The 230686-nt window shown below is 41.8% G+C and carries 219 protein-coding genes, 6 tRNA genes, 5 pseudogenes, 1 CRISPR repeat array and 2 riboswitches (1 of these 233 cut by a window edge); of the genes and pseudogenes, 140 read left to right on the top strand and 90 right to left on the bottom strand.

From position 1 onward, the window contains the following. Together EP57_RS12290 and EP57_RS12285 are read right to left on the bottom strand one after the other, a co-directional pair. Positions 1 to 192, bottom strand: the start of a protein-coding gene (locus EP57_RS12290; protein ID WP_036087142.1) for a phosphatidylglycerophosphatase A family protein. It extends 309 nt beyond the left edge of the window; 192 of the gene's 501 nt are visible here — the first part of the coding sequence; the start codon lies at positions 190 to 192; the stop codon falls past the left edge of the window. Between the two features lie 66 nt (positions 193 to 258). Further along, the gene (locus EP57_RS12285) at positions 259 to 495 is read right to left on the bottom strand and encodes a NifU family protein (RefSeq protein ID WP_036087140.1); all 237 of its coding nucleotides are present in this window, start codon (positions 493 to 495) and stop codon (positions 259 to 261) included. Positions 496 to 914: 419 nt separating this feature from the next. Here EP57_RS12285 and EP57_RS12280 point away from each other — a divergent pair, with 419 nt between their 5' ends. After that, a complete protein-coding gene (locus EP57_RS12280) occupies positions 915 to 1238 on the top strand; it encodes a YuzD family protein (RefSeq protein ID WP_036087138.1) in 324 nt (107 codons plus the stop codon). Positions 1239 to 1256: 18 nt separating this feature from the next. After that, positions 1257 to 1490, top strand: coding sequence for a YuzB family protein (locus EP57_RS12275; RefSeq protein WP_036087137.1), 234 nt, complete (start codon positions 1257 to 1259; stop codon positions 1488 to 1490). 184 nt (positions 1491 to 1674) lie between these two features. On the opposite strand, the gene EP57_RS12270 is transcribed toward EP57_RS12275, so the two are convergent. Beyond that, positions 1675 to 2670 (bottom strand): NAD(P)/FAD-dependent oxidoreductase, encoded by a 996-nt coding sequence (locus EP57_RS12270; RefSeq protein WP_036087135.1) that lies wholly within the window; start codon positions 2668 to 2670, stop codon positions 1675 to 1677. Between the two features lie 274 nt (positions 2671 to 2944). Between EP57_RS12270 and EP57_RS12265 the strand changes: the two genes are divergently transcribed. Next, entirely contained in the window at positions 2945 to 4159 is a 1215-nt protein-coding gene (locus tag EP57_RS12265; RefSeq protein WP_036087133.1) for an NAD(P)/FAD-dependent oxidoreductase, read from the top strand. Positions 4160 to 4215: 56 nt separating this feature from the next. Here EP57_RS12265 and EP57_RS12260 read toward each other — a convergent pair whose 3' ends face one another. Together EP57_RS12260 and EP57_RS12255 are read right to left on the bottom strand one after the other, a co-directional pair. Then, positions 4216 to 5916, bottom strand: coding sequence for a SpaA isopeptide-forming pilin-related protein (locus tag EP57_RS12260; RefSeq protein WP_036087132.1), 1701 nt, complete (start codon positions 5914 to 5916; stop codon positions 4216 to 4218). 76 nt (positions 5917 to 5992) lie between these two features. Then, positions 5993 to 6469 carry a divergent PAP2 family protein gene (locus tag EP57_RS12255; RefSeq protein ID WP_221630107.1) on the bottom strand — a complete coding sequence of 159 codons (477 nt, stop codon included), beginning with the start codon at positions 6467 to 6469 and terminating at the stop codon, positions 5993 to 5995. 358 nt (positions 6470 to 6827) lie between these two features. Between EP57_RS12255 and menI the strand changes: the two genes are divergently transcribed. Beyond that, positions 6828 to 7199, top strand: a complete 372-nt coding sequence (menI, locus tag EP57_RS12250; protein ID WP_036087128.1) for a 1,4-dihydroxy-2-naphthoyl-CoA hydrolase MenI — start codon at positions 6828 to 6830, stop codon at positions 7197 to 7199. A gap of 49 nt (positions 7200 to 7248) precedes the next feature. Here menI and mnhG read toward each other — a convergent pair whose 3' ends face one another. The 8 genes from mnhG to EP57_RS12210 all read right to left on the bottom strand — a co-directional run bounded on the left by mnhG (position 7249) and on the right by EP57_RS12210 (position 14807). After that, on the bottom strand, positions 7249 to 7833 hold the full coding sequence (mnhG, locus tag EP57_RS12245) for a monovalent cation/H(+) antiporter subunit G (RefSeq protein ID WP_036087127.1): 585 nt from the start codon (positions 7831 to 7833) through the stop codon (positions 7249 to 7251). Then, on the bottom strand, positions 7817 to 8104 hold the full coding sequence (locus EP57_RS12240) for a Na(+)/H(+) antiporter subunit F1 (RefSeq protein ID WP_036087267.1): 288 nt from the start codon (positions 8102 to 8104) through the stop codon (positions 7817 to 7819). The genes mnhG and EP57_RS12240 overlap by 17 nt, the downstream gene beginning before the upstream one ends. Then, positions 8104 to 8580 carry a Na+/H+ antiporter subunit E gene (locus tag EP57_RS12235; RefSeq protein ID WP_036087126.1) on the bottom strand — a complete coding sequence of 159 codons (477 nt, stop codon included), beginning with the start codon at positions 8578 to 8580 and terminating at the stop codon, positions 8104 to 8106. The genes EP57_RS12240 and EP57_RS12235 overlap by 1 nt, the downstream gene beginning before the upstream one ends. A gap of 7 nt (positions 8581 to 8587) precedes the next feature. After that, entirely contained in the window at positions 8588 to 10075 is a 1488-nt protein-coding gene (locus EP57_RS12230) for a Na+/H+ antiporter subunit D (protein WP_036087123.1), read from the bottom strand. Continuing rightward, positions 10065 to 10412 (bottom strand): Na(+)/H(+) antiporter subunit C, encoded by a 348-nt coding sequence (locus EP57_RS12225; RefSeq protein ID WP_036087121.1) that lies wholly within the window; start codon positions 10410 to 10412, stop codon positions 10065 to 10067. Before EP57_RS12225 ends, EP57_RS12230 begins: the two co-directional genes overlap by 11 nt. Then, positions 10413 to 10835, bottom strand: coding sequence for a Na(+)/H(+) antiporter subunit B (locus tag EP57_RS12220; protein WP_036087119.1), 423 nt, complete (start codon positions 10833 to 10835; stop codon positions 10413 to 10415). Further along, on the bottom strand, positions 10822 to 13230 hold the full coding sequence (locus EP57_RS12215; protein WP_036087116.1) for a Na+/H+ antiporter subunit A: 2409 nt from the start codon (positions 13228 to 13230) through the stop codon (positions 10822 to 10824). Before EP57_RS12215 ends, EP57_RS12220 begins: the two co-directional genes overlap by 14 nt. Before the next feature lie 368 nt (positions 13231 to 13598). Further along, positions 13599 to 14807 carry a lmo2377 family MFS transporter gene (locus EP57_RS12210; protein ID WP_036087115.1) on the bottom strand — a complete coding sequence of 403 codons (1209 nt, stop codon included), beginning with the start codon at positions 14805 to 14807 and terminating at the stop codon, positions 13599 to 13601. Between the two features lie 235 nt (positions 14808 to 15042). Here EP57_RS12210 and EP57_RS12205 point away from each other — a divergent pair, with 235 nt between their 5' ends. The 3 genes from EP57_RS12205 (at position 15043) to EP57_RS12195 (ending at position 17814) form a co-directional block, all read left to right on the top strand. Then, positions 15043 to 15630, top strand: coding sequence for a peptidylprolyl isomerase (locus EP57_RS12205; protein WP_036087111.1), 588 nt, complete (start codon positions 15043 to 15045; stop codon positions 15628 to 15630). A gap of 145 nt (positions 15631 to 15775) precedes the next feature. Then, positions 15776 to 16087, top strand: coding sequence for a PTS sugar transporter subunit IIB (locus EP57_RS12200; protein ID WP_036087109.1), 312 nt, complete (start codon positions 15776 to 15778; stop codon positions 16085 to 16087). Between the two features lie 167 nt (positions 16088 to 16254). Continuing rightward, positions 16255 to 17814, top strand: a complete 1560-nt coding sequence (locus EP57_RS12195) for a right-handed parallel beta-helix repeat-containing protein (protein ID WP_036087108.1) — start codon at positions 16255 to 16257, stop codon at positions 17812 to 17814. Between the two features lie 205 nt (positions 17815 to 18019). On the opposite strand, the gene EP57_RS12190 is transcribed toward EP57_RS12195, so the two are convergent. Further along, a complete protein-coding gene (locus tag EP57_RS12190) occupies positions 18020 to 18646 on the bottom strand; it encodes an FMN-dependent NADH-azoreductase (RefSeq protein ID WP_036087107.1) in 627 nt (208 codons plus the stop codon). A 178-nt stretch (positions 18647 to 18824) separates the two neighbouring features. Between EP57_RS12190 and EP57_RS12185 the strand changes: the two genes are divergently transcribed. The 3 genes from EP57_RS12185 to EP57_RS12175 all read left to right on the top strand — a co-directional run bounded on the left by EP57_RS12185 (position 18825) and on the right by EP57_RS12175 (position 21352). Continuing rightward, the gene (locus EP57_RS12185; protein ID WP_036087104.1) at positions 18825 to 19994 is read left to right on the top strand and encodes a GNAT family N-acetyltransferase; all 1170 of its coding nucleotides are present in this window, start codon (positions 18825 to 18827) and stop codon (positions 19992 to 19994) included. Between the two features lie 96 nt (positions 19995 to 20090). Next, positions 20091 to 20180 (top strand) — tRNA-Ser (locus tag EP57_RS12180). Positions 20181 to 20773: 593 nt separating this feature from the next. Further along, on the top strand, positions 20774 to 21352 hold the full coding sequence (locus tag EP57_RS12175; RefSeq protein WP_159106431.1) for a sce7726 family protein: 579 nt from the start codon (positions 20774 to 20776) through the stop codon (positions 21350 to 21352). Between the two features lie 22 nt (positions 21353 to 21374). Here EP57_RS12175 and EP57_RS12170 read toward each other — a convergent pair whose 3' ends face one another. After that, a complete protein-coding gene (locus EP57_RS12170) occupies positions 21375 to 22277 on the bottom strand; it encodes a beta family protein (protein WP_159106430.1) in 903 nt (300 codons plus the stop codon). Between the two features lie 801 nt (positions 22278 to 23078). On the opposite strand from EP57_RS12170, the gene EP57_RS12165 reads away from it, so the two are divergent. Continuing rightward, complete coding sequence (locus EP57_RS12165) at positions 23079 to 23921, top strand: hypothetical protein (protein ID WP_036087096.1); 843 nt, start codon at positions 23079 to 23081, stop codon at positions 23919 to 23921. Positions 23922 to 23970: 49 nt separating this feature from the next. On the opposite strand, the gene EP57_RS12160 is transcribed toward EP57_RS12165, so the two are convergent. After that, positions 23971 to 24516, bottom strand: a complete 546-nt coding sequence (locus EP57_RS12160) for a PadR family transcriptional regulator (RefSeq protein ID WP_036087095.1) — start codon at positions 24514 to 24516, stop codon at positions 23971 to 23973. 148 nt (positions 24517 to 24664) lie between these two features. Here EP57_RS12160 and EP57_RS12155 point away from each other — a divergent pair, with 148 nt between their 5' ends. The 3 genes from EP57_RS12155 (at position 24665) to EP57_RS12145 (ending at position 27205) form a co-directional block, all read left to right on the top strand. After that, positions 24665 to 25864 carry an MFS transporter gene (locus EP57_RS12155; protein WP_241480728.1) on the top strand — a complete coding sequence of 400 codons (1200 nt, stop codon included), beginning with the start codon at positions 24665 to 24667 and terminating at the stop codon, positions 25862 to 25864. A gap of 15 nt (positions 25865 to 25879) precedes the next feature. Further along, the gene (locus tag EP57_RS12150; RefSeq protein ID WP_036087093.1) at positions 25880 to 26299 is read left to right on the top strand and encodes a universal stress protein; all 420 of its coding nucleotides are present in this window, start codon (positions 25880 to 25882) and stop codon (positions 26297 to 26299) included. A gap of 99 nt (positions 26300 to 26398) precedes the next feature. Then, positions 26399 to 27205 carry a Cof-type HAD-IIB family hydrolase gene (locus EP57_RS12145; RefSeq protein ID WP_036087092.1) on the top strand — a complete coding sequence of 269 codons (807 nt, stop codon included), beginning with the start codon at positions 26399 to 26401 and terminating at the stop codon, positions 27203 to 27205. Here EP57_RS12145 and EP57_RS12140 read toward each other — a convergent pair. After that, positions 27192 to 28043, bottom strand: a complete 852-nt coding sequence (locus EP57_RS12140; RefSeq protein ID WP_052167673.1) for an alpha/beta hydrolase — start codon at positions 28041 to 28043, stop codon at positions 27192 to 27194. The two genes, EP57_RS12145 and EP57_RS12140, sit on opposite strands and share 14 nt — an antisense overlap. A gap of 276 nt (positions 28044 to 28319) precedes the next feature. Here EP57_RS12140 and allC point away from each other — a divergent pair, with 276 nt between their 5' ends. The 12 genes and pseudogenes from allC (at position 28320) to EP57_RS12085 (ending at position 44381) form a co-directional block, all read left to right on the top strand. Then, the gene (allC, locus tag EP57_RS12135) at positions 28320 to 29549 is read left to right on the top strand and encodes an allantoate deiminase (RefSeq protein WP_036087091.1); all 1230 of its coding nucleotides are present in this window, start codon (positions 28320 to 28322) and stop codon (positions 29547 to 29549) included. Positions 29550 to 29561: 12 nt separating this feature from the next. Continuing rightward, positions 29562 to 30800, top strand: coding sequence for an MFS transporter (locus tag EP57_RS12130; RefSeq protein WP_114982780.1), 1239 nt, complete (start codon positions 29562 to 29564; stop codon positions 30798 to 30800). A 73-nt stretch (positions 30801 to 30873) separates the two neighbouring features. After that, the gene (allE, locus tag EP57_RS12125) at positions 30874 to 31662 is read left to right on the top strand and encodes a (S)-ureidoglycine aminohydrolase (RefSeq protein ID WP_036087089.1); all 789 of its coding nucleotides are present in this window, start codon (positions 30874 to 30876) and stop codon (positions 31660 to 31662) included. Between the two features lie 35 nt (positions 31663 to 31697). Continuing rightward, complete coding sequence (gene allD / locus EP57_RS12120; RefSeq protein WP_036087263.1) at positions 31698 to 32753, top strand: ureidoglycolate dehydrogenase; 1056 nt, start codon at positions 31698 to 31700, stop codon at positions 32751 to 32753. A gap of 27 nt (positions 32754 to 32780) precedes the next feature. Then, positions 32781 to 33830: an ureidoglycolate dehydrogenase gene (gene allD, locus EP57_RS12115; RefSeq protein WP_036087088.1), complete on the top strand. Its 1050-nt coding sequence runs from the start codon at positions 32781 to 32783 to the stop codon at positions 33828 to 33830. Between the two features lie 17 nt (positions 33831 to 33847). After that, positions 33848 to 35620 carry an acyl-CoA synthetase FdrA gene (gene fdrA, locus EP57_RS12110; RefSeq protein WP_036087086.1) on the top strand — a complete coding sequence of 591 codons (1773 nt, stop codon included), beginning with the start codon at positions 33848 to 33850 and terminating at the stop codon, positions 35618 to 35620. Between the two features lie 21 nt (positions 35621 to 35641). Beyond that, positions 35642 to 36910: a YlbE family protein gene (locus EP57_RS12105; protein ID WP_036087085.1), complete on the top strand. Its 1269-nt coding sequence runs from the start codon at positions 35642 to 35644 to the stop codon at positions 36908 to 36910. A 20-nt stretch (positions 36911 to 36930) separates the two neighbouring features. Then, a pseudogene (locus tag EP57_RS17325) lies at positions 36931 to 37707 on the top strand (oxamate carbamoyltransferase subunit AllH family protein); the annotation flags it as partial. Positions 37708 to 37737: 30 nt separating this feature from the next. Further along, the gene (gene arcC / locus EP57_RS17210) at positions 37738 to 38697 is read left to right on the top strand and encodes a carbamate kinase (RefSeq protein ID WP_036087262.1); all 960 of its coding nucleotides are present in this window, start codon (positions 37738 to 37740) and stop codon (positions 38695 to 38697) included. 209 nt (positions 38698 to 38906) lie between these two features. Next, positions 38907 to 39707: a formate/nitrite transporter family protein gene (locus tag EP57_RS12095; protein ID WP_036087261.1), complete on the top strand. Its 801-nt coding sequence runs from the start codon at positions 38907 to 38909 to the stop codon at positions 39705 to 39707. A 192-nt stretch (positions 39708 to 39899) separates the two neighbouring features. Beyond that, a complete protein-coding gene (locus tag EP57_RS12090; RefSeq protein ID WP_036087084.1) occupies positions 39900 to 43790 on the top strand; it encodes a putative mucin/carbohydrate-binding domain-containing protein in 3891 nt (1296 codons plus the stop codon). Positions 43791 to 43904: 114 nt separating this feature from the next. Further along, the gene (locus EP57_RS12085; protein WP_036087083.1) at positions 43905 to 44381 is read left to right on the top strand and encodes a GyrI-like domain-containing protein; all 477 of its coding nucleotides are present in this window, start codon (positions 43905 to 43907) and stop codon (positions 44379 to 44381) included. A 48-nt stretch (positions 44382 to 44429) separates the two neighbouring features. On the opposite strand, the gene metX is transcribed toward EP57_RS12085, so the two are convergent. Together metX and EP57_RS12075 are read right to left on the bottom strand one after the other, a co-directional pair. Next, on the bottom strand, positions 44430 to 45539 hold the full coding sequence (gene metX / locus EP57_RS12080) for a homoserine O-acetyltransferase MetX (RefSeq protein ID WP_376700942.1): 1110 nt from the start codon (positions 45537 to 45539) through the stop codon (positions 44430 to 44432). 28 nt (positions 45540 to 45567) lie between these two features. Further along, positions 45568 to 46845, bottom strand: coding sequence for an O-acetylhomoserine aminocarboxypropyltransferase/cysteine synthase family protein (locus EP57_RS12075; protein ID WP_036087078.1), 1278 nt, complete (start codon positions 46843 to 46845; stop codon positions 45568 to 45570). A 113-nt stretch (positions 46846 to 46958) separates the two neighbouring features. Further along, positions 46959 to 47060, bottom strand: a riboswitch (SAM riboswitch). A 320-nt stretch (positions 47061 to 47380) separates the two neighbouring features. Between EP57_RS12075 and EP57_RS12070 the strand changes: the two genes are divergently transcribed. After that, a complete protein-coding gene (locus EP57_RS12070) occupies positions 47381 to 47908 on the top strand; it encodes an HdeD family acid-resistance protein (protein WP_036087076.1) in 528 nt (175 codons plus the stop codon). Between the two features lie 46 nt (positions 47909 to 47954). Here the strand turns inward: EP57_RS12070 and EP57_RS12065 are convergent, their stop codons facing one another. The 3 genes from EP57_RS12065 to EP57_RS12055 all read right to left on the bottom strand — a co-directional run bounded on the left by EP57_RS12065 (position 47955) and on the right by EP57_RS12055 (position 50937). Next, entirely contained in the window at positions 47955 to 49313 is a 1359-nt protein-coding gene (locus EP57_RS12065) for an LPXTG cell wall anchor domain-containing protein (RefSeq protein WP_052167672.1), read from the bottom strand. Between the two features lie 268 nt (positions 49314 to 49581). Next, entirely contained in the window at positions 49582 to 50307 is a 726-nt protein-coding gene (locus EP57_RS12060) for a Crp/Fnr family transcriptional regulator (RefSeq protein ID WP_052167671.1), read from the bottom strand. A 90-nt stretch (positions 50308 to 50397) separates the two neighbouring features. Beyond that, positions 50398 to 50937, bottom strand: a complete 540-nt coding sequence (locus tag EP57_RS12055; RefSeq protein ID WP_036087074.1) for a biotin transporter BioY — start codon at positions 50935 to 50937, stop codon at positions 50398 to 50400. Positions 50938 to 51119: 182 nt separating this feature from the next. On the opposite strand from EP57_RS12055, the gene EP57_RS12050 reads away from it, so the two are divergent. The 5 genes from EP57_RS12050 (at position 51120) to EP57_RS12030 (ending at position 54192) form a co-directional block, all read left to right on the top strand. Beyond that, positions 51120 to 51452 carry a PadR family transcriptional regulator gene (locus EP57_RS12050; protein WP_036087072.1) on the top strand — a complete coding sequence of 111 codons (333 nt, stop codon included), beginning with the start codon at positions 51120 to 51122 and terminating at the stop codon, positions 51450 to 51452. After that, positions 51445 to 52023: a DUF1700 domain-containing protein gene (locus EP57_RS16560; RefSeq protein WP_052167670.1), complete on the top strand. Its 579-nt coding sequence runs from the start codon at positions 51445 to 51447 to the stop codon at positions 52021 to 52023. The genes EP57_RS12050 and EP57_RS16560 overlap by 8 nt, the downstream gene beginning before the upstream one ends. Then, a complete protein-coding gene (locus EP57_RS16555) occupies positions 52016 to 53047 on the top strand; it encodes a DUF4097 family beta strand repeat-containing protein (RefSeq protein ID WP_052167669.1) in 1032 nt (343 codons plus the stop codon). Before EP57_RS16560 ends, EP57_RS16555 begins: the two co-directional genes overlap by 8 nt. Before the next feature lie 17 nt (positions 53048 to 53064). Continuing rightward, positions 53065 to 53628: a hypothetical protein gene (locus EP57_RS12035; RefSeq protein WP_036087071.1), complete on the top strand. Its 564-nt coding sequence runs from the start codon at positions 53065 to 53067 to the stop codon at positions 53626 to 53628. Between the two features lie 63 nt (positions 53629 to 53691). After that, a complete protein-coding gene (locus EP57_RS12030) occupies positions 53692 to 54192 on the top strand; it encodes a GNAT family N-acetyltransferase (protein WP_036087069.1) in 501 nt (166 codons plus the stop codon). 46 nt (positions 54193 to 54238) lie between these two features. On the opposite strand, the gene EP57_RS12025 is transcribed toward EP57_RS12030, so the two are convergent. The 8 genes from EP57_RS12025 to EP57_RS11990 form a co-directional block, all read right to left on the bottom strand. Beyond that, positions 54239 to 54637, bottom strand: a complete 399-nt coding sequence (locus tag EP57_RS12025) for a hypothetical protein (RefSeq protein WP_036087067.1) — start codon at positions 54635 to 54637, stop codon at positions 54239 to 54241. A 64-nt stretch (positions 54638 to 54701) separates the two neighbouring features. Next, positions 54702 to 55052: a magnetosome magnetite crystal formation protein family gene (locus tag EP57_RS12020; RefSeq protein WP_036087065.1), complete on the bottom strand. Its 351-nt coding sequence runs from the start codon at positions 55050 to 55052 to the stop codon at positions 54702 to 54704. A gap of 95 nt (positions 55053 to 55147) precedes the next feature. Continuing rightward, positions 55148 to 57346: an alpha-galactosidase gene (locus EP57_RS12015; RefSeq protein ID WP_036087064.1), complete on the bottom strand. Its 2199-nt coding sequence runs from the start codon at positions 57344 to 57346 to the stop codon at positions 55148 to 55150. Between the two features lie 15 nt (positions 57347 to 57361). Next, positions 57362 to 58192: a carbohydrate ABC transporter permease gene (locus EP57_RS12010; RefSeq protein ID WP_036087063.1), complete on the bottom strand. Its 831-nt coding sequence runs from the start codon at positions 58190 to 58192 to the stop codon at positions 57362 to 57364. Between the two features lie 15 nt (positions 58193 to 58207). After that, a complete protein-coding gene (locus tag EP57_RS12005) occupies positions 58208 to 59107 on the bottom strand; it encodes a carbohydrate ABC transporter permease (protein ID WP_036087062.1) in 900 nt (299 codons plus the stop codon). 87 nt (positions 59108 to 59194) lie between these two features. Then, positions 59195 to 60463, bottom strand: a complete 1269-nt coding sequence (locus tag EP57_RS12000; RefSeq protein WP_036087059.1) for an extracellular solute-binding protein — start codon at positions 60461 to 60463, stop codon at positions 59195 to 59197. A gap of 137 nt (positions 60464 to 60600) precedes the next feature. After that, a complete protein-coding gene (locus tag EP57_RS11995) occupies positions 60601 to 61581 on the bottom strand; it encodes an aldose epimerase family protein (protein ID WP_241480729.1) in 981 nt (326 codons plus the stop codon). Positions 61582 to 61640: 59 nt separating this feature from the next. Continuing rightward, a complete protein-coding gene (locus tag EP57_RS11990; RefSeq protein WP_036087055.1) occupies positions 61641 to 64886 on the bottom strand; it encodes a DUF5107 domain-containing protein in 3246 nt (1081 codons plus the stop codon). A gap of 135 nt (positions 64887 to 65021) precedes the next feature. Between EP57_RS11990 and EP57_RS11985 the strand changes: the two genes are divergently transcribed. The 4 genes from EP57_RS11985 to EP57_RS11970 all read left to right on the top strand — a co-directional run bounded on the left by EP57_RS11985 (position 65022) and on the right by EP57_RS11970 (position 71386). Beyond that, the gene (locus EP57_RS11985) at positions 65022 to 65906 is read left to right on the top strand and encodes a helix-turn-helix transcriptional regulator (protein WP_036087054.1); all 885 of its coding nucleotides are present in this window, start codon (positions 65022 to 65024) and stop codon (positions 65904 to 65906) included. 371 nt (positions 65907 to 66277) lie between these two features. Further along, positions 66278 to 69268 carry an Ig-like domain-containing protein gene (locus EP57_RS11980; RefSeq protein WP_036087052.1) on the top strand — a complete coding sequence of 997 codons (2991 nt, stop codon included), beginning with the start codon at positions 66278 to 66280 and terminating at the stop codon, positions 69266 to 69268. A gap of 321 nt (positions 69269 to 69589) precedes the next feature. After that, positions 69590 to 70312, top strand: coding sequence for a cyclic nucleotide-binding domain-containing protein (locus EP57_RS11975; RefSeq protein WP_036087049.1), 723 nt, complete (start codon positions 69590 to 69592; stop codon positions 70310 to 70312). Positions 70313 to 70633: 321 nt separating this feature from the next. Continuing rightward, the gene (locus tag EP57_RS11970) at positions 70634 to 71386 is read left to right on the top strand and encodes a carbonic anhydrase (protein ID WP_036087048.1); all 753 of its coding nucleotides are present in this window, start codon (positions 70634 to 70636) and stop codon (positions 71384 to 71386) included. 54 nt (positions 71387 to 71440) lie between these two features. Here the strand turns inward: EP57_RS11970 and EP57_RS11965 are convergent, their stop codons facing one another. Next, on the bottom strand, positions 71441 to 72145 hold the full coding sequence (locus tag EP57_RS11965) for a hypothetical protein (RefSeq protein ID WP_036087046.1): 705 nt from the start codon (positions 72143 to 72145) through the stop codon (positions 71441 to 71443). A 688-nt stretch (positions 72146 to 72833) separates the two neighbouring features. Between EP57_RS11965 and EP57_RS11960 the strand changes: the two genes are divergently transcribed. The 12 genes from EP57_RS11960 (at position 72834) to EP57_RS11905 (ending at position 85612) form a co-directional block, all read left to right on the top strand. Then, complete coding sequence (locus EP57_RS11960; protein ID WP_036087044.1) at positions 72834 to 73502, top strand: YveK family protein; 669 nt, start codon at positions 72834 to 72836, stop codon at positions 73500 to 73502. Continuing rightward, positions 73499 to 74185, top strand: coding sequence for a CpsD/CapB family tyrosine-protein kinase (locus EP57_RS11955; protein WP_036087043.1), 687 nt, complete (start codon positions 73499 to 73501; stop codon positions 74183 to 74185). Before EP57_RS11960 ends, EP57_RS11955 begins: the two co-directional genes overlap by 4 nt. Continuing rightward, positions 74172 to 75584, top strand: coding sequence for an O-antigen ligase family protein (locus EP57_RS17205; RefSeq protein WP_241480727.1), 1413 nt, complete (start codon positions 74172 to 74174; stop codon positions 75582 to 75584). Before EP57_RS11955 ends, EP57_RS17205 begins: the two co-directional genes overlap by 14 nt. 13 nt (positions 75585 to 75597) lie before the next feature. After that, on the top strand, positions 75598 to 76953 hold the full coding sequence (locus EP57_RS11945) for a nucleotide sugar dehydrogenase (protein ID WP_036087042.1): 1356 nt from the start codon (positions 75598 to 75600) through the stop codon (positions 76951 to 76953). A gap of 28 nt (positions 76954 to 76981) precedes the next feature. Then, positions 76982 to 77254, top strand: coding sequence for a helix-turn-helix domain-containing protein (locus tag EP57_RS11940; RefSeq protein WP_052167667.1), 273 nt, complete (start codon positions 76982 to 76984; stop codon positions 77252 to 77254). Between the two features lie 51 nt (positions 77255 to 77305). Next, a complete protein-coding gene (locus tag EP57_RS11935; RefSeq protein WP_241480726.1) occupies positions 77306 to 77908 on the top strand; it encodes a sugar transferase in 603 nt (200 codons plus the stop codon). A gap of 31 nt (positions 77909 to 77939) precedes the next feature. Continuing rightward, complete coding sequence (locus EP57_RS11930) at positions 77940 to 79370, top strand: polysaccharide biosynthesis protein (protein WP_052167666.1); 1431 nt, start codon at positions 77940 to 77942, stop codon at positions 79368 to 79370. A 30-nt stretch (positions 79371 to 79400) separates the two neighbouring features. Further along, entirely contained in the window at positions 79401 to 80642 is a 1242-nt protein-coding gene (locus tag EP57_RS11925) for a glycosyltransferase (protein WP_036087041.1), read from the top strand. After that, the gene (locus EP57_RS11920; RefSeq protein WP_036087040.1) at positions 80623 to 81756 is read left to right on the top strand and encodes a glycosyltransferase; all 1134 of its coding nucleotides are present in this window, start codon (positions 80623 to 80625) and stop codon (positions 81754 to 81756) included. The genes EP57_RS11925 and EP57_RS11920 overlap by 20 nt, the downstream gene beginning before the upstream one ends. Then, entirely contained in the window at positions 81753 to 82937 is a 1185-nt protein-coding gene (locus tag EP57_RS11915) for a glycosyltransferase family 4 protein (RefSeq protein WP_036087039.1), read from the top strand. The genes EP57_RS11920 and EP57_RS11915 overlap by 4 nt, the downstream gene beginning before the upstream one ends. Next, on the top strand, positions 82934 to 84097 hold the full coding sequence (locus EP57_RS11910; protein WP_036087037.1) for an aminotransferase class I/II-fold pyridoxal phosphate-dependent enzyme: 1164 nt from the start codon (positions 82934 to 82936) through the stop codon (positions 84095 to 84097). Before EP57_RS11915 ends, EP57_RS11910 begins: the two co-directional genes overlap by 4 nt. A gap of 105 nt (positions 84098 to 84202) precedes the next feature. Then, on the top strand, positions 84203 to 85612 hold the full coding sequence (locus EP57_RS11905) for a lipopolysaccharide biosynthesis protein (RefSeq protein WP_159106429.1): 1410 nt from the start codon (positions 84203 to 84205) through the stop codon (positions 85610 to 85612). A 130-nt stretch (positions 85613 to 85742) separates the two neighbouring features. Here the strand turns inward: EP57_RS11905 and folP are convergent, their stop codons facing one another. Then, positions 85743 to 86552, bottom strand: a complete 810-nt coding sequence (gene folP, locus EP57_RS11900) for a dihydropteroate synthase (protein WP_036087030.1) — start codon at positions 86550 to 86552, stop codon at positions 85743 to 85745. Between the two features lie 340 nt (positions 86553 to 86892). Between folP and EP57_RS11895 the strand changes: the two genes are divergently transcribed. The 5 genes from EP57_RS11895 (at position 86893) to EP57_RS11875 (ending at position 91186) form a co-directional block, all read left to right on the top strand. Then, entirely contained in the window at positions 86893 to 88074 is a 1182-nt protein-coding gene (locus EP57_RS11895) for an iron-containing alcohol dehydrogenase (protein WP_036087029.1), read from the top strand. A gap of 85 nt (positions 88075 to 88159) precedes the next feature. After that, positions 88160 to 89641 carry a peptide MFS transporter gene (locus EP57_RS11890; RefSeq protein ID WP_114982777.1) on the top strand — a complete coding sequence of 494 codons (1482 nt, stop codon included), beginning with the start codon at positions 88160 to 88162 and terminating at the stop codon, positions 89639 to 89641. Between the two features lie 118 nt (positions 89642 to 89759). After that, entirely contained in the window at positions 89760 to 90440 is a 681-nt protein-coding gene (locus EP57_RS11885; RefSeq protein WP_036087252.1) for a histidine phosphatase family protein, read from the top strand. 18 nt (positions 90441 to 90458) lie between these two features. Next, positions 90459 to 90755, top strand: a complete 297-nt coding sequence (locus EP57_RS11880; RefSeq protein WP_036087027.1) for a hypothetical protein — start codon at positions 90459 to 90461, stop codon at positions 90753 to 90755. Positions 90756 to 90784: 29 nt separating this feature from the next. Then, a complete protein-coding gene (locus tag EP57_RS11875; RefSeq protein ID WP_036087026.1) occupies positions 90785 to 91186 on the top strand; it encodes a VOC family protein in 402 nt (133 codons plus the stop codon). Positions 91187 to 91235: 49 nt separating this feature from the next. Here the strand turns inward: EP57_RS11875 and EP57_RS11870 are convergent, their stop codons facing one another. Together EP57_RS11870 and EP57_RS11865 are read right to left on the bottom strand one after the other, a co-directional pair. Then, positions 91236 to 92270, bottom strand: coding sequence for an oxidoreductase (locus tag EP57_RS11870; protein WP_036087025.1), 1035 nt, complete (start codon positions 92268 to 92270; stop codon positions 91236 to 91238). A gap of 60 nt (positions 92271 to 92330) precedes the next feature. Continuing rightward, on the bottom strand, positions 92331 to 93377 hold the full coding sequence (locus tag EP57_RS11865) for a lactonase family protein (protein WP_036087023.1): 1047 nt from the start codon (positions 93375 to 93377) through the stop codon (positions 92331 to 92333). Positions 93378 to 93704: 327 nt separating this feature from the next. On the opposite strand from EP57_RS11865, the gene EP57_RS11860 reads away from it, so the two are divergent. Next, positions 93705 to 94331 carry an SH3 domain-containing protein gene (locus tag EP57_RS11860; protein WP_036087022.1) on the top strand — a complete coding sequence of 209 codons (627 nt, stop codon included), beginning with the start codon at positions 93705 to 93707 and terminating at the stop codon, positions 94329 to 94331. A 242-nt stretch (positions 94332 to 94573) separates the two neighbouring features. On the opposite strand, the gene gdhA is transcribed toward EP57_RS11860, so the two are convergent. Next, the gene (gene gdhA / locus EP57_RS11855) at positions 94574 to 95947 is read right to left on the bottom strand and encodes an NADP-specific glutamate dehydrogenase (RefSeq protein WP_036087021.1); all 1374 of its coding nucleotides are present in this window, start codon (positions 95945 to 95947) and stop codon (positions 94574 to 94576) included. Positions 95948 to 96216: 269 nt separating this feature from the next. Between gdhA and EP57_RS11850 the strand changes: the two genes are divergently transcribed. Then, positions 96217 to 97002 (top strand): 2OG-Fe dioxygenase family protein, encoded by a 786-nt coding sequence (locus EP57_RS11850; RefSeq protein WP_114982774.1) that lies wholly within the window; start codon positions 96217 to 96219, stop codon positions 97000 to 97002. A 24-nt stretch (positions 97003 to 97026) separates the two neighbouring features. Beyond that, a complete protein-coding gene (locus EP57_RS11845) occupies positions 97027 to 97353 on the top strand; it encodes a helix-turn-helix domain-containing protein (RefSeq protein WP_036087020.1) in 327 nt (108 codons plus the stop codon). Positions 97354 to 97808: 455 nt separating this feature from the next. Here EP57_RS11845 and EP57_RS11840 read toward each other — a convergent pair whose 3' ends face one another. Continuing rightward, positions 97809 to 98231, bottom strand: a complete 423-nt coding sequence (locus EP57_RS11840; protein WP_036087018.1) for an effector binding domain-containing protein — start codon at positions 98229 to 98231, stop codon at positions 97809 to 97811. Positions 98232 to 98334: 103 nt separating this feature from the next. On the opposite strand from EP57_RS11840, the gene EP57_RS11835 reads away from it, so the two are divergent. Continuing rightward, positions 98335 to 99255, top strand: a complete 921-nt coding sequence (locus EP57_RS11835) for a helix-turn-helix transcriptional regulator (protein ID WP_036087015.1) — start codon at positions 98335 to 98337, stop codon at positions 99253 to 99255. Here the strand turns inward: EP57_RS11835 and hisC are convergent, their stop codons facing one another. From hisC to hisZ, 10 genes are read right to left on the bottom strand one after another with little or no spacing between them, the layout of a single operon-like run. Continuing rightward, the gene (gene hisC / locus EP57_RS11830) at positions 99256 to 100341 is read right to left on the bottom strand and encodes a histidinol-phosphate transaminase (RefSeq protein ID WP_036087013.1); all 1086 of its coding nucleotides are present in this window, start codon (positions 100339 to 100341) and stop codon (positions 99256 to 99258) included. 12 nt (positions 100342 to 100353) lie between these two features. Further along, positions 100354 to 100668, bottom strand: coding sequence for a phosphoribosyl-ATP diphosphatase (hisE, locus tag EP57_RS11825; RefSeq protein WP_036087250.1), 315 nt, complete (start codon positions 100666 to 100668; stop codon positions 100354 to 100356). Between the two features lie 2 nt (positions 100669 to 100670). Next, a complete protein-coding gene (gene hisI / locus EP57_RS11820) occupies positions 100671 to 100991 on the bottom strand; it encodes a phosphoribosyl-AMP cyclohydrolase (protein ID WP_036087012.1) in 321 nt (106 codons plus the stop codon). After that, positions 100988 to 101749, bottom strand: coding sequence for an imidazole glycerol phosphate synthase subunit HisF (gene hisF / locus EP57_RS11815; protein ID WP_036087010.1), 762 nt, complete (start codon positions 101747 to 101749; stop codon positions 100988 to 100990). Before hisF ends, hisI begins: the two co-directional genes overlap by 4 nt. Then, positions 101739 to 102464, bottom strand: a complete 726-nt coding sequence (hisA, locus tag EP57_RS11810; RefSeq protein WP_036087008.1) for a 1-(5-phosphoribosyl)-5-[(5-phosphoribosylamino)methylideneamino]imidazole-4-carboxamide isomerase — start codon at positions 102462 to 102464, stop codon at positions 101739 to 101741. Before hisA ends, hisF begins: the two co-directional genes overlap by 11 nt. Beyond that, positions 102443 to 103063 (bottom strand): imidazole glycerol phosphate synthase subunit HisH, encoded by a 621-nt coding sequence (hisH, locus tag EP57_RS11805; RefSeq protein ID WP_036087007.1) that lies wholly within the window; start codon positions 103061 to 103063, stop codon positions 102443 to 102445. The genes hisA and hisH overlap by 22 nt, the downstream gene beginning before the upstream one ends. Beyond that, a complete protein-coding gene (gene hisB / locus EP57_RS11800; protein WP_036087006.1) occupies positions 103064 to 103648 on the bottom strand; it encodes an imidazoleglycerol-phosphate dehydratase HisB in 585 nt (194 codons plus the stop codon). Continuing rightward, positions 103649 to 104932 carry a histidinol dehydrogenase gene (hisD, locus tag EP57_RS11795; RefSeq protein ID WP_036087005.1) on the bottom strand — a complete coding sequence of 428 codons (1284 nt, stop codon included), beginning with the start codon at positions 104930 to 104932 and terminating at the stop codon, positions 103649 to 103651. Continuing rightward, entirely contained in the window at positions 104932 to 105567 is a 636-nt protein-coding gene (gene hisG / locus EP57_RS11790) for an ATP phosphoribosyltransferase (protein WP_036087003.1), read from the bottom strand. The genes hisD and hisG overlap by 1 nt, the downstream gene beginning before the upstream one ends. Next, positions 105564 to 106724 carry an ATP phosphoribosyltransferase regulatory subunit gene (gene hisZ / locus EP57_RS11785; RefSeq protein WP_036087001.1) on the bottom strand — a complete coding sequence of 387 codons (1161 nt, stop codon included), beginning with the start codon at positions 106722 to 106724 and terminating at the stop codon, positions 105564 to 105566. The genes hisG and hisZ overlap by 4 nt, the downstream gene beginning before the upstream one ends. A gap of 185 nt (positions 106725 to 106909) precedes the next feature. Here hisZ and hisJ point away from each other — a divergent pair, with 185 nt between their 5' ends. Further along, entirely contained in the window at positions 106910 to 107743 is an 834-nt protein-coding gene (hisJ, locus tag EP57_RS11780) for a histidinol-phosphatase HisJ (protein WP_036087000.1), read from the top strand. 37 nt (positions 107744 to 107780) lie between these two features. Here the strand turns inward: hisJ and EP57_RS11775 are convergent, their stop codons facing one another. After that, complete coding sequence (locus EP57_RS11775; protein WP_036086999.1) at positions 107781 to 109076, bottom strand: NCS2 family permease; 1296 nt, start codon at positions 109074 to 109076, stop codon at positions 107781 to 107783. An 84-nt stretch (positions 109077 to 109160) separates the two neighbouring features. Then, positions 109161 to 109262: riboswitch (purine riboswitch) on the bottom strand. 200 nt (positions 109263 to 109462) lie between these two features. Then, on the bottom strand, positions 109463 to 109573 hold the full coding sequence (locus tag EP57_RS16700; RefSeq protein WP_077912919.1) for a putative holin-like toxin: 111 nt from the start codon (positions 109571 to 109573) through the stop codon (positions 109463 to 109465). A 275-nt stretch (positions 109574 to 109848) separates the two neighbouring features. Here EP57_RS16700 and EP57_RS11770 point away from each other — a divergent pair, with 275 nt between their 5' ends. The 7 genes from EP57_RS11770 (at position 109849) to EP57_RS11740 (ending at position 117476) form a co-directional block, all read left to right on the top strand. Further along, the gene (locus EP57_RS11770) at positions 109849 to 111240 is read left to right on the top strand and encodes a glycoside hydrolase family 1 protein (RefSeq protein WP_036086997.1); all 1392 of its coding nucleotides are present in this window, start codon (positions 109849 to 109851) and stop codon (positions 111238 to 111240) included. Positions 111241 to 111280: 40 nt separating this feature from the next. Beyond that, positions 111281 to 112009, top strand: a complete 729-nt coding sequence (locus tag EP57_RS11765; protein ID WP_036086995.1) for a GntR family transcriptional regulator — start codon at positions 111281 to 111283, stop codon at positions 112007 to 112009. Positions 112010 to 112373: 364 nt separating this feature from the next. After that, positions 112374 to 113024, top strand: coding sequence for a response regulator transcription factor (locus tag EP57_RS11760; RefSeq protein WP_036086993.1), 651 nt, complete (start codon positions 112374 to 112376; stop codon positions 113022 to 113024). Continuing rightward, positions 113021 to 114145, top strand: a complete 1125-nt coding sequence (locus tag EP57_RS11755) for a sensor histidine kinase (RefSeq protein WP_052167664.1) — start codon at positions 113021 to 113023, stop codon at positions 114143 to 114145. The genes EP57_RS11760 and EP57_RS11755 overlap by 4 nt, the downstream gene beginning before the upstream one ends. Before the next feature lie 117 nt (positions 114146 to 114262). Continuing rightward, positions 114263 to 115201: an ABC transporter ATP-binding protein gene (locus EP57_RS11750; RefSeq protein WP_036086992.1), complete on the top strand. Its 939-nt coding sequence runs from the start codon at positions 114263 to 114265 to the stop codon at positions 115199 to 115201. An 18-nt stretch (positions 115202 to 115219) separates the two neighbouring features. Continuing rightward, a complete protein-coding gene (locus EP57_RS11745; protein ID WP_052167663.1) occupies positions 115220 to 116326 on the top strand; it encodes an ABC transporter permease in 1107 nt (368 codons plus the stop codon). Position 116327: 1 nt separating this feature from the next. Next, on the top strand, positions 116328 to 117476 hold the full coding sequence (locus EP57_RS11740) for an ABC transporter permease (protein WP_230910723.1): 1149 nt from the start codon (positions 116328 to 116330) through the stop codon (positions 117474 to 117476). A 14-nt stretch (positions 117477 to 117490) separates the two neighbouring features. On the opposite strand, the gene EP57_RS11735 is transcribed toward EP57_RS11740, so the two are convergent. The 5 genes from EP57_RS11735 to EP57_RS11715 all read right to left on the bottom strand — a co-directional run bounded on the left by EP57_RS11735 (position 117491) and on the right by EP57_RS11715 (position 120089). After that, on the bottom strand, positions 117491 to 117898 hold the full coding sequence (locus EP57_RS11735) for a type II toxin-antitoxin system death-on-curing family toxin (protein ID WP_052167662.1): 408 nt from the start codon (positions 117896 to 117898) through the stop codon (positions 117491 to 117493). Then, positions 117895 to 118152: an AbrB/MazE/SpoVT family DNA-binding domain-containing protein gene (locus EP57_RS11730; protein WP_143812818.1), complete on the bottom strand. Its 258-nt coding sequence runs from the start codon at positions 118150 to 118152 to the stop codon at positions 117895 to 117897. The genes EP57_RS11735 and EP57_RS11730 overlap by 4 nt, the downstream gene beginning before the upstream one ends. 95 nt (positions 118153 to 118247) lie before the next feature. Beyond that, on the bottom strand, positions 118248 to 118781 hold the full coding sequence (locus tag EP57_RS11725; RefSeq protein ID WP_036086991.1) for an NADPH-dependent FMN reductase: 534 nt from the start codon (positions 118779 to 118781) through the stop codon (positions 118248 to 118250). 74 nt (positions 118782 to 118855) lie between these two features. Next, the gene (locus EP57_RS11720) at positions 118856 to 119308 is read right to left on the bottom strand and encodes a threonine/serine exporter family protein (protein WP_036086989.1); all 453 of its coding nucleotides are present in this window, start codon (positions 119306 to 119308) and stop codon (positions 118856 to 118858) included. Between the two features lie 28 nt (positions 119309 to 119336). Beyond that, complete coding sequence (locus EP57_RS11715) at positions 119337 to 120089, bottom strand: threonine/serine exporter family protein (protein WP_036086986.1); 753 nt, start codon at positions 120087 to 120089, stop codon at positions 119337 to 119339. Positions 120090 to 120262: 173 nt separating this feature from the next. Here EP57_RS11715 and EP57_RS11710 point away from each other — a divergent pair, with 173 nt between their 5' ends. From EP57_RS11710 to cas2, 10 genes and pseudogenes are all read left to right on the top strand, one after another. Next, positions 120263 to 120472, top strand: coding sequence for a YdbC family protein (locus tag EP57_RS11710; protein ID WP_052167660.1), 210 nt, complete (start codon positions 120263 to 120265; stop codon positions 120470 to 120472). Positions 120473 to 120485: 13 nt separating this feature from the next. After that, entirely contained in the window at positions 120486 to 121130 is a 645-nt protein-coding gene (locus tag EP57_RS11705) for an alpha/beta hydrolase (RefSeq protein WP_036086983.1), read from the top strand. A 13-nt stretch (positions 121131 to 121143) separates the two neighbouring features. Further along, positions 121144 to 122070 carry an NADP-dependent oxidoreductase gene (locus EP57_RS11700; RefSeq protein WP_036086980.1) on the top strand — a complete coding sequence of 309 codons (927 nt, stop codon included), beginning with the start codon at positions 121144 to 121146 and terminating at the stop codon, positions 122068 to 122070. Positions 122071 to 122248: 178 nt separating this feature from the next. Next, positions 122249 to 122971 (top strand): CRISPR-associated endoribonuclease Cas6, encoded by a 723-nt coding sequence (gene cas6, locus EP57_RS11695; RefSeq protein ID WP_036086977.1) that lies wholly within the window; start codon positions 122249 to 122251, stop codon positions 122969 to 122971. A gap of 12 nt (positions 122972 to 122983) precedes the next feature. Further along, positions 122984 to 124654, top strand: coding sequence for a type I-B CRISPR-associated protein Cas8b1/Cst1 (gene cas8a1, locus EP57_RS11690; RefSeq protein WP_036086976.1), 1671 nt, complete (start codon positions 122984 to 122986; stop codon positions 124652 to 124654). After that, the gene (gene cas7i / locus EP57_RS11685) at positions 124644 to 125513 is read left to right on the top strand and encodes a type I-B CRISPR-associated protein Cas7/Cst2/DevR (protein ID WP_036086974.1); all 870 of its coding nucleotides are present in this window, start codon (positions 124644 to 124646) and stop codon (positions 125511 to 125513) included. The genes cas8a1 and cas7i overlap by 11 nt, the downstream gene beginning before the upstream one ends. Beyond that, entirely contained in the window at positions 125491 to 126267 is a 777-nt protein-coding gene (cas5b, locus tag EP57_RS11680; RefSeq protein ID WP_173405086.1) for a type I-B CRISPR-associated protein Cas5b, read from the top strand. Before cas7i ends, cas5b begins: the two co-directional genes overlap by 23 nt. 46 nt (positions 126268 to 126313) lie before the next feature. Continuing rightward, positions 126314 to 128518, top strand: a complete 2205-nt coding sequence (locus EP57_RS11675) for a CRISPR-associated helicase/endonuclease Cas3 (RefSeq protein WP_036086973.1) — start codon at positions 126314 to 126316, stop codon at positions 128516 to 128518. A gap of 4 nt (positions 128519 to 128522) precedes the next feature. Further along, positions 128523 to 128660: pseudogene (locus tag EP57_RS17200) on the top strand (type I-B CRISPR-associated endonuclease Cas1b); the annotation flags it as partial. A gap of 3 nt (positions 128661 to 128663) precedes the next feature. Continuing rightward, positions 128664 to 128942 carry a CRISPR-associated endonuclease Cas2 gene (gene cas2, locus EP57_RS11670; protein ID WP_036086970.1) on the top strand — a complete coding sequence of 93 codons (279 nt, stop codon included), beginning with the start codon at positions 128664 to 128666 and terminating at the stop codon, positions 128940 to 128942. 203 nt (positions 128943 to 129145) lie between these two features. Further along, positions 129146 to 129960: direct repeats of the CRISPR family, unit length 30 nt; unit sequence GTTTTTATCTAAGTAATGTGAAATGTAAAT. Positions 129961 to 130236: 276 nt separating this feature from the next. On the opposite strand, the gene EP57_RS11665 is transcribed toward cas2, so the two are convergent. Further along, on the bottom strand, positions 130237 to 131109 hold the full coding sequence (locus tag EP57_RS11665; protein WP_036087243.1) for an NmrA family NAD(P)-binding protein: 873 nt from the start codon (positions 131107 to 131109) through the stop codon (positions 130237 to 130239). A gap of 123 nt (positions 131110 to 131232) precedes the next feature. On the opposite strand from EP57_RS11665, the gene EP57_RS17385 reads away from it, so the two are divergent. Further along, the gene (locus EP57_RS17385) at positions 131233 to 131334 is read left to right on the top strand and encodes a DUF4083 family protein (protein ID WP_077916855.1); all 102 of its coding nucleotides are present in this window, start codon (positions 131233 to 131235) and stop codon (positions 131332 to 131334) included. Here EP57_RS17385 and EP57_RS11660 read toward each other — a convergent pair. Beyond that, a complete protein-coding gene (locus tag EP57_RS11660; RefSeq protein ID WP_036086968.1) occupies positions 131331 to 131846 on the bottom strand; it encodes a GrpB family protein in 516 nt (171 codons plus the stop codon). The genes EP57_RS17385 and EP57_RS11660 overlap by 4 nt on opposite strands. Before the next feature lie 96 nt (positions 131847 to 131942). Here EP57_RS11660 and EP57_RS11655 point away from each other — a divergent pair, with 96 nt between their 5' ends. Next, on the top strand, positions 131943 to 132314 hold the full coding sequence (locus EP57_RS11655) for an iron chaperone (RefSeq protein ID WP_036086966.1): 372 nt from the start codon (positions 131943 to 131945) through the stop codon (positions 132312 to 132314). Between the two features lie 46 nt (positions 132315 to 132360). On the opposite strand, the gene EP57_RS11650 is transcribed toward EP57_RS11655, so the two are convergent. The 3 genes and pseudogenes from EP57_RS11650 to EP57_RS17375 all read right to left on the bottom strand — a co-directional run. After that, positions 132361 to 133548 carry a class I SAM-dependent rRNA methyltransferase gene (locus tag EP57_RS11650; protein ID WP_052167659.1) on the bottom strand — a complete coding sequence of 396 codons (1188 nt, stop codon included), beginning with the start codon at positions 133546 to 133548 and terminating at the stop codon, positions 132361 to 132363. A gap of 96 nt (positions 133549 to 133644) precedes the next feature. Continuing rightward, positions 133645 to 134433: pseudogene (locus EP57_RS17380) on the bottom strand (NlpC/P60 family protein); the annotation flags it as partial. A gap of 657 nt (positions 134434 to 135090) precedes the next feature. Further along, a pseudogene (locus EP57_RS17375) lies at positions 135091 to 135489 on the bottom strand (LysM peptidoglycan-binding domain-containing protein); the annotation flags it as partial. A 423-nt stretch (positions 135490 to 135912) separates the two neighbouring features. On the opposite strand from EP57_RS17375, the gene secA2 reads away from it, so the two are divergent. From secA2 to EP57_RS11615, 6 genes are all read left to right on the top strand, one after another. After that, positions 135913 to 138228: an accessory Sec system translocase SecA2 gene (gene secA2 / locus EP57_RS11640; protein ID WP_036086958.1), complete on the top strand. Its 2316-nt coding sequence runs from the start codon at positions 135913 to 135915 to the stop codon at positions 138226 to 138228. Between the two features lie 72 nt (positions 138229 to 138300). After that, on the top strand, positions 138301 to 139470 hold the full coding sequence (locus EP57_RS11635; protein ID WP_036086957.1) for an AI-2E family transporter: 1170 nt from the start codon (positions 138301 to 138303) through the stop codon (positions 139468 to 139470). Positions 139471 to 139686: 216 nt separating this feature from the next. Beyond that, positions 139687 to 140724: a hypothetical protein gene (locus EP57_RS11630; RefSeq protein ID WP_036086956.1), complete on the top strand. Its 1038-nt coding sequence runs from the start codon at positions 139687 to 139689 to the stop codon at positions 140722 to 140724. Between the two features lie 18 nt (positions 140725 to 140742). Next, positions 140743 to 141069 (top strand): hypothetical protein, encoded by a 327-nt coding sequence (locus EP57_RS11625; RefSeq protein WP_036086954.1) that lies wholly within the window; start codon positions 140743 to 140745, stop codon positions 141067 to 141069. 16 nt (positions 141070 to 141085) lie between these two features. Beyond that, the gene (locus EP57_RS11620; protein WP_036086952.1) at positions 141086 to 141655 is read left to right on the top strand and encodes a hypothetical protein; all 570 of its coding nucleotides are present in this window, start codon (positions 141086 to 141088) and stop codon (positions 141653 to 141655) included. 79 nt (positions 141656 to 141734) lie between these two features. Continuing rightward, positions 141735 to 143129 (top strand): branched-chain amino acid transporter BcaP, encoded by a 1395-nt coding sequence (locus EP57_RS11615; protein WP_036086950.1) that lies wholly within the window; start codon positions 141735 to 141737, stop codon positions 143127 to 143129. 67 nt (positions 143130 to 143196) lie between these two features. Here the strand turns inward: EP57_RS11615 and EP57_RS11610 are convergent, their stop codons facing one another. Next, entirely contained in the window at positions 143197 to 143862 is a 666-nt protein-coding gene (locus tag EP57_RS11610) for an Ig-like domain-containing protein (RefSeq protein ID WP_036086948.1), read from the bottom strand. Positions 143863 to 144447: 585 nt separating this feature from the next. Here EP57_RS11610 and EP57_RS11605 point away from each other — a divergent pair. Beyond that, complete coding sequence (locus tag EP57_RS11605; protein ID WP_036086945.1) at positions 144448 to 144639, top strand: hypothetical protein; 192 nt, start codon at positions 144448 to 144450, stop codon at positions 144637 to 144639. Between the two features lie 3 nt (positions 144640 to 144642). After that, complete coding sequence (locus EP57_RS11600; protein ID WP_036086943.1) at positions 144643 to 144867, top strand: hypothetical protein; 225 nt, start codon at positions 144643 to 144645, stop codon at positions 144865 to 144867. Between the two features lie 140 nt (positions 144868 to 145007). Here EP57_RS11600 and EP57_RS11595 read toward each other — a convergent pair whose 3' ends face one another. Further along, entirely contained in the window at positions 145008 to 145826 is an 819-nt protein-coding gene (locus tag EP57_RS11595) for a LysR family transcriptional regulator (protein WP_052167658.1), read from the bottom strand. A 93-nt stretch (positions 145827 to 145919) separates the two neighbouring features. Here EP57_RS11595 and EP57_RS11590 point away from each other — a divergent pair, with 93 nt between their 5' ends. Continuing rightward, on the top strand, positions 145920 to 146912 hold the full coding sequence (locus EP57_RS11590; protein WP_036087241.1) for a YeiH family protein: 993 nt from the start codon (positions 145920 to 145922) through the stop codon (positions 146910 to 146912). Positions 146913 to 146966: 54 nt separating this feature from the next. Here EP57_RS11590 and EP57_RS11585 read toward each other — a convergent pair whose 3' ends face one another. Beyond that, positions 146967 to 148739, bottom strand: a complete 1773-nt coding sequence (locus tag EP57_RS11585) for an ABC transporter ATP-binding protein (protein ID WP_036086942.1) — start codon at positions 148737 to 148739, stop codon at positions 146967 to 146969. Then, positions 148739 to 150460 carry an ABC transporter ATP-binding protein gene (locus tag EP57_RS11580; RefSeq protein ID WP_036086941.1) on the bottom strand — a complete coding sequence of 574 codons (1722 nt, stop codon included), beginning with the start codon at positions 150458 to 150460 and terminating at the stop codon, positions 148739 to 148741. Before EP57_RS11580 ends, EP57_RS11585 begins: the two co-directional genes overlap by 1 nt. Before the next feature lie 357 nt (positions 150461 to 150817). On the opposite strand from EP57_RS11580, the gene EP57_RS11575 reads away from it, so the two are divergent. Continuing rightward, positions 150818 to 151681 (top strand): GRP family sugar transporter, encoded by an 864-nt coding sequence (locus tag EP57_RS11575; protein ID WP_036086939.1) that lies wholly within the window; start codon positions 150818 to 150820, stop codon positions 151679 to 151681. 51 nt (positions 151682 to 151732) lie between these two features. Here EP57_RS11575 and EP57_RS11570 read toward each other — a convergent pair whose 3' ends face one another. After that, positions 151733 to 152176, bottom strand: a complete 444-nt coding sequence (locus EP57_RS11570) for a MerR family transcriptional regulator (RefSeq protein ID WP_036086936.1) — start codon at positions 152174 to 152176, stop codon at positions 151733 to 151735. A 104-nt stretch (positions 152177 to 152280) separates the two neighbouring features. Between EP57_RS11570 and EP57_RS11565 the strand changes: the two genes are divergently transcribed. Beyond that, the gene (locus tag EP57_RS11565; RefSeq protein ID WP_036086933.1) at positions 152281 to 153312 is read left to right on the top strand and encodes an SDR family oxidoreductase; all 1032 of its coding nucleotides are present in this window, start codon (positions 152281 to 152283) and stop codon (positions 153310 to 153312) included. A 133-nt stretch (positions 153313 to 153445) separates the two neighbouring features. Beyond that, positions 153446 to 154171, top strand: a complete 726-nt coding sequence (locus EP57_RS11560; RefSeq protein ID WP_036086931.1) for a WxL domain-containing protein — start codon at positions 153446 to 153448, stop codon at positions 154169 to 154171. 49 nt (positions 154172 to 154220) lie between these two features. Here the strand turns inward: EP57_RS11560 and EP57_RS11555 are convergent, their stop codons facing one another. Continuing rightward, complete coding sequence (locus tag EP57_RS11555) at positions 154221 to 155684, bottom strand: AcpB/EbpR/MafR family transcriptional regulator (protein ID WP_036086930.1); 1464 nt, start codon at positions 155682 to 155684, stop codon at positions 154221 to 154223. Between the two features lie 1109 nt (positions 155685 to 156793). Here EP57_RS11555 and EP57_RS11545 point away from each other — a divergent pair. From EP57_RS11545 to EP57_RS11435, 23 genes are all read left to right on the top strand, one after another. Further along, positions 156794 to 161896 carry an immunoglobulin-like domain-containing protein gene (locus EP57_RS11545; RefSeq protein WP_036086925.1) on the top strand — a complete coding sequence of 1701 codons (5103 nt, stop codon included), beginning with the start codon at positions 156794 to 156796 and terminating at the stop codon, positions 161894 to 161896. A gap of 87 nt (positions 161897 to 161983) precedes the next feature. Then, positions 161984 to 162448, top strand: coding sequence for a DUF4352 domain-containing protein (locus tag EP57_RS11540; RefSeq protein WP_036086923.1), 465 nt, complete (start codon positions 161984 to 161986; stop codon positions 162446 to 162448). Between the two features lie 36 nt (positions 162449 to 162484). Further along, entirely contained in the window at positions 162485 to 163768 is a 1284-nt protein-coding gene (locus tag EP57_RS11535) for a nucleotide sugar dehydrogenase (RefSeq protein WP_036086921.1), read from the top strand. A gap of 54 nt (positions 163769 to 163822) precedes the next feature. Then, on the top strand, positions 163823 to 165022 hold the full coding sequence (locus EP57_RS11530) for a glycosyltransferase family 4 protein (RefSeq protein WP_036086918.1): 1200 nt from the start codon (positions 163823 to 163825) through the stop codon (positions 165020 to 165022). 11 nt (positions 165023 to 165033) lie between these two features. Further along, on the top strand, positions 165034 to 166272 hold the full coding sequence (locus tag EP57_RS11525) for a glycosyltransferase family 4 protein (RefSeq protein ID WP_036086915.1): 1239 nt from the start codon (positions 165034 to 165036) through the stop codon (positions 166270 to 166272). Between the two features lie 2 nt (positions 166273 to 166274). Then, on the top strand, positions 166275 to 166928 hold the full coding sequence (locus EP57_RS11520; RefSeq protein ID WP_036086914.1) for a hypothetical protein: 654 nt from the start codon (positions 166275 to 166277) through the stop codon (positions 166926 to 166928). Further along, entirely contained in the window at positions 166889 to 169069 is a 2181-nt protein-coding gene (locus EP57_RS11515; RefSeq protein WP_114982852.1) for a CgeB family protein, read from the top strand. Before EP57_RS11520 ends, EP57_RS11515 begins: the two co-directional genes overlap by 40 nt. Positions 169070 to 169084: 15 nt before the next feature. Continuing rightward, positions 169085 to 171232 (top strand): glycosyltransferase family protein, encoded by a 2148-nt coding sequence (locus EP57_RS11510; protein ID WP_036086910.1) that lies wholly within the window; start codon positions 169085 to 169087, stop codon positions 171230 to 171232. A 21-nt stretch (positions 171233 to 171253) separates the two neighbouring features. After that, positions 171254 to 171559, top strand: coding sequence for a hypothetical protein (locus EP57_RS11505; RefSeq protein ID WP_036086907.1), 306 nt, complete (start codon positions 171254 to 171256; stop codon positions 171557 to 171559). 18 nt (positions 171560 to 171577) lie between these two features. Beyond that, positions 171578 to 172375: a hypothetical protein gene (locus EP57_RS11500; RefSeq protein ID WP_036086905.1), complete on the top strand. Its 798-nt coding sequence runs from the start codon at positions 171578 to 171580 to the stop codon at positions 172373 to 172375. 16 nt (positions 172376 to 172391) lie between these two features. Next, a complete protein-coding gene (locus EP57_RS16550) occupies positions 172392 to 173423 on the top strand; it encodes a hypothetical protein (RefSeq protein ID WP_052167657.1) in 1032 nt (343 codons plus the stop codon). 27 nt (positions 173424 to 173450) lie between these two features. Next, positions 173451 to 174260 carry an ABC transporter permease gene (locus EP57_RS11490; protein WP_036086904.1) on the top strand — a complete coding sequence of 270 codons (810 nt, stop codon included), beginning with the start codon at positions 173451 to 173453 and terminating at the stop codon, positions 174258 to 174260. A 16-nt stretch (positions 174261 to 174276) separates the two neighbouring features. Then, positions 174277 to 175254, top strand: coding sequence for an ABC transporter ATP-binding protein (locus EP57_RS11485; RefSeq protein WP_077916853.1), 978 nt, complete (start codon positions 174277 to 174279; stop codon positions 175252 to 175254). 351 nt (positions 175255 to 175605) lie between these two features. Continuing rightward, positions 175606 to 176298, top strand: a complete 693-nt coding sequence (locus EP57_RS11480) for a Crp/Fnr family transcriptional regulator (protein ID WP_036086902.1) — start codon at positions 175606 to 175608, stop codon at positions 176296 to 176298. A gap of 355 nt (positions 176299 to 176653) precedes the next feature. Further along, positions 176654 to 179290: a cation-translocating P-type ATPase gene (locus tag EP57_RS11475; RefSeq protein ID WP_036086899.1), complete on the top strand. Its 2637-nt coding sequence runs from the start codon at positions 176654 to 176656 to the stop codon at positions 179288 to 179290. After that, positions 179283 to 180224 carry an L-lactate dehydrogenase gene (locus tag EP57_RS11470; RefSeq protein ID WP_036086896.1) on the top strand — a complete coding sequence of 314 codons (942 nt, stop codon included), beginning with the start codon at positions 179283 to 179285 and terminating at the stop codon, positions 180222 to 180224. The genes EP57_RS11475 and EP57_RS11470 overlap by 8 nt, the downstream gene beginning before the upstream one ends. A 29-nt stretch (positions 180225 to 180253) precedes the next feature. Next, a complete protein-coding gene (ytvI, locus tag EP57_RS11465) occupies positions 180254 to 181366 on the top strand; it encodes a sporulation integral membrane protein YtvI (RefSeq protein WP_036086894.1) in 1113 nt (370 codons plus the stop codon). Positions 181367 to 181805: 439 nt separating this feature from the next. Beyond that, on the top strand, positions 181806 to 183329 hold the full coding sequence (cls, locus tag EP57_RS11460) for a cardiolipin synthase (RefSeq protein ID WP_036086892.1): 1524 nt from the start codon (positions 181806 to 181808) through the stop codon (positions 183327 to 183329). Positions 183330 to 183569: 240 nt separating this feature from the next. Further along, the gene (gene yjeM / locus EP57_RS11455; protein WP_036086891.1) at positions 183570 to 185063 is read left to right on the top strand and encodes a glutamate/gamma-aminobutyrate family transporter YjeM; all 1494 of its coding nucleotides are present in this window, start codon (positions 183570 to 183572) and stop codon (positions 185061 to 185063) included. A gap of 143 nt (positions 185064 to 185206) precedes the next feature. Beyond that, the gene (locus tag EP57_RS11450; protein WP_143812817.1) at positions 185207 to 185401 is read left to right on the top strand and encodes a hypothetical protein; all 195 of its coding nucleotides are present in this window, start codon (positions 185207 to 185209) and stop codon (positions 185399 to 185401) included. A 92-nt stretch (positions 185402 to 185493) separates the two neighbouring features. Continuing rightward, entirely contained in the window at positions 185494 to 186363 is an 870-nt protein-coding gene (locus EP57_RS11445) for a PhzF family phenazine biosynthesis isomerase (RefSeq protein WP_036086888.1), read from the top strand. Positions 186364 to 186437: 74 nt separating this feature from the next. Beyond that, the gene (locus EP57_RS11440) at positions 186438 to 187175 is read left to right on the top strand and encodes a DUF2238 domain-containing protein (RefSeq protein WP_077916852.1); all 738 of its coding nucleotides are present in this window, start codon (positions 186438 to 186440) and stop codon (positions 187173 to 187175) included. Then, positions 187172 to 187552: a VOC family protein gene (locus EP57_RS11435; RefSeq protein ID WP_036086886.1), complete on the top strand. Its 381-nt coding sequence runs from the start codon at positions 187172 to 187174 to the stop codon at positions 187550 to 187552. The genes EP57_RS11440 and EP57_RS11435 overlap by 4 nt, the downstream gene beginning before the upstream one ends. Positions 187553 to 187593: 41 nt before the next feature. Here the strand turns inward: EP57_RS11435 and maeA are convergent, their stop codons facing one another. The 3 genes from maeA to EP57_RS11420 form a co-directional block, all read right to left on the bottom strand. Continuing rightward, a complete protein-coding gene (maeA, locus tag EP57_RS11430; RefSeq protein ID WP_052167656.1) occupies positions 187594 to 189129 on the bottom strand; it encodes an oxaloacetate-decarboxylating malate dehydrogenase in 1536 nt (511 codons plus the stop codon). Positions 189130 to 189132: 3 nt separating this feature from the next. Beyond that, the gene (locus tag EP57_RS11425; protein WP_036086883.1) at positions 189133 to 190491 is read right to left on the bottom strand and encodes an MFS transporter; all 1359 of its coding nucleotides are present in this window, start codon (positions 190489 to 190491) and stop codon (positions 189133 to 189135) included. A 256-nt stretch (positions 190492 to 190747) separates the two neighbouring features. After that, entirely contained in the window at positions 190748 to 191548 is an 801-nt protein-coding gene (locus EP57_RS11420) for an IclR family transcriptional regulator (protein ID WP_077916851.1), read from the bottom strand. A 298-nt stretch (positions 191549 to 191846) separates the two neighbouring features. On the opposite strand from EP57_RS11420, the gene EP57_RS11415 reads away from it, so the two are divergent. Genes EP57_RS11415 through EP57_RS11405 form a run of 3 tightly spaced genes read left to right on the top strand, consistent with a single transcriptional unit; the run spans position 191847 to position 195829 of the window. Further along, positions 191847 to 193160, top strand: a complete 1314-nt coding sequence (locus tag EP57_RS11415; RefSeq protein ID WP_036086881.1) for a lyase family protein — start codon at positions 191847 to 191849, stop codon at positions 193158 to 193160. Beyond that, positions 193157 to 194659: an aldehyde dehydrogenase family protein gene (locus tag EP57_RS11410; protein ID WP_052167654.1), complete on the top strand. Its 1503-nt coding sequence runs from the start codon at positions 193157 to 193159 to the stop codon at positions 194657 to 194659. Before EP57_RS11415 ends, EP57_RS11410 begins: the two co-directional genes overlap by 4 nt. Before the next feature lie 57 nt (positions 194660 to 194716). Beyond that, entirely contained in the window at positions 194717 to 195829 is a 1113-nt protein-coding gene (locus EP57_RS11405; protein WP_052167653.1) for a Zn-dependent alcohol dehydrogenase, read from the top strand. A 233-nt stretch (positions 195830 to 196062) separates the two neighbouring features. Here the strand turns inward: EP57_RS11405 and helD are convergent, their stop codons facing one another. Further along, positions 196063 to 198372: an RNA polymerase recycling motor HelD gene (helD, locus tag EP57_RS11400; RefSeq protein WP_036087233.1), complete on the bottom strand. Its 2310-nt coding sequence runs from the start codon at positions 198370 to 198372 to the stop codon at positions 196063 to 196065. Positions 198373 to 198692: 320 nt separating this feature from the next. On the opposite strand from helD, the pseudogene EP57_RS11395 reads away from it, so the two are divergent. Next, positions 198693 to 198839: pseudogene (locus EP57_RS11395) on the top strand (helix-turn-helix domain-containing protein); the annotation flags it as partial. Positions 198840 to 198928: 89 nt separating this feature from the next. Beyond that, positions 198929 to 199756, top strand: a complete 828-nt coding sequence (locus tag EP57_RS11390; RefSeq protein WP_036086876.1) for a VOC family protein — start codon at positions 198929 to 198931, stop codon at positions 199754 to 199756. Between the two features lie 121 nt (positions 199757 to 199877). Here EP57_RS11390 and EP57_RS11385 read toward each other — a convergent pair whose 3' ends face one another. Continuing rightward, entirely contained in the window at positions 199878 to 200156 is a 279-nt protein-coding gene (locus EP57_RS11385) for a hypothetical protein (protein ID WP_375379811.1), read from the bottom strand. Positions 200157 to 200262: 106 nt separating this feature from the next. Between EP57_RS11385 and EP57_RS11380 the strand changes: the two genes are divergently transcribed. The 3 genes from EP57_RS11380 (at position 200263) to EP57_RS11370 (ending at position 202615) form a co-directional block, all read left to right on the top strand. Next, positions 200263 to 201216, top strand: coding sequence for a magnesium transporter CorA family protein (locus EP57_RS11380; protein WP_036086874.1), 954 nt, complete (start codon positions 200263 to 200265; stop codon positions 201214 to 201216). A gap of 25 nt (positions 201217 to 201241) precedes the next feature. Then, positions 201242 to 201883, top strand: coding sequence for a GntR family transcriptional regulator (locus EP57_RS16545; protein WP_052167652.1), 642 nt, complete (start codon positions 201242 to 201244; stop codon positions 201881 to 201883). A 75-nt stretch (positions 201884 to 201958) separates the two neighbouring features. Further along, complete coding sequence (locus tag EP57_RS11370) at positions 201959 to 202615, top strand: GntR family transcriptional regulator (RefSeq protein ID WP_036086872.1); 657 nt, start codon at positions 201959 to 201961, stop codon at positions 202613 to 202615. 20 nt (positions 202616 to 202635) lie between these two features. On the opposite strand, the gene EP57_RS11365 is transcribed toward EP57_RS11370, so the two are convergent. Further along, on the bottom strand, positions 202636 to 203169 hold the full coding sequence (locus tag EP57_RS11365) for a GNAT family N-acetyltransferase (protein ID WP_036086871.1): 534 nt from the start codon (positions 203167 to 203169) through the stop codon (positions 202636 to 202638). Further along, positions 203156 to 204199 carry a DUF975 family protein gene (locus tag EP57_RS11360; protein ID WP_036086870.1) on the bottom strand — a complete coding sequence of 348 codons (1044 nt, stop codon included), beginning with the start codon at positions 204197 to 204199 and terminating at the stop codon, positions 203156 to 203158. Before EP57_RS11360 ends, EP57_RS11365 begins: the two co-directional genes overlap by 14 nt. 163 nt (positions 204200 to 204362) lie before the next feature. On the opposite strand from EP57_RS11360, the gene EP57_RS11355 reads away from it, so the two are divergent. Both EP57_RS11355 and EP57_RS11350 read left to right on the top strand, forming a co-directional pair. Continuing rightward, the gene (locus EP57_RS11355; RefSeq protein ID WP_036086869.1) at positions 204363 to 204554 is read left to right on the top strand and encodes an Lmo0654 family protein; all 192 of its coding nucleotides are present in this window, start codon (positions 204363 to 204365) and stop codon (positions 204552 to 204554) included. Between the two features lie 84 nt (positions 204555 to 204638). After that, the gene (locus EP57_RS11350) at positions 204639 to 205346 is read left to right on the top strand and encodes a metallophosphoesterase (RefSeq protein WP_036086866.1); all 708 of its coding nucleotides are present in this window, start codon (positions 204639 to 204641) and stop codon (positions 205344 to 205346) included. A 23-nt stretch (positions 205347 to 205369) separates the two neighbouring features. Here EP57_RS11350 and EP57_RS11345 read toward each other — a convergent pair whose 3' ends face one another. The 5 genes from EP57_RS11345 to EP57_RS11325 form a co-directional block, all read right to left on the bottom strand. Continuing rightward, the gene (locus EP57_RS11345; protein ID WP_036086864.1) at positions 205370 to 206374 is read right to left on the bottom strand and encodes an LLM class flavin-dependent oxidoreductase; all 1005 of its coding nucleotides are present in this window, start codon (positions 206372 to 206374) and stop codon (positions 205370 to 205372) included. Positions 206375 to 206473: 99 nt separating this feature from the next. Continuing rightward, entirely contained in the window at positions 206474 to 207412 is a 939-nt protein-coding gene (locus EP57_RS11340; RefSeq protein WP_036086861.1) for an LCP family protein, read from the bottom strand. 98 nt (positions 207413 to 207510) lie between these two features. Next, positions 207511 to 208074 carry a DUF420 domain-containing protein gene (locus tag EP57_RS11335; protein ID WP_036086860.1) on the bottom strand — a complete coding sequence of 188 codons (564 nt, stop codon included), beginning with the start codon at positions 208072 to 208074 and terminating at the stop codon, positions 207511 to 207513. Positions 208075 to 208197: 123 nt separating this feature from the next. Beyond that, positions 208198 to 209013, bottom strand: a complete 816-nt coding sequence (gene pdxK, locus EP57_RS11330) for a pyridoxine/pyridoxal/pyridoxamine kinase (RefSeq protein ID WP_036086858.1) — start codon at positions 209011 to 209013, stop codon at positions 208198 to 208200. A gap of 24 nt (positions 209014 to 209037) precedes the next feature. Beyond that, positions 209038 to 209904, bottom strand: coding sequence for a Cof-type HAD-IIB family hydrolase (locus EP57_RS11325; protein WP_036086857.1), 867 nt, complete (start codon positions 209902 to 209904; stop codon positions 209038 to 209040). 191 nt (positions 209905 to 210095) lie between these two features. Between EP57_RS11325 and EP57_RS11320 the strand changes: the two genes are divergently transcribed. The 8 genes from EP57_RS11320 to EP57_RS11285 all read left to right on the top strand — a co-directional run bounded on the left by EP57_RS11320 (position 210096) and on the right by EP57_RS11285 (position 214544). Beyond that, a complete protein-coding gene (locus EP57_RS11320) occupies positions 210096 to 210470 on the top strand; it encodes a DoxX family protein (protein WP_036086854.1) in 375 nt (124 codons plus the stop codon). Between the two features lie 92 nt (positions 210471 to 210562). Then, complete coding sequence (locus EP57_RS11315; RefSeq protein WP_277619747.1) at positions 210563 to 211162, top strand: sugar O-acetyltransferase; 600 nt, start codon at positions 210563 to 210565, stop codon at positions 211160 to 211162. Next, a complete protein-coding gene (locus tag EP57_RS11310) occupies positions 211159 to 211440 on the top strand; it encodes a DUF5327 family protein (protein WP_036086849.1) in 282 nt (93 codons plus the stop codon). Before EP57_RS11315 ends, EP57_RS11310 begins: the two co-directional genes overlap by 4 nt. A gap of 18 nt (positions 211441 to 211458) precedes the next feature. Further along, the gene (locus EP57_RS11305; RefSeq protein ID WP_036086847.1) at positions 211459 to 211833 is read left to right on the top strand and encodes a DUF423 domain-containing protein; all 375 of its coding nucleotides are present in this window, start codon (positions 211459 to 211461) and stop codon (positions 211831 to 211833) included. 369 nt (positions 211834 to 212202) lie between these two features. Further along, positions 212203 to 212421, top strand: coding sequence for a hypothetical protein (locus EP57_RS11300; protein WP_036086845.1), 219 nt, complete (start codon positions 212203 to 212205; stop codon positions 212419 to 212421). Between the two features lies 1 nt (position 212422). Next, complete coding sequence (locus EP57_RS11295; RefSeq protein WP_036086844.1) at positions 212423 to 212713, top strand: hypothetical protein; 291 nt, start codon at positions 212423 to 212425, stop codon at positions 212711 to 212713. Beyond that, positions 212713 to 214221 (top strand): TNT domain-containing protein, encoded by a 1509-nt coding sequence (locus EP57_RS17195; RefSeq protein ID WP_241480724.1) that lies wholly within the window; start codon positions 212713 to 212715, stop codon positions 214219 to 214221. Before EP57_RS11295 ends, EP57_RS17195 begins: the two co-directional genes overlap by 1 nt. Next, positions 214221 to 214544, top strand: coding sequence for an Imm59 family immunity protein (locus EP57_RS11285; protein WP_036086842.1), 324 nt, complete (start codon positions 214221 to 214223; stop codon positions 214542 to 214544). The genes EP57_RS17195 and EP57_RS11285 overlap by 1 nt, the downstream gene beginning before the upstream one ends. Positions 214545 to 214635: 91 nt before the next feature. On the opposite strand, the gene EP57_RS11280 is transcribed toward EP57_RS11285, so the two are convergent. Further along, positions 214636 to 215049, bottom strand: coding sequence for a VOC family protein (locus EP57_RS11280; RefSeq protein ID WP_036086840.1), 414 nt, complete (start codon positions 215047 to 215049; stop codon positions 214636 to 214638). Between the two features lie 152 nt (positions 215050 to 215201). Here EP57_RS11280 and EP57_RS11275 point away from each other — a divergent pair, with 152 nt between their 5' ends. From EP57_RS11275 to EP57_RS11260, 4 genes are all read left to right on the top strand, one after another. Further along, entirely contained in the window at positions 215202 to 215786 is a 585-nt protein-coding gene (locus tag EP57_RS11275; RefSeq protein WP_036086839.1) for a TetR/AcrR family transcriptional regulator, read from the top strand. A gap of 11 nt (positions 215787 to 215797) precedes the next feature. Next, positions 215798 to 216037 (top strand): zinc ribbon domain-containing protein, encoded by a 240-nt coding sequence (locus tag EP57_RS11270; protein ID WP_036086832.1) that lies wholly within the window; start codon positions 215798 to 215800, stop codon positions 216035 to 216037. After that, positions 216022 to 216297, top strand: a complete 276-nt coding sequence (locus EP57_RS11265; RefSeq protein WP_036086830.1) for a TfoX/Sxy family protein — start codon at positions 216022 to 216024, stop codon at positions 216295 to 216297. Before EP57_RS11270 ends, EP57_RS11265 begins: the two co-directional genes overlap by 16 nt. 244 nt (positions 216298 to 216541) lie before the next feature. Beyond that, on the top strand, positions 216542 to 216970 hold the full coding sequence (locus tag EP57_RS11260) for a hypothetical protein (protein WP_036086828.1): 429 nt from the start codon (positions 216542 to 216544) through the stop codon (positions 216968 to 216970). Positions 216971 to 217164: 194 nt separating this feature from the next. Here EP57_RS11260 and EP57_RS11255 read toward each other — a convergent pair whose 3' ends face one another. Then, positions 217165 to 219099 carry an ABC transporter permease gene (locus EP57_RS11255; RefSeq protein WP_036086826.1) on the bottom strand — a complete coding sequence of 645 codons (1935 nt, stop codon included), beginning with the start codon at positions 219097 to 219099 and terminating at the stop codon, positions 217165 to 217167. Beyond that, positions 219086 to 219853, bottom strand: coding sequence for an ABC transporter ATP-binding protein (locus EP57_RS11250; protein ID WP_036086823.1), 768 nt, complete (start codon positions 219851 to 219853; stop codon positions 219086 to 219088). The genes EP57_RS11255 and EP57_RS11250 overlap by 14 nt, the downstream gene beginning before the upstream one ends. Before the next feature lie 229 nt (positions 219854 to 220082). On the opposite strand from EP57_RS11250, the gene EP57_RS11245 reads away from it, so the two are divergent. Together EP57_RS11245 and EP57_RS11240 are read left to right on the top strand one after the other, a co-directional pair. Next, positions 220083 to 221879 (top strand): HSP90 family protein, encoded by a 1797-nt coding sequence (locus EP57_RS11245; RefSeq protein ID WP_036086820.1) that lies wholly within the window; start codon positions 220083 to 220085, stop codon positions 221877 to 221879. Positions 221880 to 221891: 12 nt separating this feature from the next. Continuing rightward, complete coding sequence (locus tag EP57_RS11240; protein WP_036086817.1) at positions 221892 to 222860, top strand: hypothetical protein; 969 nt, start codon at positions 221892 to 221894, stop codon at positions 222858 to 222860. 44 nt (positions 222861 to 222904) lie between these two features. Here the strand turns inward: EP57_RS11240 and hemQ are convergent, their stop codons facing one another. From hemQ to EP57_RS11225, 3 genes are all read right to left on the bottom strand, one after another. Beyond that, entirely contained in the window at positions 222905 to 223660 is a 756-nt protein-coding gene (hemQ, locus tag EP57_RS11235; protein WP_036086816.1) for a hydrogen peroxide-dependent heme synthase, read from the bottom strand. 115 nt (positions 223661 to 223775) lie between these two features. Beyond that, the gene (gene manA, locus EP57_RS11230; RefSeq protein WP_036086814.1) at positions 223776 to 224729 is read right to left on the bottom strand and encodes a mannose-6-phosphate isomerase, class I; all 954 of its coding nucleotides are present in this window, start codon (positions 224727 to 224729) and stop codon (positions 223776 to 223778) included. Between the two features lie 12 nt (positions 224730 to 224741). Then, the gene (locus EP57_RS11225; protein WP_036086813.1) at positions 224742 to 225479 is read right to left on the bottom strand and encodes an NADPH-dependent oxidoreductase; all 738 of its coding nucleotides are present in this window, start codon (positions 225477 to 225479) and stop codon (positions 224742 to 224744) included. A 140-nt stretch (positions 225480 to 225619) separates the two neighbouring features. Here EP57_RS11225 and EP57_RS11220 point away from each other — a divergent pair, with 140 nt between their 5' ends. Beyond that, the gene (locus EP57_RS11220) at positions 225620 to 225844 is read left to right on the top strand and encodes a helix-turn-helix domain-containing protein (RefSeq protein ID WP_036086810.1); all 225 of its coding nucleotides are present in this window, start codon (positions 225620 to 225622) and stop codon (positions 225842 to 225844) included. Between the two features lie 49 nt (positions 225845 to 225893). On the opposite strand, the gene EP57_RS11215 is transcribed toward EP57_RS11220, so the two are convergent. After that, positions 225894 to 225966 (bottom strand) — tRNA-Ala (locus tag EP57_RS11215). A gap of 98 nt (positions 225967 to 226064) precedes the next feature. Beyond that, positions 226065 to 226724, bottom strand: coding sequence for a potassium channel family protein (locus EP57_RS11210; RefSeq protein WP_114982768.1), 660 nt, complete (start codon positions 226722 to 226724; stop codon positions 226065 to 226067). Between the two features lie 182 nt (positions 226725 to 226906). On the opposite strand from EP57_RS11210, the gene EP57_RS11205 reads away from it, so the two are divergent. The 3 genes from EP57_RS11205 to EP57_RS16870 all read left to right on the top strand — a co-directional run bounded on the left by EP57_RS11205 (position 226907) and on the right by EP57_RS16870 (position 228517). Next, entirely contained in the window at positions 226907 to 227329 is a 423-nt protein-coding gene (locus tag EP57_RS11205) for a MarR family winged helix-turn-helix transcriptional regulator (RefSeq protein ID WP_052167651.1), read from the top strand. Positions 227330 to 227351: 22 nt separating this feature from the next. Then, complete coding sequence (locus EP57_RS11200) at positions 227352 to 228290, top strand: NADP-dependent oxidoreductase (RefSeq protein ID WP_036086808.1); 939 nt, start codon at positions 227352 to 227354, stop codon at positions 228288 to 228290. Positions 228291 to 228355: 65 nt separating this feature from the next. After that, complete coding sequence (locus EP57_RS16870; protein WP_114982765.1) at positions 228356 to 228517, top strand: lmo0937 family membrane protein; 162 nt, start codon at positions 228356 to 228358, stop codon at positions 228515 to 228517. A gap of 43 nt (positions 228518 to 228560) precedes the next feature. On the opposite strand, the gene EP57_RS11195 is transcribed toward EP57_RS16870, so the two are convergent. The 6 genes from EP57_RS11195 to EP57_RS11170 form a co-directional block, all read right to left on the bottom strand. Next, positions 228561 to 229256 (bottom strand): phosphatase PAP2 family protein, encoded by a 696-nt coding sequence (locus EP57_RS11195; RefSeq protein WP_077916846.1) that lies wholly within the window; start codon positions 229254 to 229256, stop codon positions 228561 to 228563. Beyond that, on the bottom strand, positions 229253 to 230011 hold the full coding sequence (locus EP57_RS11190; protein WP_036086806.1) for an alpha/beta hydrolase: 759 nt from the start codon (positions 230009 to 230011) through the stop codon (positions 229253 to 229255). The genes EP57_RS11195 and EP57_RS11190 overlap by 4 nt, the downstream gene beginning before the upstream one ends. Positions 230012 to 230211: 200 nt before the next feature. Then, positions 230212 to 230284: transfer RNA gene (locus EP57_RS11185), tRNA-Lys, on the bottom strand. Between the two features lie 9 nt (positions 230285 to 230293). Then, a tRNA-Gln gene (locus EP57_RS11180) sits at positions 230294 to 230368 on the bottom strand. A gap of 5 nt (positions 230369 to 230373) precedes the next feature. Then, positions 230374 to 230457 (bottom strand) — tRNA-Tyr (locus EP57_RS11175). Positions 230458 to 230475: 18 nt separating this feature from the next. Continuing rightward, positions 230476 to 230549: transfer RNA gene (locus EP57_RS11170), tRNA-Thr, on the bottom strand. Positions 230550 to 230686 lie beyond the last annotated feature (137 nt).

The raw sequence follows: 230686 nt of genomic DNA, 5'->3' as shown, positions 1-230686 counted from the left end.
CAAAATCGCATTTTGCACCTCGCGTTTACGCAATACACGCTCCACGTTCTCCCGACAAATATCAAGACTCAATTCAGAATGATATTGCTTTTGTAAAAACAGCACTAAGTCCGCAATGTCATCAATCGTGACACCGCGTTCAATCAACCATTCGCGCGCCTTTTTCTCTAATTCACTTTGTTTTTCAACCATTCTCCATTCCTCCTAATCCAACAAAAAAACGGCAGATGAAGCCTATTGTTCACCGTACCGCGATTTTTAAAATACTTGTACTACTTCTTTGAAACCTAAAACTTTCTCTGATAAAGTAAGTTCGATTCCCATTTTTAACGTCATATCTGAACTTGGGCAGGTTTCACAAGCCCCTAATAATCGAATTTTTACAACACCATCGGGCGTGACATCGACCAGTTCATAGTCGCCGCCATCTCGTTCTAAATATGGTCGAAACTTCTTAAGAGCAGTATCCACTTCCGCATACATCTCGCTATTCATGGCATTCGACTCCTTCCTAACTGTGAATCATTCTCACTTATAACCCCTATTATAACAGCATCTCGAGAAAAAGAAAATGATAGTGATTACGAAAAAAGCAAAATAATGGCGCACAAAACAAAGCCCCATTCCTAAGGCTCAGAAAGGAATGGGGCAAGTATACTGTCAGACGGGTAAATCTGACTAAAAAGGGAGTGTTACTATTATGTTAACCGTGTGGATTAAGCACGGCAACAAACGAATTCTTGGTGTATTAATGCATCACTTAAACGCATTAAAGTAACCATAGATAAGTATAATATAGACGGAATTGCCTGTCAAGAATTACATATCTAAATAGTTTTATAATTCAATTAAGAAACCGGTTTACTCGCTTTTACGGCTTGTTTTTTGTAGAATAAAGAAGAGGTGAGCGAGCGATGGAAAAGGAAGCAAAGATTTTTGTATATGGATCAACTAATATTTGTGCGAGCTGTGTTGGAGCGCCGTCTTCTAAAGAAACCGAGGAGTGGCTCCGTGCGGCAATTGGACGTAAATTCCCTGACCAGCCATTTCAAGTGGAGTATGTGGATATTTTTGCGCCACAAGAAGAAACAGAATTGAAAAAAATTGCGGATATGATTGTGGAAGAGGACTATATGTATCCGGTTATTGTTATTGATGGTGAAGTCATTGCAGAAGGAAATCCGCGTTTAAAAGATATTTATGCGATGATGAAAGATCGCGGTTATCAGGCGGTGTAATGGAAGTAGGAGGGCAAAATGAATCCTATTGTGGAGTTTTGTGTAAATAATATTGCGTCTGGTTCTGAGGAGGCTTTTAATCGTTTAAATGCGGATCCAAAATTGGACGTGATTGAATATGATTGTTTGACTTATTGTGACTTGTGCGCGACGTCGATGTTTGCGTTAGTGGATGGCGAGGTTGTGCGCGGGGCAACGGTGGATGAGTTGGTGGAGAATGTTTATCGGTTTTTGGAAGAGAATCCTTTTTGATTGGTGAGCGCGCGCATGCTATTTTAGAGTTTCAACATGCACCAGAGCGAGGAAAAGATGTAATCCATTGGAAGAATTAATTGATCTATGCTATATATAGAATCAGCGATCGAATTTTAAATAGAAGAAAGGCTAGAACATAAGGGAATCTAAAATTCTCAAATGTTCTAGCCTTTTCTTGTGTTTAGTCAAACATTGAACTAGAATGCATCGGTTGTACTCTGGATTTTGGATCGATATAGTTCATCGCGTTGTTCACTGCGGTTGGAGCTTCGCCGAAACCAGTTGCGATTAGTTTTACTTTGCCATCGTAGGTGCAAACGTCGCCAGCAGAATAGATGCCAGGTATGTTGGTTTCCATTTTGGAGTTAACAACGATGGAGTTACGCTCGATGTCTAAGCCCCATTCTTTAATCGGACCAAGAGAAGACACGAAGCCATAATTAACGATGAAATCATCAATTTCCAGTACTTCTTTACGGTCTCCTTTTACTTCCTCTAAAACAATTTGCGTCATTTGTTCTGAATCACCGATGATGTCTGTAGGAATGAACGGTGTTTTGACAGTGATGGAAGAGTTCTCCAGTTTCTCTACGCTATGCTCATGGGCGCGGAAGGCGTTGCGGCGGTGAATGATAGTGACTTCTTTAGCGATTGGTTCTAGCATTAACGCCCAATCTACTGCGGAATCGCCCCCACCACAGACGGCAACGCGACGGCCTGAGAAGCGGTTTAGGTCGTTGATGAAATAATGCAAGTTTTTGCCTTCGTATTGTAGTGCATCGTCAAGTTCTAGGCGACGTGGTTGGAAAGCGCCATTTCCTGCAGTGATGATGATGGCTTTACTGTAATGCGTGTCTTGATTTGTGCTAATTTCGAATGTGCCATCTGCTTGTTTTTCCACGCTTGCTACAGCTTCTTCTAGGCAAACGGTTGGCTCAAAAGGCTTCATTTGCGCGATTAAGTTGTTTACTAGTTCTTGTGCGCGTACTTTTGGGAATCCTGGGATGTCGTAAATATATTTCTCAGGATAAAGCGTCGAAAGTTGACCGCCGAGTTGAGGCAGGCTCTCGATAATTTTGACATTGGCCTTGCGCATTCCTGCATAAAAAGCGGCGAATAGACCGGCTGGCCCGCCCCCGATAATCGTTATATCATAAATCTTTGTTTGATCGTCCACAAAAAAACCTCCTTGGATACTGTTCTTTCAGTTTTTTGACAACAAAACTATTCTACCATAAATCACATAAAAACAATATGGCAACGGCTTTCTGTTTATTGTGAGCTTCTTCTCTTGAAAAAATGGGATGAAACGGCTATGATATAGTGTGAGGGCTTTGTGTCTCTCAAATGAACGTAGATGTTTAAGCGCAATCTACATAATTGCCATTAGGAGGATTCCTAGTGCGGTTTCTTGTGAGAAAAATACAATGGGAAAGTGGATGTGATACAAGATGAGTAAGCCAAAGATCGTCATTCTAGGAGCTGGGTATGGTGGCTTGAAGACGTTGCGTAAATTGCAACAACTGAATGTAGAAGCAGATTTAGTATTGGTGAACAAAAATGATTATCATCATGAAACAACGTGGTTACATGAAGCTGCAGCAGGAACATTAGACGCAGATAAACTAATGTATCCTATCGCAAAAGTAGTTAACCCAACGAAAACAACTTTCATCCAAGATACTGTCAAGAAAATCAATAAAGATGACAAGACAGTAACACTTACTGGCAAAGGGGATATTTCATACGACTTTTTACTGATTGCACTTGGATCAGAAGCAGAAACATTCGGTATTAGCGGTTTGAAAGAATACGCGTATACGATTACAAGCATTGATTCTGTTAAACGAATTCGTGCTCAAATTGAAGGTAGTTTTGCGAAATGGAAAACGGAGCAACGCGATGAGTTATTAACAATCGTTGTTGGTGGTGCCGGATTTACTGGCATTGAGTTTTTAGGGGAACTGACGAACCGTATTCCAGAACTTGTGAAGAAATATGACGTACCTCGTGAAAAAGTCCGCATAGTTTGTATGGAAGCTTCACCAAAAGTGTTGCCACAATTCGATGCAAAACTTGTTGACTATGGCGTAGGCGTTTTAGAAGACCGTGGTGTAGAATTCCATGTTGGTACGCCAGTGAAGGAAGCTACAGCTGCAGGTATTAAATATGCGAAAAGTGAAACAGAAGATGTAGAAATCAAAGCAGCGACAGTTATTTGGGCCGCTGGTGTACGCGGAAATAGCGTTATTGAAGCATCTGGATTCGAAGCTGGCCGTGGTCGCGTGAAAGTAAACGATGATTTGACGGTTCCAGGCAATGAAGAAATTTTGATTATCGGGGATTGTTCATTAATGATTAACCCTGAGAACGATCGTCCGTACCCGCCAACTGCACAAATCGCAATGCAACAAGCAGATATTGCAGCAGCGAACTTAGCGAAATTGGCTAAAGGTATTACAGGCGAATTAGCACCATTCGTATACCACGAAAAAGGAACAGTTTGCTCGATTGGCGATAATGACGCGATTGGTGTTGTTATGGGCCGTAGCTTAAAAGGCTATCCAGCATCTGTTATGAAAAAAGTTATTGATGATCGCGCGTTATTCCAAATTGGTGGAACTGGCGTTATGATGAATAAAGGTAAATTTAAATTCTATAAATAAGTATTAGAAAAGCCTAGAGAACAGTGTTTTTTAAACATTGCGCTCTAGGCTTTTTTCTATTTTCGGCGTGTTAGGAGGAGGCTCGTTGCTAATAAGGCTAGGCCGAGAAGTTGTGCTACATCTGCTGAGCGGTCTCCGGTTTCGGGAAGTTTGTCAGCTGTGGTGTTTGGCGTCACGGTTACAGGTGTTATCGTTGGTGTGACGATGACGGGTGTTGCTGGTTTAGGTTGTGGTTTATCAGGCGTGACTGGATTATTTGCTGGTACCACAGTGTTTTGAACCGTTAACGTCACGGGTGTTGTCGGATTAAATGGGATCGTAAACGGGATGCTGTCTGATTTCAGTTGATAGCCATCAGGAGCTTCGCGTTCTTTTACATAATAGGAACCAGGTAGCAAGCCATTTAAAGTTGCCGTCCCGCTTTTATTCGTCACTATTTTTGCGATAGATTGATTCTTTTCATCAAAAACTTCGAATGTGGCATTCTCCAAGTCTTGGTTTTTCGTATTTGTTTTATGAATGATTAGCGTGCCTGTTTTTAATTGGTTCGTGACGGTGAGTTCTACAGGGGCGGTTTGGCCGTAGGTGATAGTGAATGGCGTGCGGGCTTGTGATAGCTCGTAGCCTGTTGGTGCCGCTGTTTCTTGGATGGAATAGTTGCCGGGAGTAAGGCCATCGATTTGGACGGTACCATCTTCATTTGTTGTGCCGGACGCGACGGTTGTGCCGGCACTATCTTGTACAGCAAACTTGGCGTCAGCTAACTTCTTATCTTGATCGACTTTATGGATGATGACGGAACCAATTGTTGTCAGGCCAGCGTCAATCGTAGCATTAAAATCACGAATGGATGCTAAATTCGCCGTTGCATTACCATTTTTATCAGGATCAGAATCGGTGTTTTCATCGCCCACTTTTTGCTTTGTAAAAGTATAACGGCTCGGGTCGGGATTGATGAACTTCACGTGATACTCACCAGCCAAAAGCCCAGTAAACAAGTAGGCGCCAATATCATTCGTGGTTTCCGTTTTCACTAAAACATTATTTTTTGTATATAGTTCGACTTGAACGTTCGCTGCAGGCGGTTCGCCATCATTTTGAATCCCATCGCCATTCGTGTCATACCAAACATAGTCGCCCAATTGCGCACCAGCGACATCAATATACAAATTCACATCATCTAAAAAATTACCAATCGTCAAATTACCATGAGATGTTGAAACAGGATTAAAAGTCAGTCGCGTCATCGTTTGGCCAGCGGGCACAACATAAGTACCAGAATACGTATTCCAAACCGTACCATCTTCTGCTGTGACGATAGGAAGCGGGTTATCTGGCGCTCCGATTAAAAGCTCAGCAACATCTGATCCATTACGCCCCCGATGCGCAAAACTCCATTTGAGTGTCGAACCAGGAACCGTTTTAATATCTTGATAAACAGGACCTGGTCCATCTGAATTTAATTCAATAAAATTAGTGCCCGAAAAAGCAGGAACATGCTCTCCATTACCGTTTTGCCAAACCTCAATATTTCCAGAAGGATTCGACGTTGCCCAAGCTTCAACCCCGTCCTGATTGACATACCAAACATTCGGTTGCCCAGCATTTCTCCCATACTCCGCAATATTTACATTTTCAAAATCAGCATTTTTAATCATCCAAGAAAATTCCCAGTTTCCCGTAGCATCAGCTTTCAAACCGCCTGCTAACATAAGAAGAAGCAGAAAAAATAAACCTACTATCCAGCGTTGCTTCATTTGTGTAACCCCCTTTTTCTAGAAAACAAAAAGATGACCTCATCGTCGTGCGTGATTAAGTCATCCTTAGCTGTCTTTATAATAATCCAAATAAGTAATCTACTAAAAATCCGATCGCAATCCCAGTTAAAGCCCCAAAGAAAACTTCCATTGGTTTATGGCCAAGCATCTCTTTCAAATGCTTTTGTTTCTCAGACTGTTCCGGATCAGTTAAACCTTTCGCATGTTCCACGAATTCATGAAAATCGCGTGCCAGCTGGTTCAAAACAATAGCTTGTTCACCGGCTTGGCGTCTAACACCAGTCGCATCGAACATCACGATAATCCCAAACACTACAGAAATCGCAAAATAAGGAGAATCAATACCATACGTAATCGCAAGCGTCGTCATCAGCGCCGTTACAGCAGCTGAATGCGAACTAGGCATACCTCCTGTTGAAAACATAAGTCCCCACTGTAGTTTCCGGTAAATAAGTAAATGAATAGGAACTTTGACAAATTGCGCGAAAAAAATGGCAATCAGCGAAGCAATTAACGGTACATTGATAAACATGGCAATCTCCTCTTTCTAACAAACAGTAGTACTAATATTGTACCACAATAAAGAGGGATAGAAACCTATGCGGGGGTAAATCGGCGGCAAGCGCTCGCAATGCGCTAGTTTTGGGAACTTCCGGTTCTCACATACGCAAGTATGCTCCGCTTCCGGGTTTCCCAAAACTAGCGAATTGCAAACGCTTTCGCTCGATTTGTGTGAAGCCGAGTGTACGTCTTACACGGGAAAGAAAAGAGACAAAACATAAAAGACAAAACATAAACATAAACATAAACATAAAACATTATTACTAAGGTTCGAAATAGCTTTGGGTTTCGGATATAATAGAGAGACAAGATTGAGAGGGAGTGTTCGGATGAGTTTGGGGGATTTTTTGGAGATGGAGTTGGTTGAGGTTGGGACGCAGGGGGCTTGTGTGAGGATGCCGGTGGGTGAGAAGACGAGGCAGCCGTTTGGTTTTTTGCATGGGGGGGCTTCGGTGGCACTTGCGGAACAGGCGGCGAGTATTGGGGCGTCAGAGCACGTTCAGGACGGGGAAATTGTTTTTGGGCTTGAGATTAATGCGAACCATATTTCGTCGGTACGGGATGGCTATGTGCGCGCAGAGGCTACGCCAGTTCATATCGGGAGGTCAACGCAGGTTTGGCAGGTCGAGATTCGTAGTGAGGAGAGCGGCAAGCTGGTTTGTGTTAGTCGCTGTACGATGGCTGTTAAAAAAATGAGATAAAAAGAAATGCCATGTTCCCTAAAAATTTGAAGGGGCATGGCATTTTTTGTTAGTCTTCTTTTTTATCTGAATCGTTCTCTTCGTCTAACTCAATAATTTCATTTTCGGAGTCGTCGGATTCTTGTTCGATGCGTGTTTCTTCTCTTTCGCGCGCTACGTCTTCGGCAACTTCGCGTTCTTCGATGCGCTCATCGCGCAATTCCCAATCTAGTTGGTCTTCCAATTCTTCTCGTTCTTGACGCGCGCGCTCCAACTGCTCTTGTTTGATAATCAAGTTTTTACGCTTTTTAATGTCGTCTTTTTTCACGGAGCGGAGTTGGTCACGAATGCGGATGGCAAGTGGTACACCAGTGTCGTATGCCGCACGGTTGATAAGGTGGGAGGCGATTGGTGTGGTCAAATAAATGAACAGAATCGCTAGTAACACACGAGCGTTAAAGCCTTGACCAGTATGAAAGAAATACCCAACTGTCGCAAAAAGCAACAAGCTGACGCCAAATGTGTTACTAATCCCCGCCGCATGCGTTCGTGTATAGACGTCTGGTAAACGGATAACGCCGATTGCCGCCAAAATACTAAGGGAGGCGCCGAGCAAAATCATCACAGAAATAATAATCTCAATTGTCACGCTCACGCTCAATCACCTTCCCTTTCTCAATAAATTTAGCAAAGGAAACCGTGCCGATAAAAGCAAGTAACGCGATTAACAAAATAACATCTAAATACGCACTTGTATCGAGTAACATCGAAAGTAGGGCAACGATAGCAACGAGATTCATCCCAATCGAATCCAGCGCCACTACTTTATCCGAAGTCGTAGGTCCTTTTAAAATCCGGTACAAATACAAGAATATCGAAATCGAATACAAAAGCAAGCCAATGGAGAGCACAATCGGTAAAATAATCAATGGAACACCTCCATAATCGCGCCTTCATAAGATTTCCGAATGGTCGCGATTTCTTCTTCAATATTAGGAACGTGAAGCGAATGCACGTAAATGGCTTTATAATCATCCGAGATATCAATCGAAAGCGTCCCCGGAGTCAGCGTAATTAAAATCGCCAACATCGTTACTTCCCAATCGGTCTCAAGCGTTGTTTCATATCGAAAAATACCAGGTCTAATATTCATGTCCTTTTTCAAAACGATTCGCGCTACCATCACTGTGGAAATAATTAAATCCTTAAAGAAGTTAAACAACAGCTTCACGAGCGCCAAAATCCGCCAAATATAAAAGCGAGACCCAAGGAAACGACGCATAAAGAACAACAAGAAAATCCCGATAATAAAGCCAAGGATGAACGTTCCCATCGTAAATGAGGACTGTAGGAACATCCACAAACAGGCAAGAATAATATTAATAATTAACTGAAACGCCATTTTTGCATCACTCCCCCAGTACCGCTTGAATATAGATCGACGGATCAACTAACGGATCGACTGCTTTATCGATTAGTGGATACATCGCCTCTGAAAAAATACCATAACCAACTGAAATAACAAGTAAAAGCAAGACGGGAAACATCATTTTGCGATACGGAATATCGAGTTTAAATGTTCCTTTTTTCTCGCCCCAGAAGCCTTTAGAGAAAATCTTAATCATCGACAGGAGGACAAACAGGCTGGAAATAAGAACGACAATGCCGCCAACATAATGTTTTGCCCCAAAAGAACCTTCAATGATAAGCAGTTTTCCAATAAAGCCGCTGAGTGGTGGAATTCCGGCAAGACCAAGCGCCCCAATAAAGAACGTCCAGCCGAGCGACGGTTTCACACTCATGAGCCCGCTGAATTTTTGAATGCTAGAGTAACCGGTAATCGCAATGATAACGCCAATTGTTAGGAAAAGTGTCCCTTTGATAAGCATATCGTGAATCAAGTAAAAAATTGCGCCAGTCATTGCCTCGCGTGTCATCAACGAAACGCTGAACAAAATCACGCCAACTGCAATCAAAATATTATAAATCATAATTGTTTTCATATCGTTGTAACTAATCGCACCAATCACGCCAAGCACAATCGTAATTAAAGCAAGCGTGGACAAGAGCGGTAAGGCAAAATCGGTCTCGTTATAAAAGAACAACGTATACACTCGAATTAGCGCGTACACACCGACTTTCGTAAGCAAGCCACCGAACAGAGCAAGAACCGGAATTGGCGGCGCATAATACGATCCAGGAAGCCAGAAGTAAAGCGGGAAAATCCCAGCCTTTAACCCAAAGACAAACAAGAAAAGTACCGCCACAACCGTAATCATCCCTGTGTTGCCACCCTCAATTGTCGCGATTTTTTGCGAAATATCAGCCATGTTAAGCGTCCCAACCATGGAATAAAGCAGGGCAATCGACATAACGAGAAACGCCGAACCGACCACATTGATAAGTAAATATTTCACCGTGGCTTTTAACTGCACCTTCGTCCCACCAAGAACGAGCAAGACATAAGACGCCATCAACATCACTTCAAAGAATACGAACAAGTTGAAAATATCACCCGTCAAGAAAGACCCGTTCACACCAACAATCAAGAATAAGACAGCTGGATAGTATAAAAATCGCTCACGCGGTTTTCCAATCGAATAAAACGAATATAACAACACACTAAGCAAAATCAAACTCGTCGTCGTTACTAGCAAAATCGCCAACATATCGCCGACAATCGAAATCCCGAACGGCGCTGGCCAATTACCAAGCGTTACGACCAAAATCCCGTGTTGATAGATGTAATAAACAAGATAAATATTCGCCAAAATTAACACAATGCTCGTAATAACAGCAATCGTTCGCTGAATCATCACTTTTCGCGGAAATAACAACAAGAATACCGCGCCAAAAGCAGGAATTAAAATCGGCATTAAAACAAGGTTACTCATCATCCGATTCATGCCCCCTTGTCTTAGAAACGCTCTCACTATCAAGCTCCTGATAAGCCCGGTAAGCAAGTACAAGGAAAAAGGCCGTCACACCAAAACTAATAACGATCGCCGTCAAAATCAACGCTTGCGGCAATGGATCATTATAAGCTGGGAGCCCCGGCGTATCAAGCAGGGGAGCCTTTCCTTTTTTCAATCCGCCCATCGTCAAGATAAGCAAGTTCACACCATGGCTTAAAACCGCCGTTCCAAGAATAATTCGCAATAAACTTTTGGAAAGAATGAGGTAGGTGGCTGCCATAAACATGAGCCCAATTAAAATCGACATCAATAGTTCCATCTAGTCACTCTCCCCAATCGTCTGAATTATCGTTAACGTCACACCAACAACAACTAAATAAACACCCAAGTCAAAAATAGTCGCCGTGTGTAGCGCAGTATCCCCAATAATCGGCAAATCCACATGCCCAAATTTATGCGTCAAAAATGGATCGCCAGTAATAACCCCAATCATGCCTGTTCCAAGCGCAAACAATAAGCCAACGCCCGTCATCATGATCGTATTAATATTCAACATACTCTTAACGGTCTGCGTATCATAAGCAATCAGCGTCAGCGTAATCGCCCCAGCAGAAGTCAGTCCAGCAACGAATCCGCCGCCAGGATTATAATGCCCCGCTAAGAACAAATGCAACGAAAACAGGAAAATAATAAAGACAACAACCTTCGTGACATTACGCAGCAATACGTCATTTGTTTTCATTTTTTTCCCTCCTCGCCAATCGTAATTTTATCATTCCAAAAATACCAATCGATGCAACCGCCAAAACTACCGTTTCAAACAGCGTATCAAAGCCACGGAAATCAACAAGAATAACGTTCACAATGTTTTTTCCAGCCGCTTTTGTATACGTATTGTCAATATAGTATTGCGAAATCGAATCATAAAACGTTGTATCGTACGCCGATAATGAAATCAAGAAGACAACAAGACCAACGCCGAAACTAATCAATGTTTTCACAGAAAGCCATTTTGGTTTTTCCTCGATATTACTAAACTGCGGCAAGTGGTAGAAGACCAGCAAGTAAAGCACAACCGAAATCGTTTCAATCACGAGTTGCGTTAACGCAAGATCCGGCGCCCGAGCAACAATAAAGAAGATACTAATCGTATATCCCATTGCCCCAAGTAAAATAATCGAGGTAATCCGTGATTTCGAGAACACGACACCGACCAGCGTCACCACAATAACAAGCGCCAACACATAATCCATCATCGTTACACGCGAAATCGTCGAAATATCAAAATTAAGCGCATCCGTCGCAAAAATCGTCCCTAACATCAAAATAATGAAGGCCATCAACATGTAATTCAAATACGTTCGAAGCCACCCCGTCATAATCCACAACGTAAAACGATATGACCCTTGCTCCATATAATACATGCTATTATCATACGCCTTGCCCCATTGGAAGAACCGCGGCACTTTTTCCTTAATAAAAGGTCGCCACCAATTCGCCGTTTTGTAAAGCAAAATTCCTAAAATAATAACACCAAACGTCATCAGTAACGCCATCGTAAAGCCATGCCAGAAACTAATATGCACATGATAATCCGTGCCATAAAGCGAAGGCATAATCGATTTTACAGCCGGTTCCAGAAGCGGTTTTGCAATTAAGTTCGGGAAAAGCCCCGTAATCACAACAAGCGCGGACAAAATAAGCGGTGGCAATAACAAACCAAGTGGCGCCTCATGCGGTTTCTTCGGCAACAAATGCGGCTTCAATTTACCACCAAATGTTTTGAAGAAAATAATCATGCTATACACAAATGTGAAAATACTACCAACCCATGCGATCACCGGAAGCAAAATGCCCCAAGTATCCGCATTAAACAAGTTCAGCGTTGTCACATCGACCATGCTTTGGAAAAACATTTCCTTACTCAAAAAACCATTAAACGGCGGTAAACCAGCCATCGCGAACGTCCCGATAAAAGCAATCGTCGCTGTAATCGGCATAATCCGCATCAAACCACCAAGCCGCTTAATATCACGCGTACCCGTTTCATGATCGACAATCCCGACCATCATAAACAGACTTCCTTTAAACGTCGCGTGGTTAAACAAATGGAACACCGCAGCAACAAGCGCCCCGATATAAATATCATCACTCCACGAATCAAAATGAAGCGCAGCCGCTCCAACACCGAGCAGCGTCATAATCATTCCGAGCTGACTAATCGTCGAATAAGCCAAAATCGCTTTCAAATCTTGCTTTTTCGTCGCCGTAATCGAACCCCAGAATAGCGTCACAATTCCGACTAACGAAATCGTCCAAAACCAAACGCCCGACACCGCAAAAAGTGGCGTAAACCGAGCAACCAAATAAAGTCCAGCCTTAACCATCGTTGCCGAGTGCAAATACGCACTAACTGGCGTCGGCGCCTCCATCGCGTCCGGCAACCAAACATGAAACGGCACCTGCGCAGACTTCGTAAACGCCCCAAGTAAAATCAAAATCATCGCCGGAATAAACAACGAACTCGCCTGAACGACCGAAGCTTCCCCGATAATTTCACGCAACGAGAATGATCCCGTAATAACATGAAGTAATAAAATCCCTCCGAGTAGCATCAAGCCACCAAATACCGTAATCAGTAAAGACTTCCGCGCGCCATAACGCGATCTTTCCCGATGATACCAGTAACCGATCAATAAGAACGAGCTAATCGAAGTCATCTCCCAGAACAAATAGAGGACGACTAAATTATCACTAAGCACAACTCCAAGCATCGCCGTCATGAAAATGAATAGAAATGCATAAAAATTGTTTAAACGCTCCTTCTTTTTACCTAAATAAAAAATAGAGTAAAACGTGACGAGCGATCCAATCCCTGTGATTAACAAAGCAAAAAGCAAGCTAAGTCCATCCACAACGACCGTAAAATTAATACCAAGCGACGGAATCCAAGGCATCGTCTCAGTGACAACCCCCTGCATTGTCTGCGGAATAAACGTCAAAAAATAAATAAATAAAATGACTGGAATCGGCAGTACAATCCATCCTGTATGCAATTGGTTAGTCCATCGATAAAAAATGGGAATTAACATAGCCATGAGAAATGGCAAGAAAATGGCGAGGTGTAGAAATGACAAACGTTCTCCCTCCTTGATGAAAAAATAGTGTTCATATGACGAAACATCACTATGTATACGAGCGATGAAGCTTAGCACAAAAACCCGAAGATAAAGATAGGGTGTGATTCTGTGTCCCGTGGAAGTGCCTAAAAAGACATGGAACACGCGTTGTTTTGCCACATTTTTTATTATAACACACTTAATTACCCGAAAAAAAGGGTAGAATCTTGACATCTTTGTAAAAAAGCAATTGTTTTTCAAATTCTATAAATATGTAGGAACAAGAAAAATAAAAATATGAAGACGGAGAAAAAAATAAAGCCAGGTCTATGCTTTCCCCATTTTACAAGACAAAACATAGCCAAAGCTTTATACAAGTTTCCAACTCAATCCACATTCACATGCCGCTTCCGATCCGATTTTAAACTCAACCAAAGCAAAACAAAAGCGACAACAAACATGAAACTTGTAAACACAAACACATTACTCATGCCAACAAAGCCAGCCATCGTTCCGCCAAGTATTGGCCCAATCACATTACCAAGAAAGCGCGCACTCTGATTATAGCCGAGCATCTCACCTTGCATTTGCCCAGGAGCAGCCAGCCGAATATATGCCGTCGTACAAGGCACCATCCCGCCAATCGCAATCCCAAACAAGAATCGGCAAATAATAAACAGCCACAAATTCGGCACAAACGCCTGTGGTAACACAAACAAAGCCGCCAAAATCAGCAAAATATTTAAAATTCGCTCATAGCCATACTTATCCCCAAGCGATCCCCATTTCCGCGTCATCACTAAGTTCCCAAACCCAGCCGCAGAAAAAGCCAGCCCCGAGAGCAGCGCCACATTATCCGTATGCGTCAATTCCCCGACGTAAAGCGCCAAAAGCGGCTGTACACTAAAGTTCGCCACCTGAATCAACAACGAAATAATCATCACCATCATCAAAACCCGCAATTGAAAAATATGTTTCAACACTTCCCGACGCGAATAAACAATTTTCTTCTTATCATCCACATCCGGCCGAATTTCCTTCAAACCAAACGTCACAATCAGAGCCGCAATAAAAATCGCAATCCCCGTAATAATAAACGTACTCGAGAACCCGAAGAAATCAGCCAAAGCCCCACCGAGTAGCGGACCAAACAACATCCCAGTCACACCACCAAGCTGCAACGTCCCAAGCACTTTTCCGGCCTCATGTTTATCCGTTTGACGCGCAATAAACGCATTCGAAATCCCGATAAACCCAGTCACAATCCCCATGAAAATCCGCAAAACAAACATATACGTGACAGAATGAGCATACCCCATAAGAAAAATACTCACACTCATCCCAAAAGCAGTAAACATCAAGATTTTTTTAAATCCATACTTATCCCCAATTCGTCCCCAAATTGGAGAAAAAATAAAAGCGACTAAAAAAGTCACCCCAAAAATATACCCAGCCCAGCGTTGCACATAAGCCTCACTGTAGTCACCAAAGGTTTCAATATACAACGATAAGAACGGCATAATCATCGTCGTACTAGCCGAAACCAGCAAATTCGCCAACATTAAAATATACAAATTCCTCTTTTTCGTTGACATAAAAAATCATCTCTATTCCTTAATAGTTTCCAAAATACTAATTCCATTATAGAATAAAGAAGAGAAGAAATAAAATAAACGCTCTACGAATAGGAGGCACCATGGTCAAAAAAATTGTTATTTGGGGTGCAGCTAGTTTATTATGTATATATGTACTCGCTGTATTTGTGAACTTACTCATAATCTGGTTCAAATAAAAGCAGTCAATCCCAACCAAAAAAGGAGATTCAAAAATATGACCTACTATCCACAATTATCAACAGAAGTTGCAGAAAACGAAAAACTAATCGAAATGGAAACAAACCGCGGCACAATCAAGATTAAACTATTCCCAGAAATCGCACCAAAAGCCGTAGAAAACTTCCTAACACACGCAGAAAATGGCTATTATGACGGCATCATTTTCCACCGTGTCATTCCTGATTTCATGATCCAAGGCGGCGACCCACAAGGCGCAGGATTCGGCGGCGAAAGCATCTGGGGCGAACCATTCGAAGACGAATTCTCACCAAACGCATTCAACATCCGCGGCGCTCTATCAATGGCTAACGCAGGCCCAGGAACAAACGGCAGCCAATTCTTCATCGTTCAAAACAAGAACCTGCATCCACAAATGGCAGGCCAAATGGAATCAGCCGGATTCCCAGCCGAAGTAATCGAAGCCTACAAAGCTGGTGGAACACCGCATCTAGACGGTCGCCACACAGTATTTGGCCAAGTCATTGACGGTATGGACGTAGTAGACGAAATCGCTAACGTAAGCGTAGGCCCTCAAGATAAGCCAGTTCACGACATTACTATCGACAAAATCACAATCTTATAATCAAGTCTCCATAATGTCTTAAATAAAAACAAAAATGAGCCCTCAAATCACCCGTGACTCAGGCTTGTGTAAACGCTACATTATGGAGTATAATACAATTATGAGCAAAAGCAAGCCACCCTAAAATCGAAAGGAAAGATTTTTGATGAAAAATATCGTATTAGTATGTGCGGCAGGAATGTCCACAAGTTTATTAGTAACAAAAATGCGTCAAGCAGCAGAAGCAAAAGGAATGGAAGCAAACATTGACGCGTATTCCATTTCCGAAATTAACGGACTAATTGACACAGCAGACGTAGTATTGCTTGGACCACAAGTTCGTTACCAAAAGTCAACAGTTGATAAATTAGCTGAGCCAAAAGGCGTTCCAGTGGATGTTATCGACATGACAGCTTACGGTACAATGAATGGTGAAAAAGTATTAGCTCACGCTTTGAAATTAATGGGCGAAGAGTAAATCAAATAAATGAAGCAGGAGTTATGAGTGGCATCCGCCATTTGTGACTCTTGTTTTTTTGTGCTTTGAAAAGAAAATAAAGATGGGCGATTTGAGACAGGTTTGGACATGAAATATCGGTTATACTCGTTCTTGTAAGTAGCAATAAAAAAAGAGGAGAGAATGAGATGACAATTGGCTTAGTTTTGGATTGGTTGAACATTTTAGATTTTAAAGAAGACGAAGATGTGGATTACACGCAAGCATTTAGACGAGCAGTAGCGGCGATAGAAGCTAGACAAGGGGGCGTGTTGTACATTCCGAGCGGCACCTATGAAGTACGGCCGAATCCTGCACTACCACTGTGCAGCAACTTAACAATTATCGGTGATGGCGCACAATCTATCGTCAAAATCGCAGACGGAACGGGAGCATATAAAGTTATTTTTGGTCAGGAATCATCGACAGAAGCTCGTGTGGAAAGCGTTTATTTTGAACGTTTTACGATTGATCAAAACCCGACTGGGAACCCAGTACCCTCATCTAATGGAGTATCACAATTTGCCTTTTCATTAAAGAATTTCAGCAAGGTTCATTTTCGTAAGATGGAGTTTAATCCGACAACGGGGGCGAATGCGATTTGTTGCAATGCTTCGAGAGGGAGCTATGTGGATACAACTTGCCATGATGTGACAGTGGAACAATGCCGTTTTTACCGTAAAAGTCCAAACGGTGTTTATGTGGATAACTCCGCGGTTTACCTCAATTGCCCTGGAAGTATCGTGAGCAACAATAAATTTTTTGCAGAGGGCAATGAAACCATTAAGGCGCGCGGTTGTATTGAGACGCATGGTGGGAAAAGTGTTGTCTCGGGAAATTATTCCGAGGGTTATGCGACAGGCGTAAACGCGGCGAGTCGCGAATGGGGAAGAGATTCGGCGAACGGAGAGCCAGTCAGCCTGACACCGTCAAATATCACGATTACAGGAAATACTTTCACAAAAGTCAAAAAAGGAATTCAACTCTGGGTCAATCATCCAGAAGATAATACAGTTCCAGCGTTGACAGAGGCAGAATGGGAAGCGCACACAGAAGAAATCTCATTAGATAACGTTGTGATTAGTGACAATACGATTACCGTCGATGTATCAGATTACACGACGAGCCCGGCGAATTATTATGGAATTTCTTTGGCGGGAGATTATCAAGGGAATCGCTGGCTGCATAACATTTCGATTGGTACCAATAACATCATTTTTACAGGAAAAAGCGGGACAACCGTTGATGTGGAAGAAGGCATCGTGCCTGCGGATTTTAAGAGCAGTTATGGTATTGCCTTTTTGTTGCCGATTCATTTAGGTAATATTTCGATTCATAACAACTTGATTTCTAACACACCACTTAGCGGGATTTATTTAGGAAGGTTGAGCAATGGCGGGACTTCAAAGGTAAGCAATGTGCAGGGGATTAAGATTAACGATAATATTTTGACTAATTGTGCTTATTTGAAACAGCCGCCAAGTACGACGAGTTTTATTGATTTGCGTGGCAATATATTGGGGGCTAGCATTCAAGGGAACTTGATGAATGATAAATTTGATGTGGAAAAGGCAAGTTATGCAATTCGTCTGACACCGAGCCCTGGGAAAGATATTTATATTCGGAATAATGTAGTGACGACTAAACAACAAGTGACGCAGATTAAAAACTTGATTTCGGCGGGGTATGAGGGCACGGTTAGGGCTTGATATAAAAAATAAGGACAGTAGTAATATCTGCGTGCAGATATTACTGTCCTTATTGGGTTTGGCGTCTTGGTATGGCGTCTTCGAAATCCGGCCTCACGCGCCAACCCTTCGGAGCTTTCACATCCTCCACAAAAACCAAAAGAGGGTTTTTATTGCGGATGCTCCAGTTTCTGTCAGAGTTAAACGGGCGCGTTCGGCACTTTAATTAAAATTTAGCTGCTAGTTCTGCTGCCTTCTCTACACCGGCTGCGATTAGGTCTTGGGCTTGGTCTGGGGTTGCGTTGTGGCCTTCTACGATGATTGATTGTGGGTTTGTGATGCCGAAATGTGCTAGTATGTTTTTTACGTAGTTAAGGGACATTTCCCAGCTTGCCATTGGGCCGTCTGAGTATACGCCGCCACGTGCGTTTAGTAGGACAACTTCTTTGCCTGTTACAAGACCTACTGGGCCTTCAGCTGTGTATTTGAATGTTTTGCCTGCTTGGTTTAAGTAGAATAGGTATGTTAAGAATTGTGCTGGGATGCTGAAGTTCCAAAGTGGGAACGCCATAACTACTTTGTCTGCTGCTAGGAATTGCTCTAAATAGCCATTCGCAATGTCAGCTAAGCGTTGTTCTTCGTCTGTTAATGTATCGCCTGTTGATTCTTTGAAAAGTCCGCTCATCATTGTTGCATCATAGTAAGGTAGATCTGCTTGGAACAAGTCCAATTCTGTAATTGTGTCTGCTGCGTTGCTTGCTTTATAGTTTTTCAAAAATTCCTCATATAATTTCACACTCACGGAACGCTCCGCTGGTAAACCATTTGCTTTAATAAATAATACATTTGCCATTTTATAAATTCCTCCAATTAATATGTGTTTTAATACTTTTTTAGTTTAGCGCATATTATTTTACACTTCAAGTAATATGCTTACAAAAAATTAGTTTGTTATTAAAAATAAGTGAAAGCGTTTTCGTAAACAAAACTTATAAAATTATGCTAAAATAAAGGAGAAATGGGGTGTTGTCATGGAATTACGAGAAATAAAGGATTCCGAAATTGGGAAAATTAAAGAACTACGCGATTATGCGTTTCGCTTTCCAGCATCCGGAGGCGAGGCAGACTTTCAATATTGGGCAGAAAATGCAAGACGATTAGGACTTTTTTACGGAGAACATTTGTTAGCGCAAGTTTTGACATATCCGTTAGCAGTATCGATTTTAGGGGAGCGTTTTTCAATGGGAGGCGTGGCTTATGTGGCGAGCTTTCCAGAATATCGCAACGCTGGGTTGATTCGCCAGTTGATGGAGGCGTCGCTTGAGCAAATGCGGGACAACGGGCAAATCGTGTCTTACTTAAGCCCGTTCTCGATTCCGTTCTACCGCAAGTTCGGCTACGAAGTATTCACAGAAAAAGTGGAGCTTGAAATCCCAGCACACGCGTTGCCAGACATGGGGACAGTGCCGGGTCGAGTAATGCGAATGACGAGCGATGACGGCACGGGGATTTCTGTCGTTCGGGAACTCTACAACCGATTCGCCTTAACGAAAAAAAGTGGCATGATGATGCGCGACGACGCTTGGTGGTTGCGAATGGCACGCCGGAAATATACGAAAGAAATCGCTGTGTATTGCGATATGAACGGCACGACGATGGGTTATATGTTGTTCACACTAGACCATGAAGTATTTAAAATTCACGAGCTAGTAGCACTAAATTACGAGGCAGAGAAAGGACTTTGGCGTTTTGTAAGTTCACACAACATGATGGTAGACCGCGTTGTCGCGAAAAATGTTGGTTCCTTGCGTGACATCGCCCTTGCTTTCCCATCCCCAGACTTCCAAAAACAAGAAATATTGGATTTCATGATGCGAATCGTGGACGTTCAAGCCTTTTTAGAGAAGTACCGCTTTGTCAATCGCTCAGAAACCGTGCTTTATGTGGAAGTAGAAGACGAGACTGCGCCTTGGAATGAAGGACTTTTTGAAATACGAGGAAGCATGGTGCGCCGCGTCGAAAAGCCAGAAGGTGCAGGCGTGCTATCAATTACGATTCAAGGCTTAGGACAAATGATGATGGGCTTTGTGCGACCACGAGACCTCGTTTACTACGAAAAAGCCCAAGCCAGTGAAATAACCATCGAAGCCTGGGAAAAAGTAATCCCCCACATGCGCAGCGATTTTTATGACGCGTATTAAATAAAAAACTGGATTTTTCGAAAAAAATGCATTAGAATGGAACTTGTAATTATTCAAGCCAAGCCGTTTAGGCCTGCCACAACAACATTGCATTTTGGGGAAATACCCAAGTCCGGCTGAAGGGGACAGACTCGAAATCTGTTAGGCGGTTCCGGCCGCGCCGGGGTTCGAATCCCCGTTTCTCCGCTTAGAAAGAACGGAAAACACTGTAGATCGCTGTGTAAGATGCGGTTTATGGTGTTTTTTAATTTTGTTGAATATTGTTTGATAAAAAAATTAATAGTAGAAAGATATTATTAAGATTTCTAAAAGTATTTGCTATAGTGTTATTTCAACACTTTTAATGATATTAACTAAGATGTAGCCATTTAAATTAAGAAAATTGAATCCAAATACATCAGGGCAATTTTAGGATTGCATAGAGGGGAATAATATTGAAATTTCTATTTATCGATATGGATAATTGAATAAGAATTTATTTGTAAGAGCTTATGAGATATGACTTGTTAATTATACTCATAAAGAAATTTGTAAAATGAAACATCGTGGCAAAAGGACTAGTAACTAACTTATGAGGTATATTTCTTAATAAAAGTCTGCTAATGATGAGTGTTGCATTTATAGATTTTGATATAGTGGTTTTTCCATATATATCAAGCATTTGAGAATTTAAATTTTTTTTGATATAGTTGACTTTAGGAAACGAAAAAATGATTGTTACTTAGGGAAAAAGAGGCCCAAATTTTTAATGAGGGATTATAAATTTGAGGATGGTTATTATGAAATTGTATGATATTGATATTAGAAATGAAGTGAAGAAAAGACTAAATGGTTATAAGGATTGTGCAATTTTAGAGGAAGTGAAGACTTCTTCTGGCCATGCAATAGCTGACGTGGTTGCTGTAAATGGACATATCAACGCTTACGAGATAAAGAGCGACAAGGATTCTTTAACTAGATTGTCTGGTCAAGTTAAGCAGTATGATGAAAATTTTGAGCGAAATATTATTGTTGTAGGAGAAAAATATGAAAAATCTATTGATAGTAAGGTTCCTGATTACTGGGGAATAATAGTTGCTAGTAATTATAATGGGAAAGTAAGACTCTCATATAAACGACAAGCAAAGCTAAATCCAAATATAAGTTTTTTTGCTTTCTTAGACCACTTATCAGCCAAGGAGTTGCGTAGCGTAGTAGTGCAAAATGATTTTCTTTTTGCACGGATAGAACTGGAAAAGAAAGATATAAACCGTCTCTTTAAACAAGATTTAATCGTGAAAATTGAATCAAAGATATCTAAAAAGGAAAAACAAATTGTAAAACGAATTGTAAGAGAAACAATAAAAGGAAGAACCTAGGTTCTTCCTTTTATTGTTTCTCTTATTTGAGGTTCACTGAAATGTGCCTGTTAATACCGTAAGCTGCCCAAGTAGCCGCATTGCCTCTATTTTGTTGTGCGTCATGTACCTCTTGTATCTGAGTATCGGCCCAACAGTATAATGGATCAAAATCTGGGTTTGAATTAACGATATCAGAACAGACTTTGAAAAACTCGTAATTACCGCGTCGCTGTCCATTCCTAAAGAAATCAATATTATCATCTGTTGTATATTTTATTTGTACAACAGGCGTTATAGGTGCCGGATCAGATGGTATGGGGTGAACGACAGTATAGTCCCCATAATGTAAGTGGACATCAGATTCTACTTTCGAAGATAAGGTTTGAAGTAGCTTCTTTTCTATACGCTCAAGGCGATAATTTTCTGTTACTTTCACAGGTATCGTTTTCTTTATGGCACCGCTTACAATGAATGCGTGATAGTCGGAGCTAAGTTCATTTAATAGTTCAAGTAGATGAGTTGCAGAATCCCCTTGATCTTCGGACTCAATATATTCAAAATCAAAAACAAGATTTAAGGGGAGCGAGCTTATGTTTGCTTTAGCCCACTGTATAAAAAATGCATTTAACTTTGTCTTGTCAATTCTAGCAAAATTAATATCCTCTATTTCAGGTGCACTTAAAATAACATCGATAGGATACAGAATATTAAAGTGTGATAATTCTGGCAAGGATGAGATAATATTTTTAAGTTCTAAAATCTCATCAACGCCTAGGTTTCTCACATCAATTAAAGTTTTCTCTGAATAAATGGATGCAAGCTTTTTTAGAACATCATCGTCATAATCATCTACAATAAAAGTTGGTAGGAAGTTGTCTACAATATTTTGATCTAGCATGCTTACAGCTTTTCTTTCGCCTTGTTTGTTTTTCAATATTGACATGTACATTCTCTCACCTCATAAATTTTATTTTTTTAATATAGTTAATTTGATTAGATAACATTCAAGGGAATCATCTCCTTCCAAATACTAGTATACTATAAAATAGTCTGGATGAATATATATTCCTATAAAAATAATAATAGTGGAGAGCTGACGAATGCTATAAGGCAACTTGGAATTGGAAACAACCTAATTATTTTATAGACAGAAAAAGAAAATATTACAATAGATTGTGTTCAAAGGAAATAATAACGAATGTAGCAATGAAGAAAGCGCAGATTTTACGAAAAGTCGATTTGGCTTATCATTTCTAATACATAAATGCTATAATCGCATTACCATTGACTTAATCTAATCTCGAATGTTTGGGTATTCTTTATTAGGAGGCTATGCGGTCTGTTAACGCTAATGGAACCAACCATGTTCTTCATAGAGGCTTTTTAAGATAGATTTTATCTGCTAATCCAAATTATTATGCTTCTGTAATTTTATCAAAATTAATTCCGGTGCACTTTTATGATATGATATATATGGGAAAATGATAGCTAGTTTAAATCGGGAGTGAATATTATTATAACAATTATTGGGATGTTTTCACTAAATGCTAAAGCTGATTGTATTAATTAAAAATATAGGTTCACAGGATTTTTAGAATGTATTCCACGATTCAAGTGAAAATTACAAACAATTATGTTCATATTATCACAAAAAAATTACGCTCTAAAGAATTAGTACGTACTAGTTAAAAAGATATTAAAGCGATATTTTACCATAAATTTTATACATAATGGAGGACTATACATGAAAAAAGTAATGACGGTTTTATTATGCGTGTTGTTGTCAGTAACAGCGACAATCGCAATTCTATTCTTCGTAGGAATGCTGGATAATACTGAGGAAAATCAAACCCAGATCAGTAAAAACGAACAAAAAAATCCTCAACAAGCCGAAAATAAATTTAATCAATTACCAGATAAACTACAGGCTTTATTAATAGCAACTGCGATTGACGAAAGAAGCATACCTCCAATTAATGGCGTCACCGTGTATTACAATGAAGACAGCGACTATACGCTTATAAATGTCCATTCGGGAGCTGGTGTCGGGCATCCAATTTATCTTTTGACGAAGAAAGAGAATGTGATTACTCCGATAAAATCCGTTGTCTATCAGGGTGTAGACGGTTACGAAAAAGCAGAGATCAAAACCAATCCAATCTCTAAAAATGAGCTTTACGCACAATACATTGCAGATAAATACTTATACGATACTGCATTAGAAAAAACAGAACAGAATCTAGACTTAACACTAGCCGATTTCAATGAAAAATATGCCTCTACTTATAGCGATAATACAATAGACACCACCAAATTATCAGAAGAACAAGTAAAGAAGTGGGTCAATGCCATTATGCAAAATCGGTTTGAAAACCATGTTTTGAAAGAGTTCCCATACACAATCAGTATTTCACTAGACGAAAATAGGCATGTTAAAGCACAGATAAATGTTGCCAATTCGGAAGATGCTGGCGATAGTGTGGGTTATTTTAAAATTAACGATAAAGGCCAGTTGGTTGAACCTGTACTTGGTGCGGATTACGATGAGGTCATTGCCACAGAGTACATGCAAGTTGAGAATTTCTAGCAAACAAAAAACACACTATAAACCATTCGTCTACAATGTGTCTAATTCACTATATCTTATCAAAAGCACTATGATACAAATCCTCCGCCCAATCACACCAGGCGAGTTCTTCCCTACAAATATCATCACGACGCTTCACAATCAGGTAACGCCCAAATGAATTGCGCCATTCTTCTTTGCGGGTGGGGTCATTTTGCAATGCTTCTAGTTCTTCGAGTTTCGGTTTGTTAATCGAGGCTCTTTTTTTGTAGTGTCTGCGGCGGTCGTTGAATAATTGGATGACGGTGCTTTTGTCCATCAGTGCGATGACGTAGATTTTGGCTAGGAATTCATCGCGGTTGATTGGTTCTGGGGTGTCTTCTAATACCCATTCGCTGACGGCTTCGATGCCTTTTTGAGTGAGCGAGTAGGTTTTTTTCGTTGTTTCTGTGTCTGCTTCGAATTCCACGTAGTTCTGGGTTTCAAGCTTGCCAAGGACGGTGTAAATCTGACTGTGGTGCGCTTGCCAGAAAAGCTCCATATACTGTTTTAATTCATAGCCCGTGCAAGGTTTCCGCGCTAACATGCAAAGTAGGACATAACTTAGCGTATTCAATCTAAATCCCTCCAACACATCATTTATTCGTTTAGTATAACATATTCTTTTCTAAAATACATGTTAAAATATATATGTCAATATTGACATAACGGTAAGTTTAGGCGTATACTTTTAACGAGGCAATTTAAAAACAGGAGTGGTAAACGTGGTAGAAGGAAAAATAGAACTAAAAGAAAAGGATGGCATTTTGAAAAGTTTGCTACACCAACCAAAACCAGTATGGGCAGTGGCTTTTTCATGTGTTGTAGCCTTTATGGGGATTGGATTAGTCGATCCGATTTTAAAATCAATTTCAGAGCAATTGCATGCAACGCCTGCACAAACATCGTTATTATTTACGAGCTATATGTTGGTGACGGGCATTGTCATGCTATTTACAGGCTATATTTCAAGCCGAATCGGAGCAAAATTAACATTGCTCATTGGACTCGTTGTCATTATTATTTTCGCAACGCTTGGCGGGCTTTCACAGTCTGTAGGGCAACTCGTAGGATTGCGGGCTGGCTGGGGACTCGGAAATGCGCTCTTTATTTCGACAGCACTAGCGACAATTATCGCGGTTAGTTCGGGCGCAACGGAAAAAGCGATTATTATGTATGAAGCGGCGATGGGACTCGGCATGTCTGTTGGACCGTTGCTTGGCGGCGCGCTCGGTAGTATTACATGGCGAGCACCGTTTTTCGGGGTGGCGACGCTGATGGCGATTGGATTCGTAGCGATTATTATGTTACTTGAACCAATTCCAAAGCCAAAAGTGAAATCAAAATTCTGGGGTTCTTTGATGGCATTGCGACACAAAGGCTTGTTGGTCACAGGTTTGACGGCATTATTTTATAATTTTGGATTCTTTACATTACTCGCTTATTCGCCATTTTTGATGGAAGGATATAGCGCGATTCAAGTTGGATTAGTATTTTTTGGTTGGGGTGTGTTGCTCGCGATTTCGTCTGTTTTCGTGGCGCCGCGATTGGAAGAAATATGGGGAACGAAGGCTGTTATGATTGGTGCGCTTGCCTTTTTTGCGATTGTTTTGATCGTTATGGGTGTTGGCGCGAATCATAGTATGGTGATTTCGGTTTGTATTGTGATTGCAGGGTTTTTCCAAGGGATTAATAATACGTTGATTACGTCGGCGGTCATGGTTGTTTCGCCAGTGGAGCGCTCGACAGCATCTTCGGCGTACAGTTTTATTCGGTTCACAGGTGGTGCGATTGCGCCGTGGCTTGCCGGAAGTTTAGCTGTTTGGTTTAATCCGCACGTGACGTTTTATGTCGCAGGACTCGCTGTTATTATCGGCATTTTAGTGTTATTCATCGGCCGCAAAGCCTTGGTAGCACTTGATTAATTGGAGGGGATAGAAATGAAACTCGCAGTATTACTCGCAGACGATCAACTATCGACAAAAATCTTAGAAAAAACAATCGGGCTATGCCAAGCGTTCGCAGAAGCTCCAGAAATCACGCTAATTCACGTCATCAATGCTAGAGCCATCGCGGAAGATGTCGAAGTTGGCGCGGATGTTGAGGGCAATCTGGCGTTTGATGCTGAAAAACTAATTGCTGAAAAAGGAGCCGTACTCGAAAAAGCGGGGATCTCTTATAAAACGGCCATCTTAAACGGCTTTCCAGCAAAAGAAGTAAATCGATACGCAAAAGAAAAGGCGCTGGACATGATAATTATGGGTCATCACGATCTTTCGCTCGTCCAGAAAGTCACGATTGGCAGTGTTGCTAACAAAGTAGTACAACAAGCGGAATGCCCAGTATTGCTTATTAAATAAATGAAAAGCGTCGCGCGAACTGTTCACGTGACGCTTTTTTTATTGACATGAAATGCATTTCATCTGCTACAATTCTGGGTAGAAAGGGTGGTAAACAAGATGACGATTAAGATGATTGCGGTGGACATGGATGGAACGTTTTTAAACAGCGAGAAGAAGTATAATGTGGCTCGATTTAATACGCTTTTTTCACGACTAAAAGATAAGGATATCAAATTTGTAGTGGCAAGTGGAAATCAATATTTTCAGCTGCGGTCTTTTTTCCCGGATACGTACCAGGACATCACGTTTGTGGCTGAGAACGGCGCGAACATTGTGATGGGGGACACGCCGTTTTACAATGCGGAATTGGATGACGACACGATACAGCAAACGCTAACAATCGTTGAGGAATTAGAGCCGACTAACTTGATTGTTTGCGGGAAAAATAGTGCCTATATTTCCGAGCAAATTTCTGATAAGGCGTATAAAAACGCTAAATTTTACTACCATCGATTGAAGAAAGTCAGCAATTTACACGATATTACAAAAGAAAATGATGCGATTTTCAAATTTGCGCTTTCTTACACGATGGACAACGCGGCAGAGAAATTGGCTAGTTTGCAACGTTCTTTAGGCAACATCCTCGTGCCTGTTTCTAGCGGTCATGAAGATATTGATTTAATCATTCCTGGTGTTCATAAATACAATGGCCTCGTACTTCTAGGCGAAAAATGGGGAATTAAAGACGACGAAATAGCGACTTTTGGCGATAGTGGCAACGATTTGGAAATGCTGCAACATACGACGCACAGTTACGCTATGCAAAATGCACAAGAAAACGTGAAAAATGCCGCGAACACTATCATTGGCTCAAATGATTCAGAAGCCGTTTTAGATACAATCGAATCTTTTATTCTTGATTAAACTGATCTAAAAATGCCAAAGCTTGTTTGTAGGCGGGCAAACCAGCATCTGTATTTTTATCAAAATCGTGTTCTAAATCGCGCACGGTGTAAAGTTCGTTTTCAAATGTTGTTTTTGCGAGTTTCTCGGCTTCGCTGTATGGCACGTCTTGATCGGTCGTGCTATGCGCTATAAACACGGGCGGCAAAAAGCTGAAATCACGCATTTCTTCCAGGCAAAACGCATCTAAATCAGCCGCATCGGCAGAACCAAATACTTCATCCAGCCATTTCCCAGTTTGGCGACAATAAATGTAGAGGGCATACCGTTTTTCAATGAAGCCTTCTGTCAATTCTTCCTGACCTACCAGCGCATCCTTCAAATCAGCGGGAATCGTTGGTAGTTTTGCATAATGGGCGCTCGGTGTTTGGTACCAGTCCGCGCGAATCGACGGATAGCCGTAGAACGATAACACTGCGTCCGCATTTGGTAACGTCGCATCAGCCGCCAGTTGAAGCGCCAAATAAGCACCAGCAGAACGTCCAAAAAGCACAAAGGCATTCGAAACCCCAAACTCCGCGCGTGCATTCGCTTCAAACCATAGAATCGCATCTTGCGCATCTTCATAAATACCCGGCAATTTCGTTTCCGGCGCCAACCGATAATCGACCGCAAAAAAGTGATAACCCGCCTCTAAAAACAGATTTCGATACGCTTCCGGTAAATCATTTCGCAGTCCCCAAATCAGACCACCACCATGAAAATAAATAATTGTTTTTGTTGCGTCAGAACGCGGGCTTTTGTAGAAATCGCCTTTTAGTTCGACGTTATTTTTTTTCGCAAAAATGACTGTTTGCAATGGAATCCACTCCTTTTTCAGATGGGAAAAGCGTAACATAGGTTTGCTGAAATCTCAACTGGTTGGCGATTACGAACAAAACAAAGCCGCAATGCTATACTAAATACAAGCTGTATAATCATTGTTAACAATTTTAAGGGTCCGATTGGTCATAATGAACAAATCACCTGTTGGTCTTTTATCGCTTTTAAACGATGCAATCAAAACGTAAAACGCTTACACTTTGGTAGTAGATAAAAATGAAATAAAATCGCAAGGAAGGGTGGACTTTTAACAATGGACAAAATATATCAAGATGTAGCAGAAAACGTAACATGGCTTTCTAGTATCGGCGCTGATCCAACTGGGGGAACAACGCGTTTGCTTTACTCGGATTCGTGGGTAGAAGCGCAAAACGGCGTGAAGCAAAAAATGGACGAGGCTGGCTTTACAACGTATTTCGACGACATCGGCAACTTGTTTGGGCGTGTAGAAGGCTCTACATATAAAGACGAAACAATTATGTCTGGTTCGCACATTGATACTGTTGTCAACGGCGGAAAATTAGACGGTCAATTCGGGGTTTTAGCAGCATACTTGGCGATTAAATATTTGAAAGAAAAACACGGACAACCACTTCGCAATCTAGAAGTTATTTCGATGGCAGAAGAAGAAGGTAGCCGTTTCCCGTATGTTTTCTGGGGAAGCAAGAACTTCTTTGGGCTAGCAAACAAAGACGAAATGACAGATGTGGCTGATTTTGAAGGTGTGAAATTCACGGATGCTATGCGCGGCGCAGGATTTGATTTCCGCGATGAAACAAAACCGTTACGCGATGATATTAAAGCGTTTGTCGAAATTCATATCGAACAAGGAAACGTATTGGAAAACGAAGGCAAAGCAGTAGGTGTTGTAAACAGCATCGCTGGCCAACGTCGCTACACAATCGTGCTAAACGGCGAATCCAATCACGCAGGAACAACACCGATGGGCTACCGCAAAGACACGGTTTACGCATTCAGCAAAATCGTGACGCAATCCATCGACAAAGCGAAGAAATTAGGCGATCCACTCGTACTCACATTCGGAAAAGTGGAGCCAAAACCAAATACAGTCAATGTCGTACCAGGCGAAACATTGTTCACAATGGACTGCCGCCACACTGACAAAGAAGTTTTGCATAGCTTTACAAAAGAAGTGGAACAAGACATGAAAGACATTTGCGCAGAAATGGGTATCGATATTTCGATTGATTTATGGATGGACGAAAACCCAGTTCCGATGGATCCACACGTTGTTTCCGTATTGGAAAGCGTTTGTGAAAAAGAAGGATTGAACTACCGCGTCATGCACAGTGGCGCAGGTCATGATTCACAAATTTTTGCACCACGCGTTCCAACGGCGATGTTCTTCGTGCCAAGTATCGGCGGTATTAGCCACAATCCAGCAGAAGATACAAAAACAGAAGACTTAGTAGAAGGTGTCAAAGCATTAACTGAAGCGCTATATGAGTTAGCGTATAAATAGGGAGTGGACAAAATGGAAAACGAAACAGCAACAATGAAAAAGGGGCTCCAGTATTGGCAGCAAATCATCATTATTTTATGTTTAGGTTGGGTTGTCATCTGGATTTATCGTAGTGTTTTAACGCCGATTTTCCCAGAAATGCAACAAACAATTGGACAGCATTCAGATGCGGAGATGGGGCTAATCGCCAGTTTCTACTTCTTTGCTTATACCGGAATGCAGATTCCAGCAGGTATTTTAGTTGATAAGTTCGGTAAAAAAGTCGTACTAATTCCAGGTTTCTCTCTGTTCGCGATTGCTGCAATTATTATCGGAACAGCGCAAAACTTGCCAATGATTTATTTAGGAAGCTTGCTAGCAGGTCTAGGCTGTGGTTCTTACTACGGTTCAGCATACTCTCTTTCCTCTGAAAATATCCCACCAGAAAAACGTGGTCTTTCCACTGCAATCATCAATAGTGGTTCCGCGCTTGGTATGGGGATTGGGTTAATTGCCTCCAGCCTTCTCGTGAAATCGGTGGGAATGAACTGGCAAATCATGCTTTTCATTATCGCAGGATTGATCGTTGTAATGATCTTTGTTTTTGCAAGTGTTATTAAAAGCTCGCCAAAAGTAGATCGCACAGCGGTTGTTAAAGAAAAAGCCGCACCAAAAGAAAAAGCACCAATCAAAAACTTGTTTACAGGTCGCATGATCGCGTCGTATATTCTTTATTTCGCAACGTGTTACGGTTACTACATGGTGGTGACGTGGTTGCCATCTTTCCTACAACAAGAACGTGGTTTCCAAGGCGTTGCAATCGGATTTTCTTCTGCCTTAGTTGCCTTCTCGGCGATTCCAGGAGCACTATTCTTCAGCCGGATGTCTGATAAATTCCGCACGAAAAAAGTTCGCTTTATCATTGGTCTAACAGTTGCCGCAGCGTTAATGTTGATGCTAACTGTACTAGCGCCAACATCAGGTATTCTACTTGTCGGCCTGATTCTTTACGGATTGCTAGGTAAATTAGCCGTAGAACCAATCTTGATTTCCTACGTAGCAGACAGCGCGCCGAAAAAAGGATACGGTACTTCCTTCGGGGTATTTAACTTCTTCGGTATGAGTTCATCGGTCATCGCACCATTCCTAACAGGTGTTATTTCCGACTCCACAGGTTCGAAAGTAATGGGCTTCTATATTTCAGCAATCATCCTAGTCATCGGAGCCGTTGTTTTCCTAATTGCTAATATTAGAAGCAAAAAAATAGCGTAAAAAAATAACGGAATCAGTGTCTGATAACGCTGGTTCCGACTATATTTATTAAGAGAAAAGCGAGGTTTTTAAGATGGGTTACAGAAATAAAAATACGGGTTATGTGAATGATATTTTGGCATCACGTTCTGTGATTAAGCGTGCAAATTATGCGATTATCCCGCCAGACGGTTTAGTTAACAATTCGATTCCTGGTTTTGAGAACTGCGAATTATCGATTTTAGCAACACCGAAACTCGGCGCAACATTCGTTGATTATATTATTACATTGCTTGATGGTGGCCAAAACAAAGCAGGATTTGGCGGCGAAGGCATTGAGACATTTTTCTATTGCTTAGAAGGTAAAATCACAGTTTGGGCGGACGACGCAGAACATACGCTAGAAGCAGGCGGCTATATTTATTGCCCAGCAGGCGTTATTTTGAAATTTGCGAATAGTAATGGTGGTGCAAACAGCGAAGCATTCCTTTACAAGAAGAAATACGAAGCGGTGGCAGGTTACGAAACACATGTCGTTGTAAATAACGTGGCGAACCTTGAAAAAATCGCTTACGAAGGCATGAAAGACGTTATTTTGCAAAACTTATTGCCAGCAGATTTAGGTTTTGATATGAACTTCCATATTTTAAGTTTCGAGCCAGGTGCTTGTCACGGTTATATTGAAACGCATTATCAGGAACACGGTGCGTATATGTTATCAGGCGAAGGCGTCTACAATCTGGACAACGAATGGGTGCCAGTGAAAAAAGGAGATTATTTATTCATGGGTGCGTATGTGCCACAAGCAACGTATGCCGTCGGACGTGGCGAAGCGTTTAGTTACTTGTATTCTAAAGACTGTAATCGCGATCCACAATTATAAGAAAGTAGGGAATTGGTGTGAAAGAGCCACAAATGATTCGAGTAAGAAAACATGATTTACACGATTTAATTCAAAAGAAACTAGAAGCAGCAGGACTTTCAGAAGAACATGCGGATGGCGTAGCGGATTCATTAGCGTTCGCTGACGCGCGCGGAATTCACTCACATGGAGCGGTTCGCGTAGATTATTATGCAGAACGTATCGCAAAAGGTGGCACGACGCTTGATCCGAAGTTTGCATTTAATAAGACGGGACCAAGTTCTGGCGTTTTTGAAGCTGATAACGGTGTTGGGCATGTCGCGGCACGCAAGGCGATGGACGAAGCGATTCAGTTAGCGCAGGAAACGGGTGTCGGGATTGTCGGCGTGCATGAAATGGGACATAGCGGGGCGCTAGCTTATTTTGTAAAACAAGCGGCAGACCAAGACATGGTTGCGATTTCGGTTTGTCAGTCTGATCCGATGGTTGTGCCGTTTGGTGGGGCTGAGCCTTATTTTGGAACGAACCCAATTGCGTTTGCAGCGCCGCGTGCGGACGGTGAGCCTGTTATTTTTGATATGGCGACGACGGTTCAAGCGTGGGGTAAAATTTTAGATGCGCGCTCGAAAGGTGTGGAAATTCCGCCAACATGGGCAGTGGACGCGAACGGGGAACCGACGACGGACCCTGATCAGGTGAATGCGTTGTTGCCAGTTGCTGGACCAAAAGGGTACGGCTTGATGATGATGGTAGACATTTTATCTGGTATTTTGCTAGGGCTTCCATTTGGTAAACGGGTGTCATCGATGTACACAGATTTGACGACAGGACGTAACTTGGGCCAATTGCATATCGTGATTAACCCGGCGTTCTTCACGTCTTTGAAGGAATTTAAAGAAAATATCGCGCAAATGGTGAACGAACTGCATGCGACAAAACCAGCGCCAGGATTCGACAAAGTGCTTTATCCAGGCGAATTAGCAGAGCTTGTCGAAACAGACTATGCAGACGCAGGTATACCGATTGTGAAAGATGTATATGACTACTTGATTAGCGATACAGTCCATTTCAATCAATACGACCACGCCGGACTTTTCGCAAAACAAGAGTAGAGATAAGAACGGGAAGGAGCAAACAGAATGCGAGTTTCAAAAGAAGATTTGCATCAACTGATTCAAACAAAAATTGAGCGGGCTGGCTTGACGGAAGAACATGCGGATATTGTCGCAGATGTGTTGGCATTCGCTGACGCGCGCGGTATTCACTCACATGGAGCGGTTCGCGTGGAATATTACTCGGAGCGCATTGCAAAAGGCGGAATTACGAATCGACCGGAGTTTCGCTTTGAGCAGACAGGACCAACGAGCGGTATTTTTCATGGGGATAATGGTTCTGGGCATGTGGCGGCAAAACGGGCAATGGAAGAAGCGATTCGGATTGCTGGGAAAAACGGTGTTGCTGTTGTCGGCGTGAAAAACATGTCGCATAGCGGCGCGCTAGCTTATTTTGTGGAACAGGCAGCGAATTGTGATTTTGTAGCGCTTTCTGTTTGCCAATCTGATCCGATGGTCGTGCCATTTGGCGGAGCGGAAGACTATTTTGGGACGAACCCGATTGCGTTTGCAGCGCCGACATCAGACGGTAGAACGTTGACGTTTGATATGGCGACAACAGTGCAAGCATGGGGCAAAGTGTTGCATGCGAGATCACGCGGGGAAGCGATTCCGCCGACGTGGGCTGTGGATGCGGACGGTGCGGCGACGACGGATCCGATGAAGGTGAACGCGTTGTTGCCGATTGCTGGACCGAAAGGGTACGGCTTGATGATGATGGTGGACGTTTTGTCTGGCATTTTGCTAGGACTGCCATTTGGAAAACATGTAAGCTCGATGTACGCGGACTTGTCGAAGGGACGCGATTTGGGGCAACTGCATATCGTGATTAACCCAGCGTTCTTTACGGATATGGAGGCGTTCAAGGCGAATATGTCGGAGCTTTTAGATGAAGTTACGGCTGTGAAACCAGCGCCAGGTTCTGATCGTGTATATTATCCTGGTGAACGTGGACGTTTGCGCGAGAAGGCTTACGAAGAAAATGGAATTGAAATCGTGGATGATATATACGAATACTTAATTTCGGATGCGATTCATTTTGACAATTATGATGGTAAAAATAAATTTGCGGAATAAGGAGAGGTGAGCAAGCAATGTTACACACAATTATTAAAGAAAATGCATATCAAGACTCGGTAGTTTTGATGTTACTTACGAATAAAATTTCAACGATTGCAGGCGTGAATCGAGTTTCTATCATGATGGGGACACCTGCGAATAAAGATATTTTCGGAAGCTCAGGTCTTCGTACGGAAGAATTAGAAAAAGCATCGGCAAACGATATGGCGATTGTGGTAGACACAGATGACGCATCGATTTTGGATGAAATTTTGACAGAAGTGGATGCGTTCTTAGCAAGCCAAGCGACGAAGGAAAGCAGCAATGAAACGGAAACGGCGCGGACGTGGGACAAAGCGATGAAATTAGATCCTGACGCGAACATGGCGCTTATTTCGATTCCTGGAACATACGCGGCCTCAGAAGCAGATCGCGCACTAGATGAAGGCTTACACGCTTTTATTTTCAGCGATAATGTGCCGATTGAAGAAGAGCTACGCTTGAAGCAAAAAGCACACGAAAAAGGACTACTTGTAATGGGACCTGACTGTGGAACGGGAATCGTGAACGGTGTACCAATGGCATTTACAAACGTTGTGAAACCAGGAAACATCGGGATTGTTGGCGCGTCTGGAACTGGAATTCAAGAAGTTTCAACGATTATTGATCGTCTTGGCGGTGGTGTTACAAACGCGATTGGAACAGGTGGACGCGATTTATCTGAAACAGTCGGCGGAATTACGATGTTAGATGCGATTGCAGCGCTGGACAAGCAAGCGGATACAGACGTGATTGTCGTTATCTCCAAGCCACCAGCAAAAGCGATTCGCGATAAAGTTTTGGCATTATTACGTACAATCAGCAAGCCAGCCGTAACGATTTTCTTAGGCGAAAAACCAACGTACCATGAGGAAAATCTATATCACGCCTACACATTAGAAGAAACGGCGCGCATTGCGGTTCAACTGGCAAAAGGTCAAGAAGTAACAGCAACGGAAACAGCAATTGACGTTCCAAACATCAGCTTCACGCCAGAACAAAAACACCTAAAAGGCTACTATTCAGGCGGAACATTGGCGTCAGAGGCAGCAATGCTTATCGCGGATGCCCTTGCTCTAAAAGAAGGACTTATCAAGCAAGACGGCTACATTTTGAAAACAGAAGGTCATGAAGTCATTGATTTAGGCGACGATATTTATACGCAAGGCAAGCCACACCCAATGATTGACCCTGAAAAACGAATTGCGTTCATTCGTGACGCGGCAAACGACCCAGAAACGGCTGTTATTTTGCTAGACGTGGTGCTTGGTTATGGCTCGCACGAAGACATGGCGGGACAATTGGCGCCGGCAATCAAAGAAGTAATCGCAAAAGCGAAAGAAGCTGGACGTGAAATCGCAGTTATCGGAACAGTTTGCGGTACATTGCAAGATCCACAAGATTATAACGAACAACGCCAAACATTAGAAGCAGCAGGCGTTATCGTAAAAGATAGCAACAACGAAGCAGTAAGAACGGGGCTTGAATTAGTCGGTCATAAAGTAGAAGACAACGACAAAGCTATCCAAAAAGTAGACAGCGAAACAACAGCGCCAGTGCTAAACGCATCCGACGCAATGCTAGATTTACTCGCAAAACAACCACGCGTCATCAATGTCGGACTGAAAAGTTTTGCCGAAGCAATCACAGAAACTGGCGGACGAGTTGTCCAATTCGATTGGCGCCCAGTTGCTGGTGGCGACGCGAAACTACAAAAAGTTTTACAATTCTTAAACAGTTACCGTGCTGAAACGGCGGACGTAAAATAGATTTTTGAGGAGGAAGAAAGCATGACAAACTATCAAACTATTGATGAAGCAAACCGAGCTGTAGCTGATAAAATCGTTGCCTCTGCGCCATTTTTACTCGATGTCGTTCCAGCTAAATCAGTTATCGCAGAATTAAACGAAGGGAAAGTATTACTTCATGCGGGCCCTCCGATTAAATGGGAAAACATGACGAGCCCAATGCAAGGATCATGTGTTGGTGCAGCGCTTTTTGAAGAATGGGCAACAGGCGAGGACGAAGCTCGTGCGATGTTAGAAAACGGCGAAGTTCGCTTTATTCCGTGCCATCACGTGGACGCAGTTGGTCCAATGGGCGGCATCACATCAGCAAATATGCCAGTCGTTGTCGTGGAAAACCGCACAGACGGAAATCGCGCGTACTGTACAATGAACGAAGGAATCGGCGCAGTACTAAGATTCGGCGCTTATTCAGAAGACGTTGTAAATCGCTTGCGCTGGATGCGTGACGTCCTTGGTCCAGTATTAGGAAAAGCATTGCAAACACTAGACGAAGGCATGAACTTAAACGTTATCGTCGCAAAAGCAATCGCGATGGGAGACGAGTTCCACCAACGGAATATCGCGGCATCTCTTGTATTTTTAAAGGAAATTAGCCCAATTATCGTGAGCTTAGATATTGACGAAAAACAACGCCAAGAAGTGATTAAATTTTTAGCAGATACAGATCAGTTCTTCTTAAATATCATGATGGCTTCTGCAAAAGCAGTGATGGACGGCGCGCGGATGATTCAAGAAGGAACGATTGTTACGGCGATGTGCCGAAATGGCGAGAACTTCGGAATTCGCATTAGTGGTATGGGCGACGAGTGGTTCACAGCACCCGTTAACACACCGCAAGGCCTTTACTTCACAGGTTATTCAGGCGAAGACGCGAACCCAGATATCGGGGACAGCGCGATTACAGAAACATTCGGCGTTGGCGGTATGGCAATGATCGCAGCTCCAGCCGTGACTCGTTTTGTTGGAACAGGCGGTTTTGGCGACGCGTTAAAAACAAGTAACGAAATGCTTGAAATCGTCATCGATCAAAATCCGAATTTCACCGTGCCAACTTGGGATTTCCAAGGTATTTGCCTAGGCATCGACGCTCGTAAAGTCGTAGAAACTGGCATTACACCAGTCATCAACACCGGAATTGCCCACAAGAAAGCCGGTATCGGTCAAATCGGTGCTGGAACAGTAAATCCTCCAGTAGCATGTTTTGAAAAAGCAATCACAGCCTATGCTGAAAAACTAGGCTTAACCGTTTAAAAAGAAGGAGGTGAAGCATCATGCCAGTCATCCAAGCCCAAAACATAGCTCAAAATGTTGTCGAATTACTTGAAACCGCAAAAACGTGGCGCGTCCACAGCGTGTTTAACAATGGCTTCAATCTCGAAAATAACGGCGAACTCATCTTCGTCGGCACAGACAAAAACGGCAAACTACCATTCGCCATCCAAATTTCCGAGATAGACATTGCTAGGAGTCAACACACGATTCAAACCGACCAACAATTTGCGTATAATGACGGCTGGCTACTTCACCACCAATCATCCATTAAAATCAATATTTCCACAGCTGAAAAATACACAAGTTCACGGCAAAATGCAGAGTTGATGCCGAATCCGCCCTTTTTAAACCAAGTTTTGCAAGAAACCACCCAAACTGGATTCGGCATCACCATAAACGCATTGCTAGCACAACCTAAAACACGCGAACTTGCCAAAGCAATACAAAGTCGGGATGAAGCATTTGTAGAACAAACCTTGCGTTATTTCATAGGTCGAGGCAGTGGTTTGACGCCTTCTGGTGACGACATGCTTGTCGGAATTTTGCTAGTGGGCCAGGTGAGCGACACATTCACAGAGACGCTCCACCGGCTCATCACAACCGAACAACTCACCACAGACATTAGCCAGACCTACCTGAAATACGCGTTAAAAGGCCAATTTAGCGACACATTAATAGCACTTTATAAAGCGTTCCAAACAGGCGAAGACACACAAGCCTTGACGCAGCGCATTTATCAAAACGGACACACATCGGGAATAGACACGATAGCAGGTGTCGCACTCGCAATGAAGGAGGAATTTTTAATGGGAAAACGAGTAGTTATCGCGCTTGGCGGAAATGCCATTCTGCAACCAAAACAAGAAGCAACATTTGAAAATCAATTAAAAAATGTCGAGGATAGCTGTGCTAAAATCGCTGAAATCACCGAAGCTGGCCATAAAGTCATCGTCACACACGGCAACGGCCCACAAGTCGGCAATATTTTGCGTCAAAACGAAGAAGCCAAAGAGTTCGTCCCAGCACTTCCAATCGACGCGTGTAGCGCAGAATCACAAGGTTTTATCGGCTACATGATGGAGCAATCCTTAAAAAACGAATTCGCCCGCAAAAAACTAGCAACAAACGTCATCACGCTGCTAACACAAACAGAAGTTAGCGCAAGTGATCCGGCGTTCCAAGACCCAACCAAACCAATCGGCGTATTCTATACCGAATCAGAAGCCGAAGAACTAGCAAAAACAAAAGGCTGGAAAATGGCAGAAGACGCAGGCCGTGGCTACCGTCGCGTTGTCCCGTCCCCACAACCTAAGAAAATTCACGGCGTCGAAGCTATCAAACAACTAGTCGCAACAGACACCGTCGTTATTTCCACAGGTGGAGGCGGCATCCCAGTCGTTCAAAACGAAGCAGGCAATCTAAAAGGCGTCGAAGCAGTCATCGACAAAGACCGCTCCGCATTACGCTTATCCGAACAAGTCGAAGCAGACGTCTTCATGATCCTAACCGACGTAAGCAACGTTTATTTACATTTCGGCGAACCAAATCAACAAAAACTAGAAGGCGTTCCGGTCAAAGAAGCGAAACAATACATGACAGAAGGTCATTTCGCAGACGGCAGCATGGGACCAAAAATGGAAGCCGCAATCGCATTTGCTGAGTCTGGAAAAGAAGCCATCATTTGTTCTTTAGACGCAGCTGTAGACGCATTAGCAGGCAACGCAGGAACACGAATTTTACCAGAAAAAAGTACTGTAAACGCATAACTAATTTTGACTCGGTGGATTTCCATCGGGTTCTTTTTATGTTTAGCAGGCAACCAGTTTGGGAATTGTAATTTATAACGAAATCAGACGAAGTGGCTTTTTCAGAAATTTTTCAGAAAATCGACAAAATGGTTATTTTCAATCAGAGGAATTCGTGCTACAATAGAAAAGTTGTGGCGCATGAAAACTAATTAATGGAGATGAAAAATTTGGACGCAGAAAATAGTACATTGATGCAGAAAATCGATTATAGTACGCGTAAAAAGATCGATTTAGTGCATAACAGTGTGGTTCGCTATATTTTCCGTGCGATGCTGGCGTGTTTATTCCTAACACTTGGAACAGCAGTTGCGGTAATGATTGGCGATAAAGTAGATCACTTCGCACACGGATTAGGAAAAATCGTTTACGCATTCATGTTCAGCTGGTCACTTGTGATGATTATTTATATGAACGCAGAACTCGGTACAAGTAACATGATGTATATGACAACCGGCGTTTACCAAAAAATTATTAAACCCGGCAAAGCTTTAGGTATTTTATTTCTTTGTATTTTTTGTAATTTAATCGGTGGTATTTTAGCAGGGTACTTGATGTCACTAACGTCAGCATTCCACGCCCTACCAGCCGATCATTTCTTATTCACAGCTGTAGAAGGTAAACTACAAAAAGAACCACTACAGATTTTCATCGAAGCAATTTTTGCAAATATCGTTGTAAATACGGCGGTTATTTGTACCATGCGGATGAAAGACGATGCTGGAAAAGTTATCGCGATGATATTCATTATTTTCATCTTCGCATTCCTAGGCTTTGAGCACGTTATCGCGAATTTCTCTTCTTTCTCCCTAGCCTTTTTCTCATCTGGCGGACACGTCCCTGGCATGACATTAGGCAGCGTATCAACGAACCTATCCTTGGCACTACTCGGCAACTACGTCGGCGGTGGCTTGGTAATTGGACTCGGTTACGCATGGCTGAATAGAACGAAATCGATATATAAAGATTAAAGCAAGGCCCCTGTCACGCTTGTGATGGGGTTTTTATTTGTGCTCCGGACTAGAAAGTTAGCTATTGTAACAAAGTGTTCACGAGAAACTTGAGTAAAATCACTATTTTCCAATTTTTCTATACTGACAAAAAAACTTGGTCACGATATTATAAGTTGTGGCCACAAAAAGAAGGTAGCAGGAGGAAAATACATGAAGAATAAAAAGGGTTATGCACTATTTATAACTATGCTTTTGATGACCATCATTGGTGTTGTCTTTGCAGGGAGCCTAAGAGTAGACGCAGCAACGACAATGGAAAAAAAGATGTATACACTAGAAAATCCAACATGGTTCAGAGCACAAGGTCTTTCCAAAGGCATTGATCATGATCGTCAAGACTTAGGTATTATTGTGCCAAAAGATTCTACAATCGAGATTAGACAGACAAATCCAAACTATAAAGGGACTGTGAAAGTAGAGCTATTAAATAATGACAGCTCTAAAGAAGACGGTTATCAAGTTGGGAGCACGTGGGTTACAGCAACAGCAAGAGCCGATTCCGCACTACTTGCAAAAACAACATTTACCACAGAAGCACCGATATTAGAGTACAAAGTTGATGATAAAGTCATTGAATTACCAGTTTTTAAGCAAGGAGATAAAGAAGCTGACTTTTTTGAGAAATGGGATAAATCAAATGCTGCATTCGCATTAATTGGTAATAAATATATCCAAATTTTAGTGCCAGCTCGAGACAAGCCTTATTTAAAAAAAATGGATGAATTCTCTTCTATCAATGATTTATTAGCCTACTATGACACATTATTCGAGACGTATAATGAATTAGAAGGAATCTCGTTCACATCAGAAACAGCAACAGACAAAAACGTACCAACGAAATACTTCGCTAAAGCAAATATACAAGGTGGGGGAGCAGGATATTACGGAGGCGATCATACAGCTGATTCTAGTAGTTCTGTTTATGGCTTTTTTCTGAAACCGGGCTGGGGCGGTCTCCACGAGATTGGTCACGGATATCAAGGATCATTTATGGGAGACTCGACATTTACAACATCAGAAGTGTGGAATAACCTATACGCTGATTCAATGCAAAAGAAAATGCTTGGAAGTGACTACTATACAGCAGGCTGGCTTTACCGGGGGGAACGACCGTATCTAGAAGGACTTTTTGAGAAGTTTGTATACGAAACAAAAACACCTGTGAATAGCTGGGATGTAAGAAGTAAGCTATATATGTTAACACTGATGAAAGATAAAGCAGGGGACAAGGCTTTCACGCATTTCAATCAGTCATATCGAGCTGCTGTAAACGCTGGTAGCATTAACTATGGAGAGAAATTGCTAGATTTAATAACACAGGCATTCGGTGAAACAAGTCATTATGACTTCACACCATTTGTCGAACTTGTTCAAGGTTCTATGACCAATAATCAAAAAGTAGAGAATCTATATTCTGGAAATAAAGCTGTATATCCACTAGCTTCGTTGTTATCTGATGACAACTTAAAGCAAGCAAGAAAAGACATCCCTCTAGATTCTAAATGGGGATTAGTAAGTAACAAAGAACTTGCCAAATATAAGCTAACCAATACTGGTGAAATTAAGTTTACTATCAATGATTTCAATCAAATCAAAGGCAAAACATTACGAATCAAAGATGGCGCCGATGTAATTCGCAACATTAAAATAACAGCGCCAACTATGACGATTAAAAACATACCCGTAGGCATTTATTCTCTAGACATTCCAACAGGTATGACTCGTTTTTATAAGCCATCTACGAATTATCTAGCTGTTTCAGATGGTGAAAACAAAATGAATATCCAAATGAAAGAATTACAAACCTCCAAAGTAGCATTAGAACAATTAATTTTCAGAGGCCTAGGAAATGCTATATTTGCTCAAGGGACAGTCGATCCTGAAGCGGGTCAATTTGTACTTGATATAACTAGGGCTAACCCACATTCCTATTTCCCAGGTCGTTACGCAGCGATTGAGATTTTTGATGAGGCTGGTCAATCCATTTTTAACAAAGTAATCAACGGAGCGAATACAGAGACTGGTAAATTTGAAGCAACAATCAAGCCAGGCTACACCATCAAGGTTATTCACGAAGAGCCTGGGCGTCTGAACATCACAAATGCACCTTCAGGTTTAATAGACAATAAAATAACAAACACATTCAAAGTGACGAAATATGGCTTAACAAGTGAGCAGACAAATGTGAATCCACAAGATGCTTTGGCGAACTACAAAAAAGAGCTTGTGAAATTAGCGGAATATGTAAATAATATTAAGTCAATCGAAAATGAAGATTATGCTGATTCAAAAACACAATTGAGAAAAGCAATCGCCTACCTAGCCGACACAGACAAAATCAAATATCAACAAGATTATGCCGAGTTATTAGCTTTAAAAAATGACATCTCCCAAGATTTATTAGATGGAAGCCAATTCCGTTTCCAGATGAAAGGCTTTGCGAATCGCGAGTTTGCAAATATGTTCTTGGACCTAGATGCCAAACAAGCAGTCATCACACAAAATGCCGGAGTGCCACATGAATCCTACACAAGCATGTACGCATCCATCAAGATTAACAATGCAAAAGGCAAAGTAATTTTCCAACAAAACTATGCCCCGCAAACATCGATACCAGCGTCCGAAGACAAGGTGAAGATTGCAGTAGGCGATTTCATTACGGTGATGCATAAGGAATACGCAGGCCGTTTAGCTATCATCAATACAACAACAAACGAGCATTATACAACGTATCCAGAAGCGACCTACCTTGTTACGGAAGATGGCTTGAAAAAAGTAGACGCAAAACAAATCCCAACGCCAAACGCGGATGAATTCGATGGCTCTCACTTCCAATTTGAATTCCAAGGTTTGAGCAATGTACGATTTGCGCTTATGACACTTGATTTAACGAACAAACAAGCCAAAATTCAACAAAATACACGTCAACCACACTCTTATTTCCCAGGGACGTATGCATCAATTGAGATCCACGATGCCCGCGGAAAATTAGTATACAAAAAAGCCTATGGCGGTCAAGAAAAGTTAGTAGCCGATATGTTCAACGTGAAAATCGACACAGGTTATTATGTTACCGTAACACATCTTGAAGCAGGTGACCGACTTAAAATCACGAATACGGATACAAAGGAACTTTTCCCATACTGCAAAGCAGCAACGTACAAAATAACAGAAGAGGGCTTGATGAAAGTAGCAACTAGCGATATTCCAACATTCAGCTCTAATTATATTGATGGGGACGTGTTCCAATTTAAGTTCCAAGGACTTAGCTATTGGAATTTTGCGAATGTGACGCTTAATTTATCATCAATGGAACTAACATTTGATAAAAAAGCAGGTCAACCACATGTATACTTCGATAAAAATTATCCGTACGCAACACTGCAAGTGAAAGATAAAGACGGTAGTGAAGTGTATAGTTACACTATGATTGGAAATGAAAACACAGGAGCGTTATTGAAGAAACTAGCATTAGAAGAAGGTTACTATATAGTAATTACGCACCGAGAAGCTGAAGCTCGTTTGCCGCTAACGGTGGATAACGTCCTACAAGAAGTTCAGCATAACCCAACGGTGTATCAAATTGGCGCCAATGGTTTAGTGAAGAAATCACTGACAGATGTTCCAACGCCAACTCGTTTTGTCAATGGAAAAATATATAGCTCAGATATTGACTTCATGTTCAGAGGCTATGCAGACCGCCAGTTTGCTAAGCTACACGTCAATAAAGCGAAAAATATGCTACATCTAGATGTGAATGCAATCCAACCGCATTATGGTTTTGGAGCGACTCCATATGCAAGCATCACTGTAAAAGATGACAAAGGTAATGTTGTGTTCACAAAAGACTTTATTGGCAATGTGACACAACAAGAAGCATCACTAGACATCCCAATCAAAGATGGTTACACTATTCAAGTGAACCATCGCGAGCCGAGTACTGTACGACTAGAAGTAAAAGATAATGAAAAAGATAAAGTATACAAAATGATTACACAAAATGAATTTTTAGTCGTACCAAATGGTTTAATCGTACAATAAAAATGAGCGAGAGATTGCCAAACCGTTATTTTGCGGTAGGTAATCCTCGCTTTTTTAGTTTGTTTTTAATATGATGAAAACAAGCACAATAATTCAGATAGGGAGTTGAATAACATGGACTATAAAATCGTATCACATGACAAATTCCAAGTAATCGGCATTAAAAAAGTATTTTCCTATGATCAAGGGAAGAATCTAGAGGACATTCCAAAATTCTGGGACGAAGTACACACCAACGGAACAATCGAACAACTCGGCAAATTAGGCACCTCGTACATGGGAATTTGCAGTGTTTCCAAAGAACAAGCGGCAAATCAAGAAATGGACTACTGGATAGCGACAGAATACAACGGACAAAACGCGGACGGCATGGAAATTTTCGAAGTTTCCGCACAACAATGGGCGATTTTCAAATCCGTAGGAGCCTTGCCAGAAGCCATTCAATCCACTTGGCAACAAATATTCTCAGAATGGCTACCGGAAAGTGACTACGTTCACGCGGACGGCCCTGAAATTGAAGTCTACGATGGCAGTGACACGACAAAAGCCGATTTTACGTGTGAAGTGTGGATTCCAGTAACTAAAAAATAAAGTGTTAGCGTCAAGCTCTGATTTAGATGAAAGCTTGACGCCGACACTTTATTTTTTTAACGTTATTTGCGAATGTTGGGTCAAAAAAGTACTAATAAGCGGATGAAATTTCTCAACTTCCACTAAAAACGCATCATGCCCGTAATCCGAATCTACTTCATAATACGTCACCGGCACATGCCAATCTTTCAAAAGCTCATAATCACGGCGCAAATCATTAATTCGGAACAATTGATCGCTCGTCACACCAACCAATAAATAAGGAATTTGAATCCCTGCAAACAATGGTTTTTCATCAATCCCATTCACCGTCACATCGAATAAATCAATCGCTTTCGTTAAGTATAAGTAGCTATTCGCGTCAAAGCGCTCCACAAATGTATCGCCTTGATATTGCAAATACGATTCCACCTGAAAATGTTCTTTTGAAAAAGCACCAGGAGAGGAGTCAGCTACCGTGAAGCGTTCAAATCGTTTAGAAAACAATTCGCTCGTCCGATACGTCATCATCCCAACCATCCGCGCCGTTGCAAGCCCGCCTTCCGGTTGCCCGACATAATTCCCGCCATTAAAATCAGGATCATTCAAAATCGCCATCCGCATAATTAAATTATAACCAATCGCCTCAGGACTCGCCGCAAGAGGGGATGCCAGATTAATCACACTTCCCGTTATTTCCGGATAATCAATCGCCCATTGCGTCGCCTGCATACCGCCCATCGAACCACCAATGACTGACACGACATGAAAAACGCCAAGCGCATCAAGCAACGCCTTTTGGACCTTAATAATATCCTTAATCGAAAAGCCTGGAAAATTCAAACGGTATTCGGCGCCCGTTTTTGGATCGATAGAAGAAGGCCCCGTCGTCCCACTGCAACCGCCAAATACATTCGTGCAAACTAAAAAATAATCAGCAGGATCAAGCGTTTTCCCCGTTCCAATAAAGTCATCCCACCAACCAGCGACATCTTCCTCAAAATGCTTCGCGGCATGTGCCGTTCCGGTCAATGCATGTTCTAGCAAAATACAATTGTCTCCTGAAGCAGATAATTCGCCGTAAGTCTCGAAACCAACGTCAATCGCTCCAATTGTTTCCCCATTTTCTAAAATAAGTGGTGTCTCTTCAAAAAGTCGTATTTGTTTTAGCGTTCCCAATTCCATCACCTTTTTCTATATAGTTGTCTTAAATACTGTCCAGCGCTTGGGCAAGGTCAGCGATAATGTCGTCCACATTTTCTATACCAATCGATACGCGAATCGTTTCTGGTTTCACGCCAGCTTCTTTTTGTTCCTCGGCGCTTAATTGTTGATGTGTCGTCGAAGCAGGGTGGATAATAAGCGATTTTGCATCACCGACATTCGCTAAATGCGAGAACAGCTCCACCGATTCAATGACTTGTTTACCCGCCTCGTAACCATCTTTCACCCCAAAAGAGAAAATCGAACTTGGCCCTTTTGGAAAATAGGTTTGCGCTAAATCATAGTATCGATTCGATTTCAAACCGGGATAGCTAACCCAAGCCACTTTTTCATGATTTTCGAGGTATTCGGCTACTTTTTGGGCATTGGAGACATGTTTTTCAAGCCGTAGTGATAATGTTTCCAGTCCTAAAATCAACAGGAAGGAGTTAAATGGAGAAATGGCGGCACCTGTATCACGAAGCAAGCTCACGCGTAATTTGGTAATATAGGCGGCAGCACCAACATCATTCGCATAGGAAAGGCCATGATAGCTTGCGTCAGGTTCGACAAGTTTCGGAAATTTTCCGTTTTTCCAGTCGAAAGTTCCTGCGTCAATCACAGCGCCACCAATTGCCACGCCATGCCCACCGATGAATTTCGTTGCCGAGTAAACCACGATATCCGCGCCAAATTCAAAAGGTCGATGCAAATAAGCCGTCGCGAACGTGTTATCCACAATAAGCGGAATCCCGTGTTTATGCGCAATCTCAGCCACTTGTCGCACGTCGACTATATTAATATCGGGATTTCCAAGCGACTCAATAAAAATCGCCTTCGTGTTATCCGTAATCGCGGCCTCAAAGTTCGCCACAACATCAGGCTCCACAAACGATACATCAATGCCAAAATCCTTGAACGTATGGGAGAAAAGCGTATAAGTCCCGCCATAAAGCGTACTCGCCGAAACAATATGATCACCACTGCTCGCAATATTTAAAATCGCGTACGTAATCGCAGCCATCCCAGACGCCGTCGCAACCGCACCAATCCCACCTTCCAACAAAGCCAAGCGCTCTTCAAAAACAGCTGTTGTTGGATTCATAATGCGTGTATAAATATTCCCCGTCTCCTGCAAACCAAATAATGCCGCCGCATGTTCCGTATCATTAAACGTATACGAAGTCGTTTGGTAAATCGGCACTGCCCGCGCATTCGTCGCACTATCAGGCGTATGACCTCCGTGTACTTGAATCGTCTCAAACCGGTAATCTTGTCCCATTCTTTTTTCCCCTTTCACGCGAGTCCACCAAGAAAACAACAAAAAACCTCTCCCAGCAAGCTTTGAAAAGCGATACTAGGAAAGGTTGAACAGACAACATTTCACTCGTTATTAGCTTATCTTCGCAAAAATACTGCTGGAATTAGCACCGTGAACACAAACGTCCGGTTGCTAAGGTTTCACAGGGCCAGTCCCTCCACCTTTCTTGATAAGAAGCGTATTAAATTGTTACCATCATACAATTTTTATATCCTATTTGTCAAGAAAAGTAGACAGATTTTTTGAAAAAGTCGCATCTGGAAATAAGGTTTTAAATGTGAATTTTTTCGATTGAAATCAAGCATCGAAAACAAAAAAAGCGCACATATTTGACATAAATGACGCATATGGACGTTGAAATGAAGCCGTTTGTGTCTAAAGTCAGAAAAAAAGGACAAATAGACAATAGAAATAGTGTTTTATTAGAGTAAAACAGGGTAAAATGTACAACAGGGCTTAAAGGGCTCTAAAAATAAAAAAGGAAGTGTTACATAGCATGAAGACATTTACTCGCATATTAGTTTTATTAGCTGGTATCGCAATGATTTGTTTAGGAATCTGGTTTGTATTCCACCCAGGTATTTCTTTACTATCGTTCACATTTTTCATCGGAATCCTAATGTTAGTTGTTGGGGTATTCCAAATCATCTCGTATTTCTCTAATCGCGGAGGACAGAAAGTATCGGGCTGGATTTTAGCAGAAGGAATCTTATCGGTGTTATTAGGTATTTTATTATTAGCCGATCAATTGGAAGGAACGGTCACTTTAGTACTTGTTTTCGGTATGTGGGTGTTGTTCGCTGGGATTATGCGTACAATTGGCGCATTTGCTGCTAAAGGCGAAAACGTTCAAGGCTGGGGCTGGATTTTAGCATTAGGGATTTTAGGCATTATTCTTGGCTTTATCTCTTTGTTCAACCCAATTGTTGGCGCAATCGGTATCGTGATTCTTGTTGGAACATTCTTCATCGTTCAAGGAATCAACTGTATTGCAACGTTCTTCTTTGTTGGAAAAGTAAAATAAGCATAAAAAAGAGAAATCCATTTCGCGGATTTCTCTTTTTTCATTATTAGCTACGTTTTCTCAAGTAGAATGCTGCAAGTGCGGAGATAGTTAATCCAGCAAATACGATTCCAGCTGAGCTATTGTCGCCTGTTTTTGGTAGTTCTTTCATATTTGTTGTTGTAGTTGGTGGTGTTTGTGTTTTAACAACTGGTGCTGGGTCAGCTTTTTGGGCAGTTTTCACAACAGCTGGTTTCTTCGTATCTTCCACTGGTGATACTTGTAATTTGCCGCCTTGGAAAGTGAATTTGGCAACATCACTAATTTCGCCAGTTTCTTCATCAATGCTAAGTAGGTATACTGTTTGACCTTTAACTAGTGGTGTGTCGAGTTTCGAATGGAAGTTGCCATTTGCATCAGCTTTTGCCATGCCTAACAAATCTTCACCGTCTTCTGAAATAATGAAAACAGTAGTATTTGGTTCTGCTTTACCGTAAACGTCTGTTGCTGTTGTTTTGTTTACGTCTACAACTGGTGCATCAAAGAAGAATACATCGTCACCAAGTACTTCATAAGAAAGCGTTACGCTTGATGTATTGCCGCTTGCATCTTCAGCCACGATAACAGTTGTATGTGAGCCTTCTGTAGTCGTATCTAAAAATTCCTTGCCATTTTCGAAATAGACTTTTACGAAACCTGAATTATCTGTTGCAGAAACGAGTTCATCTGCTGTCCATTCTTCATCGATAAAAACATAGAAATCTTCTTCATCCACTGTGATAACTGGTTTGGTTGTATCAACTACTGTGTATGTTGCAGTGATGTTTTCTGTTGTTGTACCGTTTGTTGCTGCCACTGTAACTGTTTGTGCGCCTAAGCGGTTAACGACAGGAGCTTTAGCGAAAGACAATGTTACGCCGCTTGCTGCTGTTACGAATTTGCTTGGATCTGTCACTGCTACGTTGATTTCTGTTGTAACCCCTGTTTTAGCTGTTGCCAGTGCTGCGTCAGCTTTTACGATTGGTTTAGAAGCTGGTTCTGTTACAGTATAGTCCGCTGTGATTTCTTGTGTTGTCGTGTCAGCAAATGTTGCGATAATAGTTGTCGTGAATGTTCCAGCAGCAGTTGTTGTAGCTTCTGCTCCGGATTTGAATGCTAGTGTAGGGCTGTTTGTCGTATCTGTTATGGTCACAAAATCAGCAGGTGTAACGGTTGCATTTTTTGTGAAAGTAACATCTGTTTTAGGTGTAACGGAGCCTGTAGTAGCGGTTGTTGGTGATGCTGCATCTGTAGTCGTTTCTTGTGTTGTAGTCGCATCAAGTGCAGTTGGTGTTTGTGTCTCTTCCGCGAATACTGGTGTTGCTAAAGACAGTGTTAGTCCGCATGCAAGCAAGCCACATGCTAATTTTGTAGTTTTGTTAGCCATTTAAAAATTCTCCCCTTTATGTGTAATAAGGTTATTATACTAAAAACAAGGATAATTGTCATCATTTATTTGTAGGGATTTCCAAAAAGAAAACGCATTCTATTGACTTATAGTCCTATTTTAATTAAAAAAAGGGGATATATAGAAATGTGTAATATAGAATTGTTCATCGTTGAACTTGTTGTGCACCAATAAATAAAGCCGGATTTATCACGCACCAAATGATGATTGGCAAGTGGTAAATCCGGCTTTCATTTTCTATCACAATTTATTTTTTAGTAATAGAGTACAGATCCGTATATTTCATATTCAACATTTCTTTCACAGCTGCCATGTCATGGATTTTCCAAGGCTTCGGTGAAAGGGAAATCAGACCGTCTTGTTCTAGTTTGCGCAGGTTTGTTGCAACGTAAGCACGGGCCAAATTTAAGTACTTTCCAATTACTTTTTGTGTAAAATAATATGGGATTAAGTATGAGCCATCAGGTTCAGCGCGACCAAAGCGCTCGGCTACAATAACTAGGCCAGCTAGAATTTTTTTGTCGGACGGTAGATTAGAAAGAGATTCACGAATAAGAATCGGTTGTGTAAAATTCAGATAGAAGAAATAAGCATACCAGAAGCTTTCTTGGCCAAAGGTAATTTTGTCGATAACATATTGCCGATCGAAACGTAACAAGGTGACTTCACTAATAGCTGTGTAGGAAATAGGTGATACGGCATTTTCAAGAATACTTAGGAACCCAAGAATATCATTTGGTCCGCAAAAAGTCAGAATGGAGTCGTCTCGGATTGTTCCTTTAGACATCGCAACCATTCCTTTTTTCACGACATAGAAGTGTTTGTTATCGGTTCCTTCTTCCATGATAACCTCATTGCGGCGGTACGTAAATTCCGTATAAGGCGGTTTTTCTTCGTTTGACTCTAATAGCGTGGCAAGCATTTTATCAGTGTCGAAACTTTCTTTCAGATTATTGTAATCATATAAAGTCATTAGTATGTTCCCCTTTTCTCACAGATTATCTCCTTTATTATATCGAAGCTGGAGGGGTTTGTATAACGATTTCCCTTGATTTTGGAAAATTTAGATGAGTTTTGCAGTCACAAGCCGTTTGCGAATCGTTATTCCAAAGAGGGCAGCAAGGGTTGCTTTAATGATTCCAGGAATGATGAATGGGACAATACCAGCCATGAAAGCAGTGTTCCAAGGCATGCCAGCACCGAATTTGAGCCATGCAGCACCAAAAAGTAATGTCACCATCGCGCCAATAATGTTGGCTAAAATAGCGTAACTAAGTCGGAAATCGGTTTTTTCAATAATGAAGGCTGTAATGTACGCGTTGAAAAGAAAACCAATGATAAAACCGCCAGTCGGTCCGAACAGAATGCCAAGTCCTGCAGACATTCCTGCGAAAACAGGGACGCCGATTGCGCCGAGCACTATGTAGACGGCAACGGAAATTGTAGCATTGCGGGGAGATAAAATGGTTGCGGCAAGTCCAACGGCAAGTGTTTGCCCGGTTAGTGGAATTGGCCCGATTGGGATAGTTACTTGTGCTAGAATCGCGATGATAACGGCAAATAGCGCGTTAATGATAAGCTGTTTTAATTTTTCATTTCTCATACTCATTCTCCTTTGTTAACTTAATATGATATTAGGTTAACATTAACTTTTTAAAATGGCAATACTATTTTTTTCTTAACACTACCTTGCATTAATTAGTAGTGCGTGATATAGTTATGTATAACAAGTAGTGATTAATGTTCAGTACTGAAATTTTAACAATTAGAAATGGAGGGTTTGGCATGGAAGTGAATGTTCAGTTTAAAAAAGGTGTTCTGGAATTATGCTGCCTTTTCCTTATTCAGAAGAAAGATCAATACGGATATGAGCTGGCGCAACATGTTTCGCAATATGTGGAAGTTGCAGAAGGTGCGATTTATCCGGTATTACGTCGGCTTGTCAAAGAGGGGTATTGTGATACGTACTTGAAAGAATCGACGGAAGGTCCATCGCGAAAATATTATCAACTAACTGTCAAAGGTGAGATTTATATGAATGAATTAATGTTTGAATGGAAAGATTTTGTGTCGAGTGTGAATCGATTATTTAACGAAGGGGGAGAGAACATTGGATAAAACACAGTTTCTAAACGAATTAGGAGTAAAACTAGCAGGTCTTGAACCTGAGGAAAGATTTGAAATTTTAGCGGATTACGAGGAGCATTTTGCGGCTGGCGCGGTTAGTGGCAAGTCGGAACAGGAAATCGTATTTGACCTTGGTAGTCCGGATGAGATTGCACGAGATATTTTAGCGGGACGCGGGGAAGCGGCTGTTGAGGAAACGTATTATGTGCCAAGACCAGCGCCAACGAAGAAACGTGGTGCGGCGGGACAATTTGGTGTTTTCTTGGCGATGTTGATTCCTAATATCGTTGTTTACTCATTATTGCTTTCTTTTTGGGGAGTAGTTCTGGGAGTCGCGGGCTCGGCGCTTGGCTTTTTCTTAACGCCAGTTGCTTTTATTTTGGATGTGGTAGTGAATCATTCGTTTGTACTTTATAAATTTTTCGCAGTGATTGCTTCGCTTGGACTTGGTTTCATTTTTGTCGTATTGACGATGTGGCTTGTGAAGGCGATGGTTCTGGCGACTGTTGGGTATACGCACTTCAATATTCATTTGATGAAGGGAGAGAGAAAGCATGTTTAAAAATAAAGTAAAATTACTTATTATTGGTGCGATTCTTCTTGTCATCGGTGGCATTGGGGTTGCATTTACGTTCAATAGTAACAATGTGGTTGACCGTGGGACGGCGTATAATCGCGAATGGAAACTTGCTGATGGCGATATTTCGCTGATTAAATTGATGGGCGATGAGGACTTGCAAGTGAGTGTCGCAGAAAGCACGAACGGGAAAAACTACGTGACGATGAGTGGCAGTCTTTCAAAAGACACGATTAAGCGGTTAGATAATAGTGTGAAGGAAAATCAAGATAGCTTGACGATTAATGTAGAGAACAAGCAGGAATGGATGAGTTTTCTAGATTTCAAGATTTACGGTGAGCAACAAGTGACGATTTACTTAACGAAAGACGCGAAATTGGCGCAGTTGGAAAGCAATTTGAATTCGAGTGACTTGATGATACAAGGCGTGGTTGCGGATAATGTGACGCTAACAAGCGGTTCTGGAAGCATTGAAGCGGCGGATTTAAAGGCGAAATCGATCAAGGCTAAGAATAATTCGGGAGACATTGAATTGCGCAGTATCGCGGGGAATGTGGACGTGACGAATAGTTCTGGAGAAAGCGATGTTTTAGGGATGAAAGGTGATAACTTGAACGTGTCGTCAAATTCAGGAGACATCGAAGTGAAACAAGTGAAAGTAAATACGGCCATGTTCAAAAATAGTTCGGGAAGTATTGACGGCGAACAGGTAGAGGGCGTTGTGAAAGCAGAGAATAATTCGGGGGATGTTGATTTGTCGGATCTGTCGGATGAAACAACAGTAACTAATAGTTCTGGAGAAACCGATTTGTCATTCCTTGATGTGAAGGCGAATGTGGCGGTAAATGCGGATTCTGGTGACGTATCGATAGAAATTCCAAGCACTTTTGATGGATTCCTTGATTTGCGTAGTAATTCTGGCGATATTAAGGCGCCAAATTCGAAACCAAGTTCAGATCGTGTCATCAAAGTTCGGACTTCTTCAGGAAATATTAAAGTCGAGCAATAAGTAGGAGCTGTAATGCAATGAAAGTGTATGTTATTTTAACGAAAACAACGACGATTCCGGGGAAGATTATTCAAAAATATACACGTAAACCGTTCAATCATGTGTCGATTAGTTTGACGGAGGATCTGTCGGAAGTTTATAGTTTTGGGCGGATTGGTAAGCGGAACTTTTTGAACGGTGGTTTTATTAAAGAGGATGTGCGGAGCGGTGTGTTGGAGAAATCCGCCACCGCGATTCTCAGCTATGAAATCACGCCAGAACAACAGGCGCGGATTCAGCGAGAATTGGATTGGTTCCGGTTTACCGTCGATAATTACCGGTATAATTTCTGGGGAATTTTAGGGTTAGTATTACGCCTTGATTTCTCTGCGCAAAACGAATTTTTCTGTTCGCAGTTTGTTGGGCATGTGTTGGAAGTCGCGGATATTTCTGTGGTTGGCGACACAGCTTTGCATTTCCTGCAGCCGCATGATTTCTTATATGAAGGTTTGATGGAAGTGGAATTTTGCGGGCGGATGGATGCCTATGTGAATCGCTTTGCAGTGGAAGAACCAGAATTGTTAGCGCTAGCTTCTGTGTGACTAAATGCATCCAAATAGGGTATACTAAGTGGTAACCTACAAGGATGAAAGGGGAAATCACAGATGACAGTTCAAATTAGAAAAGGAACGCTAGACGATATTGAAGCTATTCAAAGCATCGCTACAAAATCTTGGCATGACACATATGAAAAAATCATTCCGCGTGAAGTACAGGATCGTTTTTTGGAAATGTTTTATAATTTGGAGACGTTAAAAACGCGTGTTTCAGCGACGCCATTCGCGGTGTTGGAGCAAGATAATGATGTGATTGGCTTTGCAAATTTTATCGAGCTAGAAAAACGAAAAAGTGAACTGGCGGCCTTTTATTTGGTGCCAGGTATGAAGCATAAAGGCTATGGTACGCAACTTTTGGATGAAGGTATTAAATTGTTCGCGTTGCCGTTGCCACTATTCGTCAATGTGGAGAAGGAAAATACGAATGCACTGGCTTTTTATAAAGCACGCGGATTTGTCGAGTGGGATAAGTTCGAGGAAGACTTTTATGGGCATAAGCTTGAAACTGTGCGTTTGCAGTTGATTCAACATGTGGAAGAAGAGGAATAAATAATAAAAACGCTCAAAATCGGGAAATCTGATTTTGAGCGTTTTATTATTTTGTGGATGTTTTAGTTGCTGCTTTTCCGCTTTCTTTATGGCCGCCTCGGATGACGAAGAAGACCCATGAAAGAAACGCGCTAATAAGGCCGCCGAGCAATGAAATCATGATAATCATGAGCGTGCTAACAAGCTGTAAAATGCTCGTAATCACGACTGTGGCAACAACACCAAAAACGAATCCCCAAAGAATGAAACGTTTGGCGGTCGCATTTTGACTGAAACCATAGAACATTTCGGCTACTGTAGTACCAACAAGTATGAGCGGTGCTGCAAAGAGAATCGCTGCAAACACGAGCTGATACGTCATTTCACTGTACATAATTGCTTCCATCCCGATTACTGCTAGAATACCAAATATAAATACAGTTAAATAAGCAAAGATAAAACGCATGATGCATTTCCCCCCATTTCCACACATATTATATCATAAAAATGGGAAGGTTTCGCATCTTGGTTTAGTCAAATGTATTAAAAAGCGGGTCATCATCTTTGGCGACAAGGGCTTGAATACCACGGATAATGTTGAAAATCGCTAAGACAACAATCATAATGCCGATAGCAACAATCAAGCCAAGTCCAACAATACCAGTCACATTCGAACTGTTTGTGCTAACGCCAACGAAACTCACGAGGAACAAGGATGCGAAACCACCGATAGTAGGGAGAATATGTGTAAATAAAGCGACTTTTGCATGGTGTTTCGTAATTTCTGTAGCGCTGAATATCCATATAGCAACCGGTACGATAATCGGTGCGAAAAATAGGCTGAAGTAGCTAAGTGCATTTAATATTTTTTGATCTTTCATAATGAACAACATCCTTTCGTAACTTGTTGTCCTAAGTATATGACAGAATAGCACTCGCTAGCCATGGAATTGGGTGACAAAATCGCTTGTTATCATTACATTTTTGTAACCACGCGTTTAAGGTGGAGGACTTTGCTTTGGAAATCGCCTGAGATGTCTGGGTTTAAGTAAAGTCCGAATTTCATTAATTCCTCGCCAGAATAGGTTGTGTCACCGATTGCGTACGTATACTCCGGATTTAAATCACGCAACTGCAAGCGCAAGAAAGGTTCCGATGCCGCACCAAGAATTTTGAAAAAGAAAACGAGGGACTCTTCTTGATTAGGCGCAGTGAAACTCCAACCCGCAAAATTGCTTTCGTAAGGGCTAATCAGTCGTGAAAAGCGCCCAAATTGGATGAGCTGGCGGTGTTTTTTATACCAAGCGATGTCTTGTTGTACAGCGTCCAATGTTTCCTGACTTTCTTTATTTAAATCGAGCATGATACCAAAATTCGCGCTCATAGCAACATCTGCGCGGGTTTGTAGCGGCGTGATGCGTCCAACTTGATGGTTCGGACTTTCCGATAATTGCGCACAAATCATCACTGGCGGGAAAATCAAACTAGTACCATATTGAATTTTGATACGTTCGATGGCATCCGTGTTATCGCTGGCCCAGCTTTGCGGCATATAGTAAGCCATACCTGGATCAAAGCGCCCGCCACCACCAGAACAGTTTTCAAAAAGAATATGGGGATAGCGTTCGGTTAAATAGTCGATTACTTCGTATAAGCCGAGCATGTAGCGATGTGGGAGTTCCATTTGTTGTTGCGGTGTCAGGCCACGCGAGCCAATCTCCGTCATATTGCGATTCATGTCCCACTTAATGTAATCAATCGGCACCGCATCAAGGATTTCTGTCATTTGGCGAACAATTTCTGCCCGCACTTCCTGACGGCTAAAATCAAGCACGAGCTGGTTACGCCCAAGCGAAGTAGGGTAGCCATCCACATGAATATGCCAATCCGGATGCGCTTTGAAAAGTTGGCTTTGCTCTGAAATCATTTCCGGTTCGAACCATAAACCGAATTTCAAGCCACGTTCGTGAATTTGAGAAGAGAGGCTGACGAGTCCTGACGGTAATTTCTTGCGATCCACAATCCAATCTCCAAGTGACGTAGTATCATCATTCCGCGCTTCAAACCAGCCATCATCCAATACGAAAAGCTCTGCACCAAGCGCTTTAGCCCCGTCTGCTAAATTCAATAATTTCTGCTCGTCGAATTGGAAGTAAGTACTTTCCCAGTTATTAATTAAAACAGGACGCTCCTGCAATTGATGTTCGCCGCGCGCCAATCGTTCGGTATACAGCGAATGGAACGTGTGCGACATGTCATTCAAGCCATTTTTAGCATACACTAATACAACTTCCGGCGTTTGGAAAATGGCATTCGGCTCCAGTTGCCAGCCAAAATTATGTGGATTTATGCCAACCAAGACGCGCGTCTGCGAAAACGTATCTACCTCCGTACGAATCGTAAAACTGCCACTATACACAAAATGGAAGCCGTACACATCACCATGATGCTCGGTCGTATTTTTGCGAAGAAGGGCGATGAATGGTTGTTGATGGGTACTGCTGGCGCCGCGTTTGCTGTCTAAAACATGGATGCCCATCGCGAGTGGTGTTTTCACAATTTGTTTTTCGCGTGCCCATGCACCTGGGAGTTGAAGCAAGTCGAATGCGGCATCATCAAAGTCAACACAACTAGAGAGCGCGCGGTTTAATTGAATCGTGTGTTCCGACGTGTTTTGGTATTGCACGGATTTTGTGATGGCAGAACGATCCCGATAAATCGTATAGCTTAGCGTCGCTCGGATTCCGCGAATATCGTCTGCAAGTGTGATTTCCAGTGTTTGGGCCTCATCGTCCTCCAAAACATACGTCGCTGGCAAGCCTTCCAAACGCTTCTTCCCACTATAAATCGTATGACTAGCGTATTTAAATTGCGTCGCCTTCGTCCCATCCGGATGCGTCATTTCAAACGCTGGCTCCCGGTAATCCCCCGAATCAAATCCAGGAAACTCTTGTAACGCATTATCTAGCGAAAAAGTCGCATCATTTGTACGATAAGGGTTTGGCGAGAAAGACGAACGATCTTTCTTCGGATACGTATCCGACTGCGTGAAACTCCGAATCCGCTCACCCCAATAAACATGAACCAAGAACTGCTCCTTAAGCTCCATCACATAACTTACATCATCATTAAATAAATGAAATTGCCCTGTTTCTTCGTGAAAAATAATCGGCATTGCTGCGCCTCCTTTTTAATTTTTGGACCCTGTAGAAGCGACCCCTTGTACGAATTTCTTTTGGAAAATGATGAACAGAATCACCATCGGAATCGTTGCGATGACAGATCCCGCCATGAGTTGCGGATAGTTCGTTGTGTATTGTCCTTGTAGTAACGCCAAACCAGATGATAGCGGCATTTTTTCAGGTGACATGTTGACAATCAGTGGCCACATCAAATCTTTCCAAGCGAATAAAGACGTGAAAATGGCGAGCGATGTCAGTGGTGCTTTTGCAAGAGGTAGCATGATTTTGAAGAAAATTTGTACGGTATTACAGCCATCGAGTGTGGCGGCTTCTTCGAGTTCGTCGGGAACGCTCATGAAGAACTGGCGCATCAAAAATGTCCCAAATGCACTGGCAATCCCCGGAATAATAAGCGCGGTGACCGTGTTTACAAGCCCCATATCCGATACGAGCAAATATTGCGGTAAAATATACACTTGCCCAGGAATCATCATCGGCAACAAGACTAACAAGAACAAAATATTACTGCCTTTAAAGCGAATTCGCGCAAAAGCAAAACCAGCGAGCGCGCATAGTGCAGTGGAGACAACGACCCGAACGGCAATCATCACAAAGGTATTCCAAAAGAAATACGGGAACGGCAAAGCGTGCCAAACATCGGTATAGTTTTTGAAGCTCCAGTCTGCTGGGAATAATTTCGGTGGAAATTCGAGCGACTCCGATAATGTTTTAAAGGACGTTAAAATACTCCATAGAAACGGGACAATCATAACGATGGCGCCGATTCCGAGTAGTATATAAATGAAAATATGACTCGTTGCAATTCTTTTTTTAGGCATGATTTTTGCCCCTCCTTATTTGTAGTGCACCCATTTTTTCTGTAGTTTCATTTGAATCATCGTGATGACGAGAATAATCACGAGCAGAATAATAGCGATTGTCGCGCCGTAGCCCTTATTATTATTCGCAAACGTGTATTGGTAAAAAAGATATACAATCGATTCGGTCGACTTAATTGAAGGACTGTAACGACTAATCATCATCAAAATGTAATCAAACACTTGAAGCGCACCGATAAACGTCGTAATAACAACGAAAAACAAAGTCGGAGAAAGAAGCGGAATCGTAATCGTGAAAAATTGCTTCACAGGTCCAGCGCCATCCATTTCCGCCGCTTCATAAAAAGTTTTTGGAATATCTTGCAATCCGCCTAACAAAATAACCATATTGTAACCAACGAGTGACCAAATGCCGACAATCATAATCGACGTCAGCGCAAATTTAGGGTCACCAAGCCAGTCAGGTCCGTTAATACCAATCAACGATAACAAATAGTTAATCAGCCCATATTCCGAGTTATAAAGCCATTTCCAAACCATCGAAACCGCGACAGGCGCCGAAATGACCGGAATGAAATACACGACCCGGAAAAAGGATTTTGCTTTAATTTTGGAGTTGAGTAGGACGGCTGTGAGTAGCGATAAGAAGGTGCCAACAGGAACGGTAACAACGGTGAAAATCATCGTGTTGATGAGCGCGCGCCCAAGTTCTTTGTCATGGAAAGCCGTTGTGTAGTTAGCAATGCCATTCCAGACGGGTTCGCCAAGCCCTTTAATCGTGTTGAAGCTGTAATACAATGTTTGAACAATCGGCCAGACATTTAAAATTAATATGAGTAGCAAAGTCGGAGCAATGAAAATAAAAGCCCAGATTTGCTTATTTCGTTGCCACGATTTCAAAGATGTTTCTTTCATCAAGCTTCACTCCCTTTGATATGTAGTTTCCCAAATATACAACGCTCAGAGTCCTAAAAATAAGAACTCCAAGCGTCTTTGAAAAACTTATTTTTGGTTAGCGATGACGTCGTTGATTTGTTTCGCTAGTTCGGTACAGCCTTTCTTGGCGCTGATTTGGCCGGAGAAAATGTTAATCATCATGTCTTCTTCCATGCTTAACCAGTCCGCACGACTCGGAACCATGTAAGACGAATGGCCGTATTTCGCAGCATCCACAAATACTTGTGCGTCAATCGTTGGGAATTTATCGACATATGGTTGTTGCGTGCCATCATAAGCAGAAATTGCTGCACCAGATTTTGATTGAATGAGGTTGGCATCTTTACCGCCCATGTACTGCACGAATTTCCAAGCAGCATCTGGATTTTTTGTTTTGGCTGCGATCGAATAGCCCATACCTGCTGAAATCGTGCCATGATCTGCTTTCTTCGGCATTGGCGCAACACCAACATTTAGTCCGTCAATGGATAAATATTCACTGTTCATCCAAGAACCTGCAGTAACCATCGCGGCTTTACCAGATTCGAAATATTGGTCTGGCGTTGTGTTACTAAAGTCGGCGATAGAAGGGGAGTAGCCTTTTTTGATAAATTCAGTACCGTATTCGACAGCTTCGATCGTTTTTGGTGAATCATAAAGGCTCTTCTTGCCATCTTCAGTGAAGAAATCAGAACCGTTTTGATAAATCAAATTGTAAATGAAATTCTGCCCATTATTCGGCGCTAGCATACCGTAAACCCCAGCCTTTTTGTCAGTCAGTTTCTTCGCGGCATCCATCCAAGTATCCCAAGTCCACGTGTCATCAGGATAAGAAACCCCAGCTTTGTCAAACAAATCTTTGTTATACCAAAGCGCAACGGTACTATTATCTTTCGGAATTGCCAGTTGTTTATCGTCTACTTTTAGCGCGTCCACTAAGTTCTCAGGATATTTCGTCATGTCGAACTTGTCCGCTTTAATCTTGTCATTCAGATCAAGCAACGCGTCACCTTGTGCATATGTGAAAATTTGTTCTGGCGACATCCAGAAAACGTCTGCCATATTCCCGCCAGTTGCCGCTGCTTGTAATTTTGTCCAGTATTGATCCCATGGTGTTAGCTCGACATTGACTTTAATATCAGGATTTTCTTTCATGAATGCTTTTGACATTTCTTCCATGGCGGGTTTCTGGTTAGCATCCCAAAGTGCTAGAGTAATCTCGTTTTTTCCTGATGACGAGGCTTTATCAGATCCAGAAGATCCGCAACCTGCCAGCCCAACTGCTAAAAGGATAGTGAAAAAAATGGCTAAAATTCTTGTTCTGCGTGTTTTCATTGATTATTCGTCCTCTCTACTCCTATTTTTGGAAAGCGCTTACTTATTCGGTGTTAAATAGCTATTTGATAAGCTAATTATAGGTAAATAGCCGTTTTTTTCAAATAGATTATGTTGCTAGAAAGATGGATTATTTTCTACTTTAGGCTAAATTGATACGTTGTTTCGGAATAAAAGGGCTGATCTGGTTGCAAAATAATATTTCCGAAGTTAGGATGATGAATCGCATCGGGAAGTTGTTGGGTTTCTAAGGCGATTCCAGCGTACTTGGTTACTTTTTGACCCGTGGACAGGGTGAAGTCTTGATTGAAATGGTTGCCCGTATAGGCGATAACCGCTGGAGCTGTTGTTATGATGCTGATTTGTCGACCTGTGTCCGGATGCGTGAGCGTTGCGGCGGAATGTTGTTGGTTGTTCAGGATGAAAGGGTGATTTAGTCCTTGTGACTGCTGAATATCGCGATGGTTACTTGCAAGGACAGCCTGTAACGGTGTCGCAGTTCGCAAATCAAACGGGGTGTTTTGGACATTTTTGATTTCGCCAGTTGGTAAATTTTCAGCGGTTAAAGGGAGGTACGCATCACTTTGAATTGTGAGCGTGTGATTGTGAATCGTATTTTCCTTACTCCCAGCTAAATTAAAATACACATGATTTGTCGGATTAAACAAAGTGGTGGCATCCGTTGTGGCTGTGTACGTGGTGCGCCAATTGTTCTCATGGTCCAAACTATGACAAACCGTCGCCGTTAAATTCCCTGGATAGCCATTTTCAAAAGCAGGGCTATGATACGTAAAACGAACACCAACACGCGTTTCTTCTTGAAAAGGCTCGCCGTCCCAGAAACGAGATTCAAATCCGATTGTACCGCCATGGCAATGATTGTCGCCCTCATTTTTTTCAAGTGGAAAAGTCCATTCGCCGACGCGGATACGCCCAGCAACACGCCCGATAGTCGCACCAAGATAGGTTTTTTCTTTCGTATAATCGTGCGGTGTCGGCAAACTCAAAATAATATTATCCATCTCCCCGCGAGAATCAGGTGTTTCAATCGCGATAACCGTCGCACCATAATTCATAAAACGCATAGAAATCCCGTTAGTATTTTCCAACTGATACACTTTCAATGAAATTCTCCTTTCAAAAAGAGGAAGGCGAACTAACGCCATTCCTCATTGATTTAACAAAATGATAGATGTCTAATCGCGCCTTGGTGATCTGGTCGAATGACTAAAATCCCTTCCAATAACTCACGTGCTTTTTCAGTATTCCCGAGCCCAATATTGCCAAGCGCCATCAAATACTGGCAGTAAATCGTGTTATTTAACTGAATATCATCATCAAAAACAACCGTATTCGGCATTGAAACCGCGAAATAATCATAAGCAACCGTATCAAATAAATGCTTCTCGCCATAACTCACGAGCTTATGGAAACAAGACTTCGCCGCCGCTGCATTACCTAACGCCCCATGAGCCCAACCTTGATACAAAATCGTATCCGCTGGCTGATCATTATAATACAACACACTTTCAGGTTCGAACTTTCCTTGCGTTGCTTGCAAGAACGAGGAGGCGGCTTGTTCTTCCTGCCCAAGTTTTGCATATGCTTGCGCTAAATAATAATAGCTAATCGTATCGCGAACATTCGCCAATTTTCCTTCACCCAAGTTATCGGGATACGCAAAAGTCCGTTCTAACAATGCAACGGCCTCTTGCGGTGCCGAGTCAATTTTTTGTTTTGCAAGTTCAATTAACGCATACAAATACTGTCCGCTAACCTTACCTTCGCCGCCTTCCCACGGGTGAAACTTCCGATTTAGCAATAGATCAAGCGCTATTTCATAGTCACCACGCGTATTCAGAAGCGAAATATACGTAATAAATAAATCGTCACGTGTTTTTGTAGTCACCATATTATCTTGCAATGCCGTCAACCGATCCGAAACCGACGTGCTCTGACTTGCTGCCAGCTGATCGCGTTCTAAGAGCAGTCGCCCATCATCAGGGTCAAGCGCACAAGCTTTCTCAATACTTTGAAGCGCCTTCATCGCGTCATGCTGTTTATTATAATAAGCAAACGCCAAGTTCCGATGAACCGTTGGGAAATCTGGATTAAGCGTCGCACTACTTTCCCAAAGCGCCACCGCATCCACATATTGTCGCTTGTCATAATATAAATTACCAAGATAATATTTCGCAAAACTCGCATCAGGACAAAGCGCAATAACTCGTTGCAAAATCAAAATTTCATCCAATTTATTCGGGAAGCAATAGTCTGGCGAAGCCTTCTCCGCCTCCTCAATCCAAGCTAACTGATCCGCATGTTTTGGCGCCATATAAGCCAAGTAATAATATTTCAAAGGACTCGCAACAGGACATTCTTGCAAAATTTCCATCGCTGACTGCCGATCTCCAAACGACGCATAATCAAGCGCCAACTCCAAATAATTATTCAAGGAATCACGCATTGCCGATTGCCAAGCAGGTTTTGCCGCTACATCCAATTTTGCCGCTTCAAACAAACTCCCTAAATCAAGCGCATCAATGCCCAAGTTAGCCGCTACAAGTGGAGTCACAGCCAAATTCATCCGTCTCGAAATATAAACCTCAAGCACGCGCGCCTTCAAATGATGCTGATTCTTCACAATCGCCCGTTGAACAAAAGCCAACGCACCATCCCAATCCGCTCTACGACTCGCAATACAAGCCAACTGATAAAACGCCGCGGCTTGCGTATCATCATTCCAAGTCGCCTTATAAAACGCATCATACGCCTTCTCATCATCACCGAGCTTCACATAAGCCAAACCAAGATTGAAAAGCGGTTCGCCGTAATAAGGATTCGGACTTTTCCAAGTCAGCGTGTCCACTGCGTTCTGGAAATAATCTCTAGCTTGCGCAAACAAACCACGACGATACAAGAACATCCCGTACCCATTGTTCAACCGAATATCCTTCGCATCACGTCTTAAACCTTCCAAATAATATTGTTCCGCATCAAGCGTCGCATGGCGATATTGCTCAATGTGCAGCGCTGCCAAGAACAATTCCTCCGTCGTCTTCATGTCAGTAGGTGACACAAGCGCTTCCGCAGGCTCCGGCAATGGCTGCAATTCCTCTTCCTTCAGCGCATAATTCACCAACAACTGCCCATTCGCATCACAAACACGGACAGTCAAATCATCGCCCGCAACGTCCAGAACCTTATGATAAAACAAATCAGGCGAAAGGTCTACACTATCCGCAAAAATCGTTTTTTGACCCGCAGTTAACGTAATTTGGGCCCCTATAAAAACCGCAGAAGCATAAATCGTAAGCGTCGTTGATTTCCCGTCACTCTCCAAATTCACCGAAGCATCCACCGTCGCATTTTTAACCCGACCAACGCCTTTATAAGGCATGAAATACTGCTGAAAAGTCTTCTCCTCATACGGTTTTAACCAAGTAAAGTCCGGCTGATTATCCGTGAAAACTCCCGTCATCAATTCAATATAAGGCCCGTCATCATCCGTCAAATTCCGATCCCAAGCCCGTCCAAAATCGCCGTTCCCCCAAGTCCACTGCTTCTTACCAGGTGACACATGATGATCCGCGATATGTAGGAGTCCCGCTTGCTTTTGCTCATCATAATTCCCGATAAAATCATAATCCGAGTGATGCGCCATGTACGACGTCGGAACTTGGATATTCTTATACATCGAAATATCCACACCTTCCGAATAATCAAACTTATAATACGTCCCCGTCGCAATCGGAAAACTAGAAACCGCCCGCTTCCCGTGATCCATCACAGCATGCACATCCGGCGGAAAAACCGATATCGTGTGATCATTCACAGGCACCGCCGGATTCGCCCACCAAAGAAACGTCTGCGGAATATCCGTCCGATTATACACTTTCCCCGTGATTTCAATATAGGCCTTGTCCGGATAAAGCGTAAAACCAGCCGACCCCCTCGAGCCATACATCTGATCAATCTCGCTCGTCCAAACCGTCTTACTCCCGTCCTCATTCGCAACAATCGTGTACTCCACCGGCATAAACGTACTAGGACGATGATGTTGCGGCCAGTTAAACTCAATGCCCCCAGAAATCCAAGGCCCCGCGAGCCCAACAAGCGCAGGCTTAATCACATGATTATAATAGACAAAATCATAATTATTCGTCTTATCCGTCGCCCGCTGAATCCGTCCACCAAGCTCCGGTAAAAGCATCACTTTCAAATATTCATTTTCCAAATAAACCGCCTTATACGTCTTGTCCACCTTATCATCCGCAATTTTCTCCGTCACAGGAAGCGGATACACCTTGCCGCTACTTCCTTGATACACCCGTTTTTCAAAAAAGAGCGGGTTCTTATCAGGCGCCAAAGCCTCATACGTTGGGATCACAATTTCCTCTTCCCAGACACGCACTGTTTTCATTATTCAACACTCCAATCCACATGTAATAATTCAAGAATACAGCGAATCCAGGCGATTAAACATAGCGAAAATTATGTCATTGATGGACTATTTTACTTTATTTGATATAATAAAAAAGAAAGCGAGGCGTGCCAAATGAAGAAAAAAGATGGCTTCAAAGACGAGAAATACATTGCCCTACCAATCAAAAATGAAATCGATTACACCAAACACCCACTGATCAACGGCACCTACATAACCGAACTAGGCCTATACCCATCCGCCAAATACCACTATCGCGAACGAATGGAAGGCATCGATGAAAATATTTTTATCTATTGTATGGAAGGAAGCGGCGTCATCGAACTACTACACAATAAAATTATCCAACTAAACGCCGGCGAAATTTTTTGCATTCCCGCCAAAACACCGCACCGATACTACGCCTTATCCGAAAACCCATGGTCCATCATCTGGATTCATTTTGTAAGCGACATGATGGATTTATTTGGCGACGACAAAATCACCATTTCCTCCCCAGAAAAAAAGCATTTACTCCAAACCCATTTCATCAACCTACTCCAAATCTCAGAAAAAGAATTCAGCCAACACCATTTCATCGTCATTTCCAAACTCCTATCCCTCATTCTCGCCGAAACCTACTTATTAGAAGACAAAGTTTCCTTCGACAAACAAAATCAATACTTATCCAAATGCATCCGCTACATGAACGAAAACATCAACCAAGAACTCACACTAAAACAACTCGCGCACCACTTAAAAATATCCCAAAGCTACCTAAGCACCATTTTCAAAAAATACACCCAACAATCACCCATCGAATTCCTTATCCACCTAAAAATCGACCAAGCATGCAAATACATGAAAATGACCGACCTAAAAATCTACGAAATCGCCAAAAAAGTCGGCTATGAAGACGCGTATTATTTTTCAAGACTATTCAAGAAATACACAGGCCTCTCACCAAAAGTTTACCGAGCTCAGATGGAAGAAGAGACTTTCAAGCAGGAGTCGAAATAATAAGGGAAAAATTGCTTTCGCCCAGAAATCATTACACACTTAACTCTGAGCGAAAGAAGTTTTCATGTACAGCCACTAGCCTATAAAAATAAAAAAATCAATGTAAGCGTTCTCTTAGGCGGATTAAAAAAAAGAATGTATTAAATTTATCTACATACTAATGCCACAATCTTACGTATAATTAGGATGTAAGCAACTAGAAATGAAATACAGAAGAGAAATAATTCTGGTTAAGTAAAGTATAGGGATAAGTTGTATTCTTAAAGAAAGGGATTGGTAGTAAATAAACTGGAAAACACAGTAGATAATCAGAAATGTCACTCGAATTGTCTAATCAAAATAAAAAAATTCATTCAAAGGAGAATTAAGTTATGAAAAAAAGAAAACAAATCGCAGCATTATCATTAGCCGCAGGATTAGCTGTTATATCCGAAGGAGATTTTACGGAATTTTCAGGAAACAAAAAAGTAGCTGCAGCTGAAATTGCGAGCAGTGTACCTGTAACACCAAATTTGATTGGAGGCGAAGAAGCTTCTAGTTTGGCTGAAATTCAGCCCAAAGCAGCAGCCAACACACAGGGTCTTAATTACAAGAGTACACGCGTCTGGGGGACAGCTCAACCAGGAGCGACTATATCAATAACGCACTATAGATTTCATGCAGGAACAGTTGCAGAAACGCATTCAGCTACAGCCGATAGTGAGGGAAATTGGACAATAGACGTTACGGAGTTAGAAATATCAGATGCTTTAAGAATTTCTTTCCAACTAAATGGCTCACAATACGAATCACAGAATATTGTGATAAATATACCACTCATTGATGTAACCAAAGTAAAGCCTGTAACATCGAACAGTACGAAAGTGTATGGAGAAGGTGCCATTCCAGGAGCAACTGTGGAAGTAGCGTACTATGGTGCTGGAGGCCAGTATTTCTCTGAAAAGGTTATAGCAGATGCCACAGGACATTACGAAGCAACAATAAATCAACTACCAAGGAGAAGTAGCATTTCTGTTAGGCAATCAGTGGTTCGCGCTGGGAACACACTCTCATCTACTTGGGTCTTTCTATCTGTTATACAGGGAATCGACAGTCCAGTAGTCAACGCGGTATCAAACAACGATACAAAAATCACTGGATATGGAAAAGCAGGTGCACAAATCCGTGTGAAAGACCGAAATCGAAATGAACTAGGAACAGCTACAGCAGACGAAAATGGACAATATGAAGTTACTATTCCAAAACAAGCATTAGGTACTAGATTATTAGTAACTCAAGAAGAAAATATTGGAGTTGTGGATGTCAGTGAACCAGAAAGCGTAACAGTAGGACAAGAAGCGCCAGAAGTAACATCAGAATTAGCAGATGGAATGACTACAGTTGCTGGAACCGCATATCCAGGAGCAGATATTACAGTATGGACAGGTGGAGCAAACATCGCTGCTACAACAAAAGCAGATGCATTAACAGGGCAGTGGTCTGCAACGGTTCCAGCTTTAGTAGCAGGAAATGCAGTTCAAGTTCGAGCATCACTTGCATTCAATCAATATAAAGATAGTATTAGATACGCTATTAATTTAGGAAATCCAACTGATATTCGAGCTATAGTTGCCGATGGAAAAACCAAAATTACTGGTAAAGGAAGCCCAAGCGCAACAATTAGTATCAACTTAAAAACAACAATAAATAGAGTACAAGATTTAGCTACAACAACTGTAGATAAGGATGGCAAATTTGAACTGACTATTGAACAAGCACTAGATGCGCAACAATTACTCATTACACAATCTAAAAATGGTTTGAGCAGTGTCTCTACAGAGTTTACCGCTGTCAAAGGATTAGATAAATTAAGCGACATTGGCACAGTTACAACTAACAGCACAAAAGTAACTGGAAAAGGCAGTGCAGGCGCAACTATCAGCATCAAAGTAAATGGAACAGAAATTGGTACAGGCCAAGTAGACGCTAGTGGTGACTTCATAGCGACTATCACGAAACAAGCGGAAGGAACAAAGCTAACGTTAACCCAACAAAATACAGAAAATGAAAGTGCACCCGTAGAAGCAACAGTAGTTAAAGGGATTGAAAAAGTAACAGAAATTAACAAACTATCTTCACACAGTACAAAAGTGACAGGTAAAGGAGTCGCTGGGTCGACAATTAGCGTGAAGAATAACGGGACAGAGATTGGTACAGCAACAACAAGCGACAGCGGGGAGTTTGAAATAACTATTCCAAAACAAGCAGAAGGCAGCAAGCTCTCGATTACACAATCAAAAGCAAGTGACGAGAGTGAAGCAGTGGAGGTAACAATTATCAAAGGCTTGGCGGCTCCAATCATTAATGATTATTTCATAGGTAACGCCTACATCCGAGGAACAGCTCCAGCTGAAGCGGTAAAAATTGCTTTAATTGTAGACAACAAAGAAATTAGATCTGTGAATGTAGCAGCGAACGGCTCATATAGCATTTACGGAAATGACGTAGCTGCACTCCAAAAAGAAGGAGCGACATTCAGCATTGTGGCGCGAGATAGTAATAACTTAGTTAGCGAAATTGCAACTAGCGAAGTGAAGTCTGTTCTAGAACCAACCCTTAACCGCTATCAAGTAGGTCAAGCACATGTTACTGGATTAGTAGCCGAAGGAGTTACAAGAATTGCAGTATACGACAAATCTGGGAAAATATTGCGATATGGTCAAATTAATGCCGATCGTACGTTTAAGATTTACGTAGAAGATAAAGAATCTTTCCGCGTTGCAGGAGAGAGTTTTACAGTTAGAGCTTTCAATGCAAGTGGTGCAATTAGCAGCCCAGTTCAAGGAACGGTTGAAGCGCATGGTCTTGTAGCACCAACTGTTAATGACTTCTATTTAAACTCAGCATATGTCAAAGGGACAGCATCCACAGGAGCTACTAGAGTGCGCTTGAGTGTAAATGGTGTAGCTATCCGTGTAGCTGCCGTTTCATCGGATGGAAGCTATAGTATTTATGTAAATGACAGAGCAGAATTAAAACAAGTGGGCGCAACATTTGAAATTAGCGCTTTGGATGGAAACAATGTAGCAAGTGAGCCCGTGATTGGAGTAGTAAAAGGTCTGGAACCACCAGTTGTTAATCCGTATCGAGTAAGTCAGAGTTATGTTACAGGGACTGTGAGTAAAGAAGTGAAGAGAATATGTATTTTTGACAAGGCAGGAGTAATATTAAAAAATGGACAAGTGAATGAAGATGGGACATTTAAGATTTATGTGAATGGCATTGAAGCACTTCAAGTAGTAGGAGATAGCTTTACGGTCAAGGCTTTCGGCGAAAATGGATCGGTGAGTGATGGAACAGTAGGTATTATACAGGCTAAATAATACTTATACATTCTTTCAACCTATTAATAAACGACTTACTATGTGTTTTGATAAAAAATACATTAGCAAGTCGTTTATTTATGTTTAATTAGCGTGACATTCTAGGAGATAGATAGTGCAAGTTAGTAACATAAGAAAAGGCTATTCTCCAGTCTTGATATCGCCAGACCTTACAAAAATGTAAGGTCCTTTATTGATTTTGTAATATTATTCACATGTTCGTATCAAGTAGAAAGTGTATACTAATACAAGTAATAAATGCTTGTTTAAAGTGAAATAGAGAAGTGATAGAGTGGGGTTCTAATAAGAGGAGTGAAAATTATGTTAGAGGTGTACGACTTTTTAACAACTTCCCAAGGATTAGCACAGGAATATACAGAAACAATTCATTTTAGTGAGGATGAGATAATTTATCAGTACGATTGGTCAAAGAATAATCATTTTTTACTAATGAGACAAGGGGTCGCTAGAATTGAAATTTATCGAAAACGGCGTTGGGAATTTGATACTTTCATTTCTATTGATGAATTCGGTGGCATAGAGAACCTAATAAAAAATCGACTTTTTAGTACGAACATTAAATACCGAATTGTTGCAGCATCAGATGGTGAAGCGTTGATGGTAGATAGAGAGTTTTTCTTAGATCATATGTACGCCAACCCCGCTTTATTTCATAAAGTACTTGAAAACGTAACATTACACCAAATAATGACGGCCCATAATTTTCGTGAAAAGAAGTCGCCGTTGAAACAACGTCTGGCAGATATCGTATTAGAATTTATCATGTTTGCTTCTGTACCTATCAAAGATAACCATGTGACGTTGCCATTTACATTTTCAGAAGAAATAATCTCCTCTGCACTAAAAGTTCCAATCCATCATATTCAATCAATATTGAATTTTTTGGAAAAGGAGAAAATAATAACCAGAGAACATGAATTTGAAGTAATCGATTACGTGAGGCTCGGCAAACTATCGAATCTTAACCCTGAAACATGTCGCAACAATACCTTTGGAGAAGTAGATTTACAAGAAGCAAATTGAAATGCCAAAGCCAATAAAATAGTATGCCAGTGTATGACGAGCCCGCTAAGAGAACTTAGCGGTTTTTTTGAGCAAAGTGGAAAATTAGTATTTTTATTTTTTGTATAATAATACATAAAGAGGAGTATGCACTAATTAACAAAAAACAACTAAGAAAGCGCCATCTTTTCATATAAATAGCCAAATATGTTTGGATTTTATCTACATACCTCGATGTCTATATTATGTATAATTATTGTATAGGGAGGTTAATGGCTGATAAAATATTTTGTTTTATAAAAATTCATTATTTATAAAAATATGAAAAAGAAAGGAGTAACTATGAAAAAATTAATACTATCAGGAGCTTTGCTAGCTTTCGGTATTGTTTTATCCGGTTGTGGCGGCGATACGGAACCGAAAAAGGAAGAAAAAGTAGCCTCGAGTGAGCATGAGAAACATTTGGACTATGGTAAACAAGCTGACTGGGAAGTAGAATCAGGAAAATTTCAATCACCAATTAATATCGATACCACAAAATCAACCTCTATGAAAGATGCGGGGAAATTAGATTTAAACTATAATGATAAAGTGCTAAATCAGGTCGATAATGGACACAGTATACAGGTAAATGATGAGGGCATTGCTGAAATTAATGGTCGCCAATTCGAATTAAAGCAATTTCATTTTCATGCTAAGAGTGAACATACGCTAGATGGAGAATATTATCCGCTAGAGGTTCATTTTGTAAATCAATCACAAGCAGGGCGTTTGGCAGTAATTGGTGTGTTCTTTAAAGAAGGAAAAGCAAATCCAGGATTTCAAGCTATCTTAGAGCATATTAAAAAGGGGCAAGAAAGTCCTTCAGCAGAAAGCGTTGATGTAGCAAGCATGTTACCCAACAACCGGACATACTATCACTACCTCGGCTCATTGACAACCCCACCGCTTACTGAAAATGTAGAATGGTATGTAATGGCAACACCAGTAGAAGTATCACAGCAGCAAATCGAAACTTTTAATAAGTACTATGATGGAAATAACCGCAAAGTACAGCCTTTAAGTGGTCGCTCGATTTTAAAACACGAAGAATAAAAAAAGTCTCTGAAGTTGGTTAAGAATAGTCAATTTCAGAGACTTTTTCATAGATTAGATAGCAGGTGTAGCAGTATTTTCAATGAGTGCCAAGTGAAGATTAGATAATCGTTTGAGTCGTGCAAAATCTCTAATTATAAATTGAGGTAATCTGCTGATTATTTGTTGCTCTTCTAGAAACTCCAAAATAGCGAAAACGTGATGAGAAGGGGCTCGAAGCACACTAACTAACATAGACTCAGCAAAATAATCTGGAAAGCTAACTTGGTTATCCAATATTGGGAGAGAATTAATAATTGCAAATTCCAATAGAATGTCGGCAACGCGCTGCTTTAAAGGTGACTTCTTTTCTCGAAAATTATGAGCGGTTAACACATGGCGTAAAGCAATGTGTTCTAGCACTGTGTGGAAAATGGTGGGATCCGCATACATGTGATCCAGAAAAAAGTTCTTATTGACTAAAAAAGCAGTTCCTTCGGATGCACCAACGATTCTATATTTCATAGAGCACTCATATTTTTGGGAGTTGAGCAAATTTTCAATTCCGGCAAATTCATCCTGGGCAATAAAAGTTTCAAATTCCCATCTTCTTTTTCTGTAAAATTCTAATTTTCCGACACCTTTTTCTATTAGTATAAATTGGTTGTTTTTTACATAATCATATTTATGAATAATTTCGTTATCATGAAAGGTAATTTTTTTTGTATATTCCTTTGCTAATTCTGGTGACGCGGTTAAAAACTCACAAATAGCCAACATAGTCTCGCTCCCTTCGATTAACAGTAAAAAGCTTACGAATATTAACACTGTTCATACTTACATTCTATAGTACTTATCTATGAAAATCTGTAGACAAAAAACAACTTTTTTATATTGGAAGTAGCATTAACGTCAAGCTAATGATAAAAAAACGAATATGAAAGCGTTGTCACGAAGGACGGTGGTAATCTTTTTATTTTGTCACTCTATATAATCTTTACCAATATTGTGTAAACGAAAATATAAGTTCCGTTTCAACAAGATAAATGTCAGAACTGTTATAGGCTACCATAGAGATAACCCAAAGTTCTGTGAACGCATTTACTTGTTTATTTAAGGTGTGTAAAAATAAATAACTTTCTAAAGGGATATGAATTACACAATAAAGAGATACAAGGAAACGAGAGAACGCTTTCAAACTGAAAAGGACTCATTAACCTATCGGTAAGTCACCAATTTTAGCGATAATAGTTGTAATTTGTCTACAGATTTATACGTTAAATAGGTGTAGACTATATGTATATATCGGGCTTATGTGAGGAGATGAAATGATTATTAACAGTCCATGCAATATACTACCATGTGAACCTTTAAATAAACATAAAATTTGGAATTAACGAAAAAATAAACAACAAGCATGTGAAAGAAAAATAGGGAATCTATAGATACGTTAAGATGGAGGCGTAAGATGAAACAAGTAATAACGATTAACAGCTTTTTAAGAAGTTTGAGGAAATTATGGTCACTATTAATTGTCATACCAATACTATTAATAGTAGTGACACTAGCTGTTAGTACATTGTGGCTGAAACCGATTTATACCTCATCTACACAGGTGTTGGTAACCACAGCAACGAAAGGAGATGAAATGCCTAGTTTTGAAGAAATAAGAACATCTATACAACTTGGCAATACTTTCAGCACGACATTAGGGAGTGCAAGAACAATGCAAGGCGTTATTGATAAGTATAAGTTAAACAAAAACGCTACCGAATTGGCTAAACAAGTAAAAGTAACAAGCAGTGAGAATTCTTTGGTTTACAAGATTACAGTAACTGACAGTGATCCTGGGAAAATTGAGCAATTGACTAATGGCATCGCCGAAGTGTCACAAAAAGATTTTGCGAAATTGTTTAAATCCACTAAAATGGTTATTTTGGAAAAAGCAAGTGCACCTGCACAAGTCAGCAATTTAATTAAATATATATTGGCTGGACTATTCGGTATTGTACTTGCATTTGTCATTGTTATTTTACAGGCTAGTTATGACAATACAATTCGTCACAAAACGGTCATTGATGAATTGGAACTAACATTTCTCGGAGATATGCCATTTATAAAAGGAGATATGGAATGATGGAGACCAGAAGTAAAAACAAGGTTCTTTTTTTTGAAGGAGAATCAAATTCATTTGAAGCAGAGAAAATTCGTTCCATTCAGGTGAATATGCAGTTCTCGTTATTGGCACAAATGAAACATAAAAAGATTATGTTTACATCGGCGAACAAAGGTGAAGGAAAGACATTTTGCATTATCAATGTTGCAAAAGAGGCTGCAAACCAAGGGAAAAAAGTATTATTAATTGATCTAGATTTACATCAGCCGAGATTATCACAAAGTCTACTACCGAGAGAAAAGCGTGGGCTGATGAACATCATTAAAGAACAGCATAACATAAATAGTAGTAAGTGCATTTATAATATATCTGAAAATTTATATGTTTTGCCAACGGGTATATTACCGCCTAATCCTTTAGGTATTATCAGTTCAGATTTCTTTGCAGAAACATTAAAATTACTAGAGTCTGAATTTGATCATATATTTATTGACACACCACCTGTTAGAGTATTATCGGATGGAAGGGTCATTGCATCGTTATGTGATGGGGTAGTCATGGTTATTCGCAGCGGTATAACAAAAGTTTACGAGCTTAAAGAAGCAAAAGATTATATCGATAAAACGGGGACACCAATTGTAGGTGCTATATTGAACGGTAGCAAATACAGTGAGAAAGATAAGAAAGTCTATGCCTATTATTAAATCGTTATTAGGTAATTATAAAGTAGTCAGTTTCTTTTTGATGGCTTTCATTATATTGGAAATTTGTGTGTTTCTTCCTTATGGTTATGTCCCAGTCGTTCTACTCTTAGTAGTAGTTATCCTTTTATGCATCCGAATTAATATGGAAAAATGTATGTTTATACTTTCGATTATACTATTATGTGCTGGTTTTTTTGGTCCATATTTGGGTTTACCGGCTATGGAAAATATTTTTTTGTTCCGCGTATTATTGCCAATTCATTTAGTACTATTCCTCTTTTTCTACAAGAAAGACTGGGAGAGAATACGGAAAGTTAGGATTTTCTTATGGTTGTATATTTTCTTTATTTTTGCAATGGGGATAACCTTATTTTGGACAGATAGCCTGGGAGAAAGTCTTCGGTACATCTATTTTCTTTTTGAATGGCTATATATTTTTTTTATCTGTGTCTATTTTCTAAAGGATGTCAAAAGTTATCGGGTATTCGCTAAATGTACGGTTGTTCTATACATTCTTTTTATATCTATTGGGTTATGGGAAGTTATTACAGGTATGCATCTCCCTCGTTCTGGATCAACATTTTATATCACAACAACGAGTGAGCACCAACCAACGGGCTTTCAATTTAATACAAATGATTATGCTGCATTGCTGACTATTCTTTTTCCAGTGGTCATTAATGAAATGAGTAAATGGAAGAAAAGAGCGGCGATTATAGCTATTAGTATTATATCGGTTGTGGCGGTATATCTTGTTATTGTCACTTTCTCCAGAATGGCAATGCTAGTTATCTTAATTGAAGTCATTATATTACTAGTTAGTTGGATGAGAATTTGGATTTTTGTGGGTATTATCTTGGGTGGATTAGGGGTTGCTCTTGTCTCTTATTACTTTAAGTGGAGTTTGATAATACAGCTTTTTTCTGATATTACAAGAGCTTTTACAGATAAGAACGGCTCTACACTCGAACGGATGGAAATGTATAAAGCTACATGGTCGTTGATTAGAGATTCCCATTTTATAGGAATCGGAGCAGGTATGTTGCCAACACATTTAAGTACGGTCATGTATGGTTTTGAAAATGCCTCCGCAAGTTATTGGTCCCCGCATAATTATTGGTTGGAGGTTTTGGCAAATGGAGGAATTATTGCGTTTATCCCATTAATTAGTTTCTTTATTCTCTATTTTATCGCCTCTTTGTACTACTGGGTAATAGCAAGATGGAAGGTTGAGAGTGCAGTTCCGTTTTTAATCGGGGTTGCTTTTGTATTTGCAAGTATCGGGTTGAGTGGGACATTCGATAAAATGTTTTTAGGGTTAGGACTCGGTATAGGAATGAGCATACTAAATATTTACTATATAGAGAGAGACGGAAAAGAATTATCAAATCAAATTTAGGATGGGTGAGAGTATGGAAATTATTTCAAAAGAAAAAATATTAAAAAAAGAAGCGAAAATAGCAATTATGGGGATGGGCTATGTAGGTTTACCGCTAGCAGTCTCGTTCGCTAAGAATGGTTTTGAAACGATTGGGTACGATGTCAATAGTAAGAAGATTGATAGCCTAAGTCAGGGAATATCCGATATTGAAGATATTTCCGATGAGACGCTCAGAGTAAGATTAGAAAATGGCAAACTGCAACTAACAACCAATCCTAACTCATTATTAGACGCGGATGCCATTATCATTTGTGTTCCAACGCCATTGACAAAATCAATGGAACCAGACATGCGTTACATTGAGGTCGCTGTAGATACAATTAAGAAAAATGCTAAAAAGGGGGTGTTGATTTCTCTTGAAAGCACAACATATCCAGGTACGACCCGCGAAATTATAGGTGCTGCTATGGAAGAAGAAGGCTTTGTTTTAGGCACGGATTTCTTTGCCTGCTATTCACCAGAGCGTGTAGATCCAGGGAATAAAATATTCCAAACAGAAAATACACCAAAAGTGGTGGGAGGTTTAGATAGTGCATCTAAGGAATTAGGAGAAACATTATACAGCCAAGTCATCCGTGAAGTTGTTGCTGTAAATTCCACAGAAGTTGCAGAAATGAGCAAGTTACTTGAAAATACATTCCGGAGTATCAATATTGCGTTCATTAATGAAATGGCTTTATTATGCGAGAAATTAGGTATAGACATTTGGGAAACCATTGAGGCATCAAGCACAAAGCCATTTGGATTTATGAAATTCACGCCAGGTCCAGGCATTGGAGGCCACTGTATCCCATTAGATCCAATGTATCTATCGTGGAAAGCAAAGTCTAAAAATTTTTATAGCAGATTTATTGAGCTTGCACATGAAATCAATCATTTAATGCCAGAAAAAATGACAGAACACGTGGTTGAAACACTAAATGAACACAGAAAATCAATCAATGGCTCACATATTCTTTTAGTGGGGATGGCATATAAAGAAAATAGTAATGACTTACGCGAATCCCCAGGGTTACAAATCTTTGAATTATTACGAAAGCGCGGTGCTAGTGTCTCGTTTTGCGATCCAAAAGCGCCGAGATTTATTGATAATCAAGGAGATGCGCACTATTCTATCCCGTTAAATTATGATGATTTTAGTAGCTACGATTTAGTTGTCTTGCTAACAAAACATGATGTATTTGATATTGCGAAGATCGGTGAAAATAGCACATTGATTTTAGATACAAAAGATATTTTAAAAGATAGCTATGAAGAAAAGAAACGAACATACGGTAAAATTGGCAACCAAATGAATCAAAAATCGCAAGAAGTGCCTTCATATTGAGGGTTAGATTATTTAAGGAGATGCAGTCATGAAAGAATTACCCAGAAAGGAACAACTGGAAATGCTAGATCGTTATTTCTTATCAACAACAGAGGCCATTAATATATTACAAATATCCCGTCAAAATTTCTATTCACTAATTAGCAGAAAGAAAATAACCAGAATAAAAAAAGATGGGGCAGTACTATTTTTTAAAGAAGAAATTTTAGAGCGATTAAATAATCAACCAATGCTAAGAACAAAGTATAGACCTTTCGACCGCAGGGAGGAATTAGAAACAGAATTGCAAACAACAAAATAAATAGAGAGCTATACTTGTAAAATGTGAGAGGTCCAGGGTGGGAGGTATGGAATGAAGATACAGAAAATGATAAAACGCAGCGCAGATATAATGATGTCTATCGCATTTCTCTTTATTTTCAGTATACCAATGGGAATTTTGTATGTTGTTCTAGCTTTTCATTTTAAAGAAAATCCAATTTTTAAATCGGTTAGAGCAAAGTACCGAGGGGACGGCTTTGTTATGTATAAATTTAGAACAATGCGTAGTGCGGTAGATAGTAACAATGAACCACAGCCTGATAGCAAGCGGGTGACAGAACTGGGGCAATTAATTAGAAGCTGGAGCTTAGATGAATTGCCCCAGTTATTGAATGTTTTAAAAGGCGATATGAGCTTGATTGGGCCAAGACCTTTGCCGCCAGAATACAATGAATTATACACAATAGAAGAACGCAAGCGGTTAGAGATGAAACCGGGCATGACTGGGTGGGCCCAAGTTAACGGGAGAAACAATGTTAATTGGAAAGCTAAATTTCAATTAGATGTGATGTATGTCACGAAGTACTCGTTGCTGTTCGATTTGAAAATTAGTTTGCTTACAATTATGGTCGTTTTAAAAAAAGAAGGTATCAGTCAAGATGGACACGTTTCAGCGGAACGCTACAAAAAATAATAGGCTAGTCTTTATAAAAGGATGGATGACAATGAAGAATAAGAAAAAAACTTTAATTATTGGAGCCGGTTTGGGAGGAGAATTTGTTATTAAGCAACTTAATGAACTTAATAGTGAGTATGAACCGGTGGCTATTTTAGATGATAATCCAGATAAATGGAATTCTAGGTTACAAGGAATTCATATATTTGGCAGTTTAGATTGCTTCGATGCTTGTATAGAAAAATATAAAGTAGAACATATTATTCTAGCAATCTCAACACTTGACGACAAGAAAAGACAAAAAATCATTGCTCAAATAAAGTCTTATAATATAACATATTTAGTTCTTCCGGATGTGTCGTCAACCAAACAGAACCCAAAAGTAGAAATGCCTGAATTAAATTATAGCAAGCTACTTCCAAATAGATTCGAATTCCAGTTAGACTACAAAGAGGTTCATAAGGAAATAAGACAAAAAACGGTACTTATCACAGGAGCAGGAGGTTCGATTGGCTCAGAGCTTGCTTGTCAAATTTTAAAATGCCATCCTAAAAAGCTTATTTTATTAGGAAAAGGTGAAGGCAGTATTTTTCAGATTAGTACATTACTAGAGCAACTAAAAAAAGATGAATCTTATCAAGGTGAGGTAATTTCTGTTATCGCAGATATTTGTGATGCTGAGCAGTTGTTTCGGCTTTTTAAACACCATAAGCCAGATATTGTTTACCATGCGGCAGCACATAAGCATGTTCCGCTGATGGAAAACAATGCTTATGAGGCGGTGAAAAATAATATTGTTGGAACTTACAATATCATCCAAACAAGTAAAGCGATGCAAGTAGAAAATTTTATTATGGTGTCGACAGATAAAGCTGTGAATCCCGAGAATATCATGGGCGCAACAAAAAGATTAGCAGAAAAATTAACATTGGAAATGGATACAGTAAGCAAAACAAGATGTAACGTAGTGCGTTTCGGAAACGTTTTAGGTAGTCGTGGCAGTGTTTTTCCAAAATTATGGGAACAAATTCATCGTGGTTTACCGCTTACTATAACGAATCCTAAGATGAAACGCTATTTTATGACAATTCCAGAAGCAAGTAAATTAGTTATATCGGCGAGTCTGTTAGCGCAAAGCAATGCTATCTTTGTATTGGATATGGGAGAACAAGTGGGATTAGATTTGATGGTAGATCGATTAATTGCGCTTTCCGATAGAAACAAACAAGATATTGTGATGGAATACGTAGGTGTGCGTCCAGGTGAGAAAATGTCTGAGGAATTATTCAATAAAGAAGAATTCTCATCTAAAGTTAGCAATAAAATTTATGAGGGGAATTATTACACAAGTATGGATGAAGTACTGGCTATCAAGGATTTAATGGCCAGCTATAAAGGGATGGACAATGCGACATTGCGTCAAAAATTGCTTTTAGTAGCCAATCAAAGCATTCCTCAAAATATATCGATGGGGTCATGATTCTAAAATAATGAGAGGAAGGTATAAAATATGCGAGTACTATTTTTAATATCTTCATTTCCAGCTTTATCGGAAACGTTTATTTTGAATCAAATTACGGGGTTCATTGATAGAGGAGTCGACGTTGAGATAGTGGCATGGAATAAGGTAAACAATGAAAAAAATCATCCTGAAATAGAAAAATACAGTTTATTAGAAAAGACTTATTTTTTAAATAATAATTCGGTGAAAAGTCAACGTCTCATCGGTGGCTTGAAAATAGCATCCAAAAGTATTTGGAAGGCACCAAAAGCAACATGTCAGGCATTTAATTATAGAAAGTATGGCAAGATGATTTTTACCGTACGATTTTTATACGCTTTGCCGTATTTTCTTAAAAGACAAAAATTCGACGCCGTTATTTGTCATTATGGTCCAAGCGGTATTATTGCTGCTTATTTGCAGAATCAAAAGCTATTACCCGAAAACGTCATGACATTTTTTCATGGAAATGATGTTACGACATTTGTAAAAAAGCATGGGAGTAACGTATATGATAGCTTATTTGCTGCAGATATCAAGCTACTACCAGTGAGTCACCAATTCGCACGTTTATTAAAAGCATATGGTGCAAATTCTGAACAGATTCAAGTACACCGAATGGGGATTGATCTAGACAAATTTCATCCAGTAAAGCCTTCTGGATTAGGTGAAACAGTCAATTTCCTTTCCATAGGGCGTTTAACGGAAAAAAAAGGTATGGATGTCGCTATCAAAACGATGTATGAACTAAAAAAAAGAGGTTTGCGAATATCGCTAGAAATCATTGGTGAAGGGGCGCTAAGAAACGATTTAGAAGCACTTATTATCAATAAAAACCTAGAAAAAGAAGTAACATTGCTAGGCTGGCAGTCACAGACGGAAGTTAAGCAAGCCATTGAAAAAGCTGATTTTGTCTTACAATTAAGTAAAACGGCTTCAGATGGCGATAAGGAGGGCGTGCCGGTCGCTTTAATGGAAACGATGGCGCGTGGTAAGTTGGTTATTTCAACACATCATAGTGGCATTCCAGAATTGATTACAAATAATAAACATGGATGGCTTGTGGCAGAGGACAGCGTGCCAGAAACGATTGAAAAAATTATAGAAGTGATCCATCATCCAGAAATCTGGGCGCAAATTTCTGAGCAGGCGAGAAATAAAATACATCATGAGTTTAATATTAAAAAATTGAATGACACGCTTATTGCTTCATGCGCAGGAGGAATAGTACATGCTCAAAAAAATGTTTAATATTAGCTCTGTGCATCCATGGAGTGACACGCGTATTTTTTTTCGAGAAGCAACCTCCATCGCTGAAAATCTTGATTATCAAGTGACACACATTGCTGTTCAAAATCAAGTGAGTACAAATATTGACACACCAATAAGTATTCATGTATTACCTAAACTTCCTAGATTAGAGCGATATAAGAATTGGCAACGCATATGGCAGAAGATTCAATCCGAAAAACCAGACGTTATCCATTTACATGATCCAGAGCTGTTACTGTTAGCATGGTTTATCAAAAAAAGAATGCCGATAGCACCGATTATTATTTATGATATGCATGAAAATGTGCCGCAAATTATTGCCTCTAAACAAGCAATTCCAAGTATTTTCCGTAAGATAATGAAGCGCCCATATCAAATAATGGAGAAAAACCTGATGCAATCATGTGATGGTGTTATTTTTGCAGAAGAACATTACCACGAAAACTATCCGAATTTAACATGTCCAACAGTGGACGTATACAATTACCCAGCAATCAGGTCGGAATCTCAGGCGCTCCCAAAAAGTGATGTATTTACGTTTGTGTATATAGGGAGCATTTCCGAATTGCGAGGGGCGCGCTTGATGATTGACTTGGCGGAGAAACTGGCTGCTAAGCGCGATGATTTTCGAATTCGGATAATAGGAACGGGAAAGGAAGTAGAAATTTTTAAAGCAGAAGTAGAGTTAAGAGGCGTCAGCAAGTGGATTTCTTTTGAAGGACCTAAAAAATTTGACGAAGCATTTCAGATTTTACAAACCTCGCATGTTGGCCTGTCTTTACTTCTTGACAATGCGAATTTTCGAGGATGCAAACCAACGAAATGTATGGAATATATGGCTGCAGGAATACCATTTATCGTTTCAGATTTTCTGATGCAAGAAGATTTGAAGCGTTATCCATGCGGTATATCGGCCAAAACGAGTAACTTAGATGCCGTCGTAAATCAAGCTTTATTTTTTATAGAGAATAGACAGGTTGCAAAAGAAATGGGTGAATGTGGCTTCCGTGCTTTTCAAGAAGCTTATAATTGGCAAACAGAAGAAGAAAAATTGATTTCTTTCTATACGAATTTTGAGGATGTGACATTATGAAAGTAGTCTACTTACATCAGTATTTTGAGAAGGATAAAGGTGGAACAAGATCGTATGAAATTGCCAAAAAGCTTGTTTCTGAGGGACATCAGGTGACAATGATTACTGGAAATGAGGTATCTTCTTGTGAAGGCATTACAATTATCTCAACAAAAACACCTTATCGCCAAGAATACGGTTATATTCGCAGGATTTTCTCCTTTTTAATCTACATGCTAAAAAGCTTGTTTTACGCGCTTCGAGAAAAAGATATCGACATGGTTTATGCCACATCTACTCCTCTAACAGTTGGCCTTGTTGGAAAATGGGTAGCAAACATAAAAAAATGTGCCTTTGTCTTCGAAGTCCGTGATTTGTGGCCAGACGTGCCAATCCAGTTAGGCATTATTAAAAATAACTTTCTAATCAAGATACTTTTCCGAATAGAGTCTGGTATTTACAACAAAGCAGATAAAATTATTGCCCTGTCTGAAGGAATGAAAATGGATATCGTACAAAAAGGCATCCATCCAGATCATATCGAGGTAATCACCAATTTCGCAGATATCAATAGATTTAAGGCCATCAGTGTCACGGATCAAATTCAGCTTTACACAAAATATCCACAATTGCAAAATAAATTTATTAGCCTATACGCTGGTACCATCGGTTTCGTGAATCATATTGACTATATTTTGAAGCTAGCCGAGAACACAACACATGACAAAATTCTCTATGTCATTGTTGGCGACGGCAAAGAAAAACCAAAGCTAGTGAGAGAAGCCAAGCTAGCAAAGCTAAGCAATGTTCTATTCCTAGATGCTGTCTCAAAAAAGGAGGCGCATACCTTAATGACGATGAGCGATGTTGGTATGTGTTTTGTTCGAAATAAAGAAATACTAAATCGCAATAGTCAAAATAAGCTATTTGATTTCTGGGCTGCAGGGAAGCCGACATTAATTAATTACAAAGGTTGGCAAGACAAAGTAATGCGTGAATTCAAAGCTGGCCAAGGTTTTGATTATGAAAATCTAGATGGACTCCGGCTATATCTTGAAAACTTAAGCACCCATAAAAAAAACTACAAGGAAGTCCAGCAGTATGTCGAACAATTAGCCACACAGTATAAAAAAGAAGACTTGCTAGATAAATTAAACAATATTTTGCAAAATATTAGAAAAGAGAGGACGACTATGTTGTGAATGAAGGGAAAATCTTTCTATCTCCGCCACATATGGGAGGCACGGAGCAGCACTATGTAAACGGAGCTTTTAAAACAAATTGGATTGCTCCACTAGGCGCTAATGTCGACAGCTTTGAGCAAAAAATGAAGCATTATACAAAGGCAGAACACGTATTGGCGCTGAATTCAGGAACGGCTGCTATTCATTTAGCCCTGCTTACCTTAGGCGTGACAAGAGGAGACACCGTTTTTTGTTCGACATTAACTTTTGCAGCAAGTGCGAATCCAATTGTATATGTTGGCGCAGAACCAGTATTTATTGATTCTGATGAGAAATCGTGGAATATGTGTCCTATTGCATTGGGAAACGCGATGGAATACGCCGCACAGAGAAATAGATTGCCTAAAGCAGTAATAGTAGTCCATTTATTAGGACTAGTAGCTGATTTAGACACGATTCAGTCGATTTGTGACAAATATGATGTTCCACTAATTGAAGACGCAGCGGAGTCATTAGGTAGCACCTATAAAAATCAAATGACAGGAACGCTTGGCGAAATGGGAATCTATTCTTTCAATGGCAATAAAATCATCACAACATCAGGCGGAGGCATGCTTCTTAGCAAAAAAGAAACCACACGTAAAAAGGCGTTTAAACTAGCAACACAGGCAAAAGAACAAGCAATGTTTTATTTGCATAAAAAAATTGGCTATAACTACAGGCTTAGCAATGTATTAGCGGGTATTGGGATGGGACAGATGGAAGTATTGGACAGTCATATTGCTAAACGCCAAGCTATTTTTAAAAGGTACGAAACAGCATTTTCCGAAATTGATGGTGTATCTATGATGCCAGTTTTAGCTCAAACAGTTCCAAATTGTTGGTTGTCTGCGATTAGATTAGATTTTGAGAAAATAGCATTATCCACAATGGAAATAGTTCAACGGATGGAAGCGGTTGGAGTTGAAGTAAGAATGATGTGGAATCCACTGCATTTGCAACCATCTTTTGCAGGCGCAGAGTGTTATCAGGCACATGAGCAAAATGTTAGCGAGCAACTTTTTCAAGAAGTACTATGCTTACCATCAGGCTCATCGATGTCTGAATCACAACAAGCGTATGTTATTAAAGAACTGCTTGCCCAATTGCTGGCTAATAAAGTAGATCGTGAAAATTAGGATACGTTTTATAGATATTTATGAAACGTATGAGCGACTTGAAGAAAGAGGTATGAAATGAATGAAAGAACAACGAAAAATTGGTAATAGTAGATGAAAAATACGTTGACACGTTTTTTTTATTTCTCACTTGGGCCAATAGCGGGCGCGCTTATCTCTTTTATTACTGTACCAATTACGACTTACTTTGTGTCGCCTGATGAATATGGGAGAGCAAGTATGTTTATTATGGTGCAGACATTTTTAACTGTGTATCTGTATTTGGGCTTTGATCAAGCATATACACGTGATTATCATGAAAATAAAGATAAGAAAAATTTAATTCATAATGCCATGTTTGTTCCATTGTTAATGTCCACATTGCTTAGTGTCATCGCGATTTTATTTCGGAAAGAGCTAGCAATGTGGCTTTTTCAAGATGAGTCGATGCAGTTACCTATTTACTTGCTTTGTATTAGTATGTTTACGCTTATTTTGGAGCGGTTTTGCCTACTATCTATTCGGATGGAAGAAAAGGCGAAACTATACTCCTTTTTAACGTTTATTATTCGGGTATTTGTGTTGGGCGTCACGGTTTTGCTGATTTTATTTGGGGATAGAGATTTTACGGTTGTTGTTTATGGCACTTTAATTGGGCAGATGCTTGGTGACTGTGTTATTGTACTGCTTTGTTTGCCGCTTTTAAATGTAGCGAATTTTAAAATAGATAGGCAAATGATTCGGAAGATGTGGACTTTTGGTTTTCCAGTGTTTATTGCGCTCGCTATTGAGGCGGTTTTTACAATAAGTGATCGTTTCATTATTGGCTTGCGCTCAACGTATACGGAGCTTGGTTTATATACGGCAGCTTTTAAAATTGCTAGCTTATTGAAGATTGTACAGATGAGTTTTACAAGTTTTTGGGTACCGACAGCGTATCGGTGGTATGCGGAGAAACGGAGTATACAGCATTTTCAATTGGTGAGTGATATTGTTGCCGGTGGATTTTCGTTTCTTTTTATTGGAATTCTTATTTTTAAGCCAGCTATTATGTTTGTTTTTACGGATGCTTACCAGGGTGCGGTCAGTATTTTTCCGTTTTTATGTTTTGTGCCGATTCTCTATACGATTAGTGAAACAACGACTTTGGGGATTGTGTTTAGTCGGAAAACATATTTGAATATATATGTTTCGATTGGAGCGATAATTACCAATATAACATTGGCACTGTATTTGGTTCCTTATTATGGGGCGAAGGGGGCAGCGCTTAGTATGGGAATTGCTTATTTTATTTACTATGTATTGCGTTCCGTCCTTTCCAACAGGGAGTGGGAAGGAATTGCTCTTACGAAGCAGCTTTGTACAGTGGTACTTCTTTTTTTGGTGGCTTTTTATAATACTTTTTTTGATTATTATAGCGTGCTAGTGAATATTGGGGTTTTGATATGTATCGGTTTATTTTATTTCTCTCTATTTCATCAGCTTCGGGATTTGTATAGGAATAAAACACACGGGGAAAAAGTGGACATGTCATGATTGGAGCTTATGATTCTCATTTGTTTAAGAATAGCGGTACACTGTGTTTCTAGACGTTTAAAAAGGAAGGATATATTGCTAATTGCTGCAAAGATATATCCTTCCTTTATTTCTTGTGATTCGAGTTGTCTTATAATGGGATTTTCCCCATGATGCCATCTGTCATACGTGCCATGCGATACATTGCTTTCACATCATGCACACGCACGATGCTACATCCTTTTGAAATGGCGTACACAGTAGTAGCACCTGTTCCTTCCATTCTTTGATTCACCGGTAGGTCTAGTACTTTTCCGATAGTAGATTTTCTGCTCGCGGCAAGTAACACTTCAAAACCTAAGTCAACAATTTCGTCGATTCGGCGGATGACTTCTAAATCTTGCTCTGGCGTTTTGGCAAATTCGATACCTGGATCAAGAATAATATTTCTTTTGGCCAGCCCTGCTTTTTGACAGATTTGAACGCTCTCTCGTAAATCATTTTTTACGTCTGATAGGAAGTCTGTGTAGTTCGCATTTTGTCGATTATGCATTAAGCAGATTGGTAAATCGTATTTTGCGGCAAGTTGCGCCATTTTAGGATCATATTTTGCTCCCCATTGGTCATTTAAGAAATTAACGCCTGCTAAAATACCTTCTTCAGCAACTTCGCTACGCCAAGAGTCTAGGGATATCCATATGTCGGGTAAAGCTTGGCGTACAGCTTTAATAATAGGAATGACCCGGCGTCGTTCTTCCTCGATACTAACTTCAGAAAAACCAGGGCGTGTTGATATGCCACCGATATCTATGATAGAGGCTCCATTATTTGCTATTTCTATCGCACGGGCAACGGCGTGTTGTACTTTCATATACTTTCCTCCATCAAAAAAGGAATCAGGCGTAATATTTAAAATACCCATTATCAAGCTAAGATCATGTTTTTTCCACTTTTTATGCATCGTGTTACTCCTTTCTCTACATAAAACAGCCGTCAACAGAAGGGAACCATTGACGGCCTAACAAGCATGTAATCTATAGGTGTAAGGGATGAAGAGGTCTATCTATAGAATACTAAATATAGGCGGTTTTGTCTGTAGATTTTGTGTGGACAAATCAAGGAAAAATTTCTCAAAGACAGCGCTTTCTTGCTGGCTATTTTAGAAAATGTAGAGACGGGATTCATTTCCCGTTATCATCAAGTGTAGTCATTTGTAATAACGGGTATATAAGTGTAAAGTATTGGTGTGAAACAAAGAAAAGCACCACAATACAAAATGAGAAAAGCGAGGTAAGGACAAAATGAATAAAGAAATTGCAAATTTTGATTATTACAATCCAACGCGTATCGTATTTGGGAAAGATCGAATCAAGGAACTTAGCACGCTTGTACCAACGAATAAGAAAGTTCTTGTTTTATATGGTGGCGGTAGTGTGGAACGCTTTGGCACGCTTGCGAAAGTGCGCGAGGCTTTGAGTGGGCATACATTCGGTGAGTTCGGCGGGATTGAGGCAAATCCTACGTATGAAACGTTAATTAAAGCGGTGAAATTAGTAAAAGAAGAAGGTTTCGATTACTTACTTGCTGTTGGCGGCGGTTCTGTTATTGACGGAACGAAATTCATTGCGGCTGCGGCACTTTTCGATGAAGAGCCAATTCATATTTTTGGTAGTGGCATTGGAAAAGGAATTCCGATTACGAAAGCATTGCCGTTTGGTACTGTCTTAACGCTTCCTGCGACTGGTTCTGAAATGAACAGTGGCGGTGTTGTCAGCATTGTTGCGAAAAAAGCGAAACTTGGTTTTGGTAGTGCGGTTACTTTCCCGCAGTTCTCGATTCTTGAGCCGGAACTTACGTATACGTTGCCGAAACGTCAATTGGCGAACGGTGTTATTGATTCGTTCGTGCATATTATGGAACAATATATGACGTATCCAGTTGGTGCGATGGTGCAAGATCGTTTTGCGGAAGGGTTACTTGAAACATTGATTGAAATCGGTCCTGATGTTGTGGATGAATCGAATCATGATTATAATTTACGAGCAAACTTCATGTGGACAGCGACATATGCGCTTAATGGAACGCTAAATAAAGGGGTTCCTGGTGACTGGGCGAGCCATAGTTTAGGTCATGAGATTACGGCGCTTTATCATATTGACCATGCGCGGACGCTTGCGATTGTGTTGCCTTCGTTGCTTGAGATTCGTAAGGAGCAGAAATATGGCAAGTTATTGCAATACGCAGAACGGGTATGGCATATTACAGAAGGAACTGATGATGAAAAAGTACAAACAGCGATTGATAAAACGCGTGCTTTCTTTGAATCTCTAGGTGCTCCGACGCATTTCAGCGATTATGAGCTGGGTGAAGAAGTGGTGGATGCGCTTGTTTCGCAATTGGAAAGCCATGGTTTGACGGCGATTTCCGAACGTGGAGATCAAACACCAGAAGTAAGCCGTGAAATTTACAAAAACGCATTATAAGATAATCATTTAAAACTCTGGAGTGTGCTTCTTTGTTAGCTGAGCATGCTCTGGAGTGTATTTTAATAGGGAAGAGGGGAGTATGATGGAGATAAAAGATAGTAGTAGCAAAACTTTTTTCGGACATCCACGAGGGCTCGCGACGCTGTTTTTTACTGAGTTTTGGGAACGTTTTTCTTACTACGGGATGCGTGCTATTCTTATTTATTATATGTATACGGCAGTTGTGGACGGTGGGCTCGGTTTTTCTCAGGCTACTGCGACGGCGATTATGTCGATTTACGGCTCACTTGTTTATATGTCAGGTGTTATCGGGGGCTGGACGGCTGACCGAATTTTAGGACCGCGACGGACGATTTTTTATGGCGGGGTTTTGATTATGGTAGGACACATTGCGTTGTCATTTCCGGGTGGCGCGACGGCATTATTTGTGTCGATGTTCTTTATCATTATTGGAACAGGATTTTTGAAACCAAACGTGTCAAACGTTGTTGGGGATTTGTATCCAGAGAAAGATCAACGACGGGATGCTGGTTTTAGTATTTTTTATATGGGAATTAACTTAGGCGCATTTATTGCACCGTTTATCGTGACATCTGTATCGGATTCGGCGAATAGTTATCATGCTGGTTTTGGTGTTGCAGCTGTCGGAATGGCGGTTGGCTTAGTCGTCTACGTGATTACTGGAAAAATGTACTTGCGCGATGCTGGAAAACAAGTTCCGAATCCACTAAAGAGCACAGAGAAGAAGAAAATGTCTGGGCTTGTAATTGGATTAGCTATTGGAATTGCAGCAATTTTCACGGTTATCGGGTTGCTTCAAGGGGAATATTCGTTAGAAACGGTTATCATGACGGTGACGGTGCTTGGTGTTATTATTCCGCTGCTGTATTTTATCGTAATGATGACGAGCAAGAAAACGACGAAGGACGAGCGGGCGCGCTTGACTGCATACATACCGCTGTTTTTGATATCTGTCATGTTTTGGATGATTGAAGAGCAAGGCTCGACAACGCTTGCTTTATTTGCAGCGAATCGAACAGATTTAAGTGTTGGTGGGTTTACGTTAAATCCGGGTGTATTCCAATCGCTGAATCCGATGTTTATCATTATTTTATCACCGATTTTTGCTTGGATTTGGACGAAGATGGGGAAACGGCAACCAGGGACACCGCGTAAGTTTGCGTTAGGGCTATTTTTTGCAGGGCTATCGTTTGTGATTATGATGTTGCCAGGTATTCTGGCCGGTAATACGACGACGGCTGTGAGTCCGCTTTGGCTTGTATTTAGCTTCTTCATTTGTATCGTCGGGGAAATGTGCTTATCACCAGTCGGCCTTTCCGCTACGACAAAACTAGCACCGGCTGCTTTTGCGTCACAAACCATGAGTGTCTGGTTCTTATCCGATTCGATGGCACAGGCTTTCAACGCACAGGCAACGCAATATTTCAACGCAGATACAGAAATTTTGTACTTTGGTATTTTTGGATTTGGCGCTGTGGCGTTCGCGATTCTACTATTCTTAGGTGCACCACTTCTGAAAAAAAATATGCGTGGTGTTGATTAATAAAGTGACATGGCGTTTTCTTGCGGGGAAACGCCATTTTCGTGATATGAGAATTGCAAAACGCGGCTTGGCTTGATACACTGGGAATATAATTGAAAGAATGGCGGTGCAAAAGGGAATGAGTAGTAAAGTAACTTTATATGTCACGCGGCATGGCAAGACGATGTTAAACACGATTGATCGGGTTCAAGGATGGGCAGATAGTCCACTAACAGAAGCTGGAATTGTTGTTGCAGAACAGCTCGGTCGTGGTTTAGCAGGTACGAAATTCGAAGCGGTATATACGAGTGATCGTGGCCGCACGATTGAAACGGCGGATATTGTGATGCGACACGCAGCATTTGAATTGCCTTTAAATCAGCTAAAAGGGTTGCGCGAGTTCGGTTTTGGGAAGTTTGAAGGGGAACTGAATCGTGTGATGTGGGAAAAAGCTTGTGAAGTACACGGTTTTCCGACGGTGGAAGCATTTTTTGAAGTACATAAGCATGATGCACCACGATTGATGATTGATATGGTTGCGGAAATGGATGAAACAGGTATGGCGGAGAATTGGGATATTTTCACGACCCGGTTGCTTGCTTCGCTGGACTTGATTTGCAGTGAAGTAACGGATGGCAATGTGTTGGTCATTTGTCACGGCATGGTAATCAATATTTTGCTATCACTCTTAGATCCAGATTCGGTTGCTGTACCAATTGAAAACGCAAGTGTTACAAAAATTAGCTTTGAAAATGGGAGCTACTCAGTAGAATCTGCGAACGATATGCAATACGTAGCTCGCGGTGTCATTAAAAATTAGGATAAGGGATGAAGAAACATGGAAGATGTACCGATCAAAAAACGAACAACTTTCTTAGGCTTTTTAGCATTTTTACTAGGGATTCTATGTATTGTGATGATTTTTATAAAACCTGTGGAGTTTGGTATTGTTACAGCAAGTAATTGGTTTCTTGTTATTTTTGGTGTTGCTGTTCTTACGCTGATTGTGTCATTAATAGGAATTGCAAAAGAGACAGAGCGTAATTTTTTCCCAGTGATTGGTTTTATTATTTCGATGGGGTATATTGTGTTTTGGCTTGTGTTTTTCTTGTTAATATTGATGGGTGTAATGTAGCGAATAAATAGAAGATGGAGGAATGAGACATGTATAAACCAGAGAAATCCGTTTCTACTTTTTTAACATTTAGTGGGGATGCAGAAGAAGCAATGGCCTTTTATTTAAGCCAGTTTCCAGAGGCCGTTGAGAAAAGTAAAGTATATATTGGGGAAGAAGACCGTGGCGAGACAGGTAAACTGCTGAATGGCACGTTCGAGCTTCGCGGACAGTCTTTCATGGTTATGGATATGGAAAAAGAATACGCACCAGCCTTTTCTTGGGCAGCGTCGATTCTTGTGAATTGCACGGATGAGGCCGAATTTGACCGCTTATTTGCATCATTTGCAGACGGCGGCTCGGTCATGATGGGCCCAGAAGCGATAGGTCCATTTAAAAAAGTAACGTGGATTACCGATAAGTTCGGTGTGACATGGCAATTTGTTTGGTAAATTAGAGAAAAACCACCGTTTGCAGAAAAATGCGAGCGGTGGTTTTATATTACAATGAAATAATGCGTGGATTTTTTGCTGTGAAGCCTTGTTCTAAAATCGCCATATTAGTAAGCGTCTCTTTGTCAGCCACTAATTTCACTGTATTATTTAAAATAGCATCGTGTAGATGATCATAAAGACGGCCATAGTCGCCAAGCGGTGTAGGTACCGTTTCTTGTACGGTTTCGCCAGCATCATTAACATAAACGAGCGTGCCATAATGACTCTCAGGATCAACGCCGAAATCTGTATCACCAGGCATTATACCAGCTTTTAGACATGTTTCTTGCTGATCGATGCCATATTTTACGAAACTGCCTTTTGTACCGTGAAGGATGAATTTCGGATAAGGAATGTTCACCAAATGGCTCGTTTTCACAATCGTCTTATGTTTCGGATAGAAGAATTGAACTTCAAAAGTATCATCAGGATTTCCCGGATTGCGGACAGAACGAATGTCGTAGCTAACTTCGTCGGGACGACCAAACAAGTCGATTATTTGATCCATCATATGAACACCGAGCCCGTAAAAAGCACCATCATAATGCTCCCCGTCAAACCTTGGCGCATCAGGACGATAATAATCCATGTGCGATTCTAACTCCACAAGATCGCCTAATTTACCGCTGTCCAATACTTCCTTTACCGCCAAGTAATCACTATCGAAACGACGATTTTGGTAAGCCATCGCAATAAGCCCTTTCGATTCCGCCAATGCAAAAAGTTCCGCGGCTTCCGATGCAGTTGTACAGAACGGTTTTTCAACGAGGACATTTTTGCCGCTTTCCAACACTTTTTTCGCTAGTTCATAGTGTGTATTTGCGGGCGTGCAGATGCTAACGAGCTGAATTTCTGTATCTTGCAAAAGCTCATCCAGCTGATCTGTAAACTGAATTTCATATTTCGCGTAATCTGCTTCTAGTTCTGGCTTGCGTCTGTGATTGTAGATCGTTTTAATGCGAATATGATCGCGAATCAATGTATACGGCATGTGATACCGCGTCGTACTTTTCCCAAAACCAATATAACCAATTGTAAGCATACTATTTCCTCCTTAAAAGAGGCTCCAAACGTATTGTCCGCGTGAGGAGCCTCTTCATTTTTATTCGTTAATGAATTTCACGCAAACCGGTTCAGGAACGTGAATGTCTTTTTGTAGTAAAGTAAGGGCGCCTGTTTCTTGATTTACGCCGAAAACAGTAACGTTGTTCGTGTTTTCATTGGAAACAAGTAGAATTTCGCCAGTTGGATCAAGGTCGAAATCGCGAGGGCCAACGCCTTCTACAGGAGTAGTTGCCGCCAAGCTCAATTTTCCTTCTTCATCGATTGCAAAAGTAACAACCGCATCTTGTCCACGGTTAGAAACATAAAGAAAACGTCCATCATTAGAAATATGAATCGCGCTACCTTTGTTTTCGCCTTCAAAATCAGCAGGTAAAGACGGGATACTTTGCATTTCTGTTAACGTGCCAGTAGCTTCATCATAAGCCGCCACAATAACGTCTGCCGCCATTTCAGTCATGATATAAGCAATACTAGCTTTTGGATGGAAAACAAGGTTACGAGGACCGTTACCAGCTTTTACTTTTAAATCGCTTACCTTTTCAAGAACGCCATTTTTGATTGCGTACGTTGTGACGAAATCTGTTCCAAGATCGCACGTAATAACGTATTTTTCGTCAGGTGTAAAACCAGCGAAGTGAGCATGCGCTTTTTCTTGACGCTCTGGGTTAACGCCTTTACCAATGTGTTGCACCTCAGAACTAGCTTCTTTTAGCGCACCTTTATGTGTTGGATAAGCAATGATTGTACCTAAATGGTAATTCGCCGAAACAACATAATCGCCATCACGAGAAGAATCCACGTAACAAGGCGGGTTTCCAGCTTTCACTTCTTGGTTTAACAATTCTAGCGAGCCATCTTCTTGGATTTTAAAAGCAGCAACGCCACCTTTATCGCCATCTTTTGCAACCGAATAAATATATTTTTGATTTTCTGTTATTTTCAAGTAGGTTGGGTTATCCATCTTACCAGCCAGTTTATTTTGCGTAATCTCACCAGTTTTTTTATCGATGTGAAGACGGTAAATCCCTTCACTTTCTACTTTGGTGTATGTACCAATGTAGGCAATCGCTTCTTTGTTAGCCATTCATAATTCCTCCTTAAGCTTTCTATTCTCTCTCATTATAGCACAGCCAGAGAAAAGTATAGGCTTATGAAGTTTTGTTACGTTAATGTTACAAAAATGTCAGGGGAGATTGTCTTTTTAGCCCGAAAATGCAAAATAGAAATAAAAAATGAACTTTAAAACCCTTTCATAAAGCTATTTTAGTAGAATCCAATACAACCTTACAAAAATGTTGTAACAATAATGTAATAAAAGTATTGACTTTGAAATAATTGTAGTGTAATATAAAGATATCGAAAGGGCGCCCCTTAGAAAAAATAAAAAATAGCACTTAAAGGAGAGATTACAATGAACAACGTAATGAACAGAAAATCAACTAAAATGGTAGCAGCAGCAGGTTTGGCATTGACATTAGCATTCACAACAGTAGGAGCAGGAACAATCCACGCAGACGCCGCACAAACAACAAAATATGTCGCAAAACCGCAAATGGTAACAGCAAAATCAGACGTTAAAGTTCGCGCAGGAGAAAGCACCAAATCCAAAGTGCTAGGCATACTTAAGAAAGGCGAGAAAGTCTATTTCGTAAAAGATGACTACGGCTGGAGCAAAGTAACATACAAAGGCAAAACAGGCTATGTCGGCACACGCTATCTTAACATCCCAGGCAAACAAGTCGATTCCAAAAAAGCACCCGTGAAAAAAGCAACACCTGCAAAAGCTTCCACAAAAAAAGTAACACCAACAAAGAAAACAACATCAAAAGCACAAGCATCAAAAACAGTAACAGCAAAAACAGTAACAGCAAAAACAGCCGTAAATGTTCGCGCTAGCCAAAGCAAAACATCGAAAGTATTAGGCGTACTTAAAAAAGGCGAAAAAGTAACTGTTGTAAAAGAAAGCCGTGGCTGGAGCCAAGTTACTTATAAAGGTAAAACAGGCTATGTAGCAACACAATTCCTAAGCACAAAATAAGTTTTTTGCAACAAGAGTGGAAGGCTAACATGGCATAGAAATCAAGTATGGCCGGAAACTCATCACATAGATTTTTGCACTAACTCCCCCAAATGAAAAGAGTCTGATCTGGTAAAGTCAGGCTCTTTTCGGTTTGTTGACATGAAATTTGGAAAAATGGATGAGTTTTGTGTATATGTAGACAGATTATCTACAGATAAAAGGACTGAACTGGTGTGTAGAATTCCAATTCAGTCCCTTTTTTAGATAATACCTTCTGTCAACATGCTATCTGCAACTTTAAGGAAGCCGGCGATGTTGGAACCAACAACGAGATTTCCTTCTGCATCATACGCGGACGCTGTAGCACTAGCATTTTTGTAAATGTTTTTCATAATGGATTTCAAATGAGAGTCCACTTCTTCAAAAGTCCAGCTCATACGGATACTGTTTTGCGCCATTTCAAGTGCGGATACGGCTACACCACCAGCATTGGCGGCTTTTGCAGGTCCGAATAATACGCCGTTTTCTTGGAAGACAGCTACCGCGTCAAGTGTAGACGGCATGTTCGCGCCTTCTGCGACAGCGATGACACCTTTTTTAACAAGCTCTGCTGCTTGATCGGCATTGATTTCGTTTTGCGTTGCGCAAGGTAAGGCGATATCACAAGCTATTGACCAAATGTCGCCGTTTGCCACAAAAGTAGCGTCTGGATGGTGTGTTGCGTATTCGCTAATCCGTTTACGTTCTTGTTCTTTTAGTTGTTTTACTGTTGCGACGTTAATACCGTTCTCATCTAGGATGTAGCCGCTTGAATCGCTACATGCAATGACTGTTGCGCCGAGTTCGTGGGCTTTTTCGATGGCATAAATGGCTACGTTACCTGATCCGGAAACGACGACTTTTTTGCCTTTTAAGGAATCGTTTTTGTCTTGGAGCATTTCTTGTGTGAAGTAAACTACGCCGTAACCTGTGGCTTCGGTACGTGTTAAACTTCCGCCGTAGTTCAAACCTTTTCCTGTTAATGTGCCGGCATCAAACGCGTTTAGGCGCTTATATTGACCGAATAGGAAACCGATTTCGCGGGCGCCAACACCGATGTCGCCTGCTGGAACGTCTGTATTGGGACCGATATATTTCTGTAACTCGGACATGAAGCTTTGACAAAAACGCATAACTTCGTTGTCTGTTTTACCTTTAGGATCAAAGTCGGAGCCACCTTTACCGCCGCCGATTGGAAGACCTGTTAGGGAGTTTTTAAAGATTTGCTCGAATCCAAGAAATTTGACGATGCTGCCGTTTACCGATGGGTGGAAACGCAGGCCGCCTTTGTATGGACCGATAGCGCTATTGAATTGTACGCGGAAACCACGGTTGACTTGTACATTACCATTATCGTCTACCCAAGGCACACGGAATGTAATAAGTCGTTCAGGCTCGGTCAATCTTTCTAGAATTCCAGCCGCTTCGTATTTCGGCTCTTTCGCTAAGACAGGAACTAAGGATTGTAAAAATTCCTCTACTGCTTGGTGAAACTCGCTCTCAGAAGGATTGCGTCTTTTTACTGTTTCAAAGATACGCGCTGTATAGTTCTCTGCTGCCTCTACTTCTTTCGTGACTGTGGTTGGTTGTACCATATTGAATCGCTCCCCATATTCTTAATTTAAGTGAGAATAAACGTATCATGGCGTGGAAGATAATTATCCATGTGTGTTCTTTGTTTTCAGGAAAAGGTTATTCTGAAATTTCACTTATAATGTTAGTTTACATGAAATACGCCGAGGATACAAGATAAAAAAATAATTTTTCAGATTCTTTTAATAAGATGCGCAATTTATAAACGCTTTCTTTGAGATGGGACAAAATGTTACAATGATAAGGAGTTCAAAAGAAAAGAGGAATCGTTGTGTACAAAGAAGAAATGTTGGAAAAAGGATTTATACGTTTTGATGCTGGTGCGGACATTGCTAGTTTATATAACAAGGATGCGGCATGGGTGGAAAGTCAGTTCGCCGAGATTGAGGCGGCTTTTGAAAACTTGCCAACGGATACTTACGCGTCTGGACTTCATCGTTATCGCCGTTTTTCGCGTGCGGTTATTTTGCCATGGTCCAATCAGGTGGAATGGTTGCCTGCGATGGTGAATGAGGACGGGGAAGAAGTTGCGGAGTATTTTCAAGGAGCGTTTAATCCGGAGTTTCGCGACGCGTATCGTAGTTTCCCAATGCTTGAGCAAGCGATGTTGGATAATGAGCTTTTGAAGAAGATTATTCAATTTGATTTTGCGCAGACGTATTGGGACAAGCGGGATATGGTGATGCCGGTCAATGTTGGCGTGCATTTTGTGAAGTTGAAAGTGGAACGTGATGGGGAAGAGGCGGTTTCTTCGCCGAACTGTTTGCATCGGGACGGCGAGCCGTTTACGTTTGCGCATTTAGTGAAACGTCAGAATGTGAACGGTGGTCAAAATGTGATTGCGACGATTGATGATGTGGATCAGTTCCCAGAAGCGATTGATGCGAGTCATATTTTTGCTGATTTTGCATTGACGAAAGCGTTGGAATCTTATGGTGTTGCGGATGAGGCAGTGAGTCATTACGTAAGTTCGGTGCATAAAGGCGAACAAGATGAACCGGGCGAGCGTTCGATGATTTTGATTGACTATCAGCCGACTGTTGTAAAGCCTCTATAAAATAAAGCAAAAAGGGAGAACATAATGGAGACAAAACATGCATGGATTATTGGTTGGTGTTTAATTATTGGTGGTTGCGCGATTGGGAATGGCGCGGCGACATCGGATGATGAAGGGATGAATCATGTCAATCTTTCTAATGATGGGCCGCTCGATGTAGCAGTGAGTGCGGAGGAGACCAAACTGCTGTATGAGGAAGATTTGGCAACTTATTTAGGAATTGGCGATGAAGAACTAGCGAAATTGCAGAAGCAAGGAAATTTACCGACAATCACGATAGATGGGACGAAATATTATCCTAAAGCGAGCATTGATAAATGGATCGAGGATAATGTCGGCAAATCGTTTTAGCAATAAAAAAACACACGCCGGGGAAGCGTGTGCAAGTAGGGAGTTATAGGAGGTTGTGGGGCGGCGATATTAAAAGGGATATCAGGGAATTAAATATGGTATAGGGATGTATTCGTCGTACATGAGCAAAGCGAGTCATGCTCACAGTAGTTGGAATAAGGAATGAGTTTTCTTTGAAGTGTGTATTAGACTTTAAAGAAAGCTCATTTTATTTATCGCCACTGGCCACATCATCTCGGGGAAAGATGACTTCTCCAATACATTAAGTATAGCGTGTAAAAGGGTTTGGAAACATCGCTTTGGCTTACAATTTTGAAGTGCAAAGTGACAATTTTGTCAGGATTCAGATATTAGATTAAAATGTGATGAGAGTAGGATTAGAAGGCAATTGCGTGACAAAAAAATAGGCTCCGACGAAGGAACCTATCGATGGTTTTTTATACAAATTTTTGCGTTTATTGTTTGCTTTGAACAGGGATGTAAACTGTGAATGAAGATTCTCTTAAGTCTTCTAAATTGAAGTTGCCGCCGATGCCGACTGTTTCGCTTTGGCTTAGTTCGCCGTAAGATTGGCCGATGAAGGCATCCAGTGCTGTGCGGTCGGTTTCTTTGGATACGAATTTAGCGTATTCTCCTTCTGGAATTTCGAATGATGTGGAGCCTGCTGTTCCGGCTTTTGCTACTAGATAACATTGTTTGCCGTCGATGCTCGCGTTGATGGCAACGTAATCTGTGTCGTTTGCGGCGTATTTAGCGATGGCTGCAGCTTTTACTTCACTCATTGGACCGAATCCTTCTACGCGTGGATCGAAGACAGGAATTTCGACTTGTTCTCCAGAAAAAACTTCTTTACTTAATTTTACGATTTCAAATGACATGGTTTGTTCCCTCCAACTTAATTTTTTTATTTGTTATAATAGCAATATACCACAGGAATGATGACAATAAACTGTCAACATTGTAGAACGGAGAGAAAAAAAGATGAAGATTGAGCGTCTGATTAGTATGATTATGTTGTTATTGCAACGCGAACTTGTAAGTGCTGCGGAAATGGCGCGGATGTTTGAGGTTTCCAAGCGAACGATTTACCGCGATGTCGATACGCTTTCGATGGCGAATATTCCGGTGTACACATTGCCGGGCGCTAAAGGTGGAATCGGGATTATGCCTACATATAAAATAGATAAGAAACTGCTCACCGTGGAAGACTTAAGCGCGATTGTGGCTAGTTTGGATGGCTTAGAACAATTGCTAGCATCGCCTGAAATTAAGAAAACCGTTTTGAAAATGAAAAACATGTTGGGAGAAAATGATGTGTTGCCGGCTAATTCGATTTCGCTCGATTTTTCGAATTGGAGTATGAAGCAGGAACTCAATGAAAAAGTAGAAAAGTTGCACCTAGCCATCAAGAAACTACAGCTTGTGCAACTTAGTTATATTGACCGCGATGGAAAGCAAACGATGCGTCTGATTGAGCCGTATCATCTGCTTTTTCGAAATCGGTCTTGGTATGTGCAAGGGTATAGCTTAGAGCGTGAAAACTTCCGAACGTTTAAAATTTCGCGCATTGTCGGCATGGATGTGTTGGATCAGGTGTTTGAATCGCGGAATTTCACGGTGAAGCCATTTGAAAGTATGCCGAGCCGTCCTCATTTTCAATTGTGTGAGGTGGATTTGCTTGTGGATAAGGTAGCTCGGGAGCAAATTGTGGAACGTTTTGATGTTGCCTCCATGAAGCAAGTGGATGAGGAGCAGTTCTCGGTTGTTGTGAACTTGCCGAATCATGAAGTTGGGTATCGATTTTTGTTGCAACTCGGTACACATGTCACAATTTGTAGTCGGGATTCGTTTTATACGGGTTTCCAGGCGTATTTACGCGCTATTCACGAGAAGTATGTGTAATTATTCGTTATCCAAAATCGAGGCCAGCGCTTGTATGCAGCCTTGGTTTTCGCTTTTGGAGCCGATTGTGATACGAAGCCAGTTTGGTTTTAAGCCAGCGCGGACGATATAGCCTTTTTGCAAAAGTTGGTTGAAAAGCTCGGTTGCGTCGCGTTCGGCGTTAAAGAAAATGAAATTGGCGTCGGATTTGTAATAGGAGAGGCCACGCTGATTTAGGAATTCATACCATTGTTGTAATCCCGCACTGTTTGCCTGGACGCATGTGTCGACAAAATGTTGGTCGTTTAATGCGGCGATTGCGGCGGATTGGGCGATGGATGACGTGTTGAACGGGAGCCGAACGATGTTGAATGCGTCTTGAAGCGCTTCTGGGATAATCGCGTATCCGATGCGTAAGCCCGCGAGACCGTAGATTTTGGAGAAGGTACGCATAATGATGAGATTCGGGAAGCGATCAAGTAGCGCCAGTGTATCTGGATAATCTTCAGAAGTCGCGTATTCGAAGTAAGCCTCGTCGCTGATGACAAGGACATTTTTCGGAACGGCTTCTAGGAGCGTGAGCACTTCGGCTTGGCTAGAAATCGTGCCAGTCGGATTGTTCGGATTGCATAGCCAGATGATTTTTGTTCGTGCATTCACGGCGTTAGCCATTGCCGCAAGGTCAGATGTCCCAGTTGCTTCATCGACAGGAATGCGAATCGTTTCGGCACCTTCAATCGTCGCATGCAAGGAATATTGCGAAAAAGTCGGAGCGGCTTCAATGATCGTATCACCAGGTGTCAAAACGGCGCGGGAAATGATTTGGATGACATCATCAAGCCCTGAGCCAAGCAGAATTTGATTGGTTGGTACATCATGAAATGCCGCAATCGCTTCACGCAAAATACGACCGGCACCGTCGGGATAATACGATAAGTCAATATCGCCTGCTTTTAGTAGTTTGGTGACGGCTTTAGATGTGCCGAATGGGTTTTCGTTGGATGCCAGTTTGTAGATTTTTTCAAGACCGAGTTCGCGGCGAACTTCTTCTAGCGGTTTGCCGGGTTTGTATGCGGACAATGCGTCCAAAGCTGGTTTTGTTTGCATGGGAGGACCTCCTTATAATTCGTCGATTGGCTTGCGGTCTTTTGTGACGCTGAGTTTGCCTTCGCGTTTTTCGAGTTCGCGTTCGATGTCTGCTGGCGTTAGCCCTTGTTCTGCGAGCAAGACGAGGACGTGGTATGTCAAATCGGCAAGTTCCGACGTGAGCTCTGCTTTGTCCTGATTTTTAGCAGCAATCACGACTTCCGTTGCCTCTTCACCTACTTTTTTCAAAATTTTATCGAGTCCGCGGTCCAATAAATAATTCGTATAGGAGCCTTCTTTCGGTGTAGTTTTGCGGTCGTTGATTTGGTCGTAGAGTTCGTTTAGGATGCTCATTTTGTCGTCACTTCCTTTTCAAGATTGAAAAAACAGCTATGGGCGCCAGTGTGGCAGGCGGGGCCGATTTGGTCGACGCGGATGAGGAGGGTGTCGCCATCGCAGTCAGACCGAATTTCTTTGACGTGTTGGAAATGCCCAGATGTCGCGCCTTTGTTCCATAGTTCATTGCGAGAACGCGAGAAGAACCAAGTGGTGTTTGTTTCGAGGGTTTTGCCGTAACTTTCTTCGTTCATATAGGCGAGCATGAGGACTTCGTCGGTCGTGTCTTCCACAATAATTGCCGGGATAAGCCCCTTTGAAAAATCGAGTGTCATTGGCGAATCGCAACCCCTTTCTCTTGCAAAATTTGTTTCACCTCTGGAATCGTCATTTCACCGTAATGAAAAATAGAAGCGGCAAGTGCGGCGTCAGCGCTCGTTTGTTCGAAAACATCCACCATGTGCTGAGCGTTTCCGCAACCACCAGAGGCGATGACAGGGACGGTGACGGCGTTACAAATCGCATCAGTGAGCGCGATATCATATCCGTCTTTCGTTCCATCACCATCCATACTCGTTAGCAAAATTTCACCTGCGCCAAGCGATACTGCTTTTTTTGCCCATTGGATGGCGTCAAGCCCAGTGTCATCACGACCGCCGCGGCTATAGACATGCCAGGTTTTATCTTCGGCGTGATATTTGGCGTCAATAGCAACAACAATACATTGATTGCCGAATTTTGCGGCGCCTTCTGCGATTAAGTTTGGATTTTTAAGTGCAGCTGAATTGAGTGAAATTTTGTCGGCACCGGCTTGTAATAAGGCTTTCATGTTTGCCACGGAATGGATGCCGCCGCCAACCGTAAGTGGAATGAAGACTTGTTCGGCAGTTCGCTCCACCACGTCAATCATCGTGCGCCGCTCTTCGTGCGTAGCCGTAATATCAAGGAATACGAGCTCATCAGCACCGGCTTCATTGTAAGCTTTGGCGATTTCGACAGGGTCACCAACATCCGTTAAAGATACGAAGTTAATGCCTTTGACGACACGCCCATCTGTGACATCGAGGCATGGAATGATGCGTTTAGTTAGCAAGGTTCTCCACCTCCGTGATTTCCGCCATGGAAATATTGCCGTTGTAGAGCGCTTTTCCACAAATGGCGCCGTATAGACCGAGTTGCACTAGCTGTTCCAAATCTTGTTTATTACTAACGCCGCCAGATGCGATAATATCAACGTTTACAGCTTGTTGCATGGCTTGTAGTTGCTCCAAATTCGGACCTTCTAGCGTGCCATCTTTAGCAATATCGGTGAAAATGATCGTTTGAACACCAATCTTCTCGACTTCTTTTGCAAAAGTGAGATAATCCGTCGTGCTTACATCGAGCCAGCCAGACGTTGCGACAAAGCCATTTTTCGCATCAATGCCAACTGCAATTTTGTCACCGTAAAGGGTAACGGCTTGGCGAACGAAGTCAGGATTTTCGAGAGCCGCCGAGCCAATAATGACGCGGTCAATCCCTGCTTCTTCTAAATAAAACGTCACTTGCTTCATGTGGCGAATGCCGCCGCCAACTTGAACGGGAAGATTCGCTGCTTTTTTCATGGAACGAATGACGTCTAGATTAATCGGTTTGCCTTCTAGTGCGCCGTCTAAATCCACGATATGTAGGTAGGTCGCACCTTGTTCGCTGAAGGCTTTAGCTTGTGCGATCGGATCGGGATTTACCACCGTTTCTTGGGCGAAATCACCTTGATACAGCCGAACACAACGGCCATTTTTCAAATCTATTGCTGGGAAGATGCGCATGTGATTACCTCCTTAAATCCTTGTAAAATTTCAAGTCCCGCTTGGCCGCTTTTTTCGGGATGAAATTGCGCGCCGTAGACGTTCTTGTTCGCGATAATGCCGGGAACTTGGACAGAATAGCTGCTGCTTGCCATGACATATTTAGCGTCGCAGTCTGCGTAATATGAATGGACGTAGTAAACAAAATTACCCTCTTGATTTTGCGTTAAAGGACAGTTTTGCGTGACTTCGAGTTGATTCCAACCCATGTGCGGGATTTTTGCAGTGTTTGGTAGTAATTTGACTTGGCCCGGAATTAAGCCGAGACCTTGTGTGTAGCCATGTTCTTCGCTGGAGTCGAGCAGTAATTGCATGCCGAGACATACGCCGAGCAGTGGTTTTCCTTGTGCCACAACATCTTGCAAAACTGCAATCAAATCGCGTTCCTCAAGTGATGCCATTGCTTCTGGAAACGCACCAACACCGGGTAAAATAATGCCATCCGCTGCTAAAATCGTGTTTTTCGAAGCTGTAATCGTATTTTCAATGCCGATGTAATCCAATGCTTTGCTGACGCTTTTCGTGTTTCCCGCATCGTAATCAATAATCGCAATCTGCATTTACAACACACCTTTCGTCGAGTTGACGCCCTGAATATCAGGATTCACCGTAATTGCTTGACGCAACGCACGGCCGAACGCCTTGAATAAGGCTTCAATTTTGTGGTGCGTATTTTTGCCGTAAAGCACGCGGCAGTGTAAGTTCATCGCGGCATTAAAAGCCACCGCTTGGAAAAATTCTTCCACGAGCTCTGTATCAAAAGCACCGAGTTTTGGATTATCAAACGTTGCATCGAAAACAAGATAAGACCGACCGCTCAAATCCAGTGCCACAAAGCCAAGCGACTCATCCATTGGCACGTACTCCGAACCATAACGATTAATACCCGCCTTGTCTCCAAGCGCTTCCTTCAAGCATTGCCCAAGCACAATCCCGACGTCCTCCGCCGTGTGATGCGAATCTACTTCCAAATCACCGATGGCCTCACAGACGAAACCAATCCGGCTATGACGCGCGAAAAGTGTCAGCATGTGATCGAGAAAACCGACCCCAGTATTAATCTCGCATTTCTCCGATTGATCCAGATAAACTTCCATTTTTATCGATGTTTCCGCCGTTTTTCGTTCCATTTTAGCAGTTCTCATTTAGTTTTCCTCCTCAAAGCGAATTTGGATAGCACGAGCATGCGCCGTCAAGCCTTCTTTTTCAGCGAGCAGGACAATGGCATCTTTTTCTTTGGCCAGTGCTTCTTTTGTATAAGAAATAAACGATGTCCGTTTGCAAAAATCAGCGACACCAAGCGGGGAGAAGAAGCGCGCTGTTCCACTCGTCGGCAAAACATGGTTCGGACCAGCAAAATAATCGCCCAACGGTTCCGAAGCATACGCGCCTAAAAAGACCGAGCCCGCATTTTTAACATAGCTTAAATAATCAATCGCGTTTTCCAGTTGAATTTCCAAATGTTCCGGTGCAATCTCGTTCATAATCTCAAAAGCATCCGCCAGCGTCTCCGTCACAATCACCTGCCCAAAATTCGCAATCGAAGCTGTAGCGATTTCCACACGAGGCAGCGTCTGCAACTGTTTCTCAACTTCGTCCGCCACGGATGTCCCAAACTGCTCACTCGTCGTAATCAAAATCGCGCGCGCCAACTTATCATGTTCCGCCTGAGACAACAAATCCGCCGCCACAAAGCGAGGATTCGCCGTCTCATCCGCCACAACCACAATCTCTGAAGGGCCAGCAATCATATCAATATCCACAATCCCGAACACTTCCCGTTTTGCAAGTGCCACAAACAAATTCCCCGGACCAACAATCTTGTCCACCTTCGGAATCGAATCCGTCCCAAACGCCAGCGCCGCAATAGCTTGCGCACCACCAATCTGATACACCTCATCTGCTCCAGCAATGGCAGCAGCCGCCAAAATATGAGGATTCATCCCGTCCTTACCAGGCGGAGTTACCATAATAATCCGCGGCACTCCAGCAATTTTAGCAGGCAAAATGTTCATCAATACCGACGAAGGATAAGCCGCCGTCCCACCCGGAACATAAATCCCCGCCGTTTCCAATGGTCTAATCAACTGCCCGCGCAACACACCGTTTTTCTCCGTATCGACAAATCCCGATTGTTTTTGCTTTTGGTGGTAGGAAAGAATGTTGGCTTTGGCCTGCTCTAAAGCTGCGATAAAATCAGGCTCCACTTGATCTAACGCCTGCTCCAAGGCATCTTGTGGTACCTTAAAATCAGTCAATTTCACCCCGTCAAATCGCTCCGTAAAGCGAAACAAGGCATCATCACCATCCGCGCGAACCTCCGCAATAATCGCTTTCACTGCGGCTTCCGTTTCCGCTTGCACATCATCGCCAGAAAAACTATGTAACTGTCCTAAAATCTCCTCTTTGCTTCCAGTAATAAATCGCATTACGCATCCACCTCCAACGTATTTTCCAACCGATCAATCAACTCAAAAATTTGCGCCTTGTTCCGTTTCAGCGATGCCTTATTCACAATCAGGCGTGCCGAAATAGCGTACATCGTATCAAAAATGACCAAACCATTTTCCCGTAATGTCGAACCAGTTTCTACAATATCAATAATCGCGTCCGCCAAACCGAGAATCGGCGCCATCTCAACAGAACCTTCAATCTTGATAATCTCGACATCCTCACCACGTTCGCGAAAATATTTCGTAGCGACAGTAGGGTACTTCGTTGCAATAATTTTGCGTCGGTAATCACTCGGATCATAACTTGGCGTCGAAGCCAAACAGAACTGGCATTGCCCAATTTTCAAATCAAGCATCTCGTAATGTTCCTTGTCCTGCTCCATCAAGACGTCTTTTCCAACAATCCCAATATCCGCGACGCCATGCTTCACATACGTCGTCACATCTGGCGCCTTTGCCAAAATAAAAGAATAAGGCTCCGTCTCACTCGCAAAAATCAATTTTCGACTTTTCTCATGTAGCATATCGCAATTGACACCAGCCTTTTCAAGAAGTGCCACGGCGGATTTCTCCAAGCGTCCTTTCGTTAACGCGATTTGTAATGATTTCATGATGTGACCTCCAATTCCAGAATCGTATTGTTGCTAACATCGATGAGTTTACTAAATTGCCATTTTTCCGCGTAAGCAATACTTTCCGACAATTCATCGAAAAAACTAAGCGAAGCATTCGGCGTCTGCGCCAGCACTTCTTCAGCGAGCTGCGTCGTTTCCAGCGAATAATGAATAAAAACTTTCGCATCTGCATCTTTATTTTTCAACGTACGGCGTTTCAAGGATACAATCTCATCCAAATTCAGCGCCAGCCCAACCGCAGGCCAGTTATCTTCGCCAAATTGCGCGAACAGCGAATCATAGCGACCGCCGCTCAAGAAATGAACCGCCGACATATCCGCATAGCCCCGAAAAATCGCCCCCGTATAATAATGCAATTCCTGCACGAGCCCAATATCCACCGACAAATGTTCCGGCGCATCCACAATCTGCACAATCGTCTCCATCTGCGCCAGCGCCTCCAAAATCACGACATTATCCGTCAAATCCCGCGCTTCTTGAATCGTATCCACCGAACCAAACAATCGCGGCAATGCCAAAATAAACGCATCCATCGCACTCGGATGACTCGCCACAAACGACCGAATCCCAAACAAACTCTTATTTTGCAAGGCTTGGCGAAAGGCTTCCTCATCATTTTCCTGCAAACCGAGCGTCTGCACAATCGCCTGATAGATCGCCGCATGCCCAATTTCAATTTGGAAATCCGTAATCCCAAGCTGTTTCAAAACGCCAATCGCGCTCGTAATACATTCAATCTCCGCCTTAATCGAAGCAAAGCCAATAATCTCAATCCCAGCCTGCGTCATCTCATTCCGCTCACCCGCAAGTTCCTCATTAGCCCGAAAAACCTTGCCGCTGTAGCAAAGTTTCAAAGGTGGCGTCACCCCAGTCGTACTAATCACACGCCCAATCGGAGAAGTCATATCCGGCCGAAGCACCGTCAACCGACCTTTCTTATCAAAAAAGCGATACAAATTCATATCATTAATTGCCGAAAAAACATCATCAAATTCAATGACAGGCGTCTCAATCCGCTGATAGCCTCGCGCATGAAACGACCGATTCACCTGATGCTCCATATCATAAGCCGACGCCGCTTCCTTAAAAAGCTTATCTCTAGTCCCGATGGGTAAATTCCGATTCCATTTCATATCTAAGCTCCTTCTTCAATAAACTTTAACATATTAGCATATTAGCAGAGTAAAGCGTTTTTGTAAATAGATAAAGCCCAATTATTCTTTTGTCCATTATATCAGAAAAATGAAATATTTTATAAGGAAAGCATGACTAGAATTTTCAGCAATGTTATAATGAGGGAAAAGAGGAGCGATGATAGATGAAGAAATGGGACGGCCACACGCATACAGAGTTTTGCCCGCACGGTTCTGGAGATTTAGTCGAGACGATGATTGAAAAAGCAATTGGGCTTGGCTTCACCGATTATTCGATTACCGAGCACCCACCAATGCCTGTAGCTTTCGAACGGGAGATTGCGAATTCACCAGAAGACATTGCAACCGCGGTACTCCGCTGGGATCAGTTGGACGCGTATTTCAAGAAAGCGCACGAAATGAAACAGAAATACAAAGATCAAATTCGCATTCACGTTGGTCTTGAAGTCGACTTCTTGCCAGGATTTGAAGCAGATACACGAGCGCTACTTCGGGAATATGGTTCGCAGATGGATGACAGTGTTTTATCGCTTCATTTCATGCCTGGCGTGGATGGTTGGCGTTTCATCGATTTTTCAGCAACTGATTTCGAAGCGGGAATTTGGAAGCATTATGGAAGTTTTGCCGCGATTCAAAAGGCGTACTATAGCATTATCCGCGAATCGTTGTTTGCCGATTTAGGACCAGCCAAACCACGACGACTCGGCCATATTTCACTATGTCAGAAATTCCAACATTATTTCAAAAACGAACAAACAGCAATCACAGGCGCCGCGCGTGACCAAGTATCCCAACTTTTAAAAGAAGTAAAAGCTCAGCAATACCAACTAGATTGGAACACCGCAGGACTCTACAAAGAATTTTGCCAAGAAACCTATCCACCACTAGACATCGCGCAAGTTGCCCAATCACTCGGCATCGAACTCATCTACGGCTCCGACTCACATGCCCTAGAAGACATCGGTCGAGGCTATGATTATTATGAAAAACATCAATAAAAAAGAGGCACCGCGATTTTTGCGATGCCTCTTTTTGTTAAACAATAAATACAAAATATAAAATAAACAAGACCATCAAAATATACATAATTGGGTGAACCTCTTTGTAACGGCCTTTAAAGAACATCGTAATCGGATAGAAAATAAATCCTAATGCAATCCCCGAAGCAATCGAGAAGCTAAGTACCATCATCAAAATAACCATGAAACACGGCACAGCAATCTCGAATTTTGACCAATCGATATGTGCGACATTGCCAATCATCAAAATCCCGACAATCACAAGAGCTGGCGTCGTCACCGCACTTGTAATCACCCCGAGTAAAGGCGAGAAGAACATCGATAACCCAAAACAAATCGCAATCACAATCGCGGTCAAACCAGTACGACCACCAACCGCAACACCCGCTGTAGACTCTACATAAGAAGTTGTCGTCGAAGTCCCAAGAATCGACCCAACAATCGTAGCCGAAGAATCCGCAAACAAAGCACGAGTTGCGCGCGGCACTTTATTATCTTTCATAAAACCAGCCTGATTCGCCACAGCCACAAGCGTTCCCGCCGTATCAAAGAAATCAATAAAGAAGAATGTCAAAATCACGATTAACATCTGCGGCGTAAAAATATCACCAAGATGGAAAATCGCTTGCCCAAAAGTAGGCGTAATATCTGGAATTGGCGCCACAATTTGCGTCGGAACATCAATCAGTTGAAAAATCATCCCGACAATGACCGTTGCCGCCATCCCAATAAAAATCGCCCCATTAATATTTAACGTCATTAAAATAATCGTTACAACAATACCAAAAACAGCTAGCAATACCGCACTGTTATGTAAATCACCAAGTGCCACAAGCGTAGCCTTATTCCCAACAATAATTCCCGCGTTTTTCAAACCAAGAAAAGCGATGAAAAAGCCAATCCCAGCCCCAACAGCGAATTTTAGTTCAGTTGGAATCGCATTGATAATTTTTTCACGAATACCTGTTACCGTAAGAACGATAAACACACAACCTGATACTAAAACACCAGATAATGCCGTTTCCCAAGGAATGCCCCACTGTGCACAAACCGTGTACGCGAAGAAGGAACTAAGTCCAATCCCAGGTGCCAACCCAATCGGATAGTTTGCGATAAGTCCCATAAGTAGCGAACCAACCACAGCCGCTAGAGCCGTAGCGACAAACACTGCGCTCATGTCCATTCCTGTTGTAGAAAGCGCAGATGGATTGACAAATAATATGTACGCCATCGACAAGAAAGTCGTTAACCCCGCCAAGATTTCCGTTTTAACCGTTGTCTTATTTTCTTGCAGTTTAAACAATTTCTCCATTAAAAAAAGCCTCCCTGAATTGTGTTGTCGCACATTTTTCAAAGATGAGCCATCGCAAAAAAGAACGGTCCCTGAACAAAAGAGACTGCATATGCTATTGCTCGTAGTTCAGCCATTTACGGTAGCTGAGTAGAAACGTCCGGGCCCTATTCCCAGACATATACGACATCTTCTTATTTTAGCTCAATTGACAGAGGTTAGCAAGTAGATTTTGAGGGATTGTTTCTCTTTGAGCCTTGCGGAGAAAATGGATTTTTGGTACAATGGACATGAAAAGAAGACTGTGCTCGACACACAGTCTCCCTAATAAGTAGAAACCGTTAAAGACGGTGACTTAGTTTAAATGTGAGTAACCATCTATCACCTCGTCAAAGTGAGATAGGCGGTTACTCTTTGTCTTTGTCCACAGATTTAACAATCACAACTACTAAACCGATTAAGGAAACCGTAAAGCTTCCAAAACCAATCATGAGCGCAATTGCTTCTGCAACTGACAATGCTGAACCTTTCCAAAGGGATTATCTTATTTTTCATAAGCATCACCGCCTTTATGTTGATAGCCACCATCTTCACTTTTCTACTAAGTTCATTATAGCAAGATTCTTTGTATTTTTCATCACAAATTGAATTGTTATTTCCGAAACCGTCATGATGATGGTTTTTTGTTTTTATATACTACTTTATTCGTTTATAAGTTTATACTTTTAATTAAATAGGGTATAATAAAGTTATTAAACAGGCTTAGATGGCTTGTCATTTGGAGGTAGCTAAAATGAAATATGAATTTCCGAAAGATTTTTGGTGGGGTAGTGCGGCTTCGGGGCCACAGACGGAAGGTGCGGCAGATGTAGATGGAAGAAAGGCGAGTATTTGGGATCATTGGTATCAAGAGGAGCCGGGGCGCTTTTTCAATAATGTTGGGCCTACTAATACATCGAATTTCTACTATCAGTACAAAGAGGATATTCAATTGATGAAGGAAACGGGGCATAATTCGTTCCGGACGTCGATTCAATGGTCACGCTTAATTCCTGATGGTATTGGAGAAGTGAATCCGAAAGCGGTGGAATTCTACAATAACGTGATTGATGAGATGTTGGCGAATGGTGTGGAGCCGTTTATGAACTTGTATCATTTTGATATGCCGATGTCGATGCAGGAACTGGGCGGTTGGGAAAATCGTGAAGTGGTTTCTGCTTACGCGACTTTTGCAAAAACGTGTTTTGAGTTGTTTGGGGATAAGGTGAAGCATTGGTTTACTTTTAATGAACCGATTGTTCCTGTGGAAGCGGGTTATTTATATGATATGCATTATCCGAATGTCGTGGACTTTAAACGTGCGGCGCAAGTGGCGTATCATACGACGGTAGCTCATGCGCTTGCTGTGAAGGAATATCATGCGTTAAATCAAGGTGGCGAAATTGGAATTATTTTAAACTTGACGCCTTCTTATCCGCGTAGTCAAAATCCTGCTGATTTGCGTGCGTCTCATATTGCGGACTTAATTTTTAATCGTAGTTTCTTGGATCCGGTGACAAAGGGCGAGTTTCCTGCTGATTTAGTGGCTATTTTGAAAGAGCATGATGCTGTGCCAGTGCATACGGAGGAAGATTTGGCGGTTATTAAGAACAATATTATCGATATTTTAGGTGTGAATTATTATCAACCGCGCCGTGTGAAAGCGAAGGAATATGCGGCTCATCCAGATGCGCCATTTATGCCAGAGCATTTGTTTGATAACTATGAAATGCCATATCGGAAAATGAATCCGTATCGCGGTTGGGAAATTTTTGAGAAGGCGATTTATGATATTGCGATTAATTTGCGTGATAACTATGGCAACATTCCGTTCTTTATTTCGGAAAATGGGATGGGTGTGGAAGGTGAAGATCGTTACCGCACAAGCGATGGCTCGATTGATGACCACTACCGAATCGCGTTTATTAAAGACCATTTGAGATGGTTGCACAAAGCCATGGATGAGGGTGCGAACTGTAAAGGATATCATTTGTGGACGTTTATGGATTGCTGGTCTTGGGCCAATGCTTACAAAAATCGTTATGGTTTAGTGGAAGTGAACTTGGATGACAATTACAAACGGACGATTAAGTCTTCGGGTCGTTGGTACAAAGAACTGTCTGAAAATCATGGTTTTGAAGGTTAATTTTATGGTAGAATAGAAAGAAAAAGAGGTGTTTAGCGTCATGGCGAAAAATCAGACAAAATATAGTTTTATTGCGGAAGAGTTGAAGAAGCGTATTTTCGCTAATGAATATCCGCTTGATAAGCCGATTCCGGATGAAATGACACTTGCGAAAGAATTTGATTGTAGCCGTATGACGATGAAAAAGGCACTGGAAGTTCTTGTTTTGGAAGGGTTATTGTATCGGAAGCGGGGGCACGGGACGTTTATTATTAAATCGGCACTCGATATGGATCGGTTAAATATTCATAGTCAAGAGGTTAACGGATTTACGAAGTTGCTTGAGGGGCGCGATGTGGAAAGTAAAATTGTGCATTTTCAGGTGACGTTTCCGGATGAATATGTAGCGGAACGGTTAAATATAGATTTGGAGACACCGATTTATGATATTGTTCGGGCGAGGCTTGTGGACGGTGAACCGTATGTTTTGGAATATACGAGTATGCCAGTGGCGCTTATTCCTGGTGTGACGCAGCAAGTGCTGGAGCATTCGATTTATTCATATATTCGCGAAGAGCTGAACTTGAAAATTGCGAGTTCGTATAAGCAGATTCGCGCGGATAAGCCGACGGAGATGGATTTTCAGTATTTGGATTGCGAGAATACGGACCCGGTTATTGAAGTAGAACAGACGGTTTATTTGAATAATGGGATGGCGTTTGAGTATTCGAAGTCGCGCCATCGGTATGATAAATTCGTGTTTACGACGGTGAATATTGCGAGACGATAATAAGGAGATTGGAAAAAACTCAAGATAAAGCAAAATCGCCAAACCATTTATTTTGGGTAGGACGAAAAATTTTGCTATACACAAATCGAGCGAAAGCGTTTGTATTCAGGGAGTTTGGTGGAAGCCGGAAGCGGAGCATACTTGTGTATGTGATGACTGAAAGCAGGGAGGGAGTCGTATCCCCGACCATGCGAGAAGTTATGCGTAGCGTATGCGAAGTAGAACCGGAAGTCCGCCAAACTCCCTGAATGCGAGCGCTTGTCGCCGATTTATTTGGGTTATGCTCCAAACTCTTTTTTATTGGAGAAATTGGGGTGGATGTGCTATGTTGACTTTATGAAAAAAGGATTGGATGCGAGGTTTGATGATTAAGGTTTTAGTTGTGGATGATAATTCGTTTATTACGGGTGGCTTGGAGATTATTTTAGGGACGATGGATGGGATAGAGGTCGTTGGTTCTGCGGAGAATGGGGCGGAGGCAGTGGCGTTTTGTCAGGCGCAGGCGGTGGATGTTGTGTTGATGGATGTGCGGATGCCGGTGATGGACGGGGTGGAGGCGACGAAGCAAATAACGGAGACGACGGATGCGAAAGTGATTATTTTGACGACGTTTGATGATGACGCGTTTATTTTGAAGGCGATTGCGAATGGTGCGAAGGGCTATTTGTTGAAAAACAATGATCCGGAGTTGATTCGGCATGCGGTGATGAGCGTGATGCGGAATCAGAGCATCATTCAGGAGGAGATTTGGGATAAAGTGAAACAGTCGCTTGGGACGGAAAAAACGGGTGTGACGCCTGATTTGAGCGGCTTGCGGCTGACGGCGCGTGAAATGGACGTGATGAAGGCAGTGGCGAGTGGGCTTTCGAATAAGGAGATTGCGAAGAATTTGTTTATTTCGGAAGGGACGGTGGCGAACAATATTTCGGCATTGCTCGGTAAATTGGGGCTGGATCATCGGACGCAACTGGCGATTTTGTATTTGACGGGCAAAGTTGGGGGCGGTGAGATGTGACGCGTTATAAGTTGATGCTGGATAGCACGTTTTGTTTACTGCTGGTGGTTTATTTGTTTCAAGTGGATACGGCTAACGGGTTGGTGGCCATTTATTTATTGCACTTTTTATTGTATTTATCGCTGACGTTGTTGTCGTTTGTTTTGGTGCGATACCAGTTGGGAATTCGATTGTTGCTGATTGGGCTTGTTTGGCTGGTCAGTGTTTGGTATTTGCCGCTGATGGGGTTGTTATTGCCGTTTTGTACGCTGGCTTTGTTGCTTTATGGCAAAAAATTGGAGGCGACAAGAGTTTGGTTGGCGCTTATTTTGACGGGGATTCCGTTCTTTTTTAGTGGGTATTCGTTGATTTATGCGGGGATTAGTATTTTTGTGGGGGCTTTTTATTGGTATTTGAATCGGGCTGCGTATGTGACGGCGGATTTGGTTGCGGAAAATGAGGAGATGCGCGTGAAATTGGATGGTTTTGCGGCAAAGTTAGAGGCTGCGGAGACGACTGGAATCAGGCAGGCATATTTGGCGAAATTGGAAGAGCGCAATGTGTTGTCACACCAAATTCACGATCAGTTGGGGCATTCGTTGACGGGCGGTTTGATGCAACTGGAGGCGGCGAAGGCTTTGCTTAGCACGAATCAGGAAAAAGCTGCGGAACTACTGGATAATGCGATTTTGATAAATAAGGCGGGGATTGAAGAGATTCGCAAAACGTTAAAAACGACGAAACCGGCGCAGGAAAGTCTTGCGATTAATCGTGTGAAGGCACAATTAGAAGCGTTTGAGACGCAGTACGGGATTCGGACGATTTTTCAAATGCAGGGGGAACTTAGTAAGGTGACGCAAGCGATGTGGTATGTATTTATTCAAAATTTGACGGAAGGTTTGACGAATGTGTTGAAGTATAGTCAGGCGAGTCGTGTTGAGGTGACATTGACGATTTTGAATAAATTTGTGCGGATGGAGATGAAGGATAATGGTGTTGGCGCAGATTCGGTGACGAAAAGCCTTGGTTTGACGGGGATGGAAGAGCGAACGGCGAAGCTTGGCGGAAAATTGATTATCGATTCGACCGACGGATTTCAAATTATCACGTTGGTACCACTGGAAACAATGAAAAATGACTAGCGAATGTGAAGAAATTCGTGAAATCTTCACGGTAAGAAAGTGAGTATTTGCACTGTTGCGATGCTCACTTTTTTTCTATACTAGAAGCAAGATAAGAAATGGAAATGAGGGAAAGCAATGAAAATCGTAGAAATTGAGCAGCTAACAAAGAAATTTGAGAAAAATATTGCTGTGGATAATTTGGATTTGGCAATTGAAGAAGGACAGATTTTTGGTTTATTAGGGCCAAACGGTGCGGGAAAAAGTACGACAATTAGTGTTTTGTGCGGGCTTTTGAAGAAAACCAGTGGTGTGATTCGGCTGTTTGGTGAGAATCAAGAGCAGCACGGAATCGAGATTAAGCAGCGGATTGGTTTAGTTCCGCAAGATATTGCGCTGTATAATGATTTGTCGGCGTTTGAGAATGTACGTTTTTTTGCGGGGTTGTACGGGCTTCGTGGGAAAGCGCTGGATATGGCGGCGGAAACGGCGTTGGAATTCGTTGGTTTGGCGGATAAGCGGAAAGATAAGCCAGGAACTTTTTCTGGTGGGATGAAGCGTCGTTTGAATATTGCTTGTGCGATTGCACATAAACCAGCGTTGATTATTATGGATGAGCCTACGGTTGGGATTGATCCGCAGTCACGGAATTATATTTTGAAGTCGATTAAGAAATTGAACGCTTCTGGTTGCACGATTATTTATACAAGTCATTACATGGAAGAAGTGGAGGAATTATGCGATTACATTGCGATTATCGACCACGGAAAAGTGATTGCAGAAGGCACGAAAGAGCAGTTGGTGAGCCTTGTTTCTGACATGAAGGAAATGCGAATTGTTGTTGATGATGTGCAAAAAATTGATTTAGAAGATTTGCGGACGATTTCGGGTATTCAGCTTGTGGAAGTGATGGCGGGCAATACGGTGAAAATTACGTCGAACAGTGAAGTGAATAATTTGAATAAGGTGTTGGAAGCATTGATTCGCCAGTCGGTGGAAGTGATTGAAATGAACCAGCAAACATTGAATTTAGAGACGGTCTTTTTGAATTTGACTGGTCGGAAATTACGGGATTAGGGAAGGGATGTTAGGCAGATGATGATTTTTCATATAATGTTTAAGGCAATCAAGCTTACGCTGCGTGACAAGGGTTATTTTCTCTATATGCTGATTTTTCCGTTGGCGCTAATTCTTGTGTTGGGAAGCGTGTTGCAGGATAGCTTTAGCAGTGATGTGAAGCTGGATAAGATGAAGGTGGAATACGTGGTGGAGCAGCATAGTCCGATTGGTGAGGGTTTCAGTCAATTCGCGAAGACGGCGAGTGGGAAGCAGATTGTTTTTAAAGAAGCAAAAAGCGCCAAGGCTGGCAAAAGTGCAGTGGAAAATGGCGATGCGGTTGGGTTTGTCGCGGTTGGGAACGATTTGACGGTGACGACGAATTCGCCGAGTCAGATTGAGATGAGTGTTTTAAACGGCTATTTGACGCAGTTTACAGCGCAGTATCGATTGGCGAGCACGATTATTAAAGTGGATCCGACACAGGCTAAAATTTTGCAGAACCCGCCTAAAGTTTCTGATTCAGCGGTTACAATTGAGAAACAGGCGTCAGGAAATGAGATTACGGCCTTTGAATATTATGCGATTGCGATGATTGCAATGGTGATGATGTTCGGGATAAATAGTGGTATTAGCGTGTTTCGTGAGGAGAAGGTACGCCATACGGATGTGCGATTGTTTATTGCTCCAATTCGAAAATCAACAGCGATTATTGGGAATTTCCTCGGTGCGATATTTATGCAAGTCGTTGCATTGATTTTGTTAATGATTGTTTCGCAACTTTTCTTTGGGGTTCATTGGGGCCAGAATGCGTTGCTGATTTTTGTGATTTACTTTAGTTTATTGTTCTTGTCAGTGGCGATTGGGATGGCGGTTGATGTGTTTAGCAATGGGAATCCTGCGGCAACTGGAGCTGCTTCGATATTGGTGCAAGTGTTTGCGTTTCTTGGAGGAGCTTATTTTCCGACGGGAGATGGCTTGATGTCGAAACTTTCGCCGATTGGTTGGGTGCGTGTCGGAGTGCGTGATGTGATGTATAATGATGTCATTTCGGCGGCGTTTTGGCCGATTGCGTTGAACATTGCGATTACGTTAGTGCTTGTTGTTGCCATGAGTTATTGGATCAGACGAAAGGAAGTGTATTAAAATGCAGCAAGTTGGATGGATTTTTAGGCATAATTTGAAGAGTTTGACGCAGAGTAAGGCGAAACTGCTGATGATTATTGGCTTGCCGATTTTGAGTATTTTGATTTATTTCCTTTCGTACGGTGCGCAATCGGATACGAGCGGGCTCAAGATTGGTCTGGTGAATCAGGATCAGGGCGTGTATACGACGCAGTTGGTGGATTGGATGAAAGATGCGAATACGCAGGCGACATCGGTGTCACTGAAGGACGGAAATGAGAAGTTAACGAGCGGTTCGCTGGATGCGCTTGTGATTTTAGGAAAAGGTTCAGAAAAAAGTATCGCCGTGCTTGATCCGCAACATATTACGGTGAAATCGATTCAAGGTGATACGGTTAATAATGCGGTGAAATCAGCGGTCAATGCTTCGCTTACAAACATGATGACGATGATTAAGGCGAGTAATGACGGCGGGCAAAGTTTTTCTAAATACGCGAAAACTTTTGATACATCCAAAATTACCATTACGCAAAAAACGACAAGCAACCAACAAGATGTTGTTTTGATGATGTCCATGCAGATTTTAGGATTTCTATGTATGATGTTGCTTTACGCGGCGGGAAATTTAGGAGAATTGATTTTACAAGAGAAAGAGGACGGGACGTTTTACCGGTTGATGTCTACGCCGCTTAGTAGCAAGGTGTATTTGCTAGGGAACGCGTTGTTCTCATTAGCGGTTGTTGTGACGGAGATTGTCATTTGTTTAGTTGCCATGCGCTTTGCTTTCGGGATTGATCCTGGTGTTTCTTATTTTGCGCTATTTGGTATTTTGTTTATTTTTGCAGTGATGGCGGTGTTGTTATCGTTGGCACTTGGTTTCACAGCGACGAGCAGGAAGAGCGTCAGCGGTTTGCAGATGATTTTGTTCACCTTGACGAGCTTGCTTTCAGGAGCACTTATTCCCGTTGCTATCATGCCGAACTTCATGCAAAAATTGGCTGAATTCATGCCGCAATATTGGGTGATGGACGCAATTACGACATTACAGCAAAATGGTAATTTGGCATCAATTAGTCTGAACATCGCAATATTGCTTGGTTATGCGTTACTGTTCTTCTGTATTGCCAGCTATAAATTTACTAAAAATGCACGCGTTAATTCTTTCGTATAATGCAAAATTCCGCGCTACCTTATCTTAGGCATCGCGGAATTTTTTTCAATCCAATTAGAAATCGTTGTAAGCGCCATGTTACTGTCAAGCGCGATGGCAACGGTGAAATCCTCCGCGTCTTTGTTGCCAGCGAGGAGTTGCCAGCCGTTGTATTTCAGAAATAAACCTAAAGAAGCAAGCGCCGTCCGCTTATTTGCATTTGCAAAACAATGTTTAATGACCAAATTTTTGTATAGAATACCGGCTTTCTCTGGGATGGATGGGTAGAGTTCCTGATTAAAAACAACTTGTTTCGGCAGCTCTACACTCATATTAAGAGAATTCGGTTCCACGACGCCTATTGGTTCCATCGGGCTATATTTCTTGATCAACAAACCGTTTAGCATGATGATTTCTGGTTCCGTTAAATAACGAATGGTCATCGATCAACAAGTCCACGGAAGGCTTGGTCATACTCGTCCAACACTTCTTCGGCCATCTTTAAGAATTCTGGTGATACGGTTTCTTTCTTCTCGGCGGCTTTTCTTAGTTCTACTTCATTATCTTTGATTACAAACTCCACATTATCTCCGGAAATGATACCTAATTTCTTCATAACATCGGGCGGTAATGTCGTAATTACGCTATGTCCAGATTTTCTAGTGGATCGCTTCAATGCGTACATCATCATTATCATCACCTTTCACCTATTAGTATACATGTATATACGTATATATTCAAGAGCAAAAAGATTCATTTAAAAAAGGCAAGATTTCTCCTGCCCGGTCTATATTATTTATTTCGTTCGTAAAACGCAACAAAATTAGCCACAACCGAATCAAGAAAAGCAACAGTGCCTTCGTCAATAAGATCGCCTTTTTCGTCAAATTTCGTATGCGCTGCGCTAATGAAGACTTCATTTGCTGGCAAAATACGCATGCCCATTGTATCGAGAATTTGGCGTAAATGCATTTGTGCGCGAACGGTTCCAAGTCCACCCATCGAAGCGCCGACAATAAATCCTGGTTTTTCTTTAAGGTCAGGAGTAATCCGGCTCGCCCAGTCAATCGCATTTTTTAAAACGCCTGAAATCGAGTGATTGTATTCCGGTGTCACGAATAAAACAGCATCTGCATCATGAACTTCCTTCTTAAAAGCAACGACATCAGCTGGCAAATCAGATTCCAAGTCCTCATTGTACAGCGGTAAATTCAAATCTAATAGTTCCCCGTCGATATCTTTGGCATAACGTTTTTGAATAAATGTGGCTAATGTTTTGTTGTACGAATTCTCTCTTAAACTACCTACTAATATTGCTACTTTCATCTTTACATTCCTCATTTCATTGACTTAATAACTTAATATTAACAACTTACAAAAAGTAAGTCAATGATTTACACTCAGATATTCTCTTTATGTTCACGAAAACGGCGAATACTATGATTTAGCACCTCAGAAAGTACAAGTCCTGCCGCAATCGCACCAGCAACTAACGCCACCCGAACTGAAAAAGAAATGGCCTCAATATAATCACCGAGCACAAAATTCCGAACAGCTTGATACGCCAAGCCCCCAGGCACCAGTGGCACAATTCCCGGCACATTAAAAATCGTCACAGGTAACCGTTTATATTTTGCAAAAAAGAAGCTCGCGATGGCGACAATAAAAGCCCCGGCCAGCGTACTCATCGTTGTTCCCGCATCCAAATGCGACAAAATCCAATACGTCATCCAGCCAAACGTTCCCGTTAATCCGCAAGCAATCAGTGATCGGCGCGGCACATTCGTCGTAATCGCAAACGCCATTGTGGCTAGAAAACTAAAAACTAATTGCATTAAAACCGTCCAAAACATTATCTAACCTCCTAACTTTCCTGTCGCATCACGTAAAGAATCGGAAAACAACCGCAATCCCAATCCCAATCGTTCCAGCCGTAATCAAAGCTTCCGTCCCACGAGCCATCCCCGACAAAAGATGTCCAGCCAATAAGTCGCGCACCGCATTCGTAATCGGCACACCAGGCACAAGCGGCATCACAGCCCCAATCACCATCTTATCCAAGCTCACGCCCCAGCCAATCGAAATCACCAGAACCGATAACAACCCAATCGAAAAAGCAGCCAAGAACTCCGCCAAAAATTTCACCTTGAAAAATTCCGTCCCATAATAAAAAATCACAAATCCAATCGCACCAATCAATGAAGTCGCAATGAAATCCTTCCAAACACCGCCAAAAATCATCATCAACGTCCCACTGACAACCGCCGAAGCCATGACTTGTAGCCAAACAGGAAAGAACTTCACTTCCTTATCCAGCGACCGTAGTTGCGTGTACAGTTTCCCTAAAGAAATTTTGCGCATGGTGAATTCTCGTGATAAATCATTGACCATCGATACTTTCTCCAAATTTATCGTCCGCGTTGGAATCTGCTCCATTTTCACCGTAGAGCCACCTTGAAGTGCCATAAAAATCCCCGTCGGCGTCACAAAACTAATACCTTTCGTCTCCGTCGCAGTCTCCGCAATTCGGCTCATCGTATCTTCTACGCGGTACATCTCCGCGCCACTTTCCATCATAATTTTTCCCGCGAGTAAACACGTTTCTAACAACAGATCTTCCGAAGTCTCTTCCATCCAATTTCCCTCCGTTCCAAGCAATCTCTATTCCCATCCTAACGCACCTACCACGATTTTTCTAGTCAAAATAAAAAGATTTTTCGAAATGACGATTCCAAGAGGCGATTTGAGGGTAAAGATTTGGTAATATGAACTATGAGTAAAGAACATATATAAAGGAGTTTTGGCAGATGAGCAGTATTGAATATGAAATTGTAGAACATATTGGTGTATTATCGGAAAACGCGAAAGGCTGGCGAAAAGAAGTGAATCTAATTAGCTGGAACGGTCGCGCGCCGAAATATGATATTCGTGATTGGTCTCCGGGAAACGAGAAAATGGGCAAAGGTATCACGTTAACGGAGGAAGAATTTAAGAAAATCGCTGAACTAGCGAAATAATGGGGGTATTTTTATGTTTGCATATGATATTTATGAACCAATTAATCGCAAAACAAATGACGTATTTCCAACCGTCTTCGCACTACACGGTCTAGGCGCTGACGAGCTGGATTTACCGGGAATTCTAGAGTCGATTATGGACCGATTTGTTATTGTCGGAATCAGAGGCGGTCTTCAAAAAGGGCCTGGTTATGCGTTCTACAAACCGGTCGTTGATGGCGAGCCAAGCGAAGAGTCGATTACATATGCGGCAAACGACATCCACAATTTTATCGAAAAAATCAGCAGACAATACCCAACAATCGACCGCAAAAATATGTATTTACTAGGCTTCGAACAAGGCGGCATCGTTGCCATGACCGAATTTGTGCGCAATGGTGGCATGTACCACGGCGGCATTTTCCTAAGTGCCAAACTACCAGCGTTCCTTGAAAAATCACCGAAAAACCTCTTACTCAAGAACAAGCGAATTTTTGTAGGACATGGTGTGGACGATGCTATTGTACCAGTCGAAGAAGGCGAGCGCATTACCCGCTTTTTCAAAACGATGAGCGACAATGTTACCATGCGCACCTACTACGTACAGCATAATGTCAACGCCGCAGAAGAAGATGAAATCATTGATTGGCTAACAGAAACAGAGCAAGTAGACAAATAGGGAGGAATACAAAATGAAAGCACTCGGATTCACCACATACGGAGCACCAGAAGTCTTCGAAGAACTAGAACTACCAAAGCCAACACTAGGCGAAAAAGACGTATTAATCAAAGCCCAAGCCGTAGGAATAAACCCGTACGACGCATTACTCCGCGCAGGAACCATGCAAAAAATAAGACCACTCGAATTCCCAATCGTTCCAGGCAGCGATGTTGTCGGCGAAATCGTCGAAGTAGGCTCAAAAGTCAAACACTACGCAATCGGCGATATCGTCATCGCCCACCCCAGCATCGGCGGCTACGGCGAATACGTGGCTATCTCCAGTGCAAAAATCGTGAAGAAACCCGAAGAAATGAGTCTAGAAGAAGCAGCAGGCCTAGCATCCGTCGGAACCACAGCTTATTTCGCAATAAAATTAGCAAAATTAAAAAAGAATGAAACGCTAATCATCCAAGGCGCTTCCGGAGCAGTCGGTTCCATTGCCGTCCAAATTGCAAAAGAAGCAGGGATTCACGTGATAGGAATCGCGCACAGTAGAAATCGCGATTACGTCAGTGCGTTAGGAGCCGATGAGGTCGTGGCGTATGATGAAGGAAATCTTGCGAACAGATTGGCTGATAAAGCAGATGTCGTGCTCGACGCTAGTTTTGGCGGAAAAGGTGCGGCAGAAGGTTTGCAGTTCGTGAAAAAAGGCGGGCGTTACATTTCGCTTACTAGTTTTCCAGATAATGCGGAGGAGAAGAAAGTGAAAGCGATGCGGATGATGCGGACGAAAGATATGAAGGATAAAGAGGCACTTGGTTATTTGGCAGACTTGTACCGCTCGCATAAATTACGACTCAAAACTGCCGAAACTCTCACATTTGATTTGCGTGGGGTAATAGGAGCGCATCAGTTGATTGATAAGAAGAAAGTAGCTGGGAAGCTGGTTTTGAAGTGATATAGTTGGTAAATAGACACCTAATTCTGTATGGAATTAGGTGTCTATTTTGTGAACATTTGAAAATAAAGCGTATGAAATTGCCTGTTATCAGGTGCAGGGAATAGATGCCATGTTTTATAATATAATTGGCTGTATGAATTTTTACAGACTGACGAGATGCAAATGAGGTGATTACTTGAGACTGAAGATTATGTGTGATTTAAGTAATGAAAAGTTTCCATTGAATTTTAGACGAAAAATATTGATGGTTTTCAAAACGGGTCTAAAAAAAGCGTATCCAGAAGTATTTGAAGATTTATATGGAGCTAACCGGCAAAAAGATTTTACTTTTGCGGTCTATTTCCAAGATGCGGTGTTTGGAAAAGAAGACATTACAGTAAAAGGTAAGCGCTTAATAATTAATTTTTCAACAGGAAATGCAGAGCAGGCAATCATGTTTTATAACGCATTTATGAAATTAAGAAGAGAGCAAATCAAGATTTCAGATGTGTGCCAGCTAGAAGTGAAGTCAGTGGATATGGTTCGAATTGCTCCGATTGAAACGAAAAGCATTGTACTCCATACGCTATCTCCAATTGTATGTCGCGATCATAACAGAGAAACACAGAAAGACTGGTTCTATATGTTCGAAGACGAGCAGTTTATCCCGATTTTGAAACGAAATTTACGTATCAAACTAGAAGGCAAATATGGAAGTTTTATTGCGCAAGACATTGAAAACATGAAAATCAAACCAATCAACATGAAAAAAACAGTCGCGCAACACTACGATATTTCCATTGTATGTTCTTTGGGATTAATTGAGATCGAAGCAGAAAAATATTTGTTAGAGCATATTGTTGAATCAGGATTCGGCGCGCTTACTGGCATGGGATTCGGCATGCTTGCGCAACAATAGGGAGGTGAAATCATGAGAGAAATAGAATGTCGAACTGGAGATTGGCTGTTTAACGCTGGCCTCGTCGGATTTTTGAATATTGTAGGCAAAGAAAATGTTCGAATAGAAGGCCAAAGTTTATTTTTTAATGCGGCTTTGCTGGATGGATTTGAGGAATCCTACTTTGCGTATTTCATAAAAGCTTACGAAAAGACACTTTCTTGGTATAAAATCATTTCGTACAAAGAAGAGATGGAACGGCATCGCGAAGCAGACTTTTCGGATTTTGACGAGTTGTCGCTAGATAGGCTTAATGACTACATAGCGAATGTTGCTAAATATTATTTGAAAAGTAGTAGTTATGTTAGCGCATATCCACTTATTGACGCAACGAAAGATCCCGTTGAATGGGGAAAAAACCTTGCTAAAGTCGGCCAACTGAAAAAGAAAGAAACGTTCGAGGAAAAGCGTACAGAAATCATCCAGAATGTAAAACAAGTCTATGTTCAACTGGATGAAATTATCGACTTTTGCCAAAAAGGAAAGAAATATTTAGCCGCTAAAAACGTGATTTATACAGTTATTAAAAATGGCTGGAATGGTATTAGTTTTCTAAACCCGCAGACGAAAGAAAAAGATTGCTATATCGATTATCGAACAAATTTTGTGGACCCAGTATTGGAGCATCTTGAGACAGACTTAGAAAAAGCGAAATTCAACTGTACTACTTGTAACGAACCAATAAAAAATATGAAACTGGATCTGAGTTTTATGAATGAAACAGGTTTTGATACAGCGAGAAAAACATCACATGTCTGGGATTTCAACAATGATATAGCAGTTTGCCCAATGTGTAAACTCATCTATTCTTGCGTTCCAGCTGGGTTCACATATGTATATGGTAACGGTATTTTCATCAATGACTCCATAAATATAGACACGTTGCACGCAGTAAATAAGAAGGTTCACAATGAAATTCTACACCATAGTACAGACAATCTAACATCAACGAGTCCGTATCGCGCACTAATCGAAGCAATCACGAATCAAACAGAAGATAAGCGTCACTATGAACTTGCAGATATTCAAGTAGTTCGCTATGAAAACGAAACGTACCGCTTCAACATTTTATCAAAACGTGCTTTGAAAATATTTCGAGAATCCAAAGAAGCATTGAAAACGATTCAAAAATGTGGCTTGAAAGAAGGCAATCTGAACATTAATTTCTACCAAGAAACAGTTCGCCGTCTTATGAATAATGAAAATTTATTTACATTTATTCACAAAACGATGTATTTAAAAGTAACTAATGTTAGCAACACCTATTACCATATGGGGCATGTAGGCGCATTGCTTAGCATCAACACTAATTTTTTAAAGGAGATAGAGGCGATGACAGACATTTCGAAAGGGCAAATCTGGCACATTAATAAATGCGGTACGGAGTTCAAAAAAGCATATCCTGAAAACAAATTAAGCGGTTTTAATTACAAAATACTAAACGCGCTAAAAACCAATAATCGTGATGCGTTCATGGATATCATTTTAAACAGCTACTCTTATTTGGGCAAAGCAATACCAGACTTCTTTTTAAAAGCATTTACAAATGACGAGACTTTTAAAACAGTCGGATATGCTTTTATGGTTGGCGTAAATGGGCCATTAGAAAATAACGAAAACGGGGGAAATAAGGATGAAGAGTAAAGGACTAGCAATGACAATTATTTTTCAAGCAGAAAGTGCGAACTACGGGGAGAGTCTAGGAAACATCTCAGCACTAAAAAAAATATCGCGAAACAACGGCGATCAGTACACGTACATATCTCGCCAAGCAATTCGCTATAACATGATGGAGCAGGTGGGTGAAAATCCTGCTCCGGTAAAGGCAGAAGGAAGTGGGGACAAGAAAGTTATCCAATTCCTAAGCGAGGCAACCATTACAGATTATCCAGAATTAGATTTCTTCGGCTATTTAAAAACCGAAAAAGGTACACAAGGACAAAAACGTTCTGCAAAAGTACGCCTGTCTAATGCTATCTCGCTCGAAACTTTCAAGGCTGACTTGGATTTCTTAACGAATAAAGGACAAGCCGATAAAGTTGGTGAGAACATGAATATTGCCCAAGCAGAAATTCATCGCTCTTACTATCGCTACACTGTAACCATCGATTTAGACCAAATTGGTATCGACGGACAAGTTGAAATTGACAACAAAGAAAAAAGCCGCCGTGTTCAAAAATTGATGGACACAATTGCATTATTATATCGAGATATTCGTGGTCGTCGTGAAGATTTAAAACCGCTATTCATTGTTGGCGGCGTATATGATGTAAAAAATCCAGTTTTCCAAAATGTTGTGGATATTAAAGATAACAAGATTCTTGTGGATAATATCTTGGGTGTCATTGACTATCCTGGCATTAAAGAAAATACAAAATGTGGCGTCATCGATGGACAGTTTGAGAACACATCAGAAATCAAAACAGAACTTCACGCAGAATCCGTACCAGCATTTTTCAAAGATCTTAAAGAAAAGATTGATGCATATTATGAAAGCAATTAGAATTAAGTTATGGCAGGATTTAGTGAATTACAAGAAACCAACTAGTTTTCAGTTAAAAGAAACATACCCATTGCCGCCGTACTCCACTGTTATTGGAATGGTGCATACGATGTGTGGCTTCACGAGCTATCATCCGATGGAGATTAGTATTCAAGGGAAATATTTCTCGAAAGTAAACGATTTGTACACGAGATATGAATTTAAAAATGGTATGAAATATGAGAAAAGTCGCCATCAGTTAGAAGTAGGCGAGTATGGCGTTGGACGCGGGATTGCTACGGCGGAATTGCTTGTGGATGTAGAATTATTATTGCATATCGTTCCTGAGGATCAAAGTCTAATAGAGGAAATTGCTCAAGCATTTGAAGTGCCACAAGAATATCCATCGCTTGGTCGACGCGAAGATATTGCGACGATACAAGAAGTAAAGGTAGTCCAGATTCGTGAAGTCGAGGCAGAAGATGATATTTGTTTAGATAGAGACTATGGTGCCTATGTTCCAAGTTCTATACTAGGTAAGCTAACTTTTACACCTGATATGCACAGTAATATCGGTAGGAATGACATGCTAGGAACCCGTTATTTACTCACTGATAAATATGAATTGGTAAATCGAGGTACGGCTAAAGCGCCTAAGATGTACCGAAACTGGTCTAAAAAAGATGTTTTTTACACGACTTCGATTTTGGTATCAGAAGAGGATGAATTTTTCTTAGACGAGGATGGAAAACCAGTATTTTTAGAGTTTGCTTAAATAAGTCAGGAGGGAGGTTATCTCTCTCCTTTTTTGGAGGTATAATATGAACCGATATTTAGCGAAATCCAATCCAGAAGAAACAATCCAAGAACATACCGATAATTTATTAACAAACTACAAAATCTTGCAAGAAATTTATCCTGAAATTCCGGTTAACTGGTATTTTTTGAAGTTGGCATGTCTAACGCATGATCTTGGAAAGATGAATGTATATTTTCAAGAAAAAGTGTCTGGTGGAAGGCGAAACAAAAAAGAAATTCCACATAATTATCTTTCTGTAGCGTTCGTCCCTTATAAGAAATTGAAGGAAGAAGGCTACTCAAAAGAGGAAATTCAACTTTTATTTCAAGCAGTTGCGCGTCATCATGAGCGTGATATTCATTTTACATTGGAAGAATGGTCGAGTGAAATGCAAAAGTTGGAACAAGAATGGAACGGATTTACATATGAGGCATTAGGGGATAATCAGGCTTATCGAAATCGTATTCCTTCCAAGTACTATCAAGTTTCTGTACGAATTTTTGAAGGGGATAATGCGCAAAGCTTCGAACTTTTCATCCAATATGTTCTTCTAAAAGGTCTCTTAAACCGCATTGACTTCGCAGCGAGCGCCTATATCGACGTCGAAAAACCAAACGACTTCCTAGAATCCGCATTAAACAAGCAACTCGAAACCTTCCGCAAATCAAACCCTGCCGCGGATTGGAAGCCTTTACAAAAATACATGTATGCCCATCAACAGGATAATATTATCGTCGTCGCAGAAACAGGAATGGGGAAAACAGAGGCTGGTTTGTTATGGCTCGGAAATAATAAAGGATTTTTCACGCTACCTCTACGCACGGCGATTAACGCGATTTACGACAGGCTTGCGAGCAGCGAAACGGGCATTATACGCGAAAACGTGACGGATAGGGTCGGACTTTTGCATTCGGAAACTTACGGGCAGTACTTGCAACGCGAAAAGGATATTCAAGACATCGAGGAGTACTTTACAAAAACACGCCAGATGTCGCTGCCAATCACTGTTTGTACGTTAGATCAATTGTTTGACTTTGTCTTCCGATATGCAGGATTTGAACCGAAATTGGCGACGTTATCTTACTCTAAAGTTATCATCGACGAAGTGCAAATGTATTCGCCGGACTTGCTTGCCTACCTCATCGTGGGGCTTTCCTATATTCAAAAAGTGGGCGGTCAATTTGCGATTTTAACAGCGACATTACCGGGAATTATTCCAGATTTGCTAGTGAAAAATGGTGTTTCTTTTACGCGTGCCGAAGAGGATTTTATTTCGGATCGGATTCGCCATAGTTTGGAAGTTGTGCATGAACAGATAAATAGTGATTTTATTAGCGATTTTTATGATGGAAATCGGATTTTGGTGATTTGTAATACGGTTCGTGTAGCTAAAGAGATGTATGAAAAGCTGGAGAAAATATATGGTGATGAAGTGAAGTTGATTCATAGTCAATTTATTAAGCGGGATCGGAATGCGAAATCGGATGCTATTTTGGCGGATGGACATAAGACGAGCGAAGGACCTTGTATTTGGGTGGCGACGCAGGTTGTCGAGGCTTCGCTAGATATTGATTTTGATTTGCTGTTCACCGAGTTATCTGATTTGAACGGATTGTTCCAGCGCATGGGTCGTTGCTATCGTAATCGCGAGCTAGATGTGGCGACGAACGTCTATGTTTTCGATGAAAAATGCTCCGGAATTGGGAAAAATAGCGTCATTGACCCACTAATTCATCAAAATTCGAGAAAAGCGTTGCAAGAAGTGGGAGGTGCGATTTCAGAAGCAGAGAAGTTGGCGCTTATTGATTGCGTTTACTCTACCGAAGCGCTAGCAGGTAGCGATTATTATGAAACCGTAATTTGCAATATCAACTACGTAAAGTCATTTCACACATACGAGCTTGACAAAAAGACCGTACGCGAAAAATTCCGCAATATTAATTCGGTGACCGTCATTCCAGAGCCAGTTTTTGACGAAAATCGAGCTGAAATTGATGAATATATGGCGGAAATAGCAAAGTCTGGAAAAGAAAATAAACGAAGCAGAATGGAGGCCAGAACTAGGTTAGCCGAATTTATGATGGATGCACCTGGATATATCGTCAAAAAGGGCGATGTGGATAAGAAGAGAATTAATGATTACGAGACAATTAGTGTTTTTAAATATAATTACAGCTCTGAAATTGGCATTATCCTAGAAGAATCACAAGAAAAAGTAGTATTCTGATTTACGAATGAAAGAGACAGTGAAGCATCGTAAGTTAGCTCGAAATGTATCATATCGTCATTTGATTAGGCTTGAGTGTTACAAACTCATCAAGCATTTAATGAACGATAAGCCGTATGAAGGCTTCAAGATTTGGTGGTGAGATATGTATATTATCTTGATTTACGACATAGCAATGGATAACGGCGGCCCGAAAGTATCGAGAAATATTTTCAAAATCTGCAAAAAATATTTAACCCACGTGCAAAAATCGGTATTCGAAGGCGAAATAACACCAGCACTACTTGCCAAATTGCGAATGGAATTAGACCAGTATATTCGTGACGAAGAAGATTCCGTCATTGTGTTTTCTAGCAGAAATGAAAGATGGCTGGAAAAGGAGTTTTGGGGTGTTACGGATGAGAAAACTTCGAATTTCTTTTAGTATGTAGAAAAATCTGTCGACCTCCAGTAGTGCAAAATAATGGGGGCATCGACAGATTTTTGTTAAGCGTTGGTGTGATTGGGTTTAAGGCTGTTTTTGATGTTCGGCTTGTAAGGTTAGAGAGCGAAAATTTAGGATTTGGTTGTCGGTCGACAGATTTGGGTGTTTGAGGTATGATGGGAGTAGGCGTTGATGGGGTACCTGTTTTTATCTAAGTAATGTGAAATGTAAATATTGTTAGCATATCTTGTTTTAATTCAAATAAAGGTTTTTATCTAAGTAATGTGAAATGTAAATCAGGATAAAATTGCGGGGGATGAAGAACTCAAAATAGTTTTTATCTAAGTAATGTGAAATGTAAATTACTGTAAAAGTAACACTAGGTAAAGTTAGTACCTCGTTTTTATCTAAGTAATGTGAAATGTAAATTCGTCTGAACCTATCATTTAAGCGTCATATAACAAGGTTTTTATCTAAGTAATGTGAAATGTAAATCGTTGTAACCATGCCAATAACTCATAAATATCATTGTTTTTATCTAAGTAATGTGAAATGTAAATATGCTCCAATACTTCTTTTCTAGCAAACTGGAAGCCGTTTTTATCTAAGTAATGTGAAATGTAAATCCACGCTTTCATTTCAGCGCCGCAGCTGGGGCAGAGTTTTTATCTAAGTAATGTGAAATGTAAATACTTCAAATTTAGGCTTAACGGTATAATTACCCATGTTTTTATCTAAGTAATGTGAAATGTAAATTCCTCATATAGGACAAGGCCCCCGACGGTACTACCGTTTTTATCTAAGTAATGTGAAATGTAAATCAAGGCGCTATCGTCAATTATATGGGCGCAGGGAAGTTTTTATCTAAGTAATGTGAAATGTAAATTTTTACGCGATGTTCTGCTAGCTCGTCCTTAACTTCGTTTTTATCTAAGTAATGTGAAATGTAAATACAAGTGTTGCTGGATTAGTCTTTTGCTATCCCGTTGTTTCTATCTAAGTAATGTGAAATGTAAATTTCGTTCATCGCTCGAGCAATGTTTTCATGGTATACGTTTTTATCTAAGTAAATGTGAAATGTAAATTGCCAAGATCGCCAATTTTTGATTTTGTGTTATTAGTTTTTATCTAAGCAATATGAAATCTAAATTAGGAAAAGGGCGCACTTATACACCCTGCTTTTCCCAAAGTACTATGAAACATAAATCAATCCATTTAGCTACGACTGCTTTGGCAGACAATCTCTCGGTCTACCAAGCAATGTTCGCAGCCAATAGACTCTACTTTCTAGCGCTCACAAAAAATCCTCACGATAATCCTTAACATACTGATCAAATGAAGTAGCCTCTCGTTGCAACAATTCCTGTGCTGCTGGGGTTATTTGTTTTGCGTTTCCCATTTGGGTAATGAAGTAAAGCATGGTCATGACGTTGGCGAATGCTTTTGGGGTTCCGCGTTTTATTATTGTTGCGCGAAATCGTAATAGGGACGGCTTGCTGTATGTTATTTTTCTCCCTAGAATGGCTGTCATTTTCTCTGCCACCTCATAATACGTCAATGCTTCTTTTCCGGTAATACTATACTTTTGTCCGATATGTTGGGGTGTATTCATCAGGCAAATAGCAGCGATCTCCCCAATATCACGCGTATCAATAAAGCTCGTCCGCGCATTGCCCGCAGGTATGAATAAATCATCATGTTTCTGAATATCTTCCTGATGTGTCGTATTAAGGTTCTGCATGAAAAAACTAGGACGCAAAAAAGTAAACGGAAGATCTAGGCGCATCATTTCTTTTTCAATCTTGTGATGTGGTGTCACCGGATTCTTCTCAACACCAATCAGTGAAACAAAAACGACATGCGCGATTTGCCTTTCTTTTAGAAATTGTAAAAATGGGAACATGTCTTCCTTAGGCGTCGATAACTGCGGCGGGCGAACAAAGAAGACTTTTGAGATACCTTCTAGTGCAGCGGGATACGTGCCTGTATCTAAAAAGTTAAAATGCGCAATGTCCACCAAATCATTGTTTTGCCATAATGCTCTGCTTTTTTCGGGATTGGAAACGCCGGCACGAACTTGATGCCCAGCCGCTGTTAATGTTTGAACGACTGTGAAACCGATGTTACCAGTGGCTCCTAGTACTAATATTTTTTCCAAATTGGTCATCTCCTTCTGAAACTTTGTTTGTGTCTTTTTGTTATACATTTAGTAGAGAGTGTTCTCCGTGTTATGATAATATAGAAAATAGGTGCTCTATAAATTACACATTCGGAGGAGGCAATATATAATATGTTTGACATGATATACACAATTATAGTTATTGCAATGACAGTGGCTCTTGTAGGTGGTTTTATTTATTGGTTCATTCGTCGCTCAAAAAAACAAACTTAATGATTTGTCCTCCAACGGACTGCTTCCCGTTCCATCTCTTTCACAAACGCATCTTTCCCATCACAATACCCATCAATATCATCCGGATATTCGAGGGCTAGCTTGGCTTTTAGTTCACCATAAGCGTCGGCAACGTCTTGATGTGAACGCAAATAATCACGGACGGCTAAATGGCGGGTAATATCCACTTGATTCGCTTCTTCAAAAATATGAATATGATGTGTACGCGTCTCGCTCCCTTTACGGAAATAACGACGACCAGGCATGCCAAATTCGCCCATGCATTCATAGCCCAACTTTTCAAAAGCGTTGTTATGAGCGTCAACAGCGGTGATATTTCGAACGACTGGCATGATATCAATGATTGGCTTTGCTTGTAAGCCTGGCACGGAGGTGCTGCCGATATGGTGAATGGCGACGAGGTTATCTTCTAGAATCGCGGAAATTTGCTCGGATTCGTTTTGGTATATCGCTGGCCATGTGTTGGAATAGGCGACTACTTGTATTTTCATGAAAAATCGCTCCTTTTTTGTTTGTATTTTGCTTTGTTTACGTTAGAATAGAGGTAATCTAGTTTTATTATAGCGCAACCATTAGGAGGGAAACACGTGGAAGTTTTTGAAGAGTTTATTGGGAATATTGAAAATCCTGAGCATCAGGCGCGTATGGCGGAAGTGCTGGCGTGGATTGAAACGGAATATCCGGATTTGGGGCAACGGGTTGCTTGGAATCAGCCAATGTTTACGGATCATGGGACGTTTATTATCGGATTTAGTGTGTCGAAGAAACATATGGCGATTGCTCCGGAAGGGGAAGGCATGGCTCGTCTGGCGGACGCGATTGCTGCTTCTGGCTATCCTACGACAAAAATGCTTATTCAGATGCCTTGGGACAAACCGGTGGATTACACGTTAATCAAGACAATCATTGATTTTAATATTGCGGACAAGGCGGAATGCACAACGTTTTGGCGTAAATAAGTAAAGAACCTGCGAATGCTAAAGACTAGCGCGCAGGTTTATTTTTTTAGGCTACTTCTAAAAACAAGACTTTTAAATAATTGCCTTCTTTGAAAGTTTTGCGTGTTGCGAAATCGGCTGGGAGGGTGAATGCTTCGACGATTTTGTAACGGCGGTTCTGATTGGTGAAGGCTTCTTGGACTACTTTTTTGAATTTATCCATGCCGTATCCTGCGTAGTTGGTGGATGCGACGATGATGCCGTTTTTGTTGGTGATCTGGATGCTTTGTTCTAAGAGTTTGCCGTAGTCTTTGGCGACGCTGAATGTTGTTTTCTTGGTGCGGGCGAAGCTTGGTGGGTCTAAGATGACTAGGTCAAAGCTTAGTTCTTTGCGGCCGGCGTATTTGAAATATTGGAAGACGTCTTCGGCCATGATGGTATGTGCTGCTGGGTCCATGCCATTGACGCTGAATTGTTCGCGTGTTTTTGGAATGCTGCGGTTAGCAACGTCGACATTGGTTGTGTGCGTGGCACCGCCGAATGCTGCGGCTACGGAAAAAGCGCCTGTGTACGAGAATGTATTCAAAACGGTTCGGCCGACTGCATATGTGTCGCAAATGGTTTTACGAACGTCGCGCTGATCTAGAAAAATACCGGTCATTGCGCCGTCGTTTAGGTACACTGCGTAGTTAATACCATTTTCTTTAACGATCAGTGGTTCAGGAGCAACTTCGCCTGTCAAAAAGTCATCGCTTTCTACGTACTGGCCTTTGTCGTCGAAACGGCGTTTTTCATAGATACCTCGAGGTTCTAGTACGTCGTGTAGGGCTGCAATCAGCATTTTTTTCCATTCGTAAATACCGTGGCTATACCATTGCAAAACTAGGAAACCGTCGTAAAAATCGATTGTCAGTCCGCCTAAACCGTCGCCTTCTCCGTTGAAAATACGGAATGCCGTAGTTGCTTCGTCATGAAAAAAGGATTGTCGTTTTGCGAAGGCTTCTTTGAATAGGGTTGTGAAGAACGCTTGATTTAATGGTTGTGACTCGTCGTGCGTCAGTATCCAGCCGATGCCTTTATTTTGGTTGCCGTGGTAGCCTTTGGCGATGAAGCGGTTATTTTCGTCTGTGAGTCGCAGAATGGTGCCTTCTTTTAGTTCAGGCAGGCTTTGCAGGACGTCTTTTGTTAGTAGGGGATAGCCTTGTATGTATTGGTTGGCGTATTTCTTTTTTATTTTCAATGTTATTTCGTTCATTCGTTTCATCCTCATTTAAAAAGTAATACTTTTACTATATCATAATGGGCAATAAAAAACCGCAACGAGAATGCCCGTCGCGGTTTTGTTTGTTTTTTAGAAGTTTGCTACGCGGCCGTAACCAACAAGGTATTTAGCCCAGTAGCCGGATGTGATATTGTCATATTTAACGCCATTGTCTTGCGCGTTAATCATTTGACCGTTACCAACGTATATTCCAACGTGCGCAATACCGCTTCCGTAGTTAAAGAATACTAGGTCGCCTGGTTGTGCTTGGCTTGCGCTGATTTTAGTTGCTGCAGCGTATTGTGAGCCAGATGTACGTGGAATAGAAATGCCTAATTTAGCGAAGACATATTTCGTGTAACCGGAGCAATCGAATGTTGATGGACCGTTACCGCCCCAAGAATACGCTTTGCCTAGGTGTTTTTCTGCTTCGTTAATTAGTGAGCTGTAGCTTGCAGACGATGATGATGAGTTGCTGTTGTTGTTTGTGTTTGAGCTACTGCTATTGCTGCTGTTATTATTTGTATTTGAAGGCTTGCTAGCGTTGTTATTGCTTGAAGGTTTGTTTACGTTTGTTGTGTTAGACGCTGTGCCCTTTACTTTTAATACATCGCCGACTTGTAGGCTATCACTTGTCGCGTTGTTTAGTGCTTTCAAGTTATCTACTGTTGTGCCAAATTTTTGTGCGATTGTGTAGTAAGAATCGCCGCTTTGGACTGTGTAGTTCGTTGTGTTAGATGTGTCTACAGTAGGTTTGCTTGGTTTAGTGACGCTTGGAGCCGGATTGCTTGGCTTTTGTGTCTCTGGTTTTACAGTTGGTTGTTGTGTTTCAGGTTTTACTTCTGGTGTTTGTTTCTCTTGTTCTGTCACTGTTTCTTTGACAGGTGCTGAACCTTTAACTTTCAACTCGTCACCAACAATGATGGTATCGTTAGACAAGTTGTTCAACGCTTTTAGGTTAGCTACGCTAGTTCCGAAAAGGGTCGCGATTTTGCCTAGGGAATCACCGGCTTGAACTGTGTATGTAGATGCGTTTGTGTCTACTTGAACGACCGGAGCTACTTCTTTTTGTTCTTCTTTTGGTGGTGTAGTTGGCGCTTGTGTTTCTTCCTTGGCTTCTTCTTGAACAGGAGGTGTTGCTTCTTCTGTTACTGTTTCAGGAGCTTCTTCTTTCGGTGTTGGTGCAGTGACTTCTTGTTCAGCTTGTGGTGCTTTTGCTTCGCTTTCTGCTACTGCTAAAACTTGTCCAACGTAGATAGAAGATGAAGATAGGTTGTTCCAAGACATTAATTTTTGAACGGACACGCCAAATTTGGTAGATAACGCCCAAAGTGTGTCACCGTTTTTTACTGTATAGGTTGTTGCATTGGCAGAGACTTCTTGTTCTGCTGCTGGTTGTGCTACTTCTGCTTTCGGTGCTTCTGGTGCAGGTGTTGTTGTTTCTTGTTCTGTTACTGTTTCGTTTGTTGTCGATGGAGTGCTTGGTGTTGGGTCAGCAGCAGGAGCAGTGACTTCGGATACGTCAGATAGGTATTTACCGTTTACATAACCTGTTTTGCCGTCTGCGTATTCGACTTTGTTCCAGCCGTTTGTTTCTGTTGATTGAACAGTGACTTGTGTGCCGCCTTTGATAGAAGTGATGATAGAATTATCAACGCTTGGACCTTGACGAACGTTTAGCCATGTTGAATTAACAGCTTTTGTTGCTTCCTCAGTTTGTTTTACGATTTCTAATTTTTGACCGGGATGGATTGTATCTGAAGTTAATTTATTTGCTTTTTTAATGGTATCAACGTCAGTACCTGCTTTTTGTGCAATGCCCCATAGTGTGTCCCCTGCTTGTACAATGACTGTGTTTGCGGATGCGATAGTTGGTGCTGCAAAGGCTGTAACCGCGATTCCCGCTGTTGCCGTTGCTAGTGCCGCCTTTTTCATATTTTTAAAACTCCTTCCCACTCTTTTAATTCTAGGTCTTTATTTACATACTCATGTAATACCCATTTTACGGGGAATTAATTTAAATTACAAATGGGGAAATAAGGATTTGGAGCGAATCTATGAACACGCGGTATTTTCTGTAACATTGCTGTAAAGAGTAGAAATTAGAACACCTGTTTTAAGTCTTCGTTAGACGCATGGGCTTGGGGTTAATGTTGTACCAATATGTATATTCACGCAATAAAACTTGCGCAAAACGAAACCTATTTGCGAATAACAATAGAAATTTGTAATCAAAATGTAATAATTTCTTTTTGTAAAGCTCTTAACGGGTTGTCTGTAGCTTGAAAAAATATCTGTAGTTTGTTTGGTTTTACAAGGGTTTCTAGGTTATAATGGGGGGATAGGAGGCTTGCAAATATGGCACAAAGTTATGATGATCGAAAAATTGTAAAAGCATATCGGAATCTGGCTCGTGAGGTAGTGAAACGGGAAGATTTATATAGAATGATGGACCAAGAGGCATTGCGTGAGCAGACGCAACATTGGTTACAAAAGTTTAAAGACCGTGAAATTACGGAGCGTGATCGGATTTATATTTTTACGTTGGTGAGAGAGGCAGCGCGCCGGGTTGTTGGGCTGGAAGCAGTGATGGTGCAACTGATTGGGGCGTTTGTGCTTGGTGACGGGAAAATTGCGGAGATGAAGACGGGGGAAGGAAAGACGCTGGTTTCGTTGTTTGTCATGTACATAGAAGTGTTGCGCGGGAACAAGGTGCACTTGGTGACGGCGAATGAATATTTGGCAAAGCGTGACCGTGAGGAAATTGGACAAGTGTTGGAATACCTCGGCTTGTCGGTTGGCTTGAATGTGTCTGGGCTTGAGAAGGAACAGAAACAGGCGATTTATAAGGCAGATGTTATTTACGGGACGGCTTCTGAGTTTGGCTTTGATTATTTGCGGGACAATATGGTGAGGCAAATCGATGATAAAGTGCAGACAGGGCTTGATTTTGTACTGATTGATGAGGCGGATTCGATTTTGATTGATGAGGCGCGGACGCCGCTTTTGATTTCAGATCATAAGGAAGAGGACTTGACGTTATACGGGATTGCCAATGAGTTGGTGCAGACAATGCTGAAGGATGATTACGAGGTCGAGGAGAAGAAACGCCTTGTCTGGTTGCATGATGCGGGAATTGAGAAGGCCGAGCGTTTCTGGAAAATTGATTCGTTGTATGCCGAGGAAAATCAGCCGCTTCACCGAATTACGATGCTGCTTTTGCGGGCGCACTTTTTGATGCAGAAGGATAAGGATTATGTGGTGCTGGACGGGGAAGTGTTGATTATTGATCCACATACGGGACGGGCGCTGCCTGGACGGCGGTTTAATGATGGGCTCCACCAAGCGATTGAGGCAAAAGAGGGCGTGGAGGTTCGTGAGGAATCAAGGACGCTTGCCACGATTACGGTGCAGAATTATTTCCGGATGTATAAGAAGCTTGCGGGTATGACGGGGACGGCAAAAACGGAGGAAGAGGAATTCCGACATATTTATAATATGGATGTTGTGGTCATTCCGACGCATTTACGTGTGAATCGGGTGGACAATGCGGATGAAGTTTTTTATACGAAGGAACAAAAAGGGCAAGCGATTATTTATGAAGTGTCGTGGCGTTATGAACGTGGGCAGCCAATTTTGATTGGGACGTCTTCGATTAAGAGCAATGAGTGGGTCAGCGACTTGTTAACGAAGGCGGGAATTCCGCATCAAGTGCTAAACGCGAAAAACCATGCGCAGGAAGCCGAAATTATCGCGCGTGCTGGGAAGAAGGGCATGGTAACACTGGCTACGAATATGGCTGGGCGCGGGACGGATATTAAGCTGGACAAAGGGGTTTACAAGCTGGGCGGGCTTGCCGTGATTGGAACGGAACGTCATGAAAGTCGCCGAATTGATTTGCAGTTAATGGGTAGATCCGGTCGACGTGGTGACCCTGGTTTTAGTAAATTTATTTTGTCGCTAGATGATGAACTGATTGACCATTTTGATAACAAACGTTGGGAGAAATATGTTCGCCGGACGCAGCAGAAATATAATTTTGACGATAAGCCGGTGGGGTCGCGCAAGGTCCATCAATTGATTTTAGATGCGCAGAAGCGTTTGGAGAGCGGGAACTATGATATCCGTAAGGATTTGCTTTCTTATGACGAAGTGATTGATATTCAACGCAAAAAAGTATATGAAGAGCGTGATCGCCTGCTTAGCATTGAGAAGTTGGGCGCGTTCTCGGAGCGAATTTTGCGGGAAGTGGCGGAGCATGTCTTTGCGCCGAATGAGGATCAGGACGCGCGTTTTGAACAGATGGCGGAATTGCTCGGCGGCACGAAATTTCCGTTTTCTTTTGACCAGGTGACGCTGATGTCGAAACGGGAGGCTGTGGAGGCGCTGATTGATTGGCATCGCAAACAACGGACGAAGTTTCCTGCAGATACGATTCACCATATTGAGAAGGAAGTTTATTTGAATTTGCTTGATCAAATGTGGGTCGTTCATCTCGATCAAATGGTGCAACTGCGCGAAGGGATTCATTTGCGGGCTTACGGCCAACAAGATCCATTAGTGATGTACCAAAAAGAGGGCGCAGAGCTATTTAACAAGTTCCAAGATCGGTATCATTTCTACTTTGCGCATGCTTTGTTAGAACTTGATCCAGAAGGTTTGGTCGTTGGATAAGGGCTGACACGTGAATTTATCGGGATTTACTTGTATAATTTTCAACAAAGCGTAAGAAAGGGGTTAGAGTGAATGAAAGAATCATTATCCAAATTCAAGAAATTCATCACAGAAAACAAATTTGTGCTTGGGTTACTTATTTTTCTATTAGTAGCACTCGATATTTATGTGTTGACGAAGATCTCATTTATTTTCCATCCATTGATGGTCATCATTTCAACCGTAGCGGCACCAATTATTTTAGCGGGAATTTCGTATTATTTACTAAACCCATTAATTGATTGGCTCGAGAAAAAGGGATGGCGCCGCGGTTGGTCGATTGGGCTTTTGTACCTTGTTATTATCGGGATTTTGGTACTAATATTTAGTTTTATCGTTCCAGCAGTGCGAGACCAAATTGTAAGTTTAGTTAAAACGTTCCCGAGCTATTGGGACAAAGTAGTTTCACAATTCAACGAGTTCTCCCGGTCACCGTTGTTCGACCAGGCAAAAACGAAAATACAGGAGAATTTAAGCGATATTACGAAAACCATTTCGGAAAAAGGGGCTGGCGTTGTAAGCAGTGCCATTGATAGTATCGGCAACGTGGTTGGTACAGTTACCGAAGTCGTGTTAGCGATTGTAACGACACCGCTCGTGCTTTTCTACTTACTGAAAGACGGCAAGAAGTTGCCAGATTTCCTTTTAAAAATGTTACCAGTGAACTCGCGTGCGCATACGCGCCAAGTGTTACATGAATCCAATGCGCAAATTAGTTCTTATATTCGTGGACAGATCATTGTTAGTTTTTGTATCGGTGTGTTGTTATTCATCGGTTATCTCATTATTGGCTTGCCGTATGCGCTGACGCTGGCGATTATTGCGGCGTGTACGAGTATCGTGCCTTACTTAGGGCCTGCGATTGCGATTACACCAGCGATTATTATTGCGATTGTGACTTCCCCGTGGTTGTTGCTAAAATTAATCATCGTTTGGGTAGTCGTACAATTACTGGAAGGGAAATTTATCTCGCCGCAAGTTATGGGTAAAACGCTCAAAGTCCACCCAATTACGATTTTATTCGTTATTTTAGTCGCCGGAAAACTGTTCGGCGTACTCGGTGTTATTTTTGCAGTGCCGGGTTATGCAGTACTGAAAGTCATTGTGACACATATGTTTATCTGGTTTAAGCGCGTATCGGGACTTTACGGGGAACAACCCGAGAGCGACTTTGCTGAGAAAACACCAGACAAAACTTCATGAAATTCTCATGAACCTTTCTGAAAACTTTCATGGGAGTACGGTAATATAGAAACTGTAATAAGGACGCAGTTAGTTTCCCCCCTTTTTCTAACTGTGATACCTTGAAACTCCTTTTTCAGGCCAGCACCCCTAGCTGGTCTTTTTTTTGTTTTCTATCATTTTGTCATTGAAGATGTGGCGGAAACTCGGTATGATAGAAGAAAAGGGGAGATACATATGAGTAAAATAGAAGGTGTAGAAAAGATTACGGAAGACTTCATGATGGAGATTATTCCAAATGCTGCGTCCACAATGGAAATCGTCTTTGATTGGGAGTTCAGTGACGATGGGGCGGATGATATTCTTGCTATTTGCGGGAACGATGTAGCTATGATTGTGATGGAGTATGACAAGCATTTGGAAGCCGCGCTAAAAGAAAGAGGGACACCATATCAATATTCTGGACATGAAATATTTGTGCAAATGCCGAGTTTGCGTGACGCGGAATTTTTAATCGGAGGCTTTTATGTGACGGAAGGTGTTTCGAGCATGTCGGTGTTCTTGATGAAAGAGGCCCAGCCAAAGCTTTTGAAAGTACAACATAAAAAGAAAACAGAATGGCAGCCTCATTTTTATTTGCAGGATGAGGGAATTGTGTTGTTCTTAATGGATGACCAGGCAGTTGCGCTTGTTTGTGGGCAAAATGATACGGTGACGAAAGATTTTGTTGAGGTGGCGAAACGACGTCTTGCAGGGGAACGCGTTCCGTTGATTGATACGCTCGGCGAGGCGGAACCACTTGAGATTACTGACGAGCTACTAATCGATTTGAATTTGCCGGTATCTGCGCCATTTGAAAGCGTGACAGGGAAGGTTTTGTCAGATCCGTCTATTATTAAAGAATCACGAGCTCGCGGCGAAATTAACGCGATTTATACAGACGAACTTGTACAAGTAATTACATCAGAAGACCTCGATGATTTCTTTAAAAAGGAGAAAATTCCGTTTCGTAAAGAAAATGGCTGGCTTGTTTCAGAGGCGATTCCAGAAGAGAAGCGGGAGCGTATTTTATCGCGGTGTCATAATGAAGCTTTGATTGAATTGACGTTTTTGTTTTATGGGAGTACACCAAAAGTGAGCTACGAGAAAAAGCAAAATCAGCGTTTTTGGAATAAGTTGATGTCGTCGCATTTTCAGCCAGTATTTGAACTGAATGATGGTGGCAAGTGTGTCGTATTGGCGCTCGACGGGGAAGTTGCGATTTGTTATGAATAAGTGGAGTGGGGGATTTAGATGGATATGATATTGGTTATTTTTATTGGCTTGATTGGTCTTTTTGTGTTGTATTATTTGAGTATGGTTGTTTATTTTTGCGTGACAGGAAGGCCTGCGAAAATAGATGATGTGGTGTTTTGGAAGAAGACGAAGGCGTTTTTGCGGGAGCATCATGAGGAGGCTGTGAATCTAGGGAAGATGAAGTGCGTTGCGATTTGCCAGTTTATTTGTTTTGTGTTGGCGGTGTACTTGTATTTCGTTGTGGATATTTCGTCGATTATTTTGATTCCGTGTTTTGCGGTGGTTTATTTGGGCGCGAATTTGTTGTATGTGAAATGGATATGAGGGAGGCAGAGGCTTGATGAAACATTGGCGTGACTGGGAGCGGATGCAAGAAGAACTTCCTGGGATGCAAGTGCGGTATTTCGACACAATGTTGCGCTTTTCGCATGACTATTTGGAGTTGCCGCCGTATTATGAGAGGAAGGCTTGTTTGACTTCGGTGTTTTTGGAGGAGTTAGATGGGAAGGCGTATGATGTGACGCTGCGTTTTATTGGGGTTTGTAGTTTGAAACTAGATATGCATTTTGAGTATTTGGGAGATATCGAGATTTCACCGGAAGAGATTGAGGATATTCATTTTTATGTGCATGATTATGAGCACGGCGGGATTTCGTTTTATTGTGAGGAAATTGCGTATGTTGGGGCGCAGGAAAATGTGGAGGAGAATTTGCAACTGGCGCTTAGTCGGTGGAAGCAGTTGGTGCAGATGGAGCTACTGGATGAGGACGCGCTTGGGAAGGCGTTCAAGGATTTGGCGGTTTTTGCGGATCGACCAATGGTTGCGGACTTGTTGCGCAAAAGTGTGACGCATGAGAATGCAGTGATTCGGAGGCTTGGTTATCAGTATATGGCAGAAAATCGCAAGTAGTTGGAGAATTCTTGCGAAACTCGGTTGAAGTATTCCGAAAATTATGCTAAAATTCGTATTATAGATTTGGAGGGATTTGATGGAAAACAATAATTCATTTTTCAGAAAAAAGAAATTTCACTTAGAAACGGACAGTTCGCGACATCTGAATAAAACGTTGGGCGCTTTTGACTTGACGATGCTTGGTGTTGGGGCGGTTGTTGGTGCAGGTATTTTTATTTTACCAGGTGAAATTGCGTCGGTGGTTGCGGGACCCGGGATTATCATTTCGTTTATTATTGCAGGTTTAGCTTGTTGTTTGGCGGCGCTTTGCTATTCGGAATTTGCTTCTAAATTGCCAATTGCAGGTAGTGCGTATACATATAGTTACCATGTATTTGGTGAAGGAATTGCGTGGATACTGGGCTGGTCGTTATTGCTAGAATACGGGCTCGCTGTTGCGGCAGTTGCCAGTGGTTGGGCGGCTTATGTGAAAAGCTTGCTCGCTGGGTTTAGTCTTCATATTCCGCAGGCTATTTCAGGATCGTATAATCCGGACAAAGGCACTTATTTTGATTTATTCGCATTCTTAATTATTATCGTTATTGGTGTTCTATTATGTTTAGGTATTAAAGAATCGACGCGTGTTAACAACTTGATGGTGCTTCTAAAAGTAGCAGTTGTTGTGCTATTCATTATAGTTGGGGTATTCTACGTGAAACCAGACAACTGGACGCCGTTCTTGCCATTTGGATTCAGTGGGGTTATAACAGGGGCTTCGATGGTATTCTTTGCTTATATCGGCTTTGACGCTGTTTCAACGGCATCGGAGGAAGTGAAGAATCCACAACGCAATATGCCAATCGGGATTATTTCTTCGCTAGCGATTTGTACGCTGTTGTATATTTTGTTATCGGGTGTTTTGACAGGGATTATTCCTTACGCTGATTTGACGGGCGTTAGCGCTCCTGTAGCGTTTGCACTACAAGCTATTGGCCAAAATTGGTTCGCAGGTCTATTGTCGCTTGGGGCGATTGTGGGGATGACAACAGTTATTCTTGTTATGTCTTATGGTGGTACACGTTTATTGTTCGCGATGGGGCGTGATGGCTTGTTGCCGAAGAGTTTTGCGACATTAGGAAAACGCAATACGCCAGTTCGTAATACACTTATTTTTGCGATTACGATGGGCTTGGTTGCGGGTGTTGTTCCGCTAGCGCAGTTGGCTGAGTTGATTAATATTGGGACACTATTTGCTTTCTCGATGGTATCACTAGGTATTTTCTTCTTACGTAAAAATAAAGATTTGCCGCAAGATGGCTTTAAAACACCGCTGTATCCAGTGGTGCCGGCATTGTCGTTCTTACTATGTGTTTACTTGATTCTAAACTTATCCGCGATTACATGGATTTCATTCGCGATTTGGTTTGTTGTTGGGATTGCGGTTTACTTTGTTTACGGTAGAAGACATTCACAATTGAATAGTCAAAAATAGAAACTGCGCCAAAATCTGATGTGAGATTTTGGCGTAGTTTTTTAGGCACACAAAGTTACGGTTTTTATTATTTTACGACTACTATGCTTGCTGCTGAGAATGTTTTGAAGTCAAGTGTTTGAGAAACTTCGATGATTGTGTTGGCATATAGGAATGGGATATTGATAGAGAACTTGCCATCTTTACCTACGAAATCAGTATTGTAAGCACCGTTGATTTTAGTTTGTACTACAGAACCTGGAGTTGCAGTTCCTGTTACGTATTTGTCGCCTGCTGATACAGGGTTAACTGTTGGTGCTACGAGTCCAGGGTTTTCGCTTGGAGTTGGTGGAGTAACAGATGGTGTAATGTAAGGTGATACTGTAACTACAGTTGATACAGAGAACGTTTTGAAATCGAATGTTTGGCTGATTTCTACGTTTGTAACGTTTGTCAGTGTTGGCAGTTTGAGCGAGAATTGGCCGTTATTATCTACGAATGCTGAATAGAAATTATTATTGATTTTAGCGTGGATCATAGCGCCTGGCATTGCTGTTCCTGTTATATATTTACTTCCTGGTGCTACTGCATCAACTAATGGAGAACCAAGTTTATAAGATGTTGCTGATACGCTATTTCCTGAGAATGTTGCTGCGTGTGCTACAGAGCTTAATGGTTGTGCTACTACGGATAAAGCGATAGCTCCTACGAATGCGATTTTTGCTACTTTGCTTGTGCTTTTTTTGTTAATCAATTGAAAAACTCCTTCTGCAAGTATATTTTTGTGAATGTTTAGTGTTTTTTTGGGAAAAGGATTGACTGTATGCTCCGTTGATTAAAGTTGTGTCCAATTGAGCATGTAACTTCTCTTTATTCCTATAAACAGATGCCACAAATTAAGGATAATTGGTATAAGCTTCACTATATGAGTTGTAGGCTTCGGAAATACGTATACACGATTATTGATTTTTATAATTGTAACAATATTTCGTGTGTGCCTTTTTGTTTGGTTATAGAGCAATAACACATGTATGTATAGTGAAGCGTTTGATAACTCATGATAATGCGCTGATTTCAACTATCTGGCTCCAATTATAACGTAATTTTACTTACTTTATTTCAGAAAAAAATAATAAAAATCACAATGATAGGCTGTAATTTGTGAACATTTTGTTACAGATGTGTTTAAATGGAGATACATGTATTTTTACTATGAAATTATTGGTTATTATATTGGAAGTCAGCGTTTAAGACGTGATTTGCATCGTTTAGGAAAGATATGATTTTTGGCTATGTTTTTGTGGTAGTATAGTATTAAAAAGTAAGGGAGAGCTGGAACGTGAGAAAATGGGTTGCAGCGGGTTTGATTGTTTTGGGGCTGGTTTTTGTTGTTCTGGCTTGTATGACGTATGTGAAAAAAGCGGAGATTGTGAAGAAGGGGCAAAGAATGCAGCGAGAGATTTATCAGCAGTTTGGGAGAACGGATGCGTTTCGTTTACTCCCAATGGAACGATTGCAGCGGAGGGACTAGGATATGCTTGTTTTGAAGTTTATTGTATTGGTTATTTTGTTTTTAACGTTTGCGGGATTGGCGGATTATTTATATCATGGGAAACGGTGGAATAGATGGGTGCGATTTCCTTTGGCGATAGTTTGTTTTGTGATTGGGCTGGAGTTATTTCAGATGGCAGTTATGATGTTGTTTGATGATTTTGGTGTGCCGATGCCGTCTTGGATGAAGTGGTTGATGGAAGAGTGATGATGCTGAGATCAGACAGTTTAAAATAAGACGCGAAATCTTAGCACAGGTTTCGCGTCTTATTTATTATGTTTTGTAATAATAAGTATTTAAAATATCTATTTTACTTATTGCTGAATTATTTGTATGCTATAGATGTGTTAGCGAAACGTTTGCTGTAAGAGGTCGAGTAACTTGATTTGGACGTCGTCGGTAGGAAAAGCGTGATTGCTAATTTGGTAAAGTGGTCGTGTGATAGGTGTTGACGGCGTTTCGTAAGGAAAATCGCGGACGCTTAAGTCGGAAAGCAATGTTTTTCCGGTGCCTTGTTCGAGTAGTTGCAAAATGGCTTCGTTGCTTGCAATTTCGATTTTTTGCTGTGGGATAATGTTTTCTTGTTGGAAAAATTGATCGGTGTATGCTCGGATGCCGGAACCAGTTTCGCGCAGCAGCCAGAGCTCGCTTTTCATATCGCCTGCTAAAACTAATGAATCGTACGCAAAAACTTCGCGGGTCACGGTTGGCGCGATGATGGGGGATTCGACAAGGCCGACTTGGTAGTCATGGGTTTCGACGTTATGAAATATCGCGGTTGAATTGGCGATGGTGACTATGAAATCATAATTTGGAAAATGGGCGTGGAGTTGTGGCAGGACTTGAGGGAGCATATAAACGCCGATGGTTTGGGAGGCTCCAATGGTGTATGCTGTTCGCGTCTTACCGCGCAGTTGTTCTAGGTCGTTCAAGCTTGCTTCCCATAAGGAGTCCATTTGTTTCGCGCGGACGTAAAGCAGATCGGCGCTTTCTGTTGGGACGGCTTTATTCCGGCCGTTTCGCAAAAATAAGGTCGTATTGGTGAGTTCTTCTAGTTTTTGAATATGTAGTGATACGGTTGGCTGTGAGATAAAGCGTTTTTGGGCCGCATGTGTGAAATTTTGTTCTTCGTAGACGGCCATAAATGTTTGGAGTAGGTGGAACAATGTGATTCGCCCCCTTTTTTATACATATCGGGAATTTTTGCCCGTTTGGTTTTATTATAGCATGAAAGATTAGGAGTTGAATGGAATTTGGAAATGAGATGGAAAGAAACAGGTTTTTGGATTGGGATTTTAGTGACGCTTGCTTGTTCGCTTGCGGGGAAATATTTGGCGTTACTGCCGGGCTTGCAATTGATTGGCGCGCTTGTGATTGCGCTGATTCTTGGGATGCTCGTGCAAGTAAGTCGGACTGTTGTTGTGAGCGCGCAGCCGGGGACGGGATTTATTTCGAATAAGTTTTTGCGATTGGGGATTATTTTGTTGGGGTTCCGATTGAACTTGGAGGCGCTGGCGGATTCGGGAATAAAGACGATTGTACTAGCGATTGTGGTTGTGGCTTTTACGATTGTGACGGTATATTTTCTTTGTAAATGGCTAAAAGTCGAGGATTCGCTTGGACTAATGGCGGCTTGTGGTTGCGGGATTTGTGGGGCCGCTGCAGTGATGGGTGTGTCGCCACAAGTGAAGGCGAAGAATGATGATGCGGTGTTGGCGGTTGCTGTGGTCTGTATTTTGGGTACGGTGTTTACGCTGATTGAGGTCGGTTTAAAGCCTGTGCTTGGGATGACGCCGACGCAATTTGGTGTGATGACGGGTTCTTCGTTGCATGAAATTGCACACGCCGTTGCGGCTGGAGGTGCTGGTGGAACGCGGGCGCTTGATGCTTCGATTATTATGAAACTGTCGCGGGTACTTCTTTTGGCACCAGTGGCTGTGATTGTTGGGATTATCGCGCAACGCAAAGCAAAAGCAACGACGGACGAAAAAAGTAAGTTGCCAATCCCGTGGTTTATGGGCGGATTTCTGTTGACTAGTGCAATCGGGACGTTTGTTGCGATGCCAGCTGAGCTTTTGAATGGCTTGGTTTCGGTTGCTTATATTTGCTTAGGAATGGCGATGGCGGCGCTTGGTATGAGCGTGAATTTCCAAGTGATTATTCGCCGCGGTGGTCGTGTTTTCCTAGCGGCAACGATTGGCTCGGTGGCGTTGCTAGCTTTGTCGATTACGGCGAGTAAATTGTTTTTTTAAATAACTTGAGTTTGAAAAAAGTACCTCGCCAAAAAATCAGCGAGGTACGTATCTTTATTCCATCACAAACTGGTTATGATACAGCTCGGAATAGAATCCTTTTTGTTGTAGTAATGATTCGTGTGTGCCTTGTTCGATGACTTCTCCTTGATGAAGAACGACGATGTGGTCGGCATCAAGAATGGTTTTCAGACGGTGGGCAATGACGAAACTTGTGCGTCCAGAAATGACGTTATCCATTGCTTTTTGGATACGGGCTTCTGTTACGGTATCTACATTACTTGTCGCTTCATCGAGAATGAGAAGGGACGGATTTGTAATGATGGTACGCGCGATGCTAATCAATTGCTTTTGACCAACGCTGAAGATGTTGTTCTCATCGCTAATTGTTGTTTCGTAGCCGTTTTCTAACGTCATGATGAAGTCGTGAATGTTGGCTTGTTTTGCGGCATCGGTTACTTCGGCGTCTGTTGCTTCTGGTTTACCGAACACGATATTATCGCGGATGGTTCCGGAGAACAGGACGGAATCTTGAAGAACGATACCGACTTGTTGACGTAGGGACGCGAGTTTGATATCACGAATATCGATGTCATCAAACAGGATGGCGCCGTTATCCACGTTGTAAAAGCGGTTTAGCAAGTTCATGACGGTTGTCTTACCGGAACCTGTTGGGCCAACGAGGGCAACCATTTTACCTTTTTCAACGTCAATGGAGACATTTTTTAGGACTGGTTTTTCAGGTGTGTAAGCAAAGTCGATGTTTTGCAGTTTCACGCTTTTGTGAACGCCGTCGATTTCTTGTAAGTTCGCGCGTTCGACTTCTTCTTCTTCGTCAAATATTTCGCTGACACGACGCGCACCAGTGATTGCGAGTTGTAGCATGCTGTACTGAGACGAGATTTGTGTAAGCGGCATATAGAATTGTTGTGAATACTGAACGAACATAACGATTAAGCCAAGTGCTGCTGTACGTTCGATGCTACCATCAAGCGCCAACCAACCACCGAAGAAAATAACAACGGCTGTGTTGACTAAGGAAATACCTTGCATCATCGGGAAAAGTAAACCGGAGTAAACTTGGCCTTTGAAGGTAGCGTCTTTCACGATATTGTTATGTTTCACAAAGCCTTCGATTGTTTCTTCTTCTAGACCGTTTGTGATAACGATTTTTTGACCAGAGATTTTCTCATCGATATAACCGTTTAGTTCGCCAAGACGATCTTGTTGCATATCTACGTATTTACGGGCTTTACGAATGATTAACGCAGCAATGATAATAGCTACAGGAGCCAAAATCAACGTTACTGACGCAAGCTTCACGTTTTGTTGGTACATCATGATAATAACACCAATCATTAGTGCCACGTTGGATAAAACTTGGACAAGCGCTTGGTTCAGCGTGTTCGAGATGTTATCTAAGTCACTTGTGAAACGGCTTAGCATTTCGCCATCTTTATGTCCATCGAAGAAACGGATTGATAATTTCTCCATTTTGCGGAAAAGGCCAATACGCATCCGGTTTGTAGCACGACCTGAAACACCGGCCATTAGGATGGTTTGGATAAATGTTGCTGCTGCTAGTAAAACGTAGAACAGAATCAGCATCCAGATAATATGAACAAAGTCGGTCTTGTCGTCAACACCAGTTGTGAAGAGGCGTTGCGCGTAGTTCGCCAACTCTTGAATCGCTTTACCGATATATTCAGGAGCCTTGACTTGTAAATACGTAGCACCAATAACTGCTAAAATAATGACGGTCATCTGCCATTTATAAGCTTTTAAATAGTGCCAGAAAAAGCGGACGATACGTTTAAATTCGTTCATTACGCGTCAACCTCCTTTCCCTTTTGTGTGTCATAGATTTCTCTGTAAGTCTCACTTGTTTCTAGTAGTTCTTTGTGTGAGCCAACGCCAACGAGTTCCCCAGCATCGAGTACTAGGATTTTGTCTGCGTGGATAACAGAAGAGATTTTCTGAGCGATGATGAAAGTGGTTGTGTCGTTTAATTCTTTGTTTAATGCTTCTTTCACGAGTTTCTCACTGCGCGCGTCTAAGGCACTTGTGGAATCGTCTAGAATCAAGATTTTTGGATCGCCAATGATACCGCGTGAGATGGAAAGGCGTTGTTTTTGCCCACCGGAGAAGTTGTTTCCGCGTTCTACGATTGGTGCGTCGTAAACATCGGCTTGACGCTCGATGAATTCTTTCGCTTGGGCGATACGTGTTGCTTTCTCCATATCTTCTGAGGTAGCATCTTTTTTACCGTGGCGCAAGTTCTCAGCGATTGTGCCTGAGAATAGAATCGCACGTTGTAAAACAAGGGACACTGTGTTGCGAAGTGTTTGCTTGCTTACTTTCTTCAAGTCTTCGCCGCCGATAAGTACTTGGCCTTCTGTTGGGTCATAAAGTCGTGGGATGAGCTGTGCTAGGGTTGATTTACCAGACCCAGTCGCGCCAACAATACCGACCATTTCACCAGGGCGAGCTTGGAAGGAAACGTGTTTTAGTGCTTTTGTTTCGTCGCCTTCATATTGGAAGCTAACATCGCGGAATTCTACGCTGCCGACTAAATCTTTGTCTTGCGCGTTTTCGTCGTATTTGATGTCTGGTTCTGTGTCTAGCACTTCACCAATCCGTTGAAGGGAAATCATCGCACGTGAAGCCATCATCATCAGCATACCACCGATAATAATTGCCATCATAATTTGCATTAAGTAGTTCATGAAAGAAGCAATAGCCCCGATAACTTCGGGATTATCCTTCACTAAATCACCAGCAAAATAAATCGCCGCAACAACTGCCATATTAGAAACGAGCATAAATGCTGGAATCATAATGGAGAAAAGTTGACCAACAACGATTGTATGGTGTGTTAATTTATCACTTGTGTTTGTGAAACGTTGCAATTCATTGTCTTCTTGAACGAATGATTTCACAACGCGCATACCCGCCAAGTTTTCTTTCGCAATAGCATTCACGCGGTCGATGAAAGTTTGAATTTTGCCGAAATGTTTACCCATTCTTCCGAAAATCAGGAAAACGATGAGGAAAACAAGCACGACAAGCACGATAATAATCCACCAAAGTTCTGGTAAAGTATACATCGCTAAAATAAAACTACCAATAAACATAATCGGAATTCGAGTTAGTGACTGTAAAGATAGCATCACTAAGTTTTGAACTTGCGTAATATCATTCGTTTGACGAACAACTAGGTTCCCTGTGGAAAGTCTCTCAATATTGCTGAAGGAGAATGTTTGAATTTTGCGGAAACTAGTTTCACGAATGTCGGCTCCTACACCTTGTGCCACTTTTGCAGAGAGGATAGTGTTTAGGATACCGGCGATAAGACCCACAATTGCAATAATAATTAGTAAAATACCAATGTTTGTGATTTCGTCCATATCGTCTTTAATAATTGCTTCCAGAACTTGTTGTAATAATTTCGGTTGCCATAATTGTGAGATAACCATGACGACGATAAACAGTGTGGAAAGCGTGGTTTGAAGCTTATATTTCTTTAAGTGTTGAAATAAAACTTTCATTATAGACCTCCTTTTTGTGTGTTGCAAACCCAGCACGAACATATATTCTAATACAAATTGTTTTAATTAGCAAGGGAAAACTGAAACTTTATTCTAGAATTAGGCATTGTTCGGAATTTAGACAAATTTGATGGACCAACTTGTTAAGTAGAGCCATTGTAGGCGTGCTATTCTTCACATAATAGTGATTAAATGTACAAAATTGTATTTTTTTTAAGAGTTGCTATGAAACGCCTTTCATCTATTATAATGTGAGAGGTAGGAAGTAGACTTGTCGACAGATGGCGCGGATTGTGGGATAATCACTGGAGAGATCATGATTCGCTAGCTTGTGAGAAAATGGGAGGAGCTTGTTAGATGAATATTTTAATTGCGCTAATACCTGCGTTGATGTGGGGAATTATGCCGCTATTGATTACAAAGATTGGCGGTACGACAAGACAACAGACGATGGGGATTACTTTTGGAGCGCTTGTTTTTGCGTGTATTGCATTGGCGTTTACAGATCCTAAGTACACGATGGAGACGCTGGTTATTAGTTTTATTACAGGGTGTTTATGGGCGGTTGGACAAATGTTTCAGCTCAAATCCTTTAAGTTGATTGGTGTTTCAAAAGCGATGCCGATTTCAACGGGGATGCAACTTGTAGGAACGACATTGTTTGGTGTTTTACTTTTTCATGAATGGGATACGGCGTTTCGAATTACGCTCGGTTTCATTGCTTTAGCACTTATTATTATCGGTATTTTCATGACATCGTATGCAGAAAAAGATAATTCTGGGGAGTCAAAATTAAATAGTGGACTCGTCGTGTTAGTTATTTCTTCTTTAGGATATATCGGATATGTTGTTATTATTCAAGGGTTTTCAATCAATGGCTTCGACGCGATTTTGCCTCAGGCGGTCGGAATGGTTGTAGCAGCACTGGTGATGACAGCGCGGAGCAAGGAAGATACGGAAAGCAGATTCGTGAAAAAAACGGCGTTGCTTATTATTCCGGGTGTGCTTTGGGCGTCGGGGAATGTGGCGATGCTTTATGCGAATAGTCTTGTTGGTGTGGCGACTGGGTTTTCTTTATCGCAATTGGGTGTTGTTATTTCAACGCTTGGCGCGATTTTGCTACTCGGCGAACGCAAGACGAAGAAAGAGCTTATATTTGTGATTATCGGTGTTATTTTAGTCGTTATTGGCGGCGTACTTATCGGTCTGACAAAAGCATAATCGAACGAAAAATCCATGATGCAGCCGGGAAATGGCGTATCATGGATTTTTTTATACATGGAATGGGTTTGGCATATCATGTGCTTTCTTTTCTGCGGTGACGTATTGGATTTGCGCTTGGATAATCGATGTTGCATCTTTGGAGTCGTAGCGCGCAATTTTGATGTCGATTTCTTTGAGGTTTTCTTGCAATTTCTCTTGTTCGCGGAGGACGTGTGCTTTATGTTCTTGGAGCATGGTTTTGCGCTCGCTGATCGAGTTCGGGCCGTTCATACAAAGCTGGATGTAGCGCTTAATGTCTTTTATAGGCATACCGGTATTTTTGAGACAACAAATCGTATGGATGAAATTCATGTCGGATTCGGTAAATACGCGATGACCAGATTCGTTTTTGGAAACAAAAGGTAGTAAACCGTTCTTGTCGTAGAAGCGAATCGATGAAATGGAAATATCAAAATACGCCGCAACGTCTTTAATAGAGTAAGTTTGATACATTTTTAAAAACTCCTTTTCAAAAAAAGTTTGACCTCGACCATGGTTTAGGATTTACACTAAGTATAGTTCAAAAGAAATCGAAACACAAATTGGAGGAAAATAAAATGAATCATAAAATTTTAGTTACGGGTGGAACAGGTTTTGTCGGGGTACACATTCTTTTGCAATTACTACAAAAAGGATATGACGTGAAAACAACGTTGCGTTCGATGAAGAAAAAAGACATGATTATAGAAACTTTAAAAGAAAATGGCGTTCAAAACTTGGAGCAGTTGTCATTTATTGAAGCAGATTTATCGGAAGACCGTAATTGGGAAGAAGCAATGGAGGACCGCGATTACGTGTTTAGCGTGGCTTCACCGGTTTTCTTTCACGAGCCTGAAAGTGAAGAAGAAGCAATTCGGCCAGCGGTAGAAGGGATTACAAGAATTCTAAAAGCAGCCCAAAAAATGAACGTGACCCGCGTTGTGATGACGTCTAATTTTGGCGCTGTTGGGTTTAGTAAAAAAGCTGGGACGGGTGTCGTAACGACGGAGGAAGACTGGACGGACGAAAATGCGGCGGGCTTATCTATTTATGAAAAATCGAAATTATTGGCGGAACGCGCAGCATGGGATTTTGTAAATCAACCAGATACTACGTTGGAATTTGCGACGGTGAATCCAGTTGCTATTTTTGGCCCTTCATTAAGTGAACATATTTCGGGTAGCTTCATGCTCATCAATAATTTATTGAACGGATCGATGAAACGCATTCCTGAAATCCCGCTGAATATCGTTGACGTTCGTGATGTTGCAGACATTCATATTCGCGCAATGCTAACACCGGAAGCTAACGGCGAACGCTTTATTGCCTCAGCAGACGGCCAAACATCACTACAAGAAATTGCCGAACTACTAAAAGCAAAACGCCCACAAATCGCTCATAATGTCTCGACGAAAAAACTTCCAAACGCGGCACTCCGCACAGCGGCTTTAGTGAACAAACAAGCAAAAGAAGGCCTATTAATGCACGTCATGAATCGCAATGTGAAGAACGATAAAGCGAAACAAATGCTGGGCTGGCAACCGATTTCAACGAATGAGGAAGTCATTTTAGCATCGGTCGATAGTATGGCGAAATTTAAATTAATATAATAATAGGAAGGAAATCCAGTTTTTCATTTTTTTCTTAATTGGAGTAACTTTTGACATTACGCGTGTTTTTCACTTTTCTCGTAGTATTCTTGGTATGTAAGAAAAATAATACACGAGAGAAGGAATTGATAACATGAAATTAACAAAATTCGCAATTATTGGCATGGTCACAGTTGCAACATTAGCAGGAACAGGAACGCACGCTTTGGCGGCAGACGGCGGAACACTAGGTTCTAAGGCAGATGTGAACTTCATACCTAATGACACAATTACGAATCCTGTTGACCCGACAGATCCAGATGGTCCAGGTCCAATCACTCCCGTTGACCCCGATCACCCCGCTGGTACTGCAGGTCCTCTAAGTATCGATTATATCTCCAATATCCATTTCGGTGAACAAAAAATCTCCGGTAACAACGAAGTATATAAAGCGCAACTGGATCAAATCAAAGTTGGTGTAGACGAAACAATTAAAGATGTACCGAACTTTGTGCAAGTAACAGATAACCGTGGTTCTAACGCTGGTTGGCATTTAACAGTAAAACAAGATGGTCAATTCACAAATGGTGGTTCTGAATTAACAGGTGCCGTTCTTGCTTTCACTAACCCAACAGTGAATTCCGCATCAGAAAGCGATGCACCAGAAGTATCTGATTTTGCATTAAACCCAGAAGGAATTGCTTCTGACGTTATGAATGCAGAAGAAAACGAAGGTATGGGAACATGGGTTGAAATGTTCGGTGCCGATAACCAAGAAGCAGCAGAAAGTATTACATTAAGCGTTCCAGGTAAAACATCGAAGGTTCCAGGCAAATACGAAGCAACATTAACATGGGAACTAACAGACACACCAGCATAATAGGAACATCAAAAACACGAGAATCCATTTTTGCGGACTCTCGTGTTTTTTATTCTCTCTCATTCCACTTCGCCAAAAACAAATCCAACTGTTCGTAGTCCTTCTTAGTAGGCGGCATATTCCAAACAAGCCGATTCGTCGTCACACTTACTTCCTCATAAAACGGGAAATCACTAATGATTAAATCAATGTGCTGCAAATGTTCATGCGAATGTAGCTCATCACAAATGATAATCTGCTCCTCCGAATAGTTTTTCCGTATCTCAGCCCGCAAAAATTCCTCCCAAAAATAGCCGTTCTCCGAAACAATTTTCAAATGAAGGATTTGGTGCCGTTTTTCTTGCTGCACAATCACATTATAGAGGTTTGTCAAATAGTTCACCATCATCGCTTTGTTGGAACGAATGTAGTGATGTTTTGGATGTGTTTCATATTTCGTCAAAATATCGCGAATTTGCTTGCTCAATACGAGTTTATCAGGAGCGATATGCGGATACGGAATCTCAGGCAACACATTTACCTTATCAATAAAGAGAAAACGTGACAGAAAATCAAGCGTTTCCGCCAAAATAAGTTGCTGATTTCGAATCGGATAAGGCGCCAACAAAGTAGCTAATTCCGACGCTAACTTAAATTTTTCAGGCGTGTCTTTTCTTCCATACTTAATACGACTATTAGCTTGCCCCTCGTCTACATACGAAAAATGCGTCCAAAAGCACATTAACACATTAATAAACTGCTCACTTTGCGGTAGCGGTTTTCCAGCAAGTTCATCTAAAATAGCATGATCCACCGGAAAAAATTCGCGCTGTGTATCAGCCAAAGTCGCCCAAATTTGTGCATCATCATCCGACATAACATACCGATAACCTTGCTTGAAACGAGTTAAACAAACCGCAATCGCAATCGCATAATTCATTCGCGCCGATAAAGAAAAATAAATGCCGAAACAACGTTCCACACTTTTGATAAAAGCATTAATTCGCTCGTACGGCATATCAGGAAACGGCCATTTCGTATACGGATAAGTCCGGCTATACACCTGGAAATAGAAAAAGCGTAACCGAATCTCCGTCCCTTTAATATCTAGTGGTGTCGTCTCAAGCACTAACCGACTTTCCGCCAAATACGTATCAATCTGCTTAATCCGTCGATACGTCGTCGGCAAACTATTGAAATTCGCCTCTGCCCATTCAGTCAAAGACAAATGCTGCCCTTCAAAAATATCCTTAGAAATCAAATAAAGATAAGAATTACTAACCGTTGCTGCATATAGATAAGTAAAATTCACTTGCTCCCCAACATCAAGCAACACATAGTACTCATTTTCATACACATGCGCAATATGCGGTTCAAAAATCTCTTGCAACCCTTTAATATCCGTATCTAGCGTCTTCACAGAACAATGCAACATCTCCGCAAGCTCTTTTTTTGTGTAGTTGGCATCGGCTGTAAATAAGATGTGCAACAAGCGTAACTTCCGATATTCTGAGGCTATTACTAAGTTTTTCATCGAAACGCACTCCTTTTTTCTTCAAGCTCAATATAGCATCATAATCCGCATTTGTCATGTTTTAAGACAAGCATCAAATCAAAAAATTCCGAGATAAAGAAGTTTTTGAGAATATGCCTAATTTCACCTCTTTTTATAGTATTGTTATATGTGTAAGAGGCACCAAGGTATGAAGAGCTCCATACCACCCACAAGCCTCCCTTCCAAAAGAGTATCCCAAAATACTCGCCTTCAAACAAAAACACCCAGACTCCCCACAAAAAAACAAATCAAATTCCAAAACTAAAGCAAGACCTAGCACACCCGCTAAAAAGAAATACACCCAATGTAAAGGAGGTGATGCCAAACTAACCGCGGCAGCAAGATAGAATTGTTCTTGGTGTAAGTTCAGTTCTCACACACGAAGCAAGACCAGTTCACACCAAACCAATGACAAATTCACAAAATAAGTATTTTAAGCACAACTAGAACAAAAATTAAGTGAAATTTGTTACCAAAAAAACAGTACCAAATGAGATCAATAACTAGAAAAAAATAATTGATCTGAGAAAGAACGAGCTGAAACAATGTAAGAAAGCTATGAAAATATTTACTATTAATAAAAATACTTTCAGAGAAGAAGCGCATGGTTGCATAGGATATATAGTATTTACCAAATGAAAGCACATGATAAAGCTTTCCTGAAAATATTAAATCAGAATTTTTAAAACATTCATACTTGCATTTTGCTAAATTTAACAAAGATTTCACCCAAGACACCTAAAAGTAAAACAGTTTACTTTTTTGGTTGGATATATCACCCAACTACATTTCTTTTTCTCTAAACTCTTGATTTACAAAGGAAAATATCGAAAAGTAGGCAAAAAATATTGTGATATAATTCGTAACAGCACTAAAGAAACATTTGCTTTTGCGGAAAATACAAAACGTAGATTATCCAATCCAATAAATAATGTTTTATACGGATAATTCTATATTTTTGATTTAATATAGAAATACTACATTTTGTATCTACTATAGGGGGTGTTTATTATGTGAAGACAGCTCGTTTCACGTAGGGAAGCAAATAGACAAATAGACATTTTGAAGGAAGAAGGAGAAAAATAAACATGAAATTAGAACAAAAGGGACCTATTAACGTTTTATCTAAAGCGTCGGTCAAGAAAGCTGCCAAATCACTTTTAGTAGCTACAGTTATTGCGAGTCAAGTATTTACAGTATTACCAACAGGATCATTTGCAGCAGAAGCGACTGGGCAAGATGTAGCATCAACAACATTGCCAACAGCTGATCAAGCCGCAAGCAAAATTGCAATCGAATCAAGAGCACTAGCTTTAGATAATGGCGTAACAGAGAAACGCGCACAAGTTTCTACATTCGCAGAATTTAAAGCAGCAGCAGAATCTACAACAATCAACGTTATCGAAATCACTGGTAACTTCCAATTCACAAGTAACGTATCTATCAACAGCAACATCCGCATCGAAGGTAACGGCTATGCAGTAACTGCTGGTAACTTCCAAATGATTATGCGCTCTACTTCTATTGTTGATGTACAAGACTTGAGCATCACGAACATTGGAACAAAAGGTGTATTCACTGGTTATAACTCAGCAGCAGCACCAACTGTTAACTTGACGAACAACGTACAAGTATGGGGAATGATCATGGGTGGATCGGGTAAATTATCCCTATCTATCGGCGGAACAAACAATAAAATCGTCAGCCCAGATCAATACGGTATGGACGTTGATGAGCTAGTTATTGAAGACAACACACGCATCGAAGAATTATCAGCATTGAACACAGCAGTTAAAGTTCGTTCATCAGGTAGTGTAGGTATTGGCGACAACGCATATATCAACATGAACTCAAGCAAAGGTTACGCATTTGACGTATCAACTAGTGCCCTTGTTATTGGTGAAAACACAGTATTGAAATCAGCATCTAAATACGGAACTGTAAGAGCAGCAACATTAGTTGTTAAAAATGGCGCTGACTTAACACTAGCATCAGGTGATGTTGGTAACGGTATCTACGTATCTGGAAACATTACAATCGGCGATGACGTAAAACTTAAAGCAACTGGTACAGGTACTGCCGTTTATGCATACAACACAGGAGCATCAATCGTTGTAGGTAAAAATGCAGCAGTTGATATCGTAAGTGATAATGGCTATGGTTTCTACGGTAATGCATCTATCACATTCGGTGACGGTTCATCTCTAAAATTAAGAACACAATATAAAGCTATTTACTCAGCAGGAGCAGCAACTATCCGCTTCGGTTCAGTATCTAACCAAGCAAAAGCACCAGGCGATCGCGTAAAAATTGATATCGATTCTGGTATTGACTACGGTATCTACTCTGGCGGACCAATTATTTTCGGTGACGACACAGAAGTTAACGTAAAAGCAAAAGCTGGAGCAATTTATGCAGCAGGAAACTCACGTGTAAACTTCGGTTCAAACACAAAAACTACTATCTCATCTTCTGCTGGTAGAGGTATTGATGCAGGCGGCGTAGTAATTGCTGACGATGCTTCAATGGATATCAAAGGTTACACAGATGGTATCTGGACTACAAATACAAGTGGTGAAGGTGTATCAACAGGTAAAAACGTTAATTTAAACATCACAGCGTCTAGCCACGATGGTATCTACACATACAAAAACACAACATTCGGAGAAAACAACACGGTTGTCATTAAAGCATTGAACAGCCATGCGATTCATTCACTTTACGGTTCAGCAATTAACATCGGTGCTAACTCAAGCTATGACCTATCCGGAACAGATGGTATTAGACAAGAAGGTGGCGCAGCAGCAGCACTTAACGTTGGAACAGGTTCAACAGTTAAAATTGCAGCAGCAGACTACGGTATCTACACTACAGGCTCTGCAACATTCGCTACTAACTCTAAAGCTAACATCCGTGCAGCTTCAAAAACAGCAAAACCAGCAGTAAAAGCAAACGGTGTTGTAACATTCCAAAAAGATACAATGGCATATGTTGAATCACTTTATCCATCATCAACAACATCTGTATTTGACTTAAGTGGCGGAGTAAACTCTAAGCTAGTTCTTAACAGCCCTAAACTTATTGATTTCCGTCAAAATAACAACAATGCATCAACTAAAACGGGTCATATTGTGAAAGGTTATGGTTCCGCAACAGTTGCCAACCAATCACGTCTAGAAATCAACAACGTAAAAAATCTAATGGGATGGAATCACGGTTCTAATTGGTCTGAACCAACAAACAGCGTATGGACTGATATCGAAGCTGGTCGTGTTACATTAGCAAGCAAAAACGGCACAGTTACAACTAACTACTACGGTGGTCCAGTAACAGGAATTAACGGCTTCAACCTATTCGATTACACACGTCTTTCAACAGAAGGTTCTAGTGCTATCGCTCGTCCAGTAGTTAGCCCAATCTATGTTGGTGCGAAAACAGTAACAGGTACTGGTACTCCAGGAAACGACGTTGTTGTTACATTCCCTAACGGAACAACAGCAAAAGCAACAGTTGGCCCAGACGGTAAATGGACAGTAAACGTACCAGCAGGCGTTAACCTTGCTAAAGATCAATCAGTCGTTACCTACCAAACAAATGGTGTAAACGACAGTGCAAACGTAACAACAAAAGTACAACAAGATCTATCTGTACCAGGAACTCCAGATGTTGACAAAGTAAAAGAAGGTGACAAAGTTGTTACTGGTAAAGGTGAACCAAACAAAGAAATCACAATCACACTTCCAGACGGTTCAAAAGTAACTGGTACAACAGACGATAAAGGCGACTTCTCTATCGCAATTCCAGAACAAAAAGAAGACGCAGTTCTTTCAGTAACACAAAAAGGTGACAACGGCCTTGAAGGTAACCCAGCAGTTGTTATCGTTGAATCAAACCAAAAACCAGTCATCACAGCTGACGATCAAACATTCCGCGTGGGAGATTCATTTGACCCATTAGCAGATGTAACAGCAAAAGATAAAGAAGATGGCGACTTAACAGCAGATATTAAAGTTTTAAGCAACAATGTAGACATGAACAAAGTAGGTAGCTACACAGTTCGTTATGCAGTAACAGACTCAGACGGTAACACAACAGAATTATCAGTAACAATCAAAGTTATCGCAGCAACAGCAGGAACAATCACAGCAAACGACTTCACAATCGGTACAGATAACTATGTTAAAGGTGCGCTAACAGGCGACGTTGCTAAAGCATACTTGGAAGTTAATGGAACACAGTTAACTACAATCAACGTATCTGGTTCAAGCTACCAATACTATGCTAAAACAGCTATCTTAGACCCAGCAGACAAAGTATTCATCGTAGCACTTGATGCAAACGGTAAAGTACTACAAAAAACAGAAGTAAAAGTAAATGCAAAAGCAACAACAGGAACAATCACAGCAGCTGACTTCACAATTGGCGCAGACAACTATGTTAAAGGTAACCTAACTGGCGACGTAGCAAAAGCACAATTAGAAGTTAACGGAACGAAACTAACAATGATTACTGTATCTGGTAGCACATACCAATACTACGCTAAAAACAACATCACGAAAGCAACAGATGACGTTTACATCGTAGCTTACGATGCAGCAGGTAAAGAACTACAAAGAACAAAAGTAAACGTTATTAAAGCAACAGCAGGAACAATCACAGCAAATGACTTCACAATCGGTACAGACAACTATGTTAAAGGCGCTCTAACAGGCGACGTAGTAAAAGCACAACTAGAAGTTAACGGAACTAAATTAACAGCAATCGACGTATCTGGTTCAAGCTACCAATACTACGCTAAAAACAACATCAAACAACCAACAGATCAAGTTTACATCATTGGTTATGACGCATCAGGTAAAGAACTACAAAGAACAAAAGTAAACGTAAAAGCAGCAACAGTTACAGCAGGAACAATCACACCTGATAAATTTACACTTGGAACAGATGCTTATGTAAAAGGAACATTCACAGGTGACGTAGCAAAAGTTAGCCTAACAGTTAACGGAACAGTTTACCAAACAATCAACACACCAACATCACCATTCCAATACTACGCAAAAGCTAACATCAAAAACGTAACAGACATAGTAGTAGTAACAGCATACGATGCAACAGGTAAAGTTTTAGATACAAAACCAGTAACAGTAACTACTGATAACGGCCAAGCAGGAACAATCACAGCAAACAGCTTCAAACTTGGTAAAGACAGCTATGTAACAGGAACACTAACTGGCGATGTAGCAAAAGTAGAACTACAAGTGAACGGCGCTCCAGGACAAAAAATTGACGTATCAGGTAGCACATACCAATACTACGCAAAATCTAAAATTCTAAGCGCAACGGACGATGTTAAAGTGGTTGCTTACAATTCAGCTGGCATTGTTGTAAACATCAAATCAGTAGCAATCAGCACAACTGACGGTACTGTAGTAGCAAACGACTTCACAGTTGGAACAGATAGCTATGTAACAGGAACACTTACAGGTGACGTGACTAGAATCGCTCTTAAAGTAGATGGCGTTCTTAAATCAGGTATCCCAGCAACAGCAGGAGCATTCCAATACTACGCAAAATCACTAATCACTTCAGCAACAAACTCAGTAGAAGTTATCGCTTATGATGCAACAGGCGCAGAGCTTAGCACAGCAACTGTAAAAATCAACAAACAAGCACCAGTAGTAACAGCAGGAACAGTAACACCAACAGCATACAAAATCGGAACAAACACATACGTTGAAGGAACATACACTGGCGACGTAGCAAAAGTAGCACTAGAAGTAAATGGTAGCTTACAAAATGCAATCCCAGCAACAAATGGCGTTATCCGTTACTATGCAGGAGCTCTTATCACAAATGCTAGCGACGTAGTAAACGTAAAAGTATATGATGCAGCAGGTAAACTTTTAGACAGCAAACCAGTTACAATCAATGCAGCAACAGGTACTGTAGCAGCAGCTGACGTAAAAGTTGGCGATAGCTACCTAAACGGTACAGCAACAGGTGACGTATACAAAGTAGCACTTAAAGTGAACGGAACTGTTCAAACAAGTGTTGCAATCGTTCAAGCAGACGGATCATACAGATACTACATCAAAGCATTGAACTTAAAATCAACAGACGATGTACAAGTAATTGGTTACGACAACAAAGGTAACGAAATCTCAACATCAAACGTAACAATCGCTGACTAACACGAATCAGACACAATGGTATAACACAACTAAAGGGGAATAGCACTATTCCCCTTTAGTTATTAAATGAATGAGGTGTACAAACGAATGAAAAAAATAGTATTAGCAACAGCAGCAGTATTAACATTAGTCTTTGCAGGAGCATGTGGCAACGCGGCAACAAAAGACGACAAGGAAAAAACAACAGAAACAGCAAAACAAGAATTCAAAACAAAAACAGTCGACAACATTGACATGAAGATTGGCGAAATCAAAACAACAGAAAGCACGAAAAAAGACAAAAATATGGTCAGCATTGCCATGTCATTCCTAAACAACGATAACGCACCAGTTGGCGTTGGCGCAGGCGACTTCAAAATAAAAGCAGACGGTAAAACATTCGACGTTTACCCACAAGGAAACAACTTCGGTGATGAATTCAAACCAAACGAAAAACTAGCAGGAAAAGCATATTTCGAACTACCAAACACAGTGAAAAAAGGCACACTTGTTTACGCACCGATGGATAAAGAAAAAGCAAGCTGGTCCATCACTATTCCAGAAGCCAAATAAGCCATTAAATTCGAAATCAGAAAGGATTGTCATAAATTGAAAATAGTTGTTATGGGATTAGGATATATCGGACTTCCAACGGCCATTATGTTTGCCAATCATAAGCAAGATGTATTAGGAATTGATGTTAACGAGAACGTCATCAAAGAATTAAATACTGGAAAAATTCACATTGAAGAACCAGGACTTCAAGCCGAGTTAGATAGAGCACTTACGAACAAAACATTCCGAGCTGGTTTAGTAGTAGAACCAGCGGATGCGTTCATCGTCTCTGTACCAACACCAAACAATGACGACGCGCTAAAATCATGTGACTTAGGTTACGTACAATCAGCCGTTAGCAACATCTTACCAGTTTTAGAAAAAGGCAATACCATCATCATTGAGTCTACAATCGCCCCAAGATCTACTGAAGATCACATTTTACCTCTCGTTGAAAGTACGGGTCTTATCGTAGGGAAGGATGTATTCCTTGTTCACTGTCCAGAGCGCGTACTACCAGGTCAAATCATCCACGAATTGATCTATAATAACCGCATCATCGGCGGCGTAACACCAGCCTGCACCCAAGCCGGCAAAAAAATCTATAGCGTTTTTGTACAAGGCGAATTAATCGAATCTGCAGCATCTACAGCAGAAATGTCTAAACTAATGGAAAACACATACCGTGACGTAAACATTGCGCTAGCAAACGAACTAGTACACATCTCTGCTGAACTAGGCATCAACGCACTAGACGTTATCAGCATGGCCAACAAACACCCACGTGTTAACTTACACCAACCAGGACCAGGCGTTGGCGGACATTGTTTAGCCGTAGATCCTTATTTCATCGCAGCAAAGGCACCAGCACAATCACATCTGATTCAACGCGCACGTCATATTAACTCCACCATGCCAAACTTCATCGTAGAAAACACCGTGGCTTTAATGGACAAAATCCAAGGCAGAAAAATCGCTGTATTCGGCTTAACATACAAAGGCGACATTGATGATATCCGCGAAAGCCCAGCCCTAGAAATCTATCACGAACTAGACGCGATGTCACAATTCGACGTAGTAGCCTATGACCCGCACGTGAATGCACCATTTATCGAACAAGACATGGCAACAGCAACAGCAGACGCTGACCTTGTATTAGTACTTGTAGATCACTCTGAATTCCGAGCTTTAACAAGTGCAGATTTCAATAACATGCGTACAAAAGCAATTTTAGATACAAAAAATGTGGCAACGGAATGTAAAGACATGGAGAACTACTACGACCTTGGCACACTTTCGAAAATTAAAGAACGTCAAGCCGTCAGCATCATCGCCTAACCAACCGATTTTGCTACTAGAACTGCGATCAAAAATAGAAATGTGGATGATGAATTGAAAAAGATACTTTTAATATCTCAAAATTTCTATCCTGAAATCGGAAGTGCCGCGAATCGCATGAAGCAGTTGTTTCGGTTGTTCAGCAAAGAGTACGACACAACGTTGTACACAACCGAACCGCAATATCCGAATCGTGACATTTACGAGCAGGAAAAGTTTTGGGATGCAGACCTCGAAAGCGAGAAAATTGTCCGTGTAAAAACGAGAACGAGCCAATACGAAGCCAATATGTTATTTCGGTTTCTCCTCTACTTGGAGACGGTATGCCGTTTCATTTTGAAAATAGTTCGAACAAAAGAATCTTTCGATGTCGTCTACGTATCGAGTCCACCCATTTCGATAGCACTTGCCGGTTTAATAGCGAAACGGAAACTAAAAACAAAACTGATTGTTGATATTCGCGATTTATGGCCAGAGTCATTAAAAGGGGTGGGAAAGTTCAATTCACGATTTTTCCTCTACATGGCGTATCGATTAGAAAAGCGCATATACAAAAAAGCAGACCAAATTATCGTGAACAGCGAACGATTCAAAACGTATATCACAGACCAAGGCATTGACCCAGATAAAATAACCTTTGTACCGAATGCATTGACGAATGAAGAATTGGCACTTGGAAGTAAGAAACGACCAATTATTAATGAACCAATCACAGTTATTTACACAGGAAACATTGGGCTAGCACAAGAATTGGCCAGTTTCATCCGAATGGCAGCACACTTCCACGATGACCCCAATGTTTGTTTTAAAATGATTGGCTACGGAACGAATTACCAAAAACTAATCGACTCCGTAAAAGAAAAAGCATTAGCAAACATCCATGTGAGTCCGCCAGACACAAGAGGCAATGTCCTCACAAAATTAGCCCAAGCAGACGTCGCGTTTGTCAGCCTAGTACCACATCCCGTTTTTGAAACAGTCATCCCTGGAAAAATCGTGGACTACATGGGCATCGGCCTACCGATTATCGGCATGGTTTCGGGCTATAGTAAAGAAATTATCAATCAGTCAAATACCGGATTTATTTACGGTCATGACGAAGAAAAGGCGATGTACAACGGACTAACCCATTTAATCGAAAACCACGAGCTACGCGCCCAACTACGCCAAAACGGCCAAAACTACGCCAAAGCAAACTATAACTGGCAGGAAAATTTCAAACGTATTGAAAAAATTATTGCTGGATTTGAATGAGGTAATCACTTATGTCAAAAAAAGTCACCATGTTTGTCTGGAATCATTTTACGAATGATGCACGTGTATTGCGAGAATGTACGGCACTAGCCGAGGCGGGATATGAACTTCAATTGTTGGCGTTAGGACAAGAAAAAACAACAGTAGAAGAACGGCCCGATCCATTTAAAATTAGGCGCCTTGGCTTTAAACTCCCCACCTTTCCACACCGATGGCACAAAATTATTATTTGCTTACTCCTCCTTGCTGCCATTTTTTATACTCCTCTTTTAGTAATCTGCTTCATCGGCACATATCTTGTGCTCTACAAAACCAAGGTAAAATACGTTATTCGCAAAATAGCACTGATCACCAAAATGATTTATTGGGGATTAAAGGCAGATGCCGATATTTATCACGCAAACGATTTAAATACACTATTCCAAGCCGTTGTATGCGGGAAATGGGTACGAAAACGGAAAGTCATATTTGATTCTCATGAAGTGAATGTCAGCCGTTCAGGGTATAACTCGAAAGTTTACCCAATAGCGGAGAAGTTTTTGATGCGGTATATCGATAGTTGCATTCATGAGAATTATACACGAGCGAGATTTATCAAGCGCATCTACAAATTCTCTCCGAACGTGATTTATAACTATCCCTTTTTACAAACACATATCGAACCAATCAACTTACACAAGCAATTAGATTTACCAGAAGATGAACTGATTTTACTTTATCAGGGCGGTCTTCAAGAAGGACGGGGGCTTGATAAATTACTCGAAGCCGTTCCTCACATCAAGAAAGGCACAGTGGTCTTTATCGGAGACGGCAAATGGAAACCGTTTCTAGTCGCCGAAACAGCACGTCAAAATGTATCACATCGCGTGAAGTTTATTCCAAAAGTCCCTGTAGAACAACTGCCTGCCTACACAAAGAATGCGTATATTGGCTTTCAATTACTGAACAATACGTCCTTTAATCATTACTCAGCCGCATCGAATAAACTTTTCGAGTATATCATGGCTGGCATACCAGTTGTCGCTTGTAATTTTCCAGAGATTAAAAAAGTGGTGACAAATGATGAAGTAGGGGTGCTTGTGAAATCCGATGATCCGCTATCGATTGCCGCTGGTGTCAATCAATTAATCGACCAGCCAGAACTACGGGAGAAAATGCACCAAAACACGTTCCAAGCGAGAGAAAAATATAATTGGACAAACGAAAAAATCAAATTCTTGAAAATCTATCAAAGGCTAACAGAGGTGTAGAGATGCAAGATCAGAAACGAAAGAAGAAACAAACGAAAAAGTCAAGAAAGCAGAAGAAAATGGGAGAACTCGAAATCACAACCTTAAACGAGACAAACGAACAACTAAAACAACAACTAGCAGAACAAATACAGCGCGCAGACGAAGAGAACCAAGCCTTAAAAACAGCCCAAGAGAAGCTAGAAGAACAACTAGAAGAACAAATTCACGAAGCAATTTCACTTCGAGCAGAAATGAAAAAACTAGAACAGAACAATAAAACGCAAAAAACAACATTAGAACGACTAAATCAAGAACTTGCGAATCTAGATGCAAAACATCAGGCATTGGCAGAAGAAAAGCAACAAATGCAAGCCCAACTAAGAGGCGAAGAAAGCCTGATGCAACAAGTACAAGCCGCAAAAACAGAACTCGCAGAACACAAGCTTCAGATCATAGCTTTACTAGACAGTCAAAAAGAACCGCTGGAAGCGATTCAAAAAGAAAATGAGGCACAACAACAGATGCTTGAGCAACAAGAAAAAGCTTTGGTTTCCGTTAGGGCTGAGCGTGATCACTTTAAAGGACGTTACAATCAAATCATGAAAACTAAAATTATGAAATGGACTGGGAAATATTGGCTAATAAGAAAAAAACTACGATCAAACAACAAATAAAACAAGTTTTTCGTTCGATTGATACAGTTCAGCAACAGTTAGTGGCAGAACTGCATCCTGTTATTTTAGATGACGCTGATTTAAAAAATGCTGCCAATTGGTGGTATATCCGTGAAGAAGGTCTAGAAGCGCGTGAAGAAAATGGCGACTTACTTTTTATTAACAATACAGAACGCGGGAATTACACTTCCTTTAAAGAAACGAATGTTGCCTTTAAGCGGATGCCAGCACATCATATGGAAGTTTTTCCAGAAGAACAAATAAGCGTCTATGCCGAAGCAGAGCCTTCTGAAGGAGTATCTATCAAAATCGCTATCGTTGAATACAGCGGTCGTGACAAAACAACGACAACGATGGTCGATGTGAATAAGGAGACGCAGATAACCTTGGGAAAAGATTCGAAGTACATTCGTGTCGCCATGAAAGTGACCGGTAAAGGGAAAGCTTATCTCAGAAAAATGAATATTAAACGTGTCTTTAGTACTGCTAAGAAACCAGTGCCGCAAATCATACCACAAGATTCATTCCAGAATGTGCGGGATTTTAAAGAGCTAAAAGTGGCTTGTATTTTCGACGAGTTTACGATGACAAGCTACCGCGAAGAAGTCGAACTGATTACATTCACACCAGAGAATTGGAAAGAAGTTTTGACAGAGAATCGTCCGCACTTCTTGTTTGTAGAATCAGCTTGGCACGGTAATTTCGGTACTTGGCAATACAAAGTTGGACGTTACTCGAACGTTGGCCGTGAGGAACTATTTGAACTCTTGCAATGGTGCCGAGACAATGGCATTCCAACGGTTTTCTGGAACAAAGAAGATCCGATTCACTTTGACAAATTCATTGATTCAGCGAAACGCTTTGACCATATTTACACGACCGATGCGAACAAAATTCCAGACTATCAAAAGCATGCGAAACATAAAAATGTCTATGCGCTTCCTTTTGCAGCGGAGCCAAAACATCATAATCCAATTCAATTGGACACACCACGAGAAGACGGTGTTTGCTTCGCCGGATCGTATTATGCGAACCGCCATCCAGAGCGCCGCGAGATTATGGACGAGATGCTTGCTATTAGTAATGAATTCGGTTTGACGATTTACGACCGGAACTACGAGCGTACCGAACCAGAATTTCGTTTCCCAGCAGAGTTTGAGCATAATGTCGTGGGCAGCCTAGCTTACAACGAGATTGATAAAGCATATAAAGGATACCGTTTCATGCTAAATGTCAACAGTGTGATCCATTCACCAACGATGTTTTCTAGACGCGTCTTTGAAGGGCTGGCCTCAGGAACACCAATTTTGAGCAGCTATTCAGAGGGCATCGAACGAATTTTTGGCAACTTAGTAATGATTGCTCAAAATCCAGATGACTTACGCCAACAGATGACGGCTATTGCAAATGATGAACAGCGCTACCGCCAGTTATCTTTAGCAGGTATCCGCGAAATTTACAACAAGCACACGTATAAACATCGCTTACATTTCATGCTAGAAAATATGGGCATTTCCTTACCAGTGAAGCAAAAAGAAGTAACGGTTATCAGCGTTGTGGAATCAGAAGAAGCACTACAACAAGTCATGCAAACATTCCATAAACAAACCTATACTGCGAAGAAATTACATGTTTTTGTCCGCAATGTATTCGATTTCCAAAATATCAACCAGATTATTAACACGTATCAAAGCGAAACAATCTCGATTTCTTTACTCGATTATGTTACGAATTATCAACGTTTGAACGACTTAGTAGCTTCTGATTTTGTAGCCTTCTTGGGAGAAAATCATTTCTACGGACGTAACTATCTAGAGGATTTGATGATTGCGACAGAGTATACCGATGCTGATTTTATCGGAAAAGGAAATTATATTCGCAAAAAAGACGGCAAGTACTGGGGTGTCAAAGAGACAGAGGAATACACCTTTACGACGAAGTTATCTAGTACGCAAGCCATTTTAAACAGTCATTTTACATTCCGAAAAGACTTGAAAACACTGCTTACGGAATTTACGCAGGGAGCGGATTTATCCAGCTACTTGAAACAAGGCGCCAAGTTGTTTAGTGCCGACAAATACAATTTTATTCACAACGGGAAATGCGCGGAAGAGCAGTGGATTCGCCACGTTGAAATATAGGAGGAAGATAAAGGAATGAGTGAACTACGAATTCTGTTATATGGAGATATTGATTTAAACTTTATGGACGGTTCTGCGGTGTGGCTAACTTCCATCGCGCCAGTGCTAAGTATGAATCCCCATATACAGGTAGACCTACTTTTAAAAGCTAAGGAGCAAAATGATCGCTTGACTAGTGCTTTAAAAGGGAAGGCTAACTTGCAATTGATTCAGCCGTTTGAGCGTTTTTCGACCATGAGTTTTAAGCAACCGACACGTTTGAAAGTGGAAGAAGCCGTGTCCATCATGTTGCAGCTACATCAGGAAAACCCGTATCAATTAGTCATTGTTCGTGGGTTTGATCTCGTGCGTGAAATGATGAAGCACGAAGCTTTCCGCCACATCACCGTGCCATATTTAACAGATTTCAAGCACGATGATCGCTCCACACCAGAAGAGCGTGCCGATTTAAAACGCGTCTACGATCACTTTGACCATCTCTTTTTACAAACGAAAGAAACGAAAGAAGCCTTCCAAAAATTGATTTCCGTCGATGGCGAGAAAATTCGCTTATTGTATCCGATGGTTCCTGAGTCTGACAGCATCCCGAGTTTCAGAAATAAGCATAGCCGATTAATTTATAGCGGTAAGTTCCACGAAGATTGGTACACCGAAGAAATCATTTCTGCAACGGAAAAATTACATGCGATGGATACGCGGATTCATACACAAATTGTGGGCGATAAATTTCAGGAACGTTTGCGAGAACGTGAAGCCCAACTCCGCATCAAAAAAGCATTCAATGAAGAAGAATCGATTGATTGGGTAGGCGCTGTTTCTAGGGAACATTGCCAAGACTTGATCGAAGAAGCCGATGTTGGCATTAGCTGGCGAAGCCCTGGATTAGACAATGACGATAGCGTTGAACTATCTAGTAAACTTTTGGAATACGGTCGCCTAGGAAAACCAGCATTAGTTCGGAAAACAAAGATGCATGAAGCCATTTTGGGAGCAGATTATCCGCTATTTGTAGATACAGAAGCTGACTTTATTGAGAAAACCGCGCGTGTGTTACAAGACGAAACGCTTTACCGCCAAGCAGCAGAACAAATGTATGAAGCAAGTAAGTACTTTACATTCCACGCGGCATATCAGCGTTTGAAAGACTTTATCTGGTCATTCCAAAAACAACCTATCAAAATTGTATTCGCCGGTCATGATTTGAAATTTGCTCGTATGTTAATCGAACATTTTGAAGGGCATCCGCATTTTGAAGTACGGACCGATGTGTGGAGTTCGCATGAGAAACATGATGAAAAGCATAGCTTGGCCTGTTCTGAATGGGCAGATGTTGTCTTTTGTGAATGGGGACTAGGAAATGCCGTTTGGTACTCGAATCATAAACAACCGCATCAAGAAATCATCGTACGCATGCATTTCCAAGAGAAAGATTTGAAGTTTCCACGTTTGATGAACTTAGACAATATTCACAAAATTATTGTGATTACGCCATATATGCTAGAAGAGTTTCACCGCATCTTCGGGATTCCACGTCATAAGATGGTCTATATTGATAATTTACTGGACGCCGAAAAATTCGATCTTCCTAAACAAGATGGCAAAGAATTTCGTTTAGGGATTTGCGGGATTTTACCAGCGAGAAAACGCGTAGACTTAGCCGTTGATTTACTAGAAGCGATGTGGAAAAAAGACCCGCGCTACAAGTTGTCGATTAAGAGTAAGCATCCGAAAGATGTGGCTTGGTTAATGGCTCGTGAGAAAGAACGTGCTTATTATGACGCCATTTTTGAACGAATTGAGAATGCACCTTGGAAAGACAATGTTATTTTTGAACCGCACGGTGATGATGTCAATGAATGGATGAGCACGATTGGGTATTTGTTATCGCCAAGTGATTACGAAGGCTCACACGTTTCGGTTTCCGAAGCGATGGCCAGTGGTTCTGTACCAGTGATTCGTGATTGGAAAGGCGCCGATACCGTTTATCCTGAAAAATACATCGTGCACACGTTAGAAGACGCGATTGCAACAGTGGAACAAAACGGATTAACAGAAGCCGAAATGACCGAAAGAAAGCAGTTTGCCAAAACGAAATTTGATAGAAAAAGAATTGTCCGTGAGGTTGCTGTTCTAGTACGAGACAGCCTCACCGCAGCGAAATAAGAAAGGATGATAGAAATTTCCATGGAAAACAAGATAGAACAGGCATCGATACAACACGTAGAAGTTTTTTTCAACAAAGCCTATCTACAAATTAAAGCGATGTCGACAGATCCAAACCAAGAATTGATGTATGCCTTTTATGTGTATAAAACGGGTGAGGTGGATGCGATTGAAAAATCAGCCTACAAAAAATTCGACACGCACCAACTAGAAATTACAGCACCAGGTGAGTACCGCGTGAAAGTCTTTGCAAAAAACAAAAATACAGGAAAAGTCATGACACAATCCAGTAAAACCGTGCAGTACACCATGATCAAGGACTACTGAGCGAAGAGGAGATGGAACATGTTACACGGAAAACATTTAATCAATGGAAGTAAGACACTTGTGATTGTCTTCCAAAACGCCGCCAAGCCACTAAACGATGCGATACCAGATATTTATAGCGGCAAGGTGACGCAAGAAGAAGTCGCCGAAATGCATGAGCGTTATACGTGGATGAAGTTCGCAGAGCGCGTGCCTAAGGCTGATTATTTCTTCGTGAAGGATCACTTTTCGAGTGTGTACGGCTGGTATTTCATGGATCATGGGACATTCATTCATGAAGCTTTCAACGATGCACTGACAACATTTATTAAACAACATGGCTACAAACGTGTCATCGCTTTTGGATCAAGTAAAGGTGGGACAGGCGCGCTACTTTACGGTGTCATGAACCCACTCATTACCGATGTCCTTTCGCTCATTCCGCAAATACATGTCGGGCGCTTTATTAACCGTCTGTGTCCTGATGAGAAAGCTTTGTTTTACGGGAACACGCCTGGTTTCGAGAAGCAAGTAGATGAATTTCTGTTTGCAGATAAGCTGTACGCGGGCTATAAAAACACGAAGCTGTACTTGTACTCCGGCATTTTCGACATCCAATTCGAGGCATTGCTTCGCTACCAAACCTTTTTAACGAAAAAAGGGATTGCGAGTGAGCTACTTCTAAACCGCAGTGATGAACGACATACACGCCTTGTCAATCAGTACACCACGTTTATTTACGGGGCTTTAGAAGACTTAATTGACCAAAGCGAAAATCGGATGGACCAACAAGCGATTAAGATTGCCCCTTCCGTTCGTGTACTAAAGGAACAATAGATAGGAGATAAGCTATATGAAAATCACAATGGACGATGTCCGATATCAAGATGCCAACCTAGCGCTTTCTTTCACCGTGACAGGAGCCACCGAACCGTGTGAATTTGCGTATTACTTGTATCAAGATAACCAACTCATCAAGAAACGTTGGTATGAACCAGCCAGCAAAAAGAACGAGATTCAATTCCGACCATTATTTAGCGGTGCTTACAAAATCAGACTTTTTGTTCGCCAAGGAGAAGAAGTCGTGTTCGCGCAAGTTTCCAACGAACTGTATATCGATTGTGTCGCAGAAAAAGAATTGGAAGTTACGTTTCCAGGTGAAAAAATCTTCTTTGATGATGTGCCGGTCAAGTATTTATTCCAGCCAGCGAAGAAGCCTTCGAAGCATTTAATTTTATCGTTTTCAGGTCTTTATTCCACAGAGTTTCGTGGCGGCGCACCAGTGTATAACCACATTCGGACGTTAGAACCGGTGGATGCGAATAAGTTGTTTATTTTAGATTCGTATCAAGATCAATTTTGTTATTATGTTGGTTTTGGAAGAGAGCATCAATTTGAGCGTAGCGTGGTGAGTTTAATTACGACGATTGCGAATCAACTCCATATTTCTGCTGAAAATATTATTGCGACAGGTTCTAGTAAAGGTGGTGCCGCAGCATTGTACTACAGCTTGAAATATCGTTACGGCAAAGCCATTATCGGCGCTCCGCAAGTGTATATTGCCAATTACTTGAACCAACGTGCGACTTCTGATTCGATGCTGGAACGTTATTATCGGATTCTTGGTGACAACCATGAGCTGGGCAAACAATTTTGGAATCAGTTGATTTTGAACCAAGTAGCCAAAGCCACGCAATTTCCAGAATTACATTTTCATGTAGGAAAAGGCGATTTCCATTATCCAAAACATCTTGTACCACTATTTAAAGAGCTGGATAAACGGGAAGTGACCTATCGTCTGGATTTAGCGGACTACACCGAACACAATCAGACGGGACAATATTTTACACCATTCTTATTTGAAACTGTCTCTAAAATGATCTAAAAACAAAGGAAGAAGTGAACATAAACGATGCGCGAAACGGTTCAAATTTTAAAAGAGCAGGCACAGCATTTTCGTAAAATTGCGCGGATTGCAAGGTACGACCAGCGAGCGGTGTATCAAAGCCATTACTTGGGGATGATTTGGGAAGTGTTAAGCCCGACATTGCAAGTGTTGATATACTATTTCGTGTTCGGGATTCGAATGAACGGAGCAGCGTCAATGGAAGCGGGTGTGCCATACATTGTTTGGATGCTTGCCGGCGTTATTCCATGGTTTTTCATCAGTGCCATTATTGTTTCTGGCGCGAACTCGATATATAGCAATTTGAATATGGTTTCGCGGGTGAAGTTCCCGATGAGTATTTTGCCGTCAATTACGATTTTTAAATCACTTTACAGCTACGCGACGATGCTTGTCATATTACTCGGATTTTTATTAGTTAATCATATTTTTCCAACGATTTACTGGACACAATTTTTCTACTACTTCGTATGTATGTGCTTATTCTTGTACGCCGTGTCTTTATTCAATGCCACTATTACGATTTTATTCCGCGATTACCAGCTGATTATCAGCTCTGCGATGCGACTTTTATTCTTCGTATCCGGCGCCGTGGTCGATGTAACCGCCAATCCAGACTCACTACTCACCAAAATTTTAAAATTAAATCCGTTTGTGTATATCATTGAAGGCTTTCGCGACAGTTTCTTCTCACGGCAGTGGTTTTTCGAAGAACCGTGGTGGACAGCGTACTTCTGGGGAGTTACATTACTAGTCTTAGGCGTTGGCTCTATCTTACATCTCCGCTTTAAAGACCGCTTTATGGATTACTTATAAGAAAGGACGAGCAAAAATGACAGAACCTATCGTGCGTGTAGCGCATGTTTCCAAACAATATAGCATGATTACAAGCCCAGCAAAGCAACTACGATCATTACTTCGTCCCAACAAATCCAAACCGGCTTTTCTAGCATTACGAGACATTTCATTTACGGTTCAACCAGGTGAAACGGTAGGATTAATCGGACTTAACGGTTCAGGAAAATCAACCATATCCAACATTTTAGCAGGCATTATCCAGCCAAGTCACGGCACCGTCGAAACAAAAGGGGAAGTTTCTTTATTAGCCATCGGTGCAGGTTTAAAACCGAACTTGTCTGGCATGGAAAACATTCGTTTGAAATGTATCATGCTCGGCTATTCCAATCAACAAATTGCCAAGATGATTCCAGCTATTACTGAATTTGCCGACTTACACGAATTCATCGATCAACCAATCAAGCGCTATTCCAGCGGTATGAAAGCCCGACTTGGTTTTGCCATCGCCGTTCAAATCGACCCAGACATCTTGATTATCGACGAAGCATTATCTGTTGGCGACACCACGTTTTACAAAAAATGTACTGACAAAATCGCTGAGTTTCAAGCATCAGGAAAAACCATTTTCTTTGTCAGCCACGCACTTCGCCAAGTCCGCGATTTGTGCGACCGCATCATCTGGCTACACTACGGCGAAATCCGCTTAGATGGTCCAGCCGATGAAGTAGGCCTAGAGTACAGCAAATTCGTCCATCATTTCAACAAACTATCCAAAGAAGAAAAGAAAGAATACCAACAAAATCTTAAGAAACGCCAAGCCAACGTAGAGCAACTTGATACATCACATGCGTATAGCGCAAAAAAAGCACACGGCGCTATCCGAAAATCAACCATCCTGTACCTTGCCATTCTCTGGGTCTTCACTATCTTCAGCGGACTCTTCATGGAATCTGCCACATTTTTGACGAAATTTCATGAATTACTGGCTAGTATTTGCAAGATTGGTGGATGACGTTACAACAAGCACACGAAAAGTAAGGTAAGATTTAAGAGACTTCGTATTAGTCACCACTGTGTGCTGTGTTCCCCACTGAAAAATCGAAAGAGAACACCATTCCTCAATGTATTTCCCCGTATGCATCACCAAATATGCAAGCGAAAAGTACTTGGACAATTACGCCAATACGTACGGTTTCGAACACACCGTTTTACGCGATGCAACTATTTTTGGATCACGTCACAACCATAAGACGTGTGGTACCGATAAATATGGACTAAAACAGCAGCAAGCCAAAAGGAAGCACCTATCCTAAAAAAGGGAGTTTCAAATACTAGAACCGCAAATATAAAAGGAGGCATTTATATGCTACAAACATTTGGAGTTGAAATAGACGAAAATTTTCTGGAAATACTCTTATTTTCCAACAAGTCATTCGATAAATATTCCAAGAAGAAAGTATTACCAGCTAAAACTGTTATTGATGCTAGCGTAACAGAGAATCGTTCATTCATTTATATAGAAAAAGGAGTAACCAAAATTGTGGCAAGCCATAATACGAAAGAAACAACGATATCATTTTCTGGGGATGGAGAATTTATCGGGTTCGCTTCGTTATTATCACGAGGAAGCAGTCAATTTGCGTTAGAAACAATATCGGAGACAACCGCCTATTTCATTGATCCATATTTCGTTTTAAATGTCATCGATGAATCTGGTTGGGGGACCTCGATTTTGCTTAAAATTATTGAAAACTTAACACAATCTGTTAATTATTACGGTCAATTTAACCTTTTACCTGCAAAAGCAAAGGTTGCAGCCGCATTATTGCATTTAGAATCGAAAAAATTGGGTAAAGGAGAAGGGCAGTTACCAAAAGAAATCTGCCAACATCACCTTGCTAGTTATTGCCAAATTACACGGGAATACGCAACGACGATTTTATCCAAGTTTGAAGAAGAGGGGCTTGTCAAATTAACACCAAAACCAATTACAATTTTGGATATTTATGCATTGAAGCAAATGGTAGGCTTTGAAGTCGCTGGCTCATTACATTAAAATATACACAAAAAGGGAATAAAATAGTACGAATGATTGATGATTTATGGTAAGATAAAAGGGAGAACTGTGAAAAGACTTGTATCGAGATGAATAAACATTATGGAACTTATTGAAATTCGAGTTTTCATATAATTTATTCTTCTCGAACCAAGTCACATAAAGAGCGCGGATAACTCTTTTATAACTACCATGAAGCAAAACATAATAAGGTTAGAACAGCTCGTAAATCTTGGTTTTTTAATCAAGACATGTTTATTAGAGTGGTTCTAGCCTTTTTTGTGGGCTACATAGATGCGCAAATACAAATGGGATATCGGTAAATGGGGAAATTGGAAATCTGGAGGTCATGAAAATGAACTGGGTAGAAAAGAAGTTAGATGCTATTTACAAGGCATTGCAGACGGATGCAGAGACGGGCTTAACGACGGACGCGGCAACGAAGAAGAGGGCTGAGGTCGGGGCCAACAAATTTGAAGAAGGAAAGAAGGAATCATTACTTTCTAAAATTGGGCATCATTTGCTGGAAATTACGACGATTATTTTGCTTGTCGCTGCGGCGATTTCGCTTTACTTGGCAGTTACGACGGGGTACGGTTATCCGAAAGTGATCGTGATTTTGGCGATTGTTGTGCTGAATATGGTGCTTGGGATTTATCAGGAGAACAATGCGGAGAAGGCGCTTGAGGCGTTGCAAAGTATGAATGCGCATATGACGGTGGTGTTTCGTGACGGCGTGAAACAGGAAATTGACGCGACGGAATTGGTTCCGGGAGACATTATTGAGTTGAATGTGGGGGACATGATTCCAGCGGATGCGCGCTTGATTGAAAGCCGGAGTTTGCAAGTCGAGGAGTCAGCGCTGACTGGTGAAAGTGTGCCGGTTGAGAAGGATACGGACGCTGTTGTTTCGGAGAAAGCGCCGATTGGTGACCGTTTTAATATGCTATTTTCGGGATGCTTGGTGACGGCTGGTCGTGGACGGGCGGTCGTTGTGGAGACGGGAATGCAGACGGAAATGGGGAAAATCGCTGGCCTGATTAATGAGACGAAGAAAACCGAGACGCCACTGCAAAAACGCTTGAAGGAGCTGGCGAAACGTTTAAGTATTGTCGCGCTAGTTGCTGGTGTGTTAGTATTCGGGATTGGGTTATGGCACGGTGAAACGATGATTGAAATGCTGATGATCGCGGTTTCTCTTGCGGTTGCGGCGGTTCCGGAAACGTTGCCGGTCATTGTGACGATAACGCTTGCTTATGGCGTGCAAAACATGGTGAAGAAAAACACGATTATTAGACGGATTCCAGCGGTTGAAACGATTGGAAACACGTCGGTTATTTGTTCGGATAAGACGGGGACGTTGACGCAGAACAAGATGCGGATTCAGCAAATTTGGTCGGTGGACGGGACGCCAACGAAGGTGGAAGAAACGTTTAATGAGACGGAAAATCAGCTTTTGGAAATGTTGAGCTTGTCGAATAACGCGACGATTGAGGTGCGTGACGGTGAGGAGACGATTATTGGGGACCCGACGGAGTCTTCGATTATCCGATTGCTAAATGAGAAAGGTTTGACGAAAAAGGATTTGGAAGCGAAATCGCCACGGGTTTTTGAATTGCCTTTTGATTCGGAGCGTAAGTTGATGACGACGATTCATGAAGTGGAAAATGGCTTTTTGGCTATTACAAAAGGAGCTTTTGATAGGATACCGGTTGCTTTTACGGAGGAACTTTTGCAACAGGCACGGGAGGTTCATGATCGGTTTGCCGAGAAGGCGTTGCGTGTGATTGCGGTTGCTTATAAGCGGTATACGGAAATGCCAACGGACCTTAGCGCCGAAGCGTTGGAGCATGATTTAGCGTTTGCGGGGATGGTAGGTATGATTGATCCGCCGCGTCCTGAGAGTAAACGGGCGGTTTTGGCGGCGAAACAAGCGGGAATAAAGACTGTAATGATTACCGGCGACCATATTGTGACGGCTTCTGCGATTGCGCGGGAAATCGGTATTTTGGAAGAAGGCGACAAGTCGATTACGGGTGCGGAGCTTGCCGAGATGTCACAGGCAGACTTAGAGCGCACGGTGCGTGATTATGCGGTGTATGCGCGTGTGAGCCCAGAGGACAAAATCCGGATTGTACAAGCGTGGCAGAAGAACGGCGAAGTGGTGACGATGACAGGGGATGGCGTGAACGATGCGCCGGCTTTGAAAGCAGCAGATGTTGGTGCCGCGATGGGAATTACCGGGACGGACGTTTCGAAAAATGCTGCGGACATGGTCATTACGGATGATAATTTTGCGACAATTGTCGATGCGGTGTCAGAAGGTCGGACGGCGTACGAGAACATTCGCAAAACGATTTACTTCTTGCTCAGCACGAACTTTTCACAAATTTTCATTATGTTCATTGCGATTTTATTAGGATGGGGTGCGCCGGTCGTTGCCGTGCAGTTATTGCTTATTAACGTTGTTGCTGACGGGATTCCTGGTTTTTGCCTCAGTCGTGAAAAAGCGGATGCTAACGTGATGGAACGCCCACCGATGAAGAAAAACAGTGGTATTTTTGCCAATGGTTTAGGCGCAAAAGTGGCGACGCAAGCCGTTGTGTTCACAGTTGTTACGTTGGTCGGTTTTTATATCGGGAAATTCGTAGACATTAATGCAACGGTTGGCGCGAGTGCGGAAGTTGGCATGACGATGGCGTTTGTTATTTTGGCTTGGTCGTCTGTATCGCATATTTTCAACGTTCGTAGCGACGAGTCGATTTTCAAAATTGGCTTTTTATCCAACAAACCGTTATTCTTTAGCGCGATGCTATCGATGGTCATTATTTTGCTAATGGTAATCATACCGCCAGTTGCTAGCACTTTCTATCTTGTACCGCTAAGCTTAACGCACTGGTTGCTAGCCTTTCTTTTATCAGTATTCCCATTGGTTTTTGTAGAAATTCAAAAAGCAGTAAAAAACAAAAAAGGAGACGGTAAAAATGCGTAAAGATAAACAAAAAGTAATTTTAATTGGTGCTGGAGATGTTGGAGCAAGTTATGCGTTCGCGTTGACATCGCAAAATATTGCTCGGGAAATCGGGATTATTGACTTAAATGTCGGCAAAAAAACGGGAGATGCGTTGGATTTATCGCACGGTTTGGCGTATACATCACCGAAACAAATCTATGTGGCAGATTATAAAGATTGCGCCGACGCCGACCTTGTTGTCATCACAGCTGGAGCCGCACAAGCTCCCGGCGAAACTCGACTTGATCTCATCAGCAAAAATTTAAAAATAACGAAAAGCATTGTGGACAGCGTCATGTCTAGCGGCTTCGATGGTATTTTTCTCGTTGCCACCAATCCTGTCGATGTCTTAACGTACGCCGTCTGGAAATATTCTGGTTTACCGAAAGAACGCGTCATCGGTTCAGGAACTTCACTGGACAGCGCGCGCTTCCAACAAGCGTTAGCAGAATTAGTTGGCGTCGATGCGCGTGACGTGCAGGCCTACACACTTGGTGAACATGGCGATAGCCAATTCCCGGTCTGGTCGCATGCCAATATCGGCGGCTTGCAAATTAAAGAATGGATGAAAGACCATCCTGAAATCACCGACGCCGTTCTGGATGAATTATTCCACAAAGTTCGCGACGCTGCATATGAAATCATTGAACATAAAGGCTCGACGTATTACGGCATTGCCATTTCACTGGCCCGCATCACAAAAGCCATTTTCAACGACGAAAATGCGATTTTGCCACTTTCGGTTTATTTAGAAGGTCAATATGGCCATTCCGACATTTACATTGGCTCAACCGCAGTCATTAACCGTGAAGGTATCAAGTTTATTATCGAAATGCCGCTCAATGAAAAAGAGCAAGCCGATATGGATAATTCGGTATCAGAAATCAAAGGCATGATGAAAGATTTCTTCTAAAATCGCAAAAAACAGGAGGGATCACCATCATGGAAGCCAAACCACCAGTGACAAAAAAACACGATTTACAGAAGCAAAAACAGTTTTTGATCCGCTTTTTGTATATTGCTAGCATTGTCTGCATCATTTTCTTAGCGCTAAAATATGTTTTGCCACTCTTATATCCATTTTTGATAGGATTCGCACTTGCTTGGATGTGTATGCCGCTCACGCGATTACTAGCCCGTAAGACCGGATGGCGAAATCGCAAAGCCTGGGGATTAATGGTCATGTTAATCTTTTACGCCATCGTGAGTACGCTCCTAATCTTTGGCATTTTGGAACTATTTCATTTATTGGGAAGCTCCGTTGGGAATCTTCCGAGCTATTACCAAAACGATATTTTGCCAGCGTTACAGCGGATTGAAGATTGGGGTGCCGAATGGATTCATAATGTGGCGCCAGAACTTGCCGATCAATATTTGGATGTCTTCCACACGATTATTGCAAAAGCAGGGGCATTTGTAATCTCGTTATCAGGAAGTATCGCGAGCTGGATTGCCAACGTAACCTTGTCTTTACCGAGCATGTTCATTTTCTTCTCGTTTAGTATGTTGTTCTCTTTCTTTATCGTTTGGGACTTCGATAAGGTCGGCGCGTTTATCCGACGTCAACTGCCAGATCGTGTTAACCGAGTAGCTCACGATGTTCACCAGCATTTCAAAACAACGACGGTCGAATACATTAAAGCCTACCTTATCATCGCGGGAATTACATGTGTCGAGCTATTTATTGGCTTGACGATTCTAGGTGTTCCTAACGCGATTTGGATTGCCTTAGGAATTTCAGTTTTCGACATGTTACCGGTATTTGGAACTGGCGGCATCATGATTCCGTGGGTACTTCTCACATTCATCAACGGAGATTTCAGTTTTGCGATTGAATTACTGATTTTATACACCGTCATCACGATTATCCGCAATTTCATCGAACCAAAAATCCTCGGTACAAAACTTGGCCTAAACCCAGTAGTGGCTTTATTTACAATGTATGTTGGTCTGCAACTATTCGGCATTATCGGCCTAATTTTAGCACCAATTGTCACCGTTATCGTCAAGGATTTTCACGACGCGGGCCGTTTCAAGTTATGGAAATATGAATAATAGGGGCATAACCCAAATAAATCGGCGAGAAGCGCTCGCATTGTTGAGGCTGTTCGAAGGAACTGAGTTACAGCCTCAATATGCCTACGAGTTTTCGAGTAGGCGTTCCATCAAGATTCAGACGGTGAATTCCAAGCGGTTCTGCTACACTAACGTTACGCATAACTTCTCGCATGGTCGGGGATACGACTCCCTCCCTGCTTTCAGTCATCACATACACCAGTATGCTCCGCTTCCGGCTTCCGCCAAACTCCCTGAATACAAACGCTTTCGCTCGATTTGTGTACAGCAAAATTTTTCGTCCTACCCAAGGAGATGGCAGGGCGATTTTGCTCTATCTTGAGTTTTGCTCCAAATTCCTATTTTGGGATTGAAAGAGGACAAAACATGCACTTCCATGTATAATAAGGGAACACAATGAAGAAAAGGGAGCGATTTTATGCAGAAATTAATACAGTTTATCGTTATTGTTGTGCTTTTTTCAGCGGTAGGCTATTTCCTATACACTTGGTCTGGAGCCATTTTAACGGTAGTGACAATCGGAGCAGAAATTATGGCGCTTGTCATAGTCGTGCGGCTACTTCTTTGGGATCAGCGCAATACCACATCGAAAATTGCATGGGTCGCAGCAGTGTTTGTGTTACCAGTTTTAGGCGTTGTTTTATATTTATTCTTTGGTAGAAACCCGCAAAACCGTATTTTCACAGCGAACCAAATCAAAGAAAAAGAGAAGTTGATTGATGCTGTACATAATTTGCCAATCAACCAATCGGACAAGGAAGTACCGGAACTATCAAAAAGCTTGTACGCGCTCACGGATATTCGGCCAGTGAACGGTAATAAAGTCACGCTTTTAACAAACGGTTCGGAGACGTTTCCTGCCATTTTGGCGGCATTACGAGAAGCGCAAGATCATATTCATATTCAATATTACATTTATCGCCAAGATGACATTTCCACAGAAATCCGCGATATTTTAATTGAAAAAGCCAAGGCTGGTGTGACCGTGCGTTTCATGTACGATGGTATGGGTTCGGCGCATTTGAAGCCAGAGTTTTTAGAGCCATTAAAGCAAGCAGGTGCGACGATTCATGCGTATGACCCAGTTCGTTCTATCTGGATTGCTCGTACCGCGAATTTACGAAATCACCGCAAGATGGTTGTCATTGATGGCCAAATTGGTTTTACAGGTGGCTTGAATGTTGGGGAAGAGTATCGTAGTAACACGCCAGATTTCGAGGTGTGGCGCGATACGCATGTGAAAATCGAAGGCCCTGGTATTATCGAGTTGCAAGAATCGTTTCTAACGGATTGGGTGTACATGGAGAATCGGGCTGGTGCAGCGGATGAATATATTAGTAAAGCTGGCATTGCGCGTTATTTGAATCCGAAACCAGCAGAAGAAGCCGATGATTGGGTGCAAATCGTGTATGGCGGCCCATATGACAAAGAGAAATGGGTTCGTGATGCGATGCTTGATTTGATGGATTCTGCGAAGAAATCAGTCTGGATTGCTAGTCCTTATTTTGTCCCTGATGAAGAATCGCTCGCTGTTATTCGCCGCGTATCGATGAGTGGTATCGATGTACGCGTGATTATTCCAGGTAAAGGCGACCGCGGTGTTTCCTTCTACGGCAGTAACGCCTACATCGAAACAATGATTGACGCCGGTGCAAAAATGTATTCGTACCGCGATGATTCGTTTATTCATGCGAAGCTGATGCTTGTTGACGGGGAGCGCGCAGCAGTTGGAACGGCGAATTTTGATATTCGAAGCTTCCGACTAAACCATGAGTTGATGGTATTCTTGTACAACCGAAGTGACGCGATTGTGAAAATGGAACGTGATTTCAATGCCGATTTCTTGGAAAGTCATCTGTATACCAAAGCAGAAATGACTTCGAAATCAAGAACGAAGCGGATGCGCGAGACGTTAGCGAATTTATTATCACCAATTTTATAAGTGAGAAATGCCAACTGGTGTCTAGTGAACTGGTTGGTATTTTTTGATGTTGCGTAAGATAGTTTAAAAAACAGGTGACGTGTGAGACATAAATATGGTATAATTCACACGATATCTATTTGTTACAGCTATAAATAATCATGATTTAATTATTCAGACTACTTTGTGTGTATTATCTAACATCGGCGTGCCATTTGCCTTAGATATAGACATAAAAGACGAACTAAGAGGGGAATTAAAATGACAACACAAGTGAAAAAGTTAACATTGATTGGGCTAATCCTGATGATCTTTACATCGGTTTTCGGGTTTGCCAACAGTCCGTCCGCGTTTTATTTAATGGGATATGGAGCGATTCCGTGGTATATCTTATCTGCCATCTGTTTCTTCATTCCATACGCGCTTATGATGGCTGAGTTTGGTTCAACATACAAGAAAGAACAAGGGGGCATTTTTTCTTGGATGAATGATAGCGTAGGACCGCGTTTTGCTTTTATCGGCACGTTTATGTGGTTTGCGTCTTACGTTATTTGGATGGTAAGTACATCTTCGAAAGTTTGGATTCCATTATCGACCTTTATTTTTGGTGGGGATAAAACGCAGGAATGGCGCTTATTTTCACTGACACCGACGCAAACGGTAGGTATTCTAGCGATTCTTTGGATTATCGTAATTACTTTCTTTGCATCGCGTGGTTTGAAACAGATTTCGAAAGTGACAGCAGTTGGAGGTATTGCAGTAACAGGCTTGAATGTGGTTTTGTTACTTGTGAGCTTACTTATTTTAGCGCTAAACGGCGGGGAATTTGCACAGCCAATTACGGGTTGGACATCGTTTGTTGAATCGCCAAATCCATCGTATGTGACACCACTTGCGACGCTTTCCTTTGTCGTGTTTGCGATTTTTGCTTATGGCGGGATTGAAGCTGTCGGTGGTTTAGTTGACCAAACGAAAAATCCTGAGAAGAACTTTCCAAAAGGAGTTATTATTTCAGCGATTATCATCTCGGTTGGCTACGCGCTTGGGATTTTCCTTTGGGGCGTAAGCGCGAACTGGCTACAAGTGCTTAGCGGCAAAACAACGAACTTAGGGAATATTACGTACGTTTTGATGTACAATCTTGGGTTTGAATTAGGTAACGCGTTCCATATGAGCGTTGCGGCGGCTGGTCAAATGGGCACGTGGTTTGCTCGTATTACCGGTTTATCGATGTTCTTAGCGTACACGGGTGCCTTCTTCACATTGATTTATTCACCGCTTAAAACATTGATTCAAGGAACGCCAGCAGAAGTTTGGCCGAAGAAAATGACACGAATGAACAAAGCAAACATGCCAGAATTTGCGATGTGGATGCAATGTTTAGCCGTTGTTGTTATTATTTTACTCGCATCATTTGGCGGCGATAATGCCTCTGCTTTCTATAACAAATTAACATTGATGGCGAACGTTTCAATGACACTACCTTATCTTTTCCTAGCATTCGCGTTCCCATTCTTTAAAGCAAAAGAAGGTCTAACACGCGAGTTCGTCATTTACAAAAAGAAATGGCAAACATATCTTGGAACATGTGTCGTGCTTGTCGTTGTGGGCTTTGCAAACATCTTTACAATTATCAACCCAGCAATTACAGGCGATTACAATAGTACTATCTGGATGATCGCTGGACCAGTCGTGTTCGCATTGATTGCTTTTGTCTTATATGAAATTTATTTAGGCAGAATGAAGAAGAAATAAATAAAACTTAGAGTATGGTGTTTTTGCTGCCATACTCTTATTTTGGAAAATATTTATTTTTTGCTTGGCGAGATGAGTCATAATTTGTTATAATCAAGGAGGAAGATAGATAAAAAAAGAAATTGAAGGAAGGTGCTATTCATATGCAATCGCGGGATGATGCATTAAAAGATGGCCAAAAGGACACGACATGGAGTGACTGCGCCGAAGCTTTTCAAATTATTATTGATCGGATGCGTCAACAAACGGAAGATCAGCAACAACGTTTACAACAAACAATCGATATGTTTAAAGAACGTCAACGAGAATTACAGAAACAGATAGATGCTAATAAATAGAAATGAAGAAGGCTGGGCTTGCTGCTTGGTCTTTTTTTAATTATTTCCCGGGGAATAATGGTATAATTTGTGGAAAAGGAGTTGGCGCAAGTATGAAGGTGTATCATTATGATGCGTTTAGTGAGCTTCCAAATATGGGGAATCCGGCAGGTGTTGTGTTGGATGCGGACGGTTTAACGACAGAAGAAATGCAGGAAGTGGCGCAAAAAGTTGGTTTTAATGAGACAGCTTTTGCGTTGGCATCGGATGTGGCGGATATTCAGCTACGTTATTTCACACCAGGTCATGAGATGAATCTTTGTGGTCATGGAACGATGGCGGCGATTGGGGCGTTAATTGATCGCGAGCTTTTGTCTAAAGATGCGGAAATACGGGTAGAGACTAAAGCAGGGATTTTGACGGTGAACATAGCGCAGGATGTGGCTAGTCGGGCAATGATTACGATGCAACAAGCGGCGCCAATTTTTGAAGCATTTTCGGGGAGTCCTGCGGCGCTTGCGGAAGTGATTGGTTTGACGGAGCAGGATATTGATAAGGCGATGCCGATTGTGTATGGAAGTACGGGGATTTGGACGGTGATTGTGCCTGTGAAAACATTGACGGCGTTTCAGAAGATGAAGCCAAATAATGCGAGTTTTCCAGAGATATTAACGGAAAAACCGCGGGCTTCGATTCATCCGTTTTGTTTGGAAACAGTAGATTCAGCGGCGGATATGCACGGGAGACACTTTTCTTCGCCGTTTTCTGGAACAATCGAGGACCCTGTGACAGGAACTGCATCCGGTGTGATGGGCGCCTATTTTGCGACATACATAAAACCAGGAGAGACCGATTTGACGGTAGAACAAGGGTTGGAGATAGGTCGAGATGGGCGCGTAATCGTTCATATTAGGAAGCAGGCGTCAGAAATGAAAGTTGCCATCACAGGAACGGCCATTTTTGTGAAGGAACTGGAGGTATAACAGGAGTATTTTCCTAAACTCTGCTATAATAAAAATGACAATTGTGTATTTTGGAAGAATTGGAGATGAAAGCCATGTTAAAGAAATTAAAAAGCCTGAGCATCGCGCAGTGGATTGCGATCTTTATTTTTGTTTCGATGGGTATTTCGATGATTTTTATTACCATTGAGATTTTCTTAGCACCAGTGAAACAGACGGCGGGGCAGCCAAAAGAAACATTGCGAAGCGACTATATCTTCTTGTTGTTTGAATGTGTTTTAGGTGTTATTATTTTGCTATTACCAACTATTATTTCACGTCGATTTAAATTTGAAATTCCAGGTCTTGTTTATATTTTATTCCTTGTTTTCTTATATGCATCGATTTATTTGGGAACTGTTCAGAAATTCTACTCTACTGTGCCGCATTGGGACAAAATTCTACATACGTTCAGTGGGGCAATGCTAGGTGCGATTGGGTTCTCATTTGTGAATTTATTGAATAATGATGAACATGTCGTGATGAAAATGAAGCCAGGATTCCTTTCTGTGTTTGCCTTTTGTTTTGCGGTGACGTTAGGTGCTTTTTGGGAAATTTATGAATATACATTCGATGGCTTGATGAATTTGAACATGCAGCGTTATGAGCTTTCAAACGGAACACCACTCGTTGGACGTGCCGCATTAGCAGATACGATGGGTGATATTATTGTCGATGTCATCGGTTCGCTCGTCTTTGTGCTCATCGGTTATTGGGCGCTTAAGAAAGGCAAGCCGTGGATGAAGAATTTTGAGTTTAAAAAAAGAGTACCGAAAGAGGGAGTAGCGAAATGAAGATAGAACATGTAGCCATTTGGGTGGCAGATATTGAGCGTGCGAAGGATTTTTATACGCGTTATTTTGAAGGAGTTGCCAATGATAAATATGTGAATGAAACGAAAGGCTTTGCGTCTTACTTCATCACATATCCGAGCGGCGCGCGCCTAGAAGTCATGACACGAACAGATGTCACCGCGCAAAAAGAAACTGCGATGCTTGGCTGGGCGCATATTGCCTTTTCTTTAGGAAGTAAAGAACGCGTCGACAGCTTAACGAAAGAGCTAGAAGACGCAGGCTACACATTAGAAAGCGGTCCACGTACGACGGGTGACGGCTATTATGAAAGTGTCATCCTAGACAGCGAAGGAAATCAAGTCGAAATTACAGCTTAAAAGCAAAACGCCTAACCCGCAAAACTGGGCTAGGCGTGTTTTTATTGGATATATGCTGCTAAACGCTGTTGGAAAAGGTTATCATCAAAAATTTCTCCGCGTTGTTCTGCGCACGTTTTGGCAACTGCTTTGGCTACAGCTAGCGAGACTTCGAATAGCTGGGCGACCGATGGTAACAAAGCGTCACTCGTTGCTGCAAAATCGCCAATCGCAACTGCTGCGGCTGAAAGCATCGACGTATCAATCGTATTCGCATCGCCAAGAATCGCGCCAAGAGCAAGTCCAGGATAGGCAAGCGCGTTGTTAGCCTGCGCAATACGGTATTCACTCCCAGCAAAATGAACATTTGGAAACGGGCTTCCCGTCGCGACAAGCACATTGCCATCTGTCCAATCATACAAATCTTGCGGCTTAGCCTCAGCAAGCGTCGTCGGATTCGAAATAGGGAAAATAATCGGCGTCTCACAATACTGTCGCATCTTTCGCACAATCACTTCTGAAAAAGCCCCACTCGCCGTCGAAGTCCCAATCAACACAGTCGGCTGAATCCGGGTCACAGCTTCCGCCAAAGAAAGTCCCGCCATATCACGTTGCCCAGAAATCAATCCATCAACGCCAAAATAATAAAAGCTCCGCTCCGCCTCGTCTGGCGTCAAGCCCTCACCAACGAGCCATTCCTTTATTTGCATCGCAATCCCGCGACCTGCACTACCAGCACCATAAATGAAAATCCGCTGCGCTCGAATATCCGCCTGAATGCGCTTAAACGCCGCACTCAGCGCCGCCAAAACAATAATTCCCGTTCCTTGAATATCATCATTAAACGTAAACAAATGTTGGTATTTTTGCAATAAACGGCTGGCATTATCCCGTCCGAAATCTTCCCAATGAAGTAAGGCGTCCGGGTAATGGTGAAGCATCGCCGCAACGAAAGATTCAATGAACGCATCATACACATCCCCCGTTGCCCGAGGTTCCTGCAACCCAAGATAATACGGGTCTTCCAGCAACTCCTGATTATTCGTCCCAACATCCAACATCACCGTCAAAATCCGCTCCGGAGGAATATGCGCGGCAACCGTATAAACGACGCCTTTACCAGCCACAATCTCGCTACCGCCAACGCCCCAATCGCCAATTCCTAAAATCCCCTCACCATCCGTCACAATCACAATATCAATCTCCGCATAGCGCGCCTTCACCATTTCCATCAACCGCGGCATGTCCGCCACCCGATCAATCGACAAATATACCCCAGCCGTACCATCAAAACAATGACTAAACGCCTGAATCGGCTCACTAATCGTCGGCGTATACACAATCGGCAAAAGTTCCTCCGTATGCGCCTTCAAAATTTCAAAAAACAACGCCACATCACGACTCCTAAGCGACCGCAAAAACAAATACTTCGCCATATCGGTCGGAATCGCTCGAATACGCGTCATCATCTGCGTCACTTCCTGATCCACCGTCAGCACCCGCCGCGGCATAAATGGCGTCACGCCAAGCTCGTCCCGTTCTTTCTCCGTCAATCGCAGTCCGCCAGAAGAAGGCATCACAAGTTGCAATCCATTCATGACTTATTTCTCCTCCTTAAGAGCCGTTTTGACCGTACGTTCGTCCTTCGTAGCCGCTTCGGTCAGCGTCAAATTCTTCGTTTCCGGAGCCCAAGCTATCGACACAATTGTTCCGATAATAAGCACAATCGCAAGTCCCATCGTCGAAAACTGAATCCCAAAACTCGCCGTCGAAATCGGCAGTAAAAACGTCCCAATCGCCGAACCAAGCCGACTCATCGACGTTGCAAAACCAACACCAAGCGACCGAATCTCCGTCGGAAAGCTCTCCGCAGGGAATACCCCAACCAAATTACTAACCGCCGACATAATCAGCGTAAACCCAGCAAACACAAGAATCATCAAGAAACTCGCACTCGTCGGCAATACGCTTAGAAGCACCAACATCACACTAAGGAAAATAAACGAATAAATCAAGAAACCACGACGAGAAAAAATCACCGTAAACCAAATCCCAAGCACAGCGCCGACAATCAGAATCACATTCAACAATAAATCCGTTCCAAAGTTCTCACTAAGCCCCATCAAATTCAAAATCGAAGGCAAGAACGTATAAATCGCGAAATAAGGAATCACCAAACAAACAAAGAACAAACTATTAAATGCCGTCCGTTTCCGCATCTCCTTACTAAACAGTGCCATAAAGCTCCGTTTTTTATGCGAATCCACTTCGGCCTCATCATCCAGCACCACATTTGGCCCGACATGTTTTTGCACAATCGCAAGTGCCTCATCTTTGCGCCCCTTACTAATCAACCAACGCGGCGATTCCGGCGTACCAATTCGTAAAATTAAGATCAAGAACGCAGGCAATGCCGAAGTAGCCAACATTAACCGCCACGCATCCGGTCCTAAATTTTGCATGAAGAAACCGACGAAGCTTGCAGCAACATAGCCAAACGTCCAAATAACGCTAAATGAGCCGAGAAGCACACCGCGATGTTTCCGTGGCGCGAATTCCGCCAGCATCGTATGGCCGACACTATAATCACCGCCAAGCCCAATCCCAATCAACACCCGACATAAAAACAGTTCCACCGGCGTATCAACAAAGAACTGCAACGCTGAACCGAGCGTAATAATAATAAAGCTCGTCACAAAAATCTTCTGTCTCCCAATATAATCAGAAACCCAGCCTAACACCAAGCTTCCTAAAAACAAACCAATTAACGCAGAACTCCCAATCAAACCAACCCAAAGCGGTGTAAGTCCCATTTGCGGCTGAATTAACGTCAAAGCAAATCCGATAACCCCAATAATATAGCCATCCGTGAAATGCGCACCGAACGTCAACCCGGCAATTTTAATATGAAATTTATTAAGCGGCGCATCGTCTAGGCGAATGCTTGCTCCAGTAGTCATAAGTAAATCCTCCTAATTTCAAAGTGTAAAGGCTTACAAAAAAAACGAGTTGGGGGATTGTTAAAAATTCAAATAACGAAAAGTACATTTCACTATTTGCTATCTATCCTACGATAAAATCACAAACTTTGTCAATGCTTTTATTTTTAATCACGAAAAACAGCGTCATAACAAGGTTTTTATGTGATAAAGTGTACAAAAATATTGTGAAATTATAAACGCTCTTCATCGTTGTTCGTCGATAAAGAGCGTTGAATTATTCCATATCTGTGTCTCTTAATATTGCAGTTGCCATGAGATCACGATATTTTTTAGCAATCGGAAGGGCTTCTTGCATCTTTGTTTCTGTAAAGCGGAATTCTGGACCGGAGACGCTTAAAACTGCGATGAGTTGTTCGTTTGCATCGAGAATAGGAAGCGAAAGGCCATTTTCTGCGGTTTCTAGTTCTCCGAATACTGTCGCATAGCCGTCTTCTTTAATGCGGGCAATTTCTGCGCGTAGCTTATCAGGCTCCGTGATTGTGCTTGGCGAGTAGCTTGTTAGATGACCCGACAGAATCGCTTCTAAATCGCCTTTTTCTAGCGTACTAAGCACGATTTTACCGCTGGAAGTCGAGTGGAGCGGGAGTTCAACATGGATGTAGTCGATCAGCTTCACTTGGTCTTCTGGCACGAGTTGTTCGATAGTAATCGTTGTTGTCGTCAGCGGCAAGCTGAGATGGACGCTCTCGTGAATCTCTTCGCACAACGCTTTCATCAGATGATGTGTGCGCCGAATCAAGAACTGGTGATAATTGTTTTTGTTCGACAGTAAATAAAAGAACGTTCCGACCGTATACAGTTTTGTCTGTGGATTGCGTTCGATAAGGCTTTGCTCTGCGAGAGAATTAAGCGATCGCCAAATGGTTGTACGGTTAAATCCCGTTTTGTCGATTAGATCATTAATGGAAAGTCCTATCTTACTTTCGCTGATCATTCTTAATAATAAAAGCGCTTTATCAACGGATTGCACAGTAGAAATATGTTTTTTAGGTGAATCTTCTATTATTTTCTTCATGTTTTTATTATAACGATAAAATGGCTTTTTTTCAATTTAGAGTCGCTGAAGTGGCGGAATGACGGTACTTATTACTTATCTTCGTGAATAAAAATACAATGTTGACGCTACCAAAATTCTGTTTTATAATGGCTGTGAATTCAAATTAAGAATTATAAAGTTCGTAATACGAACAAAATGGTTGGGGGATTGTTTTTTCGGACGGCGAACGGCAACGAGAATAGAAAGCGATTTCATTTTTCGGGAGTTCTTGATTTGAACGCAATCAAAAGCAGAAATGTGAGAAAGGTCTGAGACTATGAGTGAAGGGAAGGCATCACGAGTAGAACGCGATTATTTTGGTGAAGTGGAAATTCCAGACGGCAAGCGGTATGGGGTGTTGACGGTGCGCGCGATGGAGAATTTATCTTTTTCGGGGGAACCGTTGGCGCAGAAGGAGTCCTTTATTCGGGCGATGCTGGAAGTGAAGAAGGCGGCTGCTATGATGAATATGCGGACGGCGGAACTGAGTGAGGCGAAAGGGCAAGCGATTGTGCGGGCTTGTGACGCTTTGCTTGATGCGCGGGATTATTCGGATTTTGTTGTCGATGCGTACCATGGGGGTGGCGGCATTGCGACGAATGTGAATGTGAACGAGGTGGTAGCGCATGTTGCGGGCATGACGGTGCGTGCGACGGAGGATGTGAATGCTTCGCAATCGACGGCGGACGCGTGTCATACGGCGCTGTATATTGCGCTATATCGGGAGTTTGCGGAGCTGGACGTGAGGCTTCTTGGGCTTGTGGATGTGACGGCGGACGTGACGGCGCGTTTTGCGGAAATTGAGACGATAAGTAGGACGTGTATGCAGGATGCGATGCGGATTCGGCAAGGTGAGAGATTCAGTGGGTATACTGCAGTGCTTCGGCGGCGGCGTGATAAAATCAGGATGGAAATGCCGCGATTGTTGACGGTGAACCTTGGGAAGACAGTGCTTGGTTCGGGTGTTGGTGCCAGTGACGCGTATCGCGACGGGATTACGGCGTGTTTGCGCGATGTGACGGGGCTGCCGCTTGTGATGACGGCGAATGGCTTTGATACGGCGCAAAATGTGGATTTGCTGGCTGATTTGGCCGATGTGGTGAAACTGTACGCGGAAACATTGATTAAATTTTGCCAAGACTTGCGGTTCTTGTCTTCTGGACCCGAGGCTGGCGTCGGGGAACTTATTTTACCCGCGTTCATGGCAGGCTCAACCTTTTTCCCTGGAAAAGTAAACCCAGTGGTGCCAGAAACCGTGATGCAAGGCGCTTTTAGCATTATTGGCAAAATAGAGACGATTCATCTTTGTTACCGACATAGCGACACGGATTTAAACGTTTTTGAACATATGGCGGGCATGACTTTGATGGAAGCCATTGCGGAACTCGGTGCTATTACGGATTTGCTCGGCGAACGTTGTCTGAAAGATATTACGGTCAACCAAGCCAAATGTGCCGAATACGCGAACGCGCTCATCCCGCTAGTCGTTGATTTGAAAGCGCATTACAGCTACACAGAAGTACAAACATTACTGACAACCAAAACGAAAACCGAACTGGTTGAACTTTTAAAAGGAGTGACGAATAGATGATAGCAGAATTTGAAGGAATCGAACAACCGAAATTAGACTGGGCAAAAAATTGGCTAAACACCCCGAAAAAACTATATATCGGCGGAAAATGGGTGGCTACTGAAAACACCATCGCATCCATTAGCCCAATCGACGGCGCAGAAATCGGCGCAATTTACGCAGGTAGCGCAAAAGAAGTCGACGAAGCAGTAGCAAGCGCGCGATTCGCATTAAATAACGACTGGAAGAAAGTCACACGCAAAGAACGTGCCGCGATGATGCGTCAAATTTCGGCATTAATCTTAGAACACCAAGCAGAATTAGCGACATTAGAAACATTGGATAACGGCAAATTATACACCGAATCCTATCAAGATGACGTTCAAGAAGCCGCTGATTTATTCGAATACTACGCTGGCTGGACAAACAAATATTACGGCGAAAACAACCCAGTAGAAGGCGATTTCCTAAGCATCACAACGCGCGACCCAATCGGTGTTTGCGGACAAATCGTCCCATTCAATTTCCCAATCGACATGGCAGCTTGGAAACTAGCACCAGCACTCGCAATGGGAAACACCGTTATTTTAAAACCATCTGAAAAAACATCCTTTTCAGCGATTCGCTTATTTGAAATAATCGACGAAGCAGGCATTTTACCAGCAGGCGTGATTAATTTATTACTCGGCGATGGTCTCGTAGGTTCTGCACTTGCTCGCCATAACGATGTGGATAAAGTGGCATTCACAGGAAGCACCGAAATCGGTCGCGATCTAGTTCGTGCCTCCGCAGATTCCAACCTGAAAGCCGTATCACTGGAACTAGGTGGAAAATCACCAAACATCATTTTTGCTGACGCTCCTGATTTAGACAAAGCCATCGAAACATCATTTTACGGCTTGTTCACCCACAAAGGCGAGAAATGTTCCGCACCAACCCGCCTCATCGTGCAACAACCAATTTACGATCAAGTCGTCGCAAAACTAGCCGAATACGCAGATAGCTACAAACTCGGCAACCCATTCGATCCTGAAATCCACCAAGGCGCCTCCGTTTCCGAAGCCCATATGGAAAAAATACTAGGCTATATCGAAAGTGCCAAAGAAGAAGGCGGAACCGTTGCAGCAGGCGGATATCGTGATGTTTCAGGTGACAACGCACGCGGTTTCTACGTCCGTCCAACTATTCTTTCCGATGTGGATAACTCGATGAAAGCAGTACGTGAAGAAATTTTTGGCCCAGTGTTGTGTGTCATTCCGTTTGAAACCGAAGAAGAAGCAGTGGCTATCGCGAACGACACGACCTATGGCTTAGCCGCAGGATTTTGGACAAACGACGCGAGCAGAACACACCGCGTAGCCAACCAATTAGAAGCAGGCATGGTTTTCGTCAATAAATACGGTTGCTACGACTTCGCAAGCCCGTTCGGCGGCTGGAAACAAAGCGGTTGGGGCAAAGAATTCGCCGTTCACTCCCTAGCATCTTACACGAAACAAAAAGCAATCTGGTTTGCTTACTAAAAAATAGAATGAAGCGCTGTAGCCTCACGGTGAAGCGCTTTTTAAGGGGATATTTTAATGAAAATGCAAGCAGCAGTTATGAGTAAATTAGGCGAGCCACTCGAAATAAGAACAGTAGACCTCGCAGAACCAAAAGCGACCGAAGTATTAGTCAAAATCAAAGCAACCGGCGTATGTCATAGTGACTTAAATGCCTTCGAAGACGCAACAACACCGACACCAAGCATTTTAGGACACGAAGGAGCAGGCATCGTTGAAAAAGTTGGAAGCGCTGTAACGGGCGTCGTACCAGGCGATCACGTTGCTCTGAACTGGGTTCCTTATTGCGGCACATGCGAATATTGCGCAGCTGGCACGCCAAACCTTTGCGAATCAGCATTCGGACCAATGTTTGACGGCACCTTGCTAGACGGCACATCACGCCTTTCCATCGACGGAGAACAAGCCTATCATTACTCGCTGTTATCCACATTCGCCGAGTATACAGTTGTCCCAGAAAAATCATGCGTCAAAATTCCAAAAGAAATGCCGTTCGCTGAAGCATCCTTAATCGGTTGTGGCGTCTCCACAGGATACAACGCTGCTGTTCGCGCTGCAGGCGTAACACCAGGCTCAACGGTTGCCATCTTCGGTATCGGAGGCGTTGGCGTCAATGCCATCCAAGGCGCTCGAATCGCTGGAGCCGAAAAAATCATCGCGTGCGACATCAAGCCTGACAATCTCGAACTAGCCAAACAATTCGGCGCCACACACGCGGTCAACTCCTTAGATCCAGACATCATCGAACAAATCCAAGCCTTAAGTAGCGGTCTTGGCGTTAACTTTGCCATCGATTGTTCTGGCAACACAGTTGCCACCGAAACCGCTTGGAAAGCAACCCGAAAAGGCGGAACCACCGTTGTAGTCGGCGCTTTCCATCCAAGCAAACAAGTAGCCCTACCAGCAGGCGGTTTCCACCGAGTTGCCAAAGTATTACGCGGCAGCTTCTACGGCGATTCCCAACCATTCCGAGACTTCCCAATCCTTGCCCAACTCTACTTAGACGGCAAACTAAACCTAGACCACCTCGTGCTACGCAAAATTAAACTAGAGCAAATCAACGAAGCATTCGCCGATTTCCACGATTGCAACGCCGTCAACGTCGGCCGAACAGTCATCGAATTTGACTAAATTGAGCATAAGCTAAATAAATCGGCGACAAGCGCTCGCATTCAGGGAGTTTGGCGGACTTCCGGTTCTCACATACACAAGTATGCTCCGCTTCCGGCTTCCACCAAACTCCCTGAATACAAACGCTTTCGCTCGATTTGTGTATAGCAGAAATCACGTCCTACCCGAAAAAGGGGATTCGTGATTTCCTGCTTATTTTGTGTGGGACTTAGCGCTATCTCAGCCCTAAAATCTCAAGCTAAAGTATAAAAATCCGCCGGAACACGATTCATAAACGGCGTCTTACCACCAACAGCAAACAAAACAAGTTCATGCATCGCCCGCGTGCAAGCCGTGTAGAATAGATTTTGCTCAAAAGACTTCTCATAATTGTGCGCAGAAGCATCAGGAATAATCACCGCGTCAAACTCAATTCCCTTCGCTAAATAAGCAGGCAACACAATAATCCCACTATCATACGAATAAGAATGCTCCGTCGCCAACTGCACATCAAAAGCAGGAGACAACAGCTCATACATCGCCGCGCTTTCTGCCGCCGTTTTACAAATCACCGCAATAGTCCCATACTCCTTGCCAACAAGCCCAGACAGCGTATGACGCAACTTCGCATCCCGTTCCTGCTCATTCATACATAAAACAAAACTCGGCTTCTCCCCGTCTCGCTCAAACGGTTCAATCGCCAAATCCGCAACCAAAAGATGCCGCGTAAAATCAACTATTTGCCTCGTCGAACGGTAACTTTTGTGTAACTCGATTTTTTCGGTGTTATCCGTCTGCACTTCCTCCCCAGAAAAAAGCGTTGCGCTATTTAGCGTATGCATATAAATCGCCTGATGAATATCACCTAAAATCGTCATCCGCGCTGACGGAAACAATTGCTGCAACACGAAAAACTGAAACGGAGAATAGTCCTGCGCCTCATCGATAAACAAATGCTTAATTTGCGTATTCGTCTTTAGTCGTGTTAATTTATCCTCTAAATACATGTATGGCGATGTATCTTCATACAATAATTCCTTCTGCCGCAACGATTCCAATGTATAGACACAAACCGCATCCCAATTTTCCGGCAAGGACGCGCCATCTGCCTGCACATCAAATAATTTCTTATACAACGCAGTAATATGCAAAAATTTGAGTTTGCTAACGGCTGCTCGTATTTTGCGAAAGTACTTTCTAGCAATTTTGGCGGTGAGGATTTTCAGTTCTTTATCAAAATCATCGAATGTGTCGTCCTCCGCGTTATCCTGCAAATCATGGTACACTTCGGTGTAATCCTCGATTTCGAGCAGTTCGGCCTCATCCTTCACCCAATCTTTATCCCGCTCTTCCTTCTCTAAAAAAGCGAGTTCCTCAAGCAACCAATCTTTTGTCATACTCATGCGATTCGGAATAGAAATCGTGTGATCCAACGAATAAAAATAAGCGCCAATAGCTTCTTTACTAATGATAATGTTGCCGCGCAAAGCAATGTTCTTAAATACAAGTCCACCCGTCGAAAGCTGTTCGGCATACTGATCGATATACTCTTTAAAAGCAAGACTCGCCTTAAACCGAATACCAGCTTTGCGCGCCGCATTTTCCGTTGTTAACAAATATTCCATCTGCGAAAAAGGCGATTCAATAGTTAAATGCTTGCCGAGACGTTTTTCCACATATGCTTGGAAAGTGAGCTGCTGAATACTCGTTTCCCCTAAATCAGGCAGTACCGAAGCAATATAACTACTAAACAGCGGATTTGGCGAAAAGAGCAACATGTTGTCATTGTTCAATTTTTCTTTATAATGATACAGCAAATAAGCCGCGCGTTGTAAGGCAACAGAAGTTTTCCCGCTTCCCGCCACACCTTGAACGATTAAATAGTTGTTTTTGATGTTACGAATAATTTGATTTTGTTCTTTTTGAATGGTGGCGACGATGTTTTTCATTTTATCGCTGGCGTTGTTTCCGAGTACTTCTTTCAGCAACTCATCGCCAATCGCGACATTCGTATCAAACATGGACTGCAGTTCGCCGTGACGAATGATAAATTGTCGTTTTAAATCCATTGTGCCAGATATGATCTTTTCCATAGACGCATATTCCGCAGGACCGGGTGAAAAATCATAATACATGCTAGAAATCGGAGCGCGCCAGTCATAAATTAAATAATCATCTTCCGTTTCATTCGATAATCCCGCGATACCAATATAAATCGGCGTCGTCTCATTCGTATCATCCGGCGTAAAATCAACCCGCGCAAAATAAGGCGAGTCCTTCAGTTTACGCAGTATTTGCAAAGCTTTATCCCGGTGATGATGCGTGAGTTCCCGCTCCGCCAGAAATTCCGCTTGCTGCTTAATGCTGAGTGCCGTTTCCAAACGATCGTCAAACGTTTCCAAATTGACCTTAATTTCATCCCAAAAGTTTTTGCGTAAATCGATGACATCAGTGGCTAGGTTTCCTTGTTTCTGTTTTAGTTGCGCCGTTTTTTGTTCAATAACCTCATGTACGTGATGCATTCGGGCTTCTTCAACTTTTTGATTTTTGTTCAAACGATCCACTCCATTCAAGAAATATTCTCCTGTACTTAGAGAGTATTCCCTATTATAGGCGAAATTTTTATGAAATGGGAGACTGATATTATATTTTTTTATATGTTATAATAAATATAGAGGGAGTCTTTCTTTTTTAGAGAAGGGCTTTTTGTCATGGCTGAAATAAATCGGGAAAACGATGATTTTTTCTTCTTACACAAATGTGTTATAATATGTTCATGAATGAGCAAACGAAAGGGATGATACATTTGGAAAAAGTGGAAATCAATGAATCTTCTCGCTCGCTCGATTTGTTTTATGATACGCATATCGACCATTTTCAGGATTTAAAAACTTATCTAGCCGAAGTAGAGATACACTGCATTTGCAAAACGATTGAAAGAAACAACGGGAATATTACGAAATCCGCTGAACAACTCGGCATTCACCGCTCGATTTTATACAGGAAGTTGAAGGAATATCGAGGGAAATAATAATCACTTACTAAATGTAAGCTGTTTTGGTAGACTTTTATTTACGGGTATGTTGTAATGTATATAGTTACAACAAAGGAGTGATTGGAATGATAAACGATATGACGGTCGGGAAGGTCGTTTTGAAAACAAAGAACCATAAGAAGTTAGCTGCTTTTTATCATGAAATTATTGGTTTGCAAATACTAGCTCAAGAAAGCGCCAAAACAATATTGGGCGTTGGCGATACTGCATTGTTGGAGTTACTAGAAGTGGCAGATGGAGTCATTCCGAAACAAGCGAAGACAGGGCTGTATCACACGGCTTTTCTATTACCAACAAGAGCCGAGTTAGGAAGCTTTTTGCAACATTTATTGGAAAGTGAATATCCGTTAGATGGGGCGGGGGACCATATTTTTAGTGAGGCATTGTACTTCCGTGATCCAGAAGGAAATGGCATTGAAGTGTACGCGGATCGCCCAATGAATGAATGGGAACGCGATGAAAACGGTGATCTGCCAATGGCAACAAATCCGGTTGACGGTGACGGTCTGCTTATGGCTGGCGCGGAATTGGACTGGAGTAGTGCGCCTGCGGGAACGACTGTCGGACATATCCATTTACAAATTACCGATTTAGAAGCAACGCGTGAATTTTATCATCATCTCCTAGGTTTTGCGATTAAGACGGAAATTCCATCTGCGCTCTTTTTCGCGAGTGGCGATTATCATCATCATATCGGTTCGAATGTCTGGGCTGGCCGCAACTTATCACCGCTTGAGGCAAACGAAACAGGTTTGGCGTATTACACACTCATCACCGCTGATTTAGCCGGAGTTACCCAACATTTACAAGAAAAAGCAATCCCTTTCGAACAGCAAAACGGGGCTATCCTGCTCACTGATCCGAACGGTATTGCCGTACAAATAACGAACTAAATGATACAAATAAAAGCTGAGCGTACGCCAATTCTCCAAAAGAGTTCGCGTATACTCAGCTTATTTTGCGTTCTGTTTCTTTTATAGACCGAATTTTGCTATAATGGCATTAGGGAGCGTTTTACCGGGTTGCTGTTTTCTTTAGGAGCCAATGCGCCAAACCAAGAGCAGCTTGAATAAGTACAAAGGTCAGGATACCAAGATTTAAATAAAAAAGTGCTATTTGAGAGTCTTCCGGGAAAGCCCGTCCAACAAGTAAAAAGGCAAGAAAAAAGCCAGTATTCGCACATAGTGATATCCAGTAAATAGGCAATTTCCCCATTTTACTAATAATAAAAGACAGGGCAAAAAAGAAAATCGCAAAGCAAAAGCCTATCATCATTAAGTTCATATCTGTCACCGTGTCCACCTCACTATTATTACAAATTTGTTATTATTAATTGTTATTGTAACACAAATGAAATGTATTGTAAACTTAGCGCCAGTTGTTTTGGGGAGGAAAAAGCATGATTGAATACTATAAAACCAAGGAAAACGGGGAAATGGGGCATATCGACAGTTTTGAAAAGGGCTGTTGGGTGAACGTTATTGCGCCAAGTCCGGAAGAAATTGATTTTCTATCTAAGAAATTCGATGTGCCGAAAGATCATATTTTAGATCCGTTAGATAAAGAGGAACGGTCGCGAATTGAGCTAAAGCATGTGGAAGAGAATTTTAAACATTCGTTAGTTATTATTGATTGTCCTTTGGAAGCGAAAGATGAGATGGGATTTTTGGAGTTCCGGACGATTCCGATTGGGATTATTACGACCCAAGAAGCCGTTTTGACGATAGCGCTCAAACAGTTGCCCGTGCTAGAAGATATTATGGATCGGCGAATGGAGCAGTATGATACGGGAAACCATATCGCGTTTGTTTTGCAAATTTTGTACGCGGTATCTTATTATTTCTTGAAGTATTTGAACCATTTGATTGACCATATGCATTTTTTGGAGAAAAATATTCGCGCGTCGATGAAAAATGAAGAATTATACGCCTTTATGGCAATTCAGCGCAGTTTAGTGTTTTTTGCCACGGCATTGCAGTCGAATAAAGCGATTTTGGATAAGATGGCGACTGCAGAACATTATACGAGACGGACGGATAATATGGAGTTATTGCAAGATGTGATTATCGAGAATAAGCAAGCAATCGCGATGACCGATACATACACGCAAATCGTTGGCGGCATGTCGGATACGTTTTCGTCGGTGATTGCGAATAATTTGAACCGCGTTATGAAATTTTTGACGTCATTTACGATTATTTTGTCCTTGCCAACCATTGTCGCGAGCATTTACGGGATGAATGTGAAATTGCCATTTTCGAATCAGGAGCACGCATTCGGTCTGATTATGATTGGAACGCTAATTATCACGATTGTAACGACGATTGTTTTTTGGCGGAAGAAATACTTTTAAAAAGACTTCGAGGGGAACGAGTGCCATGGATAAACAAAACTATGAGAAAAAAGCGTATGAAGCAATGAAAGCAAAAATTTTAAATGGGCATTTGCGTGTCGGGGATCGCGTGCCTGAAAATATGATCGCTAAAGAGTTAGGGATTAGCAGGACACCGGTGCGCCGTGCGTTGGTCATGCTGGAAACGGAAGGTTTTTTAACGATTGAAAGTAATCGCGGCGCTTTTGTTTCTGAAAGTAAAGTGACGGTGAGCCACTTTATCGAGATGCTCGAAATGTTGGAAATATTGACAACAAAAACGATGGAAAAGATTGAGAACAAAGGAATCTTTTTTGAAAAGCAGGGAACGGATGCCTATCTACATACGATGGAGCGTTGTTTGGAAAGAAAAGATGTGAATGGTTTTTTAGAGGCGAGTTGGGAGTCGATTTTTAATTTCATGAAGTATATGGGTAACACGTATGCGCAAAGCGCGGTTCGCCGAATTGGCATTGATTTTTTGACGAAAGCGCCGAAAGAAATTGCGTTAATACCATATCATAATGGTGCCTATTTAATCGAGCAACATGTCAACATCATAAATGCGCTAGAAAATAGAGAATTCGAGAAAGCCGCTACGCTCGTGCGGGAATCCGTGAACTACTTTATTATCAAAACGTTCCGATAACGGTTATGTTTTGACTTTGTAAATTCCTTTTTTTGTGCTACAATGTTCGTAATTAAGATAGGAGTGTCGAGTCCAGTGAAAAGTAAACGAGAATATAAGACGCTAGACAGAATGGTGTATTTTAGTATTATTGAGAAAATAAAAACCGGTGAATTGAAACCGAATGAACACTTAACAGAAGAACGGCTATCCAAAGAGTTAAACGTGAGTAGATCACCAATTCGTAAGGCAATTACAGCGCTAGTTTCAGAAGGAATTCTCGACTATCGTACGTACAGCGGTGTAGTTGTTCGTGATTCCATGATTGATGCCGCGAAATATGCGCAACTTTTAGAAGTAATTGAAGTATTTATTGATGCAACAATTCAAAAAATGAAGAAGAATCAGGTGGATGTAGACATAGACGCGCTTCGTAACTACATTTCATCGATGGACCGTTCCTCTTATTTGCAAAACATGGAGGACTACATTTTCAATCAGCACCAATTTTTCTTCCGAATCTTAAAACATGATCCAAATCCATTTTATTATGAGAATGTGAAACGTGTTTTCTTTACCATCAATAATTTCTCAATGGAAACCGTTGTAAAACAAGGCTCAGAGGATCGTCGCGACCAAACAGTCAAGAAGTTCACCAAAATCGCCGATGCCTTCGAGCAAAAAGACTATGATTTAGCGAACGAACGCATCCGAGATATGTTCGGAGAATTTGCTTTAAGCGCGTTTCGTTAACAAAAAAAGAACCGAGGAAACTATTCCTTGGTTCTTTTTTCATAGATGCAAAAGCCATCAACCGTTTCGCATTTTGTGAAGCCAGCTGATTGATAAAGCGTATTGAGCTTCTGATTACTAGCGATGCAGTCCAAACGTAAAAAGTCATAACCGGTGCGCTGTGATTCTCCGCTCGCCCAATCTAGCAATGTCAGGCTTAAATTTTGACCAGCGTATTTTCGAGCAATCATTAAACGATGCAAATAACGTGCCGGAACTTGTTTCTGATTACGCCAAAGTCCCGCGTCCCACTCACTTGCTGTTTTTCGTAAAATGAAGGCTGCGGCTAGTTGTTCATCCGCGTCACAAAGCACAAATACTTCACCGTCTCGAATGCGGTCGCGAAGCTGATGAACATCTTTGCCTTCTAAAATATCGCCCCATTGTGTAGAGCCGCTTTCTTTTAACCAAGTCGCCGTATCAATCATTAACTGCTGCAAAGAGCCTCCGTCAGAAACGGAAGCCTCTCGCATTGTCAATGTGGTATCAGAAAGCACGATTTTATTTTTGCTCATCGTCGTTTTTTGGCTCAGTTGTTGTTTCTTCAGGTTGAGACGGACGAACGGCTTCACTTATCGTGTCATCGGTAGGTTCTTCTTCTACAGGTGGTTCTGTAGGTGCCACTTCTGGCGTTTCTACGGTAGTCGGTGGCTCAGGTTCTACCATCGATTCAGAGCCCCACGTTTTATTTTCGAAGTGCGGTGCTTCTTCTGGCTCCGCAGGCGTTTCCACTGGTGGAATTGCGCCGAATGTTGTGTCATCTTCTGGTTGATAAGAAGTAACATCCATGTCGTCGCTAAACGTACCGGTGCTTGCGTATAAATCATCATAAAATACAGCAGAAGCCACGAGTACTTGTGGATAAATCCAAATCGCCAAACCGAGCATAATGGCACCCATGACCAAGTATACTAAGAGGAATACGATTAGGAAGACAGGGGCGAAATCGCTAGAACCATACGAGCTATCATACGCATAACTATCAAATCCTTCTTGGAATATAGCGGTTGAAACCATCGCGATAATCCCAAAAACAAACATTACAATCGCAGGAATGAAAAATACCCAAATGTAAGACAAAATCAGACCAAACAAGCGTCCTTTATGTCCGTTCATGCGATGGCGACTTTCCGTAATCGCGTCAAGTGGCGAAATATTCGGATCATCACGTAAAATCATAAATGTTTGCGAATAAGAAAATGATTTTATAATACCAGGAACAAGCAATAATAAACTCCATAAGAAAGTGAAAACAAAAACTAAAACAGCGGCAAGTAAATTCCGGCCAAAAGTTTTAAATCCACTAAATAAATAGCCAATCTCAGGCTTTTCCTGACGTGTCAGTGCTAGGAAAAACCATGTTACACCAATCATAAATGGACCCGCAAAAACATAATATGCAATCGCTCCAAGGACTGGTATAAATGTAATCATTGACACAGCCATCAAGATGACATAAGCCAGCACTATACCACCAATCGCTAGACCCCAGTTACCTTTTAAGGACTGTTTGGTCATCTTTCTAATTTCTGAAATACTCATCATAAACATTAACTCCCTTCGTTAATAAAACCAATATACCTTAAAAATACCATAATCTGCGCACGATTGATAGCTTTAATACATAATTTTATCAAAATGATTGACTTTTCAAGTAATGGGGAATAGGCTAAAGGTGAAATACTCGAAAATGCTGGAGGTGAAAACAATGGCTGAGAGACAAGAATTAGAAGAATTACTTATCGAATTACGCCGCGAACACCAAGAACTTTTAGGGGAAACGGATCAATTTAATGATACGAACTTAGTAAATGGAACTATTTCTGCTACAGAACTACGCATGAACGCTTTAGAAAAAGAAATTCGTTCGGTTGAGAAGAAGTTAAACAAACTGAAATGATCTAATCGTAGGTCAGCCTTTGGAAGCATCTGAAACATTTGTACAGGTGCTTTTTGGGGGTATTACATATCGAGGTGAAGTGAGATGGATAAAATATTTGCAGTTGGAGATATTCACGGAGAATTGGCTTTATTTGAATCACTATTAACACATTGGCAACCAGAGAAGGAGCGTTTATTATCGGTAGGCGACTTGATAGACCGCGGGCCAGATCCAGGCGCGGTGGTTCGCAAGGCGATGCGTCTTACTCGTGAGCATGACGCGATTTTCTTGCGGGGAAATCATGAGAACATGTTGCTGGATTGGCTAGCGGAACCAAACGAGAAGATGATGTACTACATTAGCCAAGGCGGGATGGAAACAATCGAGAGCTTGCTAAAACATAAACACGATGCCAAAATGACACCGGGGGAGCTAGCGCGCTGTGTGGAAGAGGAGGCTGCCGCTGAACTCGCGTTTATTCGCGAACGACCGTATTATTATGAATGGGGCGACTTTGTATTTGTGCATGCAGGCGTGGACTTGACGCTAGCTGATTGGAAGGAGACTTCAAAACATGATATGGTTTGGATTCGCGAGCCGTTTCAGGAGGGGACAAACAAGACGGGGAAAACGTTCGTTGTTGGCCATACTCCGACAGAAGCGCTAAATCCTGACGGGTCACCAGCGATTTGGTACAATGCGGACCGCTCGATTATTGATATTGACGGCGGGGCGGTTTTTGGTGGAGCGTTGCATGGTGTTGTTATTGGCTCAAATGGGATAGAGCAAACATATACGAAAAAAGCTTAGATGCGTGCGCATCTAAGCTTTTTTTACGCAAACCATGACTCGGCGAGCAACTGGTAATTTTTTTGTTTTAGGACTGGGTCGTAAATATTGGATGCGACGATGAGTTCGTCTGGTTCGTAGATGTCCATGAAATTTTGCAAATCAGTGGTTACTTTTTGTTGTGTGCCGATAAAAGCGTATTTTAGTTGATGTTTTAAGGCGCGTTCTTCGTAGTCTGTCCAAACTTGGTCGATGTTGTCGATCGGTTTTGGAAGTGGTGTTGGGGCGCCGCGTGTCAATTGAAGGAAAGATAAGTAACCAGACGTCGCCAAATAGTTCGCTTCTTCATCGGTGTCCGCGATGATTGTATTGACGGTCACCATCGCGTATGGCTCTGCTAGAACATCGGAAGGCTCAAAACGGCTTCGATATAATTCCAAAGCATTGCCAAGTTCATCCGGTGCAAAATGGCTCGCAAAAGCAAATGGTAAACCCAGTTTGGCGGCTAATTTGGCGCTGTACGTACTGGAACCTAATAAATAAAGCGGCACGCCTAAACCACGACCAGGAATCGCAACAATCCCGTCATGCCCGTAATCTGAGAAATAGTCCTGCAGTTCCAACACCGCGTTCGGAAATTCCTCCACAGCTCCGTGCACATCCCGGCGTAATGCCCGTGCCGTTTTGAAATCTGTTCCTGGTGCGCGTCCAAGCCCAAGATCAATGCGGTCCGGATACATTGTAGCAAGCGTCCCGAATTGTTCCGCAATAATAAGCGGCGCATGATTCGGCAACATGATTCCGCCAGACCCAACCCGAATCGACTTCGTATGCCCAGCCAAATACCCAATCAAAACCGCCGTCGCAGAACTCGCCACACCAGCAATCCCATGATGCTCCGCCACCCAATAGCGGTGGAACTTATGTTGCTCAGCGAACTGAATCAAATTTTTGCTATTTACAAAGGCATCTGCCTCATTATAAGCCTCACGAATCGTCGCTAAATCAAGAATCGATAGGGGAACTTGCCCAAATTTATTTTTTGACATTATCATCACTGCCCTTCTTTGACTAATAGTATATCAAGCGAAAGCCAATGCGTCCAAAAAAAGAAACTATCCATCAAATGACAGATAGTTCCTACATCTTTAATCTTTCAAAAAGTCCTGCAACGCCTTCGCATTTGCGGCGACATCAATGTCTAGCACCGCACCATGAGAAGTTCGTGCGCCTTTATACGTGCCATCCACTGGTAGACGGAAATCTTCAATATCATCCGCTTTCCCTAAAACAAAATCCTTCCCAATCGAGAGCATCATGCCAGTTGTCACATTCGTGTTTGTGTAACCTTGCATCGTTCCGACTAGGCTTGGTAATTTCGTAATCGTACCAATGCTTTGCGCCTGATCTTTCAAAGCGGTTAGCACTTGTTGTTGTCTCCGAACACGTCCGAAATCACTTTCAGCATCGTGGCGGAAACGAGCATATTGTAGCAATGTCGCACCGTCCATTTTTTGCTTACCAGCTTTAATGTTTGCTTCGATGTTTTTGGACATATCTTTTTCGGCATCGATTTCAATACCATCTGGAGCTAGCGTGTCTACGATTTTCGGGAAGCCTTCGAAGTTCGCAACGACGTAGTACTCCAAGTTGACGCCGAAGTTTTCTTTAATCGTTTGACGAACAAGTTCAGGGCCACCGAAAGAATAGGCCGCGTTGATTTTATTTAAGCCATGTCCTGGAATGTCGACATATGTATCTCGCATAATCGAGACCAATTTCGGCTTCTTCGATTTCGTATCATAGTGGGCAATAAGCAAGGAATCCGAACGACCTTGGTCTTTACCACGTGAATCACTACCAATTAAAAGAACATTGAGATCATTCACATCTTCGGGCTTTTCTCCATTAAATTCGAAATCTTTCATCTGATTATCATTTTGGGCGGCACTTAAGCTCGATTTATATTGATAGAAACCCAATCCTGCAATAGCTACAATTAGAACTAAAATAATAGTAAAAATAGTTCTGCCTTTTCTCAGTTTCTTCTTCTTTGTTGGGGTATTACGTTCTTGGCGAGTAGCCATATCTTTCACCTCATTTGTTAAATTGAAGCCAACAGCAAAACGATTTTCCCTAGTCTTCCAATAGTATAGCGAATCTTTGTTACGCGAATGTTACAAAATCAATAATAAGGCGCCATGAATAAATAAACAAGCACACCAGTCAAACTTACATACAACCAAATCGGCATTGTCCAGCGAACAATCTTTTTATGTTTGCCAATTTGATTTGTCCAGCCCCACACGAGCGCAAATAACGCCAGTGGCACAACGACCGCAGCAAGAAAACTATGCGTAATTAAAATAAAGAAATAAATCGGACGAACAATACCTTCGCCGCCAAATGTAGACGTTTCAGCAGACATATAATGGAACGTCAAATAACTAACTAAGAAAAACAATGTCGATGTGAACGCTGCTAAAATAAAACCACGGTGCATCTTTATATTCTTTTTCACAATAATAGCCCACAAAGCAATCAATAAAAAGACAAATGTGAAGCTGTTAAAAATCGCATTTAAACGCGGAAAAATCGTCAAATCATAATCCACTTTTCCTTGGTAGCCGATTGGCGAGAAGAACAGTAGTAAAATCACGACTACCGCTACAAACGACAAAATCATAATGGGCCAGAAATAATTTTTTTCAGATGTCGGTTTACTCATCGCATCTTTTTTTTGTGTCATTAGTTTAAATCCCCCTAAAATAAGTTTCCCCACTATTATATCATGTATTGTTTGTGAAATGGTGCTAAAAGAAAAAACCTTGCTGGAAAAATCCAAACAAGGTTCAAAATAGTAAGGCAAGATTTATCTGTTTTCAGCATTGTTGTAAGCGCCATGCCATACCGGGCCGATAAATTGGTTTAGCGCAAAACCGCCTTTGATTGCTGCTGTGACGAAATCTTTCGCTTTATGCACAGCTTCTTCGACAGTTAAGCCTTTTGCAAGACCAGCTGTGATTGCTGCGGCGAACGTACAACCAGCGCCGTGATTGTAGTTTGTGTCGATTTTTGGCGTTTCTAGAACAGTGAAAGTCGTGCCGTCATACATTAAATCAATGGCTTTATCGCTTTTTAGTGCTTTTCCGCCTTTGATAACAACGTATTTCACGCCTAAATCGATAATTTTCTTAGCGGCTTCTTTCATATCGTCTAATGTGGACAATTTGCCTAGACCAGAAAGTTGGCCGGCTTCGAAAAGGTTCGGTGTTGTGATTAAAGCGCGAGGTAATAATAGTTCACGAATGGCGTCCGCGTTTTCCGGTTGGATAAGTTCGTCTTCGCCTTTACAAACCATAACGGGATCAATCACGACATTTTTTAAATCGTATTTGTCGATGGCATCGCGTGTTGCTTCAATGATTTCGACAGAACCGAGCATACCTGTTTTCATTGCGTCAACTGGGCCACCAGAAAGGACGGTTTTCAATTGTGCACGAAGTAGGTCCGCATCAAGTGGCGTAACGCCGTGGCTCCAGTTGTTGTCTGGATCCATCGTTACGATTGTTGTCAGTGCCGAGAAGCCGAATGTGCCGTACTCTTCGAAAGTTTTTAAATCCGCTTGAATCCCTGCACCACCGCTCGAATCAGAACCTGCGATAGTTAATGTTTTTTTGATTGTCATGTCCATTACCTCCAATTATAAAACTTAGTTATTTGTTTCAAGCATTTTGTGGATTGCCGTTGCTACGCCATGTTCGTCGTTGGAGTCGGTTTGGTATTTCGCAAGTTTTTTGATAGGGGCTTCGGCATTTCCCATTGCGACGCTGTATCCAGCCATTTTTAGCATAGAGACGTCATTAAAATTATCGCCGATTGCAAACGTTTCGTCCATTGTTATGCCCATGCGTTCTACATAATATTGTAAAGAAAGCCCTTTTTGCGCGTCGATATGCGTGATTTCGATGTTATCAGAAAACGAAGAACTGATTGCCAGATTGCCTTCTGATTCCAACGTATCCTTGGCTTTTTTGAGCACCGCTTGGTCAGACGAGAAAGCGATGAATTTCAAAATCGTAATTTCATCATTATTAAAAATGCGTTCTGGGTCATCAATCACATGCACATCTTTGCTTTCAAAGCGTTCGATAACATATTGCTCGACTTCCTCCGCTGTAAAATTAGGATGGGCTTTGCGTTGAATATCTTTCATCAGCGCGATTCCCTTGTCTTTATTCGGCGAAATCGGACCAATGTCTGTGAAAAATTCGCAGTACATACCCAAATCTTCTAAAACTTTATACGTGTATCGTGCCGACGGGGTGTCAATTGGGATTTGTTTCAGGATTTTACCGTGTTCATCACGAATTTCAGCGCCATTCATGCAAATTGCTGGAGCGTAAAGATTCGCGTGATTGATTAATTGTGTTGCGTCGTCATACATCCGTCCAGTGCAGAGAACAAAATGAATTCCTTTTGCGCGAGCCTGTTCGATTGCTTTCACGCCTTCTTCATCCACTTGGATTTTCGAGTTGAGCAGTGTGCCGTCCATATCTGAAGCAATTACTTTTATCATAGATTATAATCCTCCCATTTTCTTGCCTACACCACTAGAATATCACTTTTTTATGAAAATTGCAGTAAGTAAAATTCTAACTGTATACGCTTAACATCGCAGATTTAATAAAAATTTAATACCTAGTTAATCAGTAGGATATAGTTTTCGAGGATAATGAACCCATCTTACAGACAAAGGAGTTTTGCAAAATGAATAAATACGGGATTTTAATTGTTAGGATTTTACTAGGTGGATTGATGTTCCTACACGGACTACAAAAATTCACAAACGGGATTGGCGGAACAGTACAGTTTTTCGAAAGTTTAGGAATTCCAGGGTTTATGGGATATATTGTGGCAAGTATTGAATTGGTCGGCGGATTGGCGCTTGCGTTTGGCGTGTTAGTGCCTTATGTTTCCGCATTATTTATTGGGATTTTAGGTGTGGCAATTGTGACTGTGAAACTTTCCGACGGCTTTTTGGGTGGTTTTGAGCCTGAGTTTGTGTTGGTCGTATTGGCAGTCGTAACATTGATTACAAGCCCACTGAAGAAAGTATTTCAATTTATGCCATCTGACAAATAATAAAAAGATGAGTCCTGTTCAAACGGAGAATTTTGAATGGGGCTTTTTTAGGTAGGTTTTTTTAGTTAAAACCAGTATAATGGAAGGAGAAGATGAGAAAAGGATGGTGGCAGGTAATGATGACAGAACGCGAAAAGATGATTAGCGGTGAGTTATACCATGCAGGGGACCCAGAATTAGTGGCAGATCGTGACCGCGCGAGACATGCATGTGCGGCGATTAATGCGGTGATTAGTGATAAAGAGGAACGAGAAGTACATATTCGTGATTTATTAGGTCGTGTCGGTAAAAATGTGTACATGGAACCGAATGTGCGTTGCGATTACGGCTATAATATCGAAGTTGGTGACGATTTCTATGCGAATTTCGATTGCGTATTGCTAGATTGTGCGCCGATTAAGATTGGGAACAACTGCATGTTCGCACCGGGTGTGCATATTTATACGGCGTATCATCCATTGGACGCGGTAGAACGTAATAGCGGTCTTGAATACGCGAAAAGCGTTACGATTGGTAATAATGTTTGGATTGGCGGACGCAGCGTCATTAATCCCGGAATAACGATTGGCGACAATGCCGTTGTAGGCTCAGGTTCCGTTGTGACCAAAGACGTTCGGGCAAACACCGTCGTTGCAGGAAATCCAGCACGCGTCATTCGCGAACTAGGCGAACAAGGAGGAAGCGAAGGATGACAGTATCCGACGAAGCACTATTTGCCAAAATGGAGCAGGAATTACAACAAGCAAAAATAGCGAAATCCGAACAAGAGAAGCAATTACATTTGCATGGCTTAGCAGTTTTGGTAGAAGTAATACGTGGTGCGAAACAAGAAATACCAAAGACATTTAGCAGTGATTTAGAATATAAAGCAATGACTGGTGAGTTGCCAATATCAAAACCGACATCACTTGAAAGTCAGAAAATCGAAACAGATGACGGCGCGAACGGTGATTCCTTGTTAGATTTTTAAGGGGGAACATAATTTATAATGAAGAAAATGTTGATTTTAGGCGCAATTTTTGCAGGTTTGGCAGTTGGAATTGGAGCCTTCGGGGCACATGCGTTGAAAGAAACGTTGGGCAGCTATCATACGACTTATGAGACAGGCGTGCAATACCAGATGTTCCATGCAACGGCGATACTGATTGTCGGACTGCTTCTTGGCAAAGTGAACCGTGGCTTGTTACGCACAGCAGGTTACTTATTTGCCACAGGAATCGTGTTGTTTTCGGGAAGTTTGTATGTGTTAAGCATTACAAAAATTTCCGTGCTCGGCGCAATTACACCACTTGGCGGCGTGGCATTTATTGCAGGATGGATATGTTTCATCATTGCAGTAGCCAAAGAAAAAAGTATTTTGTAATATAAAAAAGCCTATGGGAGAACGGTTTTCGGACTTTTGGTCAATACGTGGTAATTTTTGTTATCAAACTTTAACAAAGAAATATTGAAAAAGAGGATTGTAATTTAAATTAACGGGGTACTATACATGTAAGCAACGACATCTTAATTACTTTTTCTCCCTTTTTAGTAATTGAGAGTCTTTCTTACCTTAAACTCCCTTTTAGTCGCTAAACCCGCTCGGATAGCTGGATTAGCGATTTTTTTTGTGCAGCATTATTAATTGGAATATAGATTTGCAGTCTTCGAGTTAGTTTTCGAGGACTTTTTTATTTTAGCGAGGTTTGCTATAATCAGAGGTGGAAGATACTAACATGAGAAGAGGTGTCCTATGCCACATTACGAACAAGTTCGGCATGCGATATCTGCTAGAAAGCATACTTTAGAGAGCATCGTAGACGGTCTAAAAAATAGGAAAAACGGGATTCAAGATGAAAACCACGAAATAGAGGAGAAAATGATACATAGGCTGAATCAAATAGAAGCGGAAGCCAAAGACATGATTTCCTACTGTGAGCAGACAGAGAATGCTTTACGGAAGGAGATATGATATGTCAACGCAAATTGATATAGACACCGCTTGGATTTTGAAGCAATTAAAAATGGGAGAGCAAGCAGTAGCAAATTTTAAAGCCGAAGCCACAAGCATCCAACACACCATGGATAAATTGAATAAGCAAGTCACCCCTGATTTTATGACACGCTATATCGAAGTAAAAGAAGGATTGGTGACAGAAATAAAAGCGGACCAATTTACAAAATTAAAGCAGGCTTTTGTTGATAGCCAACTAGCGGTAAGTGCATTTATAGAAACAGATGCGAAGTTAGGAGGCAAAGGCTAATGGATTTCAAACTAAATATAGGGGAATTGGAGGAAGTGCTGACATCTTTGCACAAAATGAAGGCAAGTTTAGAAACGCTGGATAGTGTTCTGGTGAATGTCCAAGATGCAGTGGGGAAACAAAAAGGAAAATTAGCGGATGCCCTTTCCATTGAATTCGGCGCCCACCGAGACGATATTTCTCGGCAACGAGGAACCGTGACGAAGCTTTATACGTACCTGGAAAGCTATGTATCGGATCTTAAATCGATTGACAGTCCGACCTATCGGAATCGGGATATGTTGGTCGATGCCCGAGGACTTCAAAGGCTGGCAGAAACCCAGCGTGATATTTTAGATCATGCTAAAAGTGATGTGTTTCGCGTGCCGCAACCGAGTATTGGAGCCTTGCCAGATGATCCAGACGAGCTTTGGGTCATGCGCCATAATCAAGGGTTGATGGAAGACTTGGATGATTACCTGAGACAAAAGTTGACGCAATTACAGCAAGAAGAAGGCGAAGGATTGCACCGAATTAGCCAAGACATGCGACGGTTGATGGAAATGGATCACGCACACGCTTCTGAAATCGAGAAAGATTATCGCCAATATGATCGGAATAAAGTGCGACAAATCGGCGCATCTACAAGAGATTCTATTTTCGGATTCGGAAAAAGAGCGATAGAAAGCTTGAAACATCCAGAGAAGCATCTAGAAAGTATCGCTATGCTGATGAAAAATTTAAAAAGCGACCCATCAGGAACGGCAGGCATGTTTTGGAATGGTATTGTAGAAAGCTATTTAGAGCCCTATAAAAAAGGGGATGCTTATGGTCTAGCAAGTAGTACAATTTTGTTTGCTAGTTTATTTGGAATTACAAAAGGTATTAATGATTTAGGGAAGATAAAAAAAGTAAATAAAATAAATACAAATTCTAAAGTAAATGCCTTGAGTGATGAACTTGGAGCAGTTGCAAAGCCGTTCACGCCGAAGAAAATCAGTTTAGCAAACGGAGAAATAGCATATCAATCTAAAAATGGAGCTCTTGTTCGCTCGATTAAGTACTTGGATGAATCGGGTAATATAAAGTGGCCAAAAGCAGATGGGTTTGTTGTTGATAGCGCTGGAAAAGCTATTACGTTTGATGCGAAATTGAAGGCTGGACAGGTTATTGACAGATATGGTGATCCGTTTGGTAAATTTACAAGTCCTGTTGAAAACGGCAAAATATTAGAGTACGATACTAGAGGATTACCCTACCCTGAAAGCGTAAAGCCTTATTATCAGTACAAAGTTATGAAAGATATAAATTTAGAAAATGTTAAAGAGGCGTTTGGTAAGCTGGATATGGGGAACCAAAGGAAACTCTTAGAATCCATGAAAGATTATAAGTTTACTTTTGAAGATATCGCAAGCCCACAACAAGGTAAAATTGCAGAGGTTTTTGGAGCAGGCGGTGGTTCTCAAATTCAATTAGGAACTGTTGTAGACTGGTATGAAAAATTAGGACTTTTGAAGGAGGTTAAATAATGAATTATGATATAAATGAGGTAAAAGCGTTATTAGAGGATGATATTCATTTATTAGGGTACGAAACGTTGCGGTATTCCATTTTTAAAGGTGAAGAAAACGACAGGGAAGAATACCAAGTAAGAATGGAAAAAAGTGAAGATAGTTTTGAAGTTTATATGACAGCTGACCGTGCTAGTGTGATGGGGAAATATACATTTGAAAACCCATTCGACGCAATGGACCAATTTTTAAACATCATGCAGAGTAGAATTTTAACAAATCGCAGACGGATAAGAGATGGAGAGCCGCCTGAATATTCTTGCCCATTGTGGGATAAATAGGGCTTAAGATATGAGCTAAAACACCGATCATTTGCTGATCGGTGTTTTAAAATATAATTCATTCATGCCTTGCATCAAAATCCTAGTGAAATCATGCGTCCTTCTGAAAATTCAATTTCCAATTCACGCCAAACTGGTCCGTTACTTCCGCGTAACTAACACCCCAGCCAGTTTCTTGAATTTCCATCTTTACCACGCCATTTTTCGAAAGTGATGTGAAGGTTTTTTCAAGGGCTTCTTTGCTGTCGACAAAATATGTAACGGACACTTGGTCACCGATTACTACTTCGCCGTTGGGAGCATCGCTAACATAAAATAACTCAACACTATCTTTTGCTAAACGGGCGTGTGCTACAAGTTCACCATGCGCTTCATCACCGGAAAAGTTCGGTAACATCTTATATAAATTCCTCATTGTTACTTCTACATCGAATGCTGCTTGGTAAAAATCAATTGCTTCATTTGCGTTTCCACTAAAAGTTAAATACGATATTGTCTTGGCCATATCCATCGGCTCCTTTCATTTTTGCTTTATCAGCATAGCAGAAAAGATGGAATAAATCTATAAAAAAGTGTAGCTGGATACGTTGCCTTTCTTGACAAAGTAGTTGAATCGAATTATAATGACCTTATAGTCAGTGACTGGAGGGTCATTAATTGAATAAAAGAGCAATCCAAAAACAGGAAACGCGTAGCAAACTAATTCAAAGTGCGCATCATTTATACGCTGAACATGGCTTTTTGGCGGTAACAATGGAGCAAATCGCCCAACATGCAGGTGTCGCGAAAGGAACTATTTTTACTCATTTTCAATCGCAGGACGAATTAATTTGTACGATTATTCAACAGTTAAGAGAGCAGTTTGGGAATCAAGTATATCAACAGATGAGAGCGGTTAAAGATGATATTCGTTTCATGTTAACATGGCACATAGAGTTGTTACAAGAGCATGAAGCATTGTATCGCCATCTCATCATTGAACGCACACTATTGAGTGAATCGGCACAATTAATCTACTTAGAAATGCAGTCTATTGTTTCCAATTATATTTTTCTTGTTGCACAACAAGCGATGGAACAGCACCGCATAAAAAAGATGGAACCGTATTTGTTTTTCAATACATGGATTGGCTTGTTGCATTACTACATAGCCAACCAGGACTTATTTCAACCAGCTGGCAGTGTCTTGACTACGCACGCTGACGAACTGGTGGCACACTTTTATAGCTTAATCAAAATTTAGGAGGGACTCGCATGAAGAATTGTATTGCATGTGGTATGCCGTTACGCGAAAAAGAGGATTATCCGTTAGGCGATGAAAGCAAAGACTATTGTAAACACTGTGCCCATGAGGATGGCAGCATGCAAACCTATGATGAGAAATTAGAAAGCATGGTTGCATTTGTCATCAAAACGCAAGGGCTAAATGAGGATGTGGCAAAGAAAGTGGCTGCGGAACAATTGAAAGGTTTACCGGCATGGCAGAATCAATAATAACATTAGAAGAAATGCCGAACATTGGTGATGTCCTCGCTACGCGGCTTCGTGCAGCTGGAATTGAAACACCGCAAGAACTAAAGCGATATGGTGCCTGTCTTGCTTTTGAAAAGGCGTTGCTTAGCTATCCTGATGCTTGTGTTAATATGTTATTTGCACTGGAAGGCGCGATTCAAAACATACGCTGGCATCAGTTATCGTCGTCTACAAAAAAAGAACTCCGACAGTTTTATGAAGAAGTGAAACCAACAACTTAATAGTTGAATAGAAATGCTGCTTCAATCGCTAAACCTTATTTCCTAAAAGGCTTAGCGGTTTTTTTCGCGTGCATCTTTAAAATTTGTAAAAAAACAATTTATTTTGTAAAATACAGAAATAAGAGTGATAGAGAATTTGCTGTGTCATTTTTTGCGAATAGGCAATTGTAATGGAGACTAACTCCCTATTTGACTCAGTTATTTGGTCGTCGAGAAATATAGGGCTATGAAGGGGCGGATTGATATGTCGAATGTTTTGGGCTTTTTAAATATTCATGTGGAGGAAGCGGTGAATTATTGGATTAGTACGTATTATGTGGAGTCGGAGGAATATCAGAAAAGAAAGTATATTCCGGGCTACATGGAGGCGCATCGCAATGAGTCTATTCTTCTTTGCAAGCACGCTTTGGCGAATTTAGATGCTGTTCCGAATTCTGTGGAAATTGGGGAAGATCGGTTTGATATGGAGACGAGTCTTGAGGATATTGTTTCCAATCATACGAGCTTTTATACGGCAATAATTGAGTTTTTATTTATTCATTATTTGAAAGGGTCGCTGGATTGCACCAAAGAGGATCTGTTTGAAACGATACTTAAATTTCGAAAAATGGAAGGTATTTCTTTGCAGGGACTTATTTCGGGATATGCGGCTAAGGGCGCACACATGAGTTAGGAAATTGGAATGGAGCGCAAATTATAAATAGTTAGCACTGGTCATTTTATTGGCTGGTGCTTTTTCTCGTTCTGTGGGAATTAGAGTGGTTCTAAATGGATTTATTCATGAATGAATTGGAAGATGCATAGTAAAATCGAGAAAAAACAACCCAGCACCAAAGCAAACTGCTTCAACACTGAGTTGTCCTCCCTCTATTTTTTCTTACCCATCACAATATTCGTATACGTATTCACCGTCAAGAAGTAATACACAATGAACATCAACGTGTAAATTCCTGTCGTCATAATAACCGGTAAAGTCAGGTCCATCTGCAGCATATTCGACAGGGCAATTAGTGCCACCGAGCTATGCGCAATTCCTAAAATCAGCGGAACAAGGAAGATGACGAGAACTTGTTTTGCGATAGTTTTGCGAATTTGCTTGCGGTCTAAACCGATTTTCTGCAAAATATCGTATGTCGGAACATCGTTGTATGCTTCGGTTAGCTGCTTGAAGTAAATGATACTACCTGTCGCTGCAAGGAATACAAGTCCGATGAACATGCCGATGAATAGAAGTACGCCAGTTGTACTCATAATTACTTCATAACCGTTCGGGTAGCTTGTGAACATGGCGTCTTCTGGAAGGATTTTTTGCATTTGTTCGCCGAGTGCTACGCCTTCTTTTGGTGATTCGGTCATGATCGACTGGACGGTTGTTGGTTTGGCGCTGTTTATTGTTGAAGCAACATCGTCAGAAACAATGAGTACTCCAAAAATTGTACTGAATGGTGATTCTGGTCGTGCATCTGTTAGTGTCACTTTTTGTTTTGTACTGTTTTCTAATGTGAAACTTTGGTTTTTCAGTTTTTTCTCAGTCTCAGCTGAGTACGAGATGGTTGGCGCGATGAGAATGGCTTCGTCGTCTTTCAGGTTGGCTTTTTTCACGTCGCTATCTTCTAGTTTGAGAAGCTTGTTGTATTGCGATTGACTAAGAATGGCGAATCCTTCTTCTGGGCCATATTCTACAGGCATTTCGCGGTCACTTGTTGCTTTGACGTAATTCACGACGGTTTCTTGGTTGCCTGTCATCGGTGTTGTCTTGCTGTCTTTGACTAATTGCAAGGCTTCTTCGTTACTTTTCTCATCAACCACATGATATTCAAAAGTTGCTGGGTAACTCGTACCCGCATCTTTGTTTGCGCCGTAATAAATACTGCCGATTGCGCCGATTGCTGTTAGTGTTGTTGCACTCAAAATCGCGATGACGGCGAGTGTTCTAGCATTTGATGCGATGCGGAACGAGAGTTGGGAGTTACTAATAATATTCGTTCCATTATAGAAAATCCGTTTGTTTTTGCGAATTTGGCCTAGTAGGAATGGCAGGAAGTTGCTTAGTAATAGTGCGGTTCCTAAGATGACGGTGACCAAAATAACAAGTGCGCCAGGTCCGAATCCAAGTTTTGCCCAAATGGAGGCTTTGGAATCTAGTGGTTGTAGCGCGATAACATAGCCGATAGCGATTAAAACAATGGATAGTAGTGCCAAGAAGATATTGCTTTTTGGTGTTTTTTCGCGTTTGCTTTCGGAATGGAATAAGTCTAGAAGTGTTGTGCGGTAAATGATGCGGTAGCCGGTGAATGATGTTACGAGCGTAATGATTAGGAAAATGACCACCGTATTAATCACAGCATCGATTGAGAAGACGAAATTACTCACACCGCCAATGTTCATCACACTGAGCAAAATGGTGACGAATAGTTTTGACATCAATGTTCCTAGTGCAATCCCGATAACCAAGGCGCCAAGCCCCATCAGGAAGTTTTCATAAAAGAGCATTCGGCCGATTTCTTTTTTGCGAAGACCGAGTAGGGAGTACAGGCCGATTTCTTTTTTGCGTTTGCGTGTGAAGAAATGGTTCGAATATAAAATGAAGATGGCGACGAAAATGATAAGTACGATTGACGAAGCATCAAAAGCTGTTGAAAGTTTGGCGCTCTTGTCGATTCGGGCAATAACCGCGGGGTCTTGCGCCAGTGACACGAATGTATAATAAATCATAATTGAGAAAATCATCGATGCGAAGTAAAGGAAGTAGTGAATAAAATTATGTTTGATGTTCTTTTTTGCTAAATCAAATAGCGTCATTCATGTCCCCTCCTAATTTCGCCAACACATCAAGAATTTTCTGGAAGAACTCTTTACGCGTTTTCGTTCCGCGATAAATTTCTGTATAGATAGCACCATCTTTAATAAACAAAATTCGTTTGCAAAAGCTAGCGGCGTAAGCGTCATGTGTTACCATCATGATTGTCGAATGCTCGCGCTCATTCAAGTCTTTTAAACTTTCTAGTAAATCCGTCGCTGATTTCGAATCAAGTGCACCAGTTGGTTCATCTGCGAAAATCAGGCTTGGATTAGCGATAATGGCACGGCTCGCTGCTGTCCGTTGTTTTTGTCCGCCGGAAATTTCATTTGGATATTTGTCTAGAATTTCGCGAATCCCGAATGTATCGGCGATTTTTTCAAGGCGTGATTCCATTTCTTTGACTGGGTGTTTGGCTAGCGCAAGCGGTAAAATGATGTTTTCTCGCACGCTTAATGTGTCTAGTAAGTTGTAATCTTGGAAAATAAAACCGAGTTGGTCGCGTCGGAAAGTCGACATTTGTTGCTCGTTCATTGTTTCTATTTCCTGACCTGAGATTTTGATTTCACCGGATGTTGGTTTGTCGATGGTTGAAAAGACGTTTAGCAATGTGGATTTCCCGGCACCACTTGGCCCCATAATCCCAACAAAGTCTCCTTTTGCGATTTCTAAACTAATATTATCTAAAGCTGTGTATACATTACCTTTAATGCCGTAGACTTTACGAACATTTTTTGCATGTAGAACGATTTCCATGTAAACTCCTCCTAAAAAATTAACTTATACTAGTAGTCTACAGGTAATATTGCAGGCGTTCCATTCGCTAATATGACATTATGGGACGTATTACTTACAATTTTGTCATGCAAGAATGTAAGAAAAGGCTAGATTGATATATCCTAAAAGTGGATTGTGATGCGAGTGAAATCAGTGTATACTTCTTGGTATATGCTATAACAAACCTATTGTTCAGGAGGCAAAACAGATGTATATAAATCGTTTTCAAGTCAACTTATCAGGTATGATTGATATATTGTCTAATCATTTATATGATGAAAAAGACGTTTATATTCGTGAATTACTGCAAAATGCCACAGATGCGATTCGAGCTAGGAAAAAAATCGAACCTATGATAGAAGGAAACATTCACGTGTCGCTTTCTGGTGGGGATGATGCCAAGACATTAATTGTAGAGGATAATGGAATCGGATTAACAGAAGCTGAAGTGCATGCTTTTCTGGCTACAATCGCGAATTCTTCTAAAGGTGAGAAAAATTTCGTAAATCAAGCCAACGATTTTATCGGTCGATTTGGAATTGGACTTTTGTCATGCTTTATCGTTAGTGATGAAATTGTGATGATTTCGACGTCTCAGAAGGAAGGAACGACGACGGAATGGCGCGGAAAGGCAGATGGAACGTATTCGGTGCGGAAAATTGGAACGCTGGAGCGGGAACCTGGGACGCAGGTGTTTTTGCGATTGCGGGAAGGGCTTGACGGGCATGAGGAATGCTATGACGAGTCGCTGCTCGCGGAGGTGCTGGAGAAATACGGGGCTTCGTTGGAAAGTGCGATCACGATGGAGGTTCATGGCGAGGAGCGCGTGATTAATGACTGGACGCGGACGTTTGCGGATAAGGGGGCGCTTGTCGGGAAATCGCGGGATGAGATTCTGGCGTTTGGGGAGCGGGTATTGGATACGCATTTTGAGGATTATTTCTTGATTGAGAATGAGTCGGCGCGCACGTTTGGAATCGCTTATATTATTCCGTATACGGTGCAGATGAACGCGGTGAGACGGCAAACGGTGTTTTTGAACAATATGTTTGTGACGAGCGAGGCGCGGGATGTTGTGCCAGACTGGGCGTTTTTTACGCATTGTGTGATTTGGACGGATGAATTGCAACCGGTTGCTTCACGGGAATCTTTTTATAAAAATGAGCGGTTAAAAGAGGTTTCGACGGAGCTTGGAGAGGCGCTTAAGACGGGGATTGAGATGTTGTCTGATGAGGCGCTGGAGAAGTTATTGCGGACGCATTATCTTGGGTTTAAGGCGTTGGCGAGTGATGATGCAAAGTTTTTGCGGTTGATTTATCCTTATTTGCCGTTTCGGACGTTGCGCGGTGAGGAGAAATTGGCGGACATCATGGAGCAGACGGACACGATTTATTATACGTACTCGGTCGATGACTTTAGACAAATCACGGATATTGCGCGTGCGAGTGGCATGACGCTGATTAATGGCGGTTATTCGTATGATACGCCGATTTTGCAGGAACTAGCGTCACTTGACTTGGCTGTATCGTTCGTGTTAATTGATCCAGAAGACATGACGGAAAAGTTGATGCCAGTCTCGGCGCAAGAAGAGGCGATGTATGGCGTGACGATTACTGACATGAACAAGCGGATGGCAGAATTCGATGTGACGGTAGAAATGAAGCATTTTGAACCGGCGACGTTACCAGTTATTTTTATTCATTCGGCGGCCACGCAAAGCTCACGCGAACTAGAACGTGCCAAAGAGGAAAGCAATGCGGTATTTAGCGATATTTTGGCGAGTATTCAGCAGGAACAAGCCCCAGCACCGTTAGCCCATCTTTATTTGAATTTGGATAACCCATTAATTAAGCGCTTATTCACGTCGAACAAAACAGCGGAGACGCTAACAGTGATCGTGAACGTTTTGTATATTCAAGCGTTACTGCTCGGTCATTATCCACTGAAAAAAGCCGAAATGGACTTGATGAATAAAAATATGATACACATTTTAGAAATGTTATAGGAGGCAGCAAACATGAATTATTTAGAGGATTTAGAAACCGCTTGGCAAATGAGAGATGATGACCCAGCGCGAATAAAAGTTTTGGAGCAAGCGATATTAGGTGCTGACATGTATAATGATATACCAAATGGCATTGAGGCACGCGATATGCTGATTGATACATGCCTTTATGTCGGTTTTCCGAAGAAGCAACTGCAAGCGTTTAGTTGGCTCGTGAAGAAGTTTGAGGAAGATTGTCCGGACGTGGACGGTTTTGATTTATTGTGGAAATATAAATGGATTGCCGAGCATGTCCCAATGTTTGACGAAGTTTCGAAAGCGCAAATCGATGCCCTTTTAAATGATATGAAAGTGAAATTTGAGCAGCGGGGCTATTCTTTGCGGCCTTACTACAAAGTTTCGACATTAGGCGCGATGCGGATGGGGGATAGGGCGAAAGCAGAGGCCTATTTCGAGCAATGGCAAAAAGCGAAATCCGACTACATGAATGACTGCGGCGCATGCGAAACAAACGATGTCGTGCACTATCATTATTTCATGGAAGACTACGAACAAGCGCTCAAAAAAGCTGAACCAATCGTGACTGGCAAACAAAGCTGTGCAGAAGTACCGCATTTGACCTATGGTTTTACCGTCATTGCGTATTTCAAAACCGGCGATTTAGAAATGGCGCAACAATGCTTTGAGAAAGGCTACCCGTTAGTAGAGAAAAAATCAAGCCTAATTCCACCGATGGCAAGTATGATTCAATATTTAAACTTGTCAGGGCAGCATGAGAAAGCCAAAGATGTTATCGCGATCAACAAAGAAACCGCGCTAGCATCTGAAAGTGGCTTGGATAAATTATTATTTTTGCAAGCGGCATTCCCGTTTTTCGATGCAGAGGTGGACAAAGATTTGATTCAATTGACTGAAGAACTAACCGCGAAATTCGATGCTCGTAATGAAAATAGCTATTACAGCGAACGATTAGCAAAATAAGCATACAAAAAAGAGGAGTCCGCGTTTGGATTCCTCTTTTACGTTTAGATTCTAAAGAAACGACTTAACTCGTCCGGAGCAACATAATTTCCCACTAAGAATGAGCCGAATTCCGCAAATCGCGCGCTTGATTCATCAAAACGCATTTCGGTTACAATTCGTTTGAAATCAAGTGCATCGTCCGCAAATAGCGTCACGCCCCACTCGAAATCGTCCAAACCAATGGATCCACCGATAATTTGTTTAATCTTACCGGCATATGTCCGACCAATCGCGCCGTGATTACGAATCATCGCTTGGCGTTCTTCCATCGGCAACATGTACCAATTATCCAAGCCATTCCGTTTTTTCGTCATTGGGTAGAAACAAATGTGTTTACGAGCAGGCAATTCAGGATACAGACGCTCACGTACATGTTTATTTTGGAAAGGATCTTCTCCTTTTGCCATATGATTCGCCAAGTAATTGCTAAGTTCCACAACAGAAACGTACGAATAAGCAGGGAGCAAGTAATCCGCGATACGCAGTTTGTTCAACTGGTTTTCAACTTCATTCAAGCCTTCCAAAGTCGGTCTCAACGTGAAGAAAAGCAAGTCCGCTTTTTGACCTAAAATCGAGTAAACTGTGTGTTCCCCTTCGCCCATTTTTTTCGTGATATCCATGTCTCCTAAGAAATTTTGTAATTCATTGAGCATAGAATCGCGGTCAGCAGGAGATACCTCGCGAAAAGCAGGCCAGTCAATCGATCTGAAATCATGTAGCGAGAACCAGCCATCTAATGTTTTAACTGCTTCGTTCATATAAAGCACTTCCTCTCTATGTAATATTTAAATTGTAACATACCATGAAGCCAACTGTCCCCACACCTGTTTGTGAAAAAAACCTCCACAATAATGTGAAGGCTTCTGTTCCAAATTATTTAGCTGGCGTAGACACGATGCAGCTTACTTTGCCGTTGATTGTCCAGTTTTTGCACGTGTTAGGAAGTAGGAAGTGATCCGCTTTTTTGATTGGCGTTGTGTCACCGTCAATGGTTAGCGTCGCTTCGCCATCTAGAACACTTACCAACGTGTACGGCGCTGTAGCCGTGAAATCCGCTTTACCGTTGATGTCCCATTTGTACACTGCGAAAAAGTCACTATCTACAAACGTTGTCTTCGTAAGCGCCCCAGTCGTTTCCGTTTTAATATCTAAAACAGCATCATGATGCGGAACTGTCGTCACATCAATCGCTTTGCCTAAATGAAGTTCACGCTTGTTGCCGTGGTCATCCACACGATCATAATCATACACACGATACGTCGTGTCCGAACTTTGCTGCGTCTCCAAAACTAGCGTCCCAGTACATAGCGCATGAATCGTTCCACTCGGCACATAGAAAAAGTCACCCGGCTTAATCGCCACTTTACGAAGCAACTCGCTCCACTTACCGTCACGCGTCCATTCAATCAACTGCTCTTTCGACGTCGCATTATGCCCGTAAACAAGCTCAGCGCCAGGCTCACAGTCAATAATATACCAACATTCCGTCTTACCAAGCTCGCCATTCTCATGCTCTTTTGCATACGCATCATCCGGGTGAACTTGCACCGATAAATCCGTATTCGCGTCCAAAATTTTCGTAAGCAACGGAAAAACCGCTTCTTTCGGATTACCGAACAACGCAGGCTCTTGCTCCCAAAGCTCAATCAACGTTTTGCCTTTATACGCGTCATTTTTTACCGTAGAAGGACCGTGCGGATGCGCCGAAATCGCCCAATACTCGCCAGTCGTCTCCGATGGAATCGTGTAGCCAAAGAAGTCACGCAGTTTCGTACCTCCCCAAATTCGATCTTGAAAAACAGAATCTAAAAATAAAGCTTTTGTCATTATAGTAGCCTCCTAATTTTTATCTTTCATCAAAAAACCTTGCTGTTTCAACGTCTCCGCAATCGAAGGGTAGTAGTCTTTGTCATAAAAAGCAGAGACCCGCTTCGTCCAAGAAATACCACCTTCACGCGCTGAAAAAGGAATAATCGTTTCATCATACGCAGCCATAGCATCCGTCACATCCGTCTGATACGTCTCCTCAAAATAAACCGCTTCTTTCGGAAAGCGCGGCTTAATCGGCATTTCCACATCCGGATAACCAATACAAAGCCCAACCACCGGAAAAACATATTTCGGCAGTTGCAAGAAATCAATCACATCCGCCATATTGCGCCGAATCCCACCGATGCAAACAACACCTAAATCAAAAGATTCCGCAGCAATAATCGCATTTTCACAAGCCAGCCCAACATCAGTCGCACCAACAAGTAAAGCGTCCACATTTTCCACTGCCGTTAACGACCCACCATGCGTTTCACTTGCCAAATGCGTCCGATAAAAATCGGCAACAAACACAAGAAAAACAGAACTCTCTGCTATGTACGGCTGATTTCCACATAACTCCGCCATTTTCTGCTTCCGTTCCGGATTTTGCACCGCAATAATCGAATATTGCTGCCCATTAATCCAAGAAGGAGCACATTGCGTCGCACGAATAATCGCGTCTAACTGTTCTTTTGGAATCACCTGGTCCGTCTGAAACTTCCGAAACGACCGATGACTCCTCAAATGATCAATAATCGAATTCAAAGGAAAACCCCCATTTCAATAATCGTAACAAACTAAGTATAGCCTTTTTTCGAATGAGAATAAAGCTTTTTAAGGCCAACACTTGAAAAGAAACCCCCGAATCCAGTAAAATAAGAAAGTAGAAAGAAGGTGACCCACTCGTGGAAAAAAAGAAAGCCCTCGTACTCCTAGAAAAATACTTCCTAACCACTGAAGAAACCGCAGTCTTCCTAGGCATCTCCAAACAAGCACTATCATCCCTAGTCAAACGAGGCAAACTAGACCGCATCGAAAAAGGCAAAATCAGCTTATTCTTTAAAGACGACGTGGAACGAAGAAAACGCGAACAAAGCGAACTGCGCAGAAAATACCGCCCGTATACATAAAAAAAGGAAATTGGATGTGTTGCCGTCCAGTTTCCTTTTTTCGTTCGAATGGAGCGTAGGGGGATCGAACCCCTGACCTCTACACTGCCAGCGTAGCGCTCTCCCAGCTGAGCTAACACCCCGAATTTGATAGGATTATTGTAGCACAAGGGATTTGAGACTGTCAAACCTAGTTTCTTCACATAATAATAGGAATCAAAATCTACCATCAGATAAATATTCAATTTAAATAACGTCTTAGTTTATCCTTATCATCTTCGTTCAACTTCTCAATGTCTGCTATAATCTTTGATACATCTCTTTCACTTGAAATAAAGAGGGAAGTAGTAATGCTAGTAACAACTCCGATAATGCCAATTCCTAAAAGCATTAAGATGCCTGCGATAGATCGCCCCCAAATAGTTACTGGCGATAAATCACCGTAGCCTACAGTAGTCACTGTTACTATCGTCCACCAAAAAGCATCTGAATAAGAGTTTATACCAGGCTCTAAAATAAATATAGGGATAGGAATAATGAGTAATAAAATTAATAATGCAATGAACACCTTATGTAAGTTTTTTTCTTTGAGAAATGAATAAACAGGGGTGAAATACCTACTGCCTATACTAGTCAATCTCAACAATCTGAGTGCTCTAAAGGCGCGGAATACAGAATCAAAAGGAATCAATGCAATTAATTCGATCCAATGTTCTTGTACATACTTCTTTTTCTCAGGTGCTTTAATAAAAAAATAGATATAATCAGAAAGAAATATAAACCATATGATAAAATTTAAAACTTGAACGAATAAGTTATCAAAGGGAAGTGTAAATAAAGATAAGATAACTAATGAAAACATGCCTATTTCATACCATAATTTATAATTTTTATTAGCCACAGCAATTTCTCTCCTTGTTGTCTTTTTTGAAATTTGTAACTGCTTTTCTAGTTTATTATATAGTTTCCAATATCATACATCAAGCAATATTTTCTCCCCACCACAAGCAAATAACTTGCAACCAAATCTCAAAAGCGTAAAATAATTGACGTATCAATTAATAAGAAAGGCGGGGAAAACCAATGTCCGATGACTGCTCCAAGCGCGCAGAACTACTCACACAAATGCACGGCCTATGCAAAAACATGAATCAAACCTTCGAAGCAACATTACAAATGAGCGCAACAAAAGTCGAGCTACTTCATCAGATTTCTTGCGCAAACGAGCAGAATCAGCAAGCACTTCAACATTCACTCGGCCTTGACGCTGCGGCAATCACAAGGCATTTGCGAAAACTAGAAGAAGACGGCTTCATCACCCGCCAGAAAAAAGCACCAGACCGGAGAGCAACTTTTATACGCCTCACAGAACAAGGCACAAATCAGCTAACCGTCCTAACCGAACAGAAAAAAGCTTTTCAAAAACGGTTATTAAGCGGTTTTTCCGAACAAGAACTAGCGGATTTTACGATTTTGCTAGAACGAATGTCGCGCAATATGAAATAAGAGATAGAGGAGGAATTTTAAAATGAAAGCAGTTATTATTGAAAATTATGGTGGCAAAGAAGAGCTAAAAGACGCAGTCGTTGCAGATCCGAAGGCAGGCGCAGGACAAGTCGTGGTTCAACTGAAAGCTACATCGATTAACCCAATTGACTGGAAATTACGCGAAGGCTACTTAAAACAAATGATGGACTGGCCATTTCCGATTATCCTTGGCTGGGACGCGGCTGGCATTATTTCCGAAGTTGGTGCGGACGTAACCGATTGGCAAGTTGGTGACAAAGTATTTGCAAGACCAGAGACGACGCGTTTTGGAACATACGCAGAATATACAGTGGTCGACGCACCATTGCTCGCTAAAATCCCTGACAACGTATCATTTGAAGAAGCCGCATCCATCCCGTTAGCAGGCCTGACAGCATGGCAAGCACTTTTCGATCATGGCAACTTGCAAGCAGGCGAGAAAGTCCTTATTCACGCAGGAGCTGGTGGTGTCGGCACATTGGCGATTCAACTGGCAAAAAACGCTGGCGCCTATGTCGTGACAACAGCAAGTGAGAAAAACGCTGCGTTCCTAAAAGAGCTAGGCGCTGACGAAGTAATCGACTACCGCACAACCAATTTCGCAGACGTTCTAACAGACATAGACCTCGCTTTTGATACAATGGGCGGCGACATCCAAAAAGACAGCTTCCAAGTGCTAAAAGAGGGCACAGGACGCCTAATCTCAATCGTATCAGAACCAGATCAAGACCTAGCCAAAGCCAAAAACATCCTAGCAAAAAGCATCTGGCTACAACCAAACGGCGAACAACTGCAAAAAATATCAGACCTAATGGCATCAGGCAAAGTAAAAGCCATTGTCGGCGAAACATTCCCATTCTCCGCAAAAGGGGTCTATGACGCACACGCACTAAGCGAAACACACCACGCAAAAGGAAAAATTGTTGTTCGTTTTGAATAAAAAATGTTTGAACTTGTTTTTATTGTGGTAAAGATAACAATGGCATAATTCGAGGAGGGTTACACATGCTAGGAATTATTTGGGGAATCATCGTGATCCTGTTCGCGGTATGGCTTATCGGGCTAATTTTCCACATTGGTGGAGCGTTAATCAACCTTTTATTAGTTGTCGTTCTGATTTTAATTATTTGGAACTTGATACAAAGCGCTCGAAATAAGCGGAAATAACAAAAAGGCTATTTTGTCCATTGCTGACAGAATAGCCTTTTTTTCATTCTAATTTTTTCAAATAAACATCTTTCCAATTTCGCGAAAGCAAATAGCGGTGACAAGACTGGCTGTAAAGTAGAAACAGGGCACTACAAGCAAGCACTGCGGTACTGCCGAGCAATAGCCCAGCCGTAACGTCTGACGGATAGTGCACACCGAGATATACCCGCGTATACATAATCGTCAAAATAATTAAAAACGCGACAATTCCAATCACAATCCGATGCCACATTTTAGAAAGTGCAATAATAAGTAGCGCCGCAATCATCCCATAAAACGCTGTTGAACCCGTCGCGTGTCCACTCGGAAAACTATAACCACCTTGCGAAACAAGCATATCAGTAGGGCGCGGCCGAGCAATAATCTGTTTAATAACCCACGGCAAAAGCGCACCACCAATCAAAACTGTCCCACCAAACCAAATCGCAATCGTGTAACGCTTCAAGAAAATAAAAATCAGCAGTAGCGCAATCGTCATCATAACAATCGCCCCCACACCGCCAAAATTCGTAATAAAAGCAATGACATCCGTCTTGGTCGTAGAAATATTCACACGAACAATATCGATCCAATACGTATCAAACCGAGCAATAAAACGAGCATTCGTTGCAACGCCAATCAGAAAAACAAGAAATCCAATCGCCGTCACAGCACTTAAAGTAAATAAAACCGTGGCATTTTTTCTAGTATGACTCATGCAAAATCTCCTTTTTTATCAATCCAATCAAGCACCGTCTGAATTTCACGATCCCAGTATTTCCAATTATGCTCCCCAGGTATTTCCCGATATATGTAAGCAAAATCCGTTTTTTCAATCGCCGCTTTAAAACCAAGATTATTCGCATACAAAAAATCTTCCGTCCCGCAAAGCTGCAGCACACGCGGTTTCCAATCCCGGTTCGCCACCTTAGGCAACAAAGCAACCAAATCATTCATCGAACCCTCCATATCCTCGATGCTCCCAAAAGTAGGCACCATCTCCACTTCCATTTCCGGCCGCTGATGACGAAGCGCAACCAAATCAAGCGCCCCTGACAACGAAGCCATTCCCGCAAATTTCTCAGGATAGTTCAGCCCCCATTTTAACGCACCAAATCCGCCCATCGAAAGCCCAGCAACATAAGTGTTCTCAGGCTCAGTAGGCAAGCGGAACCAACGATGAATTAGCGAAGGCAACTCCTCAGACAAAAACGTCCAATAGCGATTGCCAATCCGCATATCCGTATAGAAACTACGATGAACTTGCGGCATCACAATAGCAATATTTCGATTTTCCGCATAACGAACAAGCGATGTATTCGTAAGCCAAGCAGTATCATCATCAGAAAGCCCGTGAAGCAAATACAATAACCGCATAGGCTTATCCTCATCGACTTGGTCAGGAATAAACACCTGCAAAGAAGTACGCAATTCAAGCGCTGCCGAGAAAAAATGTGATGAAAAAGTTGTCATAAAAATTTTCCTCCCTGTAAAGCAGATTTACGCCTATTATAGCATAAGTAGGCCAACAACCAGCAATAAAAACAAAGAGGGCTTAACATAAGACACAGCGGTTAGTTTCTTGGCTATCCTCCATTTTGGAACGCGCAAATAACACATTAATAGAAGCAACAAAAAAAAGCAATTGATTTTTAATCAATTGCTTTTTGAAATGAGCCGTGATGGGCTCGAACCATCGACCCTCTGATTAAAAGTCAGATGCTCTACCAACTGAGCTAACGGCTCTAAAAATAATGGCTGGGCTAGCTGGATTCGAACCAACGCATGACGGAATCAAAATCCGTTGCCTTACCGCTTGGCGATAGCCCAATAAATGGTGGAGGGGGGCAGATTCGAACTGCCGAACCCGAAGGAGCGGATTTACAGTCCGCCGCGTTTAGCCACTTCGCTACCCCTCCATATTAAAACGTTTCAAATGCCAACTGCAGGAATTGAACCCGCAACCTACTGATTACGATTCAGTTGCTCTACCAGATTGAGCTAAGTTGGCAAAACAGCAAACACTGTTTAACCGCCCAAGAGAACTGTTCCTAATTAACAATTACAGATGAATGGTGGGGGCTAACGGGATCGAACCGCTGACCCTCTGCTTGTAAGGCAGATGCTCTCCCAGCTGAGCTAAGCCCC

Source organism: Listeria booriae (assembly GCF_000766865.1).
Taxonomy (GTDB): Bacteria; Bacillota; Bacilli; order Lactobacillales; family Listeriaceae; genus Listeria_A; species Listeria_A booriae.
Note: the sequence above shows the minus strand (reverse complement) of the source record. Positions and strands in the feature narration are given on the sequence as shown.

What these genes read in the sequence shown, in the direction of transcription:
- EP57_RS12285 (WP_036087140.1), bottom strand. Translation starts at nt 495, where the DNA reads ATGAATAGCGAGATGTATGCGGAAGTGGATACTGCTCTTAAGAAGTTT.
- EP57_RS12280 (WP_036087138.1), top strand. Translation starts at nt 915, where the DNA reads ATGGAAAAGGAAGCAAAGATTTTTGTATATGGATCAACTAATATTTGT.
- EP57_RS12275 (WP_036087137.1), top strand. Translation starts at nt 1,257, where the DNA reads ATGAATCCTATTGTGGAGTTTTGTGTAAATAATATTGCGTCTGGTTCT.
- EP57_RS12265 (WP_036087133.1), top strand. Translation starts at nt 2,945, where the DNA reads ATGAGTAAGCCAAAGATCGTCATTCTAGGAGCTGGGTATGGTGGCTTG.
- EP57_RS12260 (WP_036087132.1), bottom strand. Translation starts at nt 5,916, where the DNA reads ATGAAGCAACGCTGGATAGTAGGTTTATTTTTTCTGCTTCTTCTTATG.
- EP57_RS12255 (WP_221630107.1), bottom strand. Translation starts at nt 6,469, where the DNA reads ATGTTTATCAATGTACCGTTAATTGCTTCGCTGATTGCCATTTTTTTC.
- menI (WP_036087128.1), top strand. Translation starts at nt 6,828, where the DNA reads ATGAGTTTGGGGGATTTTTTGGAGATGGAGTTGGTTGAGGTTGGGACG.
- EP57_RS12235 (WP_036087126.1), bottom strand. Translation starts at nt 8,580, where the DNA reads ATGGCGTTTCAGTTAATTATTAATATTATTCTTGCCTGTTTGTGGATG.
- EP57_RS12230 (WP_036087123.1), bottom strand. Translation starts at nt 10,075, where the DNA reads ATGATGAGTAACCTTGTTTTAATGCCGATTTTAATTCCTGCTTTTGGC.
- EP57_RS12225 (WP_036087121.1), bottom strand. Translation starts at nt 10,412, where the DNA reads ATGGAACTATTGATGTCGATTTTAATTGGGCTCATGTTTATGGCAGCC.
- EP57_RS12220 (WP_036087119.1), bottom strand. Translation starts at nt 10,835, where the DNA reads ATGAAAACAAATGACGTATTGCTGCGTAATGTCACGAAGGTTGTTGTC.
- EP57_RS12210 (WP_036087115.1), bottom strand. Translation starts at nt 14,807, where the DNA reads ATGTCAACGAAAAAGAGGAATTTGTATATTTTAATGTTGGCGAATTTG.
- EP57_RS12205 (WP_036087111.1), top strand. Translation starts at nt 15,043, where the DNA reads ATGACCTACTATCCACAATTATCAACAGAAGTTGCAGAAAACGAAAAA.
- EP57_RS12200 (WP_036087109.1), top strand. Translation starts at nt 15,776, where the DNA reads ATGAAAAATATCGTATTAGTATGTGCGGCAGGAATGTCCACAAGTTTA.
- EP57_RS12195 (WP_036087108.1), top strand. Translation starts at nt 16,255, where the DNA reads ATGACAATTGGCTTAGTTTTGGATTGGTTGAACATTTTAGATTTTAAA.
- EP57_RS12190 (WP_036087107.1), bottom strand. Translation starts at nt 18,646, where the DNA reads ATGGCAAATGTATTATTTATTAAAGCAAATGGTTTACCAGCGGAGCGT.
- EP57_RS12185 (WP_036087104.1), top strand. Translation starts at nt 18,825, where the DNA reads ATGGAATTACGAGAAATAAAGGATTCCGAAATTGGGAAAATTAAAGAA.
- EP57_RS12175 (WP_159106431.1), top strand. Translation starts at nt 20,774, where the DNA reads ATGAAATTGTATGATATTGATATTAGAAATGAAGTGAAGAAAAGACTA.
- EP57_RS12170 (WP_159106430.1), bottom strand. Translation starts at nt 22,277, where the DNA reads ATGTCAATATTGAAAAACAAACAAGGCGAAAGAAAAGCTGTAAGCATG.
- EP57_RS12165 (WP_036087096.1), top strand. Translation starts at nt 23,079, where the DNA reads ATGAAAAAAGTAATGACGGTTTTATTATGCGTGTTGTTGTCAGTAACA.
- EP57_RS12150 (WP_036087093.1), top strand. Translation starts at nt 25,880, where the DNA reads ATGAAACTCGCAGTATTACTCGCAGACGATCAACTATCGACAAAAATC.
- EP57_RS12145 (WP_036087092.1), top strand. Translation starts at nt 26,399, where the DNA reads ATGACGATTAAGATGATTGCGGTGGACATGGATGGAACGTTTTTAAAC.
- allC (WP_036087091.1), top strand. Translation starts at nt 28,320, where the DNA reads ATGGACAAAATATATCAAGATGTAGCAGAAAACGTAACATGGCTTTCT.
- EP57_RS12130 (WP_114982780.1), top strand. Translation starts at nt 29,562, where the DNA reads ATGGAAAACGAAACAGCAACAATGAAAAAGGGGCTCCAGTATTGGCAG.
- allE (WP_036087089.1), top strand. Translation starts at nt 30,874, where the DNA reads ATGGGTTACAGAAATAAAAATACGGGTTATGTGAATGATATTTTGGCA.
- allD (WP_036087088.1), top strand. Translation starts at nt 32,781, where the DNA reads ATGCGAGTTTCAAAAGAAGATTTGCATCAACTGATTCAAACAAAAATT.
- fdrA (WP_036087086.1), top strand. Translation starts at nt 33,848, where the DNA reads ATGTTACACACAATTATTAAAGAAAATGCATATCAAGACTCGGTAGTT.
- EP57_RS12105 (WP_036087085.1), top strand. Translation starts at nt 35,642, where the DNA reads ATGACAAACTATCAAACTATTGATGAAGCAAACCGAGCTGTAGCTGAT.
- arcC (WP_036087262.1), top strand. Translation starts at nt 37,738, where the DNA reads ATGGGAAAACGAGTAGTTATCGCGCTTGGCGGAAATGCCATTCTGCAA.
- EP57_RS12090 (WP_036087084.1), top strand. Translation starts at nt 39,900, where the DNA reads ATGAAGAATAAAAAGGGTTATGCACTATTTATAACTATGCTTTTGATG.
- EP57_RS12085 (WP_036087083.1), top strand. Translation starts at nt 43,905, where the DNA reads ATGGACTATAAAATCGTATCACATGACAAATTCCAAGTAATCGGCATT.
- EP57_RS12075 (WP_036087078.1), bottom strand. Translation starts at nt 46,845, where the DNA reads ATGGGACAAGATTACCGGTTTGAGACGATTCAAGTACACGGAGGTCAT.
- EP57_RS12070 (WP_036087076.1), top strand. Translation starts at nt 47,381, where the DNA reads ATGAAGACATTTACTCGCATATTAGTTTTATTAGCTGGTATCGCAATG.
- EP57_RS12065 (WP_052167672.1), bottom strand. Translation starts at nt 49,313, where the DNA reads ATGGCTAACAAAACTACAAAATTAGCATGTGGCTTGCTTGCATGCGGA.
- EP57_RS12060 (WP_052167671.1), bottom strand. Translation starts at nt 50,307, where the DNA reads ATGACTTTATATGATTACAATAATCTGAAAGAAAGTTTCGACACTGAT.
- EP57_RS12055 (WP_036087074.1), bottom strand. Translation starts at nt 50,937, where the DNA reads ATGAGAAATGAAAAATTAAAACAGCTTATCATTAACGCGCTATTTGCC.
- EP57_RS12050 (WP_036087072.1), top strand. Translation starts at nt 51,120, where the DNA reads ATGGAAGTGAATGTTCAGTTTAAAAAAGGTGTTCTGGAATTATGCTGC.
- EP57_RS16555 (WP_052167669.1), top strand. Translation starts at nt 52,016, where the DNA reads ATGTTTAAAAATAAAGTAAAATTACTTATTATTGGTGCGATTCTTCTT.
- EP57_RS12035 (WP_036087071.1), top strand. Translation starts at nt 53,065, where the DNA reads ATGAAAGTGTATGTTATTTTAACGAAAACAACGACGATTCCGGGGAAG.
- EP57_RS12030 (WP_036087069.1), top strand. Translation starts at nt 53,692, where the DNA reads ATGACAGTTCAAATTAGAAAAGGAACGCTAGACGATATTGAAGCTATT.
- EP57_RS12025 (WP_036087067.1), bottom strand. Translation starts at nt 54,637, where the DNA reads ATGCGTTTTATCTTTGCTTATTTAACTGTATTTATATTTGGTATTCTA.
- EP57_RS12020 (WP_036087065.1), bottom strand. Translation starts at nt 55,052, where the DNA reads ATGAAAGATCAAAAAATATTAAATGCACTTAGCTACTTCAGCCTATTT.
- EP57_RS12015 (WP_036087064.1), bottom strand. Translation starts at nt 57,346, where the DNA reads ATGCCGATTATTTTTCACGAAGAAACAGGGCAATTTCATTTATTTAAT.
- EP57_RS12010 (WP_036087063.1), bottom strand. Translation starts at nt 58,192, where the DNA reads ATGCCTAAAAAAAGAATTGCAACGAGTCATATTTTCATTTATATACTA.
- EP57_RS12005 (WP_036087062.1), bottom strand. Translation starts at nt 59,107, where the DNA reads ATGAAAGAAACATCTTTGAAATCGTGGCAACGAAATAAGCAAATCTGG.
- EP57_RS12000 (WP_036087059.1), bottom strand. Translation starts at nt 60,463, where the DNA reads ATGAAAACACGCAGAACAAGAATTTTAGCCATTTTTTTCACTATCCTT.
- EP57_RS11990 (WP_036087055.1), bottom strand. Translation starts at nt 64,886, where the DNA reads ATGAAAACAGTGCGTGTCTGGGAAGAGGAAATTGTGATCCCAACGTAT.
- EP57_RS11985 (WP_036087054.1), top strand. Translation starts at nt 65,022, where the DNA reads ATGAAGAAAAAAGATGGCTTCAAAGACGAGAAATACATTGCCCTACCA.
- EP57_RS11980 (WP_036087052.1), top strand. Translation starts at nt 66,278, where the DNA reads ATGAAAAAAAGAAAACAAATCGCAGCATTATCATTAGCCGCAGGATTA.
- EP57_RS11975 (WP_036087049.1), top strand. Translation starts at nt 69,590, where the DNA reads ATGTTAGAGGTGTACGACTTTTTAACAACTTCCCAAGGATTAGCACAG.
- EP57_RS11970 (WP_036087048.1), top strand. Translation starts at nt 70,634, where the DNA reads ATGAAAAAATTAATACTATCAGGAGCTTTGCTAGCTTTCGGTATTGTT.
- EP57_RS11965 (WP_036087046.1), bottom strand. Translation starts at nt 72,145, where the DNA reads ATGTTGGCTATTTGTGAGTTTTTAACCGCGTCACCAGAATTAGCAAAG.
- EP57_RS11960 (WP_036087044.1), top strand. Translation starts at nt 72,834, where the DNA reads ATGAAACAAGTAATAACGATTAACAGCTTTTTAAGAAGTTTGAGGAAA.
- EP57_RS11955 (WP_036087043.1), top strand. Translation starts at nt 73,499, where the DNA reads ATGATGGAGACCAGAAGTAAAAACAAGGTTCTTTTTTTTGAAGGAGAA.
- EP57_RS17205 (WP_241480727.1), top strand. Translation starts at nt 74,172, where the DNA reads ATGCCTATTATTAAATCGTTATTAGGTAATTATAAAGTAGTCAGTTTC.
- EP57_RS11945 (WP_036087042.1), top strand. Translation starts at nt 75,598, where the DNA reads ATGGAAATTATTTCAAAAGAAAAAATATTAAAAAAAGAAGCGAAAATA.
- EP57_RS11940 (WP_052167667.1), top strand. Translation starts at nt 76,982, where the DNA reads ATGAAAGAATTACCCAGAAAGGAACAACTGGAAATGCTAGATCGTTAT.
- EP57_RS11935 (WP_241480726.1), top strand. Translation starts at nt 77,306, where the DNA reads ATGAAGATACAGAAAATGATAAAACGCAGCGCAGATATAATGATGTCT.
- EP57_RS11930 (WP_052167666.1), top strand. Translation starts at nt 77,940, where the DNA reads ATGAAGAATAAGAAAAAAACTTTAATTATTGGAGCCGGTTTGGGAGGA.
- EP57_RS11925 (WP_036087041.1), top strand. Translation starts at nt 79,401, where the DNA reads ATGCGAGTACTATTTTTAATATCTTCATTTCCAGCTTTATCGGAAACG.
- EP57_RS11920 (WP_036087040.1), top strand. Translation starts at nt 80,623, where the DNA reads ATGCTCAAAAAAATGTTTAATATTAGCTCTGTGCATCCATGGAGTGAC.
- EP57_RS11915 (WP_036087039.1), top strand. Translation starts at nt 81,753, where the DNA reads ATGAAAGTAGTCTACTTACATCAGTATTTTGAGAAGGATAAAGGTGGA.
- folP (WP_036087030.1), bottom strand. Translation starts at nt 86,552, where the DNA reads ATGCATAAAAAGTGGAAAAAACATGATCTTAGCTTGATAATGGGTATT.
- EP57_RS11895 (WP_036087029.1), top strand. Translation starts at nt 86,893, where the DNA reads ATGAATAAAGAAATTGCAAATTTTGATTATTACAATCCAACGCGTATC.
- EP57_RS11890 (WP_114982777.1), top strand. Translation starts at nt 88,160, where the DNA reads ATGGAGATAAAAGATAGTAGTAGCAAAACTTTTTTCGGACATCCACGA.
- EP57_RS11885 (WP_036087252.1), top strand. Translation starts at nt 89,760, where the DNA reads ATGAGTAGTAAAGTAACTTTATATGTCACGCGGCATGGCAAGACGATG.
- EP57_RS11880 (WP_036087027.1), top strand. Translation starts at nt 90,459, where the DNA reads ATGGAAGATGTACCGATCAAAAAACGAACAACTTTCTTAGGCTTTTTA.
- EP57_RS11875 (WP_036087026.1), top strand. Translation starts at nt 90,785, where the DNA reads ATGTATAAACCAGAGAAATCCGTTTCTACTTTTTTAACATTTAGTGGG.
- EP57_RS11870 (WP_036087025.1), bottom strand. Translation starts at nt 92,270, where the DNA reads ATGCTTACAATTGGTTATATTGGTTTTGGGAAAAGTACGACGCGGTAT.
- EP57_RS11865 (WP_036087023.1), bottom strand. Translation starts at nt 93,377, where the DNA reads ATGGCTAACAAAGAAGCGATTGCCTACATTGGTACATACACCAAAGTA.
- EP57_RS11860 (WP_036087022.1), top strand. Translation starts at nt 93,705, where the DNA reads ATGAACAACGTAATGAACAGAAAATCAACTAAAATGGTAGCAGCAGCA.
- gdhA (WP_036087021.1), bottom strand. Translation starts at nt 95,947, where the DNA reads ATGGTACAACCAACCACAGTCACGAAAGAAGTAGAGGCAGCAGAGAAC.
- EP57_RS11845 (WP_036087020.1), top strand. Translation starts at nt 97,027, where the DNA reads ATGGAGACAAAACATGCATGGATTATTGGTTGGTGTTTAATTATTGGT.
- EP57_RS11840 (WP_036087018.1), bottom strand. Translation starts at nt 98,231, where the DNA reads ATGTCATTTGAAATCGTAAAATTAAGTAAAGAAGTTTTTTCTGGAGAA.
- EP57_RS11835 (WP_036087015.1), top strand. Translation starts at nt 98,335, where the DNA reads ATGAAGATTGAGCGTCTGATTAGTATGATTATGTTGTTATTGCAACGC.
- hisC (WP_036087013.1), bottom strand. Translation starts at nt 100,341, where the DNA reads ATGCAAACAAAACCAGCTTTGGACGCATTGTCCGCATACAAACCCGGC.
- hisI (WP_036087012.1), bottom strand. Translation starts at nt 100,991, where the DNA reads ATGACACTCGATTTTTCAAAGGGGCTTATCCCGGCAATTATTGTGGAA.
- hisA (WP_036087008.1), bottom strand. Translation starts at nt 102,464, where the DNA reads ATGCGCATCTTCCCAGCAATAGATTTGAAAAATGGCCGTTGTGTTCGG.
- hisH (WP_036087007.1), bottom strand. Translation starts at nt 103,063, where the DNA reads ATGCAGATTGCGATTATTGATTACGATGCGGGAAACACGAAAAGCGTC.
- hisB (WP_036087006.1), bottom strand. Translation starts at nt 103,648, where the DNA reads ATGAGAACTGCTAAAATGGAACGAAAAACGGCGGAAACATCGATAAAA.
- hisD (WP_036087005.1), bottom strand. Translation starts at nt 104,932, where the DNA reads ATGCGATTTATTACTGGAAGCAAAGAGGAGATTTTAGGACAGTTACAT.
- hisG (WP_036087003.1), bottom strand. Translation starts at nt 105,567, where the DNA reads ATGAAATCATTACAAATCGCGTTAACGAAAGGACGCTTGGAGAAATCC.
- hisZ (WP_036087001.1), bottom strand. Translation starts at nt 106,724, where the DNA reads ATGAAATGGAATCGGAATTTACCCATCGGGACTAGAGATAAGCTTTTT.
- hisJ (WP_036087000.1), top strand. Translation starts at nt 106,910, where the DNA reads ATGAAGAAATGGGACGGCCACACGCATACAGAGTTTTGCCCGCACGGT.
- EP57_RS11775 (WP_036086999.1), bottom strand. Translation starts at nt 109,076, where the DNA reads ATGGAGAAATTGTTTAAACTGCAAGAAAATAAGACAACGGTTAAAACG.
- EP57_RS11770 (WP_036086997.1), top strand. Translation starts at nt 109,849, where the DNA reads ATGAAATATGAATTTCCGAAAGATTTTTGGTGGGGTAGTGCGGCTTCG.
- EP57_RS11765 (WP_036086995.1), top strand. Translation starts at nt 111,281, where the DNA reads ATGGCGAAAAATCAGACAAAATATAGTTTTATTGCGGAAGAGTTGAAG.
- EP57_RS11760 (WP_036086993.1), top strand. Translation starts at nt 112,374, where the DNA reads ATGATTAAGGTTTTAGTTGTGGATGATAATTCGTTTATTACGGGTGGC.
- EP57_RS11750 (WP_036086992.1), top strand. Translation starts at nt 114,263, where the DNA reads ATGAAAATCGTAGAAATTGAGCAGCTAACAAAGAAATTTGAGAAAAAT.
- EP57_RS11745 (WP_052167663.1), top strand. Translation starts at nt 115,220, where the DNA reads ATGATGATTTTTCATATAATGTTTAAGGCAATCAAGCTTACGCTGCGT.
- EP57_RS11740 (WP_230910723.1), top strand. Translation starts at nt 116,328, where the DNA reads ATGCAGCAAGTTGGATGGATTTTTAGGCATAATTTGAAGAGTTTGACG.
- EP57_RS11735 (WP_052167662.1), bottom strand. Translation starts at nt 117,898, where the DNA reads ATGACCATTCGTTATTTAACGGAACCAGAAATCATCATGCTAAACGGT.
- EP57_RS11730 (WP_143812818.1), bottom strand. Translation starts at nt 118,152, where the DNA reads ATGATAATGATGATGTACGCATTGAAGCGATCCACTAGAAAATCTGGA.
- EP57_RS11725 (WP_036086991.1), bottom strand. Translation starts at nt 118,781, where the DNA reads ATGAAAGTAGCAATATTAGTAGGTAGTTTAAGAGAGAATTCGTACAAC.
- EP57_RS11720 (WP_036086989.1), bottom strand. Translation starts at nt 119,308, where the DNA reads ATGTTTTGGACGGTTTTAATGCAATTAGTTTTTAGTTTTCTAGCCACA.
- EP57_RS11715 (WP_036086986.1), bottom strand. Translation starts at nt 120,089, where the DNA reads ATGGAAGAGACTTCGGAAGATCTGTTGTTAGAAACGTGTTTACTCGCG.
- EP57_RS11710 (WP_052167660.1), top strand. Translation starts at nt 120,263, where the DNA reads ATGAGCAGTATTGAATATGAAATTGTAGAACATATTGGTGTATTATCG.
- EP57_RS11705 (WP_036086983.1), top strand. Translation starts at nt 120,486, where the DNA reads ATGTTTGCATATGATATTTATGAACCAATTAATCGCAAAACAAATGAC.
- EP57_RS11700 (WP_036086980.1), top strand. Translation starts at nt 121,144, where the DNA reads ATGAAAGCACTCGGATTCACCACATACGGAGCACCAGAAGTCTTCGAA.
- cas8a1 (WP_036086976.1), top strand. Translation starts at nt 122,984, where the DNA reads ATGAGAGAAATAGAATGTCGAACTGGAGATTGGCTGTTTAACGCTGGC.
- cas7i (WP_036086974.1), top strand. Translation starts at nt 124,644, where the DNA reads ATGAAGAGTAAAGGACTAGCAATGACAATTATTTTTCAAGCAGAAAGT.
- cas5b (WP_173405086.1), top strand. Translation starts at nt 125,491, where the DNA reads ATGCATATTATGAAAGCAATTAGAATTAAGTTATGGCAGGATTTAGTG.
- EP57_RS11675 (WP_036086973.1), top strand. Translation starts at nt 126,314, where the DNA reads ATGAACCGATATTTAGCGAAATCCAATCCAGAAGAAACAATCCAAGAA.
- cas2 (WP_036086970.1), top strand. Translation starts at nt 128,664, where the DNA reads ATGTATATTATCTTGATTTACGACATAGCAATGGATAACGGCGGCCCG.
- EP57_RS11665 (WP_036087243.1), bottom strand. Translation starts at nt 131,109, where the DNA reads ATGACCAATTTGGAAAAAATATTAGTACTAGGAGCCACTGGTAACATC.
- EP57_RS17385 (WP_077916855.1), top strand. Translation starts at nt 131,233, where the DNA reads ATGTTTGACATGATATACACAATTATAGTTATTGCAATGACAGTGGCT.
- EP57_RS11660 (WP_036086968.1), bottom strand. Translation starts at nt 131,846, where the DNA reads ATGAAAATACAAGTAGTCGCCTATTCCAACACATGGCCAGCGATATAC.
- EP57_RS11650 (WP_052167659.1), bottom strand. Translation starts at nt 133,548, where the DNA reads ATGAACGAAATAACATTGAAAATAAAAAAGAAATACGCCAACCAATAC.
- secA2 (WP_036086958.1), top strand. Translation starts at nt 135,913, where the DNA reads ATGGCACAAAGTTATGATGATCGAAAAATTGTAAAAGCATATCGGAAT.
- EP57_RS11635 (WP_036086957.1), top strand. Translation starts at nt 138,301, where the DNA reads ATGAAAGAATCATTATCCAAATTCAAGAAATTCATCACAGAAAACAAA.
- EP57_RS11630 (WP_036086956.1), top strand. Translation starts at nt 139,687, where the DNA reads ATGAGTAAAATAGAAGGTGTAGAAAAGATTACGGAAGACTTCATGATG.
- EP57_RS11625 (WP_036086954.1), top strand. Translation starts at nt 140,743, where the DNA reads ATGGATATGATATTGGTTATTTTTATTGGCTTGATTGGTCTTTTTGTG.
- EP57_RS11620 (WP_036086952.1), top strand. Translation starts at nt 141,086, where the DNA reads ATGAAACATTGGCGTGACTGGGAGCGGATGCAAGAAGAACTTCCTGGG.
- EP57_RS11615 (WP_036086950.1), top strand. Translation starts at nt 141,735, where the DNA reads ATGGAAAACAATAATTCATTTTTCAGAAAAAAGAAATTTCACTTAGAA.
- EP57_RS11600 (WP_036086943.1), top strand. Translation starts at nt 144,643, where the DNA reads ATGCTTGTTTTGAAGTTTATTGTATTGGTTATTTTGTTTTTAACGTTT.
- EP57_RS11590 (WP_036087241.1), top strand. Translation starts at nt 145,920, where the DNA reads ATGAGATGGAAAGAAACAGGTTTTTGGATTGGGATTTTAGTGACGCTT.
- EP57_RS11585 (WP_036086942.1), bottom strand. Translation starts at nt 148,739, where the DNA reads ATGAACGAATTTAAACGTATCGTCCGCTTTTTCTGGCACTATTTAAAA.
- EP57_RS11580 (WP_036086941.1), bottom strand. Translation starts at nt 150,460, where the DNA reads ATGAAAGTTTTATTTCAACACTTAAAGAAATATAAGCTTCAAACCACG.
- EP57_RS11575 (WP_036086939.1), top strand. Translation starts at nt 150,818, where the DNA reads ATGAATATTTTAATTGCGCTAATACCTGCGTTGATGTGGGGAATTATG.
- EP57_RS11570 (WP_036086936.1), bottom strand. Translation starts at nt 152,176, where the DNA reads ATGTATCAAACTTACTCTATTAAAGACGTTGCGGCGTATTTTGATATT.
- EP57_RS11565 (WP_036086933.1), top strand. Translation starts at nt 152,281, where the DNA reads ATGAATCATAAAATTTTAGTTACGGGTGGAACAGGTTTTGTCGGGGTA.
- EP57_RS11560 (WP_036086931.1), top strand. Translation starts at nt 153,446, where the DNA reads ATGAAATTAACAAAATTCGCAATTATTGGCATGGTCACAGTTGCAACA.
- EP57_RS11555 (WP_036086930.1), bottom strand. Translation starts at nt 155,684, where the DNA reads ATGAAAAACTTAGTAATAGCCTCAGAATATCGGAAGTTACGCTTGTTG.
- EP57_RS11545 (WP_036086925.1), top strand. Translation starts at nt 156,794, where the DNA reads ATGAAATTAGAACAAAAGGGACCTATTAACGTTTTATCTAAAGCGTCG.
- EP57_RS11540 (WP_036086923.1), top strand. Translation starts at nt 161,984, where the DNA reads ATGAAAAAAATAGTATTAGCAACAGCAGCAGTATTAACATTAGTCTTT.
- EP57_RS11525 (WP_036086915.1), top strand. Translation starts at nt 165,034, where the DNA reads ATGTCAAAAAAAGTCACCATGTTTGTCTGGAATCATTTTACGAATGAT.
- EP57_RS11520 (WP_036086914.1), top strand. Translation starts at nt 166,275, where the DNA reads ATGCAAGATCAGAAACGAAAGAAGAAACAAACGAAAAAGTCAAGAAAG.
- EP57_RS11510 (WP_036086910.1), top strand. Translation starts at nt 169,085, where the DNA reads ATGAGTGAACTACGAATTCTGTTATATGGAGATATTGATTTAAACTTT.
- EP57_RS11505 (WP_036086907.1), top strand. Translation starts at nt 171,254, where the DNA reads ATGGAAAACAAGATAGAACAGGCATCGATACAACACGTAGAAGTTTTT.
- EP57_RS11500 (WP_036086905.1), top strand. Translation starts at nt 171,578, where the DNA reads ATGTTACACGGAAAACATTTAATCAATGGAAGTAAGACACTTGTGATT.
- EP57_RS16550 (WP_052167657.1), top strand. Translation starts at nt 172,392, where the DNA reads ATGAAAATCACAATGGACGATGTCCGATATCAAGATGCCAACCTAGCG.
- EP57_RS11490 (WP_036086904.1), top strand. Translation starts at nt 173,451, where the DNA reads ATGCGCGAAACGGTTCAAATTTTAAAAGAGCAGGCACAGCATTTTCGT.
- EP57_RS11485 (WP_077916853.1), top strand. Translation starts at nt 174,277, where the DNA reads ATGACAGAACCTATCGTGCGTGTAGCGCATGTTTCCAAACAATATAGC.
- EP57_RS11480 (WP_036086902.1), top strand. Translation starts at nt 175,606, where the DNA reads ATGCTACAAACATTTGGAGTTGAAATAGACGAAAATTTTCTGGAAATA.
- EP57_RS11475 (WP_036086899.1), top strand. Translation starts at nt 176,654, where the DNA reads ATGAACTGGGTAGAAAAGAAGTTAGATGCTATTTACAAGGCATTGCAG.
- EP57_RS11470 (WP_036086896.1), top strand. Translation starts at nt 179,283, where the DNA reads ATGCGTAAAGATAAACAAAAAGTAATTTTAATTGGTGCTGGAGATGTT.
- ytvI (WP_036086894.1), top strand. Translation starts at nt 180,254, where the DNA reads ATGGAAGCCAAACCACCAGTGACAAAAAAACACGATTTACAGAAGCAA.
- cls (WP_036086892.1), top strand. Translation starts at nt 181,806, where the DNA reads ATGCAGAAATTAATACAGTTTATCGTTATTGTTGTGCTTTTTTCAGCG.
- yjeM (WP_036086891.1), top strand. Translation starts at nt 183,570, where the DNA reads ATGACAACACAAGTGAAAAAGTTAACATTGATTGGGCTAATCCTGATG.
- EP57_RS11450 (WP_143812817.1), top strand. Translation starts at nt 185,207, where the DNA reads ATGCAATCGCGGGATGATGCATTAAAAGATGGCCAAAAGGACACGACA.
- EP57_RS11445 (WP_036086888.1), top strand. Translation starts at nt 185,494, where the DNA reads ATGAAGGTGTATCATTATGATGCGTTTAGTGAGCTTCCAAATATGGGG.
- EP57_RS11440 (WP_077916852.1), top strand. Translation starts at nt 186,438, where the DNA reads ATGTTAAAGAAATTAAAAAGCCTGAGCATCGCGCAGTGGATTGCGATC.
- EP57_RS11435 (WP_036086886.1), top strand. Translation starts at nt 187,172, where the DNA reads ATGAAGATAGAACATGTAGCCATTTGGGTGGCAGATATTGAGCGTGCG.
- maeA (WP_052167656.1), bottom strand. Translation starts at nt 189,129, where the DNA reads ATGAATGGATTGCAACTTGTGATGCCTTCTTCTGGCGGACTGCGATTG.
- EP57_RS11425 (WP_036086883.1), bottom strand. Translation starts at nt 190,491, where the DNA reads ATGACTACTGGAGCAAGCATTCGCCTAGACGATGCGCCGCTTAATAAA.
- EP57_RS11420 (WP_077916851.1), bottom strand. Translation starts at nt 191,548, where the DNA reads ATGAAGAAAATAATAGAAGATTCACCTAAAAAACATATTTCTACTGTG.
- EP57_RS11415 (WP_036086881.1), top strand. Translation starts at nt 191,847, where the DNA reads ATGAGTGAAGGGAAGGCATCACGAGTAGAACGCGATTATTTTGGTGAA.
- EP57_RS11410 (WP_052167654.1), top strand. Translation starts at nt 193,157, where the DNA reads ATGATAGCAGAATTTGAAGGAATCGAACAACCGAAATTAGACTGGGCA.
- EP57_RS11405 (WP_052167653.1), top strand. Translation starts at nt 194,717, where the DNA reads ATGAAAATGCAAGCAGCAGTTATGAGTAAATTAGGCGAGCCACTCGAA.
- EP57_RS11390 (WP_036086876.1), top strand. Translation starts at nt 198,929, where the DNA reads ATGATAAACGATATGACGGTCGGGAAGGTCGTTTTGAAAACAAAGAAC.
- EP57_RS11380 (WP_036086874.1), top strand. Translation starts at nt 200,263, where the DNA reads ATGATTGAATACTATAAAACCAAGGAAAACGGGGAAATGGGGCATATC.
- EP57_RS16545 (WP_052167652.1), top strand. Translation starts at nt 201,242, where the DNA reads ATGGATAAACAAAACTATGAGAAAAAAGCGTATGAAGCAATGAAAGCA.
- EP57_RS11365 (WP_036086871.1), bottom strand. Translation starts at nt 203,169, where the DNA reads ATGAGCAAAAATAAAATCGTGCTTTCTGATACCACATTGACAATGCGA.
- EP57_RS11360 (WP_036086870.1), bottom strand. Translation starts at nt 204,199, where the DNA reads ATGATGAGTATTTCAGAAATTAGAAAGATGACCAAACAGTCCTTAAAA.
- EP57_RS11355 (WP_036086869.1), top strand. Translation starts at nt 204,363, where the DNA reads ATGGCTGAGAGACAAGAATTAGAAGAATTACTTATCGAATTACGCCGC.
- EP57_RS11350 (WP_036086866.1), top strand. Translation starts at nt 204,639, where the DNA reads ATGGATAAAATATTTGCAGTTGGAGATATTCACGGAGAATTGGCTTTA.
- EP57_RS11345 (WP_036086864.1), bottom strand. Translation starts at nt 206,374, where the DNA reads ATGTCAAAAAATAAATTTGGGCAAGTTCCCCTATCGATTCTTGATTTA.
- EP57_RS11340 (WP_036086861.1), bottom strand. Translation starts at nt 207,412, where the DNA reads ATGGCTACTCGCCAAGAACGTAATACCCCAACAAAGAAGAAGAAACTG.
- EP57_RS11335 (WP_036086860.1), bottom strand. Translation starts at nt 208,074, where the DNA reads ATGACACAAAAAAAAGATGCGATGAGTAAACCGACATCTGAAAAAAAT.
- pdxK (WP_036086858.1), bottom strand. Translation starts at nt 209,013, where the DNA reads ATGACAATCAAAAAAACATTAACTATCGCAGGTTCTGATTCGAGCGGT.
- EP57_RS11325 (WP_036086857.1), bottom strand. Translation starts at nt 209,904, where the DNA reads ATGATAAAAGTAATTGCTTCAGATATGGACGGCACACTGCTCAACTCG.
- EP57_RS11320 (WP_036086854.1), top strand. Translation starts at nt 210,096, where the DNA reads ATGAATAAATACGGGATTTTAATTGTTAGGATTTTACTAGGTGGATTG.
- EP57_RS11315 (WP_277619747.1), top strand. Translation starts at nt 210,563, where the DNA reads ATGAGAAAAGGATGGTGGCAGGTAATGATGACAGAACGCGAAAAGATG.
- EP57_RS11310 (WP_036086849.1), top strand. Translation starts at nt 211,159, where the DNA reads ATGACAGTATCCGACGAAGCACTATTTGCCAAAATGGAGCAGGAATTA.
- EP57_RS11305 (WP_036086847.1), top strand. Translation starts at nt 211,459, where the DNA reads ATGAAGAAAATGTTGATTTTAGGCGCAATTTTTGCAGGTTTGGCAGTT.
- EP57_RS11300 (WP_036086845.1), top strand. Translation starts at nt 212,203, where the DNA reads ATGCCACATTACGAACAAGTTCGGCATGCGATATCTGCTAGAAAGCAT.
- EP57_RS11295 (WP_036086844.1), top strand. Translation starts at nt 212,423, where the DNA reads ATGTCAACGCAAATTGATATAGACACCGCTTGGATTTTGAAGCAATTA.
- EP57_RS17195 (WP_241480724.1), top strand. Translation starts at nt 212,713, where the DNA reads ATGGATTTCAAACTAAATATAGGGGAATTGGAGGAAGTGCTGACATCT.
- EP57_RS11285 (WP_036086842.1), top strand. Translation starts at nt 214,221, where the DNA reads ATGAATTATGATATAAATGAGGTAAAAGCGTTATTAGAGGATGATATT.
- EP57_RS11280 (WP_036086840.1), bottom strand. Translation starts at nt 215,049, where the DNA reads ATGGCCAAGACAATATCGTATTTAACTTTTAGTGGAAACGCAAATGAA.
- EP57_RS11270 (WP_036086832.1), top strand. Translation starts at nt 215,798, where the DNA reads ATGAAGAATTGTATTGCATGTGGTATGCCGTTACGCGAAAAAGAGGAT.
- EP57_RS11265 (WP_036086830.1), top strand. Translation starts at nt 216,022, where the DNA reads ATGGCAGAATCAATAATAACATTAGAAGAAATGCCGAACATTGGTGAT.
- EP57_RS11260 (WP_036086828.1), top strand. Translation starts at nt 216,542, where the DNA reads ATGTCGAATGTTTTGGGCTTTTTAAATATTCATGTGGAGGAAGCGGTG.
- EP57_RS11255 (WP_036086826.1), bottom strand. Translation starts at nt 219,099, where the DNA reads ATGACGCTATTTGATTTAGCAAAAAAGAACATCAAACATAATTTTATT.
- EP57_RS11250 (WP_036086823.1), bottom strand. Translation starts at nt 219,853, where the DNA reads ATGGAAATCGTTCTACATGCAAAAAATGTTCGTAAAGTCTACGGCATT.
- EP57_RS11245 (WP_036086820.1), top strand. Translation starts at nt 220,083, where the DNA reads ATGTATATAAATCGTTTTCAAGTCAACTTATCAGGTATGATTGATATA.
- EP57_RS11240 (WP_036086817.1), top strand. Translation starts at nt 221,892, where the DNA reads ATGAATTATTTAGAGGATTTAGAAACCGCTTGGCAAATGAGAGATGAT.
- hemQ (WP_036086816.1), bottom strand. Translation starts at nt 223,660, where the DNA reads ATGAACGAAGCAGTTAAAACATTAGATGGCTGGTTCTCGCTACATGAT.
- manA (WP_036086814.1), bottom strand. Translation starts at nt 224,729, where the DNA reads ATGACAAAAGCTTTATTTTTAGATTCTGTTTTTCAAGATCGAATTTGG.
- EP57_RS11205 (WP_052167651.1), top strand. Translation starts at nt 226,907, where the DNA reads ATGTCCGATGACTGCTCCAAGCGCGCAGAACTACTCACACAAATGCAC.
- EP57_RS11200 (WP_036086808.1), top strand. Translation starts at nt 227,352, where the DNA reads ATGAAAGCAGTTATTATTGAAAATTATGGTGGCAAAGAAGAGCTAAAA.
- EP57_RS16870 (WP_114982765.1), top strand. Translation starts at nt 228,356, where the DNA reads ATGCTAGGAATTATTTGGGGAATCATCGTGATCCTGTTCGCGGTATGG.
- EP57_RS11195 (WP_077916846.1), bottom strand. Translation starts at nt 229,256, where the DNA reads ATGAGTCATACTAGAAAAAATGCCACGGTTTTATTTACTTTAAGTGCT.
- EP57_RS11190 (WP_036086806.1), bottom strand. Translation starts at nt 230,011, where the DNA reads ATGACAACTTTTTCATCACATTTTTTCTCGGCAGCGCTTGAATTGCGT.